Raw genomic sequence first — 227412 nt, forward strand, 5'->3', positions numbered from 1 at the left:
CGGCGGCGCACGGATGCTCGCCTCGCACCTGGCGGCGACCGCGGCGAAATCGGTGATCAAGCATTCGGTCGACCGGACGCGGCCGGGCCATGCGCTCGACACCGGCAAGGCGCGGTTCGAGACGGGCGACAGCCAGGACCACAAGCAGACGTCCTTCCCGTCGGGCCATACCGCAGGCGCGGTGGCGGTCGCGCGTGCGGCGTCGCGCGACATCGACGGCGCGGCGATGCCGTCGGCGCTGGCGACGGTCGCGGTGGCGGCGGCCCAGCCGGTCAACGGCAAGCATTATCTGTCCGACCTGGTCGTCGGCGCGGCGGTCGGCTGGATCGCCGAGGCGGCGGTCAGCGCGCTGTTCGACCGCGTCGCGCCGGTCGTCGAGCATGTCACTGAAAACACGGAAAGATCCGCGGATCACGATCCCGCGACAGTGCCGAACGGGGCCGAGGGAACCGTTCCGCCTGCGTGACGGTTTGGATGGCCTCACAAGAGGGATTTATACATGAAGACCATCGCTACCGCGCTCATGCTCGCAACGCTGACCATTCCGCTCGCAGCCTGTGGCGGCAAGGGTGACGACAAGCTGGGCAGCCAGGTCGAGGGCGCCGCGGAAAACCGCGCCGACGCGCTCGAGGCCGCTGCCGACAATCTCGAGGATCGCGCCGAGGCGGTTCGCGATCAGGGCGAGAAGCAGGGCGAGGCGGTCGACGACGCGGACGTGAACGCCGCCGCGATGTCGAACGAGCAGAAGGCGGCCCTCGTCAACGGCAGCGCCGCGCTGCGCTAAGTACAATGATGCCGTCCCCGCCGATTCGGGCGGGGACGGTATCGTCGGCGGCGCCTGGGGCCGACCGACGATGTTGGGGGGATGCATGATGATCAACCGGCGCCGGCTCGAAACGGGCGGATTCCTGATATTCCTGGTGGTGATCACGATCGCGCTCGTCGTGGTCGTCTGGTCGTATGCCCTGGCGCTGCTGTGGGCCGCGCTCGCCGCGATCCTGTTCCAGCCGCTGTTCCAGCGTCTGCTGGAGCGGATGCCGACGCGTCGCAACACCGCCGCCGCGCTGACGCTGCTGATCATCCTGTTCGCGGTCGTCGTGCCGAGCATGATCATCGGCGGGATGATCGTCGACCAGGCCGGCACGGTCTATACCCGCATCCAGAATGGCGAGATCAATTTCGCCGCCTATTTCAACCAGGTGCATGATGCGCTGCCGACGCGTCTGCAGACGCTGCTCGACAAGGCCGGGTTCGATTCGATCGAGCGGATCCAGGCGCGGCTGTCGCAGACGATGGGCAACAGCGTGCGGACGATCGCCAGCCAGGCGCTGTCGATCGGGCGCAACGCCGCCGCCTTCCTGCTCGCCTTCGGTATCGCGCTGTACGTGATGTTCTTCCTGCTGCGCGACGGCGAGACGATCGGGCCGAAGATCTGCGACGCGCTGCCGCTCGAGCGGTCGGTCACCGCCGCGCTGGTCGACAAGTTCGTGTCGGTCGTGCGTGCGACGATCAAGGGCACGGTGATCGTCGCGCTGGTCCAGGGCGGGCTGGGTGCGGCAACCTTCTGGATCGTCGGGCTGCCCGCGGCCCTGCTCTGGGGCCTGCTGATGGCGCTGACCTCGCTGCTGCCCGCGCTCGGGCCGGCGATCGTCTGGGTCCCTGTCGCGGTCTATCTGCTGGCGACCACCGCGATCTGGCAGGGGCTGGTGGTGATCATCTCGGGCGTCGTCGTGATCGGCATGGCGGACAATATCCTGCGGCCGATTCTGGTCGGGCGCGACACGGGAATCCCCGATTTCGTCGTGCTGGTCACGACGCTGGGCGGGATCGAGCTGATCGGCCTCAGCGGTATCGTCGTCGGGCCGCTGGTCGCGGCGCTGTTCCTGGCGTCGTGGCAGATCCTGACCGAGCAGCGGCATCGGCAGCGCGCGAGCGCGCCGCTGGTCGGCGACGCGGCGGGGACCGACCGGTCGGCGCCCGGCTGATCGGTTCCGATCCGGCGTAGCGGACATGAAAAAGCCTCCCCCGGACGGTCCGGGGGAGGCTTTTCTGTATCACCTATCGGGCGAGGTGCGTCAGGCAGTTGCGGCCTTCAGCTTGTCGACCAGATCGGTGCGCTCCCAGGTGAAGCTGTCACCCTCGGGCTCGCGGCCGAAATGGCCGTAGGCCGCGGTCTTCTTGTAGATCGGCGCGTTGAGCTTGAGGTGCTCGCGGATGCCCTTGGGCGTGAGGCGGACGAGCTTGGGCAGGACCGCCTCGAGCTTGGCCTCTTCGACCGTGCCGGTGCCGTGCGTGTCGACATAGACCGACAGCGGCTCGGCGATGCCGATCGCGTAGCTCAGCTGGATCGTGCAGCGGCGGGCGAGCCCGGCGGCGACGACGTTCTTCGCCAGATAGCGTGCGACATAGGCGGCCGAGCGATCGACCTTGGTCGGATCCTTGCCCGAGAACGCGCCGCCGCCATGCGGGGCTGCGCCGCCGTACGTGTCGACGATGATCTTGCGGCCGGTGACGCCGGCGTCGCCGTCGGGGCCACCGATCTCGAACGCGCCGGTCGGGTTGATGTAGATCGCGGTCTCATCCGAGATGAAGCCTGCGGGCAGCACGTCGGTGAACACGCCCATGACATAGTCGCGCAGCTCGGCGTACTTGGCCGGATCGGGGTTCTTGCCCTTTTCCGAATAGCCCGGTGCGTGCTGGGTGGAGACGACGAGCGCGGTAGCGCGGACCGGCTTCTCGTTCTCATAGGCGAGCGTCACCTGGCTCTTGGCGTCGGGCTCGAGGAACGGGGCTGCGCCCGAATGGCGATCGGCGGCCATCCGCTCGAGGATCTTGTGGCTGTAGTAGAGCGTCGCGGGCATCAGGCCCGGCGTCTCGTCGGTCGCGTAACCGAACATGATGCCCTGGTCGCCGGCACCCTCGTCCTTGTTGCCGCTCTCGTCGACGCCCATCGCGATCTCTGCGGACTGGCCGTGGAGGTTGTTCTCGAAACGGAACTCGTTCCAGTGGAAGCCCGACTGCTCGTAGCCGATTTCCTTGACGGTGTTGCGGACGGCCGCCTCGATCTCGTCGAGCACGCCGTCGGCCCACTGGTCGTTCTCATAGATGCCCTTGCCGCGGATCTCGCCGGCGAGGACGACGAGCTGCGTGGTCGTCAGCGTCTCGCAGGCGATGCGTGCCTCCGGATCCTTGGCGAGGAACAGGTCGACGATCGTGTCGCTGATCTGGTCGGCGACCTTGTCGGGATGGCCTTCGGAGACCGACTCGGAGGTGAAGAGAAAGGACTTGCGCATGAAACCTCTTCGCAAAAGGCCCGGCGGTGGGGCACCGCGGGGCATCATATAAGGAAAGCTTTATATGTCCTTCTAGCGTTCGCGGCGGCGCAGGGCAACGGCCAAGGCGATCATCGCCGCCATGACCAGCCCCGCCGCCAGATTGCCGAGCCGCGCGAACAGCGTCACGGGCAGCGCGGGCGGCATCGGCAGCTCGGCCGCGCCCGCGGTCTCGTGCGCGACGGTGGCGAGCAGGCGGCCGTCCGCGGCGATGATCGCGGAGATGCCGGTCGGGGTCGCGCGAACGATCGGCAGCCCCTCCTCGATCGCGCGCATCCGTGCCTGGGCCAGATGCTGCGGCGGGCCCCAGCTGCCGAACCAGGCGTCGTTCGAGGGGTTGAACAACAGCCGCGGGCGGTGCGCGCGGTCGACCGTCTGGCCCGAGAAGATGATCTCGTAGCAGATCTGGATGCCGATCGACCCGAAGCCCGCGAGCGTCAGATTGCCCGGCCCCTCGCCCGAGGTGAAGTCGATGTCGCCGGGGACGAGCCGCGCGAGCCCGAGCGGTTTCAGCAGCCACGGCATCGGCAGATATTCGCCGTAGGGGACGAGATGCGCCTTGTCGTAGCGACCGCGCAGCCGCGCCTGTGCGTCGATCGCGAACACCGAATTGGTCGCGCCCGCGATCCGGTCCTCGCGGTCGAACGACAGCGAGGTGCCGCCGGTCAGCAATATGTCGTCGGGGCCGAGCAGGCGCGCGATCCGGCGGCGCAGATAGGCCGGGCTCGACCAGTCATAGGCGTAGAAGGGATAGCCATCCTCGAGATAGTCGCGCACCACGCCCTCGGGCCAGACGACGAGCCGGGGGGTGGCGCCGGGCGTGCCCGACAGCTTTTCGAGCGCGGACAGCACGCGTTCGCCGTCCGATTCGCTGCGATCCTCCTGGCCGATATCGGGCTGGACGACGCGGACGCGCGGCGCGTTGGCGGGCGCGGCGGGGGCGTCGGTCCACAGAGCCGACAGCGCGGCGAGCGCGAGCAGCGGGACGACGATCGCGGGCATCGCGACGCGGCGACGGCTGAGCATCCACAGCGATCCCGCCGCGACGATCGTCACCCCCGACAATGCATAGGTGCCGATCCACGCCGACAGCCGCGCGATGCCGATCGCGGGCAGCCACATCACCCCCAGCGGATCCCAGGCATAGCCGGTGAACAGCACGCTGCGCAGCCACTCGGTCGCGATCCATGCGGCGGCGAACACGAGGATGAAGGCGGGATCGGGCGTTGCGGTCGCGCGGCGTCCGAACCGCCAGGCGAGGCCTGCAGCGACCATCGGGAAGATCGCGAGATAGAGCGCGAGCCCGACCGCGGCGAAATAGCCGAGCACCGGCGGCATCGCGTCCTGAAAGTCGAACGCGTGCTGGAACCAGTTGTTGTTGACGGTGAAATGCCCGAGCCCGAACAGCCAGCCGCGCCACAGCGCCTGGCGCAGCGTCGGTGCATCGTGGACGAGCGCCAGCCACGCGGCGACTGCGACGAGCGCGAGCGGCCAGAGATCGAGCGGCGCAAACCCCGTCGCTGCGATCGCGCCGAGCAGGACGCAGGCGAGCGCGGGGGAGGTGAGGGCGGCGCGGGCGGGAGAGCGGGTCACGCCTGCGCTATGGCGTGGCGGCGGGGGGCGGGCAATATCTGACGCGGCATCTGACGTGGCGGTGGGGGGGATGGGGCGTTGGGGCTGGTGCGGTGGGCGCTTTCGTTGGCCTCGGTACCAACGCCTGGGTCTACCCCCACACATGACCACCCCGGCGAAGGCCGGGGTCCAGCTGGGAAGGTCGCCGTGACGACGCGCAACCTTTAGTTACCACCGTCCCCCAACTGGGCCCCGGCCTTCGCCGGGGTGGTGCCATCTCCTTGCGGGCAGCTGGTACTATATCGACAAATAGCATCGTGCAGACCGCATCCCTTGCACCTCCCCGGCGGAGGCCGGGGTCCAGGTGGGAAGGTCGCAGTGACGGCGCGCTGTCCTGCGTTACCACCGTCCCCCAACTGGGCCCCGGCCTTCGCCGGGGTGGTGCCACCTCCTTGCGGGCAGCTGGTACTATATCGACAATTAGGATCGTGCAGGCAGCATCCCTTGCACCTCCCCGGCGGAGGCCAGGGTCCAGGTGGGGAGGTCGCTGTGATGTCGCGCAACCTTTAGTTACCACCGTCCCCCAACTGGGCCCCGGCCTTCGCCGGGGTGGTGGAGAGGAATGGGGGCGGTACTTGAGCGGCGGACGCGCAGCGGGCATCGCATAGCGGGGGCGGGGTGACGCAGGGGATCATCCGCTCTATCCTGCCCGCATGACGCTGCGCCCCTTTCATCTCGCCTTTCCCGTCCATGATCTCGCCGCCGCGCGGGCCTTTTACGGGGGGACGCTCGGTTGTCCCGAGGGGCGGTCGAGCGATCACTGGATCGACTTCGACCTGTTCGGGCATCAGATCGTCGCGCATCTCGATCCGGCGGCGAAGGCGATCGCGGTCGAGAATGCGGTCGACGGGCATCAGGTGCCGGTGCCGCATTTCGGCGTCGTGCTGACGATGGACGACTGGATCAGCCTGTCCGAGCGGGTCGCGGCGGCGGGGGTCCGGTTCGGGATCGCGCCGCATGTCCGCTTCAAGGGCGAAGTCGGCGAGCAGGCGACGATGTTCTTTTGCGACCCCAGCGGCAACGCGCTCGAGTTCAAGGCGTTCGCACAGGACGCGATGCTGTTCGCACACTGAGGATCAAAGAATGTCCAATCCCATTTCGGTCGATATCCCCCACAAGCTCGGCAAGGCGGGGGTGCGCTCGCGGCTCGACAGCGGCATCGACACGATCGGGTCGAAGATCCCCGGCGGATCGGTGACCGATCGGCGCTGGGAAGGCGATACGCTGCACTTCACCGTCAGCGCGATGGGGCAGGTGATCGGCAGCAAGGTCACGGTGTTCGAGGACAATGTCCATGCGATCGTCGACCTGCCGGGGCTGCTCGGGTTGTTCGCCGGCAAGGTGCAGGACATGATCCGCAAGGAAGGGCCGAAGCTGCTGCGGTGAGGGTTTGCGGCGTAACGCCGCCCCGCTCGTCATCCTGACGAACGTCAGGATGACGGGGGAGGGGGCACTTACTTCGTGCTGACGCGCCAGATCGTGTTGCCGACATCGTCGGCGACCAGCAGCGCGCCGGCCTTGTCGGTGATGACGCCGACCGGGCGGCCCTGTGCTTCGCCATCCTTGTTGAGGAAGCCGCCGAGCACGTCGACGGGCTTCGCGTTTGCCGCCGGGAAGCCGGTGTCGCCGAACGGGATATAGACGACCTTGTAGCCCGAGAGCGGCTTGCGGTTCCACGAGCCGTGCTCGCCAACGAACACGCCGTTGGTGAAGCGGTCGCCGAGCTTCGCGTCGCCCGCGAAGGTCAGGCCGAGGGCGGCGACATGCGGTCCGAGCGCATAGTCGGGACGCTTGGCATATTGCTGGAGCGCGGGGTTCTTCGGCTCGACGCGATCGTCGGGATAGCCGCCCCAATAATACCAGGGCCAGCCGAAGTGATCGCCGAACTCGACCTGCGTCAGATAGTCGGGCGCGAGGTCCGAGCCGAGCATGTCGCGTTCGTTGACGACGGTCCAGAGCTGGCCCGATTTGGGGTTGATCGCCATGCCGTTGGGGTTGCGAAGGCCGGCGGCGTAGATCCGCCAGTTCTTGTCCTTCGGCCAGACCTGCAGAATGTTGGCGCGGTATTTTTCTGCGTCCATGCCGTTTTCGGCGATGTTCGACGCCGAGCCGACGCCGACATAGAGCGTCTTGCCGTCGGGGGCGGCAATCACGTTGCGCGCCCAGTGATTGCCGCCGCCGTTGAGCGGGATGACACGCTCGGGCTTGGCGGTGATCCGGGTCGCGCCCTCGGTATAGGGCACGCGGACGAGCGCGTCGGTGTTGCCGATATAGAGCTGGCCATCCATCAGCGTCATGCCGAAGGGCGAGTTGAGCCCGGTCATGAAGGCCGAGCGCGTCTCCGCCACGCCGTCGCCATCCGCGTCGCGCAGCAGCGTGATGCGGTTGGCCGAGGGCACGCCCGCACCCGCGCGGCCCATCAGGAAGTTCATCACCGTCGTGACGACACCGGGACCTTTACGCGGTGGCGAATTGGTCTCGGCGACCAGCACGTCGCCATTGGGCAGGCGGTAGAGCCAGCGCGGATGATCGAGTCCGGCCGCGAACGGCTGGACCTTCATCCCCGCCGCCGCGGTCGGCATCGCGCCCTTGGGCCAGCCGACCGCCTTGGCGACGCCGATCGTCGGCAGCATCTGGATCCGCGGCGCGGTAATGTCGGGCCGCTTGCCGGTGACCTGGTTGACGTCGAGCCGGGCGGTATCGGGCCAGGCGAGCCAGGTGAACCCGGCGATCCCGACCAGGATGATCAGCCCGAGCACGATGAGGATGTGTTTGCGCATGCAGGAGAGTTAGGCGGGAGTGCGGGCGGGGGCAATGGCGCGATTGCGGTTGGCGGTGGAGCGCACTGCTTCGTCATTCCCGCGGAGGCGGGAATCCAGCGGGGCAGGGTCTGCGTGCTGTCGGACGGCTAGCCGGTATGGGTTCCCGCCTTCGCGGGAATGACGAAGGGGTTGGGCGGGGGCGTGTCGGCCGACACGCCCCCGCCCCCTTCGTGTCAGTCGTCGTCTTCGACCAGCACCACCGGGGGGTGGAGGCGGAGGCGGTTGACGCGGCGTTCGTCGGCTTCGGTGACTTCGAGCTTCCAGCCGCTCGGATGATCGACGCATTCGCCGATCTGCGGGACATGGCCTGCGAGCAGCGCAGCGAGGCCGCCCAAAGTGTCGATATCGCCATCGACCTCGGCGAGCCGCGGGTCGATCAGTTCGGCGGCATCCTCGAGCTCGGCGCGCGCGTCCGCGTCCCAGGCCCCGCCGTCGATCGGCGTCATCAGCACCTGCGGCGCGTCGTCATGCTCGTCCTCGATATCGCCGACGATCTCCTCGATCAGGTCCTCGAACGTGACGAGCCCCTCGGTGCCCGAATATTCGTCGAGCACGATCGTCAGATGGACGTGCTTCTGGCGCATGTCGGCGAGCAGATCGAGCGCGCCGCGCGACATCGGCGCGTAGAGCGGCTCGCGGATCAGCCCGGCGAGCGTCGTCGGATGCTCGGCGCCGGTCGCGAGGATCGTGAAGACGTCCTTGATATGGACCATACCGATGATCGTATCGAGATTGTCGCGATAGACCGGCAGGCGGCTGTGGCCGGCCTCGGCGAACAGCTTGACGAGGTCGGCGAACGACGTCTCCTCCTCGACCGCGATGATGTCGGCGCGCGGCACGCCGACATCGCCTGCGTCCCGCTCGCTGAAATGCAGCAGGTTGCGGACCATCTGGCGTTCGAGCGGGGTGAGATCGCCCTTGGCATCGGGGGCGGGATCGCCCTCGTGCCGGTCGATCGCATCCTCGAGCTGATCGCGCAGCGATTCGTCGGGGGCACCGAAGATCAGGCCTTTCAGCCCGCGCCAGATACTGTCGGTACTATCGCCGTTTCCGGCATTGGGGCCATCGGCCATCGTGGTCGTCAGTCCTCTGTGATGAGATAGGGATCGTGGAGCCCGAGCGCGGCGAGCGCGTCGCGTTCGATCTGCTCCATACCCTCCGCCTCGTCGTCGTCCATATGATCATAGCCTAGCAGATGCAGCGTGCCGTGCACCATCAGATGCATCGCATGATCCTCGACCGAGATGCCGCGCTCGGCGGCTTCCGCGACGCAGACGCCGTGCGCGAGGATGATGTCGCCGAGCAGCACCTCGCCATCGTCCGAATTCTGCGCGATCGTCTCGAGCAGATCGGCCTGCACCATCGGGAAGGACAGGACGTTGGTCGGCTTGTCCTTCTGGCGATATTGCTTGTTGAGCGTGTGGACCTCGTCGTCGGACGCGAGCCGGAACGAGATCTCGACCGTGGCGGCGCCGGTCAGCAGCTGACCATGCGGGGTCCGTTCGATCGCCGCGGTCGCGGCGCGCTTAGCGAGGCCGTCCCAGTCCTGGTCGGGCCAGGGAGCCTCCGAAGAGAGCGCGATTTCGAGCATGCGGGTCCTTCCGGCGGAAACGTCAGGACGAAATCATTACACAGGTGGCAAAGTTCCGCACCCCTTACGGTATGCGGACGGCCCGGCGTCTATCCCGGTATGTCCGGGACAGCCGCGTAGGGATCACGCGTCGCTGCCCTCATAGGCTTCGACGACGCGGCCGACGATCGGGTGGCGGACGACGTCGCCGACGGTGAAGCGGCACATCGAGATGCTCTCGACCCCCTCCAGACGGCGGACCGCGTCGGCGAGACCCGAGGCGGCGACGCCGCCGGGGATGTCGACCTGCTTGGGATCGCCGCAGATCACCATCCGGCTGTTCTGGCCGAAGCGGGTGAGGAACATCTTCATCTGCGCAGGCGTGGTGTTCTGCGCCTCGTCGAGGATCACGAACGCGTCGGCCAGCGTACGGCCGCGCATGAAGGCGATCGGTGCGACCTCGATCTCTCCGCTCGCGATCCGGCGTTCGACCTGCTCGGCGGGAAGGCAGTCGTAGAGCGCATCGTACAAGGGACGGAGATAGGGATCGACCTTCTCCTTCATGTCGCCGGGGAGGAAGCCCAGCCGCTCGCCCGCCTCGACCGCGGGGCGCGACAGGATCAGGCGCTGGACGCTGCCGGTGATGAGCTGCTGGACCGCCTGCGCGACCGCGACATAGGTCTTGCCGGTGCCTGCCGGCCCGAGTGCGAAGATCATGTCGTTGTTCGTCAGTTCGCGCATGTAATGCGCCTGTGCCGGCGTGCGCGGGACGATCGTCTTCTTGCGCGTGCGGATCATGATCGGCGGGGCAGCGCCGCCGCCCGCATCGGCGCGGATGATCCCTTCGAGCACGGGTTCGTCGGCCATCGCGATCGACGCGTCGACGAGGCCGGTGTCGACATCCTCGCCGCGCTGGATCCGGGCATAGAGATCGTGGAGCACGTCGCGCGCCTTGGCGACCTGTTCCGCGGTGCCCTCCAGACCAATCTTGTTGCCGCGCGCGGTGATGTACACACCGAGGCGGTTTTCGAGCGCTACCAGATTCTGGTCGTACTGGCCGAAGAGCCGGACGAGGAGTTGGGGCTTGTCGAACAGCAGTTCGACTCGGGCGCGGTCACCGGACTGGGCGGGAACGGGTTTACGGCTCATGCGGTCCTTTCGGGGGCAGACGTGTCGGATCGGTGATCGGGTATGGTCGGGCCGGCACGCATCACGCCTGGGATGGCGTTCGACCAGAGATGAGCATGGGAGCCCGCGCGTTCAAGCGGCGCCGGGGCGCCTGGCTGGCGATGATTCGAGTCGCGTGGGCGAAGCTGCATCGGGGGAGAGTGTGGCAGGGGATTCGGGTGGGGGACAGCGGTAGTTTTGGTGTTGCGTGCGAAGGCTGGGGGGGCGTTGCCTGAAAGCCTCAGCGGGTGGGCGGCGGGCGCGATTGCCACGATCACCATACTACCCCGGCGGAGGCCGGGGCCCAGTTGGGAAGGTCGATGTAACGGAGGATCGTCCGTTGTTACGTCCGTCCCCCAACTGGGCCCCGGCCTTCGCCGGGGTGGTGGGAAAAGGTGGGGGCTGTTTCAGGCGGCCTGCGCGATGCGTTCGATGCCGGTGAGCGAGTTGGGCCCGGCCGCCGCGAGCGTGACCTCCACCAGGTCGCCGATCGCGTGGTCGCCGATCAGGTGGACCGATTGCAGCCAGGGCGACTTGCCGATCAGCTGGCCGGGGAGCTTGCCGGGGCGTTCGAGCAGCACGGTGCAGGTGCGGCCGACGGTGGCGGCGTTGAACGCGTGCTGGTCGCGGTTGAGCGCGGCCTGGAGGCGCTGGAGGCGCTCGTCCATCACCGCCTCGGGGACCTGCTCGACGATCGCGGCGGCGGGGGTGCCGGGGCGCGGGCTGTATTTGAAGCTGTAGGCCTGCGCATAGCCGACCGCGTCGACTAGGCTCAGCGTATCCTCGAATTCGGCATCGGTCTCGCCGGGGAAGCCGACGATGAAGTCGCCCGACAGCGCGATGTCGGGGCGCACCGCCCGGACGCGGTCGAGCAGGCGGAGATAGGAATCGCGGGTGTGGCTGCGGTTCATCGCCTTCAACACGCGGTCGCTGCCCGCCTGGACGGGAAGGTGGAGGAACGGCATCAGGCTCTCGACGTCGCGGTGCGCGTCGATCAGGCCCTGCGTCATGTCGTTGGGGTGGCTGGTGGTGTAGCGGATCCGCGCGAGGCCGGGGATCCGGTCGAGGTCGCGGATCAGGTCGTGGAGACCGCGCGTGTCCTCGGACCAGGCGTTGACGTTCTGGCCGAGCAACGTGATCTCGCGCGCGCCGGCGTCGACCAGCGCCTTGGCCTCGTCGACGATCGCCGCGAACGGGCGGCTGATCTCGGCGCCGCGCGTGTAGGGGACGACGCAATAGGTGCAGAACTTGTCGCAGCCTTCCTGCACGGTCAGGAACGCCGACGGCGCGACCTTGCGGCGGGTCGGAAGCGCGCCGAACTTCGACAGCAGCGGCATGTCGGTGTCGAGCGACGGCGTGCCTGCGGCCGCCTTGGCGACGAGGTCGGGGAGGTTGTGATAGGCCTGCGGGCCGACGACGACGTCGACCTTGGCGCGGGTGAAGATCTCCTGCCCCTCGGCCTGCGCGACGCAGCCGGCGACCGCAATCATCGGCGTCTTGCCGTTCTTGCGCAGCTGGTCCTTGCGCAGCCGGCCGATGTCCGAATAGACTTTTTCGGTGGCGCGCTCGCGGATGTGGCAGGTGTTGAGCACGACGATGTCGGCATCGACCGCATCGGCCTGGGTCAGCCCGTCGGCGGCCATCAGTTCGGCCATGCGCTCGCCGTCATAGACGTTCATCTGGCAGCCGAACGACTTGACGTGATAGGTCTTGGGTTTCGAGGTCATGCGCGCGCCGTACCAAATTTGTGTGCGTGGGGGGAGGGGCGTCTTCGGGGCGGTATCCGAGGGTGCCTCCCGGGCGCCAAGAGTAGCTCCCCGGCACCAAGGGTACCTCCCCGGCGGAGGCCGGGGTCCAGTTGGGGGACGTTGCTGACTTAGGGCAGCGCTTCGTTACTGCGACCTTGCCAACTGGGCCCCGGCCTTCGCCGGGGTGGTGTTTGAGGGCTGGGTGGGGGCAGCGCGCTTCCCCCTTGTTCTCCCGCGAAGGCGGGAGTCCAGCCTGGGTCCCCGCCTTCGCGGGGAAACATAGTCTTAAAGGGCTTCGATGCGGCGGCGGGCTTCGGTGGCGATGGCTTTGCGGTTGCCGTGGTCGGCGGGGGCGAACGGCTCGGCGAAGTGCAAGGTCGCGACGAAGCTGCCGCGGCGTTTCAGGACGCGGGCGGCGTGGTGCTGGCCGGGTTCGTCGCCGACCCAGGCGAGCTCGTGCGTGGCGGGGCCATAGTCGATGCGGACCGGCTGGACGCGGACGCCGGGCGGGGGCGGGTCGAGCGCGGCGAGCAGCGCGGCCTTGAAGGGGAGGAGCGTGACACCGTCGCCGGTCGTGCCCTCGGGGAACAGCGTGACGGGCCAGTCGCGCGCGAGCGTGTCGCGGAGCTGCGCGATCTGCGCGGTCACCGCCATCCGATCGGCGCGGCTGACGAAGATGGTGGCGTTCAGCGTACAGAGCCAGCCGACCAGCGGCGCCCGGCGAAGCTCGGCCTTGGCGATGAAGGCGGTGCCGGTCGCGCCCGACAGGAGCAGAATGTCGATCCAGCTGAGATGATTGGCGACGAACACCACGTCATGGCGCAGCGGCGTGCCGACGATCCGTCGCCGCGCGCCGACGATCCGGCCGACCAGCCCGAGAAAGCGCGGCGGCCAGGGCGATCGCCGGCCGAACAGCCGCCACAGCCCGTGGACCGGCAGCGCGAGCAGCAGCGCGATCAGCAGCGCCGCGAGCCGCGCGACGAGACGCAGGCGCCCGATCGGATCAGTCCTTGCGGGTCAGCGCGACGCCGTAGAGTTCCATGCGGTGATCGACGAGCCGGAAGCCGAGCTTCTCGGCGATCGCCTTTTGCAGCTGTTCGAGCTCGGGATCGACGAATTCGATCACCTTGCCGCTCTCGACGTCGATCAGATGGTCGTGATGCGCCTCGGGCGCGGGTTCGTAGCGCGCGCGGCCGTCGCCGAAATCATGGCGATCGAGGATGCCCGCCTCCTCGAAAAGACGCACGGTGCGATAGACGGTCGCGATCGAGATGCCGGGGTCGATCGCCGAGGCGCGCTCATAGACCTTTTCGACATCGGGATGATCATCCGCTTCCGAGAGGACGCGCGCGATGACGCGGCGCTGCTCGGTAATGCGCAGGCCCTTCTCGTTACAGAGGGCTTCCAGATCGATCTTGCGCGGCATGTGTCATTCCCTTGGTAAACCTCCATGTAGGCGGTTAACGCTGTTGCGAAAAGGGATAGTGACTCGCAATAAGCCTCAGCTGCCGAGCGCGCGCGAATAGGTGTGCGCGTCATGCGCCACCCCCGACCGGCCACGGTAATAGGCGCGGCGTTCGCCGACCTTGGCAAAGCCGTGCGCGGTGTAGAGTTCGACCGCCTCATTGCCCGCGCGCACCTCGAGATGCAGCGTGGCGACGTTCGCCGCGATGCAGTCGGCGATCACCGCGCCGACCAGCGCGGTACCGATGCCGCGGCGGCGCGCATCGGTCGCGACCGCGATCAGCAGCAGCTCCGCCTCGTCGAGCACGGTCCGCGTCATCGCGAAGCCCGCGGGGCGATCGTCGACAAAGGCGAGGACGAGCTGGATGCCGGGCAGTGCGAGCACGCCGAGGCACTGGGTCCGCGTCCACGCCTCGCCATACGCTGGGTCGAACGCGTCGCCCATCAGCGCGTCGACGATGGCGAGGTCGCGCGCGTCGCCCGCACGCAGCACGACCGCGGATGCCGCGTCTTCGTCGGAAGGCGGGGGCACGGCGCGGGTCGCCATCAGCGCGGCACCGCCGGACGGACCGCGGCGGGCTTCGCATCGGGCGCGCGGCCGTAGATCGGGACGGGCGGCAGCGCGGTGAGCGTCTCGGGCAGCAGGATCGCGGCGCTCGCATCGGGCAGCGCCTCGGTCAGGTCGAGATCATCGGCGAGCGCGGCGAGCCACCGCACGCCATTGCCGACCGCGCGCCGCCCCGCCAGCGCCGCGAGCGCCGCGTCGGGCTTCAGCGACACCATGTCGGTGCGCGGCGACAGATCGGCGGCAAAGCACTGCATGAAGACCTCGCCATGCCCGCCCTCTAAAACTACTGCAATATCATCGGTTAAGCGATCGTCGAATCCCGTCGCAGCGACCAAAGGCAGCGACGAGAAGCCGGTGACCGTCGCCGACCAGCCGAGTGCCAGCCCGCGCGCGGCGGCGATGCCGACGCGGACGCCGGTGAAGCTGCCGGGGCCGACATCGACGAGGATGCGGTCGGCGCGGCCGCCGCCGGGCAGCGCGGCGATCATCGGCACGAGCCGTTCGGCATGACCGCGTCCGACGACGTCATGCGTCCGCGCGACGATCACGCCGTCATCGGCGAGCGCGACCGAACAGGCGGCGGTGGACGTCTCTATGATCAGCGTACGCATATCTTTAGTCCCTCTCCCCTCCGGGAAGAGGGCGTCATGTCAGGCGATGCTGTTGAACTTCGCGAAGTCGGGGCGTGGCGACCTGGCGAAGATCGTCGCGGGGTCGCCATAGCCGAGCGTCGCGATGAAATTGGTGCGGACCGCGGGCGTGTCGGCGAAGAAGGCCGCATCGACCTTGTCGGCGTCGAACCCCGACATCGGCCCGGTGTCGAGCCCGAGCATCCGCGCGGCGATGATGAAATAGGCGCCCTGCAGCGTCGAATTGCGGAAGGCGGACGCCGCGCGCAGTTCGGCGCTGCCCGTGAACCAGGATTTCGCATCGGCGTGCGGAAACAGTTCGGGCAGATGCTCGTGGAATTCGGTGTCCATGCCGATGATCACCGAGACGGGCGCGTTCAGGATCTTGGGCTGGTTCTGCGCGCTGCACGCGTCGGCAAGCTTCTGCTTTGATTCGTCGCTGACGCACCAGACCAGCCGCGCGGGCAGCTGGTTGGCGGACGTCGGGCCCCATTTCATCAGATCCCAGATCGCGTGCAGATCGGCCTTCGCGACCGGGCGGTCGGTATAGCCGTTATAGCTGCGCGCCTCGCGGAAGATCGCGTCGAGCACGACGTCGGGCTGGGGACCGCGCAGGGTCATCAGACGGCGCGCACTTCGGTGACTTCGGGGACGTAATATTTCAGCAGCTGCTCGATGCCGTTCTTGAGCGTCGCGCTCGACGAGGGGCAGCCGGCGCACGCGCCCTGGAGCTGGAGGAACACCTTGCCCTTGTCGAAGCCGCGATAGACGATGTCGCCGCCGTCATTGGCGACCGCCGGGCGGACGCGCGTCTCGATCAGGTCGCGGATCTGCGCGACGATATCGGCATCGGCCGGGTCGTCGGTCAGCACGGTATCGTCGGACGGCACCGAAAAGCCTGCGCTCGCGGGGCGGAACAGCGGCATCGCGGCGGAGAAGTGATCGAGCATGATTGCCAGCACGTCGGGCTTCAGGTCCGACCAGGCGACGCCGGGGGCGGCGGTCACCGAGACGAAGTCGCGCCCGAAGAACACGCCGGTCACGTCGCCGAGCCGGAAGATCGCATCGGCGAGCGAACTCGCCTCGGCCTCCTCGGGGGTGGCGAAGTCGCGGGTGCCGGACTCCATGACGGTGCGTCCCGGCAGGAACTTCAACGTCGCGGGGTTCGGGGTGGATTCCGTTTCGATCAGCATGGGGTGCATGTGGCGACGGGGGGCGGAGGGATCAAGCAAACTCTTCTTTGGCACCGGCATAGCGTTTGCGAGGCCGGATGCCGTCAGACGTCGAGCTGTTTCACCGCGGCGTTCCAGTCGCCGATGTTGCGGACCGCGTCCTGGACGAAGGCGGAGCGGCGGACGACGTTCAGGAAGGCGTCGGCGATCCACTTGCCCGGATTGCGCAGCGGCCGCTCGAACTGGATGAGCAGGACGACGCGCGTGCCGCTCGTGTCGTTCCAGACCGCGTGGTTGTAGGTGTCGTCGAACACCAGCGTCTCGCCCTCCGACCAGCGCACGGTGCGGTCGTGGACGCGCATCCGGACGTCGCCGTCGCGCGGCACGATCAGGCCGAGGTGACAGGTGATCAGCCCCTTGGTCACGCCGCGATGCTCGGGGATGTGCGTGCCCGGCGCGAGGATCGAGAAGAAGGCGCTATTGAGCCCCGGGATCTGCGCGACGAGATCGCGCGTCCGCGGGCAGCGCACCAGATTCTCGTCGATCGGATAGCCATAGCCCCAGAGGAAGAACGAGCGCCACTTGTCGATCTCGGCGATCGCGCGGTGATCGGGCGAGATCGTCGCGAGGCTGGGCGAGGCCTCGCCGCGCAGCGCGACCGCGACCGCCTCGTCACGGATGTCGCGCCAATGCTCGCGCAGCAACTGCGTCCAGGCGAAGTCGCGGACGTCGAGCACCGGGTCGTTCGAGACGAGCGACGAGCTCGCGATCAGCCGGTCGAACACGCCGCGCAGATGCTTGCCGACGCGGATGATCAGCGGCCGGCCGGGTTCCGCCGCGAGCGGCGCGCCGGGCTGGGGCGCGCCCGAAATGACGGTCAGATCGGGGGTGCGGTGGGGGGTGCTGCGGGGATCACGACCAGAATTTCGCCACATTGCCGGACCCGTCGCGGTCCCGGTCTTCGCCCTGACTTCGGCTTGCATTCGCACTCCACTCTTCGTCGTTCGCTCGTACCGCGCGCCCGTATTCGCGCTTGCAGGTGATTGAGATAGCGCGGCTATGGGACGAAATGATGGCGCAGCGCGCGCGACGGGCACAGCGCTGGCGGTCGGCGGCCGGGGGCGCTACAGGACGGCATGGCGTTTACCCCCCGCGCGTTCGGCGCTCCCGTCTTCCTGTCGCTCGTGCTGTGCCTGGCGATCCCTGCCATCGGCCAATCGGGGACGCGGCCCGCGTCCCGCGCCAAGCCGCCCGCGGCGGCACCTGCGGCCCCCGTCCAGCCGCAGACCGTGGCGATGCCCGGCGAGGCACCGACGCTGCCGGGGCTGCCCGGGATCGACACGACCGCGTGGCTCTACAAGGGCAGCGATCTCACCCGCGATCCCGAGTGGAAGTTCGGCACGCTGCCCAACGGGCTGCGCTTTGCCGTGCGCAAGAACGGCGTTCCGCCGGGTCAGGTGTCGGTCCGCGTCCGCGTCGATGCCGGGTCGCTGAACGAGAGCGATGCCGAGCGCGGCTATGCGCATTTCATCGAGCATCTGTCGTTCCGCGGGTCGAAATACGTCCCCGACGGCGAGGCCAAGCGCGTCTGGCAGCGGTTCGGCGCGACGTTCGGATCGGACACCAATGCGCAGACTACGCCCGTCTCGACGACCTACAAGCTCGACCTGCCCTCGGCGAGCGAGGCGGGGCTCGACGACAGCCTGAAGATCCTGTCGGGGATGATGGAGCAGCCGGTGCTGACCGATGCGACGGTCACTGCCGAGCGCCCGGTGGTGCTCGCCGAACAGCGCGAGCAGCCCGGACCCCAGGTGCGGATCGGCGATGCGATCCGGTCGACCTTCTTCGCGGGCCAGCCGCTCGCGGACCGGTCGCCGATCGGCAGCATCAAGACGCTCGAGGCGGCGACCGGCGCGAGCATCAAGGCGTTCCACGATCGCTGGTACCGGCCCGAGAACACCGTTGTCATCATTTCGGGCGACATGGATCCGGCGCTGTTCGGACGGCTGATCGTCAAGAACTTCGCGGACTGGAAACCGGTCGGCGCGTTCACCGCGGCGCCCGATTTCGGCAAGCCCGATCCCGCCGCCCCCGCCGCACAGGCGATCGCCGAGCCGTCGCTGCCCGCGGTCGTCACGCTCGGCGTGGTCCGGCCCTGGGTGTACAAGGACGACACCGCGATCATGAACCAGACGCGGCTGGTCGACGTGCTGGCGACGCGGCTGATCAGCCGGCGGCTCGAGACGCGCGCGCGCGCCGGTGGCAGCTATCTCCAGGCGGGGGTGTCGATCGACGACGTGTCGCGGTCGGCGAACCTGACCAGCGTCAACATCGTGCCGATCGGGACGGACTGGGAAGCGGCGCTGAAGGACGTGCGCGCGGTGATCGCCGACGCGCAGACCAACGCGCCGAGCCAGGCCGAGGTCGACCGCGAATATGCCGATTTCGACACGATCATGCGCACCCAGGTCGAGACCGCGCGGGTCGAGGCGGGCGCGCGCCAGGCCGACGACATGGTCGGTGCGCTCGACATCCGCGAAACCGTCGCGGGGCCGGAGACGTCGTACAAGATCCTGCAGGACGCCAAGGCGAAGGGCATGTTCACCCCCGCCACGCTGCTCGCGGCGTCGAAGCGGATCTTCGAGGGGACCGCGACGCGCGCGCTGGTCAACACGATCACGCCTGACCCCGCCGCTGTGGCCAAGCTCGAGACCGCGCTGAAGGCGGACGTCTCGGGTCTCGCGGGGCTGCGTCGCCAGCAGAATGCGGTGACGTTCGCCGCGCTGCCGCCGCTCGGCAAGCCCGGCGTCGTGGCATCGCGCGAAAAGATCGCCGCGTTCGACATGGAGCAGGTGACCTATGCCAATGGCACCCGCCTGCTGCTGTTCCCCAATACGGGCGAGACCGGCCGCGTCTATGTCCGCGTCCGGTTCGGTCGCGGTTACAGCGCGATCCCGGCTAACAAGCCGAGTCCGGCCTGGGCGGGCGACCTCGCGCTGGTCGCGGGCGGGATCGGCAAGCTCGACCAGGGCGATCTCGACCAGCTGACCGCCGGGCGTCGCATCGGCCTCGACTTCGGGATCGACGACGACGCGTTCACGCTGGGTGCGCTGACCTCGCCTGCGGATTATGCCGACCAGCTGACGCTGATGGCCGCCAAGCTCGCCTTCCCGGCATGGGACGCAGCCCCGGTCGCGCGCGCGCGGGTCGCGGCGCTGGCGGCGTTTGCGGGCTATGAATCGTCGCCCGACGGCGTGCTGTCGCGCGATCTGGAGAAGCTGTTGCGCGCGGGCGATCCGCGCTGGGGCACGCCGTCGCGCGAGTCGGTCGAGGCGCTCAACGCCAAGGACTTCCGCAAGTTCTGGGAGCCGCTGCTCAAGACCGGGCCGATCGAGGTGTCGGTGTTCGGCGACGTGAAGAGCGAGGAGGCGATCGCCGCGGTCGCCAAGAGCTTCGGCGCGATCGCCGCGCGCTCCGCGTCGACCGCGGTGGCGGCGCCGGTGCGCTTCCCCGCGCATGTCGCGACCCCGGTGATGCGCACGCATACCGGCCCGCAGAACCAGGCGGCGGCGGTCATCGCCTGGCCGACCGGGGGCGGGATCGAGGCGATCACCGAGAGCCGTCGCCTCGACGTGCTGGCGCAGGTGTTCGCCGACCGGCTGTTCGAGCGTCTGCGCCAGGCGGCGGGCGCGAGCTACAGCCCGAACGTGCAGAGCCAGTGGCCAACCGGGATGAACAGCGGCGGTCGCCTCGTCGCGATCGGCCAGGTCGCGCCGGAAAAGGTCGCGTTCTTCTTCGAGACCGCGCGCAAGATCGCCGCCGAGCTCGTCTCGACGCCGATCGCCGATGACGAGCTGCAGCGGATCAAGCGGCCGATGGGGCAGTACATCATGCGCGCCTCGACCGGGAACCAGTTCTGGATGCAGCAGCTCGGCGGGGCGACCTATGATCCGCGGCGGATCGACGCGACCAAGCGGATCGCCGAGGATCTGGTGTCGACGACGCCCGCCGACCTGCAGGCGGTCGCGGCGAAATATCTGCGCCCCGACCGCGACTGGACGATGGCGGTGGTGCCCGCCGCGGCGCCCAGGCCGGCGACGAAATAAACGGACCGGGGGGCGCGTGCCGGTCGGTGCGCGCCCTTCGCCGACGAAAATTTCCTCGCGCAACGTCGAGCGGCGGGGATCGATCCGCACCACCGGATCGATCGTCATGCTGCGGGCGTTTGAGCCTGATTCATACCCGGGAGTGTATTGATGAAGAAGACGTGGTTAGCGCTGGCGGTTGCCGGCGGGTTGGGCGTGTCCGCCTGTTCGGGCGCGCCGTCGACCGATGCGGTCGACAACAATGCGATGGGCACTGCGGGCGTATCGCTGCGCAATCTGGGCGAAACCGAAGTCGCAGCGCCAGCGCCGCCCGCGCTAACGGTCAAGGGGGACCTGATCCCGACCCCGTCGGATACCGCCTCGCGCTATTTCCTGCTGCGCGAGCGCCGGGCGATCGGCGGCACGGTGATCGCGATCATCCGCCAGGAACATGCCGGCCGCGTCGCCTATGCCCGCACCGAAGTCGATTGCGAGCGTCGCCTGTTCCACGTGCTGGGCGTCGCGCCGCGCCGTTCGCTGGTCGAGACGAGCATCGCCTATGACGGTCCGTTGCGCCCGATCGCCGGGCTGCCGCTGCGCGAGGAGCTGGCGACCTACGTCTGCAAGCGCAGCAACATTCCGCTGGGCGCAGCCTGAGGGGGCGGGGGGCCCGATGCGGCCCCCCCATTCGTCAGCCCTTGAGGTAGAGCGCGTCGAGCCGGTCGCCATAGGCCTGGCGGATGACGTGGCGGCGGATCTTGAGGCTCGGCGTCAGCTGTTCGTTCTCGATCGTGAACGGCCCGTCCGCCAGCACGAAGCGGCGGACGCGTTCGGTGACGGTCAGGTCCTTGTTCACGCGTTCGATCGCGTGGCCCAGCGCGGTGCGGAACTCGCTGTTCTCGGCCAGCCTGCTGAAATTGCACGCATCGCCGTTCGACGCGCACCATTGCTGCGTCCATTCGGGATCGGGCACGATCAGCGCGACCATATAGGGGCGCTTGTCGCCGGCGATCATCGCCTGGACGATCTCGGGCTGGAGCGTCAGCATCCCCTCGATCTTCTGCGGGGCGACATTGTCGCCCTTGTCGTTGATGATCAGGTCCTTCTTGCGGTCGGTGATGCGGATGCGACCCTGCGCGTCGATCTCGCCGACGTCGCCGGTGTGCAGCCATCCGTCCTTCAGCACCTTGGCGGTCTCGGCGTCGTTGCGCCAATAGCCGTGCATGACGAGCTCGCCGCGGACCAGGATCTCGCCATCCTCGGCGATCCGCACCTCGGTATCCTTGAGCGGCGGGCCGACTGAATCCATCCGCACGCCCGCCTTGGGGCGGTTGCACGAGATGACGGGCGCGGCCTCGGTCTGGCCATAGCCCTGGAGGAAGGTGAGGCCGATCGATTCGAAGAACAGCCCGACCTCCGGGTTGAGCGGCGCGCCGCCCGAGATCATCGCCTTCAGCCGGCCGCCGAACTTCTTAGCGATCTTGGGCTTGAACAGCGTTGCGACGGCGGCCTGCGCCGGCCGGTCGATCAGGCGGAGCTTGCCCGCATAGCGCCTGGCGCCGATGTCGAGCGCGCGGGCGAGCAGATAGGCCGACGCGCCGCCCTGTTTCTCGATCGTCTTCGAGATGCGCGTGCGCAGCACCTCGAACAGGCGGGGGACGACGAACATGATCGTCGGGCGCGTCTCCTCGATGTTGGCGGCGAGCTTTTCGAGCCCTTCGGCATAATAGATCTGGCCGCCCAAAGAGATCGGGAAATGCTGGCCGCCGGTATGTTCATAGGCATGGCTGAGCGGCAGGAACGACAGGAAGACCTCGTCGTCCCAGCCGAAATCCTCCGAGATGACGGCGGCGCAGCCCGCGCAATTGTGCAGGATCGCGCCGTGATGCTGCATCACGCCGCGCGGGGCGCCGCCGGTGCCCGAGGTGTAGATGATGCAGGCGAGATCGTCGCGGGTGAAGGTCGCGCGCGCCGCCGCGGTCTCGGGCGTGGTCGGGTGCGCGGCGATCAGCGCGTGCCAGTTGTGGAAGTCGATCGCGGCGGGGACTCGCATGTCCTCGAGCCCGATCACGATCTGCGCCTGGTTCGAGCGCAGGACGGCGGGGAGCACCGTTTTGGCCAGCTTCGCGGTCGAGACGATGATCGCGCAGGCGCCCGCATTCTCAATGATGTGGAGGTGATCGCGTTCGGTGTTGGTGACATAGGTCGGCACCGTCACGCAGCCCGCCGCCATGATCGCGAGGTCGCTGAGGCACCATTCGGGGCGATTCTCGCTGACCAGCATCACCCGGTCGCCGCGTTTGAGCCCGATCGCGGTGAGGGCGGTGGCGAGGCTCGCCACCTGTCGCGCGGCGTCGGCCCAGCTGGTCGCCACCCAGGCGCCGCTCTGCTTGGTCCAGAGGAACGGCGAGTCGCCCCTCTCCGCGGCGCGCGCAAAGAACATGGTGACGAGGTTGGGAAAGGGTTCGAGCTGGCGGGGCATGGTCTCTCCTGGGGCGCTCTTGCGAGCTGTGTCCCCTCGCGGGGCCGCTCGGTCTTTGGTGCGGTATAGTCTGCTAACGGTCCGTCGTCATTCCCGCGGAGGCAGGAACCCATATTGGCTGAACGGCCTGTGGGATCACCGACCTCAGCGCCTATGGATCCCCGCCTGCGCGGGGATGACGACAAAGGGGCGGGGCATGCTATTCCGGCGCGCGTTGCAGCGCGCCGACGCGCTGGATCTGCGTCACGGTGCCGTCCTGTGCGATTCCGACGCCTTCGCTGCGTGGATCCGCGGCACCGACCCAGCGGCCGTTCACGCGTTCGACCGCGTTCGCCTTGAGGCCGAGCGCGGTGACCTGCACCGTCTCGCCCAGTGCCTCGAGCGCGGGGATCATCGCCTCGCGCTCGGTGCCCTTCTCGACCGCGGCGACATGGCCGGGCGCGTAGATCAGGCCGAGCGCGATCGAATCCTGCGCGGACAGTTTCCAGTCGACGACGCCGATGATCGCCTTGGCGACCTGCGCGATGATCGTCGAGCCGCCCGCGGCGCCGACCGCGAGCCGGACCTTGCCGTCGGGGCCGTAGACGATCGTCGGCGACATCGAGCTGCGCGGGCGCTTGCCGCCCTCGACGCGGTTGGCGACGAGATAGCCGCCCTTTTCGGGCACGGTGTCGAAGTCGGTGAGCTGGTTGTTGAGCACGGTGCCGTCGACGGTCAGCCCCGAGCCGAAATAGCCCTCGACCGTGGTCGTCACCTCGACGACGTTGCCGCGCGCATCGGCGACCGCGAGGTCGGTGGTGCCGGGGACTTCGCTGACCGGGGCGGACTGGCGCGCGGGGGCGCCGGGGGGCGAGCCGGCGCTGACGCTGGCCATCGTCGTGGTCGGCTGGATCAGTGCCGAGCGTGAGGCGAGATAGGCGGGGTCGAGCATGCCCTTGACCGGCACGGGCACGAAATCGGGATCGCCGACATAGAGGTCGCGGTCGGCATAGGCGAGCCGCGAGCTTTCGGCGAACAGGTGCCACGCTTGCGGACTGTCCTTGCCGAGCTTGGCCATGTCGAAGCGTTCGAGCTGTTTCAGGATCATCAGCACGGTGATGCCCCCCGAGGAGGGCGGGCCCATGCCGCAGATGCGGTGGACGCGGTAGGTGACGCAGACCGGCGCGCGGGTCTTCGCGTCATAGCTGGCAAGGTCGCCCGTCGTCATCTTCGACGGGTTGCGCGCGGCGCCATTGACCGTGGCGACGATCTTCTGCGCCTCGGGTCCGACATAGAAGCTGTCGGCGCCGCGCGCGGCGATCCGCTGGAGGAGGGCGGCCTGGGCGGGGTTCCTGATCATCGCGCCGATCGCGACGGGCGATCCGTCGGGGGCGGAAAAGAGCGTGCGCGTTTCAGGCGTGATGTGGCCGCCATACGCCTTCATCCCGTTGACGAGCCGCGGCGACGCCTTGAAGCCATTCGTCGCGAGCCGGATCGCGGGGTCGAACAGCCGCGCCCAGGGGAGCCTGCCCGAGGCACGGTGCGCGAGCGCCATGCCGCGCAGCGCGCCGGGGACGCCGACGCTGCGACCGCCGGGGACCGCGTCGCGGTGGCTGAGCGGGGTGCCGTCGGCGGCGTAGAACCAGCGTGGATCGGCGGCGGCGGGGGCCTTTTCGCGCGCGTCGATCGTGCTGAGCCCGCCATTCGCCGCATGGCTGACCCAGAAGCTGCCGCCGCCGATCCCCGAGCTTTGCGGCTCGACGACGTTGAGTGCGAGCATCGTCGCGATCGCCGCATCGGTCGCGCTGCCGCCCGCGCGCAGGATCTCGACACCCGCGGCGGCGGCGCGGGGGTCGGCGGCGCTGACCATGCCCTGATCCTTCGCCGGGGCGGGGGCGGGGGCGGTCCGGCGGGCTTCGGCGGTGGCGGTGGGGAGGAGGAGGGCGAGCGCGAGGAGGGGAGTCTTCATCGCGTGCGAACCTAGCGCGGATCGGGTGCGAGGCAAGGCGTCCGCCGCAAACTCGCCGTCATCCCAGCTTTTGCCGGGATGACGAAATGTGTCAGCGGGCGTCGACGCCGATCGCGTCGGTGATGCTGGCGAAGCCGTCGCGGGTGAGCAGCGCGTCGAGCTCGCGCAGCATCCGCGCGGGGAGGCCGGGGCCTTCATACACCAGCGCCGTGTAGAGCTGCACGAGGCTCGCCCCTGCGCGGAGGCGGGCATAGGCTTCCGCACCGCTGCCGATGCCGCCGACCGAGATCAGCGGGATCGCGGCGCCGGTCGCGCGGCGGAAGTCGGCGAGGCGCTGGCGGGCGAGCGGGGCGAGCGGGGCGCCGGACAGGCCGCCGGTCTCCGTCGCGTTCGCCGAGCGCAGGCCGGGGCGGCCGATCGTCGTGTTGTTGACGATCAGCGCGTCGATCCGGTTGTCGATCGCGGCGCGGGCGATGTCGTCGATATCCGCGGGCTCGAGGTCGGGCGCGACCTTGAGGAAGATTGGCGTGGTGCCCTTGGCGGCGGTGCAGGCCGCGAGCAGGTCGCGCAGTGCTGCGCCATGTTGCAGGTCGCGCAGGCCGGGGGTGTTGGGCGAGCTGATGTTGATCGTGATGTAGTCGGCGTGCGGCGCGGCGCGGGTGACGCCGTGGACGTAGTCGGCGGTGCGATCGGTCGCGTCCTTGTTCGCGCCGACGTTGATGCCGAGCACGCCCTTGCCGCGCGCATGGGCTTTCGCACGGTCGAGCGCCGCGTCGAGGCCGCCATTGTTGAAGCCGAGGCGGTTGATCACCGCGCGGTCTTCGGGGAGGCGGAAGATGCGCGGCTTCGGGTTGCCAGGCTGGGGCAGGGGGGTGAGCGTGCCGATCTCGACACTGCCGAACCCGAGCCCGAAGAACCCGTCGATCGCGCGACCGTCCTTGTCGACGCCGGCGGCGAGCCCGACCGGGTTGGGGAAGGCGATCCCCGCCACGCTGCTCGCAAGCCGCGGGACGGATGGGGCGAGCGGCGTGCCCGCCTTGCCCCAGGCGGCGAGCGCGGCGATCGTCAGGCCATGCGCGCGTTCGGCGTCGAGGCGGAAGAGAAGCGGGTGGTAGAAGGCCATGCGCGCTCTTACCCAGATCGGCTGGGGCGGCCAAACCCTTCTTCCGTCATTCCCGCGCAGGCGGGAATCGATCCGTCCGCAGGGGCAAAAGGTAGAGTGGATTCCCGCCTCCGCGGGAATGACGAAGTGGACTCAGTTGCGAGTCGTTAGCACTGACGGACGGGTTGACGCTGCTGCCCGCAAAGCCCATTTGTCAATCGGATCATATCGGTCCGATTGGACTCACAAGCCACCATGCGTCTTTCCAGCCTAGCCGACTATGCGGTCGTGATGATGAGCGCCGCGGCGCGTCATTGCGGTGGTATCGCGCGGCTGAACGCGACGCTGCTGAGCGAGGAGACCGGCGTGCCGCTGCCGACGGTGCAGAAGCTGGTCAGCCGGTTGTCGGCGGCGGGGCTGATCGAGAGCACGCGCGGGACCGGCGGCGGGTTTCGCCTGTCGCGGCCGCCTGCGTCGATCTCGCTCGCCGACATCATCGAGGCGGTCGAGGGTCCGATCGCGTTGACGGCGTGTGTCGACGGTGCGGCGCAGGATTGCTGCATCGACCAGACGTGCAAGGTGAAGCCGCACTGGAACGCGGTCAACGGCGCGGTCCGCGGTGCGCTCGCCGGCGTGACGCTCGCCAGCCTTTTGCAAGTCCCGAATTCGCCGGTGCCCGCATGACGCGCGCAGCGCCTACCCCTTTCCTTCGCGCCTTTGCGCCTTCGCGTGAGAAGAGTCTGTTCACGCGAAGCCGCGAAGGCGCGAAGACATTAGAGAGCCGCGTTGCGGCGGAGATGGAATGATGGCTACCCGGAACGCAGAGGCCTATGCCGCCGCGAACAAGACGTACGAGTGGGGCTTCTCCTCGGACATCGAACAGGAATTCGCGCCTAAGGGTCTGTCGGAAGACACGGTGCGCTTCATTTCCGCCAAGAAGGGCGAGCCGCAGTGGATGCTCGACTGGCGGCTGAAGGCGTTCGCGCTGTGGCAGACGATGGAGGCGCCCGACTGGTCGAAGCTCAACGTGCCGCCGATCGATTACCAGGACGCCTATTACTATGCGGAGCCAAAGGCGAAGCCGAAGCTGGGGAGCCTCGACGAGGTCGATCCCGAGATCCTGCGCGTCTATGAAAAGCTCGGCATTCCGATCGGCGAGCAGAAGATGCTCGCGGGCGTGGTCGAGGATCCGCTCAACGAGGACGGCACGCCGAAGCGCCGCGTCGCGGTCGATGCGGTGTTCGACAGCGTCTCGGTCGCGACCACGTTCCGCAAGGAATTGGAGGCCGCAGGCGTGATCTTCCGCTCGATCTCCGAGGCGATCAAGGAATATCCCGACCTCGTGCGGAAGTGGCTCGGCAAGGTCGTGCCGCAGCGTGACAATTACTTCGCGACGCTGAACTCGGCGGTCTTCTCCGACGGCACGTTCGTCTACATCCCCGAGGGCGTGCGCTGCCCGATGGAGCTGTCGACCTATTTCCGGATCAATGCCGAGAATACCGGGCAGTTCGAACGCACGCTGATCGTCGCCGACAAGGGGTCGTACGTCTCCTATCTCGAGGGCTGCACCGCGCCGATGCGCGACGAGAACCAGCTGCATGCGGCGGTCGTCGAACTCGTCGTGCTCGACGATGCCGAGATTAAGTACTCGACCGTGCAGAACTGGTATCCGGGCGACGAGAACGGCGTCGGCGGGATCTACAATTTCGTCACCAAGCGCGCGCTGTGCCAGGGGAAGAATTCGAAGGTCAGTTGGACGCAGGTCGAGACCGGCAGCGCGATCACGTGGAAATATCCGTCGTGCGTGCTGGCGGGGGATGGCTCGGTCGGCGAATTCTATTCGGTCGCGGTGACGAACAATCGCCAGCAGGCCGATACCGGCACGAAGATGATCCACCTCGGCAAGAACACGCGATCGACGATCGTGTCGAAGGGGATTTCGGCGGGGCGGTCGGACAACACCTATCGCGGGCTGGTGCGCGTCGCGCCGACTGCGGAAGGCGTGCGCAACTTCACCCAGTGTGACAGCCTGCTGCTCGGCGACCAGTGCGGCGCCCACACCGTGCCATATATCGAGGTCCGCAACCCGTCCGCGCAGATCGAGCATGAGGCGACGACGTCGAAGATCTCCGAGGACCAGCTGTTCTACGCGATGTCGCGCGGGCTGGATGCGGAGGCGGCGGTCGCGCTGATCGTCAACGGCTTCGCGCGGGAGGTGCTGCAGCAGCTGCCGATGGAGTTCGCGGTCGAGGCGCAGAAGCTGCTGGGGATTTCGCTGGAAGGGTCTGTGGGGTGATCCCCGCCCGTCATCCCGCCGGCGCGGGCATGACGGGACAGCGCTGGCGCACGACGCGCCGCGGAAATTTAGAGATTTGGAATTGGGCAGAATTCGATGCTGAAAATTGAAAACCTTCATGCCGAGATCGACGGCAAGGAAATCCTCAAGGGGCTCTCGCTCGAGGTGAATGCGGGTGAGGTGCACGCGATCATGGGGCCGAACGGCGCGGGCAAGTCGACGCTGGGCTATGTGCTCGGCGGGCGGCCCGGGTACGAGGTCACGTCTGGGTCGGTGACGTTCGACGGCGTCGACCTGCTCGAGCTCGAGGCGCATGAGCGCGCCGCGGCGGGCGTGTTCCTTGGCTTCCAGTATCCGGTCGAGATCCCCGGCGTGTCGAACGTCCAGTTCCTGCGCGAGGCGTTGAACGCGCAGCGCGCGACGCGGGACGAGAAGGCGCTGTCGGGCGGCGAGTTCCTTAAGCTTGCGCGCGGGCAGGCGGATCTGCTCGGGATGGATTACGACATGCTCAAGCGGCCGGTGAATGTCGGCTTTTCGGGCGGCGAGAAGAAGCGCAACGAGATGGTGCAGATGGGCATCGTCAACCCGAAGTTCGCGATCCTCGACGAGACCGATTCCGGCCTCGACATCGATGCGCTGCGCGTCGTCGGCGACGGCATCAACCGGATCATGCGCGCGCCCGACAAGGCGGTGCTGCTGATCACGCATTACCAGCGGCTGCTCGACTATGTGGAGCCGGACTTCGTCCATGTGCTCGCCGACGGGCGGATCGTCCGGTCGGGCGGCAAGGAACTCGCGCAGCAGCTCGAGAGCGAAGGCTATGTGGGGATCGCCGCATGATCTCCCTTCGTGCCGCAGGCGCAGATAGAAGAAATCTGGTTCGCGCGGAGGCGCGGAGGCGCGGAGGTGTCGTCGCTTCGGCTTCGCTCCCGCGGGTCTTTACCGGCCGGGATTCGAGGGCCCTTGCGGGCAAAGCCTCCCTTTTGCTCCGCGTCTCCGCGCCTCCGCGTGAACCCATCTTCTTCTCGAGGAGCATATGATGGCCGCGGTTATGGAGCTTCCCTCCACGCGCGAGGAATCGTGGCGCTGGGGTGATCCGGCGGCGATTGCGGCGGCGGCGGGGTTGCCGCGGGGTGAGGCGCCGGCGGGCGCGTGGTTCCTTGAGCTCGAGGGCGCGCGGGCGGTATTCGTCGATGGCGTGCTCGACGAGGGTCGCAGCGATCTGCGGCATGTCGCGATCGCGCCGCTCGAGGGTGGCACGCATGTGCTGGGCGCGCGGACGACCGGCCATGGCTGGTCGTTGCGCGTCGAGGCGCACGCTTCGGCCGAGCTGATCCAGATCGTTCATATCGCGACCGGGGGCGAGAACCATGTTCCCGCCGAGATCGTGCTCGCGGACGGCGCGCAGGCGTCGGTGGTCGAGACCTATGTCGGCACCGGCTGGTCGAACCGGTCGACGCGGATGACGCTCGGCGCGGGCGCGAAGCTGGCGCGCGCGGTGCGGTTGCTGCAGACCGCCGGCTTCGTGTCGGTGCGCGACGAGGCGGATGTCGGCGCGGAGGCGAGCCTGATCGTGACGATGCTCGGTGCGGGCGATGCGGGGACGCGGATCGACGGCGCGATCACCGTGTCGGGTGACGATGCGTTCGCCGAATATGGCGGCGCGCTGCTTGCCCGGCGTGACCAGCGGCAGGAATGCGCGCTGTCGGTGCGGCATGCCGCGCTGAACGGGCAGAGCAAGCAGATCTGGCGCGCGGTCGCGGCGGACACGTCGACCGCGAGCCTTGCGGCGCGCGTCGAGGTGGCGCGCGATGCGCAGAAGACCGACGGCGTCCAGTCGCTGCGCGGGCTGCTGCTCAAGCGGACCGCGACGGTCAATCTGAAGCCCGAGCTCGAGATCTTCGCGGACGACGTGAAGTGCGCGCACGGTGCGACGGTCGGCGAACTCGACCAGCGCGCGCTGTTCTACATGCAGAGCCGCGGCATCCCGCATGCCAAGGCGCAGGCGCTGCTGACGCGTGCGTTCGTCGGCGATGCGTTCGCGCAGATCGCGGACGAGACGGTGCGCGACGCGTTCGTCGCGGACGCGGATGCGTGGCTGGAGGCGGCGCTGTGACCCTGACGCTCGAAACGCGCCCGCTCGACCGGGTGTCGGACTTTCCGGCTATTCCCGAGGGCTGGGCGTATCTCGATACCGCCGCCACCGCGCAAAAGCCGCAAGCTGTGGTCGACGCGATCACCCGCGCGTACGGCGAGACCTATGCGACCGTGCACCGCGGCGTTTACCAGCGCTCGGCCGACATGACGGTCGCGTACGAGGTGGCGCGGCGGGCGGTGGCGCGGTTCATCGGTGCGGGATCGCCCGACGAGATCGTGTTCGTGCGCGGCGCGACCGAGGCGATCAATTTGGTCGCGACCTGCTGGGCGGGGACTCAGCTGAAGGCGGGCGACCGCATCCTGCTGTCGATGCTTGAGCATCATTCGAACATCGTGCCGTGGCAGATGATCGCCGAGGCCCGCGGTGTCGCGATCGACGTGCTGCCGCTGACCGCGGACCACCGCATCGATCTCGATGCGATGGAGCGGATGATCACGCCCGCGCACAAGCTGGTCGCGCTCGGCCATGTGTCGAACGTGCTTGGCTCGGTGCTCGACGCGAAGCGTGCGACGGAGATCGCGCATTCGGTCGGCGCGAAGATCCTGCTCGACGGCTGCCAGTCGGTGCCGCGGATCGCGGTCGACGTGACGGCGATCGGCTGCGATTTCTACGTGTTCTCGGGCCACAAGCTGTACGGCCCGACCGGGATCGGCGTGCTGTGGGCAAAGCCCGAGCTGCTCGACGCGATGCCGCCCTATCAGGGTGGCGGGTCGATGATCGACAAGGTGTCGTTTGCGAAGACGACGTACGCGCCGGCGCCGGGACGGTTCGAGGCGGGAACGCCGCATATCGTCGGTGCGCTCGGGCTGCATGCCGCGATCGACTATGTCGAGAGCATCGGGCTGGCGGCGATCCACGCGCACGAGACGGCGCTGGTGACCGCGACGCGCGAGGCGCTGTCGGGGATCAATTCGGTGCGGCTCTACGGGCCGGCGGATTCGGCGGGGATTGTCTCGTTCACGATCGAAGGGGTTCATCCGCACGACATCGGCACCATATTGGACGAAGAGCGCGTCGCGATCCGGGCGGGCCATCACTGCGCCCAGCCGCTGATGGAGATGCTGGGCGTCGAGGCGACGGCCAGGGCGAGCTTCGGTGTCTATAACGGCCCTGCAGACGTGGATGCGCTGGTGCGCGGTATCGCGCGAGTAACGAGGATATTTGGATGAGCGATCGGTTCGAGATCGAGGAAGTCGAAGCGGTGCAGTCGCCGCCCAAGGCGCGTGTCGTGCTCGACACCGACGGCGATGCGGAGCGCAAGCGCGACTATCTCGCCGGGTTCCTGGCGCAGAAGCCGCAGGTGGACTCCCCCGGCGAACCGGGTGGCGCGGTCTATGATGCGATCATCGATGCGTTGAAGGACATCTATGATCCTGAGATCCCGGTGAATATCTATGACCTGGGGCTGATCTACGGCGTCGAGGTGACCGAGGACGGGCATGCGGTCGTCACGATGACGCTGACCACGCCGAACTGTCCGGTTGCGGAATCGATGCCGATGGAGGTCGAGATGCGCGTCGGTGCGGTGCCGGGTGTCGGTGTCGCCGAGGTGAATCTGGTGTGGGATCCGGCATGGGATCCGCAGAAGATGTCCGACGAGGCGAAGCTCGAACTGGGCATGCTGTAACGACGTGCCCCTCCCCTTCAGGGGAGGGGACGGGGGTGGGGCCTTACCCCAAGCGCGCGATCCGGTCGGGCGCCCCACCCCAACCCCTCCCCTGAAGGGGAGGGGCTTTAGATGGAAGGAACGAGCCATGGCGACGACATTACGAGCACGGCCGGCGGCGCTGAACCTGACCGCGACCGCGCATGCGCGGATCGCAGACCTGATGGCGCGCGCGCCGGAGGAGTCGATCGGGGTCAAGCTGTCGACGCCCAAGCGCGGCTGTTCGGGGCTCGCTTATTCGGTCGATTATGTGAGCGAGGCCAAGCCGTTCGACGAACGGATCGACACGCCCGGCGGCGCGCTGTTCGTCGATGGCGGGTCGATCCTGTACCTGATCGGCTCGACGATGGACTGGGTCGAGGACGACTTCACCGCCGGGTTCGTGTTCCAGAACCCGAACGCCAAGGGTGCGTGCGGCTGCGGGGAAAGCTTTACGGTCTAAATTCTGCCGTGAGCTAATGTGTCCCCGCGAAGGCGGGGACCCAGACTGGGCTCCCGCCTTCGCGGGAGAACAAAGATCCGGCCGAGCCAAGGCGATGCCGGCCGACCGGCCGCCTTGCTTGCCCATCCCGTCCTGTGCCACTCCCCCCTGAAGAAGAGGGGATCTACGTGGCCAGTCTGTTTCGCCGAAAAATCGTCACCGAGCAGCCGCCCGAGCATCAGCTCGCGCGGACTTTGTCATGGCCGCATCTGGTGGCGATGGGCGTGGGCGGGATCGTCGGTACGGGCATCCTGACGCTGATCGGCGTCGGGGCGGGGCTCGCGGGCCCGGCGGTCATCCTGTCGTTCATCATCGCCGGCGGGATCTGTGCCTGCGCCGCGCTCGCCTATGCCGAGATGGCGACGATGATCCCCGCCTCGGGCAGCGCCTATACGTACAGCTATGTCGTGCTCGGCGAGCTGATCGCCTGGGTGATCGGCTGGAGCCTCATCCTCGAATATTCGCTGGTCGTGTCGACCGTCGCGGTCGGCTGGTCGGGCTATGCTGCACCGTTGCTGCGCGGCGCGTTCGGGTTTCCCGAGGCGCTGACGCTCAGCCCCGAACTCGGCGGCGTCCTGAACGTGCCGGCGATCGTGATCATCGCGGTGGTCGCGGGCGTGCTGTCGTTCGGGACGCGCGAGAGCGCGACGCTGAACGCGGTGCTGGTGGCGGTGAAGATGATCGCGCTGACCGTGTTCGTGTTCATCGCGCTCCATTATTTCAACAGCGCGAACCTGCAGCCGTTCATGCCGTACGGCTTTCCCAAGGCCGTCCAGCCCGACGGTGCGGAGCGCGGCGTGATGGCGGCGGCGGCGATCATCTTCTTCGCATTCTACGGGTTCGACGCGATCTCGACCGCGGCGGAGGAGACGAAGAATCCGGGGCGCGACCTGGCGATCGGCATCCTCGGGTCGATGGTGGCGTGCATCGCGATCTATATTCTCGTCGCGGTCGCCGCGGTGGGGGCGCTGTCCTACACGCGGTTCGCCGGCTCGGCCGAGCCGCTCGCGCTGATCCTGCGCGAGATCGGGCGGCCGGGGTTCGCGACCTTCCTGGGCGCGTCGGCGGTGATCGCGTTGCCGACCGTGCTGCTCGCCTTCCTGTTCGGACAGAGCCGGATCTTCTTCACGATGGCGCGTGACGGCTTGCTGCCGCTCGGCCTCGCCAAGGTGTCGAAGCGGGGTGCGCCGGTGCGGATCACCTGGATCACCGCGGCGATCGTCGCGGTGATCGCAGGCCTGTTGCCGCTGGCCGAGATCGCCGCGCTGGCCAATGCCGGCACGCTCGCGGCGTTCGTCGCGGTGTGCGCGTGCATGCTGGTGATGCGTCGCCGTGCGCCCGATGCGGTGCGGACCTTCCGCGCGCCTGCCGCGACGCTGGTGGGCATCGTCGGCATTCTCGGCTGCCTGTACCTGTTCTTCAGCCTGCCTTCGAAGACGCAACTCTATTTCGGGCTGTGGAACCTGCTCGGGCTGGTGATCTACTTCGCCTATGCGCGGCCGCGGGCGCTTGCCGAATGAGCGGCTGGACGATCGGGATCATCGGCGGCTCGGGGCTGTACGCGGTCGAGGGGATCGAGGACGGGCGCTGGCAGACGGTGGAGACGCCCTGGGGTGCGCCGTCGGATGCGATCTATACCGGGCGTGTCGGGCATGTCGGCGTGGCGTTCCTGCCGCGGCACGGGCGCGGGCACGGAATCGCGCCGTCGGACCTGAACGCGCGCGCGAACATCGATGCACTGAAGCGGCTGGGCGTGACCGATGTGCTCGCGGTGTCGTCGGTCGGGTCGCTGGTCGAGGCGCGGCCGCCGGGGAGCTTCACGATCGTCGACCAGTTCATCGACCGGACCAAAGGGCGGGTGTCGAGCTTCTTCGGTACGGGCCTGGTCGCGCATGTCTCGATGGCGGATCCGGTGTGTCCGCGCCTGTCGGGCTATGCCGCCGATGCCGCGCGTCAGGCCGGGGCCGAGGTCGACGACCGCGGCACCTATCTGGCGATGGAGGGGCCGCAATTCTCGACGCGCGCCGAGAGCCGGCTCTACCGCCAATGGGGGTGCGACGTGATCGGGATGACCGCGATGCCCGAGGCCAAGCTCGCGCGCGAGGCGGAGCTGCCCTATGCATTGGTCGGGATGGTGACCGACTATGACTGCTGGCGCGAGGATGCGGCGGGGGTCGATGTCGCGGAGGTAATTGCGCAGCTTGGTGCGAATGCGGCGAAAGCGCGCGCGATGGTGATGGCGTTGCTGCGCGGGCTGCCCGCGGAGCGGGCGGCGTCGCCGATCGATACCTGTCTCGACAGTGCGATCATCACGGCGCAGGGCGCGCGGGATCCGGCGCTGGTGACGAAGCTCGATGCGGTGGCGGGGCGGGCGCTCTAGCGGCGCGGCGCCGCGCGGGGCTGTGGGTCCTGACGTTCGTCAGGATGACGGTTGGGGGAGGTGGTGGTTTGCCACCGGGTGCGGTGATCGGCGGAAGAATTGCGGCGATCCGTGGGCTCCGACACATTGGTGCAACATATCGGCGCGATGAGGTGGGGGTCGCCGCTCCCTCTCCCCCTGTGGACGGCGACGTGGCCGGGTTGTTCCCCCTCCCGGTCCCTCCCTGAACTACGGGGCGACCGTCATGGTCGCCCCGCTTTTTTCTGCCGGGTTTGGGTCGCGTTCGAGACGCGCCGTCTGGTGAAACCCGCCATCCAAAACACATCATCCCAGCGAGGGCCGGGATATCCCTCGTGGTGGGCGACAGGTGCCTCACGGGGATATCCCGGCCTTCGCTGGGATGACGGTCGTTCAGGGGGCAGGCGTCGTCCCGGATCGCGCCGGGACGACGTCGCCGGATCAGGCGGCCAGCTTGCGCAGGACGTAGTGCAGGATGCCGCCGTTGAGGAAATATTCCAGCTCGTTGACGGTATCGATCCGGCACTTGGTCTGGAACGTCTCGCTGCTGCCGTCGGCGCGAGTCATCTTGACCGTCACGTCCTGACGCGGGCGGATGCTTGCCACGTCGAGGATGGTGAACGTCTCCGAGCCGTCGAGGCCGAGCGTCTTGCGATCGGTGCCTTCGGCGAACTGCAGCGGCAGCACGCCCATGCCGACCAGGTTCGAGCGGTGGATACGCTCGAAGCTCTCGGTGATGACCGCGCGGACGCCGAGCAGGTTGGTGCCCTTGGCCGCCCAGTCGCGCGACGAACCGGTGCCATATTCCTTGCCCGCGACGATCACGAGCGGCGTGCCGTCCTGCTTGAAGCGCATCGCGGCGTCGTAGATCGCCATGACCTCGCCGTCATATTTGGACATGCCGCCTTCGACGCCGGGGACCATCTCGTTCTTGATGCGGATGTTGGCGAAGGTGCCGCGCATCATCACGTCATGGTTGCCGCGACGGGCGCCATAGCTGTTGAAGTCGGCCTTGCTGACCTGATGCTCCTGGAGGAAACGGCCGGCCGGGCTGTCCGCCTTGATCGAGCCTGCGGGCGAGATGTGATCGGTGGTGATCGAATCGCCGAGGATCGCGAGCGGCTTGGCGTCGATGATGTCCTGCACCGGCGACGGCGTCATGCTGAGGCCCTCGAAATAGGGCGGGTTGGCGACATAGGTCGACCCTGCGCGCCAGGCGTAGGTGTCCGAACCCGTGACGTCGATCTCGCGCCACTTCGAGTCGCCCGCATAGACGTCGCCGTAGCGCGCACCGAACATCGACGCGTCGATATTGGCGTCCATAGTGCTGCGGACCTCCTCGTTGGTCGGCCAGATGTCGCGCAGATACACGTCCTGGCCGTCGGTGCCCTGACCCAGCGGCGTCTCGATCATGTCGGTCGTGACGGTGCCCTTGATCGCATAGGCGACGACGAGCGGCGGGCTGGCCAGGAAGTTGGCGCGGACGTCGGGCGAGACGCGGCCCTCGAAGTTGCGGTTGCCCGAGAGGACCGACGCGGCGACGAGGTCGTTCTCGTTGATCGCCGACGAGATGGCAGGGGCCAGCGGACCCGAATTGCCGATGCAGGTCGTGCAACCATAGCCGACGAGGTTGAAGCCGAGCGCGTTCAGGTCGGCGGTGAGGCCGGCCTTGTCGAGATAGTCGGTGACGACCTGCGAACCCGGCGCGAGCGAGGTCTTCACCCAGGGCTTCGACTTGAGGCCCAGAGCGTTCGCCTTGCGGGCGACGAGGCCGGCGGCGACGAGCACCGACGGGTTCGACGTGTTGGTGCAGCTGGTGATCGCGGCGATCACGACGTCGCCGTCGCCGATGTCATGCTCACGACCCTCGACCGCGACGCGCTCGGGCTGCTCCTTGTGGTACAGCTTGTGGAGGTCGCTGTTGAACACCTCGTCGACCTTGTTGAGGCTGACGCGGTCCTGCGGGCGCTTCGGGCCGGCGAGGCTGGCGACGACCGAGCCCATGTCGAGCTCGAGCGTGTCGGTGAAGACGGGGTCTTCGGCATTCTCGTCGCGCCAGAAGCCGTTGGCCTTGGCGTACGCCTCGACCAGCTCGACATTCTCGTCAGAGCGCGCGGTGAGGCGCATGTAATCGAGCGTCTTGTCGTCGATCGGGAAGAAGCCGCAGGTCGCGCCATATTCCGGCGCCATGTTGGCGATCGTCGCGCGATCGGCGAGCGTCATCGACGACAGGCCGGGGCCGAAGAACTCGACGAAGCGGCCGACCACGCCCTTGGCGCGCAGCATCTGCGTGACGGTGAGCACGAGATCGGTGGCGGTGATGCCCTCGTTCAGCGCGCCGGTCAGCTTGAAGCCGACGACTTCGGGGATCAGCATCGACACGGGCTGGCCGAGCATCGCAGCCTCGGCCTCGATCCCGCCGACGCCCCAGCCGAGCACGCCGAGACCGTTGATCATCGTCGTGTGGCTGTCGGTGCCGACCAGCGTATCCGGATAGGCGATCATCGTGCCGTCGCCATGATCACCCGACGAGGCCGACGACCAGACGGCCTGGCCGATATATTCGAGGTTCACCTGGTGGCAGATGCCGGTGCCGGGGGGGACGACCTGGAAATTGTCGAGCGCCTTCGAACCCCACTTGAGAAACTCGTAGCGCTCGATGTTGCGCTCGTACTCGAGGTCGACGTTGTCCTCGAACGCCTTGGGCGTGCCGAACTCGTCGACCATCACCGAGTGATCGATGACGAGGTGGACGGGAACCTGCGGGTTGATCTTCTCGGGGTTGCCGCCGAGCTTGGTCATCGCGTCGCGCATCGCGGCGAGATCGACGACGCAGGGTACGCCGGTGAAATCCTGCATCAGCACGCGCGCCGGGCGATACTGGATCTCGCGGTCGCTGCGACGCTCCTTCTGCCAGTCGACGATCGCCTGGATGTCGTCGCGCGTGACGGTGACGCCGTCCTCGAAGCGCAGCAGGTTCTCGAGCAGCACCTTCATCGAGAAGGGCAGGCGGCTGATGTCGCCGAGCTGTTCGGAGGCCTTGGCGAGGCTGTAATAGTCATAGGACTTGCCGCCGGTCGAAAGGCTCGTGCGGGTCTTGAGGGTGTCCTGGCCGATGGCAGTCATAGGGGTCCTTCCCGTGGGCGTCGGGCCGCCGGGCGCCGAGGGGAAAGCGGCCTATGGGACCGCGGGGGCGCGTAGGGGACCGACCTGAATGCGGTTACTGCCGGGGCCTTAGCAAGGGGGGGGGGGGGGGGGAAGGGCGGGTTTCGATTGAGACGCGGTTTCGCGTGCTCGACTAACATTGCGACCGGGCCACAACCGGTTATGCTTCGGGTCCGTCGAAGGCCGATGCAGCAAGCACGCCGGAATGGAGAGGACCGTAAATATGTCAGACGATGTCAAAGCCGCGATCGACAAGGGTGCTGATCGGGCAAAGGCCGCGACCGACCAGGCCGCGGGTGCGGCGAAGACCGCGACCGACCGGATGCAGGCGGATGCGCAGAGCGCGCAGGCCGCGTTTTCGGATCATTTCGGTGAACCCGCCAAGCGCGCGGGCGAGGCGCTGAAGGAATCGGGACGCAAGATGGCGGAGAACGGGTCGACGATCGGCGCGAAGATGATCGACCAGGCCGAGCAGAACACGCGTGAGGCGTTCGCGGCGATGCGCGAGGCGGCGTCCGCCAAGGACCTGACCGACGTGATGAAGATCCAGAGCGACTATCTGCGGACACAGAGCGAGCGCAGTATGAGCCAGGCGCGTGAGATCGGCGAGCTGATCATGCGGTTCGGGCGCGACGCGGTCACGCCGATGAAGGGCGGCTGATCATCGACCCGCGCCGGGCCGACAGGATCGGCCTGGCGCGACCGGCCTATTCGGCGCGCGGTGTGCCGGCGGCGGTGACGGGCCGCGGTCCGTTGGCGGTCGCCTCCAGCGTCGAGTCGCCGCCGAGCACGCGGTAGAGCGTGACGCGGTTGCTCGCGCCCACCAGCTGCGTCGCGACGAGGTTGCGCTGCGCGGTATAGAGCGAGCGCTGCGCGTCGAGCGAGCTGAGGAAGGTGTCGATGCCGCCGCGATAGCGCGCGTCGGACAGGCGATAGGTGTCCTGCGCCGCCGCGGCGAAATTGACGTTGGCGGCGAGCTGATCGGCGATCGTGCCCTGGCGCGCGAGCGCGTCGGCGGTTTCCTGGAACGCGGTCTGGATCGATTTCTCGTAGGTGGCGAGCGCGGCGTCGCGCTGCGCCTTGGTATATTCGACATTGGCGACCCCCGCGCCGGCGCGGAAGATCGGGTAGCTGATCGAGGGCGCGACCGAATAGTTGAACGCGCCGCCCGAAAACAGCGAGGTCAGCGCGCTGCTGGCAAAGCCGAGCAGGCCGGTGAGCGACACGCGCGGGAACAGCTCGGCACGCGCGGCGCCGATCTCGGCATTGGTCGCACGCAGCTCATATTCCGCCTGAACGACGTCAGGCCGGCGGAGCAGGATGCCGCTGTCGAGGCCGGCGGGCAGGGTGGCGACGGTCGGCAGCGCCTGCTCGATCGAGGCGGGCAGCAGTGCGGCGTCGACCGGCGCGCCGACGAGCAGTTGCAGCGCGTTGATATCCTGGGCGAGCGCGGTCTTCTGAGTCGCGAGATCGGATTGCGCGGTGAACAGGATCTGCTGGGCCTGGCGCAGGTCGGTGCGCGGCGCGACGCCGCCGCGGAGCCTCGCCTGGGTGAGGGTCACGCTGCGCTGCGAGCTGGCGACGGTGTCCTGCGCGATCTTGAGCAGGCTCTGGTCGGAGGCATAGGTCAGCCACGCATCGGCGATGTCGCCGACCAGCGTCAGCCGGGTCGCACGCGCGGCGGCCTCGGTCTCGAAATAACGGTTGAGCGCGGCACCGGTGAGCGAGCGGATGCGGCCGAACAGGTCGAGCTCGAACGCGGTGGTACCGAGATCGACCGAGAAGGCGCTGTTCGAGCTGGACGAGCTGACGACGGTCCCGCCCGTGCCGGTGCCGCCGGTCCCCGTGCCGGTGCCGCCCGTGCCGGTGCCTGTCCCGGTTCCTGTGCCGCCCGTGCCTGTGCCCGTGCCCGTGTTGCTCGTCGCGGTGCTGCGCGCGCCATTGCCGCCGCCCGAATAGCTGTAGCGGCCGCTCGCATCGAGCTGGGGGAGCAGGTCGGCGCGCTGGATGCGATATTGCGCGCGGGTCGCGGCGATGTTCGCCGCGGCGACGCGCAGGTCGCGGTTGTTCGCGAGCGCCTGGACGATGATCTGCTGGAGCCGCGGGTCGCGGAACACGTCGCGGTAGGTGAAGGCCGGCAGCGCCGCCTCGGACTGACGCAGATAGGCGTCGCCGACCGGCCAGGACACCGGCGTGGGCAGCTCGGGCCGGACATATTTGGGGGCGAGCGAGCAGCCCGCGAGCGCGGTCGACGCGGCGAGGATCAGGAGTGGCGAACGCATCATGCGGGCTCCGGCCGGTGGGGGCCTGGTTGTTCGGGAGGGCCGAGCTTTTCGGAATCGCGACCGTCATGGTCATCCTCGCCGCCGTGGAAGCCGGTCGGGCGACCACGCAGCTTGGCGATGCCGTCGCGCGCGCCGCGGCGGACGAGCACGAAGAACAGCGGGATGTAGAAGATCGCGAGCAAGGTCGCGGTCAGCATCCCGCCGACCACCGCGGTGCCGATCGCGATGCGGCTGTTCGCGCCCGCACCGGTCGACAGCGCAAGCGGGAGCACGCCGAGGATGAACGCGAACGACGTCATCAGGATCGGACGAAGACGGATCTTGGCGGCGGACAGTGCGGCCTCGATGACGCGCTTGCCCTTGCGCTCTTCCTGTTCGGCGAACTCGATCATCAAAATCGCGTTCTTCGCCGCGAGCCCCATCGTCGTCAGCAGCCCGATCTGGAGATACACGTCGTTGATGAGCCCGCGCAGCGTCACCGCGAGGATCGCGCCGACGAGGCCCAGGGGGATGACGAGCAGCACCGCGATCGGGATCGACCAGCTTTCATAGAGCGCGGCGAGGCACAGGAAGACGACGAGCAGCGACAGCCCGTAGAGGATCGGCGCCTGACCCGAGGACAGGCGTTCCTGGTAGGAGAGCCCCGACCACGCGACCGAGGTGCCGGGGATCTGCCCGGCAAGCTCGGCGATCCGGGTCATCGCGTCGCCCGAGCTGACGCCCGCCGCGCCCGACCCCTGGATCTCGTAGGACGAGATGCCGTTGAACCGCGACAGCGTCGTCGGTGCCTGCGACCAGCTGGTGCGCGCGAAGGAGGAGAAGGGCGCCATCTGGCCGTTCGACCCGCGGACGAACCACTGGCTCAGGTCCGAGGGTGCCGCGCGGAACTGTGCGTCGCCCTGGACATAGACGCGCTTGACGCGGCCGCGGTCGATGAAGTCGTTGACATACTGGCCACCCCAGGCGGTCGACAGCGTCGAGTTCACGTTCGCCTGGGTCAGCCCGAGCGTCGAGAGCTTCTGCTGGTCGGCATCGACGCGCAGCGTCGCGACGTCGGGCAGCTCGGTCAGGCGGATCGCGGTCAGCGAGGAATCGGCGCGGGCGAGCGCGAGCAGCTTGTCACGCGCGGCGTTGAACTCGGTCTGGCTCAGGCTGCCGCTGTTCTGCAGCTGCATCGTGAAGCCGTTCGACGAGCCGAGGCCGCGGATCGCCGGCGGGACGAGCGAATAGACCTGCGCATCGCGGAAACCTGCGAACGCCTGGGCCGCGCGGCCGGTGATCGCCTCGGCGGTGTTTTCCTTGCCCTCGCGATTTTCCCAGGGCGCGAACGAGACGAAGCCCTGGCCGGTATTCTGGCCGCTTGCACCACCGCCACCGCCGCCGCTGACGGTGAACATCGTGCTCACATTGGCCTTCTCGTTGGTGAAGTAATATTTCTCGATCTGCTTCTGCAACGCGAAGGTGCGCCCTTGCGTCGCGCCCGCGGGAAGCTGGAACTGGACGATGCCGGTGCCCTGGTCCTCGGTCGGCAGGAAGCCCGTGGGCAGGCGGAGGAACATCACCGCGAGCAGCGCGACGACCGCGGCATAGATCAGCAGGAACAGCCATTTGCGATTGACCACCGACTGGACGGCACCGACGTATTTCCTGGTACCCTTTTCGAACGTGTCGTTGAACTTGTCGCCCGCGCGCGTGAAAAAATGCGCGACCTTCGGGAATTTGCGCTCGCCCCAGCTCTGTTCGGGATTGCCGTCGGCATCCTTCTTCTTCTGCTTGAGCAACGTCGCGGTCAGCGCGGGCGACAGGATCAGCGCGACGAGCACCGACAGGACCATCGCCGACACCATCGTCAGCGAGAACTGGCGGTAGATCACGCCGGTCGACCCGCCGAAGAACGCCATCGGCAGGAACACCGCGGACAACACCAGCGCGATCGCGACGAGTGCGACAGTGATCTCGTTCATCGACTCGATCGTCGCCTCGCGCGGCGACATGTCGGGATTTTCCTCCATCAGCCGCTCGACATTCTCGACGACGACGATCGCGTCGTCGACGAGCAGGCCGATCGCGAGCACGAGCCCGAACAGCGTCAGCGTGTTGATCGAGAAGCCCGCGAGATAGAAGACGCCGAACGTGCCGAGCAGCACGACCGGCACCGCGATCGTCGGGATCAGCGTCGCGCGCCAGCTCTGCAGGAACACGAACATGACGATGACGACGAGGATGACCGCCTCGATCAGCGTCTTGATGACCTCCTCGATCGACAGCTTGATGAAGTTGGTCGTGTCGTTGGCGTAAGCGAATTTGAGGCCGGGCGGGAAGCTCTTGGCGGACTTCTCGACATAGGCCTTGACCAGCTCGGCGGTCTTGAGCGCGTCGGCGCCGGGGGCCAGGAGCACCGCGATGCCCGCGCCCGGATGCGCGTTGACGCGGCTGCGCGCGTTGTAGTTTTCGGCGCCCAGTTCAATCCGCGCGACGTCGCGCAGCTTGACCGTCGCGCTGGTGTTGGTGGTCTTCAGGATGATGTTGGCGAACTGCTCGGGCGTCTGGAGACGCGACTGCGCGGTCACGGTCGCGTTCAGCATCTGCGTGTCGGGCTGAGGCTGGCCGCCGAGTTCGCCGGCCGCGACCTCGGTATTCTGCGCCTGGATCGCGGTCGTCACGTCGCTCGGGATCAGCTGGAAGCTCGCCAGCTTGTTCGGGTCGAGCCAGATCCGCATCGCATACTGCGCGCCGAAGACGTTGCTGTCGCCGATGCCGGGAATGCGGCCGAGCGGATCCTGGAGGTTCGAGACGAGATAGTCCGAGACGTCCTGGTTGGTCAGCTTGTCGGTCTCGTCATAGACGCCGACGATCAGGAGGTTGTCCGGGTTCGACTTGCGGACGACGAGGCCCTGCTGCTGCACCTGGGTGGGGAGGCGCGACAGTGTCTGCTGGACCTGGTTCTGGACCTGGACCTGCGCGATGTCGGGATCGGTGCCCTTTTCGAACGTGACCGTGACCGTCACCGAGCCGCGCGACGACGAGGACGAGCTGAAATAGATCAGCCCGTCGATCCCGGTCAGCGACTGTTCGACGACCTGCGTCACGCTGTTCTGGATCGTCTGCGCGTTGGCGCCCGGGAAGGTCGCGCGGATCGTCACCTGTGGCGGCGCGACGTCGGGATATTGTGCGATCGGCAGGCTCATGATCGCGCCGATGCCGCCGAGCATCACGATGATCGCGAGCACCCAGGCAAAGATCGGGCGATCGATGAAGACACGGGATAACATAAGGGTCTAGCCGGCCTTTTTCTGGCTGGCCTTATCGCCACCCGAGGAGTCGCCCTTGGGCGCTTCGATCTTTTGCGCGGTGTTTTCGGGGACCGGCTTCACGCTCTGGTTGGGGGCGATCTTCGACAGCCCCTGCGTGATGATCCGGTCACCCGGGTTGAGCCCGCTGGTGACGACCCAATAGGGGCCCTGCGTCCGGTCAGCCTTGATCGTCTTCTGCACCGCCTTGTTGTCGGCGCTGACGACATAGACGGTCGCATTGCCCTTCGCGTCGCGCGCGACGCCCGCTTGCGGCACGAGGAAGGCGCGCTGGTTGATCGCCTGCGCGAACTTCGCCTGGACGAACATGCCGGGCAGCAACAGCCCCTGGGGATTGGGGAAGCGCGCGCGCAGCGTCACGGTGCCCGTCTCGGTGTTGACCAGCGCTTCGGCGAATTCGACCGAGCCGGTCGCGCCGTAATCGCTGCCGTCCTCGAGCTTGAGGCGCACCTCGGCGCGGGTCGGGACGATGCCGTTCTGGCCGAGCGAGCGGCGCAGCGCGAGCAGGTCGCCCGAGGCCTGCTGGATGTCGACGAAGATCGGGTCGAGCCGCTGGATCTGCGACAGCGGATCGGTCTGCGTCGCGGAGACGAGCGCGCCGACGGTGAACAGCGAGCGGCCGATCCTCCCGGTGATCGGCGCGGGGACGGTCGTGAACTTCAGGTTGATCTGCGCGGTCTCGAGCGCGGCGCGGGTCTGCGCGACCGACGCGGTCGCCTGGCGCGAGGTCGCGATCGCGTTGGTGTAATCCTGTTTGCTGATCGCCTCCATCTCGGCGAGCGGCTTGTAGCGCTGGGCGAGGATGCCCTGCGCCTCGGCATTGGCACGTGCGCTCTGCAGATTGGCCTGCGCCTCGTTGGCGGCGGCGCGGTAGAGGCGCGGGTCGATCTCGTAGAGCGGCTGGCCCTTCCTGACGAGCGTGCCTTCGGTGAAGAAGCGGCGGCGGATGATCCCGGTCACCTGGGGCCGGACGTCCGAGCTTTCGAACGCGGTGGTGCGGCCGCTGAGTTCAGTGGTCATCGCGACGCTCGACGGCTGGATGACGACATAGCCGACGGTGGGGGTGCCCTGACCCGGCTGACCGCCCTTGCCCTTGCCTTTTGCGGCATCGCCGCCGCCACCGGAACAGGCCGCGAGGCCGATCAGCGCGGGTGCCATCACGGCGTAGCGCCAAGGGGTAAGTCGTTTGGCTATCAAGTGGGGTATCCGCGATCAGATGAGGGCCGGCTAAACCATGCGGATGTACCAGAAGTATGTCAGTTGAAAAGCGGACGCGAAAAATAGGGAAGAAAGAGTAACCTGGTTTGTTGGTGGGGGTGTTTTGTGGTGTTTCCGTGGTGGGGTTTTTTGCGGTCGGTTGTGTTGGCGAAGGTCGGGATCCGGGGTCGCGAGGGGATCGTTGGTGGCTCTGGATCCTGACTTTCGTCAGGATGACGGGGGGTGTGGGTGGGGTGTTAGGATGATTCCCCGGGGCGGTTCGTTCTCCTGATCCGTTCGTGTTCCCTAATCCGTTCGTTCCCCCCACTCCGTTCGTTGCGTTTATCCGGTCGTCCCCCCCCCGTTCGTGCTGAGCGAAGTCGAAGCACCTTCTCCTGGGGCATGCCCTTCGACTTCGCTCAGGGCGAACGGGAGGGGGGCGGGCGAACGGGAGGGGCGAACGGGAGGGACGGGGGCGGTTGGATTGGATCGGGGGCAGTTGATTTGAAAAGGCGCAACACATGATCGATGACGACAAGCAGGCGGCGGCGGTGGCGGCGGTGGCGGAGGTTCGGGACGGGATGCTGGTCGGGCTGGGCACCGGGTCAACCGCGGCGTTCGCGATCCGCGCGCTGGGCGAGCGGGTCGCGGCGGGGCTCGACGTCCGCGCGGTCGTCACGTCCGAGGCGAGCGGCATGCTGGCGCGGCAGGTGGGTATCGCGGTGCTCGACTTTGCCGATATTGCGCAAGTCGACCTGACGATCGACGGCGCGGACGAGATCGATGCGCGGTGTTTTGCGGTCAAGGGCGCGGGCGGGGCGATGCTGCGCGAGAAGATCGTCGCCGCAAGCTCGGCACGGATGGTCGTGATTGCGGACGGATCGAAGCGGGTCGGACGGATCGGCGCGGCGAAGCTGCCGGTCGAGCTGCTGCCCTTTGCGCGGGCCTATGTGATGCGCGTGTTGAGCGACCTGGGTGCGGCGCCGGTGATTCGGCCCAACTATCGGACGGATCAGGACAATCTTGTCGCGGATTGCCGATTTCCGGCACTCGAGGACCCGCACGCGCTCGCTGCGGTGCTGGCGGCGATTCCGGGCGTGCTGGGCCACGGACTGTTCCTCGACGAGGTCGATGCCGCGTATATTGCATCCAAAGGCGTCGTTACGCGACTGGAACGCTCGGGTGCATCCGCCTAAAGGCATCCTATGTTGGCAACCAGATCGGATGCGCGGCGTTCGGTCACAGTCTAGAGCGAGGCTTTCTTTCATGACCGATACCGCAACCGCCCCCACGATGAAGGCGGATCCGAACCTGCACGAGGACGGTTCGCCCGAGCGTCTGACGATCGATACGATCCGCACGCTGTCGATGGACGCGGTGCAGAAGGCCAATTCGGGCCATCCCGGCACGCCGATGGCGCTCGCGCCGGTCGGCTACACGCTCTGGTCGAAATTCCTGCGTTACGACCCCAAGCATGCCGACTGGCCCAATCGCGACCGGTTCGTGCTGTCGGTCGGCCATGCGTCGATGCTGCTCTATGCGCTGATCCACCTCGCCAAGATCGAAGAGATCAGTGCGGACGGCGAGAAGAGCGGCAAGGAGGCGGTCAGCCTCGAAGACATCCGGCAGTTCCGCCAGCTTTCGTCCAAGACCCCGGGCCACCCCGAATATCGCCACACGACGGGTGTCGAGACCACGACCGGCCCGCTCGGCCAGGGTTGCGGCAATTCGGTCGGCATGGCGATCGCCGAGCGCTGGCTCGCGGCGCGCTACAACAAGGACGGCTTCACGCTGTTCGACCATGACGTCTACACCATCTGTGGCGACGGCGACATGATGGAGGGCGTCTCGGCCGAGGCGGCGAGCATGGCCGGGCATCTGAAGCTCAGCAATCTGTGCTGGATCTACGACAGCAACCACATCTCGATCGAGGGCGCGACCGATCTCGCGTTCGACGAGGATGTCGGCCTGCGCTTCGACGCCTATGGCTGGAACGTCATCCATGTCGACGACGCGAACGACACCGCGGCGCTGAGCCGTGCGATCGAGACGTTCAAGGCGACCACCGACAAGCCGACCTTCATCGTCGTGCATTCGGTGATCGGTTACGGCAGCCCCAAGGCGGGCAGCGAGAAGGCGCATGGCGAGCCGCTCGGCGACGAGAATATCCGCCTCACCAAGCAGGCCTATGGCTGGCCCGAGGACAAGTCCTTCTACGTGCCCGATGGCGTGATCGAGCATTTCAACGGTGCGATCGCAGAGCGTGGCGCGAAGCTGCGCGACGAATGGGTCGCGCTGACCGACAAATATCGGGGTGCATATCCCGAGCTGTCGGCCGAACTCGACCTGCTGCTCAAGGACGAGCTGCCCGAGGGCTGGGATGCGGACATTCCGGTGTTCGAGGCCGATCCCAAGGGTGTCGCCAGCCGTGATTCGGGCGGCAAGGTGCTCAATGCGATCGCCGCCAAGGTGCCGTGGCTGATCGGCGGCTCGGCGGATCTCGCGCCGTCGACCAAGACCGACATCAAGGGCCAGCCCTCGTTCGAGGCGAACAACTATGCCGGCCGCAACTTCCATTTCGGCATTCGCGAACATGGCATGGGCGCGATCGTCAACGGCATGGCGCTGTCGCATCTGCGCTCCTACGGCTCCACCTTCCTCGTCTTCGTCGATTACATGCGCGCACCGGTGCGGCTGTCGGCGATCATGGAAGTGGGCGCGGTCTGGGTGTTCACGCATGATTCGATTGGCGTCGGCGAGGACGGCCCGACGCACCAGCCGATCGAGCATCTGGCCACGCTGCGCGCGATCCCGGGTCTCGACACGATCCGTCCGAGCGACGCGAACGAAGTTGTCGCGGCGTGGAAGGCGGTCCTGAAGGACGCCAGCACGCCCGCCGCGCTGATCCTGTCGCGCCAGGCTTTGCCGACGTTGGACCGGACCAAATATGCGAGCGCGGACGGCGTTGCGCAGGGCGGGTATGTGCTCGCCGATTGTGACGGCACACCCGACGTGATCCTGATCGCGACGGGCAGCGAAGTGTCGCTCGCGGTCGACGCACATGAGAAGCTGGTCGCGGACGGCGTGAAGAGCCGGGTCGTGTCGATGCCGAGCTGGTATCGCTACGAACTGCAGGACGCCGCCTACAAGGAAAGCGTGTTGCCGCGGGGCGTGCGGGCACGCGTCGCGATCGAGATGGCCGGGTCGATCGGCTGGGACCGCTATGTCGGGCTCGACGGCGCGACCGTGACGATGTCGACCTTCGGTGCTTCGGCACCGCTCGCCAAACTGCAGGACAAGTTCGGGTTCACCGTCGACAATGTCGTCAAGGTTGCCCGCCAGGTTATGGAGACCAAGTGATGGGTGCGCTCAACGATCTCGAAGGCTTCGGCCAGGCGGTATGGCTCGATTTCGTCGATCGGAAGTTCCTGGAGGCCGGTGGTCTCCAGAAGCTGGTCGACGACGACGGGCTGACCGGTGTCACCTCCAACCCGTCGATCTTCGAAAAGGCGATGGGCCACGGCGAGGCCTATGACTCGACGCTCGCGAAGTTCGACAAGGAGAATCCCGGTGCGGCGACGATCGACCGCTACGAGCATCTCGCGATCCAGGACATCAAGGCGGCGGCGGAGACGCTGAAGCCCGTGTATGACCGGCTCGACGCCAAGGACGGCTATGTCAGCCTCGAAGTGTCGCCCTATATCTCGGACGATACCGACGCGACGATCGCCGAGGCGCGCAAGCTGTGGGCGGCGGTCGACCGGCCGAACCTGATGATCAAGATCCCGGGGACGCTTGCGGGCGGCCCGGCGATCTCGACCGCGATCTCGGAAGGGATCAACGTCAACGTCACGCTTCTGTTCTCGATCGACGCCTATGTCCGTGTCGCCGAGGCCTATGCCGCGGGACTCGAGAAGCGCGTCGCCGAGGGCAAGCCGATCGACCGGATCGCCAGCGTCGCGAGCTTCTTCGTCAGCCGGATCGATACGATGATCGACAAGCAGATCGATGCACGGCTCGAAAAGGGTGATGCCGAGGCGGATGCGCTGAAGGCGGTGCGCGGCAAGGTCGCGATCGCCAACGCGAAGATGGCGTATCAATGGTATCTCGACTTCCTCAAGTCGGATCGCTGGCAGGCGCTCGCCGCCAAGGGTGCGCAGCCGCAGCGGCTGTTGTGGGCGTCGACCGGGGTCAAGGATCCGAGCTATCCCGACACGCTCTACATCGACACGCTGATCGGCCGTGACACCGTCAACACGATGCCGCCAAAGACGATGGACGCGTTTCGCGACCATGGCACCGCGGCGGAGACGATCACCGCGGATGTCGATGGCGCGAAGCATGTGCTGGCGGAAGCCGAGCGGCTCGGGCTCGACTTGACCGGCGTGACCGGCACGCTGGTCGAAGAGGGCGTCGCGTCGTTCGTGAAGGCGTTCGACGACCTGCTCGGGTCGATCGCGAAGAAGCAGCCGGCGACGGCGTAAGACCTATGCTCCCTCTCCCCGCTGGGGAGAGGGCCGGGGTGAGGGGCTGCCAGGCGCGCCCCCGCCCGGACCTGCCCCTCACCCCGACCCTCTCTCCGGAGGGGAGAGGGAGAAGACAAGGATTTCCCTATGAAGATCGGACTGATCGGCCTCGGCCGGATGGGCGGCAATATCGCGCGCCGGTTGATGAAGAACGGCCATGAGGTCGTCGCGTTCGATCGCGATGCGGAGGCGGTGAAGAAGCTCGCGGCGGATGGCGCGATCGGTGCGGACTCGCTCGACGACATGCGCGGCAAGCTCGACACGCCGGCGATCTGGTGGGTGATGGTGCCCGCCGGCGAGCCGACCGAGCAGACCGTCCAGGCGATCGCCGAAAAGGCCGCCGAGGGCGACATCATCATCGATGGCGGCAACAGCTTCTACAAGGACGACGTCCGCCGCGCGAAGGACCTTGCCGAAAAGGGCATCCGCTATGTCGACGTCGGCACGTCGGGCGGCGTCTGGGGCCTCGAGCGCGGCTATTGCATGATGATCGGCGGCGAGACGGAGACGGTCGATTATCTCGATCCGATCTTCGACACGCTGGCACCGGGCATGGGCGAGATCGTCCGCACGCCGGGCCGCATCGAGGGGCAGGCCGATCCGCGTGCGGAAAAGGGCTATATCCACGCCGGCCCTCCGGGTGCCGGGCATTTCGTCAAGATGGTCCATAACGGCATCGAATACGGCCTGATGCAGGCCTATGCCGAGGGCTTCGACATCCTCAAGGGCAAGTCGGGCGAGCATGTCGCGGAGGACCAGCGCTTCGACATCAACCTGACCGACGTCGCCGAAGTGTGGCGTCGCGGCAGCGTGATCTCGTCGTGGCTGCTCGACCTGTCGGCGATCGCGCTCGCCAAGGACGGCACGCTCGAAGGGTTCAGCGGCAGCGTCGCGGATTCGGGCGAGGGCCAGTGGACGATCGATGCGGCGATGGAAGAGAAGGTACCCGCCAACGTGCTGAGCGCCGCGCTCTACGCACGCTATCGCAGCCGGGTCGACCATACGTTCGGCGACAAGCTGTTGTCGGCCATGCGCTTCGGCTTTGGCGGGCATGTCGAGATGCCCCAGTGAACGGGCAAGTGAACATCAAGCTGCTCGTGTCCGACGTCGATGGCACGCTCGTCGACAAGGACAAGAAGGTCGCGCCCGCGACCGTCGATGCGGTCAAGCGGCTGAAGGCGGCGGGGCTCGGCTTCACTATCATCAGCGCGCGGCCCCGGTCAGGCATGATGCCGATCGCCGAGCTGCTCGGCATCGACGAGCCGATGGGCGCGTTCAACGGCGGCATCGTGTTCAAGCGCGACGGCACGGTGATCGAGCATCACATGGTCGATGTCGACGTCGTGCGCGGCGCGATGGACATCATCGGTGACGCCCCTATCGATACCTGGATCTTCGCCGACGACGTCTGGTATGCCAGCACCGACCAGGGCAGCCATGTCGACAGCGAGCGGAAAGCCTCCGCGCAGGACCCGGTGATCGTCGCCGACTTCACCGACCTGCTCGGCAAGGCCGACAAGGTGACGTTTGTCAGCGACGACGAGGATCTGCTGCGCGACCTGCACGCCAAGGTGGCGGCGAAGTTCGACGCGCAGGCGACGATCGTCCAGAGCCAGACCTATTATCTCGACATCACGCCCGTGGCGGGCAACAAGGGCAGCGGGATCGAGGAACTCGCGGACGCGTTCGGCATCAGCCTGACGCAGACCGCGGCGATCGGCGACCAGGCGAACGACATCGCGATGCTCAAGCGGGCCAGGCTGGCGATCGCGATGGGCAATGCGCCGAAGTCCGTCCGCGACGTCGCGCATGAGATTACCACCGCGAACGATGCCGATGGCGTCGCGCACGCAATCGACACATTTATCCTGACTGGAGTTTCCGCATGAAAGAGTTGGTTGCCTTTGACCTCGACGGAACGCTGGCCGAAAGCAAGCAGCCCTTGCAGGAGCCGATGGGCGAGGCGCTCGCCGATCTGCTCGACGTCGCGCATGTCGCGGTGATCTCGGGTGGTGACTGGCCGCAGTTCGAAAAGCAGGTCGCGAGCCGTCTGCCCGAGCGCGCCGATCGCACCAAGCTGTGGCTGATGCCGACGACCGGCACCAAGCTGTACCGGTTCGACGACGCTTGGCGTGCGGTCTATGCCGAGCTGTTCGAAGACGACGAGAAGCAGAAGATCCTCAAGGCATTCGACGAGTCGCTCGAGGCGACCGGGTTCGTCCCCGAGCAGACCTGGGGCGAGCGGATCGAGGATCGCGGCAGCCAGATCACCTTCTCCGCGCTCGGCCAGGAAGCGCCGATCGACGCCAAGCACAGCTGGGATCCGGACTTCGCCAAGCGCAAGGTGATCCAGGCCGATCTGCGCCAGCGTCTGCCGGGTTTGTCGATCAACATGGGCGGTGCGACCTCGATCGACATCACGCGCGAGGGTGTCGACAAGGCGTACGGCCTGAAGAAGCTCAACGAGGCGAGCGGCATCGCGCTCGACAAGATGATGTTCATCGGCGACGCGATCTTCCCGGGCGGCAACGACTATCCGGCCGAGCAGCTCGGGCTCGACGTCGTGAAGGTGAAGAATGTCGACGGCACGCTGGCGGCGATTGCCGGGATCGTCGCATGCCTGAAGTAAGCGCATGAGCGTCGCGTTTCGCCGTGAAAGCGACGAGGAACATCTCGAGCCGAAGTTCGAACAGCCGATCGCGCCGGGGCCCAATCTGGTCACGGCGCGCGGCCTTGCACTGATCGGCGAGCGCGTCGAGACGATCGAGGCAGCGGTCGCGGCCGAGACCGACGAAGAAGCACGCAAGGTGCTGCTACGCGACCTGCGCTACTGGCACACGCGCCAGACGACTGCAGAGCTCGCGCCCGAACCCGAAAAGGGCGAGGTCGGGATCGGATCGTCGGTGCGCGTGCGGATGAACGGCGCGGAGCGGACGATCGCAATCGTCGGCGGCGACGAGGCCGAGCCGGGCGAGGATCGCCTCGCTTTCTCCGCCCCGCTCGCACGCGCGCTGATGGGCGCCGCGGTGGGCGAGACGGTGGCGTTTGCCGGCAAGGCGGATGCGATCGAGATAGTGGAGATCGCATAATGGCCGAGGCGAAATTCGAACGGCACCGCCAGCCCTGGACCCAGGACGAGATCCAGAAGCTGCACACGCTCGCCAAGAAGGGCATGGCGCTGAAGGCGATCGCCAAGGCGCTGACGCGGAGCGAGGAATCGGTGAAGACGCGCGCGAAGGAAGATTCGCTGAATATCGCGAAGCTGCGGTAGCCGCTCGTCATCCTGGGTCCTGACTTTCGTCAGGATGACGATTGAAGAATTCACCACCCCGGCGGAGGCCGGGGTCCAGTTGGCGAGGTGGGGGTAACGGCGCGCGACGTGCGTCATTGTCGTCCCCCAACTGGGCCCCGGCCTTCGCCGGGGTGGTGGCCTTCGCCGGGGTGGTGCTTTCGTTCGGAGCAGGTGGCGCCTATATGGGCGACCCCAAACGCGCCGAATCTGGCCTTGTTCTCCCGCGAAGGCGGGAGCCCAGCCTGGTCCCCGCCTTCGCGGGGAACCACCTTTCATCAGCGGCCGGCACCCCGCGCCGCACGGAGCGAACCTTGTCCGACTATGACGCGATCATCCTCGGGGCAGGCGCCGCCGGGCTCATGTGCGCCGCGGTCGCGGGGCAGCGCGGGCGGCGGATCCTGCTTGTCGACCATGCCGAGCAGGCGGGGAAGAAGATCCTGATCTCGGGCGGCGGGCGGTGCAACTTCACCAACATGCACACCGCCGCCGACCGCTATATCTCCGCCAATCCGCATTTCGCCAAGTCCGCGCTCGGCCGCTACACCGCGCAGGATTTTCTCGCGCTCGTCGAGAGTTACGGGATCGCGTGGCACGAAAAGACGCTGGGGCAGCTGTTCTGCGACGGCTCGGCGAAACAGATCGTCGAGATGCTGCTCGACGAATGCGACAAGGGGCGGGTCGACCTGTCGCTGGGACGCGGCGTCACGGGGGTCGAGCAGGGTGACGGCGGCTACCGCGTGTCGCTCGACGGCCGCGCGGTCACCGCGCCCGCGCTGGTGATCGCGACCGGCGGACCGTCGATCCCGAAAATGGGCGCGACCGGCTTTGCCTATGATCTGGCGCGGCAATTCGGATTGAAGGTGGTCGAGCCGCGGCCCGCGCTCGTCCCGCTGACGCTCGGCGGCGACGAGATCCTGTTCCGCGAATTGTCGGGCGTCGCCGCCGACGTCGTTGCGACGGCCGGCAAGACCGCGTTCCGCGAGGCGGCGCTGTTCACGCATCGCGGACTGTCGGGCCCGGCGATCCTGCAGGCCTCGTCCTATTGGCGGCACGGTCAGCCCGTGGGCATCGATTTCGTCCCCGACCGCGACTCCGGCTGGCTCCCCGCGGCCAAGCGCACCACGCCGCGCACGACGCTGCGCAAGCTGCTCGGGGGGACGCTGCCCGACCGACTCGCCGAGACATTGAGCGAGCGACTGGGGATGACGGGGGAGATTTCCACCCTCACCGATCGCCGGCTCCAGGACGCGGAGCGTGCGCTAAGCCATTGGCAATTGACGCCAAATGGCAGCGAAGGCTATGCCAAGGCGGAGGTGACGGCGGGCGGAATCAGCACTGCTGAGCTTTCTTCACAAACAATGGAAGCCAAACGCGTAAAAAACCTGTATGCGGTCGGCGAAGCGGTCGATGTCACAGGGTGGCTCGGCGGCTACAACTTCCAATGGGCATGGGCGAGCGGGTGGGCCGCGGGCCAAGTCCTGTAGGGACCACCACGCCAGTGCTTTGCCGTAGCGTCAAGCCGGCCACCAATTAGGACGTACATGCCTTTTTCAAATATTCCGTCGCTTCTTTCGGAAGCGCTCGCCGCGCGTGGCTATACCGCGCTCACCCCCGTCCAGGCGCATGTGATCGAGGAGAATGCGGTCGGTCGCGATCTCGTCGTGTCGGCACAGACCGGTTCGGGCAAGACCGTCGCGTTCGGCCTGGCGATGGCCGGCGAACTGCTCGGTGAAGCAGGCGAGGACGGCGTCCAGCGCCTGCCGGCGCCGCACAAGCCGCTCGTGCTCTGCATCGCCCCGACCCGCGAACTCGCGCTGCAGGTCAGCCGCGAGCTGATGTGGCTCTATGCCAAGGCTGGCGCGCGCATCTCGACCTGCGTCGGCGGCATGGACGCGTCGAAGGAGCGTCGTTCGCTCGCACACGGCGCGCATATCGTCGTCGGCACGCCCGGCCGTCTGCGCGACCATCTCGAGCGCGGCGCGCTCGACCTGTCGGCCCTGAAGGTCGCGGTGCTCGACGAGGCCGACGAGATGCTCGACATGGGTTTCCGCGAGGATCTCGAGCAGATCCTCGACGCGTCGCCCGAGCAGCGCCGTACCCTGTTGTTCTCGGCGACGATGCCGCGGCCGATCGTCGCGCTCGCCAAGCGCTATCAGCGCGACGCGGTGCGCATCTCGACCGTCGGTGAGGATCGCGGTCATGGCGACATCTCGTACCAGGCCGTCACGGTCTCGCCGTCCGAGATCGAGCATGCGGTGATCAACCTGCTGCGCTTCCACGAAGCGGAGACGGCGATGCTGTTCTGCGCGACGCGCGATAACGTGCGCCATCTGCATGCGAGCCTGGTCGAGCGCGGTTTCGCCGCGGTCGCGCTGTCGGGCGAGCATTCGCAGAACGAGCGTAACGCCGCGCTCCAAGCACTGCGTGACCGTCGTGCGCGCGTCTGCGTCGCGACCGACGTTGCCGCGCGCGGCATCGATCTGCCGACGCTCAGCCTCGTCGTGCATGTCGAACTGCCACGCGATGCCGAGACGCTCCAGCATCGCTCGGGTCGTACCGGTCGTGCGGGCAAGAAGGGCACCGCCGTCCTGATCGTGCCGTTCCCGCGTCGCCGTCGCGTCGACATGATGCTGAAAGGTGCGAAGATCAACGCGGAGTGGGTCAACGCCCCGACCGCCGAGGACATCCGCAAGAACGACCATGAGCGGCTGATCACGATGCTGATGCAGCCGGTCGAGGTCGAGGACGAGGATCGCGAGCTCGCGACCCGCCTGATGGCCGAGAAGACCCCTGAGGATATCGCTGCGGCGCTGGTGCACATGCACCGCGCGACGATGCCGCAGGCCGAGGACCTGATCGACCAGAGCAAGCAGTCGGTCAGCGACGATCGTTCGCAGGGTCCGCGCGCGGGCTTCGAGGACACGGTGTGGTTCCGCATGGACATCGGTCGTCGCCAGAACGCCGATCCGCGCTGGATCCTGCCGCTGATCTGCCGTCGCGGGCACATCACCAAGTCCGAGATCGGTGCGATCCGCATCGGCCCGAACGAGACCGCGTTCGAGATCCCGCGCGCCGTCGCGTCGCGCTTCTCGGCGGCAATCCAGCGTACCGCGCAGGCGGGCGAAGAGGAGAGCGGTGTCGCGATCGAGGCGATGCAGGGCGCGCCCGAGAGCACCGCACGCCATGCCGGCGGCGGTGGTCGCAGCAACGCGGGCGCCCCGCGCTCGACGCTGCACCGCGCGGCCCCGCGCGGCGGTCCGGCGCCGGCGCGCAAGGCGCCGTATCGCGGCAATCGCGAGCGTAGCTGAACGATCGGCGCCTTCCGTTCGTGCTGAGCGACGTCGAAGCACCCCGGCTTGGGGCATGCCCTTCGACTTCGCTCAGGGCGAACGGGGTGAGGGCGCGGGCGGCCCCCGCGCCGTCATTCTGACGATGGCAGGGGCCCTCTTTGCCCCGTCATCCTGACGAAAGTCAGGATCCAGAGCGGCGGACGCCGTCCTGCTTGATCCTGGATCCTGACTTTCGTCAGGATGACGACGTTGGTGAAATCGGGAGATAGCCGATGACGACCGCACCCACCGCACCCACCGCCCTCCGCATCCTCGTCGACGCCGATGCGTGTCCCGTCAAAGACGAGATCTACAAGGTCGCGTGGCGGCACGAGGTGCCCGTCACCATCGTCGCGAACAGCCATTTTCGGATACCCGTCCACCCGCTGGTCAACCGCGTCGTCGTCAGCGACGGGTTCGACGCCGCCGACGACTGGATCGCCGAGCAGGCCGATACGAAGGCGGTGGTGATCACCGCGGACATCCTGCTCGCCGATCGCTGCGTGAAGGCGGGGGCGACCGTGCTCGCCAACACCGGCAAGCCGTTCACCACCAGCTCGATCGGCGGTGCGATCGCGACGCGCGCGATCATGGCCGATCTGCGCGCGGGCGGCGACGTGATCGGCGGCCCTGCACCCTTTGCCAAGGCGGACCGGTCGCGTTTCCTGTCCGCGCTCGACGCTGCGCTGGTCCGGCTGAAGCGCGGCTGAGCCGGGCATGGCTCGACTTCCCCGGTCTCTCCGGGCACACATAGGTTATGCGTCCCCCTCTGCTCGATCGTGATGAACTGCTCGCGCGACAGGCGTTCCAGCTCGCGCTGGTCGACCTGTTCCGCACGATGGCGCGGCCAGACGACATCATGGTGGCGGCCGCCGCGGCGCTGGGCTCGCATCTCGACGTCGCACGCTGCGGCTATGACGAGGTGTCGGCGGACGGCGCGATGACCCGGGGCGTCAGCGACTGGTCGAACGGGACGCTGCCCGGCCTCACCGCGACGCCAGACGGAGACGGAGACGGGGACGCGGACGCGGCACTGGGCACGGGCGTGATCGCCGATCTGCGGCGCGGGCACACGGTGATCGTCGACGATTGCGCGACCGACGCACGCGCGCGCGATCCGGCGACCGCGCGGTGCTGGGCGCAGGCCGGCGTCGGCGCACTGATCGCCGCGCCGCTGCTCCGCGATGGGCGGCTGGCGGCGGTCCTGTACCTGCACGAGGCCACGCCGCGCGACTGGACTAGGGCGGATATCGCGCTGGTCGAGGACGTCGCGCTGCGCACGTCGGACGCGGTCGACCGGGTGCGCGGTGAGACCGCGGTGAAGGCGAGCGAGGCACGCTATCGCTCGCTGTTCGAATCGATCGATGCGGGGTTCTGCGTGATCGAGGTGCTGTTCGCCGACGGCGCGCCATACGATTATCGCTTCCTCGAGGTGAACCGGGCGTTTGCGCGCAACACCGGGCTCGACGACATGATCGGGCGGACGATGCGCGACGTCGCGCCCGACATGGAACAGCGCTGGTTCGACCTGTACGGCCATGTCGCGACGACTGGCGAGCCGCTGCGGTTCGAGGATCCCGCCTCCGCGCTGCAGGATCGCTGGTTCGAGGTCTATGCCTACCGCGTCGATGCGCCCGAGCTGAATCATGTCGCGGTGCTGTTCAACGACATCAGCGAGCGCCGCCGGAACGAGGTGGCGCTGTCCGAAAGCCGCGAGGAGCTGGAACTGGCGACGCGGGTCGCGCGGCTGGGCCGGTTCGACTATCGGCCGGCGGACGGCATGCTGCGCTGGGACGACCGGTGCCGCGCGCTGTTCGGGATCCCGGCGGGAGCGCCGGTCGATTACGAGTCCGCCTTCCTCGCCAATCTCCACCCCGACGACCGCGCGGCCGCCGATGCGGAAGTCGCCGCCGCGCTCGATCCGCGGGGCACGCGGATGTTCGATTCGGAATATCGCACGATCGGCCAAAGCGACGGCGTCGAGCGCCATATCGTCGCGCACGGCATAGCGTTCTTCGATGGCGATAGTCCGATCCGGCTGGTCGGGACGGTCGTCGACATGAGCGACGATCGCCGCGCGCAGGCTGCGCTGCGCGAGACGAGCGAGCGGCTGCGGCTCGCCAGCCGTGCGACCAACGACGCGATCTGGGACTGGGACCTGCGGAGCAATTCGGTGCTGTGGAACGAGGCGCTGACGCGCGCCTATGGCCATGTCCTGCCCGATGCGAAGTCGACCGGTGACTGGTGGCTGGACCAGGTCCATCCCGAGGACCGCGCGCGGATCCATGCGAGCATCGATGCGGTGATTTACGGGCAGGACAGCGACTGGACCGACGAATACCGGTTCGCCTGCGCCGACGGCCGCTATGCCGATGTGCTCGACCGCGGCTATGTCATCCGCGACGAGGACGGCGCGCCGACACGGATGATCGGCGCGATCCTCGACCAGTCGACGCGCAAGGCGGCGGAGCGCCAGCTGCGCGCGATCAACGAGGGACTGGCCGAAGCCGTCGAGGTGTCGACCGCCGACCGCGACCGGTTGTGGGAATTGTCGTCCGACATCATGCTGCGCGCCGAGTTCGACGGCACGATCGTCGCGGCCAATCCCGCCTGGACCGACATGCTGGGCTGGTCGATGGACGAGATCGTCGGACGCCCGCTCTTCTCGCTGCTCCACCCCGACGACGTCGCGCATGCCGGCCTGGCGGCGGCGGGGATCGCCCGCGGCGAGGAGGTCGCGCGGATCGACAATCGCTATGCCCACAAGGATGGCAGCTATCGCTGGATCAGCTGGGCGGCGCGGCCGGGCGACGGGCTGATCAACGCGGTCGGGCGCGACGTCACCGCGGACAAGGAGCGCGAGGCACAGCTCGCGCGCGCCGAGGATGCGCTGCGCCAGGCGCAGAAGATGGAGGCGGTCGGCCAGCTGACCGGCGGCATCGCGCACGACTTCAACAACATGCTGACCGGCATCCTGGGCGGGCTCGACATGGTCCGGCGCAACGTGCCCGAACCGCGCCCGGACAAGGTCGACCGCTATCTGGAGGCGGCGACGGTCTCCGCGCAGCGCGCCGCGGGCCTGACGCAGCGGCTGCTCGCCTTTTCGCGGCGCCAGTCGCTCGACGTGAAGGCGACCGATGTCGACCGGCTAATCGCCGACATGGAGGATCTGCTCGCACGGACGCTCGCCGAGAATGCGCGGCTCGAGATCCGGCGGCAGGACGCGACCTGGCCGGTGACGACGGATGCCAACCAGCTCGAAAGCGCGCTGCTCAACCTCGCGATCAACGCGCGCGACGCGATGCCCGAGGGCGGGCGGCTGACGATCGAGACCGAGAACACGCATCTCGACGCGCACTATACCGAGGCGATCGGGGATCTGGCGCCCGGCGACTATGTCGCGATCGGCGTCAGCGACACCGGCACGGGCATGTCGAAGGCGGTGATCGAGAAGGCGTTCGACCCGTTCTTCACCACCAAGCCGATCGGGCAGGGCACCGGGCTCGGCCTGTCGATGATCTATGGCTTTGCGCGCCAGTCGGGCGGGCATGTCCGGATCTATTCGGAGGAGGGCAAGGGCACGACGGTCAAGCTGTACCTGCCGCGCTTCCACGGTACTGCGGCGGCCAGCGTGCCGACCGCGGACCGCGACCTGCCGCGCGCGGACGGCGAATGCGTGCTGGTGGTCGAGGACGATGTCGCGGTGCGGATGCTGATCGTCGATATCCTCGGCAGCCTCGGCTATGGCGTGATGGAGGCGGGCGACGCGCACGCGGCGATCCCGATCCTCGAAAGCGAACGGCGGATCGACCTGCTGGTCAGCGATGTCGGCCTGCCCGGGATGGACGGGCGCCAGCTGGCCGAGGTCGCGCGGCGGCATCGGCCCGATCTGCGCATCCTGTTCGTCACCGGCTATGCCGAAAAGGCGGCGGTGCGCGGCGAGTTTCTGGGTGCGGGGATGGAGATGATCACCAAGCCGTTCGCACTCGACATGCTCGCCGAGCGGATCCGCGAGATGGTCGCGCGCTGACCCCGGGCGAGCGCGAAGACGCGCCGCACGCGACTTTACCGGTTGCCATCCCGGGGCCCCGGTCGGCATAGGCAGGCGCCACCCGCTCCCGGAGACCTTCATGCAAACGCCAGCCGCGAGTCCCGCACTGGGGCTCGACTTCGGCACGACCAACAGCGTCGTGGCGCTCGGGACGCCCGGCGGCATGCCCGAACTCGTGACCTTCGCCGCCCCCGCCGAGACCAGCCCGGTGTTCCGCTCCGCGCTCTGCTTCTGGCAGGACGACAGCGGCAAGGGGCTCGCGGTCGATGCGGGGCCGTGGGCGATCGCGGAATATATGGAATATCCGCTCGACAGCCGGTTCATCCAGTCGTTCAAGTCGGTCGCGGCGATGAAGACGTTCGAGCAGGCCTCCGTCTTCGACAAGCGCTATCGCTTCGAGGAGATGGGCAAGCTGTTCCTCGACAAGCTGATTTCGCATGCGGGCGGCAGGCTCGACACGCGGCCGCAGCGGATCGTCGTCGGGCGGCCGGTAGAATATGCCGGCGCGCGGCCCGACGAGGCGCTGGCGCGGACGCGTTACGACGCGATGTTCAAGGGGTTCGGCGCGGAGATCCATTATGTCTATGAACCGCTCGGCGCTGCGTACAGCTATGCGACGCGGCTGACCGAGCCCGCGACGATCCTGGTCGCCGATTTCGGCGGCGGCACGAGCGACTTCTCGGTCGTGCGCGTCGCCGAGCCGGGGGCGGCGCGACGCTGTACGCCGCTCGGCCATGCGGGCATCGGGATTGCGGGCGACCGGTTCGATTACCGGATCCTCGACCGTCTGGTGCTGCCGATGCTCGGCAAGGGCGGCGCGTACAAGTCGTTCGGCAAGGAGCTCGAGATCCCGCGCGCCTATTTCGCCGATTTCGCGGACTGGTCCAGGCTCGCGCTGATGCGCAACCGCAAGACGATGACCGAGCTCGAGCGGTTGCAGAAGACCGCGATCGACCCCGATGCGATCGGGCGGATGATCGCGGTGATCGAGAACGAGCTCGGCTACCCGCTGTACGACGCGGTGGGCACGTTGAAGCGCGCGCTGTCGCAGGGCGAGGACGCGCATTTCCACTTTGCGGGCGCGGGGCTGGAGATTGAGGCAGAGGTGACGCGCGCGCAGTTCGAGGGCTGGATCGCCGACGACGTCGCGCGGATCGAGGCGACGGTCGACCAGGCGCTGGCGGCGGCCAAGGTCGGCGGCGGCGATATCGACCGCGTGTTCCTGACCGGCGGATCGTCGCTGATCCCGCGGGTGCGGCGGATTTTCGTCGAGCGGTTCGGCGAGGCGGCGATCATGAGCGGCGGCGAGCTGACCTCGATCGCGCACGGCCTCGCGCTGATCGGCGAGCAGGACGACATCGCGGCGTGGTCTGCATGATCCCGCGGGTTCTTCTCGGGACGGCGCAGGTGCCGGGCGGCGGCGAGTTGCGGCTGCTCCAGCGCGGCGCGGAATTCTCGATCATGCTCGGTGCGAACGAGCTGATGAACAGCCGGCTGAGCGGGTCCGAAGAGGCGCTGGCCGAGCAGGCGTGCGAACGGATCGGCGCGCGGCCGGGCGTGCGGATGCTGATCGGCGGGCTCGGCATGGGCTTCACGCTGCGCGCAGCACTCGCGCGGCTGGGGCCCGATGCCGAGGTGGCGGTCGCCGAGATCGTGCCCGCGGTGGTCGAATGGGCGCGCGGGCCGATGGCGGCACTGCACGGCGACAGCCTGACCGACCCGCGGACTCGGATCTTCGAGGGCGATGTCGCCGCAGCGATCGCGGAGGGGGAGTGGGACGCGATCCTGCTCGATGTCGACAATGGGCCCGACGGGATTTCGCGGCCGGGCAATGACCGGCTCTACGGCGCTTCGGGGCTGGCGCGGGCGCGCGCGGCGCTGCGGCCGGGCGGGGTGCTCGCGGTCTGGTCGTCGGCGCCGAGCAAGCCGTTCGCCAGGCGGCTCGACGAGGCGGGGTTCGCGGTCGACGAGGTCGTCGCGCGCGCGACGCGCAAGGGCGGCGCGCGCCACGTGATCTGGTTCGCGACCAAGGCATGATCTGGCGCTGGGCTCTGCTGGTCGCGCTGTCGGCGCTGGTGGCGGGGGCGCTGGAATGGATCGGATTGCCCGCGGGGCTGCTGCTCGGACCGATGATCGCGGCGGTCGTGCTCGCGGTGCGCGGCGGCTCGCTGGGGGTGCCGATCCTCGCCTTTCGCGGCGCACAGGCGGCGGTGGGGACGCTGATCGCGGGGTCGATCACCACCGGGATCGTCGCGACCGTCGCGCAGCACTGGCCGGTGTTCCTCGCGGTCAATGTCGCGACGCTCGCGGCCAGCAGCGTGCTCGGCTATCTGCTCAGCCGCTGGCAGGTGCTGCCGGGCACCGTCGCGGTATGGGGTTCGACGCCGGGCGCCGCGAGCGCGATGGTGCTGATGGCGCAGGCGTATGGCGCGGACTCGCGGCTGGTCGCGGTGATGACCTATACGCGCGTCGTGTGCGTCGCGGTCGTCGCCTCGGTGCTCGCGGCGGTGATGGTCGGCGGCGGGAGCGGGCACCATCCGGCCGCGGCGTGGTTCGTGGGCGTCGATCCGGTCGCGGTGCTGCGGACGGTGGCGATCGCCGGCGTCGGCGCGGTCCTTGGCGTCAAGCTGCGGCTGCCGGCGGGCGCGTTGCTCGGTCCGCTCGTGCTGGGCGGGGTGCTGAACGTCACCGGTATCGCGCAGCCGGTGCTGCCGCAGTGGCTGCTCGCGATCAGCTATGCGGTGGTCGGGTGGAAGATCGGGCTGTCGTTCACGCGCGATACGCTCCGCGTGGCGGGCAAGGCGATGCCGCGGATCCTGCTGTCGGTCGGGCTGCTGATCGCGTTCTGTGGCGGGATCGCGGCGGCGCTGACACGCTGGGCGGGGATCGACCCGGTCACCGCCTATCTCGCGTCGAGCCCCGGCGGGATGGATTCGGTCGCGATCATCGCCGCGTCGAGCCCGGTCGACGTGCCGTTCGTGATGGCGTTGCAGGTGATGCGGTTCCTGGGCGTGCTGCTGATCGGACCGCCGCTCGCGCGGTTCGTGGCGACGCGGCAGGGCGGGGTGCCGCCGGTCATTCCGACCTGACGTCCCGTACCCGCGTACCGAACCCCCGTCCGTTCGTGCTGAGCGAAGTCGAAGCACCTACGCGCGCGGCCTGCCCTTCGACTTCGCTCAGGGCGAACGGAGTTGGGGGCGTTACCGGTAGTCCCGGCCTGTAACCTCTACTTCGCTCAAGGCGAACGGGGTTGGGGGCGTTACCGGTAGTCTCGGCCTGCCCTTCGACTTCGCTCAGGGCGAACGGGGTTGGGGGCGTCACCCCTTGGTCGGGCGATAGGCCTCGACGTCGATCTCGTGGCGTTTCAGTTTGTCGTAGAAGGTCTTGCGCGGGATGCCGAGCGCGGCGAGTGCGGAGCGGACGTCGCCGCTGACCTGGTGCAAGGTCGCGCGGATCGTCGCTTCCTCGAACTTGTCGACGCGCGCGGGCAGCGGCAGGTCACCGTCCTCGTCCGCCGGCGCATCCGCCTCGACGCGCAGCACCAGCCGCTTCGCCAGATTGTCGAGCTCGCGGACATTGCCCGGCCAGTCATGCTGGCCGAGATAGGCGAGCGTCGCGGTGTCGATCGTCGGCACCTCGCGCCCGAACCGCTCGGCGGCCTGGTGCAGCAGATGCCCGAACAGCAAGGGCACGTCGTCGCGCCGTTCGCGCAACGGCGGAATGCGCAACCGTACCGCATCGAGCCGGAACAGCAGTTCGGCGCGGAACCGGCCATCCTCGACCGCCTGATCGAGCCCGGGTTTCGCCGCGGCGATCACGCGCAGGTCGAGCGCGCGGGGCAGGTCGCCGCCGACCGGCATGACCTCGCGCTCCTCGAGCACGCGGAGCAGCTTGGCCTGGACCGCGGGCAGCGTGCTCTCGATCTCGTCGAGGAACAGCGTGCCGCGGTTCGACGCCTCGATCCGGCCGGTGCGGGGCAGGCGTGAATCGCCGTCATGACCGAACAGCTCGATCTCCGCGACCGCCTCGGGCAGCGCGGCGCAGTTGACCGCCACGAACGGGCGCGAGCGGCGGTTGCTCCAGCGGTGGAGCAGCACCGCGACCAGCTCCTTGCCGGTCCCGGTCTCGCCCTCGACCAGCACGTCGATATCGGCCTGCGCGATCTGGCGCATCGTCTCGCGCAGCCGGACCATCACCGGGGTCTCGCCGATCAGCGGTTCGGCCCCGATCGTCTCCTCGGCGGCGGCGCGCAGCCGGCGGTTGTCGAGGACGAGGCGGCGCATCTCGAGCGCCCGCCTCGCGCCGGCGATCAGATGGTCGGTCGCAAACGGCTTGGGGATGAAGTCGAACGCACCGTTCTTGAGCGCTGCGACCGCCATCGCGACGTCGCCGTGGCCGGTCATCAGCAGCACCGGGATCTCGTGGTCGATCGCGGCGATGCGGCGGAACAGCTCCAGCCCGTCCATCTTGGGCATGCGGATGTCGGACACCACCGCGCCGTCGAACCCCGCATCGATCCGCGCGAGTGCGACGGTCGGGTCGCGCTCGGCGATCACCGCGATGCCGGCGAGTTCGAACGACTGTTCGAGCGCACCGCGCAGCACGTCGTCGTCGTCGACGAGCAGGACGCTCTGCTCGCTCATGCTTTTACCAGGATCATGCGAAAGACGGCGCCTCGTGGAGCAGGGACGAGGTCGAGCGTGCCGCCGAACTCGGTCATGATGTCGCGCGCGATGCCGAGCCCGAGGCCGAGGCCGTCGGTCTTGCTGGTCGCGAACGGGGTGAACAGGTCGTCGGCGATGCCGGGATCGATCCCGGGGCCGTTGTCGGCGACGGTCAGCACGACGTCGCGGCCCTTGCGCCCGACGGTGACGTCGACGCGCGCATCGGGCCGCTCGGCGACCGCGTCGAGCGCGTTCTGGAGCAGGTTGACGAGCACCTGTTCGAGCCGGACGCGGCCGGCGATGACGGTCAGCCGCGCCTCGGGCCCGCTCGGCAGATCGAGCGTCACGCCCTTCGCCCGGAAGCGGTCGCCGATCAGCAGGCGGACGCCGTCGATCGCCGCGTCGAGCGCGACCGGGCCGATCGAGCCCGCACCGCGCCTGGCATAGCGGCGCAGCCCCGCGGTGATCGTGCCGATCCGGCTGGTCAGCTCGACGATCGCCTGGAGGTTGGTCGCGGCGCGCGCGGGTTCGTCGCGCGCGAGGAACGCGGCGGCATTGTCGGCAAAGGTGCGGATCGCGGCGACCGGCTGGTTGATCTCGTGCGCGACGCTCGCCGTGATCGTGCCGATCGAGCCGACGCGATTGGCATGGGCAAGCTCCTCGCGCGCCTGGCGAAAGCGCTGGTCGGCGGCCTCGCGCTGCTCGACCTCGATCTGCAGCCGGTCGGCGGTGGCGCTGAGCTCGGCGGTGCGGCGTGCGACCTCGGCCTCGAGTTCGGCACGCGCGCCCGCGTTGCGCTTGCGGCGCTGATGCAGCCACCATGCGCCGAGCATCGCCGCGATCGTCGCCAGCGCGGCAATCGTCGTCGCCGAGCGCGTCCGCGCCGCCGCGCTGCGCAGCGCTGCGTCGAGCGGCTCCATATGAACCAGATGCCAGCCCGCGATCGGCACGGGCAGCGACACCGTCACCGCGGGCGTCCCGTCGCCGAGGCGCGACCGGTCGTCCGCCAGCGTCAGCGGTGCGCGGAGCAGCGGCAGCGTGCCGAACTGCCGCGTCTGCGCGAGTGTCCGACGCCGTGCAGGAGACAGCGCGCGTGTCGTGTGGAATTCGAGTCGCGGATCGCTGGAGATCAGGATCACGCCGTCGGCATCGACGACGAAGGTCGCCATGTGATCCTGGATCCAGGCCTGTGCGATGCGGTCGAACTCGACCTTGACCACGACGACGCCGAGCGGCCGTCCCGCGCGGTCGATCCGTCGCGAGAGGTAGAGGCCGGGGCGTCCGCTGACACTGCCCAGCGCGAAGAACTCGGTCGCGCCCGACGCCATCGCCTTGGTGAAATAGTCGCGGTAGCGATAATCATGGCCGAGAAAGCTGTCGGGGCGGTCCGCATTCGACGCGGCGATCGTCATCCCCTGTGTATCGAGCGCATAGATGACCGGTGCACCGGTGCGCGCCGCGAGCAGCGCGAGCTTGGCGTTGAGCGCCGGATCGACCGTGCCCGACGCGAGGGCCGCGCGGACATCGGTATATTCGCCGAGCATGACCGGGAGCAGGCGATAGGTCTGCAGTTCCGCCTCGAGCAGCCGCAGGTTGCTGCGCGTCTGTTGCATCGCCCGGAGCCGGACCGCGGCGGTCGCATCCGCCACCGTCCGCCGGCCATAGACGGAGGCGACCACCGAGACGATCACGCCCAGCGCGGCGAACGCCATCAGCACCGCCAACGCGGTCGTCACCAGCGAGGATCGAGTCCGTCTCATCTGTGCGGATTATCACACACATCCGTGTGACGCCATCGCCAAAAATGTGCATTATCCGCACATTCGAAACATCGGTACGGAGCAAACTCACGCGAATCCAAGGGTTTGACGCACTTGACGTGATCACTTGTAGTCCGGGGTCCGGCCCGGCATTACCGCCCTCACTAACGTCCCGCGTGAGTGGACGAGACTTTCAGGAGGCGATGTTGACCCTACCATCCCAGACATATGCGGTCGCGGAAACGCCGGCACGCAAAGGCTGGACCAGCCAGCTCTATATCCAGGTGCTGATCGCGATCGCGCTGGGTGCAGCGCTCGGGCATTTCTATCCGACGTACGGCGCGGCGCTGAAGCCGCTCGGCGACGCGTTCATCAAGCTGGTGAAGATGATCATCGCCCCGGTGATCTTCCTGACGCTCGTCACGGGTATCGCCGGGATGAAGGAACTGGGCGCGGTCGGTCGCGTCGCGGGCAAGGCGTTCGCCTATTTCCTGTTCTTCTCGACGCTCGCACTGATCGTCGGCCTGATCGTCGCCAATGTCGTCCAGCCGGGCGCGGGGATGAACATCGACGCCGCCTCGCTCGATACCAAGGGCATCGCCGACTATACGGTCAAGGCGCATGAGACGACGATCACCGGGTTCCTGATGAGCATCATCCCGGACACGATGGTCAGCGCGTTCACCGACGGCAACATCCTGCAGATCCTGCTGATCGCGATCCTGTTCGGCATCTCGCTGAGCCTGGTCGGCGAGCCTGCCAAGCCGGTGCTCAACTTCCTCGAGCGTCTCAGCCTGATCGTCTTCAAGCTGGTCGGCATCCTGATGCGCGCCGCCCCGCTCGGTGCGTTCGGCGCGATCGCGTTCACGATCGGCAAATACGGGATCGGCAGCCTCGCCAATCTCGGCGCGCTGGTCGCGACCTTCTACCTGACCGCAGCGCTGTTCGTCGTCGTCATCCTCGGCACCGTCGCACGCCTGACGGGCTTCTCGATCTTCAAGCTGATCAAGTATCTGAAGGCCGAATTGCTGCTGGTGCTCGGCACCTCGTCGTCGGAAGCCGCATTGCCGAACCTGATCCAGAAGATGGAGGCTGCGGGCTGCGAGAAGTCGGTCGTCGGGCTGGTCGTGCCGACCGGCTATTCGTTCAACCTCGACGGTACCAACATCTACATGACGCTGGCCGCGCTGTTCATCGCACAGGCGACGAACACCGACCTGACGCTGGGCCAGGAACTGCTGCTGCTCGTCGTCGCGATGATCTCGTCCAAGGGCGCCGCTGGCGTCACCGGTGCGGGCTTCATCACGCTGGCGGCCACGCTGTCGATCGTGCCGACCGTGCCGATCGCGGGCATGGCGCTGATCCTCGGCGTCGACCGCTTCATGAGCGAGTGCCGTAGCCTGACCAACTTCATCGGCAACGCGGTCGCGACGATCGTCGTCGCCCGCTGGGAAGGTGCACTCGACCGCGACAAGCTGAACGCGGCGCTGTCGGGCCAGCTGCCCGAACTCGCGCCGGCGCCGATCACGACCGCCGCCGCTCCTGCCGCATGATCCCGACGGGGCCGGCGTTGGCCGGCCCCGCGACCAGTGCCGGATAGCTTTTATGACCTCGATGATGATGCGCCGCGTGCGCCATGCGGCCGGCTTTGCCGTCGCGACCCTTCCCGCAATGGCGCTCGCCCAGGCCGCGCCGCAACAGGCTGCTCCCGAAAGCGCACCGCCCAAGGCGCGCGAACGGCTCGGTCCCGTGTCCAAGGACGCCGCCGGCACCAGCGCGGCCTCGCCGATCGCCGAGAGCTATCCCAATGCCGCGGTCGGCGACGGCGTCACCGCGGGCGGCTACAACCAGTCGCGCTGGGCGGAGGACTGGTCGAAGCTGCGAGACCCGGCCAAGCGCAAGGACATCATCGACCAGCTGAAATTCATCTCGATCGCGGGCGACGGCGACGTCTACCTGACGCTGTCGGGCGAGGCGCGGTTGCGCGTCAACCACACCACCAACCCCAATCTGCGTGACAGCGAGGCGCAGCGGCAGGACATCCTTCGCCTGTTCGGCGGCGCGGACCTGCATGTCGGCGAGCATCTGCGCTTTTACGGCGAAGTCGCGCACGGCACGCTCGAGGGTGAAAATCTCGGCAACGTGCTGCCGAACCTGCGCAACAAGCTCGCGGTGCAACAGGCGTTCGTTGACCTGACCGGGACCGTCGCCGATGTCGATGTCGGGGTGCGCTATGGTCGCCAGACCTTTGCCGACGGCCCGAACCTGATGGTCGTGCCGCGCGACAACAACACGCTGTATTTCGGGTTCAACGGCTTTCGCGCCTGGGCGCGGACCGCGGGCGTGCGCGCCGACGTGTTCGACTTCAAGCCGACCGCCTACGGCACGCAGGGCACGCGCGACGACGATGCGGAAAGCGCGCGGCGCTTCTCGGGCATCTCGACCGGCGTCGTCCTGCCCGACACGCTGTTCGGCGGGTCGAAGCTCTATCTCGATCCGTTCCTCTGGCGGCTACGCAACCGCAACGCGGTCTGGGGCACCGACAATGCGCGCGAGGTCCGCAATTTCTACGGCCTGCATTTCTGGGGCGATGCCGGACCGGTCAATCTCGACTGGACCGTCAATTATCAGGGTGGCAGCTATGACAACCGCTCGATCAAGGCGTGGCTGATCCTGCTCGCCCAGACCTACAAGCTCGGCAAGGGGCGCAACGCACCGCGCGTCGGCTTCCACGCGGATTATGCCAGCGGTGGTGGTGCCTACGGGAACGGCACGCTGCGCACCGCGCTCGCACCGTTCGGCAACAACATCTATTACAGCTATCAGCTGTTCGCGACGCCGACCAACCTGATCGCGGTCGCGCCGAACGTCAGCTTCACCGTGCTCGACAAGCTGCGTCTGACTGCGGAATATCAGCTGTCGTGGCGCGATTCGCAGAACGACGCCGTGTACCGCGCCAATGGCAGCGCCTTTGCCGGCACGCAGAATGTGTCGGGCAGCAAGATCGCCGACACGATCCGTTTCCAGGCGGTCTATCCGATCTCGTCGCGGCTGTCCTTCACCGGCCGCTACGAGCATCTGATCGCGGGGTCGTCACTGACCCGCGCCGGGTACAAGAACTCGGACTTCCTCGCCGGCTGGCTCAGCTACCGCTTCTGACCGGGCGGGGGGCGGCGGCGCAGGCAATACCGTCAGGATTAACCTGCGTCGCACCCACCCGTATTTTCCGTCCTTCCGACCATACCGGTCCTTCAATTTCGTGATCGACTGTGGCACATGGGCTCCATCATCAGGAGTCACATGGTCATGGATCTGAGCTTCACACCCGACGAAGAGGCCTTCCGCGAGGAGGTGCGCGACTTCTTCCGCGAAAAACTCCCCGCGCGTCTCTCGACGCTGGTCCGCGAAGGCCGCCGGCTGCGCAAGGCCGACATGGAGGAATGGCACGCGATCCTCAACGAGCGCGGCTGGCTTGCCAATCACTGGCCGCGCGAATGGGGCGGGCCGGGCTGGAGCGTGATCCAACGGTTCATCTTCGACAATGAATCCGCGCTCGCGCATGCGCCGCGCGTCGTGCCGTTCGGCGTCAACATGCTGGGGCCGGTGCTGATCAAATACGGGTCGGAAGAGCAGAAGCGCCACTGGCTGCCGCGCATCCTCGACGGCTCCGACTGGTGGTGCCAGGGCTATTCGGAACCCGGCGCCGGCTCCGATCTCGCTGGGCTCAATACCACCGCGGTGCGCGAGACGCGGGATGGCCGCGAGGTCTACGTCGTCAACGGGCAGAAGACCTGGACGACGCTCGGCCAGCATGCCGACATGATCTTCTGCCTCGTCCGCACCGACCCTGCCGCCAAGAAGCAGGAGGGGATTAGCTTCCTGCTGATCGACATGAAGACCCCCGGCATCGAGGTCCGCCCGATCACGCTGATCGACGGCGAGCAGGAGGTGAACGAGGTGTTCTTCACCGATGTCGAGGTGCCGGTCGAGAATCTGGTCGGAACCGAGAATGACGGCTGGACCTACGCCAAATATCTGCTGACCTATGAGCGGACCAACATCGCCGGCGTCGGCTTCTCGATCGCGTCGTTCGAGCAGCTGAAAGCGGTCGCGCGGACGCAGACGAAGAATGGCCGCCCGCTCGCCGACGATCCGCTGTTCGCGGCGCGGATGGCGCGCGTCGAGATCGACCTCGCCAACATGCAGACCACCAATTTGCGCGTCGTCGCGGCGGTGGCGGGCGGCGGTGCGCCGGGCGCGGAAAGCTCGATGCTCAAGATCAAGGGGACCGAGATCCGCCAGGAGATCACCGCGCTGACGCGGCGCGCCTATGGCTCCTATGCCGCGCCCTATGTCCCCGAGGCGCTCGAGGCGGGGTGGAATGGCGAGCCGGTCGGCCCCGACGATGCGGCGACCGCATCGCCGAGCTATTTCAACAACCGCAAGCTGTCGATCTTCGGCGGATCCAACGAGATCCAGAAGAACATCATCTCCAAAGCCATATTGGGTCTCTGAGCATATGAACTTCGAGCATAGCGATGACCGCCGGATGCTGGCCGACACGCTCGTCCGGGCACTCCGCGACGGCTATCCGATCGAGACGCGCAACGCGGGTGCCTATGGCGAAGCGGGCTATGACCCCGCGGTCTGGCAGCAGCTGACCGAGCTCGGCATCGTTTCGGCGCTGTTCGACGAGGCCGCGGGCGGGTTCGGCGGCAGCGGGTTCGACATCATGGTGGTGTTCGAGGCGCTCGGCCGGGCGCTGGTGGTCGAGCCGTTCCTCGGCGCGCTGATGGCCGGCCGCGCGCTCGCCGCGGCGGGCGGGCACGACGCGGTGCTGGCAAGAATCGTCTCGGGCGAGACGATCGCCGCCTTCGCGCACGAGGACGCGCAAGCGCCCGTGACCGCGACGCCCGACGGCGACGGCTGGACGCTCAGCGGCACCAAGGCGGTCGTGCACCAGGCAGGCGCCGCATCGGTCTTCGTCGTCAGCGTCGAACAGCCGGGCGATCCGCTCGTCCTGCTCGTCCCCGCCGATGCCGCCGGGGTGTCGGTCCGCCGCTACAGCGTCGTCGAGGGGGGCGGCGCGGGCGAGGTGACGTTCGACGGCGTCGCGCTCGGCCCTGACGCCCGGATCGGCACGGACGGGCAGGGGCGTGCGGTGGTCGACGCGGCAATAGAGGCGGGGCTGCTCGCGCTGTCCGCCGAGGCGCTCGGCGCGATGGCGTTCGTTAAGGAGGCGACGCTCGGCTATCTGCGCGACCGCAAGCAGTTCGGCGTGCCGATCGGCAAGTTCCAGGCGCTCCAGCACCGCATGGCGACCGTGCTGCTCGAGATCGAACAGGCGCAGTCCGCGGTGATCAACGCGGCGGCGGCGTTCGACGGCGACGACGCGACTGCGCGCGCGCGGGCGCTGGCGGCGGCGAAATACACGATCGGCCGGACGGGCGCGCTGGTCGCGGAGGAATCGATCCAGCTCCACGGCGGGATCGGCATGACCTGGGAATATGCGGTGTCGCATTATGCCAAGCGGCTGGTGATGATCGACCACCAGCTTGGCGACGAGGACCATCACCTCCAGCGCTATATCGACCTGGCCAAGGCCGCCTGAGGCGCGTCGAGCGGCCTCACCCGCTTCGTCACCCTGATTTTCGTCAGGGTGACGGAAGGGTGGATGGGCGCGCGACCTACCGCCCGCGCTTGCCGATGATGGGCCGCAGGCGGACGCCGAGGCAGATGACGGTCGGCCAGAACATCGTGTTCGCGACATCGATCAGCGTGTCGTCCCAGCGCCACGACCCGTAATTCAGCCGGTCCATGATCTCGTTGAACGCCTCGCCCGCCGCGACCACCGTCCAGGGGATGAAGGTGCCGAACGAGCGCCGCGTGATCAGCCGTGCGATCATCAGCAGCGCCATGCCCGCATGGATATGCAGGATGGTGTCGGGCAACCCGGTGCCGTCGCCGACCCAGTCGATCCACTGATGGTAGAGTTTGGGTAACACGTAGAGCCTCCGCCGCGGGCAGGGTGCTGCCCGGGCGGGGGCTTACCGTGATGATCGGCGCAGCGATACCGGCGTGATCAGCCGCGCACCGCCTTACGGCAGGCCTTGACCAGATTGACGATCAGCCCCGACAGCGTCGAATAATTGGCGTGGTGATAGGATGACCCGTCGCCAAGCTCGCCCGTCAGGCGGCGATGCGCCTCGGGCAGCGCGTGATAGGGCAGCCCCGGCAGCAGATGGTGCAGCGCGTGATAGCGCAACCCCACCGGCGCCCAGATCTCGGCAAGCAGGCCCGGCGGCGGCACGTTGACGCTGTCGAGATACTGGTCGGTGATGCTCATCGCATCGCCTTCATTTTCCCACAGATGCGCGACCAGCGTGCGGACCTGGTTGAGCACCGCGATCGCCGAGACGATGGCGAGGAAGGTGAGCGAGGCGGCAAGCGGGAACACGCCGGTCGCGGTCAGCACGACGAAGCTGATCGCCCAGATGCTCGCCGCGGTCTCCCAGATCCGCCAGCTGCGCAGCGCGGCGCCCTCGGGCGGCTTGCGGCGGAACTGCGGGTTGATCGCGAGCGCAGAATAGCGCGTGACGACGATCTCGCGCAGCTTGGGCGACAGCAGCGACAGCGGCGCGAGCACGCCGTAGCGCAGGATCAGGCCGATCGGCAGCAGCGCCGACACCAGCACGAAGATCGCGAGCGTAGCCGCCGGCCCGCGGGCGAGTGGCATATATTCCGGATCACGGTTCGTTCCGTAGCGCGTCTTGGCATGGTGGAGCGTATGCACGCCCTCGTACATCAGCGACGGCATCATCACCGGCACACCGAACAGGATATTCCACCCCGCAGTGAAGCCGCGCACGGCGTTCGGCTTCATGTGCGACAGTTCGTGGATGAAGCTGAGCGCGCGGTACAAGGCAAGCACGGCGACGACCGCGCCGAGCAGCTTGGCCCAGACCGGCGTCGCGACGATCGCCACCGCCATGCCCGCATAGCCGAGACCCGCCGACGCGATCAGATCGGTCCAGTAGACGATCGGGCGCGCCGCATGCAGGTCGCGCGTCAGCGACGCCGCGGCCTTGATCATCGCGATATCCTCGCGACCCGCCTGCGCCGCCTTGGGACGCGCGAGCGCGGCCGAGGTCCGCGACAGGGTCGCAGCAAGGGGGTCGGGTGTGACGAATGCGGTTGCCATGATCATACCATTTTCGGGTGACGTATCGTCGTCGATACAGAAGAATTCAGGCTGAAAAATGGTGATGGGACGACCGGAATCAACCACCCGGCCGGGCCACGGCCGATTGCGCGTCGTCGTCCAGGCAGGCACGCGGGGCCGTTAAGACCCTTCTGCATCGTTGATCTGAATTAGGAACGCTTTGCTGGCGCAATCGTTAGGGCGGTGGTTCCCAACCGGGCTCATTTTCGAGAAAGCGAAATTTATGAAGACATTGATCCTTGGCGCAGCCGCGCTTGCCATGACGGCCCTCCCCGTCGCGGCGAGCGCAGCACCGGCAACCGGCAACGCTGCAAAGTCGCTGTCGGTCGCGTCGTCGGTTCGCACCGGCACCGCCACCAAGCGCTCGAGCAAGATCGCAGCGGACAGCATCGCACCGCTCGTCATCGGCGTCGGCATGCTCGCGGGCGTCACCTACCTTGTCATCGACAAGGAAAATGACGACGACAACTCGGACAGCAACTGAGTAGTGCGCGGGGGCGGCGGTCGCGCCGCCCCCGCAATCTCTGTCGCCCGGTATCGGGCGATAGACGTTTCAAGCCTGCGACGTGTAGGGCTGGGACATGACCCGTATCGTCCGATGCTGCGCCCTGATCGTCCCGTCGCTCGCACTGCCCCTGGCATTGTCGGCCTGCGATCCGCCACGCTGGGCGCGCGGGGGCGCCGATACGGACAGCCGCGATCCGATGGCGCGGCGTGATGCCGATTTCAGGCGCACCGAGACGCAGCGCGTCGCGCAGGATATCGCCCGCACCGAAGAGTCCGTCCGCCTCTCGATTGCCGAAAAGCGCATCGAGGCGCTCGAAAAATCGCTCGCGGAGATGCAGACCACGCCCGAGACGGTCGAGATCGACCTGCTCAAGGGCCGTCTCGCGGCCGTCGAAGCCAAGGCCTATGCGCTGCAGGATGCCCCGCCATCTGCACCGCCCGTCGCCGCTGCGACGCCCACCCAGCGCCGGGCGGCAAGCACCGACGCCACGACCACCCGTCGCGACCCGTCACGCCCGCCCTTGCGGCTGCCCCAGCTCGAATCCGCGCCGCGTCGCGCCACCGAGGCCGAGAAGGCCGCGTTCAACGCCAACCGCCGCTGACACGATTCCCCTATAATCCGGCCCGATCGATCATCGATGCGATCTCGGCCGGCAACGCGGTTTCCGCCTTGGGCAACAGGCGATTGAGCACGGTCTGCACGCGCTTCGTCGCGACCTGATAGGCCTTGTGCCGGATCGCGCGCGTCGCGTTCGTCCGCCAGGAGGAACTCTCGCCGAGCAGCGCCTCCCATTTGGCCTCCTCGGCCGCCAGGATCGAGAGTGCGAGACGAAGCCCGTCCCGCCGTCCGCGTGCATAATCGTCGGACATCGCCGGCATCTCCATCATGCGCCCCCGGTCCCTGACAAGCGAGGTTCGCTTTGTATCCCGACCACCACGAAATCTCCCCGTGATCAAGGGCTTGGTCGCATGCCGTCTGCGGTGCGTGGCTTCGGGGTGCAATACAGCTTGCCGGCAGGGCCGTCTGGCCTAGTGTGCGGGCATGATTACTCGGCGCACCGTCATCGCTTCCTCTCTCGCCCTGTGCGCGACCTCGGCGATCGCCGCGGCACCCGCCCGGCGTGGCCGTTTGAAGCAGTCCGTCAGCCGCTGGTGCTATCAGGACATGCCGCTCGATGCGCTGTGCGCCGCCGCGGCGCGCATCGGGCTGGACGGCATCGACCTGCTCCAGCCCGCCGAATATGCGGTGCCGCGCCGGCACGGACTGCGTTGCACCATGGGCTATGCCGCCGATATCATGACGATCCCCAATGGTCTGAATCGGCGGGAAAACCACGCGGCGATCGAACGGGCGTTCCGCATCGGTATCCCGCAGACCGCCAAGGCTGGCGTCCCCAATGTGATCGCCTTTTCGGGCAATCGCCGCGGCCTGTCCGACGCGGAGGGCGCCGACAATACCGTTGCGGGGCTGAACCGTCTCAAGCGGATCGCCGAGGATCATGATGTGACGATCTGCGTCGAGCTGCTCAACAGCAAGGTCGACCACCCCGATTACATGGCCGACCACACCGCCTGGGGCGTGCGGGTCGCCAAGGAAGTCGCGTCGCCCCGCGTGAAGCTGCTCTACGACATCTACCATATGCAGATCATGGAAGGCGACCTGATCGACACGATCCGCAAGAACATCGACTGGATCGGCCATTTCCATACCGGCGGGGTTCCCGGGCGGCATAATCTCGACGGCACGCAGGAGGTCGACTGGCGGGCAGTGGCGCGCAGCGTCGCCGATCTCAAATTCCAGGGCTATTTCGCGCATGAATTCGTGCCGGTCGGCGATCCCCTGACGGCGCTCGCCCAGGCGGTCCGGACCTGCACGGTTTGACCGGGAGCCGGACGGTCGACGCTTCGTAACTGCCGGGGCCAGCGCGTGCGCGCGCGACCCTCGGGACTCAGCGCATCGCGAGCTGCGTCGTCAGCGCGCGCGGCGTGATCGTCATCACGCCGTCCTCGATCGTCACACGTCCCAGCCGCGCGATCTCGGGCTGGCCGAGCAGCGTATAGGGCATGCCGCGCTGGCCGATGCGCATCGCCATCCGGCCCAGACTCTGCCCGCCGATCTCGACCGAGGCGACACGCGCGACGCCGAGCCGGGTATAGCCGCCGATGCCGATCGCGGTTTCCTCGCGCTGCACGGCACGGTCGGCCCCTGTCGCGCGCGCATCGTCCGCCGACAGGATGGTATAGGCCGCGCCGGTATCGACGATCGCGCGGATGCGGACGCCATTGACCATCATCGCCGCGACGAAATGCCCGCCCCAGGGATCGCGATTGATACGCAGGACATGCGGCTGCCCGAAGGTGACCGGCTCGTCGAGGTCGGCGGGGTCGATCTCGATGCGGGGGGCGGGTGGCGGCGCATAGCTCACCGCGGCGACCATCGTCCGCTGTGGCTCGATACAGGTGACGACGGTGCGCGACAATATGTGCCCCTCGTCGTCCTCGTCGGTCGTCTCGGTCGTGGTGATCACCGCCATGCCCGGCGTCGCCGTGCCGCCGCGCCAGGCGGTGTCGACGATGCGCGTCCGACCGTTGATGGTGGTGACGGTGCGCACGGTGTTCGCCGGGACGTCCTGGATCTGCCCGCCGATCTGAATGCGGACCTGCGCGGCGGCAGCGGTAGCGGTCAGCGCGGACGCCAGCGCGATCGCGAGTGCCCCTGCGCGGACGGTTGCTCTGATGCCCACGGCAGTCCTCTTTTCCTCATCCACGGACGTCCGTCCCGGAGGATCAAAGGAACCCTAGCGGCAGTGTGTTTACAGTTGGTTAGCGCGGCAGGACGCGCTGCGGTCGACGTCCATGGCGCTTGGCGGCGCGGGCGCGGTCCGGGATCAGGGGAAGCCCGCACCGCCATGCGCGCCGACCGCGGTCCCGGTCGAGTAGCTCGCCTCGCCGGATGCCAGCGCGACGAACAATATCGCGAGTTCGGACGGCTGCCCCGCGCGGCCGAGCGGCGTGTCCTGGCCGAATTCGTGCATCTTGCCCGGCAGCTGCCCGCCCGCGACCTGGAGCGGTGTCCAGATCGGGCCGGGCGACACGGCGTTGACGCGGATGCCCTTCTTGGCGAGCTGCTTGGCCATGCCGCGCGTCAGATTCTGGATCGCCGCCTTGGTCGAGGCATAATCGATCAGGTCGTCATTCGGATCATAGGCGTTCTGCGAGATCGTGTTGATGATCACCGAACCCGGCGGCATCGCGGGGATCGCAGCCTTCGAAAAGCGGAAGACGTGGAACACGTTGGTCTCGTAGGTGCGGACGAACTGTTCGTCGCTGATCTCCATGATGTCCGCCTTGGACTGCTGATAGGCGGCATTGTTGACGAGGATATCGAGACCGCCCAGCTGCGCGATCGCTTTCCTGACGGTATCCTCGCAGGCCTTCTGGGTGCGGATGTCGGCGGGCAGCAGCACCGCCTTGCCCCCCGCCTGCCGGATCAGGTCGGCGACCTCGCGCGCGTCCGGCTCCTCGCTGGGATAATAGTTGATCGCGACGTCCGCACCCTCGCGCGCAAAGGCGATCGCGGCGGCGCGCCCGATGCCGCTGTCGCCACCGGTGAGCAGCGCCTTGCGACCGACCAGCTTGCCGCTGCCGCGATAGCTCTGCTCGCCATGATCGGGGCGGGGGGTCATCTTGCTGGCGAGCGCGGGCCAGGCCTGGCGCTGCTCGGGGAAGGGGGTGCGGGTGTACGCATTGCGCGGGTCGCGCAGGCTGGGGGCGGGCCCGGTGGCGGCGGTCTCGGTCGACTGGGCCCGCGCCATGCCCGGCGCGGCCGCGGCGGCAAGGCCGATGGCGGCACTGCCCAGGATGCTGCGGCGTGAGGTTTCACCGTTGCTCATGATCGGATCCTTGTCGGTGGTCGGGGTCGCCGGCGGGCTGGTCCCTGCTCGACGAACCGGCGCGCGGACCGTTCCATGGGCGCGGTTATCCGGCCCGAGAGCGACCTCGCCGGTGCGCTCACAACGCTGCGCCGCGAACTCGGCATCGAAACACTGCTGCTCGAAGGCGGCGCCGGCATCAACGGGTCGTTCCTAGCCGCTGGCCTGGTCGACGAACTCAGCCTCGTCATCGCACCCGGACTCGACGGCGGCGCCGACGCGGAGCGGATCGTCGCGGCGGGCGACGGTCTGAAGGGCAAGGTGACGCTGTCACTGCTCGGATGCGAACAATTGGCCGCCGGGGCGGTCAATTTGCGGTACCGGGTGGAGGCGGTCGGCTAAGCGCAGTCCGCGTACATAGCGGAACGGAATTGGTGCACCCGACTGGATTCGAACCAGTGGCCTCTGCCTTCGGAGGGCAGCGCTCTATCCAGCTGAGCTACGGGTGCCTGAGGCGTGCGCGTAGCAAAGCCTAGTCGGGTGCGCCAGCCATTTTCTTGGCCGCGCCGATCTTGGCGGTGAGCTTGGGCGGCGGGGTCTTGGGCTTGAACGCGCACAGGTCCGCGACGAGGCAGCGCCAGCATTCCGGCGTGCGCGCCTTGCAGACATAGCGGCCGTGCAGGATCAGCCAGTGATGCGCGTGGAGGCGGAAGGGCTGGGGGGTGGCCGCATCGAGCTTCAGTTCGACCGCGAGCGGGGTCGTGCCGCGCGCGAGGCCGGTACGGTTGCCGACGCGGAAGATGTGCGTGTCGACCGCGAAGGTCTCCGCGCCGAACGCCACGTTGAGCACGACATTGGCGGTCTTGCGGCCGACGCCGGGCAGCCGTTCGAGCGCGGCGCGGTCGTTCGGGACGACGCCGTCATGCTCGTCGACGAGCATCTGCGACAGCGCGATGACGTTCTTGGCCTTGGTGTTGTACAGGCCGATCGTCTTGATGTGCTCCTTCAGCGCGTCGATCCCGAGCGCGAGCATCGCCTGCGGCGTGTCGGCGGTGCGGAAGAGCGCGCGCGTCGCCTTGTTGACGCCGATGTCGGTCGCCTGCGCGGACAGCGCGACCGCGACGACGAGCGTGTAGGGATTGACGAATTCGAGCTCGGTCTCGGGATGCGGATCGGCCTCGGCCAGCCGCGCATAGAAGTCGACGACGTCGGCCTTCTTCACTGGCTCACAGCCCCAGCACGTCGCCCATCCGGTAGCGGCCGGCGGGCTGGTCGGCGAGCCAGAGCGCGGCGCGCACCGCACCGCGCGCGAAGATGCTGCGATCGTCGCCGCGGTGGTTGAGCTCGATCCGCTCGCCTTCGCCCGCGAAGATCACGCTGTGGTCGCCGATCACCGATCCGCCGCGCAGCGACGCGAAACCGATCGTCCCCTCGCTGCGTGCGCCGACCAGCCCGGCGCGGCTGTCGACGCGCAGTTCGGCGAGCGTCGAATCGCGCCCGCGGGCGGCGGCCTCACCGAGCAGGAGTGCTGTGCCCGAGGGCGCGTCGACCTTGTGCCGGTGATGCATCTCGACGATCTCGACGTCCCAGTCGGGGCCGAGCCGCGCCGCCGCCTCGCGTACCAGGATGCCGAGCAACGTGACGCCGAGCGAGGTGTTGCCGGTCTGGAGGATCGCGATGTCGGCGGCGGCGGCGTCGATCAGCGACTGGTGCTGCGGGGTCAGGCCGGTCGTGCCGATGACCAGCGCGGTGCCCGCCGCGCGCGCGGCGGCGAGATGCGCCTCGATCGCCGAGGGGGTCGAGAAGTCGACCAGCACGTCGGCGGCGGCGGCGAGCGGGCTGGGGTCATCGCCGGCATCGACGCCGCCCGCGAGCGTCGCGCCCGCGGTCTCGATCGCGTCGGTGATCGCGCGGCCCATCCGGCCGGCGCTGCCATAAATGCCGATCGCGGTCATGCGGGCCCGTGGGGCGGACGGAGGCGAGGTCGGTGCAATCATGCGCGCGCTTTCGCACGAAGCGGGGGGTCGCGAATAGACCCCAAATCCGCGCGATAGCGTTATCGCGGGACGGGCGGGAGCGATCGGACGAGGTCGAGATCGGCGGGCTTGTCGACATCGACCGCGGCCAGCCCGTACGGCGTCGCGACCGCTGCCGCGACCAGCCCCGCCTTGCGCCCGAGATGCGCGATCGCGTCGCCGAGCGTCAGCCGGCCCAGCGCATAGCGCAGCAACAGCCCCGGGCCGAGCCGGCGGACGATCCGCCACGGCCGCTTGCGATCCGCCTCGACCTGCCGCCACAGATCGATCGCGGCGATCGACCTGGGGGTGGCGAAGCGGAACAGGTTGCACCCCGACCAGCCGCCATCGGCGAAGCGGAGATAGGTGCGCCGCGTCCCCGGCGCCGCCGCCTCGACCACGTCGCGGCGCGCGAGCAGCACCGCGACATCGGCGTCGGCGGGAATGTCGGCCTGGAACCGCGTGATCCATTCGGGGCGGAGCAGCGCATGATCCGCGGTGGTGACGAGCAGCGGGGTGCCGAGCGCGGCGATCCCGTCGCCGACGCTCAGACTCGGGCCGCTCGCGGCGTCGAGCACCCGCAGCCCCAGCGCGACCGCATGATCGCGCACCACGTCGTCCGATACTGATACCGCGATCACGCCCGCGCCGGCCTCGCGCAGCGCGTCCGCGACCCGCGCGAGCAACGTCCGTCCCTCGAGCAGGATGAGCGCCTTGTGCGCGACGCCCGCATAGGCCGCGAGCGGATCGACGCCGCCGCGCGACCCGGCGAGGATCAGCGCGTTGAACGGGGTAGGCACGGCGTCCGTCATGCCGCCTGCCGCGCGCGCCAGACGCGCCACAGCACGCCGGGCGCGGCGAGGATCGGATGCCGCTCGGCCCAGGGCGACAGCGGCACGGCGATCCCGGTGTGCCGCTCGATCTTCCACGCGCCGTAGCGGGCCGCCCCGTCGAAGGTGAAGGCGGCGCGCATCAGCCGGGCGATGTTGATCGGCTTGCCCGCGCGCCGCCGCAGTCGCCACGCGCGCAGCACCGCGGCGCGGCGCGCGGGCGGCAGGGCAGGGCGCAGCGCCTGGCCCTCGGCGGTCACCGCGATCCCGTCCGCTGCCCAGGCGAGCGGAAGCAGCCGGTTATAGCGGTCTGGGTCGAAACCGATGATCTGATCCTCGCGCCCGCCCTTTTCGACGCGGAATTCGGCCGCATAGGTCTGGCGGAACAGCGCCCGCCAATAGTCGCGCGGGGTGCCCGTCTCGGGGCCGAGCGCGGCGGCGAACCGCGCGGCGGAGCGCGCGGCGGCGGCGATCGCCTCGGCGATCCGCGCGGTCGTCGCGTCATCGCGCGACCACACCAGCGCACAGGGCTGGACGAACCGCGTCCAGATCGTCGTGTCGAGCGTCCCGGCGTCCGCCGCCCTGGCGAAGGTCGACAGCCGCATCGTCGCGATCTTCGCGCGCAGCGTCTCGCCCGCCTCGTCGAACTCGCGGTAGCTGACGGTCGGCCAGATGCCGCGTTCGGGCGCGCCCGCGGTCAGCACGTAGAAGTCGAGCACCCCCTCGGTCGCGCCGGTCCGCAGGTTCGAGCCGTAGAACAGGATGCCGACCGCGCCGGGCGTCGCTGCGAGCGCCTCGGCGACGCGCCGCACCGCGGGGATCACCGGGGTTACGAGCTGGTCGCGCACCAGCGCGCCGAGCGTCGCGCTCACGGAACGACGAAGCTGATCGGCGCCGCCTGGCGGATCGTCAGCGCGCCGCCCGGATAGACTTCGCCGTCGAGGATGAAGCCCGCCTCCATCGTCACGTCGAGCGCGGGCGTATCGATCCGGTGATAGCCCGCCCGGTCGAGCCATTTGGCCGGCGACCCCGCGACGATCAGCGGCGCGGCGGCGGCGAGCCAGCGCGGCGGCGCATCGACCAGCAGCGTCTTCAGCCCGTCCCGCGCCGCGCCGAACGGCTGGACGCCCAGCGGCATCCGCGTCAGCGTCGAGGCGAGCAGGATATAGCGATGCGTGTCGGTATCCGCGACCCGGCCGGCATCGGCGGCGGCATCGTAGCGGACGTGCATCCGGTTGCCCGCGCGCCACATCCCCGATGCGCGACCGAACAGGGTCTGGACGATCGCCCAGCTTAGCGCGACGCCGACCGCGAAGCCCTTGAACGCGCCAGCGCGGTGCGCGCGCTGCGCCAGCCCGGTCGCCTCGACGAACGCGCCCGCGCCGAACAGGAAGCCGCGCAGCTTCTGGCCGGTGCCGGCGCGTTCGACCTCGACCGGGCGACGGACGATGCTCGCGCCGTCGCGCGCCGCGGCGAGCGCCTGGTCGAGCGTCCAGTGATCGGGGATGCCGAGATCGAGTGCGAGCGCGTTGGTCTTGCCCGACGGCACGATCGCGACCCGCGGCATCGCGCCCGTCCACACCGTCGCCGCCGCGGTCAGCACGTCGCGGATCGTGCCGTCGCCGCCGTCGATCACCAGCAGCTCGATCCCGTGCTGCGCGAAATCGGTCAGCACCGCGGCCAGCTCGGCCTGGGTCCGCGGCGTGACCGCGAGCACCGTGCCCGACACGAAGGGCCGCGTCGCCTCGACGCTGCTGCGGTTGCGGTGGCTCTTGGGGTTGCAGATGATCCCGGTGCGGATCTGCGACGCGGCACTGCGCGCGGTCACGTCCGGTCCCGCGCCGCGTCTGGCCGCTGGAAACGGCATGCCATCAAAGGCCTGGAAATTGGAAACGGCGTCGCTCACACTCTTGGCTACCTGTCGCAGGCTAGTATCGCTACATTTTTATGGCACGTCTGCCCCTGATCGACGCTAGCGCCGATACCGCATCTTCATCCGCACGACCGTCCCCCCGGCCGGCAGCGCCACCCGCGCCGACGCGAAGGAGGGCAGGCCGACCGATGTGGGGGCGTCGTTCGAAAATCCAAACCCCTCCTTGGGCAGGAACAGCGTGCGGTTGAAATCATGGTCGCTGTTCTCGTCATGATATTGCGCGATCGCGTAATAGCCGGGCTTCAGCCAGAAACAGGCATGCGGCTGCGCGGCGGACACGCGCGCGCGCGCCAGCTTGCCGCCCTTGGACAGGAACCGGCCCTTGTCGTCGGGATAGACGGTGAACGCGACCTCGCCGACCGCATTGTGCAGCGTGGTCGCCTCGAGCACGAGCTTGGCCGCGCCGTTCCCGGGCGTGCCGACGCACGTCTCCGCGGCAGCCGCGGACGTCGAGGCGAGCGTTGCACCCGCGGCGAGCGCGAGCAGGAGAGGCAGATTCGTCATGGGGGACCCTTGCAATCGCATAACGGCAATTTGGAGGCCAATGACGTCGGCTCTGTGAACCCGCGCTTTATCGACCGCGGCGGGGCGTGCCGCCCTCAGGGACGGCTGCGCGTCAGATTCGCCGCAGCAAAGCCGAGCAGGATCGCGACCGCGACCGAGCCGATCGCGACGCCCATCGCCACCCCGGACGAGCCATAGAGCGGCATCAGCGCGAACGCGCCGATGAACAGCAGGACGACGCCGACGACGCGGATCGCGAACACCGTGCCCGCGCGGTTGACCGCGGTCAGCACGGTGTCGAGGCTGACCGTCGCCAGGTCGAAACACCCCGCCGCCGCGAGCCAGAGGAGCACCGGATAGGCGCTGCCGAACGACTTGCCGCCGACCAGTTTAAGCATCGGCTCACCGATCAGCGCGACGACCGCGAGGATCGCGAGCGCCGCCGCGCTGCTCGCCAGCATCGTCCGCACGAGGATGTAGCGCAGCCGCTCGGGCGCCGCGGTCCGCACCGCGCGGACGATCTCGGGGAAGGCGGCGCGCGACAGGAGCTGCGACAATTTGGCGAGTGCCTGCGCGACCTGTGCCGCGAGCCGGAACGCGCCCGCCGCGGCGGGGCCGATCGACGCACCGACCAGCAGCAGCGGGATCTGTTTGCTCGACAGGCCGAGCGTCGCGCTGGCGTTGGTGCTCAGCGCGAACTTCACTACGCCGGGATTTTCCGCGACCAGCGCGCGCCAGCCGCTGCGCCCGCCGAGCATCAGCGCGAAGTCGCCGCTGCGCCACACCATGATCCAGTAGGTCGCCGCGGTGACCAGCTCGGCCGCGGCCCAGGCGATCATGAAGCCGCGGATCGTCGGGTCGAACAGCATCGCCGCGCCCGCGCCGACGAAGCGGATCACCGGCGTCATGCTGTCGGCGAGCGCGGAGAGCGAGAATTTGTCGCGCAGCCGCAGGATGCCGAGCGGGGTCGAGCGGATCGTCAGCAGCTGGATCACCGCGAAGACCAGCGTGTAGTGCATCAGGTCGCGCGGAATGCCGAACGCGTTCGCCCAGATCTGGAGGATGCCGATCGTCAGCAGCGCGCCGAGGATTGCGCTCGACAGGTCGAGCCGCGCCGCCAGCCGGAACAGCCGCGCGAGCCGCGGGCTGTCACCGTCGTGGAGCGGCTGGACGCCGTACTGGACGATGATCTGCCACGTCTGGAAGCCGACGAACGTCGTCAGCGCCTGGACCGCACCGGTGATCAGCGCGAACCGGCCGAAATCGACGACCCCCAATGTCCGCGTCGCAAAGCCGAGATAGAAGAGCGACAGGATCGCCAGCACGCTGCGGCTCGCGAGCAGCCAGCCCAGGTTGCGCGCCGCCGAACGCAGCACGCCACCGAAATCCTTGGTCGTGGGGGAAGGGGCGGGGGCCTGGGTCATGCGCCCTGCGGCCCCTAAAGCGCGCGGTGCGGTGCGGCAAGTCGCGGCTGGCGGGTCGGGGCGTTCGACGCGATCAGGCGAGCCAGCTCGTGATCGCGCCGCCCTTCGCGCGCCGTGCCATCGCCTGGAACAGCCGGACGAGATGGACGACCAGCGAGATCGCGGTCCACGCCGCCACGCCGATGATCCCCCAGTCGGGCCGCGTCACGACCAGCCCCGCGAACAGGATCACCATGTTCGGGTTGCGCCGCGCGGTGATCAGCCGGAACCAGCTGTCGAACCGTTCCCAGACATGGATGTGCATCCCGAACCGGACGATGAACGCCCCCTCGATCAGCCGCTGCGCGACATAGCCGAACAGCATCGTGCCGATCACCGCCCAGAACGTCGCATCGTCGAGTGGCCGGCCATAGGGCGCGCAGCCCGCCGCCCAGGCCCACCACCAGAAGGGCGGATGGACCAGATCGACGCCGTGATCCCACGCATTGCCGAGCTTCGACGCGGTGATCGTGCAGCGCGCGAGCTTCCCGTCGACGGTGTCGAGCACCATGAAGACGAGGCCGGTCGCAAGCCCCGTCCAGAACCAGCCATACCAGAAGGCGATCGTCGCGACGATGCACAGGACCGATCCCATCGCGGTGACCTGGTTCGGCGTGATCCCCGCACGCGCGCAGACCCGGGTGATCGCCAGCGCCCATTCGGGCCAGAGATATTTGGTCAGCAGGTCGGTGACGCCCTTGTACGCGCCGACATAGCTCGCCCGCTCGATCGCGGGGACCGCGGCGGGGACGAGCCGCTCGGCAAACGGCTTTTCGCGCTTGCGCAGCGCCTCGTTGAGGATTCCCTCGTCCGACTCGGCGGCGATGAGCGTCAGCCCGCTGGCGGCGTCGAGCGCTGCGTCCGCGTGCATCGCCGCGGCGACCCGCGCGCGCTCCTCGGCGGTCCGGACATGCGCCAGCACGGGAACGCCCGCGCGCGTCATCACGGTGCCGGGGCGCGTCTTCAGATGCGCGGTCCAGACCGGGTCGAACGCGAACGCCATGTTGGCGAGGATCGCCGCGCCGTCCGCCGCGTCATTGCCGGCAAAGCCCTGCGCCACGCCGATCCGACGCAGCCGCTCGTCGTTACGCATCCCCCAGAGTAGGGTCGGATTGTCGCCCAGGGGCACGAGTGCTGGCATGTCTTGCATCCGCTGCCCGATAGCCGATTGCGCGCGGATTGCGAGCCCGGGCTGGTTCAGCGCAGCGCGGCGAGCACCGCCTGCGCCGCGCGCGCGGGTGCGCCGCCCGACACGTCGCCGAGCGCGGTCTCGACGAACCGCGTCTGGAAATCCCGATATCCGGGGTGCAGCACGGGCGCTGCGTCGATCGCCGGGATCAGCGCGTCGAGGCTGTCGACCACCGCGCCTGCGCCCCACATCGCATAAGAGGGATCGTCCACCCAGTCGGCGCCCAGCGCGTTCAGGAACACGCAGGGCCGCGGGCGCATCATATATTCGACCACCTGGCTCGACGTATCGCCGAGATACAGGTCGGCGGCGGCGGTGTAGCTGCCATCGACCATCGCGAAGCTGTCGAGATCGGCATGCACGCCCGCGCGGCCGGCGAGCCCGGCGACGAAGCCGCGCAGCTCGGGCACGCGCTCGACCAGCCGCTGGTGCGGCGCGAAGATCAGATTGTAGCGCCCGTCGGCGAGGATGCGTTCGACCACCTCGGGCCCCCAGCGCCACCAGGACGAACGGTGCGCCTGCCAGTGCGGGGTGTAGAGGATCACCGGCCGCGGATCGGCGAACAGCCGTGCGGCGGGGGTACGCTGGCGGAACGCGGCCTTCACATAGCCGGTGGTGACGATCCGCTCGGGCGCGTCGCCGCCGTCGATCAGCGCCTGCCGGTCGCGCTCGGCCGCGACCAAGGTGCGCCACCCTGCGCGCCGCCGCCAATGCCCGCGCGCCATCATCGACCCCGCGCCGTGGAACGTGTCGATGAACCGCGTCCGCAGCGGCAGCGTCGCGGGCAGCCACAGGCTGGTCTGTTCGGCGCACACCACCACCGGCGTGCCCAGCAGATGCGGCAGGAGGCGGAACAGCGTCGGCAGCTTGGGCGGGAGCGGCGGGTTGTCGCCCTCGACATAGCCGGGCAGCGCGCGAAACCCCGGCGCGCGCCGGATAGTGACCTGCCCAAGCCCCCTGCTCCAGCGTGCAAGCAGCGTCTCGTGGACCGAGGTGCTGACCCACAATTCGATCGGCAGCGTCGGCTCGGCAGCGGCGAGTGCCTCGACGATCGGGTAGAGATGCGGGATCAGCAACGTCTCGCCGAGAAACAGGAAAGCGACCTTCCGGGTCATGACGCCTGCCATTGGGCGATGTCCTCGGGCCGGTCGATCTCCTGCCAGCGCGCGCCGGCGGGGATCCGCAGCGCGCGGACGCCGGCCCCTTCGGCCACGCGGCGGACGACCGCGTGGTGATAGGCGTGGATCCCCTCGTCCTCGCCGATCACCGCGCACAGCGCGTCGGCATAGGCGGTGCCGCCGCCCGACAGGATCAGCCCGAGCGACCGGTCGGTCGCCTGATGCCCGACCAGATGCTTGCCGACCGCGATCACCCGCTCGCCCTCCGCCTCGACCAGCATGTCGTCGAGGCCGGGTTCGTGGAGCGGCTCGACCACCAGGGTCACGCCGGGCGCGGGCTCGGCACGCGCCGCCTGCAGGATCGCGGCGTCGAACAATGTGTCGCCGTTCATCAGCGCGAACGCGGCGCCCAGATGCGCGCGCGCCGCCCAGACGCTGCCGATGCTGTTGGCAACCGACCAGAAGGGGTTGAAGACCAGCGTCGTCGGCGGGTCGCCGCGCCGCCCGGCCAGATGCGCGGCGATCTGGTCGATACGGTAGCCGCCGACGATCACCGCACCATCGAATCCCGCCGCCGCGACCGCGTCGAGCTGCGAATCGAGGATCGCCCGCCCGCCGACCTGCACCAGGCATTTCGGCGTGCTGAGCGTCAGCGGCAGGAGCCGCGATCCGTGGCCCGCGGCAAGGATGATGGCCTTCATGGCACCCGCTTATGCATCAACTGTGGCAGGAAAATGCAGATCTTCGCGTGCGAATGCGGGGGCAGGGCCGCAGGCGGCGTCCTGCGTAACCCTCCTCAGCGCTGCACGATCGCCGCATCGTCGCGCGACCAGCCGCCGCCCATCGCCTGGTAGAGCGTCACATAGGCCGTCAGCCGGTCCGCGCGCGCCTGGACCAGCGACAGCTCCGCGGTCAGCAGCCCGCGCTGCGCATCGAGCTGGTCGATATAGGCCGAATAGCCCGCGCGGTAGCGGTTCGACGCGTTGCGCAGCGCGCCCGCGAGCGCATCGCGCTGCGCGGCGAACGCATTGGCCTGTTCGCCCGAGCGGCGGACGCCCGCAAGGCTGTCGTCGACCTCGCGGAACGCCTGCAGCGCGGTCCGGCGATAGGCGAACGCCGCCTGGTCGCGGCGTGCGGTCGCGGCATCGGCCTGCGCGCCCAGCCGTCCGCCGTCGAAGATCGGGCTGAGCACGCTCGCGCCGATCGAGAACACCGCGATCGGGTCAGCAAGCGCACTCGACAGCACGACGCCCGCCGAGCCGGTGAGCGCGAGATTGGGCAGCATCGCCGCGCGCGCGCTGTCCAGCGAGCGGTCGGTCGCGACCAGCGTCTGTTCCGCCTGATAGAGATCGGGGCGGCGGCGGAGCAGGTCGGCGGGCAGCCCGTCGGGGATCGCGGGCGCGGCAAGCCGGTCGAGCGGCAGGCCGCGCGGGATCGGCCCGGGGACATTGCCGAGCAGCAGGCTCAGCGCGTTTTCCTGGCGGCTGATCGACAGTTCGGCGGCGGGGAGGAGCTGTTCGGTGGCGTGATATTCCGCCTCGGCCTGGCGCAGCTCGAGGTTCGAGGTGTAGCCGGTCTCCGCCCGGCGGCGGGCGATGCGCAGCCCCTCGGCACGCGCATCGAGCGTCTGGCGCGCGACCGCAAGCCGCTGGTCGAGCGCGCGCAGCGTGATGTAGCCGGTCGCGACGCTGCTCGCGATCGCGAGCCGGACGGTGTCGCGCGACGCTTCGCTCGCGAGCAATTGCGCCTGCGCCGCGCGGCTTGCCTGGCGCAGCCGGCCGAACAGGTCGAGATCATAGCTGATGCTGACCGCGGGCTGCGCGCCGATCGCATCCGACGGCGTGCCGAGCGCGCTGACGGTCTGCCCGGTGGTACCGGGCGCGGATCCGTTGACCAGCGGCGTCTGCTGCGCCCGTGCCAGCCGCGCAGCGGCCCGCGCCTCGTCGATCCGCGCCGCGGCCGCCCCTAGATCGGGGTTGTTGGCAAGCGCCCGCGCGACGAGGCTCGTCAACGCGGGATCACCAAACGCGCTCCACCAGTCCGCGCGGATCGGCGTACCCGGCCCCAGCGCGGTCCGCCACGCCGGCGGCGGCGCGACCACGGTCGCGGCGGGCGCCTCGGGGCGGGGGCCGATACACGCGGTGGCGAGCAGCGCGAGGGGGAGGGCGGCGCCTGTCCGCCATGCGTGTTCGCGCCGCCACGCACGCACGCCCCGCCACACACGCCACCACCCCGGCGAAGGCCGGGGCCCAGTTGGGAAGGCCACAGTAACGGCGGACAGCGCTACGTCATCGCCGTCCCCCAACTGGGCCCCGGCCTCCGCCGGGGTGGGAATCCTGGTTTGGCTTACCGCCCCTACCAAAATGTTTCCCCGCGAAGGCGGGGACCCAGCCTGGGCTCCCGCCTTCGCGGGAGAACAGGACGCGCACGAAACGTCGGGTATCGCCCGCATCCCCTGCAACCACCCCGGCGAAGGCCGGGGTCCAGTTGGGAAGGCCGCGGTAACGGCGGACAGTGCTCCGTTATCGCCGTCCCCCAACTGGGCCCCGGCCTTCGCCGGGGTGGACGTTTTTGTGCTGTTTACCGTCTCTGCAAAAATGTCTCCCCGCGAAGGCGGGGACCCAGGCTGGGCTCCCGCCTCCGCGGGAGAACAGGACGAGCGCCGAGCGTCGAACCGGGGCTGCATCACCGCGGCCCCGGCCCGCCGGCCGTATCGACCCGCGCCTGCACCGACATCCCCGGCCGCAACCGCGCACTCAGTGGCTGGCCCGGATCGACGCGGATGCGGACCGCGATCCGCTGCGGCACCTTGGTGAAGTTGCCTGTCGCATTGTCCGCCTTCAGCACCGCGAATTCGGACCCCGCCGCGGGCGAGATCCGCTCGACGCGCCCGGTCAGCCGCTCGTTCGCGAGCCCGTCGACGGTGAACGACGCGGGCTGGCCGACCGCCATCCGCGCGGTCTGCGCTTCCTTGAAGTTCGCGATGACCCAGGTTTCGGGCGGCACGAGGAACATCAGCTGCGACCCCGCGGTCACATACTGGCCGAGCCGGACCCCGACCTCGCTCAGCCGCCCCGTCTCGGGCGCGCGGATCACCGTGTTGGCAAGGTCGATCCGCGCGAGCTGGCGCGCCGCCTCCGCGCCCGAGACGCCCGCCTCCTGGCCGCCGCGCCCGACCTCGACCGTGCGGATGTCCTGCCGGGCGATCTCGCGCGCGGCCTTGGCCTGCTGGACCTGCGCCTCCGCCTGGCGGAGCGCGGCGAGCGTCTGGTCGCGTTCGCGCAGACTGACCGAGCCGTCGGTGACGAGGTCGTTGACGCGTGCCATGTCCGCCTGCGCGCGCATCAGCTGCGCGGCGGCATTGGCGACCGCGGCGTCCTGCGCGGCGAGGCTCGCCTGGCGGCTGCGCGCCGTCTGCAGGCTGTTCGACAGCGTCGCCGCCTGCGCGTCGACCTGCGCCTGCGCCTGGTCGATCCGCTGGCGATAGATGCGGTCGTCGATCTTCACCAGCGGATCGCCCGCCTTCACATCGGCGAAGTCGCGGACGAGCACCTGTGTCACATAGCCGCTGACCTGCGGGCTGATCACCGTGGTGCGGCCGCGGACATAGGCATTGTCGGTCGACTGGTAGCTCGTCGCGAACGGCGGCAGCCGCCACGCCGCGAGCACCGCGCAGACGCCCGCGATCACGAGCAGGACGATGACGCCGATGACGCGCGGGCTGGGCGGCTGCGGTCGCCAGCCCGAGCCGACCGGGGTGGCGGGCGTCGCGGCGGGGGCGGGCGCAGGCGCGGCGGTCGCGGCGGCGGCCGTCTCCGCCTGTTTCTCCTCCGTCGCGGGTCCTTCTGCCACCGGGCTGCGGGCGTCGGTCATGTCGTCCTCTCAAGTCGCGCACGGCGTTCGCGTCGTTGGCGTCGCACCATCAGGAAGACGAGATACCCGAACGTCCCTCCGGCGAGAATCGCGACCAAGCGGAAGACGTCGGCATAGGCAAGCACGTTTGCTTCGCGCGTCGTGGTCTGGGACAAAATCGCCGCACCTTCCGCGCTGCGCAGCGTCGGGTCGACGATCACCCGGCCGACCGCGGCGCCGCCCGCGGCGATGCGCTGCGCGACGATCGGGTCGGTCGGCGAGATCTGCTGGACCAGCGCTGCGCTGTTCGCCTTCTCGCGGACCACCTGATAGCTGCCGAGCAGCGCGGTGCCGCCGAGCCCGCCGAGTGAGTTGATGATCCCGAACAGCGCGATGAAGCTGATGATGTGCCCCGCACCCTCCTTCAGCGCGCGCGTCATCCCGAACAGCAGCGCCGGGCCCAGGAAGAAGGTTGCGGAGAAACCGATGATCGCCTGCGTCACGTACATCTGCGGCGCGCGCGTCAGGCTGGTCGCATAGGAATCGAACCACGCCGCCACCGCGACCAGCCCGATCGCGAGCATGATCGGGTGGCCGAGCCGCTCGACGTCGAGCGTCACCGCGCTCGCGATCACGCCCGCGACCGAGGCGACGAAGATGATCAGGAAGAAGGGGATGAGCTGGTCGTTGTTCTGCCCCAGCACGGTCAGCAACCCGACCGCGGCATAGGTCTGTTCGGACAGCACGATCCGCGCCATCACGATGACGACGGTGAAGCGCAGGATATCCGCGCTGCCGAGCCAGCGGGTGTTGAGCAGCGGGTTGACGCGGTGATGCTCGACGACGATCGCGGCGGCGAACATCGGGATCGCCACGATCAGCGCCCAGCCGATCCACGGTGCATTGGTCCACCACAGGATCCGCCCGAGCCCGAGCACCGCGGCGAACAGCGCGGTCGACCCCGCGAACAGCACGAAGGTCAGGAAGTCGAGCGGCTCGAACGCCTTGCTCCGCGTCGTCGGCGGCAGCCGCAGCGCGGCGACCGCGGCGAGCGACAGCAACGCGAGGCCCAGCTCGAACAGATACAAGGTCCGCCACTGCGACATGGCGAGCAGGTCGGGCGAGAACAGCCGCGCGAGCGGCGTCGCGCATTGCGGGATGCCGATGCCGAGCACCACCGCCTTCAGCCGCCATTTCGCGGGCAGCGACTGCATCACATAATAGAGGCACAGGCTGCTCAGCGCGGCGCCCGCCATCCCGCTGATCGCGCGCACCGCGATCGCGGTGGCGAACCCGTGGACGAACAGATGCGCGAGCGTCACCAGCACGTAGAGCGTGAGGAAGATCAGCGCGAACGGCCTGAGCCCGAACTGCGCGCGAAACTTGATCATCAGCAGGTTGATGCTGACGTTCGTCATCACATAGACCGTCGGCAGCCATGCGATCTCGGCGGGATCGAGGCCGAGCGCCCCCTGCAGCGTATAGGTGTTCGCGCTGATCAGCGCATTGCCGAACCCGACCGTCAGCCCGAGCAAAATGCCGATCAGCGCATAAGCGATCTGGCGATGCCGCGGATGCGCGGGCGAGCCCGGTGAGCCGGGAAGGACGGGCAGTTCGTGGGGTGCGAACGTCCAGTCTTCCTCGCTCAGGAAGCGTCTGATTCTCCGGGCGATCATGGTCGCTGTCTTGTGGCATGATCACGGGGGCGCGTCATCCGGGAAGACGGGTGTTTGCGAGCGACCCGCGTCAGAAAAGCACACCACCCCGGCGAAGGCCGGGGCCCAGTTGGGGGACGGCGGTAACGACGGGCCGCCTTGCATTACTGCGACCTTTCCAACTGGGCCCCGGCCTCCGCCGGGGAGGTGCGCATATCCAACGCGCGCGCGCCCATGCTGCACCGCAGCGGAACATCCCCGCACCCGCACCGTTGCGCTGTCATGCGCATATTCAGATCGCTCCACATACCACCCGAATGGGTCTGGCTGGAAAGCGTCGCCGTGGTCTCCGCGGCGGTGCTCTTCGCGCTGGTCGCGCACTGGCTGACGATGCGGATCGCCGGCCATGCGCAGCGGCGGTCGACCGCCAAGACCGACGGGCTCGTCCTCGCGCGCGTCCGCCGGCCGCTGCGCGCGGTGTTCGTCGCGGTCAGCGTCGCGTTCGTCGCGCGGATCCTGCCGATGGACGACGATATCGAGGAATTGTGGAAGCAGATCCTCGGCTTCCTCGTCCCCGCCTTGCTCGGCTGGCTCGCGGTCGCGGCCCTGCGCGCATTCCAGGACGTGATCGAGATCCGCTCGGACATCACCGTCGAGGACAATCTGCGCGCGCGGCGCAAGCGCACCCGTGCGGCGATCCTCGGCCGGATCGGCACCTTCTTCATCATCTTCATCAGCGTCTGCCTGATGCTGCTCAGCGTCCCCGGCATCCGCTCGATCGGCGTCACGCTGATGGCGTCGGCGGGTATCGCCGGCCTCGTCGTCGGTGCCGCCGCCCAGCCGGCGCTCAAGAACCTGATCGCCGGCGTGCAGATGGCGTTCACCGAACCGATCCGGCTCGACGACGTGCTGATCGTCGACGGCGAATGGGGACGGGTCGAGCAGATCAACCTGACCTTCGTCGTCATCAAGATCTGGGACGAACGCCGCCTCGTCGTGCCCGTGTCGAAGTTCCTCGAACAGAGCTTCCAGAACTGGACGCGCGAGACCAGCCAGCTGATGGGCTCGGTCTTCTGGTATGTCGATCCGTCGACCGACGTGCCCCGCCTGCGCGAGAAGCTCGCCGAGGTGGTGAAGGCCAATCCGCGCTGGGACGGCCGGTTCTTCAACCTGCAGGTCACCGACATGAAGGCGGACGCGGTCGAACTCCGCGCGCTGATGACCGCCAAGAACGCCTCGGTCGCGTTCGACCTGCGCTGCGACGTCCGCGAGGCGATGCTGGCGTATATTACGGCCGAAATGCCCGAGGCGATGCCCCGCGGCCGTCTGCTGATGGCCCCGGACCCGGTGCGGGGTGTCGCGTCGTAACGCGGGCGCGGCGCACGCCACCTGTTTCGTCAGGATGACGGGTTTTGAGGAGAACCCGTCGCCGCTCGGCACCATCCCAGCTCAAGCCGTCATCCCAGCTCAAGCCGTCATCCCCGCTCAAGCCGTCATCCCCGCGGAGGCGGGGATCCATATTGGCTGGCCGTGGAGGGGACTCGCGGGGGTAGCCAGTCTTGATCCCCGCCTGCGCGGGGATGACGAAGCTAGTTACGCCTCGACATGCTCCGGCGCATCCTCAAGCGCGGTGATGAACAGTTCGCACCACCACATCACGTCCTCCTTGCGGACATTGTCGATCAGCTTCTCCCAGCGCGCCTTGCGCTCCGCGAGGGGCATCTTGAGCGCGCGGGCGATCGCGTCGGACATCTCCTCCGGGCTGTACGGGTTGACGAGCACCGCATCCGACAGCTGCGCCGCCGCACCCGCGAATTGCGACAGGATCAGCACGCCGGGATCCTCGGGATCCTGCGCCGCGACATATTCCTTCGCGACCAGGTTCATCCCGTCGCGAAGCGGCGTCACCAGCCCGACGCGTGCCGCGCGGTAGATCCCCGCCAGCACGTCGCGCGGGAAGCCCTGGTTGACGTAGCGGATCGGCGTCCAGTCGATGTCCGAGAATTCGCCGTTGATCCGCCCCGACATCGAATCGAGGTTCGCGCGGATCTCCTGATAGGTGTCGACCTTCTCGCGCGAGGGCGGCGCGATCTGGAGCATGTAGACCAGCCCGCGGTGATCGGGGTGCGACGCGAGGAACCGCTCATAGCCCGAGAAGCGCTCGGCCAGCCCCTTCGAATAATCGAGCCGGTCGACGCCGACGATCAGGCTGCGCCCGGTCGCCGACATGTACATCCGCTCCTTCGCATGGCGCGCGGTGTCGCTGCTCGCGGACTTCTCGAAATCCGCTGTCTCGATCCCGATCGGCGTCGTGATCGCCTTGATCGTCCGGTCGCCGACCGTCACCCAGCCATCCTCGCCGACCACGCCGTCGAGCTGGCTGGTGACGTAATGCAGGAAGCTGTCGAGCCAGTCCTGCGTCTGGAACCCGACCACGTCATAGGCGAACATCGATTCGACGAGCGCGCGGTGGCTCGGCAGCGACAGCAGCATCGCCATCGGCGGCCAGGGGATGTGGAGGAAGAAGCCGATCTTGTTCTCGACCCCCAGCTTGCGCAGCTCGCGCCCCAGCGGGACGTGATGATAATCATGCACCCAGACGAGATCGTCGGGCTCGATCAGCGGCAGCACCGTCTCGGCAAAGCGCTTGTTCACGCGCGCATAGCCGCTGGAGAAGTCGCGTTCGAACTCGGTCAGGTCGATCCGGTAATGGAACAGCGGCCACAGCGTGCGGTTCGCATAGCCGTTATAATATTCGTCGAAATCCTGTTCCTCAAGATCGATCGTCGCGGTGGTGACGCCCTTGCCCTGCTGGAAGTTGATATGGCCGGTAAAGGTCTCGGTGGTCGCGCCCGACCAGCCGAACCAGACCCCGCCCTTTTCGCGCAGCGCCGCGAGCAGCGCGACCGCGAGGCCGCCTTGGTTGCCCGACGGCGCGTCGACCGATTGCACGCGATTCGAAATGACGACCAGGCGACTCATCGTACGGCGCTCCAGGGTTTGCTGAGGAGGACGGCGCAGTTGATCAGCCCCACCAGCGAATAGGTTTGCGGATAATTGCCCCACAGCTCGCCGGTATTGGGGTCGATATCCTCGGACAACAGCCCCGCGGGCGTGCGCCGCGCGACCATCTCGGCGAACAGCGCGCACGCATCCGCGGTCCGGCCGGTCGCATGCAGCGCCTCGATCAGCCAGAAGGTGCAGACGTTGAACGCGGTATGCGGCAGGCCGAAATCATCCTCGGTCGCATAGCGCAGCATGTGGCTTCCGCGCCGCAGACCCTCTTCGACCGCCTTCAGCGTCGACTGGAAACGCGGATCGTCGGGCGCGAAGAAGCGCAGGTCGAGCAGCTGGATCAGGCTCGCGTCGAGATCGTCGCCACCGAACGTCGCGGAGATGCGCTGCGTCTCCTCGCGCCACGCCGAGGTCTCGATCGTCTTGCGGATCGTGTCCGCGCGCGCGTTCCAGAACGTCCGGCGATCCTCGAGCCCGAGCACGCCCGCCGCATTGGCGAGCCGGTCGCACGCCGCCCAGCACATCGCTGCGGAATAGGTGTGGACATGCGCCTTGGTGCGCAGCTCCCACAGCCCCGCGTCGGGCTTGTCATAGGTCTCCCAGGCGCGATCGCCGACGAGCTCGAGGCTCTTGAAATCCTCGTGGCTCGACATGCGGAACAGCCGCTGGTCGAAGAACGCCTGGACGTCGGACAGGATGATCTGGCCGTACGCATCGTGCTGGATCTGCTCGTATGCCTGGTTGCCGACGCGGACCGGACCCATGCCGCGATACCCCGGCAGCGCGGGCGCGACGCGTTCGACCAGCGTCGCTTCGCCGCCGACGCCGTAGAGCGGCTGGACATGCCCGCCCTTCGACGCATCGACGATGTTGCGCAGATATTCGAGATAGCCCTCGAGCACGTCGAGCGCCCCGAGCCGGTTGAGCGCCTGCACCGTGTAATAGGCGTCGCGGATCCAGCAATAGCGGTAATCCCAGTTGCGCTCCGACCCCGCATGCTCGGGGATCGAGGTGGTGAGCGCGGCGACGATCGCGCCGGTCTCCTCGTGCTGGCACAATTTCAGCGTGATCGCTGCGCGGATGACGACGTCCTGCCATTCGACCGGGGTCGCCAGCCCACGCACCCAGTGGCGCCATTCGTCCTTGGTCCGCGTCAGCATCGCCTCGGCCGCCTCGTGCAGCACGCCGGCAAAACTCTCGTCGGGACCCAGGAACAGGTGCATCGGCCGTTCGAGCCGGAACCAGCGCTCGCCGACGATATGCCCGACCGGCGCATCGGTGGTGAGCCGCAGCGTCTGGTCGTCCATCAGGAACCGGATATGGTTCGACCCCTGCGTATGCGTGGTCGGCTGGCCCCAGTTAGTCGCGACGCGCAGGCGGATCCGGATCCGCGGGCTGCCCGCGACCGGCTTGACGATCCGCACGAAACTGGTCGGGCGATAGGTCCGCCCCTCGCGCACGAAGCGCGGGCAGAAATCGGTGACCTCGACCGCGTTGCCCGCCTCGTCCTCGTGCCGGGTGACCAGGATCGGGGTGTTGCGGATATAGGCCTGCGTCGTCTTCGCGCTGCCCTCGAGCTCGATCGCCCACAGGCCCGTCTCGGGTGCGTCGCCGCCGAGCAGCGCGCAGAAGGCGGGGTCGCCGTCGACCCGGGGCACGCAGCCCCAGACGAACGTGCCGGTCCTGTCGATCAGCGCGGACACCTGGCAATTGCCGATCGGCCACAGGTTCATGTCGGGGGTCGGGCCGGACGGGGTCAGGCTGCTGGCGGACTGGGTAGCGGTCATCATGATTCCAATATGGCGGCAATCCAGCCGCGAAGGGCCGCGACATCGTCGAGGCGGTAGGTGGCGGCGGTAGGGCGTTCGGGGCCGATCAGGATTCCGGCGCCGCCCAGCGCGTGTGCGGCGACGAAACCATCCTCGTCGGTGACGTCGTCGCCGAAGAAGAACGGGCGGCTGCCGACCAGCGCGGGCGCGGCGATCAGGTCGCGCAGCGCCGCGCCCTTGTCGCCGGGGGTGCGCAGCTCGACCATCATCTTGCCGCGCTGAAGCGTCAGGCCGTGCGTGCGGGCAAGATCCTCGGCGAGGCTTACCGCATCTGCCTCGAACGCCGGCGCCATCCGGTAATGCAGCCCGGCGCCGAGCGACTTGGCCTCATACACCAGCGCATTCGCCTCGGCATAAGCGCGCAGCGCCTCGGCGGCGGTTTCGAGCGAGGCGGGGCGTTCGGCGGCGACATGGCCGTCCTCGGGCGTGCGGCGTTCGGCGCCATGGCTGCCCGCGACCGCGAACCGGCGCGCATGCTGGCCGAGCATCGCGTCGAGCTGCGCGATCGACCGCCCGCTGATGATCGCGACACGCGCCGGGAAGCGCACGGCGAGCCGGTCGAGCTGGTCGAGCAGACCTTGGTCGACGACCACCGCATCGGGGGTCGGGGCCAGATCGACCAGGGTGCCGTCGAAATCGAAGAACAGGCTGGCGTCGTCGCGGACGTGCGGCGGGGGTGCGAGGACTTCAGTCGCAGGCTGGCGTTCGGCAAGCATGGTCGTCTAACCCCCGGCTGTGACGCTCCGTTCCGCTGCACTGCAAAATTGGAACGGGTGCGGTTCGATTGCCGTCATAGCAGGCGTTGGGCATCGGGGCGATGCTTCGGGGCCGTCACCAACCCAACCCCCACCCACAGCTCGCCCCGGTTGCGACAGGTTGCGACACGAAACCACTGGACGAGGGAAGGGGCATTGCGTCATGCCTGCCGCCCATGTCCCGCGTCCGAGCTTTCCTCCTCATGCCCGTCCTGCTCGCCGGCTGCTCAGTCGGGCCGGATTATCGTCCGAAGGCGGCGGCCGAGCTGGGGGTGCCAGACGCCTATTCCGTCACCCCCGCGACCAGTCCCGAGGATCTGACGCGCTGGTGGCAGCGGTTCGACGACCCCGTGCTCGGCCAGCTCGTCGAGCAGGCGGCGGCGACCAATCTCGACATCGCGCAGAGCGTCGCCCGCCTCCGCCAGGCGCGCGAGAGCCTGATCCAGAACCGCGCCTCGCTGCTCCCCACGCTCAGCGGCTCGGGCGGCTATCAGCGCAACGAGAATCTGCGCGGCGGCGGGCGGTCGTTCACGCTGCCCGACGGCACCGTCGTCGATACCGGCGGCGGCGGCACCAACAGCTTCACGCTGGGCGCGAGCGCCAGCTACCAGGTCGGCGTCTTCGGCGAGATCCGCCGCACGATCGAGGCGAGCCGCGCGGAGTACGCAGCCTCGGGCTACGACTATGCAACCGTGCTGATCTCGATCGAGAGCGAGGTCGCGCGCAACTATGTGCTCGCCCGGCTCTACCAGCAGCAGCTCGCCAATGCGCGCGCGTCGCTGACGATCCAGGACGACAATCTCGAGATCGCCGGGTTCCGCGTCCAGGCGGGGCTCGTCTCCAGCCTCGACCAGGAACAGGCGCGCGCGCAGCGGGCACAGACCGCGGCGACGATCCCGAGCCTCGACCAGCAATATGCCGCAGCCGTCGCGCGGATCGGCGTGTTGACCGGACAGGCGCCGGGCGCGCTCCGGCCGCTGCTCGCGCCGGTCAAGCCGATCCCGGTCGGGCCGAAGGCGGTCGGCGTCGGCATTCCCGGCGACACTTTGCGCCAGCGTCCCGACATCCGCTCGGCCGAGCGCGCGCTCGCCGCCGCCACCGCGCGGATCGGCGTGGCCAAGGCCCAGCTCTATCCCGCGCTCGCGATCACCGGCAACATCAACACCAACGCGACCTCGATCGGCAATATCGGCGATGCGATCACCGGCGGGCTGTTCGCGGGGCTGACCCAGGCGATCTTCAACGGCGGCCGCCTGCGCAGCCAGGTGCGGACCAGCGAGGCCGCCGCCGACGGCGCGCTCGCCTTCTACAAGTCGACCGTGCTGACCGCGCTCGAGGATGTCGAGAATGCGGTCGTCGCACTCCAGACCGCGCAGGAACGCGAGCGCCAGTTCGCCATCGCGCTCGATGCCGCGAACAATTCCGCGATCCTCAGCCGCAGCCAGTATCGCACGGGGCTGACCGACTTCACCACGCTCAACCAGCAGGAGGTCGCGCTGCTGTCCGCGCGCAACGGCGCGACCCAGGCGCGCGCCGACGCCGCGACCGCGCTGGTCGCGCTCTATGCCGCGCTTGGCGGCGGCTGGGACGCGACCGTGATCCCGCAAGCGCCCATCTCCAATCCAGAGGCACGCTGATGGCCGACGCATCGATCGACGATTTTCTGGGCGTGAGGCCGCAGGCCCCCTGGAAACGCTACATCAAATGGGTCGCGATCGCGGTCGGCGTCGTGCTGCTCTGCCTGCTGCTCGCCAAATGCTTCGGCGCGAAGGAGCAGACGCAATATTCGACGCAGGCGGCCGAGCGCGGCAACCTGACCGTGACGGTGTCCGCGACGGGCAAGCTCGCGCCGACCAACCAGGTGACGGTCGGGTCGCAGCTGTCGGGGCTGGTCACCAAGGTGGTCGCCGACGTCAACGACCGCGTCGTCGCGGGCCAGCCGCTCGCGCTGATCGATCCCGAACAGCTCGATGACCAGATCCGCCAGGGCAATGCACAGCTCGCCGCCAACCAGGCGCAGGTGAACCAGGCGCAGGCGACCGTCGCCGAATCGCGCGCACAGCTCAACCGGCTCGAGGAGGTCGCGCGACTGTCGGGCGGGCGCGTGCCGTCCAAGACCGAGCTTCAGGCCGGCCGCGCCGACTATCAGCGCGCGCTCGCCGCGCAGAAGGTCGCCGAGGCCAATGTCGTCGCCAGCCGCGCCGCGCTCGCGCAGAGCCAGACGCAGCGCGCGCGCGCGATCATTCGCTCGCCGGTAACCGGCGTCGTGCTCGCGCGCCAGATCGATCCCGGCCAGACCGTCGCGTCGTCGTTCAACACGCCGACGCTGTTCGTGATCGCCGAGGACCTGACCAAGATGAAGCTCGAGGTCGCGATCGACGAGGCGGACGTCGGCGAGGTCAAGATCGGCCAGCGCGCCAACTTCACCGTCGACGCCTTTCCCGGCAAGACCTTCCCCGCGACGATCACGCGTGTCGATCTCGGCTCGAACCTGACGGTCAGCTCGGCGACGTCGTCGAGTTCGAGCACCAGCACGACGACCACCACCGGCCAGGTCGTGTCCTACGCCGCCGATCTGACCGTGGCCAATCCGTCGCTCACGCTGCGCCCGGGGATGACCGCGACTGCCGATATCGTCACCTCGGACAAGCAGCGCGTGCTGCTCGTCCCCAACGCCGCGCTCCGCTTCAAGCCGACTGCCGCGTCGGGCGATGCAGGCGGCGGCATTGCCGGGTCACTGACCTTCCGGCCGCGGCGCGGCGGCGGGGCCGAACGCACCGCGACGCTCGGCCGCGGCGCGCAGCAGACCATCTATGTGAAGGGCGCCGACGGCACGCCGCAGCCGGTGCAGATCACCACCGGCGACACCAACGGGACGATGACCGAGGTCCTGTCGGGCAATCTCCAGCCCGGCGCGCAGGTCATCACCGGCCAGCTTGCGAGCGGCTCGGACGAGACGAAGCGCGGTGGCGGTGGCCGTCGCGGCGGTGGCGCCAGCAAGGGCGGGGGCGGTGGCCAGTAATCCGCCCCTGATCTCGCTGCGCGGCGTCACCAAGACGTACGGCGCGGGCGCGACGATGTTCCAGGCGCTGAAAGGCGTCGACCTCGACATTGCCGGCGGCGATTTCGTCGCGGTGATGGGGCCGTCGGGGTCGGGCAAGTCGACGACGATGAACATCCTCGGCTGTCTCGATGTGCCGAGCGCGGGGACGTTCCTGTTCCGCGGCCATCATGTCGAGACGCTCGACCGCGACCAGCGCGCGCTGCTCCGCCGCAAATATCTCGGCTTCGTGTTTCAGGGGTTCAACCTCCTCTCGCGCACCTCCGCGCTCGAGAATGTCGAGCTGCCGCTGCTCTATCGCGGCGACGAGAAGCGCGCGCGGCGCGCGGCGGCGATGGCGAGCCTCGACACGGTCGGGCTCGCGGACTGGTGGGACCACACCCCCGCCGAGCTGTCGGGCGGCCAGCAACAGCGCGTCGCGATCGCGCGCGCTCTGGTGACGAACCCCGACGTGCTGCTCGCCGACGAACCGACCGGCAACCTCGACAGCGAACGCTCGGTCGAGATCATGCAGCTGCTGACCCGGCTCAACGCGGAGCAGAACATCACCGTCCTGATGGTCACCCACGAACCCGACATGGCCGCCTTCGCGCGCACCGTCGTGCACTTCAAGGACGGCCTGGTCGAACGCATCGAAAGCCGCCACGAGCAAGGCGAAAGGGTCGAGTCGTGATGGCCCAACCCCCGATAAGCCCCTCCCCTTCAGGGGAGGGGTTGGGGTGGGGAACCACACTCGCCAAGCGAGCAACGCACATGCGTCGCGACCCAACAGAACCCGAAAAACGCCTGTGGCGCGGCCTCTCCAACAGCCAGCTCGGCGGCTTCAAGTTCCGCCGCCAGGCCGTGCTCGGCACCAGGATCGTCGATTTTTTCTGTCCCGCCACCGGCCTGATCGTCGAAGTCGATGGCCACACCCACGACCCCGACATCGATCAAAACAGGGACGCCCTGATGCAGCAACCGGGCTTCACGACCATAAGGGTCGGCAACACCGACGTGATGGAGAATGCCGAGGGCGTTCTGCTCCACATCCTTTCGGTCGCGCAGGGGCTCCCGGCGCGCGCGCACTGGCGGCTGCCCCACCCCAACTTAGTGCCGGGTGAAGGATGCCCCGCATCCTTCAGGCCATGCCGGGGGCATGGCCGATCCGACACTCCTGAAGGGGAGGGGCTTTAAGTCATGTTCGGCACCACCCTCTCGCTCGCGCTGCGCTCGATCCGCCGCCATATCCTGCGGTCGTTCCTGACCATTCTCGGCATCGTCATCGGCGTCGGGGCGGTCGTGACGATGGTCACGCTCGGCAAGGCGACGACCGCCGCGGTACAGCAGTCGATCTCCGCGCTCGGCACCAACATCCTGCAGATCCGGCCGGGTCAGGGCTTTGGCCGCGGCGGCGGCGGACCGCGGCCGCCTGATTTCAAGCCCGAGGACGTCACCGCGGTCGCCAACCAGATCGCCGGCGTCACCGCGGTCGCCCCCCAGGCGCAGGCGACCGCCACCGCGATCTATGAGGGCGCGAACTGGTCGACGACGATCAACGGCACCACCAGCGCCTATTTCCAGGTCCAGCCCTGGCCGCTGGCGACCGGGCGGATCTTCACGCCGGTCGAGGAGGCGTCGGGCAAGGCGGTGTGCATCATCGGCAATACCGTGCGCACCAACCTGTTCCGCGGGGGGGACGCGGTCGGCCTACGCATGCGGATCGGCGCGATCAGCTGCGACGTGATCGGCGTGCTGTCGACGCGCGGGCAGGCGGGGTTCGGCGGCGACCAGGACGACGTGGTCATCATGCCGATCAAGGCGGTGCAGCGTCGCTTCACGGGCAATCGCGACATCCGGCTGATGCTGGTGGGCGTCGACCAGAAATTCTCGACCGCAACCGTGCAGGCGTCGATCACCGACCTGCTGCGCGAACGCCGGACGATCACCGCGGGCAAGGAGGATGATTTCAACATCTTCGACACCAAGCAGATTTCCGACACGCTGACCGGCACGACGACATTGCTGACCGGCATCGTCGCGGCGGTCGCGGGGATCAGCCTGGTCGTCGGCGGGATCGGCATCATGAACATCATGCTGGTGTCGGTGACCGAACGCACGCGCGAGATCGGCATCCGGCTCGCGATCGGCGCGGTGGCGCGCGAGGTGCTGTTGCAGTTCCTCGTCGAGGCGATCGTGCTGTCGTGTCTGGGCGGGCTGATCGGGCTGGTGATCGCGCAGCTGGCGATCGCGATCATCGCGCCGCTGATCAAGGTCCAGTGGCTGTTCGTGCCCGAGATCAATCTGTTCGCGTTCGGAATCTCCGCGGTGATCGGCGTCGTCTTCGGCTATTTCCCCGCACGCCGCGCCGCCGCGATGAACCCTATCGACGCGTTAAGGCACGAGTGATCGCCGCGCGCGGGTCGTGGACCAGCGCCTGCAGTCGCTCCAGATCCTCGGGCGTGTCGATGTCGATCAGCTCGGCCGGCGCGGTCACCACGTGCCGCCCCGCGCGCACCAGATCGCGCGCGCCCGCATCGCCGTCGAGCGACAGCAGGAAGTCGAACCGGTCGCGGGCGAACAGGGCAGGGGGCGACGGCTTCACCCCGTCGCTCGACGCGACCACCGCATCCGCGCTGTCGGCGGCATCGAGCATCCGGTAGACATGCGCCGCGGTGACGCGCGGCATGTCGGCCAGCGCGATCAGCACCGCCTGCGCGCCGTCGTCCTTGGCGCGCTGCACGCCCAGCTTGACCGACTGCGCCATCCCCGCCGCGGGATCGTCGTTATGCACTACCGCATAGCCATGGCTCGCGAAATCGAGCGTGCAGCCATCGGTGACGACGAGCCGGTCGCGGAACGGGATCGCCTCGAACGCGGTGACGACGTGCAGCCCGACCGGCTTGTTGAGGAACGGCACCTCGAGCTTGTTCGGGATGCCGAACCGCTGCGATCGGCCCGCGGCGAGCAGGATGAGGACGACGTCTTCAGCGGCGATCATGGAAGGCTCCGATCATGGCGGCGGCGACCGACAGCGCAATCTCGGACGGCCCGATCGCGCCGATGTCGATCCCGACGGGCGCGTCGATCCGGTCGATATTCTCAGGGGTCACCCCCGCCGCGGCCAGCCGTTCGCGCCGCGCCGCATGGCTCTTGCGGCTGCCGAGCGCACCGACATAGGCGGCGTCGGTCGCCAGCGCGGCGATCAGCGCGGGGTCGTCGATCTTGATGTCGTGGCTCAGCGTCACGACCGCGGTCGACGGACCCGGGCGCAGCGCGGCGATCGCCTCGTCGGGCCAGCGATCGTCGAGCGTGACGCCGGGGAAGCGCTCGTCGGTCAGGAAGCGCGCGCGCGGGTCGATCACCACCGTTGCGATCCCGAGCTCGCGCGCGAGGCCCGCCAGCGCCTGCGCGATCTGCACCGCGCCGACGATCAGCAGGCGGCGCGGCGGATCATAGCGGTTGACGAACACCTCGCCCGTCTCCGCCGGCCGCGCATCGCTGTGCCCGGTGGCGAGGTCGGTGGTGACGGTCAGCGCATCACCCTGGTCGCGCGCATCGGCGATCCGGTCGAACAATTCGGGGTCGAAGCCCTCGGCGGACACCGGCTGGACCATCACCGCGATCTCGCCGCCGCAGGGCAGCCCGACTTCCCACGCCGCGGCATCCGCGACGCCGTAGTTGCGCACCTGGAACGGCGCACCCGCGATCACGTCGGCGGCGGTCGCGAGGATGTCGCTCTCGACACAGCCGCCCGAGACGGAGCCCTCGAACCGGCCGTCCTCGTGGACGAGCATGTGACTCCCCTTGGGGCGCGGCGCGGAGCCCCAGGTCGAGACGACCGTGGCGATCGCCATCCTCTCGCCCTTCCAGGTCTTCGCCGCGGCAATCACGCTATCGTTTTCGGCCATGTCTTCTCTCTCTTCTCGTTCCTCCGCATCGGCGTGGGAACAGACTTTATACCGCGGGCAAGCCTTCGAGCAGCTTGTCGAGCGTCACCGGGAAATCACGCACCCGCACACCGGTCGCATTGTAGATCGCGTTGGCGACCGCCGCGCCCGCACCCGAAATGCCGAGCTCGCCGACCCCCTTGGCGCCCGCAGGGTTTGCCGAATCGTCGATCTCCTCGATGAAATAGGCTTCGAGCTGCGGAATGTCGGCGTTCACCGCGACGTGATATTCGCCGAAATCGGGGTTCACGAACGCGCCGGTACGCGTGTCGACGACCCCCTCCTCAGTCAGCGCATAGGCGATGCCCCAGGCCATGCCGCCGATGATCTGGCTGGTCGCGGTCTTGCGGTTGAGCACGCGGCCGACGTCGAACACGCCGAGCATCCGCCGCACCCGCACCTCGCCGCTGACCGCGTTGACCGCGACCTCGACGAAATGCGCGCCGTGGCTCGCCTGGCTGGTGCGCTTGCTCTCCTTGCCCGGCCCGGTCTTGCCCATCGCGACGATCGGCGCCCCGCGCAGCAGGTCGGCGAGCTTGACCTGCCGCCCGCCCGCGCTGACGCACCCGTCCTTGAGGCTCAGCTCCTCGGGCGCCGCGTTCATCCGCAGCGCGAGCTCGGCCAGGATGTCCTCGCACGCCAGCACCACCGCGGACACCGCACTGCCGGCGCCGAACGACCCGCCCGACCCCGCGGTCGGCGGGAAGTCGGTATCGCCCAGCCGGACGTCCACATCCGCAACCGGCAGCCCGAGCATCTCGCCCGCGGCCTGTGCCAGGATCGTGTAGGTGCCGGTGCCGATATCGGTCATGTCGCATTCGACCGCCGCACGACCGTCCGCCTCGAGCCGGACGCGCGCCTGCGCCTGCACCGTAAAATTGCCGCGCAGGCTGGCCGCCATGCCGATCCCGATCAGCCATCCGCCTTCGCGCACCGACGCCGGCGCGGGGACGGCGGCGGGCCAGCCGAACCGCTCTGCCCCTTGCGTGTAGCAGTCCAGCATGCGCCGCGTGGAGAAGGGCTTGCCGCTGCCCGGATCGCAGTCGGGCTCGTTGCGGCGGCGCAGCTCGATCGGGTCGATCCCGAGCTGGACCGCGAGCTCGTCCATCGCGCATTCGACGCCGAACGTGCCGACCGCCTCGCCCGGCGCGCGGACCGCACCGCTCGCGGGCAGGTCGACGCGGACGAGGTCGGTCCTGAACCGCCGCGACTCCCCGCGATAGAGCGGGATCGTCCCGAACGGCACGGGTTCGAGGAACGGCGCGTCGTCATTCTGCGCGGCGACGCTCTCATGCCCCATGCCCTGGATCACGCCGCGTTCGTCGGCGGCGATGCGGATGCGCTGCGTCGTATGCGAGCGGTGGTGGACGACATAGGCGGTCTGGCGCCGCGGCAGCGCGATCTTGACCGGGCGGCCGACCGCCTCCGCTGCGATCGCGGCGAGGATCGCCTCGGGGCCGACGCCGGTCTTGCCGCCAAAGCCGCCGCCGACATAGGGCGCGAGCACGCGGACCTTGTCGGCGTCGATCTTGAGCACCTTGGCGATCGTCTTGCGCGCGGCGCCGATCACCTGGTTGCTCGATCGCACCGTCAGCCGGTCGCCGTCCCACCAGGCGGTGGTCGCATGCGGCTCGAGCGCGGCGGGGAAATGCACCGGCGTCGTATAGGTCGCATCGAGCGTCACGGCCGCGTCGCGCATCGCCGCATCAAGGTCGCCCATGTCGACGGGCGGCACGAAGCCGATCGCGGGATCGGTATCGACCGGCTGCGCTTCGACATCGAACCGGTCCTCGCCCGCTTCGGTCTCGACGCGGACGAGTGCTGCGGCGTCGCGCGCGATCGCCTGGTCCTCGGCGACGACCACCGCGACGGGCTGGCCGAGATGGAGGATGACGTCGGTGTCGAACAGCGGCAGCGCGCTGGAATTGGACTCGCCCGCAGGCATGCGCGGATCGCCGTGGAGCACCGCAATCACGCCGGGCATCGCCTCGGCCGCACGCGCGTCGATGCTGAGGATGCGGCCGCTGCCGACCGGCGTACCGACGATCGCGGCATAGGCGACCCGCTCGGGCGTGCCCTCATAGGCATAATCGGCAACGCCGGTGACCTTCGCCGGCCCCTCGACCCGATCAATCCCGCGCCCGAGAACCCCCTGCGTCGCGCGGTCGAGCCCGGCCGGGCGGAACGCGGCGTCCATTACGTGGTCGGTCATAGGCTCGTCCTCGGGTGTGGAGGGTCTGAGATAGGGGGGGCGGGGGTGTTTGACGAGGGTGGCGGCGTGGTCTCAACGCCGCCCCAGCGCAGGATGGCGCAGCGCCAGCCGGACCCAAGCGAGGGCTGGTGCCGTCCCCACCACCACCACCCCGGCGAAGGCCGGGGCCCAGTTGGGAAGGCCGTCGTGACGAAGGACGATCCCCTGTCAGGAAAGTCCCCCAACTGGGCCCCGGCCTTCGCCGGGGTTGTAGTAAGGAGGGTGGCGCCCACCCCCACCTGTTTCCCCGCGAAGGCGGGGATCCAGGGTCACAAGCGACACCGCCCGTGACCCCTGGACCCCCGCTTTCGCGGAGGAGCAGATCAGACCGCCGGCAACTGATCCAGCAGCTTGTCCAACGTAATCGGGAACTCGCGCACCCGGATCCCCGTCGCATTATACACCGCATTCGCAACCGCAGCGCCCGCGCCCGAAATCCCCAGCTCGCCAATCCCCTTCGCGTGGATCGGGTTCGCATGGATATCCCGCTCGTCGACGAAGTGGACGTCCATCTGCGGCACGTCCGCATTGGCCGGCACGTGATATTCGCCGAGATCGTGGTTCACCAGCTTGCCGGTGCGCGTGTCGTGGATCAGATCCTCGGTCAGCGCGGTGCCGATGCCGAAGGTCATGCCGCCCAGGCACTGCGACCGCGCGGTCTTCGCGTTGAGCACGCGCCCCGCCGCGAACGACCCGAGCATCCGCCGCACGCGCGTCTCGCCGGTGATGACGTTGACCGCGACCTCGGCGAAGTGCGCACCGAAGCCTGCCTGCGAGGTTTCCTTCTCCTGCTTGCCCGGCTTGATATGCCCGGTCGCCTCGAGGCCCTTGCCGACCAGCTCGCCGATCGGCGTCGAGCGGTTGTCGCCGATCGCCTTGCCGTCCTTCAGCGTCAGGCCGTCCTCGTCGACGCCCATCGCCTTGGCGATCTTGCCGCGCAGCATCTCGCAGGCGAGATAGACCGCGGTCCCCGACGAGGCCGCACCCCAGGACCCGCCCGAACCCGCCGCGGGGGGATCATTGGTATCGCCCAGCGACATGGTGATGTTCTCGACGGGGATGCCCAGGATCTCCGACGCGATCTGCGCGAGGATCGTGTAGCTGCCCGTGCCGATATCGGTCATCGCCGACGACACGGTCGCAGTGCCGTCGGGATGGATCTCGACCTTGGCGGACGATTCCATCATCATGTTGCCGCGCACGGCGGACGCGACGCCCATGCCGATCAGCCATTCGCCCTCGCGGCGCGTGCCGGCCTTCTGGCGCTTGTCCCAGCCGAAGCGAACCGCACCCTCGTCGAGCGCGCGCGTCAGGTTGCGCGACGAATAGGGGACGTCCTTCTCCGGATCGATCCGCGGATCGTTGCGCTTGCGCAGCTCGATCGGATCCATGTCGAGCTTTTCGGCCAGCTCGTCCATCGCACCCTCCAGCGCCAGCATCCCGACCGCTTCGCCCGGCGCGCGCATCGATCCCGACAGGACGAGGTTCACATTGACCAGCTCATGCGTGATCAGCCGGTTCTCGCCGCCATAGAGCAGGTGCGTACCGATGCCGGCGGGCTCGAAATAATCCTCGGTCGACTGGTTCGACGCGAGCGTCTCGTGCCCGATCGCGGTCAGCTTGCCCTCGGCGTTTGCCGCGAGCCGGACGCGCTGCTCGGTGTTCGAGCGACGCACGGTCGCCTCGAACACCTGCGGGCGCGACATGACCGCCTTGACCGGACGGCCGAGCTGCTTGGCGGCGATCGCCGCCGCGACGCTCTCGGGCGCGATGCCGAGCTTCGACCCGAACCCGCCGCCGATATAGCGCGCGACGATCCGGACCTTCTTTTCCGACAGCCCGAGCGACTTGGCGAGCTGCTGCGCGTCCGACGTCGGCATCTGATAGGCACCGTACAGCGTCAGCGAGCCGTCCTCTTCCCAAACCGCGGTCGAGGCGTGCGGCTCCATCGCCGCCGAATTCTGGCTCGGCGTGACATAGGTCGAATCGACCGTCACCGCCGCATCGGCCATCGCCGTGTCGACATCGCCCTGCTTGAAATGCGCAGGCGCAGCGTCGTCGGGGGGTGTCCGCGTCTCGTCGCGGTGCGCGGCGAAGTCATACTGGCCCTCCGCCTCGTCATAGACGATCGGCAGGCGGGCCGCCGCGTCGCGCGCGACCTCGAAGCTCTCGGCGAGCACGATCGCGACGATCTGGCCGAAGAACGCGATGTCCTTGACGCCCTGTGTCGGTGCATCGGTCGCGCCGCCCTGGGCGGACACGCGGATGAACTGGTCGAAGTCGGTGACGACGTCGAGCACGCCGGGGATGCTCTTCACCGCGTCGACGTCGATCGACACGACCTTGCCCGCGGAGATCTTGGTGCCGACGAGCACGCCGTAGGCCATGTCGTCGAACTGATATTCCGCGGCATAGGTCGCGGTGCCGCTGACCTTCAGCGGACCGTCGATGCGGTCGAGCGGCTTGCCGATGACGCCCTGAACGCCGCTGTCCAGAAGACTGTCCGGATGCGGTTTGTCCATCGTCAGGCTGTTGGTGGTTCCAAAACCGAACATGATTATGCTCCCGTTACGGTGCGCAGCGTCGCGATAAGCGTGCGACGCGCGAGGGGGATCTTGAAGTCGTTCGAGCCATAGCCCTTGGCATCGGCGAGCAGCGCGGTCGCCGCGGCCTCGAAGGCCTCGTCCGACGGCGCCTTGCCGACCAGCGCGGCCTCGACCGCCGGATTGCGCCACGGCATCGGCCCGAGCCCGCCGAACGCGAGCGAGGCCGACGCGATCACGCCGTCCTGCACATCGACCACGGCCGCGACCGAGACGAGCGCGAAGGCGTAGGACGCACGGTCACGGACCTTGCGATAGGCCTGCTTGCCCTTGGGCGGTGCCGGCAGCTCGATATGCGTGATCAGCTCACCCGTCTCGAGCACGGTCTCGATCTCTGGCGTCGATCCCGGCAGGCGGTAGAATTCGTGCACCGAGATGCGCCGACGATCGCCGTCCGCCTTCAAGGTCACGATCGTCGCGTCGAGCGCCCGCATCGCCACTGCCATGTCGCTCGGATGCGTCGCGATGCACTGCTCGCTGGTGCCGAGCACTGCGAGGATGCGGTTGAAGCCGCCGATCGCCGAACAGCCGCTGCCGGGCTCGCGCTTGTTGCACGCGGCGGCGGTGTCGTAGAAATAATAGCAGCGCGTCCGCTGGAGCATGTTGCCCCCGGTCGACGCCTTGTTGCGCAGCTGGCCCGATGCACCCGCGAGCAGGGCGCGGCTCAGCACCTCGTACTTGGCGACGACGCGGCGGTCGGCGGCGAGGTCGCTGTTCGGCACCAGCGCACCGATCGTCAGCCCGCCATCCTCGCGCTCCTCGATCTTCGCGAGATCGAGGCGGCTGATGTCGACGAGCGTGTCGGGCGTCTCGACCTGCAGCTTCATCAGGTCGAGCAGGTTGGTCCCGCCCGCGATGAACCGCGCGCCGGTCGTCCCGGCATCCCGGACCGCGGCCTCGGGGGTCGCGGGTTTCTCATAGGTGAAGGTCTTCATGCCACCATCTCCCCGCGCGCATCGGCGTCCATCGCCGCGTCCTTCTCGTCCGCGGACCGGCCCTTGGGCGCGGTGTCGCCGACTTCGCGGATCGCATCGACGATGTTCGGATAGGCGGCGCAACGGCACAGATTGCCGCTCATCCGCTCCGAAATCTCGGCATCGTCGAACTTGGGATCGGTCAGGTCGCCCGATGCGTGGCTGGCCCAGCCCTTCTTGACCTCGTCGAGCATCCCGACCGCCGAACAGATCTGGCCAGGCGTGCAATAGCCGCACTGATAGCCGTCATGCCGGACGAACGCATCCTGCAGCGCGTGGAGGTTGCCCGGCTGGCCGAGCCCCTCGATCGTCGTGATCTCGTCGTCCTGGTGCATGACCGCGAGCGTCAGGCAGGAATTGACGCGGCGGCCGTTGATCAGGACGGTGCACGCGCCGCACTGGCCGTGGTCGCAGCCCTTTTTCGAGCCGGTGAGGCCGAGATGCTCGCGGCACAGGTCGAGCACCGAGGTGCGGATATCGGGCTCGGCGTCATATGATTGACCATTGATCGTGAAATGCATGGGGTCGCCCCTTCTGGAACCGGGAATTATGAGGACTCAACGCCGATGCGCCGAATGGTTTCCTATTGCGATTGGCTCTCACGGATCGCCGCTCTGGTACTTGGCGTCGCCGGCGGGCAATCTGTTGCGATGACACCGAAAAATCCTCCCTCGACGCCCCCGATCGTGATCGCGCACCGCGGTGCGAGCGGGCTCCGGCCCGAACATACGCTCGCCGCCTACGACCTCGCGATCGATCAGGGCGCGGACTTCATCGAGCCCGACCTCGTCCCGACGAAAGACGACGTGCTCGTCGCGCGGCACGAAAACGCGATCGCCGACACGACCGACGTCGCCGACCATCCCGAATTCGCCAGCCGCCGCACGACCAAGACGATCGACGGGCACAGCCTCACCGGCTGGTTCGTCGAGGATTTCACGCTCGCCGAACTGAAGACGCTGCGCGCGAAGGAGCGGCTGCCGAAACTCCGCCTCGCCAACACCGCCTATGACGGGCAATTCCAGATCCCGACGCTCGCCGAGATCATCGCGCTCGCCAAGCGGCGCTCCGCCGAGACGGGCCGCACGATCGGCATCTATCCCGAGACCAAGCACCCGACCTATTTCGCCGGCATCGGCCACCCGACCGACCTGCTGCTGGTCGCGCAGCTCAAGGCGGCAGGCTGGGATTCGGCGACGGCACCGGTCTTCATCCAGTCGTTCGAGGTGAAGAACCTCCAGCGGCTCCACGCGGTGACGCGGGTGCGGCTGATCCAGCTGATCGACGGCGAGGGCGGCCCAGCCGACGGTGCGCAGCCCAGCTATGCCGCGATGATCACGCCCGCGGGCCTGAAGGCGGTGGCGGGCTATGCGTATGGCATCGGCCCGAACAAGGGCATGCTGTGGGCGGGCATGACGCCGTCGCCGCTCGTCGCCGACGCGCATGCGGCGGGTCTGCGCGTCCATCCCTGGACCTACCGCGCGGAGAACATGTTCGTCCCCGACCGCTTCCGCCGCGGCACCGACCCCGCCGCGCACGCCGATCTCGCCGCCGAGATCGACGCCGGGCTCGCGCAAGGTATCGACGGATTCTTCACCGATTTTCCGCTATACGGGGCGCAGGCGCGCGATCGGCTGCGCGCGGGAGTGAAGTAGATGCGTAAGGTTCTTCCCGTTCTGGCGATCCTGCCCCTGATGACCGCGGGCTGCATCAGCACCGCGACGTCGATCGTGAAGGCGCCGTTCCAGGTCGCGGGCAAGGCGGTCGACTGGACGACCACCAGCCAGGAGGAATCGGACCGCAATTACGGCCGCAAGATGCGCAAGCAGGAGGCCGAGGAGGGCAAGCAGCGCAAGGAACTCGCCAAACGCTGCAGGAAGGACCCCCGGCGCGGCGAATGCGGGCAATATCAGGGGTACCGCGCGGGGGAGTGACAGCAAAAAAAACACCACCCCGGCGAAGGCCGGGGCCCAGTCGGGAAACGGAAGTAACCTCGCGCTGCCCTCAGTCACCAACGTCCCCCAACTGGGCCCCGGCCTTCGCCGGTGTGGTAAGGAGAAATCGCTCCTGCAATCCTGTTCTCCCGCGAAGGCGGGAGCCCAGTCTGGGTCCCCGCCTTCGCGGGGACACAAGGGGGCAACCCTTCAAAACCACCACATCACCGTAGCCGGAAACGGCGTCCACCACCCGACCCGCACGCCCGCAAACCGCAGCGCATCCCCCGTCCACGCATTGCACGTCGCCACCCCGCTATAATGCCCCCGCGCATCGTAGAACGCGTCATAACCGGCATAGCCCGGATAGGCCCGCCCTCCCGGCCGGATCGTCGCCGCGATATACCCCGCCAGCCGCCGATACTCCCCCTCGCTCAGCATCACCGCGCGCACGTCGCCACCGGCCACCGGCGCGGCGAGATGCTCGACGTGCAGCAGCACCGCGTCGCTGCCGGTCGCCGACGCCACCACGGTCCGCAGCTTCACGTCCGCCCAGGTCGGCGTCTCCAGGAAGAACGCCTTCTCCCCCCAGCCGATCGCGAGGTGATCGAACGCGGCATAACGCGGGTCGCGCAGGTCGCCGGGCCGGGCAAACCCGCGCCAGTCCACCCCGGCCGCGACCTTCGGGACGATGATCCCGGTATGCACCCCGTTGCTCTCGACGAAGATGCGGATGCCGCGCGGGGGAGGGCGCCAGTCGCGGTTGGTCGGGATTGCCCCGCCGACCAGCCCCGCCACCGCATAGCCCGCAGCCAGTGCGAGAACGACTGCAAGGATCCTTAACGACCAATGAATCCAGCGCGTTTCCGTTGTCATTCGGTCATGCTAGACGATGGCCATGCTAGAAGAAACGCACGTGCTCAGCACGCCGCCCGAAGGGGCACCCGACTGGACGATCCCGCAAAACTGGTCGAGCTATACCGCCGAGGATCATGCGACCTGGGACACGCTGTTCGCGCGCCAGTCGAAACTGCTCCCCGGCCGCGCGTCGAACGCGTGGCTGCGCGGGCTCGACGTGCTGAAACTCTCGAAGCCCGGCATTCCCGATTTCGAGGAACTGTCCGAACGGCTGATGAAGCTCACCGGCTGGTCGGTCGTCGCGGTGCCCGGCCTCGTCCCCGACGACGTCTTCTTCGATCACATGGCCAATCGCCGCTTCGTCGCGGGCAATTTCATCCGCCGTCCCGACCAGCTCGACTATCTCCAGGAACCCGACGTCTTCCACGACGTGTTCGGGCACGTGCCCATGCTCGCCGACCCGGTCTTCGCGGATTATTTGGCGGCTTATGGCCGCGGCGGCCAGCGCGCGCTCGGGCTCGACGCGCTCAAATATCTCGGCCGGCTCTACTGGTACACGGTCGAATTCGGCCTGATCGCCGAGCCCGAGGGGCTGCGCATCTACGGCTCGGGCATCGTCTCGAGCTTCGCCGAAACCCGCTTCGCACTCGACGACCCCAGCCCCAACCGCATCGCGCTCGACCTCGCGCGGGTCATGCGGACGGAGTACCGGATCGACGATTTCCAGCAGAACTATTTCGTCATTCCGAGCTTCGACGAACTGCTGCGCCTGACGGTGGAAACCGATTTCGCACCGCTGTACGAGGCGCTGAAGGCCCAGCCCGACATCCCCGTCGCGCAGATCGAACCCGACGACGTCTTGCTGACGCACGGCACGCAGGCCTATGCGAACGCCAAAGCCACACGCGCCGCATAATGCCACCACCCCGGCGAAGGCCGGGGCCCAACTGGGATAGCCGTGCGATTCATGCGCGAAGCCTTACCCAATTGGCCCCCGGCCTCCGCCGGGGTGGTGTAAAGTGTGAGGCAAGGCGCGGGCTGCACCCCAATGTTCCCCCGCGAAGGCGGGGGCCCAGTCTGGACCCCCGCCTTCGCGGGGGAACAGGCGTCCTGAGGAAGAGCTCTCAGAATTTCAGCGCCGAGCCGTATCACCTGGTAAGACCGAACGCCCCGCACCCACGAACCACCCCGGCGAAGGCCGGGGCCCAGTTGGGCGAACCCCGGAGATGGAACCGAACGGCCATCCCAACTGGGCCCCGGCCTCCGCCGGGGTGGTGCCGGGTGTGAGGCGAGCCACGGGCCGCACCCTCATCTTCCCCCGCCTTCGCGGCGGAACAGGATCAGATATCCAGCGCCCACCCGTCGCGCCCCTTGGGATCGAACGGCCCGTCCGCCACGAACCGCGTCGCGCCCGCGCGCAGCCGCAGCACGCTCCAGTCCCCGCGCCGGTCGACCGCGTCCAGCGAGCACCCGCACGCCGTATAGGCCGCGACCACGTCCGCGCGCTGCGTCTCGAGCAGCCCCGCCAGCACGATCGTCGCCCCCGCATCGGCGATCGACGCGATCTCGGGCGCCATCGACACCAACGGCCCCGCCAGGATGTTCGCGATCACCAGGTCATAGGGCGCGCGCGCGACGATCGCGTCGTCGAGCGTCCCGTCGGCCACCACCAGGTCGATCCCCGCGACGCCGTTCAGGTCCGCATTCTCCTGCGTCACCTCGATCGAGACCGGATCGATATCCGTCCCCATCACCGCCGCATCGGGCCACAGATCCGCCGCGGCAAAGGCGAGCAGCCCGGTCCCCGTGCCGATGTCGATGACGTTGGCGAACCGCTCGCCCGGCGCCGCATCCGCCAGCCCGTCGAGCATCGCCAGGCACCCGCTGGTCGTCTCGTGATGCCCCGTCCCGAACGCGCGGCTCGCCTCGATCAGGAAGGCGCGCTTGCCCGCGGGCACCGCATCGGCATGCGCGCGGGTGTGGACGAAGAACCGTCCGACCGACAGCGGCTCGAGCCCCGCCTGGCTCATCGTCACCCAGTCCGCCGCGGCCAGCCGCTCGACCGCGATTCTGGCCCCCGCCGCGCTCGGCACCAGCGCGCGCACCGCCGCGACCGTGTCGGCGCCCGGCTCATGTTCGAAATACGCGTCGAGCCGCCAGGATTCGACGTCGTCCTCGATCTCCTCGGTGGTCATCAGCACCGCGTCGCCCGGAATCGCGTCGCCCAGATCGCCGCTCGCATCGATCGCCTCCGCCTCCGCGCGCGTGCAGGGGAGGGTGAGTTTCCAGCTCTCAGCGGACATGGCTCGCCCCGTTCACATCGATCACCGCGCCGGTCATCGAGGGCGGCGCCTCGAGCGCGCAATAGCGTGCGACCGAGGCGACTTCGGCGGGGTCCGCGACCTTGCCGAGCGGAATGTCGGCAAGCAGCGCATCGCCGCCGCGGCTCGACAGATAGTCCTCCGCCATCCCGGTCATCGTGAAGCCGGGGCAGATCGCAAACGCCAGGATCCCCTCGCGGGCATAGCCGCGCGCGATCGTCTTGGTCATCGCCACCATCCCCGCCTTCGACGCGGCATAATGCCAGTGCGCGGGGGAATCGCCGCGATAGGCGGCGCGGCTGGCGATGTTGACGATCCGGCCCGCGAACCCGCGCGCCTGCCAGTGCAGCACCGCGAGCCGGCAGAGTTCGGCGGACGCGGTCAGGTTGATCCGCATCGTCCGCTCCCACTGAGCGGTCCAGTCGCCGTCACCCAGCGGGCTCGCCTCGAACACCCCGGCATTGTTGATCAGCACGTCGATCGTGCCGCCCGCCTGTTCCAGCGCGGCGGTCCACAGCGCGGTCGGCCCGGCGGGATCGGCAAAGTCGGCGGGGAGCCCGCTAGCGCTGCCCGCGTTGCTGCTCTTGTGCCCGATGACGGTGGCGCCCGCGTCGGTCAGCGCCTGGTGAATGGCCGCGCCGATGCCCCGGCTCGACCCTGTGAGTAGGATGGTCATGCCCGGGGCCTTAGCGCGCCCGGTGACGGTTCGTCACCCACCCGATCGCATGGGGGTAAGGTCTATCACGCGACGCTGGACGAAAACCCGTCGGCGGCCCCGCGCAGCACGCTCAGCTTGTCGTCGATCAGCCCGAAATCCTGGCCCAGCAGCGTGATCTCGTTGGCGACCGCCTCCGCATCGCCGCGGATCATGTCGATCGTCGCGGACATGGTGTCGGCGGCCAGCGCGGTCTCATCGACCGCGGCGGTGATCGACGCGACGGTCCGCGCCTGCGCGTCCATCGCCTGGCGGATCCGCAGCGCGCTGTCCTGGACCTCGCCGACGGTCGTGCGGATGCCGACGCTGGTCGTCACCGAGCTGTGCGTCGCCGCCTGGATCGCGGCGATCTTGGTCGCGATGTCGTCGGTCGCGCGCGCGGTCTGGCTGGCGAGGCTCTTCACCTCCTGCGCCACCACCGCGAAGCCGCGCCCCGCATCGCCCGCGCGCGCCGCCTCGATCGTCGCGTTGAGCGCGAGCAGATTGGTCTGCCCCGCGATCGTCCGGATCAGCCCCAGGATTGATTCGATCGACTGGGCATGCGCGCTCAGCGTCTCGGACATGCCGACCGCGTCGGTCGCCTGTGCCGACGCGCGGTTGGCGATCTCGGCGGCCGCCTCGACCTCGATCCGCGCGCCCTCGATCGCACAGATCAGTCCCGAGGCGGTATGGGCGGCCTCACGCATCGCCAGCGCGGACTGTTCGGCGGCGGCGGCGACCTCGCTCGTCTTGCCCAGCACGCTGCGGGTCGAGCTCGACGCGCCCATCGCCTGCACGCGGATCCGCGCGCCCAGCTCGGCGGTGTCCTCGATCGACGAGGCGATGCTCTCACGGAACGCCGCCGCCCGCGCGCTGCGGGCGATCCGCGCCGCCTCGGCATCGGACGCGCTCAGATGCGACGCCATGATGTCCGCTTCGATCAGCGCGAGCCGCTGGATCACGTCGCCCAGCATCCGCATCGACGTGGTGTCGGTGCCGACCCGTTCGGCGATCAGCCCGAGCGTGACGCTGTGCGCGAACGCCAGCGCGGCGAGCAAGGCGGGCAGGGGAATGTTCGCCTTGCGCGACTGGACCGCATGGTCGATCGCGATGTCCCGCCACGCCAGGTCATAGGGGGAGAGATATTTCAGCCGGACATAGTCCGCGCTTGCGACGATGCTGCGTTCGAGTCGCTCGGGGGTGAAGGCGGGCCGGACATGAAGCGCGCTCTCGAGCGAGAGGTAATGCCGCCAGAACGTCTCCGCGATCAGCCGGTGGTCGGCGGCATCCAGCATCGCGGTCAGCGTCGCGCAGCTTGGCCCGATCGCGCCGTCCCAGTCATAGTCGCGCACGCGTTCGTACAGCGGCCGGCCATCATTGCCCCAGTCCAGCGTGCCGTGCGGCACGCCATTGCTCATGCGGTCGATTGGCGCGGTCATGCTCCCCCCTTGTGCCCTCCGTTATGCAGCCACCTTCGCGATGAATACGCCCGCGCTGGTCTTCAGATTGCTCAGCCGGCTGTCGAGCATGTCGAAGCCCCGGCCGACGCCGTCGATCTCGGTCGCCACCATTTCGGTATCCGCCCTGATCGCCGCGATCGTCGTCGACATCGAATCGGCGGCGAGCGCGGTCTCGTCGACCGCCGCGGTGATCGCGGTGACGGTCTGCGCCTGCGCCTCCATCGCGTGCCGGATCCGGTCGGCGCTGTCCTGCACCTCGGCGACGGTCGCCTTGATGCTCGCATTGGTCGCCACCGTGCCGCGCGTCGCCGACTGGATCGCGGCGATCTTGGCGGCGATGTCGTCGGTCGCGCGTGCGGTCTGGCTGGCGAGGCTCTTCACCTCCTGCGCCACCACCGCGAAGCCGCGTCCGGCATCGCCCGCGCGCGCCGCCTCGATCGTCGCGTTGAGCGCGAGCAGATTGGTCTGGCCGGCAATGTCGCGGATCAGCCCCAGGATCGACTCGATCGACTTGGCGTGATCGCTCAGCGCCTCGGACATGCCGACCGCGTCGGTCGCCTGTGCGGATGCGCGATTGGCGATCTCGGCCGCGGCCTCGACCTCGCTGCGCGCATCCTCGATCGCGCGGATCAGCCCCGCGGCGGTCTGCGCGGCCTCGCGCATCGCGACCGCGGACTGTTCGGCGGCGGCCGCCACCTCGCTCGCCTTGCCCAGCACCGCGCGGGTCGAGGCCGAGCTGCGCACCGCCTGTTCGCGCAAGACATGCCCCTCGTCGGTCGCGGTCTCGACCATCGTCGCGATTCCGTCGCGGAATTCGACCGCCAGCGTGTCGCGCGCGCCCTGCGCCGAGAAGTTGCGATATTTGGTATAGATCGCCACGGTGATCTCACCTTCCAGCGCCGACAGCCTCATCAGCGTGTCGATATACAAGGAAAGTCGGTCATTGTCGCGCGCCACGCTCTGCATCAGCACGCCGAGCGCGGCACGGTCGCTCGCGCTGATCATCGACAGCAACGCCATCGGCGACACGTCGGCGGCATAGGCCGCGGCGACCGACCGCTCGACCGATTCGACCCAGCCGCGCGCATTGGTGTTGAGGAAGCGGTCGCGCAGGAAATTGCAGCCGACCTCGATCATCGCGTCGGCCTCGTGCGGCGACCAGATCCGCTCGTTGCTGAAACAGCGCTGCCACTGTTCCCAATAGGCCTGGGAGATCGTGACGACATGCGGTTCGATCAGCGCCCAGAGCTCGCGGCTGGCCGCCGCGAGCGAGCCGTCAAAGTCAAACGCGCGCAGCCGTGCGGCCAGGTCGATCTGGGTGGCGATCGACCCGGGGGCCGGCATGTCGAGTGAGGTCAAAGGGTAAACTCCGGATCGCGTTGCCCGGCCAGCGCTAACGGTGATTCCTTAAGGCCAGGTTAGGGATCGATGCCGCGGGGCAGGGGGCGCCCGCCGCCCCGCCCGACCAACCGCCCGGTAGCCCCTGCGCATTGCCCTGGGTTATCAAGCCGGGCGGCGATGGGTTGCATCGCAGCACATGGCGTCTAATAGACCGGCAAACCGTTCGTTACTCGCCCTTCGTACTCGAGGACACAGCCCTTGGCATCGCGCAACCCGGCACGCCCGCTTTCTCCCCATCTGCAGATCTATAAATGGGGCCCGCACATGCTGGTCTCGATCCTGCACCGCGCGACCGGCAGCGGCATGGCGACCGTCGGCAGCCTGCTGCTCGTCTGGTGGCTCGCCGCGATCGCGTCGGGGGAGCAGGCCTATGCGACCTTTGTCGACGTGTTCACGACCGATACGGGCGGGCTCAACATTCTGGGCTATGTCATCGGCATCGGCCTGACCTGGTCGCTGCTCCAGCACATGATGACGGGCATCCGCCATCTGGTGATGGACACCGGCGCCGGATTCGAACTCAAGCGCAACCGCATGGGTGCGCGCGCGACGATCCTGGCCAGCACGCTGCTGACGGTCGCCTTCTGGCTCTACATGGGGATGAAGTAATGGGTTCGGGTACGCCAGTCGGCCGCGTCCGCGGTCTGGGCAGCGCCAAGCACGGCACGCAGCATTGGTGGCAGCAGCGGCTGACCGCCGGCGCCAACATCTTCCTGATGGCCTGGCTGATGGTCGCGGTCGCGCGGATGCCCGCCTATGACTATGCCTCGGTGCATCTGTGGCTCCAGTCGTCCTGGGCGGCGATCCCGATGGCGCTGCTGATCCTGTCGGTCTTCTACCATTTCCGTCTCGGTCTTCAGGTCGTGATCGAGGATTACATGCACGGCGAAAGCCGCGTCGTGACGATGATCCTGCTCAACCTGTTCACCTTCACGCTGGGCGGCATCGCCCTGTTCGCGATCCTGAAGGTCGCCTTCTCCGGAGCTCCTGCGTAATGTCAGCTGCCTACAAGATCATCGATCATACCTATGATGCGGTCGTCGTCGGGGCCGGCGGCTCGGGCCTGCGCGCCACGATGGGCATCGCCGAGAGCGGGCTGAAGACCGCGTGCATCACCAAGGTCTTCCCGACCCGGTCGCACACCGTCGCAGCCCAGGGCGGCATCGCCGCGTCGCTCGGCAACAACTCGCCGGATCACTGGACCTGGCACATGTTCGACACCGTCAAGGGTTCCGACTGGCTCGGCGACCAGGACGCGATCGAATATCTGTGCCGCGAGGCCCCGCAGGCGGTGTATGAGCTGGAACATGCCGGCATGCCGTTCAGCCGTAACGAAAACGGGACGATCTATCAGCGTCCGTTCGGCGGCCACATGCAGAACATGGGCGAGGGTCCCCCGGTCCAGCGCACCGCGGCTGCCGCCGATCGTACCGGCCACGCGATGCTCCACGCGCTCTACCAGCAGAGCCTGAAGTACAATACGGACTTCTTCGTCGAATATTTTGCGCTCGACCTGATCATGGAAAACGGCGTCTGCCGCGGCGTGATCGCCTTGTGCATGGAAGACGGTTCGATCCACCGCTTCCGCAGCCACCAGACCGTGCTCGCGACCGGCGGCTATGGCCGCGTCTATTTCTCGGCGACCTCGGCGCATACCTGCACCGGCGACGGCAATGCGATGGTGCTCCGCGCCGGGCTGCCGCTCCAGGACATGGAGTTCGTCCAGTTCCACCCGACCGGCATCTACGGCGCGGGCGTGCTCATCACCGAGGGCGCACGCGGTGAGGGCGGCTATCTGACCAACTCCGAGGGCGAGCGCTTCATGGAGCGCTATGCCCCGTCGGCAAAGGACCTCGCCTCGCGCGATGTCGTCAGCCGCTCGATGGCGCTCGAAATGCGCGAAGGCCGCGGCGTCGGCAAGAATGGCGACCACATCTTCCTGCACCTCGATCACATCGATCCGAAGGTGCTCGCAGAGCGCCTGCCGGGCATCACCGAGACCGGCAAGGTCTTCGCGGGCGTCGATCTCACGCGCCAGCCGCTGCCCGTCACGCCGACCGTGCATTACAACATGGGCGGCATCCCGACCAACTTCCACGGCGAGGTCGTCAACCTCGTCGCCGGCAACCCCGACGCGGTCGTCCCCGGCCTGTTCGCGGTCGGTGAGGCCGCCTGCGTCTCGGTCCACGGCGCCAACCGTCTCGGCTCGAACAGCCTGATCGATCTCGTGGTGTTCGGCCGTGCGACCGGTCTGCGGATCCGCGACACGCTCAAGCCCGGCACCGCGCACGCGCCGCTGCCCAAGGGCTCGGAAGACCTCGCGCTCACGCGTCTCGACACGTTCCGCAATGCGAGCGGCGGGTCGCCGACCGCGCAGATCCGTCTCGACATGCAGCAGACGATGCAGAAGCATTGCGCGGTGTTCCGCGATACCGAGCTGCTCAACCAGGGCGTCGAGAAGATGGCCGGCATCTACAACCGGATGACCGACGTCGCCGTGAAGGATCGCAGCATGATCTGGAACACCGATCTGGTCGAGACGATGGAGCTCGACAATCTGATCGGCCAGGCCGTCGTCACGATGAACTCGGCCGCCAACCGCACCGAGTCGCGCGGCGCTCACATGCACGAGGATTTCCCCGAGCGTGACGATGCCAACTGGATGAAGCACACCATCACGACCTTCGACGGCTGGGGTGGCAAGGGCGGTCAGACCAAGATCGATTTCCGCCCGGTGCACGACTACACGCTCACCGACGACGTCGACTACATCAAGCCCAAGAAGCGGGTCTATTGATGATTTGGGCCATCATCGCGATCGGGTTCCTCGTGCCCGTCGCGGTGGGGCTGCTGACGCGGTTCCCGCCGATGATCGCCGGCTTTCTCTGGCCGGCGATCGTCGCGATCGGGACCGCGATCTATATCTACGGCATCGAAACGCGCGCGCCCGGCGAAGACCCGCAGAAGATCGCCATCACCTTCTTCGCGCTCTTCTCGCTCGCCGGCGGCGTCCCCGGCGGCCTGGTCGGCTGGATCCTCCAGCACAGGCGACAGGCCAATCCGGCACTCGACCGGGACATCTGACCTCAAGGGCTGGCGGGGCCTTTCGCCGTCGCTTCCAGACGATCCGCCAGCCACATCTTGATGAGCGCCTGACGCGTGACGCCACGCTTGCGGGCTTGCACGTCGAGACTCTCTACCATCCACGTGGGGAAATCGACGTTCACGCGCTTGGCCTCCAGCGCAGGCTTGCGCGGGCTGGACCAGTCGAAATACGCGCTGACATCCTCGCCCTCGTCAAACCGCCGGTCGAGCTCGTCGGCTGAGATAGCCTTGTGCAGCACGGATTTAGCCGGTGCGGGCGCGTTCATAAGCCAGTTCCTCATAATCTCTCGCGCGGCGAACCGAGATGATCCGGGTCGCCGTACCGCGATCGGTGACGATCGCCGTCCACAGGCGATCGCCGATCCGGCCGATCACCAGTTGCCGGTCCTCGCCCACATGGCGCTGGGCCGATCCGACGACGATCCGCTCGTCATCGCCCCACAGCGCCTGAGCTTCGACGAAATCAATACCGTGCTTGACCGCGTTGGCCGCGCTCTTGTCCGGGTCGAATTCGAACATGCCCAACTCTACCGCAATTTCGGTATAGAATCTATACTCCCGGTCTTTTGCGGACGACATCGGAACCGCTCGATACCGCGGTAAGTTTGCCCGCGCATGACCGACACCTCCCCCGCTTCGAACGCGCGCAACTACCCGTTGCTCGCCGTCCCCCATGTTCAGTTGCACGGCCCCGTCGACGACGCGATGTACGACAGCTTCAAGGCGCAGGTCGCGGCCGCGCCGACCGAGGGGCCGCTCGTCGTCTCGATCACCACGCTCGGCGGCGATCCCGAAATGGCGCGCGCGATGGGCGACCATATCCGCCTGCTGCGCGAATATACCGATCGCGAGACGCTGTTCCTCGGCAAGGTCGCGGTCTATTCGGCCGGCGCGACCTTCATGTCCGCATTTCCCGCCGACAGCCGCTTCCTCACGCGCAACAGCCGCCTCATGATCCATGAGCGCCAGATGACGAGCACGATCCAGCTCAACGGCCCGCTCAACGCGCTGTCTTATACGCTGAAGGCCAAGCTCCACGAGATCGAGGATTCGATCAACATCCAGGAAGAAGGCTTTCGCGATCTCGTCCGCGGCACCAAGGTCGATATCGAGGAGCTGAAGGCCAAGGCGCCGTCCAACTGGTATATCGAGGCGGAGGAAGCGCGCGATCTCGGGCTGATCCTCGACATCATCTGACGGTTGCGGCGGTCCGTGCCGCGCCCCACATGTGACTCATGTTGCACCCGCGAAGCTAAGGATTTGCGGGCAGGGCCCCTGTCATGTATCGGCTCTGACAACCTTGTCATCACACCACGGACGGACCGCTCGCAATGGCCGAATTCTCGCTCCCGAAAAACAGCGTCGTTAAGAAGGGCGTCAAGCACGCCTCGACCAGCGGGGGCAAGCGGCTGAAATCGTTCAAGGTGTATCGCTACGATCCCGATAGCGGCGAGAATCCCCGTTACGACACGTTCGAGCTCGACCTCGACGAGACCGGTCCGATGGTGCTCGACGCGCTGATCAAGATGAAGGGCGAGCAGGACAGCTCGCTGACCTTCCGCCGTTCGTGCCGCGAGGGGATCTGCGGTTCCTGCTCGATGAACATCGACGGCAAGAACGGTCTCGCCTGCACCACCGCGATCGAGGATTGCAAGGGCGAGGTCCAGATCACCCCGTTGCCGCACATGGACGTGATCAAGGATCTCGTCCCCGACTTCACGCATTTCTACGCGCAATATTCGTCGATCAAGCCCTGGCTGCAGACCGTCACCCCGCCGCCCTCGGGCAAGGAGCGTCTCCAGTCGCCAGAGGACCGCTCGAAGCTCGACGGCCTGTACGAGTGCATCCTGTGCGCCTGCTGCTCGACCTCGTGCCCGAGCTACTGGTGGAACGCCGACAAGTTCCTCGGCCCCGCGATTCTGCTCCAGGCCTATCGCTGGCTCGCCGACAGCCGCGACGAGATGACCGGCGAGCGGCTCGACGAGCTCGAGGATCCGTTCCGCCTCTATCGCTGCCACACGATCATGAACTGCGCGAACGCCTGCCCCAAGGGGCTGAACCCCGCCAAGGCGATCGCCGAGATCAAGAAGATGGAAGCCGAACGGATCGTCTGATCTGGCAGGGGGAGGGCGGTCCCCTCCACCCCGCTCTCGCCCGGCCTCGCTCCCCTTCCGTTCGTGCTGAGCGAAGTCGAAGCACAGGCCCGGGGCAGGGCGCGGCGCTCCCCCACCCCCGTTCGTGCTGAGCGAAGTCGAAGCACAAGCCCGGGGCAGGTGGTGGCGCTCCCCCAACCCCGTTCGTGCTGAGCGAAGTCGAAGCACAGGCCCCGGGGCAAGGGGTGGCGCTCCCAAAAGTCCTTCGACTTCGCTCAGGACGAACGGAACTCATGACCGATACCCCCCATTTCCTCGACGCCGAAGACCCCGCAAACCCCGGCTGGCGCAGCTGGACCCTGTCCGACCCGACCCGGTTCAACACGCTGCTCGGCCCCATGCTCTACCGCGTCGACGGCCATCTCGTCCGCGTCCGCATCACGCCCGAACGTCGCCATTCGAACCTGCAGGACAATGTTCATGGCGGCGCGCTGCTCGGCTTCATCGACGTCGCGCTGTTCGCCGCCGCGCGCGGCTTCGGGCTGATCACCGCCGGCACCGCGGTGACGCTCGACCTCAACACCCAGTTCATCGGTGGCGGCCGGATCGGCGCGCCGATCGAGGCGCAGGTCGAGGTGCTCAAGGAAACCGGCCGCCTCTTGTTCCTGCGGGGCCTCGTGGTGCAAGGCGACGACGAAGCGAAGATCGCGGCCTTCTCCGCGACGATCCGCAAGCCGTCGCCTAAGCCGCCGAAGGGCTGACCCCGACCGCTATCACCACCCCGGCGAAGGCCGGGGCCCAGTTGGGACACGATCATTGTTCAAGCGTAGCGTTCTATCACGGCGACCTTCCCCCCTGGGCCGCGGCCTCCGCCGGGGTGGTAAAGACCAATGACCGTCCTCGCCGCCTACGAAGCGCTCGTCGCATCGGGTGAACTCCGCCCCGACCCCGAACAGGCCGCCGCCGCCGCGCGCCTGAACGCGCTCGCCACCGAACTCGCCGCGCCCGTCGCGACCGGCTTCTTCGCGCGCTTCTCGCAGAAACCGGCCCCGCGCGGCGTCTATCTCTGGGGCGGTGTCGGCCGCGGCAAGTCGATGCTGATGGACCTGTTCTTCGCCGAGGTCGCGGTCGACCGGAAGCGCCGCGTCCATTTCGGCGAGTTCATGCTCGAGGTTCACGCGCGCATCGCCGCCGAGCGTCGCAAGGAGGTCGGCGACCCGATCGTCCCCGTCGCCACCGCGATCGCCGAGGAGACCCGGCTGCTCGCGTTCGACGAGATGATGGTCACCAACAGCCCCGACGCGATGATCCTGTCGCGGCTCGTCACCTCGCTGCTCGACTCCGGCGTGACGATCGTCACCACCTCGAACCGCCCGCCCGCCGATCTTTACAAGAACGGGCTCAACCGCGAGCATTTCCTCCCCTTCATCGCGACGATCGAACAGCGGCTCGACGTCCTCCCGCTGAACGGCCCCGTCGATTACCGCCGCGACCGGCTCGGCAGCCAGGACACCTGGCTCGTCCCCAACGGCCCCGAGGCCACCGCGCAGCTCTCCGCCGCCTTCTTCCGCCTCACCGACTTCTCGCCCGACGATAGCGAGCATGTCCCGTCCGAGGAGCTGATCGTCCAGGGCCGGGCCCTGCGCGTCCCCAAGTCGCTGAAAGGCGTCGCGGTGTTCAGCTTCAAAAAGCTGTGCGGCGAGGCGAGGGGGGTGGCCGACTATCTCGCCATCGCGCGCAAATTCCACACGATCATCCTCGTCGGCATCCCCAAGCTCGGGCCCGAGAACCGCAACGAGGCCGCACGGTTCGTCGGGCTGATCGACGCGCTTTACGAACACAAGGTCAAGCTGCTCGCCGCCGCCGACGCGCAACCGGGCGATCTCTACGCGAGCGGCGACGGCCGGTTCGAATTCGACCGCACGATCAGCCGTCTGGAAGAGATGCGCTCCGAGGAGTATCTGGCGGAAGGGCATATCTGACCCTCCGAGCACCACCCCGGCGAAGGCCGGGGCCCAGTTGGAAAGGCCGTCGTAACAGCGCGCAGTATTCAGTTTGCACCGTCCCCCAACTGGGCCCCGGCCTCCGCCGGGGTGGTTCAGCGCACGTCGGCAAGCTTATTGCTCCTGCGAACGATTTGCAATAACGAGACCACTTTTCCGCTTTAACGGTTGCCGTAGCGCCATAATGCGCGTAACCGGCGTCACCAATCACCCCGCACATCAGACGGAGACGGATTGGAATGGCTCGCAAGAAGATCGCGCTGATCGGCGCCGGTAACATCGGCGGCACGCTCGCGCACCTCGCAGCACTCAAGGGTCTGGGCGATATCGTCCTGTTCGACGTGGCCGAGGGCATCCCCCAGGGCAAGGCGCTCGACCTGTCGCAGTGCGGCCCGGTCGAAGGCTTCGACTCGACGATCACCGGCTCGAACGACTATGCCGACATTGCCGGCGCGGACGTCATCATCGTCACCGCCGGTGTCGCGCGCAAGCCCGGCATGAGCCGCGACGACCTGCTCGGCATCAACCTGAAGGTCATGAAGGCCGTGGGCGAGGGCATCAAGGCCAACGCACCCGGCGCATTCGTCATCTGCATCACCAACCCGCTCGACGCGATGGTGTGGGCGCTGCGCGAATTCTCAGGGCTCCCGCATCACATGGTCGTCGGCATGGCCGGCGTGCTCGACTCGTCGCGCTTCAGCCATTTCCTCGCCGACGAGTTTAAGGTCTCGGTCAAGGACGTCACCAGCTTCGTGCTCGGCGGCCACGGCGACACGATGGTCCCCGTGATCCAGTATTCGACCGTGTCGGGCATCCCCGTCCCCGATCTCATCGCGATGGGCATGTCCACGCAGGAGAAGATCGACGCGATCGTCAAGCGCACGCGCGGCGGCGGCGGCGAGATCGTCGCGCTGCTGAAGACCGGCTCGGCCTATTACGCGCCCGCCACCAGCGGCATCGCGATGGCCGAAGCCTATCTCTACGACCAGAAGCGCGTCCTGCCCGCCGCGGCCTATGTCTCGGGTGAATACGGCCTCGACGACCTGTATGTCGGCGTGCCCGTGGTGATGGGCGCCGGCGGCGTCGAGAAGATCGTCGAGATCAAGCTCGACGACGAAGCCAAGGGCAACCTCCAGGTCTCGGTCGACGCGGTCAAGGAACTGATCGTCGCCTGCAAGGGTATCGACGGTAGCCTGAACTGATTTGAGGATTTGAGCTGAGGTAGGAGCGTACCGAAGGGAATAGCCACCACCCCGGCGCAGGCCGGGGTCCAGTTGCGAAAGCCACGATGATGGAAGAACAGGCGTTCGTTTACATCATGGCCAACTTCCCCAACGGGGCGATCTACCTCGGCTCGACATTGAACCTGCCAAAGCGCGTGTGGGAGCACCGCAACGGTTTGAGCGGTTTCACCAAGCGTTATGGCTGCAAGCTACTCGTCTGGTACGAGGCGTGCGGCGAATGGGAAGCGGCGCGGCAGCGCGAGCTGCAAATGAAGGAGTGGAAGCGGGCCTGGAAAGTGCGTGAGATCGAAGGGCTTAATCCCGCTTGGGATGACCTGTACGATCGTATCGCCCTACCATGACCGCCTTCCCAACTGGACCCCGGCCTTCGCCGGGGCGGACCGGACTGGAGATAGAATGAGCATCCTCGTCGACAAGAACACCAAGGTCATCACGCAGGGCATGACCGGCGAAACCGGCAGCTTCCACACCAAGATGGCGCTGGAATACGGCACGCAGATGGTCGGTGGCGTCACCCCCGGCAAGGGCGGCACGACTCACCTCGACCTCCCCGTCTACAACACCGTCGCCGAGGCGAAGTCGGTCACCGGCGCGACCGCGTCCGTGATCTACGTGCCGCCTCCCTTCGCGGCCGACTCGATCCTCGAGGCAATCGACGCACAGATCGAGCTGATCGTCGCGATCACCGAGGGCATTCCCGTGCTCGACATGGTCAAGGTCAAGCGCGCGCTCGCGGGCTCCAAGTCGCGCCTGATCGGCCCGAACTGCCCCGGCGTCCTGACCCCCGGCGAGTGCAAGATCGGCATCATGCCCGGTTCGATCTTCAAGAAGGGCTCGGTCGGCGTTGTCAGCCGTTCAGGCACGCTCACCTATGAGGCGGTCTTCCAGACCTCGAACGCAGGCCTTGGTCAGACGACCGCGGTCGGCATCGGTGGTGATCCGGTCAACGGCACGAACTTCATCGACGTGCTCGAGCTGTTCCTCGCGGACGACGAGACCAAGTCGATCATCATGATCGGCGAAATCGGCGGCGACGCCGAGGAGCAGGCCGCGCAGTTCCTGATCGACGAGGCCAAGCGCGGCCGCAAGAAGCCGATGGCAGGCTTCATCGCGGGCCGCACCGCCCCTCCGGGTCGTCGCATGGGCCATGCCGGTGCGATCGTCTCGGGCGGCAAGGGCGATGCCGAGAGCAAGATCGCGGCGATGGAAGCTGCCGGGATCAAGGTCTCGGAGAGCCCCAGCCTGCTCGGCGAGACGCTGCTGAGCGTGCTGAAGGGTTGATCTTACTACCCCTCTCCCCCCGGGGAGAGGGAAGGAGCCGCCATTTGGCGGCGGAAGGGTGAGGGCACGTGACCGCCCGTGCCCTCACCCTCCCACCCGCAAGTGCGGGCGGGCCCCTCCCTCTCCCCCGCGGGGAGAGGGCACTGAGGACGAGAACGATGGGCTACGAAGGCCAGGATTTCAGCGATATCGCAGCCGGCGTCAGCCCGGCGTTCGTAGAGACGCTCTACGCCAAGTTCACCGCCAATCCGGCCTCGGTCGAATCCGGCTGGCGGACGTTCTTCGAGGGGCTCGAAGGCTCCGCGCAGGGCCCGAGCTGGGAAAGCGCGCGCTGGCCGCTGACCACCACGGACGATCTGACCGCGGCGCTCGACCCGACCCAGATGGAGCCCGCGCCCAAGCCCGCAAAGGGTGGCGGCAAGCCCGCGCCCGCAGCCGCCGCGCCCGCGCCCGTCTCGAAGGACGAGATCGCCAAGGCCGCGGCCGACGCGATCCGCGCGCAGCTGCTGATCCGCACCTACCGCGTCCGCGGTCACCTCGCCGCCAATCTCGATCCGCTCGGCCTGTCGAAGCGCGAGATGCCCGAGGATCTGAAGACCGAATATCACGGCTTCTCCGACGCCGACATCGACCGCAAGGTCTATCTCGGTGGCACGATGGGCTTCGAATGGGCGACCATCCGCGAGCTCGTCGACACGCTGCGCAAGAATTACTGCGGCAATGTCGGCCTCGAATACATGCACATCGCCGATGTCGAGGAGCGCCGCTTCCTCCAGGAGCGGATGGAGGGCCAGGACAAGGCGATCGAATTCTCCGTCGACGGCAAGAAGGCGATCCTCAACAAGGTCATCGAAGCCGAGCAGTGGGAGAAATTCCTCGGCAAGAAATATGTCGGCACGAAGCGCTTCGGGCTCGACGGCGGCGAATCGATGATCCCCGCGCTTGAATCGGTCATCAAGTACGGCGGCCAGATGGGCGTGCGCGAGATCGTCATCGGCATGGCGCATCGCGGTCGTCTGAACGTGCTCGCCAACGTGATGGCAAAGCCCCTGCGCGTCATCTTCCACGAATTCGCCGGCGGTTCGGCTAACCCCGATGACATCGGCGGTTCGGGCGACGTGAAGTACCACCTCGGCACCAGCACCGACCGCGAGTTCGACGGCCACAAGGTTCATATGAGCCTCGTCGCCAACCCCTCGCATCTCGAGGCTGCCGATCCGGTCGTGCTCGGCAAGACGCGCGCGATCCAGACGCTCAACAACGATCTGAAGGACCATGTCGCTTCGCTCCCCGTGCTGATCCACGGCGACGCGGCGTTCGCAGGGCAGGGGATCGTCTGGGAGTGCCTCGGCTTCTCCGGCATCCGCGGCTACAACACCGGCGGCTGCGTCCACTTCATCATCAACAACCAGGTCGGCTTCACGACCAGCCCGCAGTTCGCGCGCTCGTCGCCCTACCCGTCGGACGTCGCCAAGGGCGTCCAGGCGCCGGTCTTCCACGTCAATGGCGACGATCCGGAGGCGGTGACCTTCGCCACCAAGATGGCGATGGAATTCCGTCAGAAGTTCCACCGCGACATCGTCATCGACATGTGGTGCTATCGCCGCTTCGGCCACAACGAAGGCGACGAGCCCTCCTTCACCCAGCCGCTGATGTACGACATCATCCGCAAGCATCCCGGCGTCAGCTCGGTCTATGGCAACCGCCTGATCAAGGAAGGCGTCATCGACCAGCCCTGGATTGACGAGAATGTGAAGCAGCTCACGCTCCGTCTCGAGGGTGAGTTCGAGGCGGGTGCGTCGTACAAGCCGAACAAGGCCGACTGGTTCGGCGGTCGCTGGACCGGCCTCAGCGCCCCGACCGACGGTGCCTCCGCGCGCCGCAACGTCGAGACGGGCCTCAGCCAGAAGCTGTTCGACTCGCTCGGCCGCACGCTGACGACGGTTCCCGAGAGCGTGAAGATCCACAAGACGCTGGCGCGCGTGCTCGATGCCAAGCGCGAGATGTTCAAGTCGGGCAAGGGCTTCGACTGGGCGACCGGCGAGGCGCTCGCGTTTGGCGGCCTGCTCTCCGAAGGATACGGCGTCCGCCTGTCCGGCCAGGACTCGGGCCGCGGCACCTTCTCGCAGCGTCACGCGGTCTGGGTCGACCAGACCGACGAGCACAAGTACGTGCCGCTGCAGGAAATCGAGCATGGCAATTTCGAGGTGCTCGACAGCCCGCTGTCCGAGTACGGCGTGCTCGGTTTCGAGTACGGCTATGCGCTCGCCGACCCGAAGACGCTCGTCCTCTGGGAGGCGCAGTTCGGCGATTTCGTCAACGGCGCGCAGATCATGATCGATCAGTTCATCACGTCCGGCGAGTCGAAGTGGCTCCGCGCCAACGGCCTCGTGATGCTGCTCCCGCACGGCTATGAAGGGCAGGGACCCGAGCACAGCTCGGCCCGTCCCGAGCGCTTCCTCCAGTCCTGCGCAGACGACAATATCCAGGTCGCGAACTGCACCAGCCCGGCGAACTATTTCCACCTGCTCCGCCGGCAGATGCACCGCAACTTCCGCAAGCCGCTGATCGTGATGACCCCCAAGTCGTTGCTCCGTCACAAGCTCGCGGTGTCGAACGCCGAGGACTTCCAGGGCGACAGCCACTTCCGTCGCCTCCTGTCCGACACCAACGGTGCAGCCGACGTCGACACGAAGCGTCTCGTCCTGTGCACCGGCAAGGTCGCCTACGACCTGATCGAGGCACGCGATGCGGCGGGCGATACGGACACGCAGATCGTCCGCGTCGAACAGCTCTATCCCTTCCCCGGCAACCCGATCGCCGAGCGCGTCGCGAAGATGCCGAACCTGGAAGAGATCGTCTGGGCGCAGGAAGAGCCGAAGAACAACGGCTACTGGTTCTTCGTCGAGCCGCTGATCGAGGAGGCGCTGGCCAGCGTGAATTCGCCGGTCAAGCGTGCGCGCTACGCCGGGCGCAGCGCCTCGGCCTCGCCCGCGACCGGCCTGATGAAGCGTCACCAGGCCGAGCAGGGCGCACTCGTCGCCGACGCACTCGGCCACAGCGTCCGCGACGAAATTCGCCGCACCCGCGCATCGTAATCAACTCTGTTCCCCCGCGAAGGCGGGGGCCCAGTCTGGGTCCCCGCCTTCGCGGGGATACAAGGAAGTAGGCAGAAACCATGGCAACCGAAGTCACCGTCCCCGTCCTGGGTGAATCGATCACCGAAGCCACCCTCGGCGAGTGGCTGAAGCAGCCCGGCGATCCCGTCGCCGTCGACGAGCCCATCGCCAGCCTCGAGACTGACAAGGTCTCGGTCGAGGTGCCGTCGCCGGTCGCCGGCGTCATGGGCCAGCACGCCGTCGCGGTCGGCGACACGGTGCAGGTCGGCGCGATGCTCGCCACGATCGACTCGGGCGACGGCGCCGCTGCAGCGCCCGCCCCAGCCCCCGCAAAGGCCCCCGAGCCCGCCGCGACCGCAACGCCCGCGGCGCCCGCCAAGGACGAGTCCGGCGCAGGCTATGGCGACCAGCCCGGCGCCGGCACCAGCGACTCGCCCGCAGCCCTCTCGCCGTCGGTCCGCCGCGCGGTGCTCGAGCACGGCGTCGACCCCGGCACCGTCAAGGGCACCGGCCGTGACGGTCGCATCACCAAGGAAGACGTGACCGCCGCCGCCTCGAGCAAGCCCGCGCCTGCCGCAGCACCTGCGCCCGCACCGGCCGCAGCGCCCGCAGCCTCGGGCCGTGGCGAAGAGCGCGTCCGCATGACGCGCCTGCGCCAGACGATCGCCAAGCGCCTCAAGGAAGCGCAGAACACCGCCGCGATGCTGACGACGTTCAACGACGTCGACATGACCGCGGTGATCGAGGCGCGCGCCAAGTACAAGGACCTGTTCGAGAAGAAGCACGGCGTCCGCTTGGGCTTCATGGGCTTCTTCGTGAAGGCCGCCACGATGGCGCTGCGCGACATCCCGTCGGTCAACGCATCGATCGACGGCGACGACATCGTCTATCACGACTATGCCGACATCTCGGTCGCGGTCTCGTCGCCGGGCGGCCTCGTCGTCCCCGTGATCCGCGATGCCGACCAGATGTCGGTCGCAACGATCGAGAAGACGATCGGCGACTTCGGCAAGCGCGCCAAGGACGGCGCGCTCAAGATGGACGAGATGAAGGGCGGCACCTTTACCATCTCGAACGGCGGCGTTTTCGGCTCGCTGATGTCGACCCCGATCATCAACCCGCCCCAGTCGGCGGTCCTCGGCCTCCACCGCATCGAGGAGCGCCCGGTCGTCGTGAACGGCCAGATCGTCATCCGCCCAATGATGTACCTCGCACTCAGCTACGATCACCGCCTGATCGACGGCCGCGAAGCCGTGACGTTCCTCGTCGCGCTCAAGAACGCGATCGAAGATCCGACGCGCATCCTGATCGACCTGTAAGTATCTAACCACCCCGGCGCAGGCCGGGGCCCAGTGGGGAAGGCCGCGGTGACGAAGCGCCTCGCCCTCCCCATATATCTCCCAACTGGGCCCCGGCCTGCGCCGGGGAAGTAAGAGAGAAGCGACAATGGCTGACTATGACTATGACGTCCTCGTAATCGGCGCAGGCCCCGGCGGCTACGTCGCCGCGATCCGCGCCGCACAGCTCGGGCTGCGCACGGCCTGCGCCGAGAGCCGCGACACGCTCGGCGGCACCTGCCTCAACGTCGGCTGCATCCCGTCCAAGGCGCTGCTCCACGCGTCCGAAATCTACGAAGAGGCCAAGAGCGGCCACCTCACCAAGTTCGGCATCGATTTCCAGGGCGTCTCGCTCAACCTCGACCAGATGCACGCCGAGAAGGCGAAAGCCGTCAAGGAACTGACCGGCGGCGTCGAATTCCTGTTCAAGAAGAACAAGGTGACCTGGCTCAAGGGCAAGGCCGCGTTCCAGGACGCGCACACCGTCGACGTCAACGGCCAGACGGTCACCGCGAAGAACATCGTCATCGCCACCGGCTCGAGCGTCATGCCGCTTCCCGGCGTCGCGGTCGACCAGACCACGGTCGTCGACTCGACCGGCGCGCTCGCGCTCCCCAAGGTGCCCGAGCACATGGTCGTCATCGGCGGCGGCGTGATCGGTCTCGAGCTCGGCAGCGTCTGGCGTCGTCTCGGCGCGAAGGTCACGGTCGTCGAATTCGTCGACCAGATCCTCCCCGGCTTCGACGGCGAAGTCCGCCGTGAGAGCGCCAAGCTCTTCAAGAAGCAGGGCATGGAGCTGAAGCTCTCGACCAAGGTCACCGGCGTCACCGTCGACAACGGCGTCGCGACTGTCACCGTCGAGCCCGCCGCGGGCGGCGCGTCCGAGACGATGACCGCCGACGCGGTGCTCGTCTCGATCGGCCGCAAGGCGAATGTCGACGGCCTCAACCTCGAAGCCATCGGCCTCGAGCTCAACAAGCGCGGCCAGATCGAGACCGACCACAGCTTCAAGACCAAGGTCGACGGCGTGTGGGCGATCGGCGACTGCGTCCCCGGCCTGATGCTCGCGCACAAGGCGGAGGACGAGGGCGTCGCGGTGGCCGAGAACATCGCCGGCCAGACCGGCATCGTCAACGAGGACGTCATCCCGTCCGTCGTCTACACGATGCCCGAGATCGCCGGCGTCGGCCTCACCGAGGAAGCCGCGAAGGACATGACCGAAATCAAGGTCGGCAAGTTCCCCTTCGCCGCGAACAGCCGCGCCAAGACCAACCGCGACACCGACGGCTTCGTCAAGGTCATCGCGGATGCCAAGACCGACCGCGTGCTGGGTGTCTGGATCGTCTCGAGCCTCGCCGGCACGCTGATCGCCGAAGCCGCCATCGCGATGGAATTCGGCGCGACCAGCGAAGACATCGCCTACACCTGCCACGCGCATCCGACGCATGCCGAGGCGCTCAAGGAAGCGGCGATGGCCGTACAGGGCAAGCCGATCCACATCTGAGTCCGACCGCGCGACGGCCGTAGCGAAGCTACGGCCGAGCACCCCGCGGTCAGACCGGCCGGCGGCGCTCCAGCGCCGTCCGACGACAGGGGCTTAGCCCCTGTCCGGTCAAGCCACGGTCAAGCTGCGTTTCGGAAGGGCGTCGGTGGAAACCCCACCGGCGCCCTCTCCACGTCTCCCGAACGCGCGCGAAACGTACACGCTCTCAAGCCCAAACCCCATAAGCGACCCGCACCTCCATCCGTCATCCCGGCGAAAGCCGGGACCCACGGTCACGGCGAACCCGGCGATACCGCGCCGTCATAACCCGGTCCGCGACCATGGGTCCCGGCGTCCGCCGGGATGACGGGGGGCGGGAGCGGGGGCGGGGGCGGGGGCGCGCGCGATAAAATCCCACCCGCAATCCCGGAGCCGCCCCGTTCGCCCCGCGGCGTTCGCCCCGCGGCACCACGCACCCGCAGCCCCCGAACCCGCAGTGTTCCACGCCGGTACAGCCCGCCCCCCGTACGCCCCGAGCGACAACGACCTTCAACCCCTTCCGTCATCCCGGCGAACGCCGGGACCCATGGTTACGGCGGACCCGGCGATCCCGTGCTGCCATACCCCGGTCCGCGACCATGGGTCCCGGCGTTCGCCGGGATGACGGGGGATGGGGCGGGAGCGCGATAAAGTCACACCCGCAGAGCCGGAGCCGCGGCGTTCGCCCCGCGGCAGCCCGCATCCGCAGCCCCCGGACTCGCAGTGATCCAGTCCGGAGCAGCCCGCCCCCACAACCATCCGGACCCGCAACGACCTACCCCATCCGTCATCCCGGCGAACGCCGGGACCCATGGTTACGGCGGACCCGGCGATCCCGTGCCGCCATAACCCGGTCCGCGACCATGGGTCCCGGCGTCCGCCGGGATGACGGGAAGGGGAGACGCCACCAACTCGCTCCTGCACCCGCCACAACCCGCCCCCATCCCGTCATCTTGGCGAAAGCTAGGATCCAGAGCCGCAAGCGTAACCCCCTGCGGCTCTGGATCCTGGGTCGAGCCCAGGATGACGGAAGAGGTGGGCGCAATATGTCTCTCAACCAGTCGATCGCCCGGCCACCGCGGCTGGCTCACCCGCCACAACCCGCCCCCCCCGTCATCCCGGCGAAAGCCGGGACCCAGAGCCCCAAGTGCACGCGCCCGCGGCCCTGAGTCCCGGTTCGGGCCGAAATGACGACAGGCAGGGGGTTGCCTCGCACCCCGCCAATCTCCACCAACCGCTCACCCGCACCTCACCGCAACCATCCCTCACCTCGGGTCGAAACTGAGCCAGATTAGTGCAGTTGTTAGCAATCCGTTTACCAGCCCGGCATAGCCATCCGTCTCCACGCCGCGGCGACGCCACTGTCGCGACCGGCCGTGCAAGGAGCCTGCCCGTGCGTGCGTTGATGATCCTGGCGGTAGGAACGGCCTGTCTCGCCGGCTGCGCGACGCAGCCCCGGGGCGAAAGCGCGGGCAAGGCTCCGGCCGTGGCGGCGGACCCTGCACCGGCCGCCCCAAACTGGACGACGATCGCGACGCCCGGCGACCGCGCCCGGCTCGCGGCACTCGGCGACAGCTGGGCCCGCGCGCGCGCCGCGGTGCCCAGACGTCTGGCGGGCCGGATCGCGGCCGAGGGTGCGCTGCTCGACCCCGCCGCTGCGCTCGACCTGCCCGCGCTGTCGCCCGGCTCCTATCGCTGCCGGCTGGTCCGGCTTGGCGGGCGCGCGGGCTATGCGAGCTTCGCGCCCGATTTCTGCTATGTCGACGGCGACGGCGCGGGGCTCTCCTTCACCAAGCAGACCGGCACGACGCTGCCCGGCGGCTGGCTGCACCCCGACACCGACCGGCGGCAGGTGTTCCTCGGCACCGTCCGCACCACGCCCGCGCAGGTCGCGCCGCCCTATGGCACCAACCCCTCGCGCGACGTCGCGGGCGTCGTTGAACGCGTCGGCCCGCTGCGCTGGCGCCTCGTGATGACGCGCGCGGGGCAGGGCGCGATCCTCGATCTTTACGAACTGGTCCCCGTGCCGCCTGCGACGCCCGCGACGCCACGCTGAGTTCAGAATCCTCCCCCTTGCGGGGGAGGATCGGAAGCATCAGCCCTTTGGCGGCTTGGCGAAGTTCGCCGCGAACCGCTCCAGGCCCGATGCGAACGAGTCGATCACCTTGGCGAATTCGGGCGGCAGCGCAGCAGCGTCGCTCCTGGGCGGTTCCGGCGTCTCGCCCGCGAACGGCCCGCTGGCCGCCGCCGACGCGCCCGGAGCCTCCGGCGAAGCCTCGGCCGAGGATTCTGGCGGCCTGGGCGGCTTCGGCGGCTCGGGCGGTGCAGGTGGCGGCGTCGCACCTCGCATATCCTTCGCCGTGATCGCGGTCGCCGCCATCATCAGCCCGGCCGCGATCACCTGGCGTCCCGCGGGCATGCCCATCTGCCGCGTCAGCGCCGCCGCGATCCCCGCGAACGGCGCCGCGCTGCCATGCTTGCCCGCCTTGGCGGACCAGCGCGCCTCGAAACCCTCGCCTTTCGTCGCGCCCGTCTCGGCCTCGCGCTCGCGCGCCTCGCGTTCGCGACGCTCCTTCTTCTTGCCCATCTCGGTCTCCAGCACTGTATTGCACTAACAATACACTATGTAACTATCGTCGGCACCTTGGACAATGGTTCGGCGTTACCCATCTTTGCGAGCACCCGCCCGGCGCCCTCCCGGGCTTGTCGCGTCCGAACAAATGTGGAACAGACTCTCCTATGCTGACCAAGATTTCCGTACGCGGCGCGCGTGAACACAACCTCAAGGACGTCGATATCGACATCCCCCGCGACACGCTGACGGTGATCACCGGGCTGTCGGGCTCGGGCAAGTCGAGCCTCGCCTTCGACACCATCTACGCCGAGGGGCAGCGCCGCTACGTCGAGAGTCTGTCCGCCTATGCGCGCCAGTTCCTCGAACTGATGCAGAAGCCCGACGTCGACCATATCGAGGGCCTCAGCCCGGCCATCTCGATCGAGCAGAAGACGACGTCGCGCAACCCGCGCTCGACCGTCGCGACCGTCACCGAGATCTACGACTATATGCGCCTGCTCTGGGCGCGCGTCGGCATCCCCTATTCCCCCGCGACCGGCGAGCCGATCGCCGCGCAGACCGTCAGCCAGATGGTCGACCGCGTCATGGCGCTCCCCGAGGGCACGCGGCTGTACCTGCTCGCCCCCGTCGTCCGCGGCCGCAAGGGCGAGTATCGCAAGGAACTCGCCGAGTGGCAGAAGGCGGGCTTCACCCGCGTCCGCATCGACGGCACGATCCACGACATCGACGAGGCACCCGCGCTCGACAAGAAGTACAAGCACGACATCGAGGTCGTCGTCGACCGCCTCGTCGTCGGCGGCGAGATCGCCACGCGCCTGGCCGAAAGCTTCGAAACCGCGCTGAAGCTCGCCGAGGGCCTCGCCTATGTCGACCCCGCCGACCCGGTCGAGCCGCACACGCCGAAGTCCGAAATCCTCGGCAGCAACGCCCCCGACGGCCGCATCGTCTTCAGCGAGAAATTCGCCTGCCCGGTCAGCGGCTTCACCATCTCCGAGATCGAGCCGCGTCTCTTCTCGTTCAACGCCCCCCAGGGCGCGTGCCCGGCCTGTGACGGCCTCGGCGAGAAGCTGCTGTTCGACGAAGACCTCGTCGTCCCCAACCACATGCTCAGCATCAAGAAGGGCGCGGTCGTCCCCTGGGCGAAATCCAACCCGCCCTCGCCCTATTACATGCAGGTCCTCGGCAGCCTCGCGCGCGAATACAAGTTCGACATCGAGACCCCCTGGGGCGAGCTCCCCGAGGAGGTCCAGCGCGTCATCCTGCACGGCTCGAAGGGCAAGCCCGTCACGCTCACCTTCATCGACGGCAAGAAGAAATACGACGTCTCCAAGCCGTTCGAGGGCGTCATCGGCAACCTCAACCGCCGCCTGCTCCAGACCGAGAGCGCGTGGATGCGCGAGGAGCTGAACAAATACCAGTCCGCCGCCCCGTGCGAGGTCTGCGCCGGCGCGCGCCTGAAACCCGAGGCGCTCGCGGTCAAGATCGCGATGAAGGACATCAGCTACGCGACCCACCTCTCGGTCGTCGACGCGCTCCAGTTCTTCACCGACATGCCGCAGCATCTCGGCGACCAGCAGAACGCGATCGCCGAGCGCATCCTGAAGGAAATCGTCGAGCGCCTCGGCTTCCTCAACAATGTCGGGCTCGACTATCTCAACCTCGACCGCACCTCGGGAACCCTGAGCGGCGGCGAGAGCCAGCGCATCCGCCTCGCGTCGCAGATCGGCAGCGGCCTGTCGGGCGTGCTCTACGTCCTCGACGAGCCCAGCATCGGCCTGCACCAGCGCGACAACGACATGCTCCTCAAGACGCTGCGCCGCCTGCGCGATCTCGGCAACACCGTGCTCGTCGTCGAGCATGACGAGGACGCGATCCGCACCGCCGACTATATCATCGACATGGGGCCGGGCGCGGGCGTCCGCGGCGGCCAGGTCGTCGCCCAGGGCACGCTGAAACAGATCCTGAAGTCGAAGACCAGCATCACCGCCGACTATCTCAACGGCACGCGCGAAGTGCCGGTCCCCGCCACGCGGCGCAAGGGCAACGGCAAGAAGCTCACCGTCCACAACGCCACCGCGAACAACCTGACGGGCGTCACCGCGAGCTTGCCCCTCGGCACCTTCACCTGCGTCACCGGCGTCTCGGGGTCGGGCAAGTCGAGCTTCACGATCGACACGCTCTACGCCGCCGCCGCGCGCGAGCTCAACGGCGCGCGCATCGTCCAGGGCAAGCACGACAAGATCACCGGGCTGCAATATCTCGACAAGGTCATCGACATCGACCAGTCGCCGATCGGCCGCACCCCGCGCAGCAACCCCGCCACCTATACCGGCAGCTTCACGCAGATCCGCGACTGGTTCGCGGGCCTCCCCGAAGCCCAGGCGCGCGGCTACAAGCCCGGCCGGTTCAGCTTCAACGTCAAGGGCGGCCGCTGCGAGGCGTGCCAGGGCGACGGCGTGCTCAAGATCGAGATGCACTTCCTCCCCGACGTCTATGTGCAGTGCGACGTCTGCCACGGCGCGCGCTACAATCGCGAGACGCTCGAGGTGAAGTTCAAGGGCCACAGCATCGCCGACGTGCTCGACATGACCGTCGAGGACGCCGCCGAGTTCTTCAAGGCGGTCCCCCCGATCCGCGACAAGATGGCGATGCTGGTCGAGGTCGGCCTCGGCTACGTCAAGGTCGGCCAGCAGGCGACGACGCTCTCGGGCGGCGAGGCGCAGCGCGTCAAGCTCGCCAAGGAACTCTCGCGCCGCGCGACCGGCAACACGCTGTACATCCTCGACGAGCCCACCACCGGCCTGCATTTCGAGGACGTCCGCAAACTCCTCGAAGTCCTCCACGCGCTCGTCGAGCAGGGCAACACCGTCGTCGTGATCGAGCATAATCTCGACGTCATCAAGACCGCCGACTGGGTCCTCGACCTGGGACCGGAGGGCGGCGTCAAGGGCGGCGAGATCGTCGCCGAAGGCACGCCGGAAAAGGTCGCCAAGGCGAAGGGCAGCTTCACGGGCAAGTATCTGGCGCCGTTGCTTGAGAAGAAGGTGGTGGCGGCCTGACCCAAACGCCCTCTCCCCGCCGGGGAGAGGGTAGGGGAGAGGGGCGCAAGGGAAGGCAGGCCACGCCTGCCAACCCACCGATCAGGATCGCGGAACGACAACCGCGCCAGGTCCCGGATTTTCGGCGTTACAAGCCGGAGAAGGTGGCGAAGGCCAAGGCGGCTTTACGAGGAAGTATCTGGCGCTGTTGCTCAAGAACCGGGTGGTCAATTAGGCAGATCATATAGATCCGGCTCTGGTGCCTTTTGAGGCTTCCGTGGACGTTCTGATCGAACTTTATCCACGATCTTTTTCGCTTCTAGGTAGGTGCTCACGAACTGACTTACTCGGGAGTCTGGCAGTGCGATGAGATCGCTGTGCCCAATCACGCTGGCGTAAACGCCGTCAGCTCCCGAAATGTCAACGATCTCGATCCGTGCACCGACCCAGTCACCGTTACAGAATGCTTGGCGCCCTAGCGTAGCGTAAAAAGCCAAACTTTCTTCTGGTAGCGCCGACTTTCGGGGCTGCAGAAGAGGAATAATCGGTAGACCATTTTTAACAAACCAGCAATTCGCTTTGACGTTGATCTCAATGCCCGGTGCCCATTCAATCTTGCGATTGGTCGTCAATCCCGACTGAGGAAAATCGGTAAATCTTTTTGTATCAACAGGTTCGCGCTGGCCTAGCTCGAAGAGTGCTCTAATACAGGCTTCAACACGAGAATGAGTGTTCGGATAGACAAGATATGAACAATCCGGCTTGAACACTCCGCGGCGGGCTACGGGCATCGCTCCCCAAGTATAGGCATGGGTAAAACCAATTCTGGCATTGTCGAACTCGAGCATTCGCTCCGTCGTCAGCCTCACGTCGCCCGGTGCAGTTACATTGGCTACGGATAGCGCTAAGGGGGTATTTGACCGTGAGGGTTTGTTCATAGGCCCATGAGAACAGAACAGGCCCGAAGAGTCAATGGATCGACTTAGTGTTCGAGTATTGGTGGTATTTTACAATTATTTGGTTTTTTATCCGTCGTCCCTCCGGCGAGCCTTTAGAAAATTGGCGTAACGCTTCGGCCCAAGGTCCTTTTTCAAGGTGAGACATTTCTGATAACGCTGACGCTGTGTATTTCAAGTAAGCGTCAAATGTTGATCTAACAATGTCTGTGTATTGTCCTAAATTGGTTGGAGCTGCATACTCCCTCTTGCAAGTTGTCGGATTAAAGACCTGCGCTAGAGAATCGATGGGCTGTGCGCCGTATGATTTAAACTCTTGATAAAGGCACGGAACTACGGGCCCATAATCCCACGCCTCGAACGACTGTTCAATTAAAGGCTGTCCGGTTGTGATGAGAAAATCGGCATGGCAGAAATATATTAACTTTTGCAGTTTCATGGGGGTGATTTTTACCGAAAGATCAGATGCCCATGATAAAATTAAGTTCGCAAGAGGCTTAACGCCAATTGGAAATGTGACGAAATTGTCATCACGGTATCGAAGATCGTTATTCATTCGAAATCCAATATTGATACGACGTGCGTTTTACATTTGCGCGAAGAACGACTTGTAAAATAATCATTCTAAAAATTGCATCGGTCGCATGCAGTTGACCCCTGAGACAGGCCAATTGATCTAATAAATCCACTCATTATCGAATCAAGATCGCATGATAATGCACTTTCCGAAAACGTTTGATCGTTTTTTCGAGCAGCCAATCGGGTAGGATGTCGACGTACCGGAACTTTTGCGTCTGCCTTAATATTTGCTATACTATGGCAATGCCGGATCCCATTCCTTTCGAGCCGGAAACCGTGATTGACGAGGACGCCGCCGCCTACGACGCGTGGTTCCGCGCCAAGGTCGAGCGTGCAATGGCATCGACCGAGCCCGGCATTCCGCACGACATAGTAATGGCTGAGATGCAGGCCATTATCGACCGCGCCGAGCATCGCTGACCTCCCACTGATCTGGCGGCCAGCGGCACGTCGGGCGCTGCACGATATCACGACCTATATTGCCGACCGACATCCCGATGCTGCGAGGCGATTGGGTGTGGCAATACGTCACACTACGAACCGGATCATCGAGAACCCCTATATCTACCGCCCCGGCCGCGTCGCCGGCACCCGCGAGGCGGTGGTCCATCCCAACTACATCCTCGTCTACCGCGTCACCGGAACGATCGAGATCCTCGCCGTCCTCCACGCCCGCCAGCGTTACCCCTGAAGCCCCGCCGCCGCGCGCAGCGCCGCATTGATCCGCCCCTGCCAGCCCGGCCCGCCGCCCCGATCTTCGCCGGCACGGACCGGTCGAGCCGCACCGTTCCGTGCTGCCTGACCCCGCAACCCCTCGGCCGAGTCGCGCCGTCTCAGCCGCCCGATCCGGCCCCGCACCGCCGCCCGGCCGCCGAATTGCACGAAACACCTCGCCCAATGGTACGGAATGACCGCCCCGGGGGGCTGTCCTACTACCCCCGTTTCAGCATATCTGATCAATCCTCTCCCCTCGGGATAGGATCAAACCGTGAACAAACGTTCCGACACGCCGCCCCGCGCACCGGCCTTCGCGACGGTCCCCGGCACCGACTATGCCGCGCTCTTCGCGCCCGAGCCCATAAAGCCGCGGATCACCTCGACCGCCGACACCCCCAGATGGGGCGGCACGCCTGCGCGGCTGCGCGTGCAGCCCGGCCCCGCCGTCTCGGGCGCCGGTCTGGCGGTCCCCCGCGCGGTCGCCTCCGGAGGCGGCGCCCCCGCGAGCTATCCCCGCACGGACGATTGCTACGCGGCCGTGATCGCCTCGCCGCCCACCACCTTCGTCACCGGCGGCGCGGAGGACGATGACGACGACCCCCTCGACGCACCCGCCGCCGCGGCGCCGCCCCGCGCGCCTGGCGACCCGGACACGCCCGACCACCACCCCGACCCGCACCAGCCCGCGCGCGACGCTCTCGAGCTCATGCCACCGGGCGCCGCCTGCGGCTCGCGCCGCCAGGACGGCTGGTCCGCCGCCAATCAGCGCCGCTTTCTCGAAGCGCTCGCCGAGGGGCACGGGGTCGATGTCGCCGCGCGCCGCGTCGGCCTGTCCGCCACCTCGGCCTATGCGTTCCGCCGCACCGCCAAGGGCGCGGTGTTCGCGCTCGGCTGGCGCGCCGCCGCGCTCGTCGCGCGCGATTCGATCGCCGAGACGTTGCTCGTCCGCGCGCTCGAGGGGACGGTCGACACGATCGTCCGCGGCGAGACGGTCATCACCCGCCACAAATACGACAACCGGCTCGGCCTCGCGCTGCTCGCCCGGCTCGATCGCCAGGCCGAGAGCGCGCCCGATGCCGATGCCAAGGCCGCGCGGCTCGTCGCGCAGGAATTCGACGCCTATCTCGATCTCGTCGGGCGCGATCAGGGCGCGGCGCGCGCGGGGCTGTTCCTCGCGCGGCGGACGGGCGGGGCAGGGGCCGGGGCAGGGGGCGCCGATGATGCCGCGGGGGCCGATGCGCATGATCTCGGGCCGATCTACGCGCTCGCCGCCGCAGACCGGCTCGTCCGCACCGGCGTCGCGACCGCGGCCGAGGTCGATATCGCCGATCTCGATCCCGCCGCACGCGCCAACTGGAGCGGCGAGCAATGGGCGCGCGCCGAGGCCGCCGGGATGGTCGCGCTCGCCCCGCCGCCCCCCGCGCCCCCTCCCGCCGCGGACGACGAAACCGCGCTATCGTCTCAACATTCGCAACATTCGGCCGAGGAGGACGACGACGACGACGATTATGACGACGACGACGACTATGCGGAGGCGGGGGACGTCGGGGGCGCGCTGCCCGGTTTCGACCCGCCGGTCTGGCGCTGCGCGGCGACCGGCGCGTGGCGCACCCGCTTCCCGCCGCCTGCGGGGTTCGCGGGCGCGGTGGTCGGCGACTATGGCGACGATGACTATGCCCGTGCGCTCACGCCGGCCGAGGCGGAGCTGATGGACGCGGCGCAGGATCTGTCGCGCGCGTCGCTCGCGGCGTCGGAGCGGCAGGATCGCGACCGCTGGTTCGCGCGCGTCACGACGCGGATCGCCGCCCTGACGGTTCAGCTCGCCGCGTCGGCGGATCCCGGCGACGGTTCCGGTGCCGAACCCGGCCTCGATCCGGGAACAGGGTTGCACGCAAGCCGTTGAGGCTGCGCAACAACCAGGACATTCGTCATGCCAACCCCCGTGCGTCACCCGCACCGCAAGCCCAAGACCTTCGGTCGCACCGCGATCGCCGCGGGGGTCGCCGCGCTCGGCCTGGGCGGCGCGCTGCTCGCGGCCTGGCTGCGCCGCGCGCCCGCCAATCCGGGCGAGCATGCCGCTCCCGATCTCGCCCCCGCCCGCCCGCATCCCGGCCCCGCCGACCGCGCGCCGGAGGCCTTCCGCCCCGATCCCACCGCGGTCCCGACCAAGGCGGAATATGACTCGCTGCGTCCCGCGACGCTGCCGGTCACCTGATTTCGTTTCGTTTTTTCACGGAGAGTTTCATGAGCATTTTCAGCAAGATCAAGTCCGCCATCTTCGGCGAAAAGGGCCCGCTCGGCAGCGGCCATTTCGGCACCCCCAAGCCCGCCGCACCGGCACCCGCCGCCATCGCCCCGACACCAGCACCCGCTGCTGCTCCGGCGGCCCCCGCCCCACAGGCCGCCCCCGCCGCCACCCAGCCGGTCGATGTCGAGGCGGTGCTCTCGGGCATGGCGTCGCGCAAGAATTCGGACCTCAACTGGCGCAGCTCGATCGTCGACCTGATGAAGCTGCTCGACCTCGACTCCAGCCTCGACAACCGCAAGGAACTCGCCACCGAGCTCGGCTATACCGGTGCCAAGGACGGCAGCGCGGAGATGAACATCTGGCTGCACAAGGCCGTGATGCGCGAACTGGCCAAGAATGGCGGCACCGTCCCCGCAGGTCTGCAGGACTGAGTGCACCGGCGCCGGCAACCAAGGCCGGCGCCGAGCATTGAGGTGATACCGACAACCCTCTGAAAGGACACGAAATGCGCGCTATGACGCTGGGCCTTATGGCCGCCTCCACCCTGATCGCCGGCTGCGTCGGCGGTGGCGGCGACCGCTACGGCGTCGACCCGCGCTATCGGTCCTATGACTATAACCGGCCCGACCCCGCCTATGGCAGCTATGACGCCGGCCGCTACTACCGCGACGACCGCCGCTACCGCGAACGCCGCCTCTCGAACAACGACCGCATCTATCGCGGCAATGACGGCCGCTATTATTGCCGCCGCAACGACGGGACGACCGGTCTGATCGTCGGCGGTGTGGCCGGCGGCGTGCTCGGCAACGTGATCGCACCCGGCGGTTCGGGTCTGCTCGGCACCGTGCTCGGCGCCGCCGGCGGCGCGCTCGCCGGACGGGCGGTCGATCGCAGCAACACCCCGGCACGCTGCCGCTAATGACCGGGGCTGGCGGCGTTCTATTACGCCGCCGGCCTTGGCGCTGCGGGGGATCTTTCTGAAGGTAATGGTCGTCTAAAAACACCGCCAGATTTGCAATTTCGGGTCGTCTGGCCCATATGGAGATTTGCTACAGTCGCATATCGACGGTTCTTGGCGCTTTGCGGCACCTTTCTCCTTCTTTCCCTGCTCCGCGGCATCGGGCGGTCCGAACCTCGGATTGCCCCATAACAAAGAAGGAGCCATCGCATGGCTATCACTGGCACCGTAAAGTTCTTCAACGCCGACAAGGGCTATGGCTTCATCGCTCCCGATGGCGGTGGCAACGATGCATTTGTGCACATCACCGCGGTTGAGCGCGCCGGCATGCCGACGCTGAACCAGAACCAGCGCGTCACCTACGAGCTCGAGCCCGACAAGCGCGGCAAGCAGTCGGCTGTGAACCTCCAGCCGGCCGACTGAGGCTGTCGGCGGACTTGTCCGCCGATGACTGATTTCGGTTGCGGCGCGGCGACCCCTCTGGTCGCCGCGCCTACTTCCTCTAGTTCCTCAGGAGCGCAGCAGCATGGCCGATAATCCAGAATTCTACCGGGCCCGCGCTGAAGAAGAGCGTCGCAATGGCGATGCCGCCTCGCTCGACAATGTCCGCGACCGCTGCCGCCGCGCCGAAAAGGCCTGGGACGACATGGCCAGCCGCGCCGAGCGCACGCAGACGTTGCGCGCCGCCCGCGAAGCCGCCCCCCCCGGTGGCGAGCGCATGGCGAACACCACGATGATCCCCGCCGAATAAGATCGGCTTCGAACGGCCGCCACCATCGGCGGCCGTTTCCATATCCAGCGTTTGGGCATGGCAACATGCCGCACAGTCAGCGCAGCCCGCCTGTATCCTTCCACCTGTCGAGAATTTCCGGTGGTGGCGGTAATCGATCCGCTTCGACTGGTGTCGAGGCACCAGCTACCCCACTTGTTGGAGCCGTCGCCGATATGGTGCCGGCCAGACCTGAACCGCGTCTGGCGCCACCCGCGCTATCAGGCCGCGCTGTGGTCGAGAGTGCTACAAATGCCGCGCCGGTGGCCCCGCCGGGCACCGGCTCGTGGCCGAGATACTGCTGGTTAAAGGCAGCCGCGGTGCCCCAATAGCCTTTCCACCGGTGAAAGAAATGTGCCCCGACCACCGCCGTCATCACCAGACTACGGCTCCAAGGCGGCGTGACGGCATAGGTATGATAATGCGTCGCCAGTCCGACTGGCGCATAAACATAGCCCGCCAAAACCATCGCCGCATTCCGCTCAGCCCGGACCCACGCAAGCCTGGCCGGCGCGTGCGCGGTCGCGCCGTCACAGGCAAAGCTGAATTGACATGCAGTCGGTGCCCCGCCCGAATGGGGCCCCTGATAGACCACGCCGCAGACGCTTGCCGGGAAGGCGGGATGGCGGACACGATTGAGAATGATCTGAGCAACCGCGCGTTGCCCGGCATCGGGCTCGGATGCGGCCTCGTAATAGATCGCAGTCGTCAGGCAGAACAACGCCCGCGCCCGGTCCGCCGCGCTGGTCCTCGTCATTGAAAAGGGACGCGCCGCCACTATGCCGGGATCCCCTGTACGAACATCAACGGAACTGGGCACCTTGGGGAGGGCGGTCGTTCCCGTCACTCCGGGGACGGGAGCCCCAAAGTCCCCGGGAATGCTCTCGAGGGCATTGCTATGGCGCCCCTCGCCATCACCGCCGCGCAGAGGTGTCCCGGCATCCCTTGGCGCGTAGCGGAACGCCGCGTGCGCAAACAGCGCGGTCGACGCGATCACGCCGGATATGGCCACCGGCAACCATCGTCGTCTCGATGACCGGGAGGCCCAGCGCGTCGTGTTCAATATCCCGCCATTCTTGCGCCACCGTCATCAAAGACGGCCAGCCATATCGCAGCAAACCCTACCGTTCCGCTACCGAATGCCCGCGGTCGTCGCGACGAGGATTATTTAAGTGCGGCGGTATCGAGTTTTAACGCAGCCTCGGGGATCAGCTCGGCTTGCGGATAGGCTTGTCGGAGCGAGGGGGCGAATTGCTTGGCATCGCCGACGACCACGATACTGGCCTTTATGGGATCGAGCAGCGCCGCGGCTGCGGTTTGGACCGACGCGGAATCAACTGCGCCAACCTTAGCCGTAAACTGCTGCAGTTCATCGACGCTAACGCCGTTCTGGACGTAAGATCCCAGAATTCCTGCAACGCCGGACGTCGTCTCGATCCCGCGCCCGAAATTCCCGACAAGCACGGCCTTGCGCGTTTCCAGTTCACCCGGGGATACGGGCGCCTTGCCCATGCCCGCCAGCTCCGCTGCGATCAGCGAGACGACTTCCGTTGCGGTAGGGTTCTTGGTCTGTGTCCGCGCGGCAACCGTTCCCTGTGTCTTCCCCGCGTCCAGCGTGCTGCCTGCGCCATAGGCCAGACCGCGCTTGATCCGGATTTCCTGGTTCAATCGTGAAGAGAAGCCTCCGCCAAGTATGGTGTTCGCTACCGCCAGCGAATAATAGCGGGGGTCGGTACGCGCGATCGCCGGCCGGGCGACGACGACGCCAGCCTGGCCCGCATCGGGCATGTCGACGACGATCACGCGAGGCGCCGGGTAATCGATCGCCATCGCGGGTGTGGTCGCCTCCCCGGTTTTCTTCCAGGGCCCGAATTGGGCGTCGGCCAGCGTCTTCGCCTGCGCTGCGGTGACGTCGCCGACCATTATGAGCGAAGCCTGATCGGGGCTGAAGCTGCGCGCATAGGCCGCGGTGATGTCGCCCCGGGTGATCGCCTTCAACGAGATCGGCGTTCCGCCGATCGGCGCGCCATAGGCAGACGTGCCGAGAACCGCCCGATCGGCGACCAGTGCGGCCAGCTGCGCCGGGTTCTTGAGCGCGAGTGATACTGTGTCGACCTGCTGCGTCCGTGCCCGTTCGATCTCGTCGGGCGCGAACGCAGGGTGCATCGCCACGTCGGCGAGGATCGACAGCGCGGGGGCAAGCTGATCAGCCTTCACCGTGACGTCGACGGAGGCACCGTCGCTGCCTGCATCGCTGCCGATCGATCCGCCGAGGCCTTCGATCTGGCGCGCTATCTGCGTGGCTGTCCGCGTGCGCGTGCCTTTGGTCAGCAACTCGGCCGCCAAGCTGCTCACGCCTGCTCGATTGGCAGGATCGGTTGCCGCGCCGCCACCGGTAACGAGATAGGCGGTGACGATCGGCAGATCGTGCCGTTCCACGGTGATAAGCCGCATGCCATTGGCGAGCTGCGTCGTGATCGGCTGGGGCAGGGTCGGCGATATCGGTGTACCGGGGGCGGGCGGAAGGATGCGCTGTCCTTCGGCGGCGGGGGTAACAATCTCGACGCTGGCGGGCGCCTTGAGATCCTCGACGCGGACGGTGGGGGCCACATCGATCGTCGCGACCCGCGTCGCGGCCGGCTTGGCATCGAGCGGGAGATACCGGATCGTCGCGGATTGCGCGTCAGCCAGATAGGTCCGTGCGACGCGCTGGATATCTGCGGCCGTGACCTGCGCAATGGCCGCGAGCTGGCGGTCTGCGGCGCGGGGATCACCATCCACGATCACCGATGACGCAAGGGTGCTCGCCTTTCCTTCGGCGGTTTCCCGGGCGATGATCGACGCTGTCAGAATTTCGTTCTTCGCTTCGGCCAGTTCGGCAGGGGTGACGGGGGCGTCGCGCAGCCGTGCGATCTCTCGCTTGAGCGCGGCCTCGCCAGCGTCGACGCTCTTGCCCCCGGCCATGATGGCATAGACGACCAGATTGCCGGTCGACTGCTTGCTGTCGATCATGGCGTCCGCGGACTGTGCGAGTTGATCGCGGTAGACGACGCTCTCGTAGAGCCGCGAGCTTTCGCCCTCCGACAATATCGCTTTCAGGAGACTGAGCGCGGGAATGTCGGCAGCGCGGTCCGCCGGGATATGATAGCTGATCAGCACCGCGGGGAGCGGCGTGTTGGGCTCGTAGACGGTACGCGTCACGGCTTGGGTACGGGCCGGCTCGGCGACCGTTACCCGAGGAATTTCCCCGCTCGGCTTCTTGATGGGGGCGAAGTAGGTGTCGATCCAGCGATTGAGCTGTGCCGGCTCGAAGTTGCCCGAGACGACCAGAACCGCATTGTCGGGTCGATAATAGGTTGCATGAAAGGCGCGGACGTCGTCGATGCCGGCGGCTTCGAGATTTTCCAGGCTGCCGATCGTACCACGTGCATAGGGATGTCGTGCATAGGCAAGCGCGGGATAATAGAGTGAGAACAGCTTGCCATAGGGCCGGGCCAGGGTGCTCTGGCGAAGCTCCTCCTTCACGACGTCGCGTTCAGATGCGAAGCTCTTAGGTTCGACCACAAGGCTCGCCATTCGGTCGGCTTCGGCGAACAGCAGACGCGGCAAGTGATTGGCCGGCACCACCTCGTAATAATTCGTATAGTCGTCGTTGGTCGATGCGTTGTTATAGCCGCCGACGTCCTCGGTTAGCCGGTCCATCTGCTCCGACACCAGATTGCGGGTCGATTTGAACATCAGATGTTCGAACATATGGGCAAAGCCGGACCGGCCCTTTGGATCGTCCTTGGACCCGACGTCATACCAGACCTGGACCGAAACGTTGGGTGTCGCCGTGTCCCGGATGGCGTAGACACGCAAACCGTTGGCCAGCACGCGTTCGGTGAAGGCGAGCGGTCTTACGGAGACGTTCGACGTAGATTTTGGGGGGGCGGACTGCGCCACCACCGCTGCAGGACAACAGGCTGCACCAAGCAGCAAGGCGGAGCGGAGGAGGCGCATCTGTATCCTTACTTCTGGGTACGCGAGCGGTTAAAAAGCACCGCGCCGGCGATGGCGGCTGAGCCTATGCCGACGCCAAGCCCGATCTTCGCAAGCGGCCAGGTCTTCGCCTTCTCGACGGTCGCCTTTGCTGCGGCTTCGGCGTGAAGCTTTGCTTCCTTGGCTGCGGCGAGAATTTCGTTGGGGGTATCGTCGTCGGCAGCCGTTGTGATGGGATCGGTCACGTCACTCTCCTAACTCGATTTCCGACCATACTCCGCTCGGAAATCATTTGCGAACTTCGTCAATGTGCCGGCGGCGATCGCAGCGCGCAGATCTGCCATCAGCGTTTCGTAAAACCAGATATTGTGTTCGGTCATCAACATCGCGCCCAGCATTTCGCCCGCACGGACGAGATGATGCAGATAGGCCCGGCTCCAGGTGGCGCAGACCGGGCAGGCACAGTCGGCCGCCAGCGGCAACTGGTCCTCGGCAAACCGGGCGTTGCGGATGTTGATCGGCCCGTTGCGCGTGAACGCCTGGCCGGTTCGCCCTGACCGGGTCGGCATGACGCAATCGAACATGTCGATTCCGCGCTCGACAGCGCCCACGATATCGTCAGGCTTGCCGACGCCCATCAGGTAGCGGGGTTTGTCGGCGGGCAATTGTCCGGGGGCGAAATCCAGGCATCCGAACATCGCCTCCTGTCCTTCGCCGACCGCCAATCCGCCGACCGCATAACCATCGAAGCCGATATTGATCAGCGCGTCCGCCGAGGATTTGCGGAACGACTCGTTCAGCGCGCCTTGCTGGATTCCGAAGATCGCGTTGTTATCCGCATGCGCACCGCCTGCATCGAAGGCATCGCGTGATCGCTTTGCCCAACGCATCGATCGTTCCATGGCGGCGGCCTGAACCTCCCGCGTGGAGGTCGTCGGGACAAGCTCGTCGAACGCCATGACGATGTTCGACCCCAATAAACGCTGGATCTCGATCGACCGTTCGGGGCTGAGCAGGTGCCGGGTACCATCGAGATGCGATTTGAACGACACGCCTTCCTCGGACCGCTTGGTAAGATCCGCGAGGCTCATCACCTGATACCCGCCCGAGTCGGTGAGGATCGGTTTCGACCAGCCCATGAAGCCGTGAAGCCCGCCCAGTCGCGCGACACGTTCCGCGCCGGGACGCAGCATGAGATGATAGGTGTTGCCGAGGATGATGTCGGCCCCCGCGGCCGCCACGTCGTCGGGCTTCATCGCCTTGACCGTCGCGGCGGTGCCGACCGGCATGAAGGCGGGTGTGCGGATCACGCCACGCTGCATCGCGATCTGGCCCGTGCGTGCTGCGCCGTCGGTGGAAGAAATGGTGAAGTCGAAACGAGGGGACACGGGATGATCCATTAACGGCGCTTGCCGCGCGGTGGGGCGTTGGGGGCGAAGCTCCTGATCGTCAGCAGTTCCTCGCGTACGAGTACGCCGTCCCGGTTGCGGTCGAAGCGGAGAAAGAACTGCGCAAATCGGGCCTGAAGCTCGGCAAGGGTGATCGCGTTGTCGCCGTCGCGATCGACTTCGAAGGGGCTCGGCAGGGCGTTGCGATCGCCAAGCCATTTCAGCGACCAGTCGGCATAGGCGATATAGCCGATCTTGCCCGTCATGCTGCCCTCGGCGCCCGCAAAGCTCCGCGCGAGGCAAGTGTCGAGTTCGGGCCTGGTCACGCGCGCGTCGCGATCCGCATCGCAGGCGGCGATCAGCATCGCGGCCGGTTCGGCAAAGATCGTTGCGGGCGGTTGCGCAATCCCCGCGGAAGGCACGACCTGCAAAGCCAGAATCAACGGGATCAACATGGGCCGGTCATGGCAGCAGCAGGCTGGCATCGCCATAGCTGTAGAAGCGATACTTGGCCGCAATTGCATGCACATAGGCGGCCTGCATCCGCTCGCGTCCCATCAGCGCCGATACCAGCATGAACAGCGTTGAGCGCGGAAGGTGGAAATTGGTCATCAGGCCATCGATCCCCTTGAAGCGGTAGCCCGGCGTGATGAAGATCGCCGTGTCGCCCTCAAACGGGCGGATGACGCCGTCGTTACCAGTCGCGCTCTCGATCAGTCGCAGCGATGTCGTGCCGACCGCGATCACCCGGCCGCCGGCGGCGCGGACCGCATTCAGCTGGTCCGCCGTGGTCGCATCGATCCGGCCCCATTCGGCATGCATCTGGTGATCGTCGGTATCGTCCACCTTCATCGGCAGGAACGTGCCCGCACCGACGTGCAGCGTCAGCGTGGCCTTCGCAATGCCCGCAGCCTCGAGCGCCGCCATCACCGATGGGGTGAAGTGCAGCGCCGCGGTCGGCGCTGCGACCGCGCCGGGTTCGGCGGCGAACATTGTCTGGTAATCCTCGGCGTCGCGCGCGTCCGTCGGGCGCTTCGCCGCGATATAGGGAGGCAAGGGCATTCGCCCCGCGCGATCGAGCAGCAGTTCGATCGGTTCGTCGCCTGCGAATTCGAGCGCGTAGCTGCCGTCTTCTGCCCGGTCGACCGTCCGGGCGACGACGCCATTGCCGAAATCGATCGGATCCCCATCGCGCAGACGGCGCGCATTTCGAATGAAGGCGCGCCAACGCCGCGGCCCCTCGCGCTTGTGCAGCGTCGCCCCGATCTTCGCTCCGGACGATAGCTGTCCGTCCTGCTCGATCCCAGCACGACGTCCTTCGAGCTGCGCCGGAATGACCCGCGTGTCGTTGAACACCAGCAGGTCGCCGCGACGCAGCTGTCCAGCCAGATCCGTGACGCGCAGGTCGCGTGTTGCATCCCCGTCTAAGACCAACAGCCGTGCGGCATCGCGCGGCGTTTCGGGCCGGAGTGCGATACGGTCGGTCGGCAGGTCGAAGTCGAAAAGGTCGACGTTCAACGGACTCTCACTTCTTCGCGGGGGCCTTCTTGGCAAGCTTGGGCTTTGCAATGACCGCCGGTGCTGGCCTCGACTTGCTGCTGCCGGTCCCCGGCAGGGTTACAGGCGCGCCCAGTGCCGGTGATGCGGTAACAGGCGCCGCGACATAGGCTGGTGGGCCGTCCGCAGCGATATAAGCGTGCAGGATACGCGAGGGGTTTGCCGGCGGCTCGCCGCGCTCAATGGCGTCGACATATTGCATGCCGTCGATCACCCGGCCGAACACGGTATATTTCTTGTCGAGGCTGAGGCGCGGCTGAAAGACGATGAAGAACTGGCTGTTCGCGCTGTCTTCCTTTTCCGAACGCGCCGCGGACACCGCGCCGCGAACGTGCGGCAGATAATTGAACTCGGCCTTCACGTCGGGCAGGGGTGAGCCACCGGTACCGTCACCCTTTGGATCGCCGCCCTGTGCCATGAACCCGTCGATTACCCGGTGAAACGCCAGGCCGTCGTAGAAATGCTGCCGGGTCAGGGTTTTGATGCGCTCGACCATCAAAGGGGCGACATCGGGACGAAGCCAGATCGTGACCCGGCCTCCCGTCGACAGGTCGAGCAGCAGCAGGTTCTGCGTGTCCGTCGTCAACGGCGGGGTAGCGCGTCCGGCAACGGCGGGATCGATGATCTGGGCGGACGCAGGCGCCGCGACGAGGCACCCGAGGATCGCAAACATACCGGCGAAAAAGCGCATCAAATCCCTACTCGCATTGGCCATGAGGCCGGGGCCGACCTTGAAGCCCGCCGCTTAGAACAAATCCGTGCTTGCGCCAAACTGAACATCGTCCGCCGACTGGCGTCCCGCACGCGTCAACTTCCCTTGCGGCCGATCTGATTGACGCGGGCAATGACCTCTTCACTGACGGCAGGCGGCACGAATTTGGCTATGTCCCCGCCAAAGAGCGCGATTTCCTTGACCAGCTTGCTCGCAATCGGCTGCAGCGCGACATCCGCCATCAGGAACACCGTCTCGACCCGCGGATTGATCTGCTGGTTCATCCCCGCCATCTGATATTCATATTCGAAGTCGGCGACGGCACGCAGACCGCGGACGATGACCTTCGCGCCTTCGCGCTCGGCAAAATCCATCAACAGAGAATCGAACGCGACCACGTGGATCTCGCCGGCCACGCCGTCTACCTCACGCCTCACCATCGCCATGCGTTCCTCGATCGTGAACATCGGCGATTTGGAGGCATTCGTCGTGACGCCGACGACCAGCCGGTCGACCAGCTTCGCGCCACGCCGGATGATGTCCATATGGCCCAGCGTGATCGGGTCGAACGTACCCGGGTAAACACCGACCCTTACGGTCTCGTGGCTTGCCGTCATGGTCGGTGTCTCCGGAAGAGGTCAGCGGTCGCGATCAAGCACGAAGCGTGCGATCTCGCGGAGCAGATCGGCCTCGCGGCCATAGCTATGCAGATGTGCGATAGCCTGGTCGACAAGCATGCGCGCCTGTTCGCGCGCGCGATCCGCGCCGAGCAGCGACAGGAACGTCTCTTTGCCCGCACCGGCATCCTTCCGGAGCCGTTTGCCCGCCGCCGCCTCATCGCCTTCGGCGTCGAGCAGATCGTCGGCGATTTGAAAGGCAAGCCCCAGGTCGTGCGCATAGCCGCGCAGGCCAACCCGGCCCTCGGGCGCAATCCTGCCAAGAATGGCGCCTGCCTCGACGGACGCCAAAATCAGCGCACCGGTCTTCATCTGCTGAAGCCGGGTGACAGTGTTCAGATCAAACCGGGCATTCTCCGCCTCGAGATCCATCATCTGGCCGCCGGCCATCCCAGTCGGGCCGGACGCCTTGGCAAGGTCGAGCACCAGATCGGCGCGCACGAACGGATCGGGGTGCGTTGACGGGTCGGCGAGGATCTCGAACGCCAGCGCGTGGAGGCAGTCACCTGCGAGGATCGCGCATGCTTCGCTGAACATCTTGTGGACGGTCGGCTTGCCACGACGCATGTCGTCGTCGTCCATGGCCGGGAGATCGTCATGGATCAGCGAATAGACATGGATCGCCTCGATGGCCGTGGCCACCCGCGCTACACAAGCACGGTCGACCCCAAACAGGCTGGCGGTCGCGAAAACGAGCAACGGGCGTAGCCGCTTGCCGCCGCCGATCGCGGCATGACGCATGGCGCGATACAGGTCCGCACGCGGATCTTCGGGAATCGCCAGAAGGACGTCGAACTGCGCGTCGATCTCTGCGGAAACCTCAGCGAGCGCTTCCGCCAGCGATTGCGGCAAGGTCATCATGCGCGGCTCAACCTGCCGCAAAGGGGCGAACCCCAGCCGGCTTACCCTCGGCATCGAGCCGGATCGCTTCGATCCGCGCCTGCGCAGCATCGAGCCGATCGGCACAACGCTGGCGCAGCTTGTTGCCGCGTTCGTAAAGCTCGATCGCCTGCTGCAGCGGCGTATCACCACGCTCGAGCTGCCCCACGATCGTCTCCAGCTCTTTCAATGCCTCTTCGAATGAGAGGTCTTCGGTCGGCGTTTCCATGGGTGCTGCTATGGAGCAGGCGCGCGACGGGGGTCAAGGACGCGTCGACGGCGGAGGCTATGCCGTGACCAGCACGCGCGAGTTTGCCGCGAATTCTAGCGCAACCGGTCGACGGTCCAGGTGTAAAGCACCGATATGCCGATCAGCCCCAGGTCGACTGCGGCCTGCATCCTGTGCGGCGCGGGGTCGGACGGGTCATGCGTGATGAGGCGGATATCCGCCGTCGGTCGCGGCATTACTGCGAGCGCCAGCACCAGCGCAGCGACAGCAAGGGCAGCCTTACGATTACGCATCGTCATTCTCCCGGGCGAAGCTGCATCCTGACGTCGTCAATCCGCTTTGACAAGCCGCGGCACCAGGCACCCCACTCAGGCGGCCGAGACGAGGCTGACCGCGCTTCGCGATCGATCGCGGCCCGCCGCCTTGGCCTCGAACAAGGCGCGGTCGGCGTCGCGGTAGAGCGTCTTCCAGTCGGCGTCGTGCAACAGGGGGCCGGTGCACGTACCGATGCTGGCGGTGACGGTGATATCATACGGCATCGACTGGCCGCGGACACGGTCGCGGATTGCGCAGGGCGAAACCGATGTCGAGGCATCGACGAGGATAGCAAACTCCTCGCCACCGATCCGGGCGATGAGCGTATCGGTTGGCAGTGCGCTGCGGAGCGCACGGGCGAAGGCCCGCAACACCTCGTCGCCGCCATCATGACCGATCGTTTCGTTGACCCGCTTGAAATGGTCGATGTCGGCGATCAGCAGCGTCTGCTCGCCGGGGCGGCCAATCGCGCGTGCAAGGAAGGCGCGACGATTGAGCAGGCCGGTCAGCGGGTCAGTATCGGCGAGCAGGCGCGCCGCGATCTCCTGTTCCCGCGCAGCGTCGCGTTCGCGGCTCAGCAACAGGATGCGATAGGCAATCGCCGTGCTCGACAGAAGCGCCTCGATCGCCATCGCGATGACCGTCGAATTGTCGACCAGCAGGCTCGGCTCGACCATCCCGAAGCTGCTGGCGATGCGAAGCCCCGACATGACGATCGGTGCACCCCACGCAAGCGCAAACAACCATAGATAATTGCTTCGTACGCGCCACGCGCGCCAAAGGATGATCGCCACGACCCCGATGAACCCGAGATAGGCGATCGACATGCCGGTATCGAGCACATGGATCGCGCGGGGGGCGAGCATAACCCAGAGCCCCGCCATCCCGACCAGCCCGACCATCACCGCACTGCTGAGCGGCCTCACCCAGCCCGAGAACACGGCGCGTTCGAAAAAGCTGCGGGCGAAAAGAAGTGCTGTGCTGGCTGATGCGGCCAGGAACAGTATGTTGAGCCGCTGGCGGTCGTTATTGTCGAGGCCCGTAAAGACTTGGCCCGCAGCACCTGATGACGTCGATACATAGGCCAGCAAGCACAGGACGAGGAGGCAGTAGACCGGCTGGAAAGCCTGGCGAAGCGCACCCCATAGCGCCAGATTGTAGACGATCAGCGCGATCGCCATGCCGGCAAACGCGCCGTAAAGTGCGCCGCGCACGATCTCCGTCGTCGCCGCCTCGCCATGATCCGCCAGTACCGGCTGCAGGATAACGCCGCGAAGGTTCGTGGCGCCTTCGACATGCCACAGGAGACGCACCGGTGGCGCGTCATGGCGCGGCAGCGGTTGCGAGAGGACGGCGCCGAGGTTCAGGATCTCATGGGCGGTTTTTGGCGTGACGCCGACATGGCGAATCGCACCATCGGCATAGCGGACATAGAGCGCGATGCGCGTCATCCAGATGCTGCCGATACGCGCGCTGGTGCCGCGTAGCTGAGCCGCGGGAAGCGGCTGTGACAGGACCCAGAAATCACCCGGGCCGAATCGGCGCTGTGGGGTGGTGCAGTCGAATCGTTCCGGCGTCTTGAACAGGGTCGGCGCCGTCATGCCGGGTGCTGCGCGGACGAGACAGGTCGCCAGGGGGAAGGCGGTCGCGGCGGCGGGCTGTGCAGACACCAAGCAGAGCGTCCACAGCAGCAAGACCATGACCCACCGCATATATGCCCGCATCCCCATGACATGCCTCGTAAAGCGCGTTCGGCAAAGAACGGTAAACGTGGCTGGCTATGGCACAAAAAAACCCGGCGGCAAGCGCTGCCGCCGGGTCTCATAAACGCGGCTTGACGCCGTCTCGCTGCTATTTGGCAGAGACGGGTTCAGCCTTCCCCTTCTTCTTGGGCTTTTTCGGCGCCGCACTTTCAATCGCGAACGAAAGCGCACCATCCTTCATCTTCACCGTCACCTCGCCGCCATGGACCAGTTTCCCGAACAGCAGTTCCTCGGCAAGTGGCTGCTTGATCTTTTCCTGGATCAAACGGCCCATCGGACGCGCTCCGTAGAGCTTGTCATAGCCCTTCTCGGTGAGCCACGCCTTCGACTCGTCATCGAGCTGGATATGGACGCCGCGATCCGCCAGCTGAAGCTCGAGCTGAAGAATGAACTTATCCACGACCCGGGCGACCACGGTCGTCGGCAGATAGCCGAACGGCACGATCGCATCGAGGCGATTGCGGAACTCCGGCGTGAACATCTTCTGCACCGCCTGTTCGTCCTCGCCTTCACGCGTAAGGTTGCCGAAGCCCACCGTCTCGCGCGCCATGTCGCTGGCCCCCGCATTGGTCGTCATGATCAGGATGACGTTGCGAAAATCGACCGACTTGCCGTGCTGGTCGGTAAGGCGCCCGTTGTCCATGACCTGCAACAGGATGTTGAAAAGGTCTGGATGCGCCTTCTCGATCTCGTCGAGCAACAGCACGCAATGCGGATTTTGATCGACCGCATCGGTCAGTAGACCACCCTGATCAAACCCGACATAGCCCGGGGGCGCACCGATCAGACGGCTGACCGAGTGCCGCTCCATATATTCGGACATGTCGAACCGCTGGAGCGGGATGCCCAGGATCGAAGACAGCTGCTTGGCCACCTCCGTCTTGCCGACGCCGGTGGGGCCGGTGAACAGATAGTTGCCGATCGGCTTCTCTGGCTCGCGTAGACCCGCTCGCGCCAGCTTGATCGCCGAACTGAGCTTCTCGATCGCCGCATTCTGCCCGAACACCACGCGCTTCAGATCTGTTTCCAGCGTGGCGAGCGCGAGCTTGTCGTCGGTCGAAACCGATTTTGGCGGGATGCGCGCCATGGTCGCGATGACCTGTTCGATCTCCTTGGGGGTGATCGTCTTCTTGCGCTTGTTCGGCGGTACCAGCATCTGCATCGCACCGACTTCGTCGATCACGTCGATCGCCTTGTCGGGCAGTTTGCGGTCGTTGATGTAGCGCGCGCTGAGTTCGACCGCCGACTTGATCGCGTCGGGGGTGTATTTGACGTTGTGGTGATCCTCGAACGCCGAGCGCAGGCCCGCCAGAATCTTGATCGTGTCCTCGATCGTCGGCTCGTTCACATCGATCTTCTGGAAGCGCCGCAGTAGGGCGCGATCCTTCTCGAAATGATTGCGGAATTCCTTGTACGTCGTCGAGCCGATGCAGCGGATCGTGCCGCCCGAGAGCGCCGGCTTGAGTAGGTTTGACGCATCCATCGCACCGCCGCTCGTCGCGCCGGCACCGATGACTGTGTGGATCTCGTCGATGAACAATACCGCGTCCGGCATCTTCTCCAACTCGTTGACGACTGCCTTCAGGCGCTCCTCGAAATCACCACGATACCGGGTGCCTGCCAGCAATGCGCCCATGTCGAGCGAATAGATCACCGCCGGCTTGAGCACGTCGGGGACCTCGCCCTCGACGATCTTCCGCGCGAGGCCCTCCGCAATCGCGGTTTTTCCGACGCCGGGATCGCCGACATAAAGCGGGTTGTTCTTCGACCGGCGGCACAGGATCTGGATCGTGCGATCCACCTCCGGCCCGCGCCCGATCAGGGGATCGACCTTCCCGTTCTTGGCTTTCTCGTTCAGGTCGACCGTGAATTGCTTGAGCGCGCTTTCCGTCTTGCCCTTCTCCTGTCCCTTGGTCGGCTTCTCGTCGTCGGCACCCTTGGGTGTCGAAGCTTCAGTCGGTTGCTGTCCGCCCTTGCCGACGCCGTGGCTGATGAAGCTGACCGCATCGAGGCGGCTCATGTCCTGCTGCTGCAGGAAATAGACGGCATAGCTTTCCCGCTCGCTAAACAAGGCAACGAGCACGTTGGCACCCGTCACTTCGTCGCGGCCCGAAGACTGGACATGAAGGATGGCGCGCTGGACGACGCGCTGAAAGCCGCTCGTCGGCGATGGATCGGTCGCGGCATCGACCTTGAGCGCATCGAGCTCGGTGTCGAGATAATGCGCTACCGTGGTTTTCAGCTCGCCCAGATCGACGTTGCAGGCGCCCATGACCTTCGATCCGTGCTCGTCGTCGATCAACGCCAGCAAGAGATGCTCGAGCGTCGCATATTCGTGGCGTCGGGACGATGCAGCCTCAAGTGCCTTGTGCAGGGTGGTCTCGAGGGCGGGTGCAAATGACGGCATTTACATTACTCCTGTCGGGCCACGCAGACGCAGGCCCTTTGCCACTATGTCGGAACGGTAATCGATCGCATCAAGCACTTGACCCCGCCGGCCTGCGTTCCTGCACCGTCCAAATGCGGACCGCCGAGACGAGGTCGAGGGCATCACCGTCTAAATAGGTCGTCGGCGCTGGCGCGGTGGCTGATCGCTCGATCTTTTTTCAACTGGCAGCGCGCAATCTCGCCTTGCAGCACGGTGATCCGCGCATCGAGCTCGGCGACCGAGAGCGAGTCGATGTCCTGACGCACGAGCGCATCGAGGAAATCGTCGGGACGAGAGGGGGCGTCATCCGGATCCATTGCGCCTGTAACGTTGACCCGCACCGGAGTGATGTCAATAAGGCACGGGAATCCAAAGGGGCGTCTCGATCACATGACTGCAAAAACCGTGACTCCGCGTTACATCGTCCCTGACGTCATGAAGGCAATCGATCCCGAAGCCCCGGGAGGCCCTGAAGTGCTCGTCCTTGTGGAGCGCGCCGTGCCGCATCCCGGAGCCGGCGAGGTCCTCGTCAAGGTCGCGGCGGCGGGCGTCAATCGTCCCGAGGTGATGCAACGGCAGGGTAAATATCCGCCGCCGCCCGGTGCCCCGTCGATCTTGGGCATGGAAATTGCCGGGACGATCGTAGCGGTCGGCGACGGGGTCGGCGAGGAACAGATCGGGCAGCGGATCTGTGCGCTGATCACCGGCGGTGCCTATGCCGAGTATGCGGTTGCCCCGTTCGGCCAGTGCCTCTCCGTGCCCGAAGCGCTAACGATGGTCGAAGCCGCGGCGATGCCCGAGACGCTGTTCACGGTGTGGACCAACCTGTTCGAGCGTGCCTATGCGACTGAAGGCGATACGGTGCTCGTCCATGGCGGTACGAGCGGGATCGGCACGATGGCGATCGGCTTGTGTGCCATCTTCGGGATCGACATCATCGTCACCGCGGGCTCGAAGGCGAAATGCGAAGCCGCGCTCAGCCTCGGCGCGACGCACGCGATCGACTACAAGACCGAGGACTTCGTCGAACGGGTCAAGCAGATTACCGGCGGCAAGGGTGTTGCGGCCGTACTCGATATGGTTGGTGGCGACTATGTCGCGCGCAATCTGCAATGTCTGGCCGAGGACGGGCGGCACGTGTCGATCGCGGTTCAGGGTGGGGCGAATGCGACGGTGCCGCTGTTCGAGATCATGCGCCGTCGTCTGACCTTGACGGGATCGACGCTGCGCCCGCGTGATACCGCATTCAAGTCGCTCGTGGCCGATGAACTGGCGCGGACGGTCTGGCCGCATGTCGAGGCCGGCAAGCTCAAGCCAGTGATCGATCGCGTCTTTGCCTTTGCCGACGCCCCGGCTGCGCATGCGCGGATGGAGGCGGGCGATCACGTCGGGAAGATCGTGCTGTCCATGACGTGACGCGGGCATGCCTGACCAGGCTGTCCCCGAGCCGTCTCTGCAATTCGTGACGGAGGCTGTGCGTCGTCCGATGACTTAGAACAGTCACCGGACTGCGACTGCAATGTCATATTGCGCCGCTAGACAGGACTGCAACGAACAGAATTGTGGGGCAGGCCGATGGACACCGTCACGTTTCCAACCGACGCGTTGCCGATAGCCGATGTGGCGGACATCGCGGACTTCATCCATTCGCGACCCGTTGTGCCCGAACGCGTGGTCGACCGGCGGCAATATCGCACGATCTGGATTTCCGACGTCCATCTCGGCACGCGTGGCTGCAACGCGGCGATGCTCAACGACTTTCTCGACCATGTCGACAGCGAGACGATGTTCCTGGTCGGCGACATGATCGATGGCTGGCGATTGAAGAAGAAATTCTACTGGCCGGCGGCGCATAACGACGTGCTGTGGCGGCTGCTCAAGCGCGCGAAGCGCGGTACGCGGGTCGTCTATATTCCGGGCAACCATGACGAGGTGTTCCGGCAATATTCGGGGCTCGACTTCGGTGGGATCTCGATCCGGCGCAAGGCGATCCACGAGACCGCCGACGGCCGCCGCCTGCTGGTTCTGCACGGTGACGAGTTCGACGCTATCACGCTGGCGCATCGCTGGGTCGCGCATATTGGGGATGCGGCGTACACATTGCTCATGGGGCTCAACCGGTGGGTGAATGGCGCGCGCCGACGCCTCGGCATGCCCTATTGGTCGCTCTCGAAACACGCCAAGGCCAAGGTCAAGAACGCGGTCGCCTTCATATCGCATTTCGAAGAAGTCGTCGCGCACGCGGCCGGCGTGCGGGGGGTCGACGGCGTCGTGTGCGGACACATCCATACGGCGGAAATGCGCGATATCGCCGGCGTTGCCTATTATAATGACGGCGACTGGGTCGAAGGCTGCACGGCGCTTGTCGAGCATTTCGACGGGCGGATGGAACTGCTTCACTGGGCAGACGAAATCGCCGCGCGTGAGGTCGATAACATCGTCACGCTGGCCGCCTGACCCACGTCAATTCGGCTCATGCCGCGGTTACCCAAGGAGACCCCGATGCGTATCGCGATCGTCACCGATGCCTGGAGCCCGCAAGTCAACGGCGTGGTTCGCACCCTGCAGTCCGTCCGGCGGGAACTCGAAGTGACGGGTCATCAAGTGCTGATCATATCCCCCGCGCAGTTCGCCTCGATGCCGTGTCCGACCTATCCCGAGATTCGGCTGGCCTTTGCACGGTCGGGCGCAGTCGGACGATTGCTCGAAAGCTTTGGCGCCGATGCGATACACCTCGCGACGGAAGGTCCGGTCTGCCTCGCCGCACGAACCTGGTGCCTGGCTCGAGATTTGCCGTTCACAACTGCCTATCATACCCAGTTTCCCGATTACATCGCGGCACGGACGGGTGCGAACCCCGCCTGGATATGGCGCTATATTCGTTGGTTCCATCGTCCCGCCGAGTCGATCCTGGTCTCCACCCCCTCCGTCGCGGCAGCACTTACTGCACAAGGCCTGCATCAGGTTCGCGAATGGGGGCGAGGCGTCGATTTTGCACAATTCGGGCTGGACGGCGCCCGCGATCCGGAGATGGCGGCGCTGCCCGGCCCGATCCTGCTCTATGTCGGGCGCGTCGCCGTTGAGAAGAATGTCGAGGCCTTCCTGTCGTCCGCGCATAGGGGAACGAAGGTCGTCGTCGGCGACGGACCCGCGCGCGCCACGCTTGCACGTCGCTTCCCCGATGCCGTGTTTCTTGGCCAGCGTGACGGACAAGGGCTGGCGGCGGCCTATCGTACCGCGGACGTCCTCGTCTTTCCCAGCCGGACCGACACCTTCGGGCTGGTCATGATCGAGGCGCTCGCGTGCGGGACGCCGGTTGCGGCCTATCCCGTCGCCGGCCCGATCGACGTACTCGACCCGCGCGTTGGCGTGATGCATGAGGATCTCGACGAAGCGATCGCGGCGGCACTGACCCGCGATCCTGTCGCCTGCGCCGCATATGCTGCCCGGTACAGCTGGCCCGCAAGTGCGCGCCAGTTTCTGCGTGCCCTTGTTCCGCTTGCCCGTCCACTCGATCGACCGCGCATGGCGGCATGATGCGACGCGACGATCGCGCGCTTGCCTGTTAGCCATGGGCGCACTAAGTCGTGTGTCATGTCAGGCCGCTCCGAAAGGGGCGGCCCTTTCTATTTTTACGGAGTTTCCGCCGTGGCCCAGCCGCTCATGCCCCATGCGACCGCCGCCTGGATGGTCGACAACACTGCGCTCAGTTTCGAACAGATCGCAGATTTTTGCGGTCTGCACATTCTCGAGATCCAGGCGATCGCCGACGATACCACGTCGACCAAGCTGACGGGGCGCGATCCCGTCCGCGCGCATGAGGTCACGCAGGACGAGATCGACAAGGGCGCGGCCGACCCCGATTATCAGCTCAAGATGATCAAGGGTCCCGAGCAGGTCCGCCGGACCAAGGGCCCGCGCTATACGCCGGTGTCCAAGCGTCAGGACAAGCCCGATGGCATTGCCTGGATTATCCGCAATCATCCCGAGATCACCGATGGCGCAATCTCGCTGCTGATCGGCACGACGCGCACGACGATCGCTGCGATCCGTGACCGTAGCCACTGGAACATCGCCAACATCACGCCAAAGGACCCGGTCACGCTCGGCCTGACGTCGCAGCGCGAGCTCGACGCCGCGGTTGCCAAGGCCGCCAAGGCGGCGGGTATGGAGGCACCGACCGACACGCGTCTCGAGGGCGATCGTGAGGCACTGCTCGAGCAGCTTCGTAACGAGCGCACGCAGGCAGCGGCGGACGCCCAGTTCGTCGCAGAGGGTGGTGTCCTGCCGGTCAAGCCGCTGTTCGACGACCCCTTCAAGCGCTGAACGTTCCCGGTCCCCGCGTGGCACGGTGCGGGGCCGGTACGGGCTATCGAATAGGTTTGCGGTCCTGACGGCGCGGGGATGGCCGGCGACATAGGGCCATGAGGGCACGCGGCATGGCTGATGCGCGTGTCGGCCCGGGGACTATCTCTGGTGCCTGGCGGTTGCTACCTGCATCACATGACGTCGCTGCCGGCTCCACAAGATGAACCGCTAACACACAAGGGGCTGGTCTACCCCTTAGGCCACCGCGAGCCCGAACCCGGTAACGTATTTCGCATCGCTCCCGGCGTTGACTGGGTACGCCTCAAAATTCCCGGTCCGCTGCGCCACGTGAACTGCTGGATGCTCGCCGACGGCGACGGCGACGCGCTCGTTGATACGGGCATGAATACGCCGGAAGCTCGCGACGCGTGGACCGCAATCCTGGCAGGGCCGAAGTCGGGCGTCCGCATCACCCGCGTGATCGGCACGCATTTTCATCCCGATCATATCGGCCTTGCTGGTTGGCTGTGCGAGGCGCACGACGCGGCCCTCGTCATGACCCGGGGCGAATGGCTGACCGCACGAATGCTGGCCGCTGATGCCCGGGATGCCGTTCCTGCCGAAATGCTGGCATTCTGGCGCGGTGCGGGCTGGGACAGTACGCAGATCGCGCATGCCAGCGCGAAGGGGTGGGCGGGATTCCGCAAGATCATCACGCCGCTTCCCTTGGGTTACACGCGGATCACCGACGGTGACGTGTTGACGGTAGGGCGCGATGACTGGCGGGTCGTGATCGGGTCGGGCCACAGCCCAGAGCATGCATGCCTTCTCAACGAAGTATCGGGCATCCTGATTGCCGGGGATCAGGTTCTCCCCCGTATCAGCCCCAATATCTCTTTGGGCATCACCGAGCCGCATGCGGATCCGCTGGGCGAATGGTTTGCCGCGATCGCCCGGCTCAAGACATTGCCCGCAGATTTGCTGGTCCTGCCGGGGCATGGCGATCCGTTTACTGGTCTTCATACCAGGCTTGGCGCGATGGATCGTGAGCACCGCGAACGGCTCGACGAACTTGCTGCCTTTCTCGCCGAGCCGCGTCGTGCGGTCGAGTGTTTCGGGCGGTTGTTCCGGCGCGCGATCGGCCCCGATCTGCTCGGCATGGCAACGGGTGAAGCGCTCGCGCATCTGCGTCGGCTCGAGGTCGAGGGTCGCGCCGTTCGGGACAGTGTCGATGGCGTGTGGTGGTGGCGCGCAACGTGAGCTAGCATCAGATCAAAGCCGGCAGGAGAGGCCCCATGTGCGACGAGCATACCGCAGACGATAACGAACACTATCTCGCCGCCATGTCGCGGCGCCAGTTCGGCGTGATGGCCGGGGCCGCAGGCCTCGCGATGCTGTTGCCCGTGCCGGCCGATGCGAAGCCGATCAGCGGACGCAACGTGTCGATCAAGACGCCCGATGGTCAGGCTGACGCCTATTTCGTCGCGCCGGCCACCGGGACTCATCCGGGCGTGCTTGTCTGGCCGGACGTCATGGGGCTGCGTCCAGCGTTTCGGCAGATGGCCGACCGGCTCGCGCAGTCAGGCTATGCCGTGCTGGTCGTCAATCAATTCTATCGTTCGACCAAGGCGCCGTTCCTTAGCCCCGGTGAATCCTACGACCAGCCGGCGGTCCGCGCGCGAATTGCACCGTTTCGTGAAGCGCTTACGCCCGATGCTACGGTCCGAGACGCCAAATCCTTCACCGCGTTCCTTGATGCGCAACCGCAGGTGAATCGCAAGCGTGGTCTGGCGACCACCGGCTATTGCATGGGTGGGCCGATGGTGATCCGCACCGCTGCTGCGGTATCGGGGCGCATCCGCGCGGGGGCGACGTTCCACGGCGGGGGGTTCGTGACCGACACACCCGACAGCCCGCACCGGCTGATCCCTGCACTGAAAGGCAGCTATCTGATCGCGATAGCGGCGAACGACGATGCGCGCGCACCGACCGAGAAGGACGTGCTGCGGGCGGCCTTCGCGACAGCGAAGCGTCCGGCCGAAATCGAGGTCTATCCGCAAACGATGCACGGATGGTGTCCGCCCGACAGCAAGGTCTATAATGCGGTGCAGGCGGACCGCGCGTGGGGGCGTATGCTCGCGCTGTTCGAGACGGCTCTGGCGTAGGACACCTCGCCGCGTTGCTCGACGACGATGCCGCCTGGGCGCAAGGCGCGATGGCGCCTTGACGGCATGTCATCTCCATGAGACCATCGTTCACTCTATGTTCCAAGGGGGCGAGCCATGACGTTGACGCTGTATTCGAATCCGATGTCGCGGGGGCGTATTGCTCGCTGGATGCTCGAGGAGACCGGGGCGGCTTACGATACGGTGATGCTCGATTATGCGACGACGATGAAGGCGGCGCCGTATCTTTCGGTTAATCCGATGGGCAAGGTGCCCGCTATCGTCCATGACGGCCACGTCGTTACCGAATGCGGCGCGATCTGCGCCTATCTGGCCGACGCCGTGCCCGAGGCGCAATTGGAGCCGACGGCTGACGAGCGGGCCGACTATTATCGATGGCTATTTTACGCGGCCGGGCCTCTGGAGGCGGCAATCACCAACCGATCGCTCGGCGTGGTCCCGACCGAGACGCAGCAGCGGATGGTCGGTTATGGAAGTTTCGAGGCCGCGATCGCCGGACTTGAGCATGCCGTTGCGGCGCATAGCTATATCGCGGGCGAACGCTTCACGGCAGCCGATGTCTATGTGGGTGCCCAGGTCATATGGGGATTACAGTTCGGCACGATGCCGAAGCTTGCAGCATTCGAGGCCTATGCCGCCCGCCTGACCGAACGCGCGGCCCATCGGCGGGCAGCAGCGCTGGATGATGACGCTATGGCCAAGATGGCGTCATGAAGTTGCGCTAGGAGGTCGAATGCCCGATCAGGCGGCCTAGGACGCGAGCTAACCCGCCAGCGCCTGTGGCCCCATCGCGCGGGCATTCGTCAACTCGGCCACGTGCCCCCGCACTCCCAAGGCGATCGCCGCGTGGATCGACGATCAAAACGGCGAGCGCGCGCTTGTGTTGCTATCGCTCCTATGGTGGGCAAGCCTGAAGTTAGTCTCTCGGCATCACTCGTATCCGCCAATCACGGCATTCAGGAAGCTGGGGAAGGGGCCGTTCCACCCGTCAACCGGCGCGTCGGGCACGGTACTGCGGCGGGTGGCCCGCACGGGATCGACCTTTGGCTCAAGTGCCTGCTCGGGCATGGCGGTCGACGGTGCTGGCGGCACTGTCGGCACCGGGGCCGCGGCAGGACGTTCCGCGACCGGCGCGATGGGCATTGCCGGAGCAACACGGGGAAGCGCAGGCTGTGCGGCAGGGACCGGTTCGTCAATCGGCGTCCGAGCCCAGCGCGATGGTTTCGGCGTCGCGGCGGGCAAGGGCGCTGCGATTTCGGCGGCCGCCATCACTGCGTCCTCGACGGCATGGGCAACCACATCGGCACGCGGCACCCGCCGGGTCCGCGACCGTTCGCGCCGCGGTGGCAGCTCTTCATCGCTCTCGGTCGGCGCGGTAGCCGCCGGAGCCGGCGCTCTCGGCTCGGACAGCTTCAACCGCTCGATCGTCTGGCCCGTCAGCTTTTCGATATTCTGGATATTCTCGGAATCGTCGGGTGCGACGAAGGTATAGGCGGTGCCCGTCGCACCCGCACGGCCCGTGCGGCCGATCCGGTGGACATAATCGTCGGGATGCCAAGGCGCGTCATAGTTGAAGACGGTCGACACGCCCTTGATGTCGAGACCACGCGCCGCGACGTCCGAGGCGACGAGGATCGTCACCGCACCGTTCTTGAACAGGTCCAGTTCGGCGAGGCGCTGGGGCTGCTCCATGTCGCCATGGATTTCGCCGGATTTGTAACCCGCCTGCTTCAACACCTTGTTGAGGTCGCGCACGGTCGTCTTGCGATTGCAGAAGATGATCGCGTTGGTGACCTCGTCCTGCGCCAGGATCCGGCGCAGTGTCTCGCGTTTCGCGGTCTGGCTGGCGACCGGGACCAGATACTGCTTGATATTGAGGTTGGTCGATGCAGGGCGCGAGACCTCGATCGTCTTGGGGTTCGAGAGAAACTTGTCCGCCAACTTCTTGATCGGCGGCGGCATCGTTGCCGAGAACAGCAGCGTCTGGCGCGACTTGGGCAGCTTGGTGCAGATTTCCTCGATGTCGGGGATGAACCCCATGTCGAGCATCCGGTCCGCCTCGTCGATGACCAGCAGCGAACAGCCGTTGAGCATGATCTTGCCGCGGCCGAACAGGTCCATCAGCCGGCCCGGCGTCGCGATCAGGACGTCGACGCCCTTTTCGAGCGCGGCGAGCTGGTCGCCCATCGACACGCCGCCGATAAGCAGCGCCATCGAGAGATGCGAATTGACGCCGTATTTCTCGAAGTTCTCGGCAACCTGCGCAGCGAGTTCGCGGGTCGGCTCGAGGATCAGCGAGCGCGGCATTCTGGCGCGGCTGCGGCCATGGGCAAGAATGTCGATCATCGGCAGCACGAACGACGCGGTCTTGCCGGTGCCCGTCTGGGCGATGCCGATGATGTCTCGCATCATCAGAACCGAAGGGATCGCGCCGGCCTGGATCGGCGTCGGCTCGGTATAGCCGGCGTCAGTGACCGCCTTCAGGAGTTCTTCGGAAAGGCCGAGATCGGCAAAGCTCATTTATATGTCCGGGAAAAGGAGGGCGCGCATTATTCCCTCAAGCGCCCCGCCGCTCGCGGATTTCCAGCAAAATGTCAAGGAAAGCGGGTGGCGGCACGACGAAAGTCGCACATCACCCCTGCGGTCTTGTCTATTGTTTGAGCTTCAGCGTCTTGAAGTCATCGATTTCGCAGCGCGCGCCGGACCGCATGCGAATCGCGTCGCGATCGCGACATATCAGACCGTCACCGCTCGGCCGCAGGTAGAAGCCTGGATAATAGTCGAGTGGTTTGCAGTCGCCATCAAGCTTCGCGCGCAACCGCGTGCCGTCCTGCATGACGAGATCGACCGAGCCCGGCTGGCCGAGAAAGGCGCCTGCTATCTCCGCGACGGCGACGCATTTGGGCCCCTTGCGCTCCTTCCACTCGCGCGGCTTCGACAAGGGCGCGCTACCGACGGGTTGGGCCGATCGCCGGAACATGCGGGGGACGCGGATGATGATCCGCTCGTGGATCGAGACCTGCGTGATCTCGACGCGCGCGCGCGTCGGCACGGCGGGGTTCGCCACGGCCGCGAGGGGGGCGGTGAGGGCGAGGAGGGAGGCGGGAAGCGCAGGGTGAATCATGATGTCGCTAAGCAGCGTTAACCGCGATCGTTGAACGGGAGGTGAATTGCGCTTAGCGGCGCAGTCATGACGCCCGAACAGACACAGATGCTCGATGCGCTTGCCCCGCAGCTCGAGCGCAAGTCCATCGTCACCGATGCCGCCGATATCGCCCCCTGGCTGAACGACTGGCGGGGCCGGTTCCATGGTGCAGCCCCGCTGATGTTCGCTCCGTCGTCGGTTGCCGAGGTATCGGCGATCGCCCAGGCCGCGCTGGCGTTCCGCGTCCCGCTGGTACCGCAGGGCGGCAACACGTCGATGGTCGGCGGGGCGACGCCGCCCGCCGATGGCCGTGCCGCCCTGCTGTCGCTGCGCCGTCTCAACCGCATCCGGTCGATCGATGCCGAGGCCGGTCTCGCGGTGGTGGAGGCCGGCGCTATCCTCGCCGATCTCGACGACGCTGCGCAGGCGGTCGGCCAGCGCTTCCCGCTGACGCTCGGCGCCCGCGGCAGCGCGACGATCGGCGGCCTGGTCTCGACCAATGCCGGCGGCACGCAGGTGCTTCGGTTCGGGACGATGCGCGGACTGGTCGCAGGGGTCGAGGCGGTGCTGCTCGACGGCAGCGTCCATGACGGCCTGTCTGCGCTGAAGAAGGACAATCGCGGCTATGACATCGACCAGCTGCTCGTCGGATCCGAGGGGACGCTGGCGATCGTCACCGCAGCCACGTTGCGCCTCGTGCCAGCCGTGGCCGCACGCGCGGTCGCCTGGGTCGGGGTCTCCGGACCCGACAGCGCGCTTCGGCTGCTCCGCCGCTTGCAGGCGGCGACTGACCGTGTCGAAAGCTTCGAGATCCTGCCCCGCGAAACGCTAGCGGCAGCGGTCGCGCATCTCCCGGGGACGCGTGCGCCGCTCGACGGCGACCATGCCTGGCATGTCCTGATCGAGGCAACCGCACCGTCCATGGACGGCGAAACCCCCGCGGCGCTGCTCGAAAGGCTGCTGGGCGCCGCGCTGGAGGCAGGGCAGGTCGAGGACGCCGTGATCGCGGCCAGCGAGGCGCAGGCTGCAGCATTCTGGCGGATCCGTGATTCCCTGTCTGCGGCCGAACGTGCGCTCGGCCCCGCCACGCAGCATGACATCTCGGTCCCGGTCGAGACGATGCCGCGCTTCATGATCGATGCAGCGCGGGCCTGCGAGGTGCGGTTTCCTGGGACGCATGCCAGTGGATTCGGTCATCTGGGCGACGGCAATGTCCATTTTCACGTCCGCGCTCCGCAGGGCACCGATCCCGCGCGCTGGTATGCCGAGGATGCGCCGGTCGTAACACGCTTCGTCGACGATCTGGTCGTCGCGGCCGGAGGATCGATCTCCGCAGAGCACGGGATCGGCCAGATGAAGATCGGTGAGCTGGAGCGGTTGTCGTCGCCGGCACGGCTGACGATCCTGCGCGCGGTGAAGACCGCATTCGATCCGCACGGGCTGCTGAACCCCGGCAAGCTCGTCACGCTTGCACGGGCAGGCGTCACGCCATAGAGCCTCGCGCCAATCGCCGGCGTCCTGCCGCCCAGATCCTCTGACGAAACACTGGAGATACATGATGGCCAGCGCACCGCAGCTTCCGCTCTTCTACAATGGCCTAGAGCCGCTTTCGAGCGACACGCACGCCGATTACAAGGTCCGCCCGCAGGAGAGCGCACCGTTCCTCGTCGGCCAGCATGCGATCCCGATCACCGTCGACGAATTCCCGCTGGTGCAGCGTCACATGCCGATCGTCTTCTCGGTCGGCGACGATGCGATCCCGCTGGCGCTGATGGGCCTCAACGAGGGCGTCAACGTCTTCATCGGCGACGACGGCAAGCTGACCGAGAACACCTTCTACGTTCCCGCCTATATCCGCCGCTATCCGTACATGCTCGCGCGGCTGCATCCCGATGCGCAGGAGCTGTCGCTCTGCTTCGATCCGACCTCCGATGCGCTCGGTGCGTTCGACGAGGGCGACGCGCTGTTCGCGGATGGCGCGCCGACCGAGGTCACCAAGTCGATCCTGGCGTTCAACGAATCGTTCGAACAGGCCGGCGCACGCACGCAGAACTTCATGAAGGAGCTGCGCGAACTCGGCCTGCTGATGGACGGCGAAGTCTCGATCCAGCCCGACGGTGCCGAGCAGCCCTTCGTCTATCGCGGGTTCCAGATGGTCAACGAGGAGAAGCTGATCGACCTGCGCGGCGATGCGCTGCGCAAGATCAGCAAATCGGGCATGCTGCCGCTGCTGTACGCCCACCTGTTCTCGCTTGCGCTGATGCGCGACATCTTCGCCCGCCAGGTCCAGCTCGGCAAGACGCCGCTGCCGCAGCTCGGCGGCTGATCCGTCCGCGCCGACCGATCGCAGCGCGGTCGGTCGGCGCACCAGATACCGCGCGCTCGCGCCGGGATCCCGGGCTGCGATCGTTGCGGCGCAGAATTTTTCGCGTCGGGGTTGAACCAAAATCCCGCTCGCCCATTTTAGACCTGTACGGCACCGTGTCCCCCCCTTTCGCGGCGTCGTACGGCACGCTTCTAGCGTGCCTCCTCCCTGAACCTTGGCCACCTCGTGCTTCGCGCACGGGGTGGTTTTTTTATGTGCCGAGCTAGGGTCCCGCTGCGGGGGATCGGTGTCGCTAGCGCTGGCCCTTATTCGGCCGCTGCGGCCCGGGTGGTGGCCGATGCGCCCATGGCCAGCGCCTCGTTCGTCAAGGCCGTGAGAAGGGCCTTGAGCAGCCGCACCGTCGCATCTACGCCGGTGCCCAAGCCGTCGAACTGGCGATCGAGATAGAGCGACCGATCGAATTCGAGCTGAATCGCGTGGATCCCCGCAGTGGGGCGCGCGTGCCGTTCGAGGATATGCCCCCCGGCATAGGGCGCGTTGCGGGCAAAGGGCAGGCCTGTGTCCGCGATCTCGGTCTCGAGGCAGGCTAGGAAGCGCGGGTCGGCGCTGCGGCCGAAACGGTCCCCCAGCACGATGCGGGGCGGACTGCCGCCCGGTACGCCCGCCGCCGAGAGCGGCGGCATCGAATGGACGTCGAGGAGGATCGCGATCCCGAACTTCGCCTGCGCTGCAGCCAGCGCGTCGTGCACCGCGTCATGATAGGGGCGGTGGTCGTTGGCGATCCGGCTGGAGATGTCCGCGTCGGTAAACCGGCGCCGCCAGAGGTCGGGCGCGGCGGCTGCCCGACGCGGCACCAGGCCGAGGCCGCTTCGCAGCTTGGCGGAGGGTTGAGGCTGCGCCATCGGGTTCGCCCCCTCGTCCACGCGCGGATCACGTTCGGCCTCGCTGCGGTTCAGGTCGATCCAGGCGCGTGCCCGGGTCTGCACGATCATCGTCTCGACCGTCCGTGCCCGGGTGGCGACGATGTCGATATGACGGTCCTCGAGCGCCACCACGGTGTCGAACGGGACACGCAACGCCTCGCGCAATGCGGGCGGATAATCGCGCCCGGCATGCGGTACCGACATCACCACCGGGCTGGCAGGCGGCAGGTCGCCGAAGCGCATGAACGAAGGAGACTGCATGCGGAAAAGCGTAGGGCGCATTGCATGAACGGGCAAACGATCTGGAAATCTTAACTGCTTATGGAGTAACGGACCGCTAAATCACGGGAATATATCGATGTTGCGAATCCTGCTGGCCGAGGATGATCAGGTCATGCGCGAATATCTTACCCGCGCCTTGCAGCGATCGGGGTATGCGGTGACCGCGGTCGACCGTGGCACCGCGGCGATTCCGCTGCTCGAGACCGAGACGTTTGACCTGCTGCTGACCGATATCGTGATGCCCGAGATGGACGGCATCGAGCTGGCGCAGCGTGCCGGCGAGCTCTGCAAGAACCTCCGCGTCATGTTCATCACCGGCTTTGCGGCGGTCACGCTGAAGGCGGGCAAGACGATGCCGCAGGCGCGCGTGCTGTCCAAACCCTTCCATCTCCGCGACCTGGTGGCCGAGGTCGATCGGCTGTTCGAGATGGATAATGCAACAAGCTTCAATTGAGCGCTTGCGCCCCGCGATAAGCGCGGCTAGTGGAGCGCTCCGGCGGGCGTGTAGCTCAGTGGTAGAGCACTGTGTTGACATCGCAGGGGTCGCAAGTTCAATCCTTGCCACGCCCACCATGGAATTGACCCTACCCGGTCTTTCTCGTCTTTGCAGACAGAAAGCCGGGTAGGGATAATTCGAAGCAGAGAATGTCCTCAGGGACTTCCGGGCTTCCCAAACCCCATCATGTCATTTCTGGATCTTCGTGAGCACGGCCCTTCAAGGGGGCCGGTCTTGGGAGCGCGGATCAGCGCGCTCCCGCGGGATCAGAAGCCCAGCCGCGCGCGGGCGACGATTCGGTCGCCGCTGTGTCGCGCATCCGCAAACGGGCCGGTCGCATCGGCGCGCGCGATGTCGGTGCCGATATAATCGACCCCGAGCGTCAGCGGCCCCTGCTGGCGTTCGACGCCCAATCGCCAATCGGTATAGCTGCCACCGGGACGCAGCCGCTGTATGCGCAGCGGATCCGTCGTGGTGCCCGAGGAGTGCCCGATACCCGCCAGCAGCGTGTAGGGCGTCCCGGGGATCCCGGCATCGGCATTCGCATAAAGATAGACGTTGCTGCCCCCCAGTGCATCCTGCGACGGGGCGAATTCGATCCCGCCGACCAGACGGGCCGGACCATAGCTGTACCGCGCGGACGCGCCGATCTCGGCATAGTCCATCCCGGTGCGCGCGCCGGCGAATAGATGCCCGGTCGCGGACGTCCGGAGCGTGACCGCGCCTAGGTCCCACCCGGTCGCCAGCATGACGTCGACGACCGCGTCGGCGCCCGCGTGGCGGTCGGCGTTGCGGAGCGTCGTCACGCGCGCTGTCGCGTCGATCCTGCCGAGCGAGGCCGCCGCATCCGCGGACAGTACTGCGCGGCCCTCGCTCCAGCTGAGACCGCGGCGTGCTTCGTCGGTGGCGACCTCGATCCCGCCGGAGGGCGCGACCTGCGCCTGCACGGACGTTGGGAGAAAGGCTGCCGTGCTACACAGGGTCAGCGCGAGTGTGTGCGTGAAGGGGCGCGTCATCCTGCGGCCAACGCTCCGTGGATCTGATCGAGTTCGGCGCGGAGTACGTCATGGTCTTCCTGTGCCATCGCGGTCACGTCGTGATGCAGGTCGCGCGTCTTCGCGGCGACCTCGCGTGCGATCGCGGCGCGGCTGCTGCTGCACCATCCCGGCTGGTGGCCCGCTGCGACGCCATCGCGCGCGAAGTTGCGCGTCATCAGCGTGCCAGACGACGCCTTGGCGTGCCGGTCGACGATCATGTTGGCGGTCCAGGCACAGCGCAGCGTCGAGGATTGTCCGGCTGGTGCGACCGCGCCGATCTGGCGGTGTTCGATGACGACCGCGCCGCGATAACGGACCTCCACGGGGCCGCTGTGGTGATCGACCCGCGTCGTGTGTTCGATGGTCGGTGCGGCCATGGTGGCGGCGGTCGCGAGCGCGAGGCCGGCGAGCAACATATGGGTCATGTTCGTCTCCTTTTGGGTCCCGGCTTATGCTGGCCGGTGACGCTTCCAAGTCTGGGCACGGTCGATTGACCATGCCCTGTGAACGCGCGCCTCTGGCGGTTCGTTGCGCGGGTACCGCGTCGGACCGGGGGTGCGACGTGCTGCGTCCGGCAATTCGGGGCAACGCGTCACGGCGGCGTGGTGGTGTTGACACGCCATTTACCGCGGGTATGGCAGGGCGCTCAGAGCGTCGGTTGCAGCGACTTTGGATGATCCGGTATGGTCCGCGCCCGTGCGCGGCGACGCCGGCCCCGGTCCACTGGCGCACGCCGCATGCCGTTTACAGGAACGATCACCATGACCGACGATCCGATCATCATCGCCAGCTATGCCCGTACGCCGATGGGTGGATTCCAGGGGGCCCTTTCAGGGGTCACCGCGACCGAACTCGGCGCGACCGCGGTCAAGGCGGCGGTCGAGCGCGCACGCGTCGACCCGGCGGTGATCGACCGCATCTATATGGGCTGCGTCCTGCCCGCCGGGCTGGGCCAGGCGCCTGCACGCCAGGCGGCGCTCGGCGCGGGGCTTCCCGATTCGGTCGAGGCCACGACGATCAACAAGATGTGCGGATCCGGGATGCAGGCCGCGATCATGGGGTTCGAGGCGCTTGCCGCCGGGACCGTCGACGTGGTCGTCGCGGGCGGGATGGAAAGCATGACGAATGCGCCTTTCCTACTCGCCAAGCATCGCGGTGGCGCGCGGATCGGCCATGACGTCGTATCCGATTCGATGATGCTGGACGGTCTCGAGGATGCCTATGAAAAGGGCAAGCCGATGGGCGCCTTCGCCGAGGACACGGCGGGTACCTATCAATTCACACGGGCAGACCAGGACGCGTTCGCGCTCGAAAGCCTGGCGCGGGCGAGTGCGGCGGTCACCGGGGGGCATTTCCGCGACGAGGTCGTGCCGGTGACGGTCAAGACGCGCGGCGGTGACGTCGCGGTCGTCGAGGACGAGCAGCCGGGCAAGGCAAAGCCCGAGAAGATCCCGGGCCTGCGCCCCGCCTTTGCCAAGGACGGGACGATCACCGCGGCGACCTCGGCCTCGATCTCGGACGGTGCCGCGGCGCTGGTGCTGACGCGGGCGAGCGTCGCCGCGCGGCTGGGTCTGGCGCAGGAGGCGCGGATCGTCGCGACCGCCGCGCATGCGCACGCCCCCGCGCAGTTCACGACCGCACCCGTCTCGGCGATCCGCAAGGTGCTCGACCGTGCTGGCTGGACCGTCGGGGACGTCGACCTGTTCGAGGTGAACGAGGCGTTCGCGACGGTGGCGATGATCGCGATGCGCGACCTCGCAATCCCGCGCGACCGGCTGAACGTCAATGGCGGCGCAACCGCGCTCGGCCATCCGATCGGCGCGAGCGGCGCGCGGATCATCGCCACGCTGGTCGCTGCACTCAAGGCGCGGGGTCTGCGCAAGGGCGTGGCGGCGTTGTGCATCGGTGGCGGCGAGGCGACGGCGGTCGCGGTCGAACTGGTCTGACGCAGCCCGGCGGGGGCGGGGCAGTGCATGCGTGCCCCCGCCTTTGCCTTGGTGTCAGGTCTTTGGCGAAAGAGGCTTTTCGCCGGCGGTGCAATGCTGGCATGAGCCCGCGATGACCATTATCGCGCGATCGCGTCGCCTGTCCGCCGTCCTTCTCCTTCCGCTTGCGCTCCCGACGCCAGGCATCGCGCAGAGCGTCGCCCCATCGCCCGTCGCCGAGACGCCGCCGGTGATCGTCGTCACCGGGCGTGGCTTGGCGGATGCCCCCGGCGACCGGGCCTATGACATCGTCACGATCGAGCGCGACCGCATCCAGTCGAGCGCGAGCAACCGGCTGGAAACCGTGCTCGCCGATGTCGCGGGGCTGCAGCAGTTCCGGCGCTCGGATTCACGCAGCGCAAACCCGACCAGCCAAGGCATTTCGCTGCGCGGCATCGGCGGCAATGCGTCGAGCCGCGCGCTGCTGCTGTTCGATGGCGTCCCGCAGGCCGACCCGTTCGGCGGGTGGGTCGCGTTTCCCGCCTATGCGACGGGCCGGCTGGGCCGGATCCGCGTCACGCGCGGCGGCGGCAGCGGCTATCAGGGGCCGGGCGCACTTGCCGGCACCGTCGAGCTCGAAAGCGCCAGTCCCGACCAGCTGACCCCGTTTCAGGCGGGTATCGCCTATGGCAGCCGCGATTCGGTCGACGCGCAGGCCTCCGCGGCGCTGGTCCGCGACGGCGGTTTCGCGGTCGTATCGGGAGCCTATGCGCGCGGCGACGGCTTCACGCCGACGGTCGCGGGGTCGCGCGGCGCGGTCGATCGCCCGGCGCCGTATGAGCAGGCATCGGGCGCGGTGCGCACGGTGATCGCCGTCGATGCGACCACCGAGCTGCAGCTGAACGCGAGCGCCTTCACCGACACGCGCGACCGCGGCAGCGATTTCACCGCCAATCGCAGCGAGGGCGCGGATGCCAGCCTGCGACTGGTCGGGCGGGGACGCTGGGGCTATTCGCTGCTCGGTTATCTTCAGACCCGCGCCTTTGCCTCGAGCTTCGGCAGCATCAACGCGGCACGCAGCACGACCACCCAGTCGCTCGACCAGTATAATACGCCCGCGACGGGGCTCGGTGCGCGGTTCGAACTCCAGCCGCCGCTTGGTGAGGCGATCACGCTGCGGCTCGGCGCGGACATTCGCGACGTCAGCGGCAAGACGCAGGAACTGTTCTTTTTTGCCGGCGGCAATCCTACACGGCGACGCGAGGCGGGGGGCAGTTCGACCACGTCGGGGCTGTTCGCGGACGGCAGTCTCGTCGCGGGCGATGTGACGTTCAGCCTTGGCGGGCGGATCGACCGCTGGACGATCGACCAGGGTTATCTGTCGGAACGACCGCTCGCCGGGGGGCTGCCGGTCACCGACCTGCGCTATGCCGATCGAGAGGGTACCGAAACGACGGGCCGCGCGGGGATCGCCTATCGTCCGGTCGACGCGGTTACGCTGCGTGTTGCGGGCTATCGCGGCTGGCGGCTGCCGACGCTCAACGAGCTCTATCGCCCGTTCCGCGTCGGCAACGACACGACCGCGGCCAATGCGCTGCTGTCGCCAGAGCGTCTGACCGGGGTCGAGGGTGGGGTCACGCTGGCGCCGGCGCCGGGTGTCAGCATCGCCGCGACCTATTTCTACAACAGGTTGAAGGACGCGATCGCCAACGTCACGCTGTCGTCGACCGCCACCAGCGCGTCGCGCGTCCGCCGCAACCTCGACGCGATCCGCGCACACGGGTTCGAGATCGATGCCGCGTATCGTCCCGGCCCGGTCGGCGTCCAGGCCTCGTGGTCGCACGTCAATTCGACCGTCGATGCCTCGGCCGCCGCGATCGCGCTTGACGGGCTGCGTCCGGCCCAGACGCCGCGCGACCAGGTATCGGCGACGGTCGACTGGCGCCGCGATGCCGCCGCCGCGTCGCTGACCGTGCGCCATGTCGCGCGCCAGTTCGACGACGATCAGAACAGCCGCAGCCTCGATCCCGCAACCACGCTCGACGCCTATGCGGCCTATCCGATTACCCGCGCGCTGGTCGTCGAGGCGCGCGCGGAAAACCTGTTCGATGAAACAGTCGAGGCGGGGATCAGCAGCGGCACGATTGTCGAACGTGCGACGCCGCGCACGCTCTGGATCGGGCTGCGCTACGCCATGCGGTAACGGACGGACGGATCGGGGCCGGGCGAGGGCGGGGAGGCGGGAAGGTCATCGACGATGCCGCGCAAGCGCTCTATCCCGCGCGGGTGATCGATATTCCCGCCCCGCTCCGCCTGCGCCTCGACGGCGACGCTCTTGTCCGCAACTGGCAGACGCTCGACCGGATGAGCGGCCGCGCCGCGTGCGGTGCGGCGGTCAAGGCGAACGGCTATGGCCTCGGCGCGGTCGAGGTTGCGCGGCGTCTGGCGGGGGCGGGGTGTCGCGACTTCTTCGTCTCCAACTGGCGCGAGGCGGTCGAGCTGGCGCCGCTCGGCCTGGCGGTGTCCGTCCTCCACGGCGTCCGCGACGAGGACATGGCGGCCGCCCGCGCCGGCATCGCGCGCCCGGTGCTCAACACGCCGGCACAGGTCGCGCGCTGGAAGGCCGGGGGCGGGGGCGCGTGCGACGTCATGGTCGACACAGGGATGAACCGCCTCGGCGTGTCCGCGCAGGATATTGCCGACGGGCTGCTCGACGGCCTGACGATCGAGACGTTGATGAGCCATCTCGCCTGCGCCGATGAGGACGCGGCGATGAACGCGGTACAGCGCGATCGGTTCGCGGCGTTGCAGGGCATGACGGGCGCGCGTCGGATGAGTCTTGCGAACTCCGCGGGGATCGCGCTGGGGCACGACTATGCGTTCGATCTGACCCGACCGGGGCTGGCGGTGTATGGCGGGGTGCCGCGAGGGGAACTGGGCGATGCGGTCGTGCCCGTCGTGACGATGGAAGCGCAGGTCCTTCAGCGTCGCCTCGTTCGGGCTGGGGAGAGCGTGGGTTATAACGCGACCTGGACGGCGAAGGCCGACACCGAGATCGCGATCGTCAATCTCGGTTATGCAGACGGTTATTTCCGGGGCTTCTCCGACCATGGGATCGCCTCGTCCAACGCGCTTTCGCTTCCGGTCATCGGCCGCGTTTCGATGGATCTCGTCGCGGTGGCGTTGCCCGAGGGGACGACTTTGCCCGAAGCGGACTGGCTGTCGTTCGATACCGACCTGCGCGGCGCGGCGGCACGGTCGGGCATGTCGCAATATGAGCTTCTGACCAGCCTGGGTACGCGTTTCAGCCGCTGCTGGACCTAGCGTCGGGTTTCACATGCGGTCGCCGGCGCCGCTGCTGCCAGACGCAAAAAAGAGGGCCGGTAAAACACCGGCCCTCGCTAGTCATACCAGGTTCGATCAGAACTTGGCGGTCATGCCGGCATAGAAGCGGCGGCCGACATTGTCGAAGATGCCGCTGCCGAAGCCGGTGCCCGTCGCGCCGAGAGGCGGCAGGCGGTCGGTCAGATTGTCGATGCCGACGTAGAAGTTCGAACGTTCGCCGATGTCCACGCCCAGCTTGGCACCGATGTAGAGCACATCGGGATAGTAGGGGATGCTGAAGTCGTCGAGATTCTGCGGTGCGCGATCCTGGAAGGCGATCCGGTTCTCGATCGCCCCGACGGACTGCTTCGACAAATAGCGGAACTGCGTGTTGAAGGTCACCTGACCGAAGTCGGCGCCCAGGTTCACCGAGACCTGATCCTTCGGATAGCCCAGCTCGCCAACCGTCGTGTCTGCAAAGCTCGGCTGCAGCGGGTTCAGGAAGCTGCTGCTCTCGAGGATGTGCGTGTAGATCACCTGGGCCGACAGGCGGGTGTTACCGACCGTCCGCAGGTAGCTGACATCGGCATCGATACCGCGACGCTTCAGGCTCGCAAAGTTGAGCGAGGACTGGAGCAGGCTGCCTTCGATGATGCGATAGGCCTGCTCATTGTTCGGTCCCGTACCACCGGCGGCAACGCGCTGGAACTGCGCGCAGAACTGGTTGTCGGTGATCGAGGGCGAGTCGTAGCAGTTGTTGATGATGCCCTGTGCGCTGACGGCCGTGATAACATCGTTGACCTTGATGTTATAGTAATCGACCGACAGCGTCAGGCCGGGGATGAACCGCGGCGTGATGACACCACCATAGGTGTAGGAATCCGACTTCTCGACGTTCAGGTTCTGGTTACCGCCCGTCATGATTTCGAGCGTCTGGCCGTAGATGAAGTTGTAGCTGGTCGGAATGCCCGCGGCTGCGCAGTTCGCCGCACGGAACTGCGTGCCGCGACCCAGATTGTCCGACGAGCAGGGATCGGTCACGGACGCAAAGTTTTGCCCCGCTGCCGAGTAGAGTTCGGACAGGTTCGGTGCGCGCACCGCGCGGCCGTAATTGGCGCGGAAGCGGATATCCTGAACGGGCGAATATTCGGCGTTCAGGTTGTACGTGTACACCGTTCCTGCGGACCCCTTATAGTCCGATACGCGACCGGCGGCGCCGAGCGTCAGGTTCTGGATCAGCGGAAGATCCTTGAGCAGCGGCACACGGACTTCGCCGAATGCTTCCTTCACCTCGAACGAGGGCGGGTCGAATGTCGCCAGCGCATTGTAGAAGGTATAGCCGCCCGACACGAACGGATCGGCCTCGAAGAAGTTGGTTTCCCGGCGATATTCGCCGCCCACCGAGAAGCCGATCGGCCCGCCGGGAAGGTTGAAGAACTTCGACGTGTCGCCGGACATCGTCGCAATCAGGTCGAGCTGGGTGATCTTACCCGCCGACTCGGTGTTCCGCAGCACATAACTGCGTGCGGCGTCCGAGATGCTGCCCGTGCCGAACGGGTTGATTGGCTGGCATGCGGCGATATCGGCGGCGAGGTTGGCAGCATTACCGTTCAGGTCCTGACCCGGGGTGGCAATCAATGGGCCGGCATTTGCACGGTTTGCATCAAGTTGCGCACCGCAAACGATCTGGCCGGCCGGGTTGCGCACGGCATCGAGCGCCAGCGCCAGACGCTGCGTATCGACGTTGCCGAGGACCCGGGTCCGCTCCGTGAATTCGCCGTAATTCGCCGAGACCTCGTAGTTCCAGGTGTCGTTGAAGTCCCCGCGAACACCGGCGACAAAGCGATAGGTCTCGCGCCGTGCATCCTCGCGACGCGATCCGAGATCGGTCAGGTTCTTACGCATGATGAGGCGTGTCGTACCCGCATTGATCTGGTTGATCAGGATGTCACGGTTCTGCTCTCGCGTACGAAGGACCGAACCGTCCGCGTTCAGCGTCTGCCCGATCACCGCCCCCGATGTCGGGTTGATGAAGTTGTTCGCTGACGCCAGTGCCTGGGTGGTCAGCGCGGCCCGCGTACCAGTGTTGAGGTACGGATTGTCCAGACGCGGACGCTCATACAAGCCGTCGATCGTCGAGCCCGTGTAGAATGCCGGACCCGACCCACCGAGGCCAACCGAGTCGACGCGGACATACTTCGCCTCAACGAACGGCACGAACGCCGGCGACACCTCGAAATGCGCGATGAGGTTGGCCGAATAGCGGTCGAGCTGCGGCAGCAGCTGCAACAGGACGCCCTCGCGGCGCGTGTTGCCGTTGCCGCCGAGGAACGCGCCGGCCGGGGTCGTCGACGGGTTCGCGGCGGTACCCCCTGCGATGCCGACGCGCGTGCCGGTCTGCAGGGCAAGACCGCCGCCGGGCTGGACCAGATAGTTGCAGGTATAGGCGCGGCCGAGCGGGTCGCGGCCGCAACCGGCACCAGCGGTGGCGCCTGCGCCAGCGCCGGCAAAGGCGAACAGGCCGCCATCCGAGAAGGTCCCGACGCGGACGTCGCGGAAGAAGCTAGCGTCCGGGACGCCGTCGAAGTTCAGATTGCCGTTCAACCCGGCGCCGGCGGCATCGATGTTGGTCGTGATGAATGCATCGTTCTGGCGATATTCCTTGCGCTGCGATGCGAAGAACGCCTCGGTCCGGACATATTCGAGGTTGACCGCGATGTTGCCGCGATCATCGGCGAAATTCTTGCCGCCCGTCACGCTGACGAAATACGAGCCGGCGTCCTTCTCGTCGCTGACGCCGCCCTGGCCGCGGATCTGCAGGCCGTCGAAGTTCGACTTCAGGCGAAAGTTCACGACGCCTGCAAGTGCGTCCGAGCCGTAAACGGCGGAATTGCCGCCCGTCACGATGTCGACGGCTTCGATCAGGTCGGTCGGAATCGTGTTCACGTCGACCGAGACGGCGTTGCTCAGGATGTCCGAACCGACATGGCGGCGGCCATTGACCAGCACCAGTGTCCGCTGCGCCCCGAGGCCGCGAAGATCGAGCAGATTGAGGCCGGCGGTGCCGAGAAAGCGGGTCGAGTTCGACTGGCTGAACGTGCTGACCAGCTGCGGCAGGTCGTTAAGGACGTCACCGATCGAGGTGCGCGCGGTCTGGGTCAGGTCCGCGGCCGAAATGGTCGTGACCGGAACGACCGACGTGGCATTCGGCGACCGGATGCGCGAGCCGGTGATCGTGATCTCTTCCCCCTGGGCGACCGGGGCCGGCGTATCGGTCTGCACGGTCTCGTCCGAGGGGGCGGCAGGCGGTGTGGCGGCAGTCTGCGCGGCCACAACGCCCGGGATCATCGCAAACGCACTTGCCAGCGCCGTCGCACCCAAGAGTCCCGATAGCTTCATTAAAAACCCCCAATGTTTGGCGCATTCGCCTTGTTATTGGGGCAAGCTGACGGTGCAGACGGGGCCAATCAATAAGTTTGTTACATTTCAGAGAGTTCGATGTCACTTTTGTACATTGGCTGTCACATTCATGCAACAATTGGTACGAAACGTTGCCTTTCTAGGCACATAGCGATTCCCATGCCGCCGCCGATGCACAGCGTGGCAAGGCCCTTGCTCGCGTCGCGCTTCTCCATCTCGTAGATCAGCGTGGTGAGCACACGCGCGCCGCTGGCGCCGATGGGGTGGCCGATCGCGATCGCGCCGCCATTGACGTTGACCTTGTCGGCATCCCAGCCGAGCTCCTTGCCGACCGACAGAGCCTGGGCGGCAAACGCCTCGTTCGCCTCGATCAGGTCGAGATCGGCGATCGTCCAGCCGGCCTTCACCAGCGCACGGCGCGTGGCGGGGACGGGGCCGATGCCCATGATCGACGGATCGACGCCGGCCGAGGCCCAGCTGCGGATCGTCGCGAGTACCGGACTGCCGCGGCGCTCGGCCTCGTCGCGGCGCATCAGCACCAGCGCGGCGGCGCCGTCGTTGAGGCCGCTCGCATTCGCCGCGGTGACGGTGCCGTCCTTCTTGAACGCCGGCCGTACGCCCGACACGCTCTCGATCGTCGCGCCCGCGCGGATATATTCGTCGTCGCTGACGATCGTGTCGCCCTTGCGGCCGGCGATCGTCACCGGTGCGATCTCGTCCTTGAACCGGCCCGATCCGCGAGCCGCCTCCGCCTTGTTCTGCGAGGCGACCGAGAAGACGTCCTGTTCGCTGCGTGTCACCTGATATTGCTCGGCGAGATTTTCGGCGGTGATGCCCATGTGATAGCCGTTGAACACGTCGGTCAGGCCATCGCTGACCATCGTGTCGACAAGGCTGAGATTGCCCATCTTCTGGCCCCCGCGGATCGACTGGGCATGCGCGGACAGCGACATGGATTCCTGCCCGCCCGCGACGACGATCGTCGCGTCGCCGGTCTGGATCGCCTGACATGCCAGCGCGACCGCGCGCAGCCCGGAGCCGCAGACCTGGTTGACGCCCCAGGCGGGGACTTCCTTGGGAACGCCCGCCGCCATCGACGCCCGACGCGCAGGATTCTGCCCCTGCGCCGCGGTCAGCACCTGGCCGAGGATCACTTCGGAGACATCGGCGCCGTCGACACCGGCCTGCGCGAGTGCCGCCTCGATCGCGGTCCGGCCGAGTTCATGCGCGGGGACGGTGGCGAAGGCGCCGAGGAAGCTGCCGACCGGCGTACGCTTGGCGGCGGTGATGACAATGTCGCTGGGGTGGGTGGCGGTCATGACGGGTCCTCTCGTTTCGAGAATGCAATACGCTAGCCGAGCGAATCTATCCAGTTCGCGAGCGGCTCCCAGAGCTGGTCGCGGGCGCGGCTGCCGACGATCATGCCGACATGGCCGGCATCGACGTCGCGCCGGTCCGCGAGCCCGATCGCGGTGGCGGCGGGCACGATCCGGTCGTTGCGCGCGACGAATTCGACCGCGGGGCAGGACAACGCCAGCGGGGCGATCGAGCGACCGGCAATCCGCCACAGACCGCGTCCGGGCAGGTCCCTGGCGAGCATGTCCCCGAACAGCGCGGCAGCTGCGGCAGCTGGGAGCGGCGCACCCGCATTCGCCCAGTCCTCCAGCCTGACGAACGCACGCGCGGCGGGGCTGGTCGGATCGCGGTCGCCGAACGTCTCGTATTTCGCGATCGTCTGCGCGGGCGCGAGCTGCCAGAACCCGCTTTGCAGCACTTCCATCGGCAACAGCCCCGTCTGGCGCGCGAACGGCGCGGCGGCGCGCCAAAGTCGCGCCATCTCGACACGCGCGGTCTCGCCATAGCCGGCGAAATTCCAGGGTGCCGCGATCGTCGCCAGCCCCGCCACCCGCGTCAAGGCGGCAGCGGCGACGGCGAGGGTGCCGCCCAGGCAATAGCCCACCAGGATCGGCGGGGTGGCAAACCCTTGCAGCAGGGGCAGGAGGATGCGCGCGACATGCGCGTCGAGGTCGAGGTCCCGATCCTCGGGCCCCGGCGTTCCCCAGTCGAGCAGGTGCGCATGATAGCCCCGCGTGGCCAGCCACTGCATCAGCGACGTGTCCGCGGAAAGATCGAGGATCGCCGCCGGGTTGATCAGCGAGGGCATGACGATGACCGCCGGCTTGCCCGTAGTGCCACCGCCATAGTCGCGCAGGACCGCCCGGCCGGCCGACGCGCGGATCGGGCGGGGCGGCAAAGGCAGATCCCGGGGCGCGGCCTGATAGCGGTCGAGCCCGGCCAGCGCCCGCGCGCGGCGGTCGGGCGATGCTGCGGTTTCGTTGCGCAACATGGCGAGGAACAGCGGCAATGGCCGTGGACCATGTTGCGGCGCAATGTCAAAGCGCGTAGCGTTTGCCCCGGTCACGTGGAGGGGCTGCATATGAAGAAGCAAAGCACGGTCGACGGGCTTGTCATCATCAAGAAGTACGCCAACAGGCGGCTTTATAATACCGAAACATCATCCTACATCACGCTCGATCATCTCGCGACGATGACTCGCGAGGGCCGTGACTTCAAGGTCGTCGATGCGAAGACCGAAGAGGATATCACGCACAACGTCCTCACCCAGATCATCATGGAGGAGGAAAGCCGCGGCGAGACGATGCTGCCGGTCAATTTCCTGCGCCAGCTGATCTCGATGTACGGCGATTCGATGCAGAAGATGGTGCCCGGCTATCTCGAGGCATCGATGGACAGCTTCCGCCGCAATCAGGAACAGTTCAAGACCGCGGTCGAGGGGGCGTTTGCCCATTCGCCCTTCGCCGACATTGCCAAGCGTAATCTGGCGATGTTCGACGTTGCAGCGCAGGCCTTTGCCCCCGGCAATGCTGCGGGTGCAGCATCCCCCGCACCAGCAGCCGCTAGGCCGGTGGCGACGAAGGACGAGGAGATCGCTGCCCTGCGCACCGAACTCGCCAGTCTTCAGGACAAGGTGGAAAAGCTCGGGAGCTGACATGGCACCGCTGCTGTGGACGGCGAGCGGTGGCTTTGCGGCGCTCGCGATCGCATCGGGTCTGGGCGCCCGCCGTCGCCATCGGCGGCGCGATCCCGACGCGGTCGGCTGGGTCGACTGGCCGACCGTCCAGATGCTTTCGCTGATCGGGCTGGCGGTAACGATCGGGCTGGCGTTCAAGACCTAGCTGGCGGGGCGGCGGCCGAGCCGCGGCCTCGACGTTCGGCCGTGCGCCGGTTACTATCTGCGCCAACCGTCAGGAGGGCAGGGCATGGACACGCTGGTGAGCACCGAATGGTTGGCGAACGCGCTCGAGACCAGCGTCCCGGGCGCTGGCGATCTGCGGGTCGTCGACGCGACTTATGCCGAAGGTCGCGACGCCGCGGCGGACTATGCGGCGGCGCATATCCCGGGCGCGGTGTTCATGAACCTCGCCGAGCTTCGCGACACCGACAGCGACCTGCCCAACATGCTGCCGTCGCCCGCCAAGTTCGCCAGCCGGATGCAGTCGCTCGGGCTCGGCGACGGCAGCCGCATCGTGCTTTACGACAGCTCGCCCTGGCGCACCGCGGCACGCGCCTGGTGGATGCTGCGGACCTTTGGTGCGCACAATGTCGCGATCCTCGACGGCGGTCTGGCCAAATGGCAGGCCGAAGGGCGTGAGACGGAGTCGGGCAAGCGGGCGGTGCGGCATCGCCACTTCACCATCTGGGCCGACAACAAGGCTGTTCGCACGAAGGACCAGATGACCGCGAACCTGTCGAGCGGCGCCGAGCAGGTCGTCGATGCACGCTCCGCCGCCCGGTTCACCGGTGCCGAGGCGGACCCGCGACCTGGCACCGCATCGGGGCATATCCCCGGATCCAAATCACTGCCCTATGCCACGCTGTTCAACGCGGACGGCACGTGGAAGACCGGCGACGCGCTGCGATCGGCATTCGAGGGCGCGGGCATCGATCTGGCAAGGCCGATCGTGACGACCTGTGGATCGGGAATCACCGCGGCGGTGCTGGCGTTCGGGGCGCACCTCCTTGGCAACGAAGCCGCGCTGTACGACGGCAGCTGGTCGGAATGGGGCGGCGATCCGTCGACGCCGAAGGCAATGGGCGCGAAGGCGACAGGAACGCAATGACCGAAACGACAAGGCCGGTCGGCGACGCCACCAAGGTGGTGCTCGCCGGACGTCGCGCGGAATGGACTCGTGGTGTCGGGGAAGGGGCGATCGTCAGTCCGCCGGTCTGGCGGGCGTCGACGATCCTGTACGATTCCGTCGGCCATCTTCGCGACAGCGCGACCCGCGATACGCATCACCGGCTGTTCTACGGTCGCAAGGGCACGCCGACGCAGTGGAGTCTTGCGGATGCGCTGACCACGCTCGAACCCGGGGCGGAGGGCACGTTCCTCTATGGATCGGGCGTCGCGGCGATCGCGGCGGCTTTGCTCTCGGTGCTGTCGCCGGGCGACGAACTGCTGCTGGTCGACAGCGCCTATGACCCGACGCGCGGGATGGCGAACGGCCTGCTCAAGCGGTTCGGCATCATGACCCGCTTCTACGACCCGCTGATCGGTGCGGGGATCGCCGACCTGATCGGCGAGCAGACCCGTGCGATCTTCATGGAAAGTCCCGGCTCGCTCAGCTTCGAGGTGCAGGACATCCCCGCGATCGTCGCGGCGGCGCGCGCGCGCGGCGTGACGACCCTGCTCGACAATACCTGGGCGACGCCGCTGTTCTTTCCGGCGATCGGCCACGGTGTCGACCTGACGATCCTGGCGTGCACCAAATATGTCGTCGGCCATTCGGACGCGATGCTCGGATCGGTGACGGCAGGGCCCGGCCATTTCAAGGCGCTGCGCGAGACGAGCTTCCAGCTGGGGCAGATCGCCAGTCCCGACGACTGCTGGCTCGGTAGTCGTGGGCTGCGGACGATGGCGGTCCGGCTGGCCCAGCACCAGTCGAGCGCATTGGCGATCGCGCAGTGGCTGGAGGCGCGTCCGGAGGTGGCGCAGGTGCTGCATCCTGCCCTGCCCGGATGCCCGGGGCACGACCTGTTCATGCGTGATTTCAAGGGATCGAGCGGGCTGTTCTCGTTCGTGCTCGATGGCGGTGACGACGCGTCGCGGGCCGCGCTGATCGACACGCTCGAGCTGTTCGGGATCGGCTATAGCTGGGGCGGGTTCGAAAGCTTGGCACTGCCGGTCGATCCGCACCGCTATCGCAGCGTCACCCGCCGCGAGGTTGCCGGGCCGATGATCCGCCTTCAGATCGGGCTCGAGGACCCGGCGGACCTGATCGCCGATCTCGATGCGGGGCTTGCTGCCTTTCGGGCGGTGCGCGGCTAGCGACCTTGCTCGCCGGACGTGATCGGGTACAGCGTGCCGGCCATGCACACAGAACCGCGCGACGCTGGAGGCCCGGTCTTCGATACGGCGTTTCAGGCCAAGCTCGAGCTGCTGTTCCGCTGGCGCCGTGATGTCCGCCGGTTCCGGCGCGACGCGCTGCCCGCAGGCGCAGTGGACGCGCTGCTCGCGATCGCCGACGCCGCGCCGTCGGTGGGGCTCAGCCAGCCCTGGCGGTTCGTGACGATCGATGACTCCGCCCGACGCGACGCGATTTGCGCGGACTTTGCCGCCTGCAACGCAGCCGCGCTGGCCGGGCAAGACGAGGCGCGTGCCGCGCTCTACGCCCGGTTGAAGCTCGCCGGGCTCGAGCAGGCGCCCGTCCACATCGCGGTGTTCGTTGAACCCGATCCTAGCCAGGGTCATGGTCTGGGGCGTCAGACCATGCCGGAAAGCGTCGCCTATTCCGCCGTAATCGCGATCCACACATTGTGGCTGGCGGCGCGCGCGAAGGGGATCGGGCTCGGCTGGGTCTCGATCCTAGACCCCGCGCGGATCGCGCACATTGCGGGCGTACCGGACGGATGGCGGTTCGTCGGCTATCTCTGCCTCGGTTATCCCGAAAGCGACGCGGACATGCCTGAATTGGCGCGCGAGGGGTGGGAAGCGCCGCGCCGCACGCCGATCCTGCGTCGATAGGCCGGCGCGCACCCGAGCGTTGTGACCGAGACGGTGTGGCCGGTGCGCAACATCCATGGCGTCAACACCGCGCCTGGCGCAATAATCGCTTGTGCAGTGTATCAACGACTGTCATTCATTTGTCACCGCAGGAAAGACCGTGCTCGGAGGCCATGCCTCGATAGATGCGGCGTCCGCGGGTGCAGGCGGGGACATCGAATTTCCAGTTTCGAAAGGGAAACGATGCGCTTCTCCACTATCCTCTTCGGCAGCCTCGCGCTGGCTGCCGCACCCCCTGCGTTCGCGCAGGATACGGCGCCACCCAAGGACGTCACGGTCAGCGGATCGGTCGGACTTGTCAGCGACTATCGCTTTCGCGGTGTGTCGCAGTCGGACGAAAATCTCGCGGTCCAGGGCGGCATCACGATCGCGCACAAGAGCGGCGTCTATATCGGCACCTGGGGATCGAACCTCGCCGGCTGGGGCACGTTCGGCGGCGCCAACATGGAGCTCGACCTGATCGCCGGGTACAAGCTTCCCGTCGGCGGCGGTACGCTCGACGTCGGCGCGACCTGGTACATGTACCCGTCGGGCTTCGACAATACCGACTTCATCGAGCCCTATGCCAAGCTCTCGGGCACCGCCGGCCCGGTCGCGCTGACCGCGGGCGTCGCCTATGCGCCCAAGCAGCAGGCGCTGGGGCCTTGGTATTCGAACGGCACCTCGGCCGCCAACGGGGTCTATGACCGCGTCAACGCCAAGGATTCGAACCTGTATTTGTGGGGCGATGTCAGCAGCGGCATTCCCGATACCGGGCTGACCGTGAAGGCGCATGTCGGCTATTCGAACGGCAACAAGGGGCTCGGGCCATTCGCCACCAGCGTGTCGCCGACCGGCGAATATTTCGACTGGCTGGTGGGTGCCGATTACGTGATTCCGGGCACGCCGCTGACCTTGGGCGTTGCCTATGTCGATACCGACATCAGCAAGGCGGAGTCGGCGTATCTCCAGCCGAGCTTCAGCCGTGGGCAGGACGGCGTCGGTTCGATCGCCAACGGGAAGGTGCTGGCGTCGCTGACCGCCGCGTTCTGACGTAGCGCGGGTGCTGTCGTCGTCCTGGCGTTCGGCTGGGACGGCGGGCGCGCGCGGTTGCGGCATTTTGCACGGCCGCTTCCTGCCTCCCTCTCGTCACCCCAGCGGAAGCTGGGGTATCCTACGGAGCAGGGGCGGGCGGGCGGGGTGGCCATCGACCGAACACGAAAAAGGGCGGCCCCCCTGCGGGAGCCGCCCTTTTTCGCGTCTTGCAGCAACCGATCAGTTGGCGGTTGCGCGCGCATCCTGGCCGTCGCCTTCGGGGGCGGCAACGATGTCGCGCGTGGTCGAACCCTTGTCGATCACGGTCGTGCCGGGATCGCCCGCGCTCGACCGGATGCCGGGATCGGCGGCGCTGGGGCCCGCTTCGCTCAGCACACCGGCTTCGGCAGGGCTGCGCGCAGCGGTGCCGCCGAACAGCGCGTCGAGCGTCTGGGCGTTCGCGGCGGTATCCTGTGGCCGTGCGGCACCCGGCTGCGGCGGGACCAGCGCGAAATCGGGGGGGATCACCAGCGGAGCCTGGCGGGCGACGGCGAACTCGTCCGGTCGCGCACGATCGAGGCTCTTGCCGGCGCCGCAGCCGGACAGCAACGCGACGCTCGCCAGACCGGCAGCCAGGGGCACAAACTTACGCATGGGAATTCTCCACAGGGGGCTTCTCGCGCACGAGCAGCGCCCGGACAAGCAGGACGAGCACGCCGACAGTAATCGCTGCATCCGCGACATTGAAGACCAAAAACGGGCGCCACTCGCCGATATGCAGGTCGGCAAAATCGACGACATAACCGAGCCGGATCCGGTCGAGGATATTGCCGACCGCACCGCCGAGCACGAAGCCCAGCGCGATCTGATCTGCCCGGTTCTTTTCGCGCGTCATCCAGATTGCGACCCCGACCGAGATCGCCCCCGTCAGCAGCACCAGCGCCCAGCGCGTCAGATGGCCATCGGCGGGCAGCAACCCGAGCGAAATGCCGATATTTGGCACGAAGCGCAGGTCGAAGAACGACGTGATCGTCTGCGCATCGCCGAGCGAATCGATCCCGAGCGGGCGCGTTACGGCCCATTTGCTGAGCTGGTCGGCGAGGAACAGCGCGATCGCCGCCCCGAAGCCGGCCTTTGGCAGGTTACGCATGCGCCACCACCTCTTCGCACCGGTCGCAGAGCTCGCCGTCGGTCGTCACTTCGGGAAGGTGGCGCCAGCAGCGGCCGCATTTGTGGAAGTCGGTGCGCGTCACGGTGACCGCATCGCCCGGTGTGACCTTGGCGACGATGAACGCCTCGGCCAGCGCATCGGCGTCGAGCAGCATCGTCGGGACGGTGATCTCGGCCTCGAGGCTGGACCGCACGGTCTTCTCGCGGCGCAACGGCTCGATCGCCTCGGTGACGGCGACGCGTAGCGCGCGGATCTCCTGCCACTTGGCGCCGACAACGTCGTCCGCGTCGAGCGACGGGAGCGACGGCCATTCGAGATAGTGGACCGAGCTGTCGTCGCTCGGGAAGCGCGACTGCCAGACTTCCTCCGCGGTGAAGCACAGCACCGGCGCGGCGTAGCGGACCAGCGCGTGGAACAGCACGTCGAGGACGGTGCGGTACGCGCGGCGCTTCACGTCGCCGGGCGCGTCGCAATAGAGCGAGTCCTTGCGGATATCAAAGAAGAACGCGGACAGGTCCTCGTTCGCGAAGTCGGTCAGCAGCCGCGTGTAGCGGTTGAACTCATAGCCTTCCGCCGCCTGGCGCAGCTCGGTGTCGATCATGCCGAGGCGGTGAAGCACATAGCGCTCGAGCTCGGGCATGTCGGACACCGCGACACGCTCGGACTCGTCGAAGCCCTCGAGCGCGCCCAGCATGTAGCGGAACGTGTTGCGCAACTTGCGGTAGGAATCCGACGCGGTGGCGAGCACCTCCTTGCCGATCTTCACGTCGTCGAAATAGTCGGTCGAGGCGACCCACATGCGCAGGATGTCCGCGCCGCTCTCGCCGATGATCTTGAGAGGATCGACGACGTTGCCGAGCGACTTCGACATCTTGCGGCCCTGGCCGTCGAGCGCGAAGCCGTGGGTGAGGACCGCGTCATAGGGCGCGCGACCGCGCGTCCCGCAGCTTTCGAGCAAGCTCGACTGGAACCAGCCGCGATGCTGGTCCGACCCTTCGAGGTACAGGTTGGCGCGTGTGCCTTCGCCGTAGCGCGCCTCGACGGTAAAGACGTGCGTGCAGCCCGAATCGAACCAGACGTCGAGGATGTCCTTCACGACCTCATAGTCGGCGAGCGCGTAATCGGGGCCGAGCAGCGCCTGGTGGCCGTCGGCGTACCAGGCATCCGCGCCGTTCTGGCGGAAGGCTTCGACGATGCGCGCGTTGACCGCGGGGTCGTTGAGGTACTGGCCGGTGGCGCGGTTGACGAACAGCGCGATCGGCACGCCCCAGGCGCGCTGGCGTGAGATGACCCAGTCGGGGCGGCCCTGCACCATCGACGTGATCCGGTTCTCCGAGCGCGCAGGGATCCAGGTGGTCGCGGCGATCGCGTCGAGCGCGATCTCGCGGAGGGTTGCGCCGTTGCTCGACCCAGGCCCTGCTACTTCGTTCGGGGCGAACGGGGGTGCGGCCGCATCCCCAACCCCGTTCGTGCTGAGCGAAGTCGAAGCACCCTGGGTGCCGACCGACGTCGCCGCATCCATCGGTATGAACCATTGCGGCGTCGCGCGGAAGATCACCTTGGCCTTGGAGCGCCACGAATGCGGGTAGCTGTGCTTGAAGTCGTCGCTCGCCGCGAGCAGCGCGCCGGTCGAGCGCAGGTCGGTGCAGATCGGGCCGTCGGCGGCCACGAACTTCTTGTTGATGACGGACCCTTGCCCGCCCAGCCAGGCCCAGTCGGCGCGGTACATGCCCGCACCGTCGACCGCGAAGACGGGGTCGATGCCGTACTGCTTGCAGAGCTCGAAATCGTCCTCGCCGTGATCCGGCGACATGTGGACGAGCCCGGTGCCCGCGTCGGTCGTGACGAAGTCGCCGGGGAGGAACGGGCGCGGCTTCGCGAAGAACCCGCCGAGGGTGTGCATCGGGTGGCGTGCGGTCGCGCCTTCCAGTTGCGAACCCTTACCGCGCCACTTGATGTTCTCCGACCAAAGATCGAAGCCAATGCGCGTGCGAACGCTATCAAGAAGATGCTCGGCGATCACGACATAGCGATCGTCTGCAAGCACGCAGACATACTCGATCTCGGCTCCATAGCTCAGCGCCTGGTTCACCGGGATCGTCCACGGTGTCGTCGTCCAGATTACCGCATGCGCACCGACCAGCTCGGGCGCGTTCGGCGCGTCGACGATCTCGAACGCGACGTCGATCTGCGTCGAGACGATGTCCTCATATTCGACCTCGGCCTCGGCAAGCGCGGTCTTCTCGACCGGCGACCACATCACGGGCTTCGCACCGCGGTACAGCTGGCCGCTCTCGGCGAATTTGAGCAGCTCGCCGACGATCGTCGCCTCGGCGTCGTACTTCATCGTCAGGTACGGATCGGCCCAGTCGCCCATCACGCCGAGCCGCTCGAACTCGCCCTTCTGCACCTCGACCCATTTTTCGGCATAGGCGCGGCATTCGGCGCGGAACTGGTCGACGGGGACGTCGTCCTTGTTCAGCTTCTTCGCGCGATACGCTTCCTCGACCTTCCACTCGATCGGCAGGCCGTGGCAGTCCCACCCAGGGACATAGGGCGCGTCCTTGCCCATCAGCGACTGCGAGCGGACGATGATGTCCTTCAGGACCTTGTTCATCGCATGGCCCATGTGGATGTCGCCGTTCGCGTACGGGGGGCCGTCGTGCAGGATGAACCGCTCGCGTCCGAGCCGCTGTTCGCGCAGCCGGTCGTAGATGCCGAGCTTCGCCCAGCGCTCGAGGATCGCCGGCTCCTTGGCGGCGAGGCCGGCCTTCATTGGGAAGTCGGTCTTCGGCAGGAAGACGGTGTCGCGATAATCGCGCGCGGCGGGGGCGGGTGCGTCGGTCATAGGTGGGGCGGGCTGTAGCCGAGCCGGGGGCCCGTTGCCATCCCCCCTCCCGCACGCACCGGCGCCGCCGCGGTCAGCCGAGAATGGTGCGCGCGCGGTCGCAGTCGATGTCCATCTGCGCGATCAGCGCGTCGAGGCTGTCGAACTTCGCCTCGGGGCGCAGATAGTCGATCAGCGCGACCTCGATCGTCTGCCCGTACAGGTTTTCGGCAAAATCGAAGAAATGCGGTTCGAGCAGTTCCTTCGGCGGATCGAAGCTCGGGCGGATGCCGAGGTTCGCCGCGCCCTTCAGCACGCGGCCGTCCTCCAGACGGCCGGTCACCGCGTAGATCCCGTAGGCGGGGCGCAGATAGTTGCCCATGTCGAGATTGGCGGTCGGATAGCCGATCGTGCGGCCGAGCTTGTCGCCATGCTGCACCACGCCCTCGATCGCGAACGGGCGCGTCAGCAGCCGAGTTGCGGTCGCCATGTTGCCGGCACGCAGCGCCTCGCGGATCCGGGTCGAGGACACCGTCTCGCCATCCAGCGCGACCGCGCCGACGGTTTCCGCGCGGAAGCCGTGGACCGGCCCGCGCGCGGCGAGCGTGTGGACCGTGCCGCTCTTGGCATGGCCGAAGGTGAAGTCCTCGCCCGTCACCACGCCGCCGATCCGCAGATTGCGTTCGAGGCGGTCGGCGACGAACTGCTCGGCGGTCAGCGCGGCGAGATCGCCGTCGAAATGGAACACCACCATCGCATCGGCGCCAGCGTCTGCGAACAGCCGCTCGCGCTGGTCGAGCGTGGTGAGGCGGAAGGCGGGCGTATCGGGGCGGAAATGGCGGACCGGATGCGGATCGAACGTCGCCACCAGCGCAGGGCGACCCTCCGCCTTGGCCCACGCGATCGCGCGCGCGACCACCGCCTGGTGACCGAGATGGAATCCGTCGAAATTACCCAGCGCCACGATCCCGTCCGCCAGATGCGAAGGGATGGATGCGCCACCGTCGAGCCGTTGCATGCACGGGTCAGTACCCAGACGCCGCGGATGACGATAGTCCTTCCGTGTCGTTGTCTGCCGCGCCTCCTTGTTCTTCCGCGAAGGCGGGAGTCCAGTCCGAGCTCCCGCCTTCGCGGGGGGAACGGTCTTTACCGGCGGGTGAGCGTGACGAAGCTGTAAGGTGGACGCTGCTTTTCGCCCGGGTGGTCTTCGCGTGCGATCTCGTGCCAGCCGTCAAACGCCGGGACGATGGCGTCGCCTTCGGGTTCGTCATGGACTTCGGTGAGTTCGATCCGGTCCGCATGGGGGAGCAGCTGCGCGTAGATCTGCGCGCCGCCGATCACCGCGACGTCGTCGCCGGCCAATGCGAGCGCCTCGTCGATCGAGTGCGCCACCTCCGCGCCGTCGGCGTGCCAGTGGCCGCGGGTGAGGACGATGTGGCGGCGGCCGGGGAGGGGGCTCGGGAAGCTCTCGAACGTCTTGCGCCCCATCACCATCGGCTTGCCCATCGTCAGCGCCTTGAAGCGCTTGAGGTCGGCGGGGAGGCGCCAGGGGAGCTGGCCGTCGCGGCCGATGACGCCGTTGCTAGCGCGGGCGAGGTAGAAGGTGATCATGCGGCGCATCATGGCGGATATGGGGGCGGGGGGCTATGCCTGTATCACCACCGCGGCGAAGGCCGGGGCCCAGTTGGGGGACGTCGGTGGTGAAAGACGGCGCTCCGTTACGACCACCTTTCCACCTGGACCCCGGCTTTCGCCGGGGTGGTAAGAAGCGGGTGGATCAGTTCGGGGCGTGTTCCTTGACGTACGCCTCGGGATCCTTCTCGACGACCTTCACGCCGTTCAGGTGGTTCGCCTCGAACGCCGCGAACCGGACGCCCAGCTCGTGCCGCTCTTCCAGCGTCGCATGCTTGCGGAAGTCGGTCAGGCCCTGGCGCTCTTCCTCGGCGAGGTGATCGCTGTTCGCCTTGTTGCATTCGCCGACCGCCTCGAACCACGCGTCCGAGCCGACCGGGTGCTTGTCGACCGCTTCGCCGGTTTCGCGGATGTCGTTGTGATCCTCGATCGCGTCCTCGGTCTCCTCGGCGGCCGAGTCGGCGTCGTTGCCACCGGTGCCGATCTTCATCAACCGCGGGTAGAAGAAGCGCTCTTCCGCCTCGGCATGCGCGTCGAGCAGGTTCTTGAGGCGGGTCCACAGTGCCGACAGCGCCTCGGTATCCTTGGCGTCGATGCTGTCGATCTGTGCGAACAGCGCGCGCTGCTGGGCATGTTCGTCGAGGATGAGCTGGGTGATGTCCATGATAGGCCTTCCGAATGGGTTCGGACGGTCAACCGCGCGCGCCGTCACGGGTTCCTATTGCGATTCGCTCTCTGTTCGGGCGGCGGGTCTAGACCGCGACGGGTGCCTTGATGTGCGGCTGCGCGACGTAATCGTGGAGCACGAAATCCTCATACTCATATGCGTCGATCGAGTCCGGCGTGCGCACGATCTCGAGCCGCGGGAGTGGGCCGGGGGTGCGCCCGAGTTGCAGTCGTGCCTGCTCGAGATGGTTCGAATAGAGATGGCAGTCGCCGCCGGTCCAGATGAACTCACCGACCTCGAGCCCGCATTGCTGCGCGAGCATGTGCGTCAGCAGTGCGTAGCTGGCGATGTTGAACGGCACGCCGAGGAAGATGTCGCCCGAGCGCTGGTAGAGCTGGAGCGACAGCTTGCCGTTCGCGACATGCGTCTGGAACAGGCAGTGGCAGGGGGCCAGTGCCATCGCGTGCAGATCGCCCGGGTTCCACGCGCAGACGATCTGGCGTCGCGAGGCAGGGTTGGTCTTGATCTGGTCGACCAGCTCGGCGATCTGATCGATATGGCGACCGTCGCCGGCCACCCAGTCGCGCCATTGCTTGCCATAGACGGGGCCGAGATCGCCGCTCTCGTCCGCCCATTCGTCCCAGATCGCGACCTTGCGATCCTGCAGCCAGCGGACATTGGTGTCGCCGCGCAGGAACCACAGGAGTTCGACGATGATCGAGCGCAGGTGAAGCTTCTTTGTCGTCAGCACGGGAAAGCCCTGCGCCAGATCGAAGCGCATCTGCGCGCCGAAGACGCTGAGCGTGCCCGTGCCGGTGCGGTCCATCGTCTCGACTCCGGTCGAGAGCACGCGGTCCATGAGGTCTAGATATTGGCGCATCGCGACGGCCTAGCGGTGCGGGACGGATCGCTCAAGCGGATGCAGTTGCGGATGCGACAGGGGCGGCGATGCGACAGTCGAGGTGGTGCCCGCCTCGCCCGCCTCCGCTCCGATCATTGCCGACCTTGCAGCGGCGTGCGCGCTGTTCGCAAGGCTTGGGCATGCAGCGACCGAGGCGGTGGCGGTCGCCTATCTTGATCCGAATCGGAGGCTTTTGGGCATGCGGCATGTGGCGGGCGGGCGCGATCAGGTGCGGATCGCGGTACGCAGTATCGCTGCCGATGCGCTGGCGTTCGCGGCGCAGGGGGTGGTGATCGCGCACAATCATCCGAGCGGGGACGTGACCCCGAGTACCCGCGACGTGGCGTTTACCCGTGCGCTGGCGGCCGGGTTGCGGACCGTGGAGGTCGTGCTGCTCGATCACGTGGTGATCGCTGGCGACCGGGTGGCGAGCCTGCGCGCGATGGGGGTGGTCTGACGGTCCGGAGCAACACTTGCTCCACCCGGTGGCGCTATTTCGTCCGGCAGGCGCGGATCGCCTCGGGCGCGGGGCGCGGGCCGGTCGCACGGAACATGGCCATATAGCCGCCCGCCGACGGCATCTCGTCCCTGTCGACCTGCGTATAGCCGACCGCCGCGAACTCGCATTTGAGCAGTGCAGGCGGCGTGCCGTGGTTGCGCGTCTCGCGATCGGCATCGACGACGACGACCAGTCCGTCGGGTTTCAGCGAAGGGCGAAGCCGCCACAGGAATTCATAGGGCTGCTCGATCTCATGATACATGTGCACCATCAGCACGCGGTCGAAACTCGCCGGGGGCAGCTTCGGATCATTGGCTTCGCCGAGTCGCACGCTGACATTGGCGAGGTCCTCGCGCGCGACGCGCTCCGCCAGCTGGTCGCGCACGCTCGCGACGATGTCCTCTGCGAGAACGCGACCGTCCTTGCCGACCCGTGCGGCGGCGCGGATCGTGTAATAGCCCTCGCCTGCGCCGATATCGGCGACCGTCATGCCCTTGCGGATATCCGCCTTGGTCATGACCTCGCCCGCCTCGTTCAGCCGGTCGCGCGCCTCCTCGTTCGACCACCGCGCGGAAACGATCGACGCGACCGGCCGGTCGGCGGCGGGGAAGGGGCCCGCATCCTTGGGTTCACGCTGGATCAGCGGTTTGCTGCCATCGCATGCCGCTAGCAGCCAGATCGGGGACAGCAGCAGGGCCAGGACGCGCGTCATCTTCAATCGACGTCCTCCACCTCGACCGCCTCGCCGGTTACACGCTGCGACAGCGCCGCGGCCATGAACGCCTCGAGATCGCCGTCGAGCACGTCCGACGGACTGGTCGAGACCACGCCGGTCCGCAGGTCCTTCACCATCTGGTACGGCTGCAACACATAGGACCGGATCTGGTGGCCCCAGCCGATATCGGTCTTCGACGCATTCTCGGCATTGGCCGCCTGCTCGCGGATCGCGAGCTCGCGTTCATAGAGCCGCGCGCGGAGCTGATTATAGGCCTCGGCCTTGTTCTTGTGCTGCGATCGCTGGTTCTGACACTGGACGACGATGCCGGTCGGGACGTGCGTGATGCGCACGGCCGAATCGGTCGTGTTGATGTGCTGGCCGCCGGCGCCCGATGCGCGATACGTATCGATACGCAGGTCGCTCTCGTTATACTCGACCTCGATATTGTCATCTACGACCGGATAGACCCAGACGCTGGCGAACGACGTGTGACGACGCGCCGCGGAATCATACGGGCTGATCCGGACGAGCCGGTGAACGCCGCTCTCAGTCTTGGCATAGCCATAGGCGTTCTCGCCCTTCAGCAGCAGCGTCGCGGACTTGATCCCCGCCTGCTCGCCCGAATGCTGGTCGACCAGCTCGACCTTCAGCCCGTGGCGTTCGCCCCAGCGCGAATACATCCGGCTGAGCATGCCCGCCCAGTCCTGGCTCTCGGTCCCGCCGGCACCGGCATTGACCTCGATATAGGTGTCGTTGGCATCGGCCTCACCCGCGAGCAGCGCCTTGATCTTGTCCTTGTCCGCGCGGGCGGCGAGTTCGGCGAGCGCGGCGACGCCGTCCGCTTCCATCGCGGTGTCGCCCTCGGCCTCGGCCATTTCGATCAGCTCGGATGTGTCGCTCAGCTCGCTCTCGATCGCGCGCGTCGCACTGATCGCCTCGTCGAGACGACGACGCTCGCGCATCACCTCCTGCGCAGCCTTGGGGTCCGACCAGAGCGCCTGATCCTCGACGCGCGCATTTAGCTCGTCGAGACGACGCAGTGCGCGGTCCCAGTCGAGAAAACGGCGCAACAGCGCCAGCGCGTCCTTGATGGTGTCAACGTGAGCCTGCGCTTCGGCGCGCATGGGTGTTCTCCAGTGTTGGGACCGGCATGAACAGCCAGCCCCGGAATATGGGGACGGCTAGTAGATTCCGCCCTGTCTTTGCAAGAAATCGCTGTCGCGCGGAGCCTCTGCCTTGGGGGCGGCGGTCGGTGCGGTGGTGGTGGTGGGGGCGGGGCCCGCACGGCGCGCGGCACGCCGCGGTTCGCTTTCGGGCTTGAACGCTTCCCAGATGACGCCCGGCTTGGGATCATCGGTGTTCGGCCATGTCCCATAGACCGGGCGGCCGCTCCCCCGGTCGATCCGGACCATCCGGATGCCCGCGGGTGCGCGGAATGGCAGCTTGGGCAGATCGGCATAGGCCTTGACCGCGAACTGCTTGAAGATCGGCGCGGCCAGCGTGCCGCCCTGCGCTGCGCTGCCAAGGTTCCGCGGCGTATCGAAGCCGATATACAGGCCGCCGACATATTGCGGGGTTCCGCCGATGAACCAGACGTCGGTCGGGCCATTATTCGTGCCCGTCTTGCCGAACATCGGCCGATCGAGATCGCGCAGCGTCACCGCGGTGCCGCGCTGGACGACCCCTTCGGTGATGTGGACCATCTGATAGGCGGTCATCGCGTCGAGCACCTGGCGCTGGCGCGCGACCGGACGCGGCATCGGCTTGCCGTCCCAATCGGGTGCGTTGCACCGGTCGCAGGCGCGCCAGTTCTCGGGCCAGATTACCTTGCCGTGCCGATCCTGCACGAAGTCGATCAGTGACGGCGGGCCACCTTTGCCGTTGTTCGCGAGGATCGAATAGGCGTTGACCATCCGCCCCACGGTCGTCTCGCCGGCACCCAGCGCGAAGGAGAGATAGGGCGCGTAATCGCCGACGCCCATCTTCTTGATAGTGGCCACGACCTTGGGCATGCCGGTCTGCGCGGCGGCGCGGACCGTCATCAGGTTGCGCGACTGTTCGATGCCCCAGCGCATCGTGTGCGGCCCGGCGCCGCGCGAATTGCCGAAGTTGCGGAAGCATTTCTGCCCCAGTCGTGCGCCCTGATAGACGCAGAACGGCCCGTCGACGATGATCGAGGCGGGCGTCATCCCGTTGTCGAGCGCGGCGGAATAGACGATCGGCTTGATCGTCGATCCAGGCTGGCGCATCGCCTGGGTGGCGCGGTTGAACGCCTGGAGCCGGTCGTCGAAGCCGCCCTGCATCGCCAGCACGCGGCCGCTGGCAGGCTCCTCGACGACGAACGCACCCGAAACCTTGGGGATCGCCCGGAGCGCGAACTCGCCGCCTTCGGGCGCGACCGCGATGATGTCACCCGTCTTGATCGCCCCGAACGCATTGCCGCCCTTGCCGCGCACCGCCATCTGCGCGGCATAGCGCGGCAGCGTGCCGGTCTTGCCGGTGCGGAAGCCGAGGTTCCAGCTATTGCCGTCCTTGCCGGTCACGATCGCCGCGACCCAGTTGCGGTAATCGAGCGCGATGTTGCTGTTGAGCAGCGGCTGGAGCCAGTTGTCGTCCTCGATCTCGACATGGCGGATTGGTCCATTCCAGCCGCGCCCGCTGTCGAAGCGGACCAGACCATCACGCAAGGCCTGCTGCGCCAGATCCTGCAACCGCGTGTCGAACGAGGTCCGCACCCAGAGGCCGCCCGAGTAGACGCTGTAAGGGCCGTCCTTCGCGCTTTCGCCGAACTTGGCCATCAGCTGGCGGCGGACTTCCTCGACAAAATAGCCGCCGACGCTTTCAAACCGCGGCGTGCGTCGCAGCACGACGCCGAGCGGTTCGGCGTTCGCCGTATCGAACTGCGCGCGGGTGATGAACCCGTTCTCGAGCATCCGGTCGAGTACATAGTTACGCCGCGTCATTGCGCGGTCGTGATAGCGCACCGGATCATAATTCGACGGACCTTTGGGCAGGATCGCGAGATAGGCGATCTGTGCGAGATCGAGCTGGTCGAGGTCCTTGTCGAAATAGGCGTGGCTGGCGGCTTCGACGCCGAACGCGTTCCGGCCAAGCGCGATCTGGTTCAGATAGAGTTCGAGGATCTGCGGCTTGGTCAGCGTATCCTCGATTTTATACGCCAGCACTGCTTCGCGAAGCTTGCGCGTCGGCGAATATTCGTTGCCGATCAGAAGGTTCTTGGCGACCTGCTGCGTGATCGTCGATCCGCCGCGGGCGCGTCGGCCGCTGCCGATCTTCGAGACATAGTCGAAGACCGCGCCGGCAAGCCCCGGAAAGTCGACGCCGTGATGCTCGAAGAACGACTTGTCCTCCGCCGCCAGAAACGCATTGATCAGCATCGGCGGATATTCTGCGAAGCTGAGCTCGACGCGACGTTCGCGCGCATAGCTGTGGATCGGGGCCCCATCGATCCCGCGCACATTGGTCGGCAAGGGCGGTTCGTAGGTGCGCAGCGTATCGACCGAAGGAAGGTCGCGGACGACGATCAGCCAGAAGCCGAACAGCGCGATCAGCCCGAGGCCGAACAACGCGAGCGCCGCCTTGGTCCATCGGCTCGCCCAGACGCGCGCGACACTGCCGCGCAGCCTGTCGGTGGTCCGGCGGGTCGCCGTCGAAGAGTTTGGGGAAGGATCGGACGCCATATTCGTGCCCCGCGTCTAGCAGGTTCGCGCGTCCTTGCCAGCCGCGTTCGGCGGGGTGGGGGCTGGACACGACGGTCGCGGTGGTGCGCGGACCCCTGAAAAGCGGTTGCGCCACGATCGATCTGTGGCAGCAGGCGGCGATGACCCCGCCGCCGCTTCCGATCCTTGCCGTCCTGCCCGACCTGCTCGCTGCGCTGCGTGCGCGGTCCTCCGCCGTGCTCGTCGCGCCGCCGGGCGCGGGCAAGACGACGGCGGTCGCGCCTGCGCTGCTCGAGCAAGCCTGGTGCACCGGCGAGATCCTGCTGCTCTCACCCCGGCGCCTCGCCGCGCGCGCCGCGGCGGAGCGCATGGCGGCGACGGCGGGCGAGCCGGTCGGCCGGACCTATGGCTATGCGACGCGGATGGACAGCAAGCGATCCGCGGCGACGCGCGTGACGGTCGTCACCGAGGGCATCTTCGTCGCGCGGATCCAGTCCGATCCAGAACTGGCGGGGGTGTCCGCGGTGCTGTTCGACGAGGTGCACGAACGCAGCCTCGACGGCGATTTCGGGCTCGCGCTCGCCCTCGATGTGCAGGCGGGCTTCCGTCCCGACCTGCGGCTGGTCGCGATGTCGGCGACGCTCGACGGGGCGCGGTTCGCAGCGGTGATGGACGACGCGCCGGTGATCGAGAGCGAGGGGCGGAGCTATCCGCTGACGCTGCGGCATATCGGTCGCGCGGCCGAGGCGCGGATCGAGGATGGCATGGCGGCGGCGATCCGCCGCGCGCTTGGCGAGGAGCAGGGCGGCGTGCTCGCCTTCCTGCCCGGCGTCGCGGAGATCGAACGGATCGCAGACCGGCTCGCGAACCTGCCCGACGACATCGTCGTGCACGAACTCCATGGCAGCCTCGATCCGGCCGCGCAGCGTGCGGCAATCCTTCCCGAACCCGATGGCCGTCGCAAGGTCGTGCTGGCGACCAGCATCGCCGAGACCAGCCTGACGCTCGACGGGATCCGGATCGTCATCGATTCCGGTCTCGCGCGGCGTCCGCGTTACGATCGCGCGGCGGGCATGACCCGCCTCGTCACCGAACGCGCGAGCCAGGCCGCGGTCACGCAGCGCGCCGGCCGGGCCGCGCGTCTGGGCCCCGGCACCGCCTACCGGTTGTGGGAAGAGGCCGCGACCGCGGGACTGCCGCGATACGATCCGCCCGAAATCCTCGAGGCCGATCTGTCCGCGCTTTTACTCGCCTGCGCCTTGTGGGGTGTCGCCGATCCCCGCGACCTGCGCTGGATCGATGCGCCGCCCGCTGCGGCGATCGACGAGGCGCTGCGCCGGCTGGCGACGCTCGAGGCGATCGACGCGGACGGTCGCCCGACGGCGCATGGCCGCGCGATCGCGAAGCTGCCGATGCCGCCACGCCTTGCCCACATGCTGTTGCGCGCCGGGGAGCGGGGGCTGGCCGAGATCGCCGCGCAGGTCGCGGTGCTGCTCGGCGAGCGCGGGATCGGTGGTCAGGACGTCGATGTCGAAACCCGCCTGCGCCGCTGGAAGACCGAACGTGGCGTGAAGGCACAAGCCGCGCGCGGGATGGCGGATAGATGGGCCAAACTCGCTCCCCCTCCCGCGAGCGGGAGGGGGCCGGGGGGTGGGCGCCCGGTTTCGACGTCGCGCACCGCGGATGGCGCGAGCCCACCCCCCAACCCCCTCCCGCTTGCGGGAGGGGGGGTAGATGTTTGCGTGGCGCTGGGGTTTCCGGACCGCGTTGCGCGTCGTCGCGATGCGTCGGGCGAGACTTGGGCGTCGGTTGGGGGGCGGGGGTTCAGGCTCGATCCGACCTCGCCGCTCGCCCGCGCGGAATGGCTTGCGGTCGCAGATACGCAAGGGGCCGCGGCGGGCGCGCGGATCCTGTCCGCGGCGGTGATCGACCAGCCGACGGTCGAGGCGCTGTTCGCCGATCGGATCGAATCGCGCCGCACGGTCAGCTTCGACCCAGCGACCGGCGGTATCCAGGCGCTACGCGACCGGCGGCTCGGCGCGATCCGGCTGTCGAGCGGTCCGGACAGCGGCGCGGATCCCGACGCGATCCTCGCCGCGCTGCTGGAGGCGGTTCGCGAGCACGGTCTTTCGCTGCTGCCGTGGAGCGACGGCGGGCAGGCGTTGCGCGACCGCGCCGCCTATGCAGGCGTGCCGCTCGACGATGCGGCGTTGCTCGACCGCCTGGACGAATGGCTCGCGCCGCTGCTCGTCGGAAAGCGCCGACTCGATGCGATCGCCCCGGGGGCACTCGTCGAGGCGTTGCGCAACCTCCTCGGCTGGGATGCGATGCAGACGATCAACCGCCTCGCGCCGCCCGATTTCACGAGTCCGGCGGGCAGCACGCACGCGATCGACTATGCCGCCGAGGGAGGGCCCCGTGTCGAGCTGCGCGTCCAGGCGCTGTTCGGGCTCGGCGTGCACCCGACCATCGGCGAAGCGCGCGTCCCGCTGGTGCTGAGCCTCACGTCACCGGCGGGACGCCCGATCCAGACGACGCGCGATCTGCCCGGGTTCTGGGCGGGGAGCTGGGTCGCGGTCGCCAAGGAAATGCGCGGTCGCTACCCCAAGCATCCCTGGCCCGACGATCCCGCCGCGGCATCGGCGACGCTGCGCACGAAAAAGGCGGATGCAAGGGGCGCAACTTCGCGATAAGGGGAGCCCATGCCAACCGCCCGTATCTTCCAGCGCCCCAAGAACGCCATGCAGTCCGGCAAGCACCGGACCGACAGCTGGCAGCTCGAATTCGAACCCTCGGAGCCCAAGCGCCCCGACCCGCTGACCGGCTGGGCCGGCAGCGGCGACACGCGCGACCAGCTCCGCCTGTTCTTCCCGACCGCCGAGGCCGCGATCGCGCATTGCGAGCGTGAAGGGTTCGGCTACACGGTCGTACCGGCGCCGCAGAAGACGCTGAAGCTGCAGAGCTACGCGGACAACTTCAAATAAGCGACTACCCGACGCCGTTCCGGCAACGGCGTTGAAATCGGCTCAGCGCGCGCGTCGCTAGAGGATCGCTCCCGCGAGGATCAGCAGCATCTTCGCGTCGATCGCGACGCCCGCCTCGCGCTTCGCCGCGACGAAGGCGGGAATGTCGGCGAGCGGTACGCGGTGCACGGTGATGTTCTCGTCACCATCGCCGCCGCCGTCGCCGACCTTGGTCAGCCCGGTCGCACGGACCAGCGTGAAGCATTCGGACGTCATCCCCGGCGACGAATAGAAGAGCCCCAGATCCTCGATCGCGGCCGCGCGGTAGCCGGTTTCCTCTTCGAGCTCGCGCCCGGCGGCGACCGTAACGCTCTCGCCCGCGGTCTCGTCACCGACCAGCCCGGCCGGCAGTTCGAGGCAGGCGCGGCCCAGCGGTACGCGAAACTGTTCGACCAAAATGACGTCGCCCGCGTCGATCGCGACGATCACGGCCGCGGCGATCTGCCCGCGACGTTCCGCATATTCCCATGTGCCTTCGGTCTGCACGGTCAGGAACTTGCCCGCCCATACGGTCGTGCTCATAATTCGATCAGCCTGTCGGGAAGTTCGTTGATGGCTGCACCGGTTCGCGGGAAATGCTCGGCGAGCACCGTGCCGATCTGCGCGACGGCATCGGCCATGCCGTCTGCCGGCCGGTCGTCGCGCACCGCGGTGAGCACGGCCGCCATCGCGGCACCCCAGATCTCGTTCGGCACGCGCGAATGGATGCCCGAGTCCGCGACGATCTCCGCGCGGTGCTCGGCAAGCGACAGGTACAGCAACACGCCCGTCGCGCCCCGCGTGCGCTTTTCCGCGCCCGCCCGGAACAGCATCACCGCACGCCTGCGCACCCGCCGCGATTTCGTCGCGCCCGGCGTCAGCGCGAGTCGCAACGCGGGGATAGTGAGCAGCAGGCGCATGCCCAGGAACACCAGCGTCATCAGGACGAGCGCGATCGCGAACAACGCGCCCTGTGGTGCCGACTGCGCCCACGGATCGACGAGCCGCGCATAGATCTGGTCGGCCGCCACCGGGTGCAGCGCGAGCACCGCAAGGCTCAGCAGCATGGCAAGCACGGACCATTGCAGCGAGACGTCGTGATAGGCGTCGGACTGGCGCGCGACGATCGTGACGATCTCGCCCGTCGTCGTGGTTTCGGCCTGCGTCACCGCGGCGGTGACGCGGCCGTGATCGGCTTCGCTCAACCGCATGTCACCAACTCCCCGATGCGCCGCCGCCGCCGGCGGATCCGCCGCCGCCGCCGCCAAAACCGCCGCCCATCCAGCCACCGCCGCTGCTGTCGCCACCGCCGCCGCCCCAGCTGCTGCCACCGCCGCCGCCGCGCCGTGACATCTCGTTGGCGATGCTCCACAGCACGATCGGCAGTGTCCCGTTGCCGCCGCCACCGCTTGAATAGCGGGTACCGCCGGCACGGCGCGAGATCATCGGAATGACGATCGCGGCGGCCACGATCCCGAAGATGATCAGCCCGATCGGCACGCCGCCACCGTTGCCGGACGGCGCGCGGCGATGCGTCTTGTCATATTCGGCCGCTGCCGCGCCGACCTTCGCGCGGGCCTCTGCGTCGGGCAAAGCGAGCTGGTCCGCGACCGCATTCGCGCCCGCGACGATACCGCCGGTCATGTCCCCGGCCTTGAAGCGCGGCAGGATCTGCTGGTTGATCACGACGCTCGAAAACGCGTCGGTCAGGACCGGTTCCAGCCCATAGCCGACTTCGATCCGTACCTTGCGGTCGTTCGGCGCGACGAGCAGGATCGCGCCGTTATTGGCGTCCTTCAGCCCGACCCCCCAGTTCCGCAGCAGGCGATAGCCATAATCCTCGATCGGATAGCCCTGCAGATCGGCGATGGTCGCGACGACCAATTGATTGCCGGTCGCCTTTTGCAGATCGTCGAGTCGTTTGGTGAGCGCCGCCTCGTGCTCGGGCGGGATCACGTTTGCCGAGTCGACGACGAAGCCGGTGAATTTTGGGAATGTCTGGGCGCCTGCGGTGCCGCTGCCGAGCAGCACCGCGAAGAGGAGCGCCGCGAGGACGCGGATCATGCCGCCGGCCCCGCGATCAGCTCGCGTTGCCGAAGTTCACCGTCGGTGCCGTCTCGGCCCCCGGCGTGGTCGCAGCAAACGGCACCATCGGCTTTGCGCCATAGAAGATCTTCGCGCCGACGGCGTCGGGGAAGGTGCGGATCTTGGTGTTATAAGCCTGGACCGCGCCGTTATAGTCGCGCCGTGCGATCGTGATGCGGTTCTCGGTGCCTTCGAGCTGGCTCATCAGCGTGGTGTAATTGGCCTGGCTCTTCAATTCGGGATAGGCTTCCTGCAGTCGCTGCAGCGACAACCCGACGGCACCCTGCACGCGCGAGAATTGCTCGATCTTCGCAGGGTCGGTCAGGTCGTCGCCAGAGACCTGCACCGTGCTCGCCGCGGCGCGCGCCTGCGTCACCTCGACCAGAATGCTCTTTTCCTGCGCGCCGGCCGCCTTGACCGTCGCGACGAGGTTGGGGATCAGATCGGCGCGACGCTGATAGTCGTTTTGCACATCGGCCCAGCGCGCCTTCACATTTTCCTCGGCGGTCGGGATGCTGTTGATCCCGCAGCCGCCAAGCGTCGCCGCGAGCGCAACGACGGCGGATCCGCGAAGAATCTGGGCATAGGACGACATCGGGGCTCTCCTGCTGGTCTGTATCACCCCCATAGGACAGCGGACCGGCTTGGCGAAACCGAAATCGATGGCTAGCGTGCGGGGGACTGGAAAAGGGGGCGCAAATGCTCAAGGAATTCAAAGCGTTCATCATGCGCGGCAACGTGCTTGATCTGGCTATTGCGGTGATCATCGGGGCGGCGTTCAGCAAGATCGTCACCTCGCTGACCGACGACGTGCTGATGCCGGTGATCGGCAAGATTTTCGGCGGGCTCGACTTTTCGAGCTATTTCTGGCGGATGGGGCCTGTCCCCGCAAACTATGCCGGTTCGCTCAGCGACTATGCGGCGCTGAAGAAGGCGGGGGTGCCGTTGCTCGGCTATGGCGCGTTCGCGACGCAGCTCGTCAACTTCGTGATCGTCGCCTTCATCATCTTCATGATCCTGCGCGTCGTGAACCGCGCGGCGGCGCTGATCGAGCGTGAAACCGCGCGGCTCAAGCGTGAGGAAGAAGCGACTCCGATCGCGCCCGCGCCCGAGCCGGTCGAGATCGCGCTGCTGCGGGAGATCCGCGACGAACTCAAGGCGCGCGGCTGAACGTCCTGTCCCTCTTCCCGCGCTGGGAGGGGGAGATCAGGCTGCGGCCAGATCCTCGGCATTGGCATCCGCCAGGCTCGTGCCGTCGAGGATCCGCGCAGTCTCGTCGCGGACGCGCATCATCGCAAAGCGGATCGCGCAGTCTGCCTCGCTCTTGCAGTCGAGGCAGGGCTGATAGGCCGTCCGGCTGACGCAAGGCACCAGCGCGAGCGGGCCCTCGATGATCCGGATGATCTCGCCGAGCGAGATCAGGTGGCTGGGGCGCGACAGGCGATAGCCGCCCATCTTGCCGCGATGGCTGTGCAGCAAGCCGGACTCGCGCAGGTCCGCAAGGATCAGCTCGAGAAACTTGCGCGGGACATTGGCCTCGGCCGCGATGCGGGTCATCGGGATCGGTGGACCCCCGACCGGGGCGCCGCCAAGGAAGATCATCGCGCGAAGCGCGTAGCGAGAGCGCTGCGTCAACATAATACAGATTTCTATGCACGCGGTTTGTGGCGAGCGAAAGGCCGCAAAGGGCAAAATCACGGGCTTTTAATCGGCCGACCGCCGCTCTATATCACAAGCGTCATCGGGGGAATTCTCTCCTGGTGACTATGGCGATAAACCGTGGCGTGTCATAGACACAGCGGACCCGGGGGCAGTACCCGGCGACTCCACCACCGCCCTCTTCGCAAGAGGGGGACGATGACGGGGTCGAACTAGGATCGACGTGTGTTCAACGACGCTATGTTTCGCTCGGAATGGGACCACCGCAACGGCCCATACACAAGTGCCAACGATAACGAAGCACTCGCAATTGCCGCATAACTGACGGTCTAACGACCTAAGTTATACGGACGAAAGCGCGGTTCGGGCCACACCGGGCAACAGAAGTGGAAACCGGCGGTAAGGGGGGCACCGAGCAACAGAAGCTCCCCACTCAAATTCTACTCAAGCGCATGCCCGCCGTTAGGCGGCAAGTTGCGCGACCAGCTTGTCGAGCCGCGGGCTGAACCCGACGATGCCGATCAGCAGCTGGACGAGGGTCAGCATTCCCGCGCCCCACCAATAGGCTAGGTGCACCCGCCCGCGCAGTTGCGCATCGAACAGCATCGCAGCCCCCAGATAGACCATGGTGGCGACGAATATCGCCCATGTGCCGGACGGGCCCATGAGCGGCATCGGCAGAATGCGCCCCAGCGCCGGCGACATGATCAGAATCGTCGCGCACAGCATCAGGCGCTTGTGCCAGTCGGACCGGTGTCTCAACTGGATCGCCCAGCCCGCCAGGATCGCAAAGCCGATGATCTGAAGATCGAGCGCGAGGAAAAGGCCCGGCGTGAAGAAGGGCGGGACGCGGTTTAGCCGGACGGCCATGACCGTCGTCGCGACGCCCACCACGACCATGACCGGGACCAGACATGCGGTCGCGACGCCCAGTCGCCGGTGCATCGCGATCGATCCCCGGTCGACCAGCCAGTTCTGCGCGACGTAGAGGATGATCCAGCCGAAGAAAACGGCAGCGTGCAGATGGACCTGGGCGGGAAGCCCGACGATGTTCCAGTCAGTCCGCTGCAGGTCCAGCCCGAACCCCGCGAAGACGGTGACCGCGATGATCGCAGCCAGCATGAGATAGAAACGCCGCTCGGCGGTGATCGCCGACACGCTGGTCGCCAAGGTTGCCATGATGCCCCCGCATCTCTGCTGCCTTGGCCGAGAATGCGCATGCACGCTGGACCCTGCAAGCCGATAGCAGCGCGTCCGGCCGTCATTCTCGTACAAATTGCAGGATGCGGATCCCGTGGCATCGCGCCGCCGGCTCCCGCAATCGTGATCGCCACGAAAAAGGGGACCCGGTTGCCCGGATCCCCTTTCGCTAGTTGCCAGTCGGCAAGATCGCTTAGTCGCGATCGCCCGTCAGGAACGCCGGAGCGAACTCGGGGGCCTTGTCGCCGTCCGAACGCTCGGCGCGGGGAGCGCGCTCGCCGCCCTGACCACCGCCGTCGCGACGCGGGCCACGGCCACCGCTGTTGCCGCCATCACGACCACCATCGCCGTCACGGCGCGGGCCACGGGGACCACGATCACCGTTGCCGCCTTCGCCGCGCGGGCCACGACCGCCACCGCCGTTACCGGCGTCACGACCACCATCGCCATCGCGACGCGGACCGCGCGGACCACGGTCACCGCCTTCGCGCGGCTCACGGGCAGGACGCGTGTCCTCCAGCTCTTCGCCGGTCGTCTGGTCGACGACGCGCATCGACAGGCGAACCTTGCCGCGCGGATCGATCTCGAGGACCTTAACCTTGACTTCCTGGCCTTCGCTCAGCGCGTCCGAGACCTTCTCGACGCGCTCGTTCTTGATTTCGGACACGTGGACGAGACCGTCCTTGCCACCCATGAAGTTCACGAAAGCACCGAAGTCCACGAGGTTGACGACCTTGCCGTCATAGACCTTGCCGACTTCGGCTTCCTCGACGAGGCCCTTGATCCACTTGATCGCAGCTTCGATCTGCGCGGGATCGGACGACGACACCTTGATCACGCCCTCGTCGTCGATGTCGACCTTGGCGCCGGTCTGCGCGACGATCTCGCGGATCACCTTGCCGCCGGTGCCGATGACTTCACGGATCTTCGACTTCTCGATCGTGAAGGTCTCGATCCGCGGTGCGTGTGCCGACAGCTCCTCACGCGTGTGGTCGAGCGCCTTGGCCATTTCGCCCAGGATGTGCGCACGGCCTTCCTTGGCCTGTGCCAGCGCCTTGCCCATGATCTCTTCGGTGATGCCGGCGATCTTGATGTCCATCTGCATCGTGGTGATGCCCTCGGACGTGCCGGCGACCTTGAAGTCCATGTCGCCGAGGTGATCCTCGTCGCCCAAGATGTCCGACAGAACCGCGAAGTTCTTGCCCTCGAGGATCAAGCCCATCGCGATGCCCGACACCGGACGCTTCAGCGGAACGCCCGCATCCATCATCGACAGCGAACCGCCGCAGACCGTCGCCATCGACGACGAGCCGTTCGACTCGGTGATGTCCGACAATACGCGGATCGTGTACGGGAACTCTTCCTTCGACGGCAGCACCGGATGCAGCGCGCGCCAGGCGAGCTTGCCGTGGCCGACTTCGCGACGACCCGGCGCACCGAAGCGACCGACTTCACCGACCGAGTAGGGCGGGAAGTTGTAGTGCAGCATGAAGTTTTCGTACGAAAGCCCATTGAGGCCGTCGATCATCTGCTCTGCGTCGCGCGTGCCGAGCGTGGTGGTGCAGATCGACTGAGTCTCGCCGCGCGTGAACAGGGCCGAGCCGTGCGTCCGCGGCAGGAAGTGCACCATCGCCTCGATCGGACGGATCTGCGTGGTGGTGCGGCCGTCGATGCGGGTGCCGTCCTTGAGGATGGCGCCGCGGACGATCTCCGCCTCCAGCTTCTTCATCAGCTTGCCGGCAGCCATCTGGTCCTGCGGGGTCGCATCGGCAAAGGCGGTCTTGCCCTTGGCGCGTGCGGCGTTCAGCAGGTCCGAACGCTTGGACTTGTCGGTCACCTTGTAGGCGGCCGCAATGTCCTTGCCGATCAGCTTCTTCAGCTTGTCCTTGGCGGTCGACAGGTCGGCCTGCTCGGCCATTTCCCAAGGATCCTTGGCAGCCTGCTCGGCCAGATCGATGATCAGGTTGGCGGCCTCGCGGCATGCCTTGTGCGCGAACTGGACCGCGCCGAGCATGATCTCTTCCGAGAGCTCCTTGGCTTCCGACTCGACCATCATCACGGCCTGGCCGGTGGCGGCGACGACGAGGTCGAGGTCACCCGCCTTGGCTTCGTCGAGTGTCGGGTTGAGGATGTAGGCGCCATCGACATAGCCGACGCGTGCTGCGCCGATCGGGCCCATGAACGGCACGCCCGAGATCGTCAGCGCAGCCGACGCCGCAACCATCGCGAGGATGTCCGGCTCGTTCTCGCCGTCATACGACAGAACCTGGCAGATCACGTTGATCTCGTTGTAGAAACCCTCTGGGAAGAGGGGACGGATCGGGCGATCGATGAGACGGCTGGTCAGCGTCTCCTTTTCGGTCGCGCCGCGCTCACGCTTGAAGAAGCCACCGGGGATGCGGCCGCTTGCGGAGAACTTCTCCTGGTAATGGACGGTGAGCGGGAAGAAATCCTGCCCTTCCTTGACGGTCCGTGCAGCCGTGACGGCGCACAGAACGACGGTCTCGCCGAGGGTGGCGAGCACGGCGCCGTTTGCCTGACGGGCCACGCGGCCGGTCTCGAGCGTCAGCGTCTTGCCGCCCCACTGGGCGCTTACGGTTTTGGTATCGAACATTTCGTTTCCTTCACTCCGGCGGCCAGATGCCGACCGGGGCCTATGTGCGAGCTAAGCCGGCTCGCGGCGGTGTGGAGCGAGTTGTCGCTCCTTGCCAGTCCACCGAATTGCGTCCTGGCGTTTGCCTCCGCGCGCGATGGCGCGGAATCAAAGTCGTATATACAAAAACGGCCCCCCGAAGGGAGCCGTTCGTTTTACTTGCGGAGACCGAGCTTTGCGATCAGATCCAGGTAGCGCTGGCCGTCCTTGTGACGGAGATAGTCCAGCAGCGACCGGCGCTTGTTGACCATCATCAGGAGACCACGACGCGAGTGGTTGTCCTTCTTGTGGCCCTTGAAGTGCTCGGTCAGGTTCTTGATCCGCTCGGTCAGGATCGCGACCTGGACTTCGGGCGAACCCGTGTCGCCGTCCTGGCGTGCGTGGATCTTGACCAGCTCGGTCTTGCGTTCAGCGGTAATCGTCATGAATTCTCAGTCCTTCGACATCACAGATTGAAACCGCGAACGACCCGGACGTCTCCGTCCTCGACCTCGACCAGCGCGACCGGGACGGTGTCCAGCTCGGCGAAGTATTGGCCATCGTCTGCGGCGATCCCGGCCAAGATACGCCCCTGTCGGAGCGCCCCTGCCTGGTCGGGGGTGAGGGAGAGAGCCGGGATGTCGTCCAGCGCCACCCTCAAGGGCAGTAGTACATCTTCAAGCGCGGAGGCCTTAGCGAGTTTGTCCAGTTTGTCCAGCGATATCGCCGATAAGAGGTCGAACGGGCCGGCCTTTACGCGGCGTAGCATGGTGACGTGGCCGACGGTTCCGAGCGCCAGCGCGATGTCGCGCGCGAGGGAACGGATATAGGTGCCCTTGGAGACATGCGCGGTGAGGGTGACCGCCTCCAGTCCCTCCCCGACCCCGTCATGCAAAAGACGGGTGGGGTGGGGGGTGAGTGCGTGGATCGTCACGTTCCGGCTGGCGAGCACCACGTCCTGCCCAGCGCGGGCAAGGTCGTAGGCGCGCTCGCCATCAATTTTGAGTGCGGAATAGGCGGGGGGCACCTGCGCGATCGGGCCGGTGAACTGCGCCAGCATCGCCTGGACCGCTGCCATCGTCGGGCGCACGTCGGAGGTGGCGATGCTTACGCCCTCGGCGTCGAGCGTGTCGGTCTGGACCCCGAACATGATGGTGAAATCATAGATCTTGTCGCTGTCGAGCATCCGGCCGGCGAGCTTGGTCGCTTCGCCGACCGCGATCGGCAGCACGCCGGTCGCGAGCGGATCGAGCGTGCCGCCGTGGCCGACCTTGAACTTGCCATAGCCGCCATTGCGCAGCGCGCGCTTCACCACGGACACGCCCTGCGTCGAACCCAGCCCCAGCGGTTTGTCGAGTATGATCCAGCCATGCATGTCGTAGGATCCTTGAAGATTGGGAGTGCGGGGCTCGTCCGTCCCTCCCGTTCGTCCTGAACGAAGTCGAAGGACATTGGGCACAAGTGCTTCGACTTCGCTCAGCACGAACGGGCAGGGGGAAGGGCGCTAGCCCAGAGCCTCGGTAAAATGCCGGCGGCACAACGCGACATAGCGGTCGTTGCCGCCGATCTCGGTCTGCTGCCCCTCGGCGATCGCGCGACCGTTCGCGTCGACGCGCAGGTTCATCGTCGCCTTGCGCCCACACATGCACACCGACTTGATCTCGACCAGCGAGTCCGCCAACGCGAGCAGTCGCGCGGAGCCGGGGAACAGCGCGCCCTGGAAATCGGTCCGCAAGCCGTAGGCGAGCACCGGGATGCCAACGACGTCGCAGATGTGCGCCAGCTGGTCGACCTGAGGCGCGGTCAGGAACTGTGCCTCGTCCACGAGCACGCAGGAGATGGCATCCTCGCCATGCTGCCGGGCGATGCACGCGCCGATATTTGTCTCCGCGTCGAACGCGATCGCCGGTGCCTCGAGCCCGATCCGCGACGTGATCGTGCCCGCCGCAAAGCGGTCGTCGATTGCGGCGGTGAACAGCATCGTCCGCATCCCGCGCTCGCGGTAGTTGAAGTCCGCCTGGAGCAGGTTGGTCGACTTGCCTGCGTTCATCGACGCATAATAGAAATACAGCTTGGCCATCGGCTCAACCCAAAGACGCGTCGCGCGGCGGCGTCAATCCTCGGACAGGTCGCGCGCGATATGCGGATCGCGCAACAGCGTGTCGATATGCGTGCCCTCGTCGAAGCTCTCGTCGGCGACGAATTTCAGCTTGGCGGCATAGCGCGTCTGCACGCGGGTCGCGACTTCGCGCTGGAGATAGGCGGTGTTCGTCCGCAGCGCCTTCAACACCTTTTCTTCGTCCTTGCCGAGCAGCGGCTTCACGAAGACGGTGGCGTGGCGCAGGTCGGGGGACATGCGGACCTCGGTGATCGTGACGAGGTGCTTCTCGAGCACCGGATCATGCACGTCGCCGCGTGCGAGGATGTCGCTGAGCGCATGACGCGCCTGTTCGCCCACGCGCAGCGCGCGGACGGTTTTGATCTCAGGGGTATCGGTCTTCATTCTTCTAACTCCCTCGCCCCTCCGGGGAGAGGGTGGGGGTGAGGGGCGGCCGCAAGCGTTACCGCCCGGTACTGCCCCTCACCCAACCCTCTCCCCGAGGGGGAGAGGGCTTCAGTATTACAGCGTGCGGTCGCGCATCTCGACTTCGAACGTCTCGAGGACGTCGCCGGCCTTGATGTCGACGAAGTTCGACGTGAACGTCACGCCACACTCCAGCCCGGCGCGGACTTCGGCGACATCATCCTTGAAGCGACGCAGCGATGCGATTTCGCCCTGGTAGATGATGACGTCGTTGCGCGTGATACGTGCCTTGAGCGCCTTGCGGATATTGCCCTCGGTAACGAGCAGACCTGCCGCCTTGCCATGCTTGCCCGCCGAGAAGACCTCGCGGATATCGGCACGACCGACGACCGTCTCGAACGCTTCCGGCCCAAGCTCGCCGGCCATGCCCGCCCTGATCTCGTCGATCAGGTCGTAGATCACGTCATAATATTTGAACGCGACCTTCTGGCGCTCGGCGATCTCGCGTGCCTTGGCGTTCGGACGAACGTTGAAGCCGATGATCGGTGCACCCGATGCCGCCGCCAACGTGACGTCGGATTCGGTGATGCCACCGACGCCCGAGCTCAGCACGCGCGCCTTGATCAGATCGGTGGAGATCTTGTTGATCGCCCCGACGATTGCCTCGACCGTGCCCTGCGTATCCGCCTTCACGACCAGCGGATATTCGATCGCCTGCTTTTCCTTGAGCGCCGAGAACATGCTCTCGAGGCTGGCAGGAACCGATGCGGTCCGCTTGTCGGTCTTCACGCTGCGACGATATTCCGCGACTTCGCGGGCCCGCGCCTCGTTCTCGACGACCTGGAACGGATCACCCGCCGACGGCACGCCCGACAGACCGAGGACCTCGACCGGCATCGCCGGACCGGCTTCCTTGATCTGCTTGCCCTTGTCGTCGACCAGCGCACGAACCTTGCCGCTCTCGCCGCCGACCACGAAGATGTCGCCAACCTTGAGCGTACCACGATTGACGAGGATCGTCGCGACCGGGCCACGACCCTTGTCGAGCTTGGCCTCGATCACCGTACCCTCGGCCGCACGATCCGGATTGGCGCGCAGTTCGAGCAGTTCGGCCTGGAGCTGGATCTTCTCGATCAGCGTGTCGAGACCGATCTTCTTGGTCGCGGAGACTTCGACGTCCTGGACGTCGCCGCCCATGTCCTCGACCACGATCTCCTCGCTCAGCAGGCGCTCGCGCACCTTCTGGGCATTGGCGCCTTCCTTGTCGATCTTGTTGATCGCGACGATCATCGGCACGCCAGCCGCCTTGGTGTGGGCGATCGCCTCCACCGTCTGCGGCATCAGGCCGTCGTCCGCCGCCACCACCAGGATGACGATGTCGGTGACATCCGCACCGCGCGCACGCATCTGCGTGAACGCCTCATGGCCCGGCGTGTCGAGGAAGGTGATCTTCGACTTGTCCTTCAGCGTGACCTGATACGCGCCGATATGCTGGGTGATGCCCCCCGCTTCGCCGCGCACCACGTCGGTGCCGCGCAGGGCATCGAGCAGCGACGTCTTGCCGTGATCGACGTGACCCATGATCGTGACGACCGGGGCACGCGGACGCAGAGTCTCCTCGGCATCGTCAATCGTGTCGTTCGCCAGATCCTGGTCGACATCGCTGACGCGCGTCAGGTTGTGACCGAATTCGGTGACGAGCAGTTCGGCCGTATCCTGGTCGATCGTCTGCGTCATCGTGACGGGCATGCCCATCTTGAACAGCGCCTTGACGAGGTCGGCACCCTTCTCGGCCATACGGATGGCGAGTTCCTGCACGGTGATCGCCTCGGGGACGACCACGTCGCGGACCTGCTTGGCCTGCGGCTCGCGCGGACCACCGGTGCCACGACGCTCCTTCTCACGCGCACGCTTGAGCGCGGCGAGCGAACGGGCGCGGGCGCCATCGCCATCGCCGAGTGCGCGGTTGACGGTCAGCTTGCCCGAGGTGCGACGATCGTCGCCCTTGCGGTCACGCTGCTGCGGCCGGGCCGGGGGTGCGTCGCGACGAACGCCGCCAGCCGGCGCGTTGGCACCGGTTGCACCAGGGCGCGCTGCGGTCGTGCCGGCATTGGCGGTCGTCGCCGGCGCTGCAGGCGCAGGTGCCGGAACGGGCTTCGGCGGCGGCGGAGGACGCTCGGGACGGGCGACTGGCGAGAACCGGCGGGGTGCCGGCATCGACGGATCGCGCGACAATTCGAGAATCGGCGGCGGCGCGGGCGGTGCGACAGGCGCGGGCGCCGGCTTGGGGGCCGGTGCTGGTGCCGCCACCGGAGCTGCCGCCGGGGTCGGCGCGGGTGCCGGGGCCGCAGCGGGGGCAGGGGCCGCCGCAACGGGGGCTTCAACCGGCGCGGCAGCGGGCGTCGGCGCTACGACCGGCGCTGCTTCGACGACGGGTGCCGGTGCAGGTGCGGGCGCAGGCGCCTCGACGGGCTTCGGTGCAGGTGCAGCCTTGGCTTCCGCCTCGGCACGCGCGCGTTCGGCGATGCGGTTGCGCTCGTCCTCGGCGGCCTTGGCGCGCTCGGCTTCCTGGCGACGACGCCCTTCTTCGAGCGTGTTCATCCGCTGCTCTTCCGCCTCGCGGAGAAGCTTGGCCTGCCGCTCCTGCGGCGACAGGTTGCTCGGTGCCTGCTGGCGTACCGGTGCGGGGGCGGGCTGCGGCGCACGCGCCTGCGGAGCCGGTGCGGGGGCCGCAACCGGCGCGGGCGCGGCAACCGGCGCATCGGCGACCGGACCGTCGGGTTCGCCCGGACGGCGCAGGACGCGCGCACGCTTGGTTTCCACGATCACCGTATTCGATCGGCCGTGGCTGAAGCTCTGCTTCACCTGGCCGGTCTCGACCGTGCGCTTCACACCCAAAGGTGCGCGCATGCCAAGTTTCGGCTTCTCGTTGTCCGTGTCGCTCACTCAAATTCCTCAGTCATGTCCACGGCCGGGCTGTGTCCGGTCGATCCGGACGCCCCTGTTATGGGTGACGTCCCGTTTTGTTGAGACGCCGATGCGCCCTGCGAGGCCGTTTCGCAAGACACGGGAGAAGGTTCGGGGCCGATAAAATGCAGCCAACGGTCGAGCGCTTCGCTCACCCGCTTTGCTGCAGCGCGGTCAGTCAGGCCAATGTGTACCACATTCTCCCGCCCCAGCGCCAATGCCAATATGGTACGTGACGCAGGCAGTGCCAACCCCCGCAGGCCCGAGCCTTCGACATCGTTGCCGATGCGCCACGCCTGGTCGAGCTTGCGATTGCCGTCCTCGGCCGCGTCGGACGCATGATACAGCGCCTTCAGCTTGCCCTGGCGCGCATTCTGCTCGATCCGGTCCGAACCGATCAGCACGGTGCCCGAGCGCGATTCGAGCCCGAGCCGGTCGAGTGCGTTGCGCTCAAGCGCGGCTTCGATCACCGCGGGAAGCTCGGGTGCGATGGTAAATTCGCCAGTCTTGAACGCCCGAGCGAGCGCGCCCTTGAGCTTGCCCTTCTTGATCGCCGCTTCGAGTTCGATTCGCGTCACCCCGATCCACGCGCCACGGCCAGGAGCCTTGGCGCGCACGTCGGGATGAATCTGGCCATCGGGGGCCAGCGCGAGTCGCACGAGATGTGGCCGAACATCGCGCTCGCCCGACAGGATGCACTTGCGAATGGGGGCGTCTTCATCCCCCTCGCGCATGCGGGATGGGTTGGGCTCGCGCCCACCTGCACCCTTGTTCTTAGCCGAGGCCGGGCGCCCACCCTTCGGTTCTCTCCCGCTTGCGGGAGGGGAGGAAGGAAGGCCGTCGGTAGCGCCTAGCGTCTCATCGGGAGGGTTCCGCATGTGCGTCCTCCTGCGCTGGAGTCGTCTTCGGGGCGTCGCGGTCGACCAGCAGCTGGCCACCCGCGCCGTAATTCTCGGTCGACACCTCTTCGATCACGATCTGCACCGCAGCCGGGTTCTTGCTCAGCCGCTCGACGAGCGACTGGGTGACGTCGGCGACGATGCCGGCCTTCTGGTCCTTGGTGGCGGACCCCGAAATGCGGATGCTGACGAACGGCATCAGGCCTTGTCGTCCTCGCTCTTCGCGTCGGTCGTGTCCGCGGCGTCATCCGCCGAGACGTCATCCGCCGCAGTGTCCTCGGCCGCAGTGTCCTCAGCCGCAGTGTCCTCGGCCGAGGCCTCTTCCACCGGAGCCTCGTCCGCCTCGACGGCGTCCGCCTCGGGGGCCTCGTCCTCGAACCAGTGCGCGCGCGCGGCCATGATGATCTCGTTGCCCTGTTCGTCGCTGAGACCATATTCGGCGAGGATGCCGCCCTTGGGCTCGGGGCGCTTCGGCGCATCGTCGTTGCGGCGGCGCGGTTCGGCGCGCTTCTTCTCGACCAGCTCGTCGGTCGCAAGATCCGCGAGATCGTCGAGCGTCTTGATCCCCGCCTTGCCGAGCGTGACGAGCATCGCCTCGTTCAGATACGGCATGTCGATCAGCGCGTCCTCCACGCCGAGCGCGGTACGCTCTTCGCGGCTGGCCGCGTCGCGACGCTCGAGCGCCTCGGTCGCGCGGTTCTGCAACTCGCCCGCCAGATCCTCGTCGAAGCCCTCGATGCCGGCGATCTCCTCGACCTCGACATAGGCGACTTCCTCGAGGCTGGTGAACCCTTCGGCGACCAGCAGCTGCGCGAGCGTCTCGTCGACGTCGAGCTCCTTCTCGAACATCGCCGAGCGCTCGACAAAGTCCTTCTGGCGCTTCTCGGAGGCATCGGCCTCGGTGAGGATGTCGATCGCCTTGCCGGTCAGCTGTGATGCGAGGCGGACGTTCTGGCCACGACGGCCGATCGCCAGCGAAAGCTGGTCATCGGGAACGACGACCTCGATGCGCTCTTCCTCTTCGTCGATCACGACGCGGCTGACCGAAGCCGGCTGCAGTGCATTGACGACGAAGGTCGCGATGTCGGGCGACCAGGGGATGATGTCGATCTTCTCGCCCTGCATTTCCTGCACGACGGCCTGAACTCGCGACCCCTTCATGCCGACGCACGCGCCGACCGGATCGATCGACGAATCATGGCTGATGACGCCGATCTTCGCGCGCGAACCGGGATCGCGGGCCGCGGCCTTGATCTCGATGATGCCGTCGTAGATTTCGGGGACTTCCTGGGCGAACAGCTTCTTCATGAAGTCGGGGTGCGCGCGGCTGAGGAAGATCTGCGGCCCGCGGTTCTCGCGGCGGACGTTCAGGATCAGCGAGCGGATGCGGTCGTTGACGCGCACGACTTCGCGCGGGATCTGCGCGTCGCGGCGGATGACGCCTTCCGCACGGCCGAGATCGACGACGACATGGCCGAACTCGACGCGCTTGACGACGCCGGTGATGATCTCGCCTGCGCGGTCCTTATACTCTTCGAACTGGCGCTCGCGCTCGGCGTCGCGGACCTTCTGGAAGATGACCTGCTTGGCGGCCTGTGCGGCGATGCGGCCGAACTCGATCGGGGGCAGCGGGTCGACGATGAAGTCACCAAGTGCCGCGTCCTTCTGGAGCTTCTGCGCGCCCTTGACGTCGACCTGCTTAAAATAGTCGTCGACCGCCTCGACCACTTCGACGACACGCCACAAGCGCAGATCGCCGGTGTTCGGGTCGAGCTTGGCGCGGATGTCGTTCTCGGCGCCGTAGCGCGAACGGGCGGCGCGCTGGATCGCGTCCTCCATCGCCTCGATCACGATCGCCTTGTCGATCATCTTCTCCGACGCGACCGAATTCGCGATCGCGATCAGTTCCGCGCGGTTTGCGGTGACTGCCGTGGCCATCAATGCTGTCCTTCTTCGGTGTCGGCCTCGTGAGCGTCAGGCTCATCGGTGGGCGTGTCTTGATAGAAAACCTCGTCCGCGCCTTCGGTCGAAAGCGGTGCGGTCGCGGCGATGAGTCGGTCGGTCATGACGAGCTTGGCGTCGGCGACTTGGCTGAAGTCGATCGTCATGATCTTGTGCTTGTTCACGTCGACGGTGATCTTTGTGCCCTCGACGCCCATCAGATTGCCCGAGATCTGCTTGCGATCCTCGAACGGCTCGACGAGGCGGATACGCGCCTCCTGGCCTTCCCAGTCGGCAAAGTCCTGGAGCCGGGTCAGCGGGCGATCGATACCGGGGCTCGACACCTCTAGACGATAGGCGTCCTCGCCGACCGGGTCCTTGCCCTCGGCTTCGAGCGCATCGAACTTGTCCGAGATGCGGCGCGACAGTTCCGCGCAATCCTCGATCACCAGCTGGCGGGTGTCGGGCCGCTCGGCCATCACCTGCAGCGTCGGATCGGACTTGCCGCCCTGCATGCGCACGCGCACGAGGCTGAGCCCGAGCGCCTTGGCTTCGGGTTCGATCAATTCGGTCAACAGGGCGATATTCGCCATCGCAATTCCAAACAGGGCCAAAGCACAGGTGATCAGCGCCGCGGAGCGAACCCCGCAGCCTCTTCATCTGGCGATGTAGAGAAAGTAGGACCTCCATACCCGCGATGACAACGCTTCGCAAGCGGGAGCAACCTTCGTTCGTCACGCCGCGTTGGCGCAGGGATTTCCGGGAGAAGATCATGATCCGTCGCACATTGGCCGCCACCGGCCTGATATCCGCCACTTTGCTCGCCGCGGCCGCCTGTTCCGCACAGCCCGCGGCGGGGGAAAAGCCGTTCAGCGAAACGGTCGTCGCCGATTTCGAGTCGCCCTGGGCCATGGCCGTGCTGCCGGATGGCAATGCGCTGGTTACCGAAAAGGATGGGCGCATGCGCCTGCTGATCATCGCCTCGGGTAATGCCAAGAACAGCGTCACTGCCACGATGCCCGTCGAAGGCGTCCCCAAGACCGACTCCGCGGGCCAGGGTGCATTGATGGATGTGGCGCTGGCCCCCGGCTTTGCGCGCAATCACCATGTCTATTTTTCGGGATCGGTTGCGGGCGAGGGAGGCAAGGGCGTCGCGCTCTGGCGTGGAACGCTCCATCTGGATGCGCCCGGGCCGCGGCTCGAGGGGGTGGAGGAACTCTTCCGCGCGCGGCCGTTCGTCGAGGGCAATGGCCATTATTCGGGCCGCATCGCGTTCTCGCCCGACGGCAAATATCTGTTCTTCACCAATGGTGACCGCCAGAAGTTTACACCGGCGCAGGATCCCAAGGTCACGCTTGGCAAGGTCCTTCGCCTGACGCTCGACGGCAAGCCCGCGCCCGGCAATCCGCTCGCGGCCAAGGGCTTCGCACCCGAGATCTGGAGCTATGGCCACCGCAACCTGCTCGGCATCGCATTCGACGCGCAGGGCAATCTCTGGGAGCAGGAGATGGGGCCGAAGGGCGGCGACGAGGTCAATCTGATCACGCCCGGCCAGAATTACGGCTGGCCCAACGCGTCGAACGGCAGCCATTATGACGGGCGCGACATTCCCGACCACATGCCCGGCGACGGCTATGCGGCGCCCAAGGTCTCGTGGAACCCGGTGATCTCACCCGGCGGGCTGATGATCTATTCGGGCAGCATGTTCCCGCAGTGGAAGGGTGATGCGTTCATCGGCGGGCTGTCGTCGAAATCGCTCGTCCGCGTCGACCTGAACGGCACCAATGCCGCCAAGGGCGACCAGTGGGACATGGGCGCGCGTATCCGCGAAGTGGAACAGGGGCCCGACGGCGCCATCTGGGTGCTGGAGGACGGTGGCGAATCGCAGGGGCGGCTGATCAAGCTGACGGCGCGGTAAGACTGTATCGCCCCCCGCCCGCGGGCGGGGGGCGGGGTCAGTCGCGGACGATCAGGTAATTCATCCGCGCGGCCGCGATCGGCTTGTCGCGGTCGTCCTGCCACGCGGTCGCCTCGACATTGGCAACGCGCGTGCCGAGCCGGGTGACCACGCCCGCCGCGCGCGTCGGCTTGTCGCGGCCGCCCCGCATGAAATCGACGGTGACGGTCACCGGCTTGATCCGCACGCTGGCGTCCTCGGGGCCCTCGGTCTCGATCGCATGGTAGAGCGCCGCGATCGCCGCGACCTCGAGCAGCCCCGATATCGCGCCGCCGTGGAGGAACCCGGGGCGGCCGATCACGTCGTCGCCGAATGGCATCAGCAGCACCGGCCGACCCTCCGCGTCGCGTTCGATCTCGACGCCCAGCGTTGCGGCATAGGGTGGGAGCGTGCTCACCATGACCCGAGCACCATGAACGTGCCCGCGACATGGGCAAGCGGATCGGCGGGATCGCCGTCATGCGCCTGGCCGCGGACGAACGCGATCGACCGGGTGATGCGGTAGCATTCGCCGCGTCCGATCACCGTCTTGCCGGGCATCGCCGGGCGCAGATAATCGACGCGCAGGTCGAGCGTCGCATGCGGCACGAACGCCGCGCGGCGGATCCAGATGGCGATGCTGGCGGCCATGTCCATCATCGTGATGATCGGCCCCGACGCAATCACGCCGCTGGCCGGATCGCCGATCAGCTTTTCGTCATAGGGCAGCGCGAGCTCCGCCCAGTCCGCGCCATGCGCGTGATAGCGCATCCCGAGCGCGGCGCCGTGCCCGCCGAACCCATGTCGTGTAAACCGCTCTGCGTCGAAGCCATCCATGCCCCGACCTCTACACGCCAGCGACCGCCACGCAACATTGCCGCACATGCGGGGCGGGGCTAGCATCGGGCGCAACGAGATCAGGAGAGAGGATCGCCATGAACGACCGGGTCACCATCGCCGTCGCGGACGGGATCGCCGATGTCCGCCTCAACCGCGCGGACAAGATGAACGCGATCGACCCGGCGATGTTCGAGGGGATCGCCGCCGCGATCGACCGGCTGGCGGGGATGGCCGAGGTGCGCGTCGTCGTGCTGTCGGGCGAGGGCCGGGCGTTCTGCGCGGGGCTCGACATGGCGTCGATGGCGGGCGGCGGGTCGGGGCTTTCGCTCGACGACCGGACGTATGGCGACGCCAATCTGGTGCAGCAGGTCGCCTGGGGCTGGCGCACCCTGCCGATGCCGGTGATCGCCGCGGTCCACGGCGTCGCGTTCGGCGGCGGGTTCCAGATCATGTCGGGCGCGGATATCCGCATCGCCCACCACAGGCGCGGTTCGCGATCCGCGAGACGCATTGGGGGCTGGTACCCGACATGGCGGGGATCGCGCTCTGGCGGACGCTGGCGCGCGACGACGTGCTGCGCGAATTGACTTACACCGCGCGCGAGTTCGACGGGGCGGAGGCGCTGCATCACGGCTTTGTTACGCGGCTCGACGACGATCCCCATGCCGCCGCGATGACGATGGCACGTGCGATCGCCGCAAAGAATCCGCAGGCGATCCGGGGGTCGAAGGCGCTCTACACGCTCGCCGCCGATGCGGACTCGGCGGCGATCCTGCGCGCCGAAAGCGACGCGCAGGGGCAGGTGATGCGCAAGCCCAATCAGATCGAACAGGTCCGCGCCAATCTCGAAAAGCGCACAGCGTTGTTCGTCGACTAGGCGCTACTTCATCAGGACGAGCTCTTCCGCCATCGTCGGGTGCAGCGCGACCGTCGCGTCGAAATCGGCCTTGCTGAGCCCCGCCTTCACCGCCACCGCGGCGGACTGGAGGATCTCGGGACAGTCGGGGCCGATCATGTGAATGCCGACGACGCGGTCGGTCTCGCCGTCGCAGATCATCTTGTAGAGCGACCGCTCGTTGCGCCCTGCCAGCACGTTCTTCATCGGCCGGAAGTCCGACGTGTAGACCTTCACCGAGCCCAGAGCCTGCTTGGCCTGCGATTCGGTCATGCCGACGCCGGCCATTGGCGGGTGGCTGAACACCGCGGCGGGGACGTTGGCGTAGTCGACGCGGGTCGGCTTGTTGCCGAAGAAGGTGTCGGCGAACGCCTGTCCCTCGCGGATCGCGACCGGGGTCAGCTGGATGCGGTTGGTGACGTCGCCGACCGCGAAGATGCTGTCGCAGCTCGACCGATTGTCTTCGTCGACCACCACTGCGCCCGCCGCGTCGAGTTCGACCCCGGCCGTCTCGAGCCCGAGGCCCTTGGTGTTCGGCAGGCGGCCGGTCGCGAACAGGACGAGATCGACGACGATCGGCTCGTGCCCGCTGGTATGCACGGTCAGGCAACCGTCCTCGCCCCTGTCGATTCCCTGGAACGCCGCGTTGAAGCGAAAGTCGATGCCCTTGCTCATCGAGATCTGGAGCAGCCGGTCGCGGATCGATTCGTCATAGCCGCGTAGGATCACATCGGTGCGGTTGATCAGCGTGACGTGCGCGCCGAACTGATGGAAGATGCCGGCGAATTCATTGGCGATATAGCCCGCACCCGCGATCAGCACGCGCTTCGGCACATCGTCGAGATGGAACACCTCGTTCGAGGTGATGCCGTGCTCGGCACCGGGGCAGTCCGGCACCAGCGGGTGCGCGCCGACCGCGATCAGGATCTTCGCCGCGGTCTTCTTGCTGCCGTCGGCGAGCGTGACTTCGTTGGGGCCCGAGACGACCGCGCGCTGGTGGATGATGTCGACATGGTTGTTCTCGAGCGTCTGGGTGTAGGCGCCGTTGATCCGGTCGACCTCCTCCATGACGTTGTCGCGCAGCGTCGGCCAGCTGAACGCGCAATCGTCGGGCACCTGCCAGCCGAAGCGCTTGGCGTCCTTCAGATCCTCGGCGAAATGCGCGCCGTAGATCAGCAGCTTCTTCGGCACGCAGCCGCGGATGACGCAGGTGCCGCCGACGCGATATTCCTCGGCGACCGCGACGCG

At 67.3% G+C, this 227412-nt stretch carries 208 protein-coding genes, 2 tRNA genes, 1 other RNA gene and 1 pseudogene (2 of these 212 running past the window's edge); 100 read left to right on the forward strand and 112 right to left on the reverse strand.

The window, feature by feature from the left end; translation table 11 throughout:
- The 3 genes from C8J24_RS09205 to C8J24_RS09215 form a co-directional block, all read left to right on the forward strand.
- On the forward strand, nucleotides 1–466 hold the 3' portion of the coding sequence (locus tag C8J24_RS09205) for a phosphatase PAP2 family protein (RefSeq protein ID WP_167396740.1). Its footprint begins 203 nt before the window's first position; only the last 466 of its 669 coding nucleotides appear in the window; its start codon lies off the left edge, out of view; its stop codon occupies nucleotides 464–466.
- Nucleotides 467–499: 33 nt separating this feature from the next.
- Entirely contained in the window at nucleotides 500–784 is a 285-nt protein-coding gene (locus tag C8J24_RS09210) for a hypothetical protein (RefSeq protein ID WP_042466252.1), read from the forward strand.
- A gap of 88 nt (nucleotides 785–872) precedes the next feature.
- Complete coding sequence (locus C8J24_RS09215) at nucleotides 873–1985, forward strand: AI-2E family transporter (protein ID WP_107045674.1); 1113 nt, start codon at nucleotides 873–875, stop codon at nucleotides 1983–1985.
- A gap of 90 nt (nucleotides 1986–2075) precedes the next feature.
- Here the strand turns inward: C8J24_RS09215 and metK are convergent, their stop codons facing one another.
- Together metK and lnt are read right to left on the reverse strand one after the other, a co-directional pair.
- Nucleotides 2076–3293: a methionine adenosyltransferase gene (metK, locus tag C8J24_RS09220; protein WP_031438941.1), complete on the reverse strand. Its 1218-nt coding sequence runs from the start codon at nucleotides 3291–3293 to the stop codon at nucleotides 2076–2078.
- Nucleotides 3294–3365: 72 nt separating this feature from the next.
- The gene (lnt, locus tag C8J24_RS09225) at nucleotides 3366–4925 is read right to left on the reverse strand and encodes an apolipoprotein N-acyltransferase (RefSeq protein WP_244180593.1); all 1560 of its coding nucleotides are present in this window, start codon (nucleotides 4923–4925) and stop codon (nucleotides 3366–3368) included.
- A gap of 692 nt (nucleotides 4926–5617) precedes the next feature.
- On the opposite strand from lnt, the gene C8J24_RS09230 reads away from it, so the two are divergent.
- A complete protein-coding gene (locus C8J24_RS09230; protein ID WP_107931918.1) occupies nucleotides 5618–6037 on the forward strand; it encodes a VOC family protein in 420 nt (139 codons plus the stop codon).
- A 10-nt stretch (nucleotides 6038–6047) separates the two neighbouring features.
- The gene (locus C8J24_RS09235; RefSeq protein WP_031396320.1) at nucleotides 6048–6350 is read left to right on the forward strand and encodes a polyhydroxyalkanoic acid system family protein; all 303 of its coding nucleotides are present in this window, start codon (nucleotides 6048–6050) and stop codon (nucleotides 6348–6350) included.
- A gap of 68 nt (nucleotides 6351–6418) precedes the next feature.
- Here the strand turns inward: C8J24_RS09235 and C8J24_RS09240 are convergent, their stop codons facing one another.
- The 12 genes from C8J24_RS09240 to C8J24_RS09300 form a co-directional block, all read right to left on the reverse strand.
- Nucleotides 6419–7744 carry a PQQ-dependent sugar dehydrogenase gene (locus C8J24_RS09240; RefSeq protein ID WP_107931921.1) on the reverse strand — a complete coding sequence of 442 codons (1326 nt, stop codon included), beginning with the start codon at nucleotides 7742–7744 and terminating at the stop codon, nucleotides 6419–6421.
- Between the two features lie 215 nt (nucleotides 7745–7959).
- The gene (locus C8J24_RS09250; protein ID WP_056409144.1) at nucleotides 7960–8859 is read right to left on the reverse strand and encodes a hemolysin family protein; all 900 of its coding nucleotides are present in this window, start codon (nucleotides 8857–8859) and stop codon (nucleotides 7960–7962) included.
- Nucleotides 8860–8867: 8 nt separating this feature from the next.
- Nucleotides 8868–9377: an rRNA maturation RNase YbeY gene (gene ybeY, locus C8J24_RS09255; protein WP_031438936.1), complete on the reverse strand. Its 510-nt coding sequence runs from the start codon at nucleotides 9375–9377 to the stop codon at nucleotides 8868–8870.
- Between the two features lie 123 nt (nucleotides 9378–9500).
- Entirely contained in the window at nucleotides 9501–10505 is a 1005-nt protein-coding gene (locus C8J24_RS09260; protein WP_056409148.1) for a PhoH family protein, read from the reverse strand.
- A 425-nt stretch (nucleotides 10506–10930) separates the two neighbouring features.
- Entirely contained in the window at nucleotides 10931–12250 is a 1320-nt protein-coding gene (miaB, locus tag C8J24_RS09265) for a tRNA (N6-isopentenyl adenosine(37)-C2)-methylthiotransferase MiaB (RefSeq protein WP_107931923.1), read from the reverse strand.
- Between the two features lie 306 nt (nucleotides 12251–12556).
- Complete coding sequence (locus C8J24_RS09270) at nucleotides 12557–13081, reverse strand: lysophospholipid acyltransferase family protein (RefSeq protein WP_244180595.1); 525 nt, start codon at nucleotides 13079–13081, stop codon at nucleotides 12557–12559.
- Between the two features lie 193 nt (nucleotides 13082–13274).
- Nucleotides 13275–13697: a Fur family transcriptional regulator gene (locus C8J24_RS09275; protein WP_031394622.1), complete on the reverse strand. Its 423-nt coding sequence runs from the start codon at nucleotides 13695–13697 to the stop codon at nucleotides 13275–13277.
- A 75-nt stretch (nucleotides 13698–13772) separates the two neighbouring features.
- Nucleotides 13773–14267, reverse strand: coding sequence for a GNAT family N-acetyltransferase (locus tag C8J24_RS09280; protein ID WP_244180597.1), 495 nt, complete (start codon nucleotides 14265–14267; stop codon nucleotides 13773–13775).
- A 14-nt stretch (nucleotides 14268–14281) separates the two neighbouring features.
- On the reverse strand, nucleotides 14282–14914 hold the full coding sequence (gene tsaB, locus C8J24_RS09285; RefSeq protein ID WP_107931927.1) for a tRNA (adenosine(37)-N6)-threonylcarbamoyltransferase complex dimerization subunit type 1 TsaB: 633 nt from the start codon (nucleotides 14912–14914) through the stop codon (nucleotides 14282–14284).
- Between the two features lie 39 nt (nucleotides 14915–14953).
- Nucleotides 14954–15553 (reverse strand): malonic semialdehyde reductase, encoded by a 600-nt coding sequence (locus C8J24_RS09290; protein WP_107931929.1) that lies wholly within the window; start codon nucleotides 15551–15553, stop codon nucleotides 14954–14956.
- Complete coding sequence (locus C8J24_RS09295; RefSeq protein WP_031396534.1) at nucleotides 15553–16125, reverse strand: NifU family protein; 573 nt, start codon at nucleotides 16123–16125, stop codon at nucleotides 15553–15555. Before C8J24_RS09295 ends, C8J24_RS09290 begins: the two co-directional genes overlap by 1 nt.
- A gap of 83 nt (nucleotides 16126–16208) precedes the next feature.
- Entirely contained in the window at nucleotides 16209–17039 is an 831-nt protein-coding gene (locus tag C8J24_RS09300; RefSeq protein ID WP_244180599.1) for an aspartyl/asparaginyl beta-hydroxylase domain-containing protein, read from the reverse strand.
- Nucleotides 17040–17240: 201 nt separating this feature from the next.
- Here C8J24_RS09300 and C8J24_RS09305 point away from each other — a divergent pair, with 201 nt between their 5' ends.
- Both C8J24_RS09305 and C8J24_RS09310 read left to right on the forward strand, forming a co-directional pair.
- Nucleotides 17241–20210: a M16 family metallopeptidase gene (locus tag C8J24_RS09305; RefSeq protein ID WP_107931932.1), complete on the forward strand. Its 2970-nt coding sequence runs from the start codon at nucleotides 17241–17243 to the stop codon at nucleotides 20208–20210.
- A gap of 150 nt (nucleotides 20211–20360) precedes the next feature.
- The gene (locus tag C8J24_RS09310) at nucleotides 20361–20846 is read left to right on the forward strand and encodes a hypothetical protein (RefSeq protein WP_107931934.1); all 486 of its coding nucleotides are present in this window, start codon (nucleotides 20361–20363) and stop codon (nucleotides 20844–20846) included.
- Nucleotides 20847–20880: 34 nt separating this feature from the next.
- Here the strand turns inward: C8J24_RS09310 and C8J24_RS09315 are convergent, their stop codons facing one another.
- The 3 genes from C8J24_RS09315 to C8J24_RS09325 all read right to left on the reverse strand — a co-directional run bounded on the left by C8J24_RS09315 (nucleotide 20881) and on the right by C8J24_RS09325 (nucleotide 25742).
- A complete protein-coding gene (locus C8J24_RS09315; RefSeq protein WP_056679524.1) occupies nucleotides 20881–22671 on the reverse strand; it encodes an AMP-dependent synthetase/ligase in 1791 nt (596 codons plus the stop codon).
- 199 nt (nucleotides 22672–22870) lie between these two features.
- Nucleotides 22871–24619, reverse strand: a complete 1749-nt coding sequence (gene ggt / locus C8J24_RS09320) for a gamma-glutamyltransferase (protein WP_208620943.1) — start codon at nucleotides 24617–24619, stop codon at nucleotides 22871–22873.
- A gap of 91 nt (nucleotides 24620–24710) precedes the next feature.
- Nucleotides 24711–25742, reverse strand: coding sequence for a quinone-dependent dihydroorotate dehydrogenase (locus C8J24_RS09325; protein ID WP_107931936.1), 1032 nt, complete (start codon nucleotides 25740–25742; stop codon nucleotides 24711–24713).
- Nucleotides 25743–25976: 234 nt separating this feature from the next.
- Here C8J24_RS09325 and C8J24_RS09330 point away from each other — a divergent pair, with 234 nt between their 5' ends.
- From C8J24_RS09330 to mtnP, 9 genes are all read left to right on the forward strand, one after another.
- Nucleotides 25977–26405, forward strand: coding sequence for an SUF system Fe-S cluster assembly regulator (locus C8J24_RS09330; protein ID WP_031441060.1), 429 nt, complete (start codon nucleotides 25977–25979; stop codon nucleotides 26403–26405).
- Between the two features lie 121 nt (nucleotides 26406–26526).
- Complete coding sequence (gene sufB / locus C8J24_RS09335) at nucleotides 26527–28017, forward strand: Fe-S cluster assembly protein SufB (RefSeq protein WP_056020496.1); 1491 nt, start codon at nucleotides 26527–26529, stop codon at nucleotides 28015–28017.
- Between the two features lie 96 nt (nucleotides 28018–28113).
- Nucleotides 28114–28857 carry a Fe-S cluster assembly ATPase SufC gene (sufC, locus tag C8J24_RS09340; RefSeq protein ID WP_031441058.1) on the forward strand — a complete coding sequence of 248 codons (744 nt, stop codon included), beginning with the start codon at nucleotides 28114–28116 and terminating at the stop codon, nucleotides 28855–28857.
- Between the two features lie 199 nt (nucleotides 28858–29056).
- Nucleotides 29057–30133: a SufD family Fe-S cluster assembly protein gene (locus C8J24_RS09345; protein ID WP_107932746.1), complete on the forward strand. Its 1077-nt coding sequence runs from the start codon at nucleotides 29057–29059 to the stop codon at nucleotides 30131–30133.
- 2 nt (nucleotides 30134–30135) lie between these two features.
- The gene (locus tag C8J24_RS09350) at nucleotides 30136–31344 is read left to right on the forward strand and encodes a cysteine desulfurase (RefSeq protein WP_420894112.1); all 1209 of its coding nucleotides are present in this window, start codon (nucleotides 30136–30138) and stop codon (nucleotides 31342–31344) included.
- Entirely contained in the window at nucleotides 31341–31802 is a 462-nt protein-coding gene (locus C8J24_RS09355; protein WP_031395029.1) for an SUF system Fe-S cluster assembly protein, read from the forward strand. The genes C8J24_RS09350 and C8J24_RS09355 overlap by 4 nt, the downstream gene beginning before the upstream one ends.
- Before the next feature lie 127 nt (nucleotides 31803–31929).
- The gene (locus C8J24_RS09360) at nucleotides 31930–32283 is read left to right on the forward strand and encodes a HesB/IscA family protein (RefSeq protein WP_107931940.1); all 354 of its coding nucleotides are present in this window, start codon (nucleotides 31930–31932) and stop codon (nucleotides 32281–32283) included.
- Between the two features lie 167 nt (nucleotides 32284–32450).
- The gene (locus C8J24_RS09365) at nucleotides 32451–33842 is read left to right on the forward strand and encodes an amino acid permease (protein ID WP_107931942.1); all 1392 of its coding nucleotides are present in this window, start codon (nucleotides 32451–32453) and stop codon (nucleotides 33840–33842) included.
- Complete coding sequence (mtnP, locus tag C8J24_RS09370; protein ID WP_107931944.1) at nucleotides 33839–34702, forward strand: S-methyl-5'-thioadenosine phosphorylase; 864 nt, start codon at nucleotides 33839–33841, stop codon at nucleotides 34700–34702. The genes C8J24_RS09365 and mtnP overlap by 4 nt, the downstream gene beginning before the upstream one ends.
- 459 nt (nucleotides 34703–35161) lie before the next feature.
- Here mtnP and acnA read toward each other — a convergent pair whose 3' ends face one another.
- Nucleotides 35162–37846 carry an aconitate hydratase AcnA gene (gene acnA / locus C8J24_RS09375; RefSeq protein ID WP_107931946.1) on the reverse strand — a complete coding sequence of 895 codons (2685 nt, stop codon included), beginning with the start codon at nucleotides 37844–37846 and terminating at the stop codon, nucleotides 35162–35164.
- A 262-nt stretch (nucleotides 37847–38108) separates the two neighbouring features.
- Between acnA and C8J24_RS09380 the strand changes: the two genes are divergently transcribed.
- A complete protein-coding gene (locus C8J24_RS09380; RefSeq protein WP_236701822.1) occupies nucleotides 38109–38546 on the forward strand; it encodes a phasin family protein in 438 nt (145 codons plus the stop codon).
- Nucleotides 38547–38592: 46 nt separating this feature from the next.
- On the opposite strand, the gene C8J24_RS09385 is transcribed toward C8J24_RS09380, so the two are convergent.
- The 3 genes from C8J24_RS09385 to C8J24_RS09395 are packed head-to-tail and all read right to left on the reverse strand — an operon-like array spanning nucleotide 38593 to nucleotide 44639.
- Complete coding sequence (locus tag C8J24_RS09385; RefSeq protein WP_107931948.1) at nucleotides 38593–40170, reverse strand: efflux transporter outer membrane subunit; 1578 nt, start codon at nucleotides 40168–40170, stop codon at nucleotides 38593–38595.
- Nucleotides 40167–43442, reverse strand: coding sequence for a multidrug efflux RND transporter permease subunit (locus tag C8J24_RS09390; protein ID WP_056679547.1), 3276 nt, complete (start codon nucleotides 43440–43442; stop codon nucleotides 40167–40169). The genes C8J24_RS09385 and C8J24_RS09390 overlap by 4 nt, the downstream gene beginning before the upstream one ends.
- 6 nt (nucleotides 43443–43448) lie before the next feature.
- A complete protein-coding gene (locus tag C8J24_RS09395; RefSeq protein ID WP_107931951.1) occupies nucleotides 43449–44639 on the reverse strand; it encodes an efflux RND transporter periplasmic adaptor subunit in 1191 nt (396 codons plus the stop codon).
- Between the two features lie 560 nt (nucleotides 44640–45199).
- Here C8J24_RS09395 and rpiA point away from each other — a divergent pair.
- From rpiA to C8J24_RS09470, 15 genes are all read left to right on the forward strand, one after another.
- Nucleotides 45200–45874, forward strand: coding sequence for a ribose-5-phosphate isomerase RpiA (gene rpiA, locus C8J24_RS09400; RefSeq protein WP_107931953.1), 675 nt, complete (start codon nucleotides 45200–45202; stop codon nucleotides 45872–45874).
- Between the two features lie 70 nt (nucleotides 45875–45944).
- Nucleotides 45945–48038, forward strand: coding sequence for a transketolase (tkt, locus tag C8J24_RS09405; RefSeq protein WP_107931956.1), 2094 nt, complete (start codon nucleotides 45945–45947; stop codon nucleotides 48036–48038).
- Entirely contained in the window at nucleotides 48038–49162 is a 1125-nt protein-coding gene (tal, locus tag C8J24_RS09410) for a transaldolase (protein ID WP_107931958.1), read from the forward strand. The genes tkt and tal overlap by 1 nt, the downstream gene beginning before the upstream one ends.
- Before the next feature lie 129 nt (nucleotides 49163–49291).
- Entirely contained in the window at nucleotides 49292–50275 is a 984-nt protein-coding gene (gene gnd, locus C8J24_RS09415) for a phosphogluconate dehydrogenase (NAD(+)-dependent, decarboxylating) (RefSeq protein WP_056409181.1), read from the forward strand.
- Nucleotides 50272–51093, forward strand: a complete 822-nt coding sequence (locus C8J24_RS09420; protein ID WP_107931960.1) for a Cof-type HAD-IIB family hydrolase — start codon at nucleotides 50272–50274, stop codon at nucleotides 51091–51093. Before gnd ends, C8J24_RS09420 begins: the two co-directional genes overlap by 4 nt.
- Nucleotides 51090–51833 carry an HAD-IIB family hydrolase gene (locus C8J24_RS09425; protein WP_031441770.1) on the forward strand — a complete coding sequence of 248 codons (744 nt, stop codon included), beginning with the start codon at nucleotides 51090–51092 and terminating at the stop codon, nucleotides 51831–51833. The genes C8J24_RS09420 and C8J24_RS09425 overlap by 4 nt, the downstream gene beginning before the upstream one ends.
- Nucleotides 51834–51837: 4 nt before the next feature.
- Complete coding sequence (locus C8J24_RS09430) at nucleotides 51838–52293, forward strand: GreA/GreB family elongation factor (protein WP_107931962.1); 456 nt, start codon at nucleotides 51838–51840, stop codon at nucleotides 52291–52293.
- Nucleotides 52293–52475 carry a hypothetical protein gene (locus tag C8J24_RS09435; protein ID WP_031396458.1) on the forward strand — a complete coding sequence of 61 codons (183 nt, stop codon included), beginning with the start codon at nucleotides 52293–52295 and terminating at the stop codon, nucleotides 52473–52475. The genes C8J24_RS09430 and C8J24_RS09435 overlap by 1 nt, the downstream gene beginning before the upstream one ends.
- Before the next feature lie 332 nt (nucleotides 52476–52807).
- Nucleotides 52808–53980: a BaiN/RdsA family NAD(P)/FAD-dependent oxidoreductase gene (locus tag C8J24_RS09440; RefSeq protein ID WP_277352407.1), complete on the forward strand. Its 1173-nt coding sequence runs from the start codon at nucleotides 52808–52810 to the stop codon at nucleotides 53978–53980.
- 57 nt (nucleotides 53981–54037) lie between these two features.
- Nucleotides 54038–55804, forward strand: coding sequence for a DEAD/DEAH box helicase (locus tag C8J24_RS09445; RefSeq protein WP_056409192.1), 1767 nt, complete (start codon nucleotides 54038–54040; stop codon nucleotides 55802–55804).
- 254 nt (nucleotides 55805–56058) lie between these two features.
- The gene (locus tag C8J24_RS09450) at nucleotides 56059–56535 is read left to right on the forward strand and encodes a YaiI/YqxD family protein (RefSeq protein ID WP_107931964.1); all 477 of its coding nucleotides are present in this window, start codon (nucleotides 56059–56061) and stop codon (nucleotides 56533–56535) included.
- 47 nt (nucleotides 56536–56582) lie between these two features.
- The gene (locus tag C8J24_RS09455; RefSeq protein WP_107931966.1) at nucleotides 56583–59855 is read left to right on the forward strand and encodes a PAS domain-containing protein; all 3273 of its coding nucleotides are present in this window, start codon (nucleotides 56583–56585) and stop codon (nucleotides 59853–59855) included.
- 100 nt (nucleotides 59856–59955) lie between these two features.
- Complete coding sequence (locus tag C8J24_RS09460; protein ID WP_107931968.1) at nucleotides 59956–61254, forward strand: Hsp70 family protein; 1299 nt, start codon at nucleotides 59956–59958, stop codon at nucleotides 61252–61254.
- Complete coding sequence (locus tag C8J24_RS09465; protein ID WP_107931970.1) at nucleotides 61251–61913, forward strand: spermidine synthase; 663 nt, start codon at nucleotides 61251–61253, stop codon at nucleotides 61911–61913. The genes C8J24_RS09460 and C8J24_RS09465 overlap by 4 nt, the downstream gene beginning before the upstream one ends.
- A complete protein-coding gene (locus C8J24_RS09470) occupies nucleotides 61910–62965 on the forward strand; it encodes an AbrB family transcriptional regulator (protein WP_107931973.1) in 1056 nt (351 codons plus the stop codon). Before C8J24_RS09465 ends, C8J24_RS09470 begins: the two co-directional genes overlap by 4 nt.
- Before the next feature lie 228 nt (nucleotides 62966–63193).
- Here the strand turns inward: C8J24_RS09470 and C8J24_RS09475 are convergent, their stop codons facing one another.
- Both C8J24_RS09475 and C8J24_RS09480 read right to left on the reverse strand, forming a co-directional pair.
- Nucleotides 63194–64519 carry a sigma-54-dependent transcriptional regulator gene (locus tag C8J24_RS09475; protein WP_056409201.1) on the reverse strand — a complete coding sequence of 442 codons (1326 nt, stop codon included), beginning with the start codon at nucleotides 64517–64519 and terminating at the stop codon, nucleotides 63194–63196.
- Nucleotides 64516–66276, reverse strand: coding sequence for a sensor histidine kinase (locus tag C8J24_RS09480; protein WP_208620944.1), 1761 nt, complete (start codon nucleotides 66274–66276; stop codon nucleotides 64516–64518). Before C8J24_RS09480 ends, C8J24_RS09475 begins: the two co-directional genes overlap by 4 nt.
- A 230-nt stretch (nucleotides 66277–66506) precedes the next feature.
- On the opposite strand from C8J24_RS09480, the gene C8J24_RS09485 reads away from it, so the two are divergent.
- From C8J24_RS09485 to C8J24_RS09500, 4 genes are all read left to right on the forward strand, one after another.
- On the forward strand, nucleotides 66507–67853 hold the full coding sequence (locus C8J24_RS09485) for a dicarboxylate/amino acid:cation symporter (protein ID WP_260171256.1): 1347 nt from the start codon (nucleotides 66507–66509) through the stop codon (nucleotides 67851–67853).
- A gap of 52 nt (nucleotides 67854–67905) precedes the next feature.
- A complete protein-coding gene (locus C8J24_RS09490; protein ID WP_056409205.1) occupies nucleotides 67906–69459 on the forward strand; it encodes an alginate export family protein in 1554 nt (517 codons plus the stop codon).
- 147 nt (nucleotides 69460–69606) lie between these two features.
- Complete coding sequence (locus C8J24_RS09495; RefSeq protein ID WP_107932752.1) at nucleotides 69607–70815, forward strand: acyl-CoA dehydrogenase family protein; 1209 nt, start codon at nucleotides 69607–69609, stop codon at nucleotides 70813–70815.
- A 4-nt stretch (nucleotides 70816–70819) separates the two neighbouring features.
- A complete protein-coding gene (locus C8J24_RS09500) occupies nucleotides 70820–71911 on the forward strand; it encodes an acyl-CoA dehydrogenase family protein (RefSeq protein ID WP_107931975.1) in 1092 nt (363 codons plus the stop codon).
- Nucleotides 71912–71987: 76 nt separating this feature from the next.
- Here the strand turns inward: C8J24_RS09500 and C8J24_RS09505 are convergent, their stop codons facing one another.
- Both C8J24_RS09505 and C8J24_RS09510 read right to left on the reverse strand, forming a co-directional pair.
- Complete coding sequence (locus C8J24_RS09505) at nucleotides 71988–72305, reverse strand: hypothetical protein (RefSeq protein ID WP_107931977.1); 318 nt, start codon at nucleotides 72303–72305, stop codon at nucleotides 71988–71990.
- Between the two features lie 77 nt (nucleotides 72306–72382).
- On the reverse strand, nucleotides 72383–73507 hold the full coding sequence (locus C8J24_RS09510) for a fatty acid desaturase family protein (protein WP_420894103.1): 1125 nt from the start codon (nucleotides 73505–73507) through the stop codon (nucleotides 72383–72385).
- A 238-nt stretch (nucleotides 73508–73745) separates the two neighbouring features.
- Between C8J24_RS09510 and C8J24_RS09515 the strand changes: the two genes are divergently transcribed.
- Together C8J24_RS09515 and C8J24_RS09520 are read left to right on the forward strand one after the other, a co-directional pair.
- Entirely contained in the window at nucleotides 73746–74006 is a 261-nt protein-coding gene (locus C8J24_RS09515; RefSeq protein ID WP_037532231.1) for a hypothetical protein, read from the forward strand.
- Between the two features lie 97 nt (nucleotides 74007–74103).
- Nucleotides 74104–74631: a hypothetical protein gene (locus C8J24_RS09520; protein ID WP_107931979.1), complete on the forward strand. Its 528-nt coding sequence runs from the start codon at nucleotides 74104–74106 to the stop codon at nucleotides 74629–74631.
- Nucleotides 74632–74641: 10 nt separating this feature from the next.
- Here the strand turns inward: C8J24_RS09520 and C8J24_RS09525 are convergent, their stop codons facing one another.
- On the reverse strand, nucleotides 74642–74917 hold the full coding sequence (locus C8J24_RS09525) for a hypothetical protein (RefSeq protein ID WP_244180600.1): 276 nt from the start codon (nucleotides 74915–74917) through the stop codon (nucleotides 74642–74644).
- Between the two features lie 154 nt (nucleotides 74918–75071).
- On the opposite strand from C8J24_RS09525, the gene C8J24_RS09530 reads away from it, so the two are divergent.
- Entirely contained in the window at nucleotides 75072–75911 is an 840-nt protein-coding gene (locus tag C8J24_RS09530) for a hydroxypyruvate isomerase family protein (protein ID WP_107931981.1), read from the forward strand.
- Nucleotides 75912–75978: 67 nt separating this feature from the next.
- On the opposite strand, the gene C8J24_RS09535 is transcribed toward C8J24_RS09530, so the two are convergent.
- Together C8J24_RS09535 and C8J24_RS09540 are read right to left on the reverse strand one after the other, a co-directional pair.
- Nucleotides 75979–76773, reverse strand: a complete 795-nt coding sequence (locus tag C8J24_RS09535; protein ID WP_107931984.1) for a retropepsin-like aspartic protease family protein — start codon at nucleotides 76771–76773, stop codon at nucleotides 75979–75981.
- Between the two features lie 144 nt (nucleotides 76774–76917).
- Nucleotides 76918–77922: an SDR family oxidoreductase gene (locus C8J24_RS09540; RefSeq protein WP_107931986.1), complete on the reverse strand. Its 1005-nt coding sequence runs from the start codon at nucleotides 77920–77922 to the stop codon at nucleotides 76918–76920.
- Between the two features lie 75 nt (nucleotides 77923–77997).
- Between C8J24_RS09540 and C8J24_RS09545 the strand changes: the two genes are divergently transcribed.
- Nucleotides 77998–78303: a dihydrofolate reductase family protein gene (locus C8J24_RS09545; protein WP_107931988.1), complete on the forward strand. Its 306-nt coding sequence runs from the start codon at nucleotides 77998–78000 to the stop codon at nucleotides 78301–78303.
- A gap of 30 nt (nucleotides 78304–78333) precedes the next feature.
- On the opposite strand, the gene C8J24_RS09550 is transcribed toward C8J24_RS09545, so the two are convergent.
- The 14 genes from C8J24_RS09550 to C8J24_RS09615 all read right to left on the reverse strand — a co-directional run bounded on the left by C8J24_RS09550 (nucleotide 78334) and on the right by C8J24_RS09615 (nucleotide 92481).
- Nucleotides 78334–78410, reverse strand: a tRNA-Arg gene (locus tag C8J24_RS09550).
- 23 nt (nucleotides 78411–78433) lie between these two features.
- A complete protein-coding gene (nth, locus tag C8J24_RS09555) occupies nucleotides 78434–79123 on the reverse strand; it encodes an endonuclease III (RefSeq protein WP_107931990.1) in 690 nt (229 codons plus the stop codon).
- Between the two features lie 4 nt (nucleotides 79124–79127).
- On the reverse strand, nucleotides 79128–79856 hold the full coding sequence (gene dapB, locus C8J24_RS09560; protein WP_056405144.1) for a 4-hydroxy-tetrahydrodipicolinate reductase: 729 nt from the start codon (nucleotides 79854–79856) through the stop codon (nucleotides 79128–79130).
- A 101-nt stretch (nucleotides 79857–79957) separates the two neighbouring features.
- A complete protein-coding gene (locus C8J24_RS09565) occupies nucleotides 79958–80728 on the reverse strand; it encodes a nucleotidyltransferase family protein (protein ID WP_107932758.1) in 771 nt (256 codons plus the stop codon).
- Nucleotides 80725–81618 (reverse strand): hypothetical protein, encoded by an 894-nt coding sequence (locus C8J24_RS09570; RefSeq protein WP_107931992.1) that lies wholly within the window; start codon nucleotides 81616–81618, stop codon nucleotides 80725–80727. The genes C8J24_RS09565 and C8J24_RS09570 overlap by 4 nt, the downstream gene beginning before the upstream one ends.
- Nucleotides 81615–82652 (reverse strand): diacylglycerol/lipid kinase family protein, encoded by a 1038-nt coding sequence (locus tag C8J24_RS09575; RefSeq protein ID WP_107931994.1) that lies wholly within the window; start codon nucleotides 82650–82652, stop codon nucleotides 81615–81617. Before C8J24_RS09575 ends, C8J24_RS09570 begins: the two co-directional genes overlap by 4 nt.
- A 66-nt stretch (nucleotides 82653–82718) precedes the next feature.
- Nucleotides 82719–83183 (reverse strand): DUF2141 domain-containing protein, encoded by a 465-nt coding sequence (locus C8J24_RS09580; RefSeq protein WP_056679741.1) that lies wholly within the window; start codon nucleotides 83181–83183, stop codon nucleotides 82719–82721.
- Nucleotides 83184–83278: 95 nt separating this feature from the next.
- A complete protein-coding gene (locus C8J24_RS09585) occupies nucleotides 83279–84607 on the reverse strand; it encodes a lipopolysaccharide biosynthesis protein (RefSeq protein ID WP_056679744.1) in 1329 nt (442 codons plus the stop codon).
- Between the two features lie 73 nt (nucleotides 84608–84680).
- Entirely contained in the window at nucleotides 84681–85787 is a 1107-nt protein-coding gene (locus C8J24_RS09590) for a CDP-alcohol phosphatidyltransferase family protein (RefSeq protein ID WP_420894104.1), read from the reverse strand.
- 56 nt (nucleotides 85788–85843) lie between these two features.
- Nucleotides 85844–86950 (reverse strand): hypothetical protein, encoded by a 1107-nt coding sequence (locus C8J24_RS09595; protein WP_146163670.1) that lies wholly within the window; start codon nucleotides 86948–86950, stop codon nucleotides 85844–85846.
- Nucleotides 86947–87654 (reverse strand): phosphocholine cytidylyltransferase family protein, encoded by a 708-nt coding sequence (locus C8J24_RS09600; RefSeq protein ID WP_107931998.1) that lies wholly within the window; start codon nucleotides 87652–87654, stop codon nucleotides 86947–86949. The genes C8J24_RS09595 and C8J24_RS09600 overlap by 4 nt, the downstream gene beginning before the upstream one ends.
- 95 nt (nucleotides 87655–87749) lie before the next feature.
- Complete coding sequence (locus C8J24_RS09605; RefSeq protein ID WP_107932762.1) at nucleotides 87750–89105, reverse strand: efflux transporter outer membrane subunit; 1356 nt, start codon at nucleotides 89103–89105, stop codon at nucleotides 87750–87752.
- Between the two features lie 533 nt (nucleotides 89106–89638).
- Nucleotides 89639–90826 carry an HlyD family secretion protein gene (locus tag C8J24_RS09610; protein ID WP_107932000.1) on the reverse strand — a complete coding sequence of 396 codons (1188 nt, stop codon included), beginning with the start codon at nucleotides 90824–90826 and terminating at the stop codon, nucleotides 89639–89641.
- Nucleotides 90823–92481 carry an MFS transporter gene (locus C8J24_RS09615; protein ID WP_031440138.1) on the reverse strand — a complete coding sequence of 553 codons (1659 nt, stop codon included), beginning with the start codon at nucleotides 92479–92481 and terminating at the stop codon, nucleotides 90823–90825. The genes C8J24_RS09610 and C8J24_RS09615 overlap by 4 nt, the downstream gene beginning before the upstream one ends.
- 261 nt (nucleotides 92482–92742) lie before the next feature.
- On the opposite strand from C8J24_RS09615, the gene C8J24_RS09620 reads away from it, so the two are divergent.
- Nucleotides 92743–93828 (forward strand): mechanosensitive ion channel family protein, encoded by a 1086-nt coding sequence (locus C8J24_RS09620; RefSeq protein ID WP_107932002.1) that lies wholly within the window; start codon nucleotides 92743–92745, stop codon nucleotides 93826–93828.
- Nucleotides 93829–94053: 225 nt separating this feature from the next.
- Here the strand turns inward: C8J24_RS09620 and C8J24_RS09625 are convergent, their stop codons facing one another.
- Genes C8J24_RS09625 through otsB form a run of 3 tightly spaced genes read right to left on the reverse strand, consistent with a single transcriptional unit; the run spans nucleotide 94054 to nucleotide 98020 of the window.
- On the reverse strand, nucleotides 94054–95442 hold the full coding sequence (locus tag C8J24_RS09625) for an alpha,alpha-trehalose-phosphate synthase (UDP-forming) (RefSeq protein WP_031394052.1): 1389 nt from the start codon (nucleotides 95440–95442) through the stop codon (nucleotides 94054–94056).
- Entirely contained in the window at nucleotides 95439–97262 is a 1824-nt protein-coding gene (locus C8J24_RS09630; protein WP_236559002.1) for a glycoside hydrolase family 15 protein, read from the reverse strand. The genes C8J24_RS09625 and C8J24_RS09630 overlap by 4 nt, the downstream gene beginning before the upstream one ends.
- The gene (otsB, locus tag C8J24_RS09635) at nucleotides 97262–98020 is read right to left on the reverse strand and encodes a trehalose-phosphatase (RefSeq protein WP_107932003.1); all 759 of its coding nucleotides are present in this window, start codon (nucleotides 98018–98020) and stop codon (nucleotides 97262–97264) included. Before otsB ends, C8J24_RS09630 begins: the two co-directional genes overlap by 1 nt.
- A 242-nt stretch (nucleotides 98021–98262) precedes the next feature.
- On the opposite strand from otsB, the gene C8J24_RS09640 reads away from it, so the two are divergent.
- The 5 genes from C8J24_RS09640 to C8J24_RS09660 all read left to right on the forward strand — a co-directional run bounded on the left by C8J24_RS09640 (nucleotide 98263) and on the right by C8J24_RS09660 (nucleotide 103508).
- The gene (locus C8J24_RS09640) at nucleotides 98263–99696 is read left to right on the forward strand and encodes an efflux transporter outer membrane subunit (protein ID WP_234387473.1); all 1434 of its coding nucleotides are present in this window, start codon (nucleotides 98263–98265) and stop codon (nucleotides 99694–99696) included.
- Nucleotides 99696–101081, forward strand: coding sequence for an efflux RND transporter periplasmic adaptor subunit (locus C8J24_RS09645; RefSeq protein WP_031440132.1), 1386 nt, complete (start codon nucleotides 99696–99698; stop codon nucleotides 101079–101081). Before C8J24_RS09640 ends, C8J24_RS09645 begins: the two co-directional genes overlap by 1 nt.
- A 55-nt stretch (nucleotides 101082–101136) precedes the next feature.
- A complete protein-coding gene (locus C8J24_RS09650) occupies nucleotides 101137–101793 on the forward strand; it encodes an ABC transporter ATP-binding protein (protein WP_081874217.1) in 657 nt (218 codons plus the stop codon).
- A gap of 80 nt (nucleotides 101794–101873) precedes the next feature.
- Entirely contained in the window at nucleotides 101874–102296 is a 423-nt protein-coding gene (locus tag C8J24_RS09655; protein WP_244180602.1) for an endonuclease domain-containing protein, read from the forward strand.
- 3 nt (nucleotides 102297–102299) lie between these two features.
- Nucleotides 102300–103508, forward strand: a complete 1209-nt coding sequence (locus C8J24_RS09660; protein WP_031440131.1) for an ABC transporter permease — start codon at nucleotides 102300–102302, stop codon at nucleotides 103506–103508.
- Here C8J24_RS09660 and C8J24_RS09665 read toward each other — a convergent pair.
- The 6 genes from C8J24_RS09665 to C8J24_RS09690 form a co-directional block, all read right to left on the reverse strand.
- Nucleotides 103483–104100 (reverse strand): nucleotidyltransferase family protein, encoded by a 618-nt coding sequence (locus tag C8J24_RS09665; protein ID WP_056405176.1) that lies wholly within the window; start codon nucleotides 104098–104100, stop codon nucleotides 103483–103485. The genes C8J24_RS09660 and C8J24_RS09665 overlap by 26 nt on opposite strands.
- Nucleotides 104087–105010 (reverse strand): XdhC family protein, encoded by a 924-nt coding sequence (locus C8J24_RS09670; RefSeq protein ID WP_107932007.1) that lies wholly within the window; start codon nucleotides 105008–105010, stop codon nucleotides 104087–104089. The genes C8J24_RS09665 and C8J24_RS09670 overlap by 14 nt, the downstream gene beginning before the upstream one ends.
- A 46-nt stretch (nucleotides 105011–105056) precedes the next feature.
- Nucleotides 105057–107261 (reverse strand): xanthine dehydrogenase family protein molybdopterin-binding subunit, encoded by a 2205-nt coding sequence (locus tag C8J24_RS09675; protein ID WP_107932009.1) that lies wholly within the window; start codon nucleotides 107259–107261, stop codon nucleotides 105057–105059.
- A 362-nt stretch (nucleotides 107262–107623) separates the two neighbouring features.
- Nucleotides 107624–109855, reverse strand: coding sequence for a xanthine dehydrogenase family protein molybdopterin-binding subunit (locus tag C8J24_RS09680; RefSeq protein ID WP_107932011.1), 2232 nt, complete (start codon nucleotides 109853–109855; stop codon nucleotides 107624–107626).
- A gap of 2 nt (nucleotides 109856–109857) precedes the next feature.
- Entirely contained in the window at nucleotides 109858–110838 is a 981-nt protein-coding gene (locus C8J24_RS09685; RefSeq protein WP_037530016.1) for an FAD binding domain-containing protein, read from the reverse strand.
- Nucleotides 110835–111398 (reverse strand): 2Fe-2S iron-sulfur cluster-binding protein, encoded by a 564-nt coding sequence (locus tag C8J24_RS09690; RefSeq protein WP_081874216.1) that lies wholly within the window; start codon nucleotides 111396–111398, stop codon nucleotides 110835–110837. The genes C8J24_RS09685 and C8J24_RS09690 overlap by 4 nt, the downstream gene beginning before the upstream one ends.
- A 129-nt stretch (nucleotides 111399–111527) precedes the next feature.
- Here C8J24_RS09690 and C8J24_RS09695 point away from each other — a divergent pair, with 129 nt between their 5' ends.
- Both C8J24_RS09695 and C8J24_RS09700 read left to right on the forward strand, forming a co-directional pair.
- Nucleotides 111528–112532: a glycerophosphodiester phosphodiesterase gene (locus C8J24_RS09695; RefSeq protein WP_107932013.1), complete on the forward strand. Its 1005-nt coding sequence runs from the start codon at nucleotides 111528–111530 to the stop codon at nucleotides 112530–112532.
- On the forward strand, nucleotides 112533–112811 hold the full coding sequence (locus C8J24_RS09700; RefSeq protein WP_031396071.1) for a hypothetical protein: 279 nt from the start codon (nucleotides 112533–112535) through the stop codon (nucleotides 112809–112811). It begins immediately after the preceding gene.
- Nucleotides 112812–113021: 210 nt separating this feature from the next.
- On the opposite strand, the gene C8J24_RS09705 is transcribed toward C8J24_RS09700, so the two are convergent.
- On the reverse strand, nucleotides 113022–113687 hold the full coding sequence (locus C8J24_RS09705; protein WP_107932015.1) for a TIGR02117 family protein: 666 nt from the start codon (nucleotides 113685–113687) through the stop codon (nucleotides 113022–113024).
- 22 nt (nucleotides 113688–113709) lie between these two features.
- On the opposite strand from C8J24_RS09705, the gene phhA reads away from it, so the two are divergent.
- Complete coding sequence (gene phhA, locus C8J24_RS09710; protein WP_107932017.1) at nucleotides 113710–114585, forward strand: phenylalanine 4-monooxygenase; 876 nt, start codon at nucleotides 113710–113712, stop codon at nucleotides 114583–114585.
- 424 nt (nucleotides 114586–115009) lie between these two features.
- Here phhA and C8J24_RS09715 read toward each other — a convergent pair whose 3' ends face one another.
- The 4 genes from C8J24_RS09715 to C8J24_RS17975 all read right to left on the reverse strand — a co-directional run bounded on the left by C8J24_RS09715 (nucleotide 115010) and on the right by C8J24_RS17975 (nucleotide 119488).
- Complete coding sequence (locus C8J24_RS09715) at nucleotides 115010–115972, reverse strand: 50S ribosomal protein L11 methyltransferase (protein ID WP_107932019.1); 963 nt, start codon at nucleotides 115970–115972, stop codon at nucleotides 115010–115012.
- Complete coding sequence (locus C8J24_RS09720) at nucleotides 115962–116666, reverse strand: SDR family NAD(P)-dependent oxidoreductase (RefSeq protein WP_107932021.1); 705 nt, start codon at nucleotides 116664–116666, stop codon at nucleotides 115962–115964. The genes C8J24_RS09715 and C8J24_RS09720 overlap by 11 nt, the downstream gene beginning before the upstream one ends.
- Before the next feature lie 65 nt (nucleotides 116667–116731).
- Complete coding sequence (locus tag C8J24_RS09725; RefSeq protein WP_208620946.1) at nucleotides 116732–118123, reverse strand: methyl-accepting chemotaxis protein; 1392 nt, start codon at nucleotides 118121–118123, stop codon at nucleotides 116732–116734.
- Nucleotides 118124–118144: 21 nt separating this feature from the next.
- The gene (locus tag C8J24_RS17975) at nucleotides 118145–119488 is read right to left on the reverse strand and encodes a methyl-accepting chemotaxis protein (protein WP_031393659.1); all 1344 of its coding nucleotides are present in this window, start codon (nucleotides 119486–119488) and stop codon (nucleotides 118145–118147) included.
- Between the two features lie 321 nt (nucleotides 119489–119809).
- On the opposite strand from C8J24_RS17975, the gene sdhC reads away from it, so the two are divergent.
- Genes sdhC through C8J24_RS09750 form a run of 4 tightly spaced genes read left to right on the forward strand, consistent with a single transcriptional unit; the run spans nucleotide 119810 to nucleotide 122629 of the window.
- Complete coding sequence (gene sdhC, locus C8J24_RS09735) at nucleotides 119810–120154, forward strand: succinate dehydrogenase, cytochrome b556 subunit (protein ID WP_244180604.1); 345 nt, start codon at nucleotides 119810–119812, stop codon at nucleotides 120152–120154.
- Nucleotides 120154–120540: a succinate dehydrogenase, hydrophobic membrane anchor protein gene (gene sdhD / locus C8J24_RS09740; protein ID WP_031440117.1), complete on the forward strand. Its 387-nt coding sequence runs from the start codon at nucleotides 120154–120156 to the stop codon at nucleotides 120538–120540. The genes sdhC and sdhD overlap by 1 nt, the downstream gene beginning before the upstream one ends.
- Nucleotides 120540–122342: a succinate dehydrogenase flavoprotein subunit gene (gene sdhA / locus C8J24_RS09745; protein WP_107932025.1), complete on the forward strand. Its 1803-nt coding sequence runs from the start codon at nucleotides 120540–120542 to the stop codon at nucleotides 122340–122342. Before sdhD ends, sdhA begins: the two co-directional genes overlap by 1 nt.
- Nucleotides 122342–122629 (forward strand): hypothetical protein, encoded by a 288-nt coding sequence (locus C8J24_RS09750; RefSeq protein ID WP_107932027.1) that lies wholly within the window; start codon nucleotides 122342–122344, stop codon nucleotides 122627–122629. Before sdhA ends, C8J24_RS09750 begins: the two co-directional genes overlap by 1 nt.
- Nucleotides 122630–122631: 2 nt before the next feature.
- Here C8J24_RS09750 and brnA read toward each other — a convergent pair whose 3' ends face one another.
- Nucleotides 122632–122916: a type II toxin-antitoxin system BrnA family antitoxin gene (brnA, locus tag C8J24_RS09755; RefSeq protein ID WP_197975096.1), complete on the reverse strand. Its 285-nt coding sequence runs from the start codon at nucleotides 122914–122916 to the stop codon at nucleotides 122632–122634.
- Nucleotides 122894–123169, reverse strand: coding sequence for a BrnT family toxin (locus tag C8J24_RS09760; protein WP_031393665.1), 276 nt, complete (start codon nucleotides 123167–123169; stop codon nucleotides 122894–122896). The genes brnA and C8J24_RS09760 overlap by 23 nt, the downstream gene beginning before the upstream one ends.
- A gap of 96 nt (nucleotides 123170–123265) precedes the next feature.
- Between C8J24_RS09760 and C8J24_RS09765 the strand changes: the two genes are divergently transcribed.
- From C8J24_RS09765 to C8J24_RS09815, 11 genes are all read left to right on the forward strand, one after another.
- The gene (locus tag C8J24_RS09765) at nucleotides 123266–123847 is read left to right on the forward strand and encodes a ClpP family protease (RefSeq protein ID WP_031393666.1); all 582 of its coding nucleotides are present in this window, start codon (nucleotides 123266–123268) and stop codon (nucleotides 123845–123847) included.
- A 134-nt stretch (nucleotides 123848–123981) separates the two neighbouring features.
- The gene (locus C8J24_RS09770) at nucleotides 123982–124764 is read left to right on the forward strand and encodes a succinate dehydrogenase iron-sulfur subunit (RefSeq protein ID WP_031393667.1); all 783 of its coding nucleotides are present in this window, start codon (nucleotides 123982–123984) and stop codon (nucleotides 124762–124764) included.
- 272 nt (nucleotides 124765–125036) lie between these two features.
- The gene (locus tag C8J24_RS09775; protein ID WP_107932029.1) at nucleotides 125037–125504 is read left to right on the forward strand and encodes a PaaI family thioesterase; all 468 of its coding nucleotides are present in this window, start codon (nucleotides 125037–125039) and stop codon (nucleotides 125502–125504) included.
- Nucleotides 125505–125633: 129 nt separating this feature from the next.
- A complete protein-coding gene (gene zapE, locus C8J24_RS09780; RefSeq protein ID WP_107932031.1) occupies nucleotides 125634–126725 on the forward strand; it encodes a cell division protein ZapE in 1092 nt (363 codons plus the stop codon).
- 260 nt (nucleotides 126726–126985) lie between these two features.
- On the forward strand, nucleotides 126986–127948 hold the full coding sequence (gene mdh / locus C8J24_RS09785) for a malate dehydrogenase (protein WP_107932033.1): 963 nt from the start codon (nucleotides 126986–126988) through the stop codon (nucleotides 127946–127948).
- A gap of 86 nt (nucleotides 127949–128034) precedes the next feature.
- On the forward strand, nucleotides 128035–128331 hold the full coding sequence (locus C8J24_RS09790) for a GIY-YIG nuclease family protein (protein WP_338110814.1): 297 nt from the start codon (nucleotides 128035–128037) through the stop codon (nucleotides 128329–128331).
- Between the two features lie 55 nt (nucleotides 128332–128386).
- Nucleotides 128387–129271 (forward strand): succinate--CoA ligase subunit alpha, encoded by an 885-nt coding sequence (sucD, locus tag C8J24_RS09795; RefSeq protein WP_031395407.1) that lies wholly within the window; start codon nucleotides 128387–128389, stop codon nucleotides 129269–129271.
- A gap of 158 nt (nucleotides 129272–129429) precedes the next feature.
- Nucleotides 129430–132369: a 2-oxoglutarate dehydrogenase E1 component gene (locus C8J24_RS09800; protein ID WP_107932038.1), complete on the forward strand. Its 2940-nt coding sequence runs from the start codon at nucleotides 129430–129432 to the stop codon at nucleotides 132367–132369.
- Nucleotides 132370–132449: 80 nt separating this feature from the next.
- The gene (gene odhB / locus C8J24_RS09805) at nucleotides 132450–133709 is read left to right on the forward strand and encodes a 2-oxoglutarate dehydrogenase complex dihydrolipoyllysine-residue succinyltransferase (protein ID WP_107932040.1); all 1260 of its coding nucleotides are present in this window, start codon (nucleotides 132450–132452) and stop codon (nucleotides 133707–133709) included.
- Nucleotides 133710–133836: 127 nt separating this feature from the next.
- A complete protein-coding gene (gene lpdA, locus C8J24_RS09810; protein WP_107932042.1) occupies nucleotides 133837–135231 on the forward strand; it encodes a dihydrolipoyl dehydrogenase in 1395 nt (464 codons plus the stop codon).
- A gap of 1411 nt (nucleotides 135232–136642) precedes the next feature.
- Nucleotides 136643–137305 (forward strand): DUF4893 domain-containing protein, encoded by a 663-nt coding sequence (locus tag C8J24_RS09815; protein WP_244180606.1) that lies wholly within the window; start codon nucleotides 136643–136645, stop codon nucleotides 137303–137305.
- A gap of 39 nt (nucleotides 137306–137344) precedes the next feature.
- On the opposite strand, the gene C8J24_RS09820 is transcribed toward C8J24_RS09815, so the two are convergent.
- The gene (locus C8J24_RS09820; protein ID WP_146163671.1) at nucleotides 137345–137836 is read right to left on the reverse strand and encodes a hypothetical protein; all 492 of its coding nucleotides are present in this window, start codon (nucleotides 137834–137836) and stop codon (nucleotides 137345–137347) included.
- Nucleotides 137837–137988: 152 nt separating this feature from the next.
- Between C8J24_RS09820 and uvrA the strand changes: the two genes are divergently transcribed.
- The gene (gene uvrA, locus C8J24_RS09825) at nucleotides 137989–140883 is read left to right on the forward strand and encodes an excinuclease ABC subunit UvrA (RefSeq protein ID WP_107932049.1); all 2895 of its coding nucleotides are present in this window, start codon (nucleotides 137989–137991) and stop codon (nucleotides 140881–140883) included.
- 206 nt (nucleotides 140884–141089) lie between these two features.
- Here the strand turns inward: uvrA and C8J24_RS17360 are convergent, their stop codons facing one another.
- Entirely contained in the window at nucleotides 141090–141710 is a 621-nt protein-coding gene (locus C8J24_RS17360) for a hypothetical protein (RefSeq protein WP_146163672.1), read from the reverse strand.
- Between the two features lie 121 nt (nucleotides 141711–141831).
- Entirely contained in the window at nucleotides 141832–142374 is a 543-nt protein-coding gene (locus C8J24_RS09830) for a Panacea domain-containing protein (RefSeq protein ID WP_107932051.1), read from the reverse strand.
- Nucleotides 142375–142640: 266 nt separating this feature from the next.
- Here C8J24_RS09830 and relB point away from each other — a divergent pair, with 266 nt between their 5' ends.
- The 8 genes from relB to C8J24_RS09875 all read left to right on the forward strand — a co-directional run bounded on the left by relB (nucleotide 142641) and on the right by C8J24_RS09875 (nucleotide 147071).
- Entirely contained in the window at nucleotides 142641–142817 is a 177-nt protein-coding gene (gene relB / locus C8J24_RS09835; protein ID WP_208620947.1) for a type II toxin-antitoxin system RelB family antitoxin, read from the forward strand.
- Between the two features lie 10 nt (nucleotides 142818–142827).
- Nucleotides 142828–143088 (forward strand): type II toxin-antitoxin system RelE/ParE family toxin, encoded by a 261-nt coding sequence (locus tag C8J24_RS09840; protein WP_338110816.1) that lies wholly within the window; start codon nucleotides 142828–142830, stop codon nucleotides 143086–143088.
- Nucleotides 143089–143385: 297 nt separating this feature from the next.
- Complete coding sequence (locus C8J24_RS09850) at nucleotides 143386–145017, forward strand: hypothetical protein (protein ID WP_107932058.1); 1632 nt, start codon at nucleotides 143386–143388, stop codon at nucleotides 145015–145017.
- A gap of 27 nt (nucleotides 145018–145044) precedes the next feature.
- The gene (locus C8J24_RS09855) at nucleotides 145045–145329 is read left to right on the forward strand and encodes a hypothetical protein (RefSeq protein ID WP_146163673.1); all 285 of its coding nucleotides are present in this window, start codon (nucleotides 145045–145047) and stop codon (nucleotides 145327–145329) included.
- A 29-nt stretch (nucleotides 145330–145358) separates the two neighbouring features.
- On the forward strand, nucleotides 145359–145793 hold the full coding sequence (locus C8J24_RS09860) for a DUF3597 domain-containing protein (protein ID WP_107932062.1): 435 nt from the start codon (nucleotides 145359–145361) through the stop codon (nucleotides 145791–145793).
- Between the two features lie 74 nt (nucleotides 145794–145867).
- Entirely contained in the window at nucleotides 145868–146281 is a 414-nt protein-coding gene (locus tag C8J24_RS09865) for a glycine zipper 2TM domain-containing protein (RefSeq protein ID WP_192003563.1), read from the forward strand.
- Between the two features lie 249 nt (nucleotides 146282–146530).
- Nucleotides 146531–146743 carry a cold-shock protein gene (locus tag C8J24_RS09870; RefSeq protein WP_031394996.1) on the forward strand — a complete coding sequence of 71 codons (213 nt, stop codon included), beginning with the start codon at nucleotides 146531–146533 and terminating at the stop codon, nucleotides 146741–146743.
- A 103-nt stretch (nucleotides 146744–146846) separates the two neighbouring features.
- On the forward strand, nucleotides 146847–147071 hold the full coding sequence (locus tag C8J24_RS09875) for a hypothetical protein (protein WP_107932064.1): 225 nt from the start codon (nucleotides 146847–146849) through the stop codon (nucleotides 147069–147071).
- 76 nt (nucleotides 147072–147147) lie between these two features.
- Here C8J24_RS09875 and C8J24_RS09880 read toward each other — a convergent pair whose 3' ends face one another.
- From C8J24_RS09880 to C8J24_RS09945, 14 genes are all read right to left on the reverse strand, one after another.
- Nucleotides 147148–148101: a cell wall hydrolase gene (locus tag C8J24_RS09880; RefSeq protein ID WP_244180608.1), complete on the reverse strand. Its 954-nt coding sequence runs from the start codon at nucleotides 148099–148101 to the stop codon at nucleotides 147148–147150.
- Nucleotides 148102–148253: 152 nt separating this feature from the next.
- On the reverse strand, nucleotides 148254–151091 hold the full coding sequence (locus C8J24_RS09885) for a M16 family metallopeptidase (protein ID WP_107932069.1): 2838 nt from the start codon (nucleotides 151089–151091) through the stop codon (nucleotides 148254–148256).
- 8 nt (nucleotides 151092–151099) lie between these two features.
- Nucleotides 151100–151315: a hypothetical protein gene (locus C8J24_RS09890; RefSeq protein ID WP_197975095.1), complete on the reverse strand. Its 216-nt coding sequence runs from the start codon at nucleotides 151313–151315 to the stop codon at nucleotides 151100–151102.
- A gap of 9 nt (nucleotides 151316–151324) precedes the next feature.
- Nucleotides 151325–152470: a tRNA guanosine(34) transglycosylase Tgt gene (gene tgt / locus C8J24_RS09895; RefSeq protein WP_107932071.1), complete on the reverse strand. Its 1146-nt coding sequence runs from the start codon at nucleotides 152468–152470 to the stop codon at nucleotides 151325–151327.
- Nucleotides 152470–152913 carry an EF-hand domain-containing protein gene (locus C8J24_RS09900; RefSeq protein WP_107932073.1) on the reverse strand — a complete coding sequence of 148 codons (444 nt, stop codon included), beginning with the start codon at nucleotides 152911–152913 and terminating at the stop codon, nucleotides 152470–152472. The genes tgt and C8J24_RS09900 overlap by 1 nt, the downstream gene beginning before the upstream one ends.
- 7 nt (nucleotides 152914–152920) lie before the next feature.
- A complete protein-coding gene (gene queA, locus C8J24_RS09905) occupies nucleotides 152921–153976 on the reverse strand; it encodes a tRNA preQ1(34) S-adenosylmethionine ribosyltransferase-isomerase QueA (protein ID WP_107932075.1) in 1056 nt (351 codons plus the stop codon).
- A gap of 7 nt (nucleotides 153977–153983) precedes the next feature.
- Nucleotides 153984–154706, reverse strand: a complete 723-nt coding sequence (locus tag C8J24_RS09910) for a peptidylprolyl isomerase (protein WP_107932077.1) — start codon at nucleotides 154704–154706, stop codon at nucleotides 153984–153986.
- 116 nt (nucleotides 154707–154822) lie between these two features.
- Entirely contained in the window at nucleotides 154823–155344 is a 522-nt protein-coding gene (gene coaD, locus C8J24_RS09915) for a pantetheine-phosphate adenylyltransferase (RefSeq protein ID WP_031394988.1), read from the reverse strand.
- Nucleotides 155345–155365: 21 nt separating this feature from the next.
- On the reverse strand, nucleotides 155366–156265 hold the full coding sequence (locus C8J24_RS09920; RefSeq protein ID WP_107932079.1) for a polyprenyl synthetase family protein: 900 nt from the start codon (nucleotides 156263–156265) through the stop codon (nucleotides 155366–155368).
- Between the two features lie 7 nt (nucleotides 156266–156272).
- The gene (locus tag C8J24_RS09925; RefSeq protein ID WP_031394986.1) at nucleotides 156273–156512 is read right to left on the reverse strand and encodes an exodeoxyribonuclease VII small subunit; all 240 of its coding nucleotides are present in this window, start codon (nucleotides 156510–156512) and stop codon (nucleotides 156273–156275) included.
- A 95-nt stretch (nucleotides 156513–156607) separates the two neighbouring features.
- Nucleotides 156608–156805: a hypothetical protein gene (locus C8J24_RS09930; RefSeq protein WP_107932768.1), complete on the reverse strand. Its 198-nt coding sequence runs from the start codon at nucleotides 156803–156805 to the stop codon at nucleotides 156608–156610.
- 75 nt (nucleotides 156806–156880) lie between these two features.
- Nucleotides 156881–158527 (reverse strand): GGDEF domain-containing protein, encoded by a 1647-nt coding sequence (locus tag C8J24_RS09935; protein WP_107932771.1) that lies wholly within the window; start codon nucleotides 158525–158527, stop codon nucleotides 156881–156883.
- Between the two features lie 151 nt (nucleotides 158528–158678).
- Complete coding sequence (gene clpA / locus C8J24_RS09940) at nucleotides 158679–160997, reverse strand: ATP-dependent Clp protease ATP-binding subunit ClpA (RefSeq protein ID WP_031394983.1); 2319 nt, start codon at nucleotides 160995–160997, stop codon at nucleotides 158679–158681.
- 143 nt (nucleotides 160998–161140) lie between these two features.
- Nucleotides 161141–161335 carry a DUF1192 domain-containing protein gene (locus C8J24_RS09945; RefSeq protein ID WP_031394982.1) on the reverse strand — a complete coding sequence of 65 codons (195 nt, stop codon included), beginning with the start codon at nucleotides 161333–161335 and terminating at the stop codon, nucleotides 161141–161143.
- Between the two features lie 118 nt (nucleotides 161336–161453).
- Between C8J24_RS09945 and C8J24_RS09950 the strand changes: the two genes are divergently transcribed.
- From C8J24_RS09950 to C8J24_RS09980, 7 genes are all read left to right on the forward strand, one after another.
- On the forward strand, nucleotides 161454–162434 hold the full coding sequence (locus C8J24_RS09950) for an NAD(P)H-quinone oxidoreductase (RefSeq protein WP_056680804.1): 981 nt from the start codon (nucleotides 161454–161456) through the stop codon (nucleotides 162432–162434).
- Nucleotides 162435–162593: 159 nt separating this feature from the next.
- Nucleotides 162594–163475: a UDP-2,3-diacylglucosamine diphosphatase gene (locus C8J24_RS09955; protein ID WP_056679870.1), complete on the forward strand. Its 882-nt coding sequence runs from the start codon at nucleotides 162594–162596 to the stop codon at nucleotides 163473–163475.
- Between the two features lie 45 nt (nucleotides 163476–163520).
- Complete coding sequence (locus C8J24_RS09960; protein ID WP_107932081.1) at nucleotides 163521–164555, forward strand: glycosyltransferase family 4 protein; 1035 nt, start codon at nucleotides 163521–163523, stop codon at nucleotides 164553–164555.
- Between the two features lie 111 nt (nucleotides 164556–164666).
- On the forward strand, nucleotides 164667–165344 hold the full coding sequence (locus C8J24_RS09965) for a DUF1013 domain-containing protein (protein ID WP_081874195.1): 678 nt from the start codon (nucleotides 164667–164669) through the stop codon (nucleotides 165342–165344).
- A 177-nt stretch (nucleotides 165345–165521) separates the two neighbouring features.
- Nucleotides 165522–166586: an MBL fold metallo-hydrolase gene (locus C8J24_RS09970; protein ID WP_107932083.1), complete on the forward strand. Its 1065-nt coding sequence runs from the start codon at nucleotides 165522–165524 to the stop codon at nucleotides 166584–166586.
- A 35-nt stretch (nucleotides 166587–166621) separates the two neighbouring features.
- Entirely contained in the window at nucleotides 166622–167491 is an 870-nt protein-coding gene (locus tag C8J24_RS09975) for a dienelactone hydrolase family protein (protein WP_107932085.1), read from the forward strand.
- A 117-nt stretch (nucleotides 167492–167608) separates the two neighbouring features.
- The gene (locus tag C8J24_RS09980; protein ID WP_107932087.1) at nucleotides 167609–168226 is read left to right on the forward strand and encodes a glutathione S-transferase family protein; all 618 of its coding nucleotides are present in this window, start codon (nucleotides 167609–167611) and stop codon (nucleotides 168224–168226) included.
- A gap of 216 nt (nucleotides 168227–168442) precedes the next feature.
- On the opposite strand, the gene C8J24_RS09985 is transcribed toward C8J24_RS09980, so the two are convergent.
- Together C8J24_RS09985 and C8J24_RS09990 are read right to left on the reverse strand one after the other, a co-directional pair.
- Nucleotides 168443–170032: a DEAD/DEAH box helicase gene (locus tag C8J24_RS09985; RefSeq protein WP_107932089.1), complete on the reverse strand. Its 1590-nt coding sequence runs from the start codon at nucleotides 170030–170032 to the stop codon at nucleotides 168443–168445.
- A 130-nt stretch (nucleotides 170033–170162) separates the two neighbouring features.
- Nucleotides 170163–170636 (reverse strand): hypothetical protein, encoded by a 474-nt coding sequence (locus tag C8J24_RS09990; protein ID WP_031394973.1) that lies wholly within the window; start codon nucleotides 170634–170636, stop codon nucleotides 170163–170165.
- A gap of 66 nt (nucleotides 170637–170702) precedes the next feature.
- Between C8J24_RS09990 and C8J24_RS09995 the strand changes: the two genes are divergently transcribed.
- The gene (locus tag C8J24_RS09995) at nucleotides 170703–172151 is read left to right on the forward strand and encodes an FAD-binding oxidoreductase (protein WP_107932092.1); all 1449 of its coding nucleotides are present in this window, start codon (nucleotides 170703–170705) and stop codon (nucleotides 172149–172151) included.
- A 64-nt stretch (nucleotides 172152–172215) separates the two neighbouring features.
- On the forward strand, nucleotides 172216–172983 hold the full coding sequence (locus tag C8J24_RS10000; protein ID WP_031394972.1) for a SapC family protein: 768 nt from the start codon (nucleotides 172216–172218) through the stop codon (nucleotides 172981–172983).
- A 305-nt stretch (nucleotides 172984–173288) separates the two neighbouring features.
- Here the strand turns inward: C8J24_RS10000 and C8J24_RS10005 are convergent, their stop codons facing one another.
- On the reverse strand, nucleotides 173289–174167 hold the full coding sequence (locus C8J24_RS10005; protein ID WP_107932773.1) for an N-formylglutamate amidohydrolase: 879 nt from the start codon (nucleotides 174165–174167) through the stop codon (nucleotides 173289–173291).
- A gap of 97 nt (nucleotides 174168–174264) precedes the next feature.
- Between C8J24_RS10005 and cpdR the strand changes: the two genes are divergently transcribed.
- Together cpdR and C8J24_RS10015 are read left to right on the forward strand one after the other, a co-directional pair.
- The gene (gene cpdR, locus C8J24_RS10010) at nucleotides 174265–174642 is read left to right on the forward strand and encodes a cell cycle two-component system response regulator CpdR (RefSeq protein WP_031394969.1); all 378 of its coding nucleotides are present in this window, start codon (nucleotides 174265–174267) and stop codon (nucleotides 174640–174642) included.
- Nucleotides 174643–174686: 44 nt separating this feature from the next.
- Nucleotides 174687–174761 (forward strand) — tRNA-Val (locus C8J24_RS10015).
- A gap of 189 nt (nucleotides 174762–174950) precedes the next feature.
- Here the strand turns inward: C8J24_RS10015 and C8J24_RS10020 are convergent.
- On the reverse strand, nucleotides 174951–175700 hold the full coding sequence (locus C8J24_RS10020) for a TorF family putative porin (RefSeq protein WP_107932094.1): 750 nt from the start codon (nucleotides 175698–175700) through the stop codon (nucleotides 174951–174953).
- A complete protein-coding gene (locus tag C8J24_RS10025) occupies nucleotides 175697–176146 on the reverse strand; it encodes a hypothetical protein (RefSeq protein ID WP_244180611.1) in 450 nt (149 codons plus the stop codon). Before C8J24_RS10025 ends, C8J24_RS10020 begins: the two co-directional genes overlap by 4 nt.
- Nucleotides 176147–176482: 336 nt before the next feature.
- Between C8J24_RS10025 and C8J24_RS10030 the strand changes: the two genes are divergently transcribed.
- From C8J24_RS10030 to alr, 3 genes are all read left to right on the forward strand, one after another.
- The gene (locus C8J24_RS10030; protein ID WP_107932096.1) at nucleotides 176483–177667 is read left to right on the forward strand and encodes an acetyl-CoA C-acyltransferase; all 1185 of its coding nucleotides are present in this window, start codon (nucleotides 176483–176485) and stop codon (nucleotides 177665–177667) included.
- A 112-nt stretch (nucleotides 177668–177779) separates the two neighbouring features.
- Nucleotides 177780–179849, forward strand: coding sequence for a TonB-dependent receptor (locus tag C8J24_RS10035; protein ID WP_107932098.1), 2070 nt, complete (start codon nucleotides 177780–177782; stop codon nucleotides 179847–179849).
- 92 nt (nucleotides 179850–179941) lie between these two features.
- Nucleotides 179942–180970, forward strand: coding sequence for an alanine racemase (gene alr, locus C8J24_RS10040; RefSeq protein WP_107932777.1), 1029 nt, complete (start codon nucleotides 179942–179944; stop codon nucleotides 180968–180970).
- A gap of 96 nt (nucleotides 180971–181066) precedes the next feature.
- Here the strand turns inward: alr and C8J24_RS10045 are convergent, their stop codons facing one another.
- The 3 genes from C8J24_RS10045 to C8J24_RS10055 all read right to left on the reverse strand — a co-directional run bounded on the left by C8J24_RS10045 (nucleotide 181067) and on the right by C8J24_RS10055 (nucleotide 186812).
- The gene (locus tag C8J24_RS10045; RefSeq protein ID WP_107932100.1) at nucleotides 181067–184369 is read right to left on the reverse strand and encodes a TonB-dependent receptor domain-containing protein; all 3303 of its coding nucleotides are present in this window, start codon (nucleotides 184367–184369) and stop codon (nucleotides 181067–181069) included.
- A 128-nt stretch (nucleotides 184370–184497) separates the two neighbouring features.
- Nucleotides 184498–185709: an acetyl-CoA C-acetyltransferase gene (locus C8J24_RS10050; protein ID WP_107932102.1), complete on the reverse strand. Its 1212-nt coding sequence runs from the start codon at nucleotides 185707–185709 to the stop codon at nucleotides 184498–184500.
- A 32-nt stretch (nucleotides 185710–185741) separates the two neighbouring features.
- On the reverse strand, nucleotides 185742–186812 hold the full coding sequence (locus tag C8J24_RS10055; RefSeq protein ID WP_338110815.1) for an alpha/beta fold hydrolase: 1071 nt from the start codon (nucleotides 186810–186812) through the stop codon (nucleotides 185742–185744).
- Between the two features lie 15 nt (nucleotides 186813–186827).
- Between C8J24_RS10055 and phaR the strand changes: the two genes are divergently transcribed.
- The 6 genes from phaR to C8J24_RS10085 all read left to right on the forward strand — a co-directional run bounded on the left by phaR (nucleotide 186828) and on the right by C8J24_RS10085 (nucleotide 191507).
- Nucleotides 186828–187400, forward strand: coding sequence for a polyhydroxyalkanoate synthesis repressor PhaR (phaR, locus tag C8J24_RS10060; RefSeq protein WP_107932104.1), 573 nt, complete (start codon nucleotides 186828–186830; stop codon nucleotides 187398–187400).
- A gap of 1 nt (nucleotide 187401) precedes the next feature.
- Entirely contained in the window at nucleotides 187402–187587 is a 186-nt protein-coding gene (locus C8J24_RS10065) for a hypothetical protein (RefSeq protein WP_107932107.1), read from the forward strand.
- An 84-nt stretch (nucleotides 187588–187671) separates the two neighbouring features.
- Nucleotides 187672–188532 carry a sulfurtransferase gene (locus C8J24_RS10070; protein ID WP_107932109.1) on the forward strand — a complete coding sequence of 287 codons (861 nt, stop codon included), beginning with the start codon at nucleotides 187672–187674 and terminating at the stop codon, nucleotides 188530–188532.
- Nucleotides 188529–189740 (forward strand): cystathionine beta-lyase, encoded by a 1212-nt coding sequence (gene metC, locus C8J24_RS10075; protein WP_107932111.1) that lies wholly within the window; start codon nucleotides 188529–188531, stop codon nucleotides 189738–189740. Before C8J24_RS10070 ends, metC begins: the two co-directional genes overlap by 4 nt.
- Before the next feature lie 42 nt (nucleotides 189741–189782).
- Nucleotides 189783–190436 (forward strand): 5,6-dimethylbenzimidazole synthase, encoded by a 654-nt coding sequence (bluB, locus tag C8J24_RS10080; protein WP_107932114.1) that lies wholly within the window; start codon nucleotides 189783–189785, stop codon nucleotides 190434–190436.
- A 222-nt stretch (nucleotides 190437–190658) separates the two neighbouring features.
- Nucleotides 190659–191507: a TorF family putative porin gene (locus C8J24_RS10085; RefSeq protein WP_107932116.1), complete on the forward strand. Its 849-nt coding sequence runs from the start codon at nucleotides 190659–190661 to the stop codon at nucleotides 191505–191507.
- Between the two features lie 222 nt (nucleotides 191508–191729).
- Here the strand turns inward: C8J24_RS10085 and C8J24_RS10090 are convergent, their stop codons facing one another.
- The 7 genes from C8J24_RS10090 to C8J24_RS10120 form a co-directional block, all read right to left on the reverse strand.
- Nucleotides 191730–192143: a DUF3035 domain-containing protein gene (locus C8J24_RS10090; RefSeq protein WP_031440002.1), complete on the reverse strand. Its 414-nt coding sequence runs from the start codon at nucleotides 192141–192143 to the stop codon at nucleotides 191730–191732.
- Complete coding sequence (gene lspA / locus C8J24_RS10095; RefSeq protein ID WP_031395901.1) at nucleotides 192136–192639, reverse strand: signal peptidase II; 504 nt, start codon at nucleotides 192637–192639, stop codon at nucleotides 192136–192138. The genes C8J24_RS10090 and lspA overlap by 8 nt, the downstream gene beginning before the upstream one ends.
- A complete protein-coding gene (ileS, locus tag C8J24_RS10100) occupies nucleotides 192632–195508 on the reverse strand; it encodes an isoleucine--tRNA ligase (RefSeq protein ID WP_107932118.1) in 2877 nt (958 codons plus the stop codon). The genes lspA and ileS overlap by 8 nt, the downstream gene beginning before the upstream one ends.
- Nucleotides 195509–195581: 73 nt before the next feature.
- Complete coding sequence (locus tag C8J24_RS10105; protein WP_107932120.1) at nucleotides 195582–196505, reverse strand: bifunctional riboflavin kinase/FAD synthetase; 924 nt, start codon at nucleotides 196503–196505, stop codon at nucleotides 195582–195584.
- A 128-nt stretch (nucleotides 196506–196633) separates the two neighbouring features.
- Nucleotides 196634–197098, reverse strand: a complete 465-nt coding sequence (locus tag C8J24_RS10110; RefSeq protein ID WP_107932781.1) for a dihydrofolate reductase — start codon at nucleotides 197096–197098, stop codon at nucleotides 196634–196636.
- A 166-nt stretch (nucleotides 197099–197264) separates the two neighbouring features.
- On the reverse strand, nucleotides 197265–197783 hold the full coding sequence (locus C8J24_RS10115; protein WP_031395906.1) for a hemerythrin domain-containing protein: 519 nt from the start codon (nucleotides 197781–197783) through the stop codon (nucleotides 197265–197267).
- Between the two features lie 88 nt (nucleotides 197784–197871).
- Entirely contained in the window at nucleotides 197872–198666 is a 795-nt protein-coding gene (locus tag C8J24_RS10120) for a thymidylate synthase (RefSeq protein ID WP_056405265.1), read from the reverse strand.
- A gap of 85 nt (nucleotides 198667–198751) precedes the next feature.
- Between C8J24_RS10120 and C8J24_RS10125 the strand changes: the two genes are divergently transcribed.
- Nucleotides 198752–199144 (forward strand): JAB domain-containing protein, encoded by a 393-nt coding sequence (locus C8J24_RS10125; protein WP_192099318.1) that lies wholly within the window; start codon nucleotides 198752–198754, stop codon nucleotides 199142–199144.
- Between the two features lie 34 nt (nucleotides 199145–199178).
- On the opposite strand, the gene C8J24_RS10130 is transcribed toward C8J24_RS10125, so the two are convergent.
- The 3 genes from C8J24_RS10130 to C8J24_RS10140 are packed head-to-tail and all read right to left on the reverse strand — an operon-like array spanning nucleotide 199179 to nucleotide 203605.
- Nucleotides 199179–199898: a class I SAM-dependent methyltransferase gene (locus C8J24_RS10130; RefSeq protein ID WP_107932122.1), complete on the reverse strand. Its 720-nt coding sequence runs from the start codon at nucleotides 199896–199898 to the stop codon at nucleotides 199179–199181.
- Nucleotides 199899–199900: 2 nt separating this feature from the next.
- A complete protein-coding gene (prfB, locus tag C8J24_RS10135; RefSeq protein WP_031394840.1) occupies nucleotides 199901–201028 on the reverse strand; it encodes a peptide chain release factor 2 in 1128 nt (375 codons plus the stop codon).
- A 57-nt stretch (nucleotides 201029–201085) separates the two neighbouring features.
- Complete coding sequence (locus C8J24_RS10140) at nucleotides 201086–203605, reverse strand: penicillin-binding protein 1A (RefSeq protein WP_107932125.1); 2520 nt, start codon at nucleotides 203603–203605, stop codon at nucleotides 201086–201088.
- 140 nt (nucleotides 203606–203745) lie between these two features.
- On the opposite strand from C8J24_RS10140, the gene hrpB reads away from it, so the two are divergent.
- The gene (gene hrpB, locus C8J24_RS10145; protein ID WP_107932783.1) at nucleotides 203746–206277 is read left to right on the forward strand and encodes an ATP-dependent helicase HrpB; all 2532 of its coding nucleotides are present in this window, start codon (nucleotides 203746–203748) and stop codon (nucleotides 206275–206277) included.
- A 9-nt stretch (nucleotides 206278–206286) separates the two neighbouring features.
- Nucleotides 206287–206568 carry an ETC complex I subunit gene (locus C8J24_RS10150; RefSeq protein ID WP_031440756.1) on the forward strand — a complete coding sequence of 94 codons (282 nt, stop codon included), beginning with the start codon at nucleotides 206287–206289 and terminating at the stop codon, nucleotides 206566–206568.
- A 57-nt stretch (nucleotides 206569–206625) separates the two neighbouring features.
- Here C8J24_RS10150 and C8J24_RS10155 read toward each other — a convergent pair whose 3' ends face one another.
- From C8J24_RS10155 to C8J24_RS10170, 4 genes are read right to left on the reverse strand one after another with little or no spacing between them, the layout of a single operon-like run.
- Nucleotides 206626–207129: an NUDIX hydrolase gene (locus C8J24_RS10155; protein WP_420894105.1), complete on the reverse strand. Its 504-nt coding sequence runs from the start codon at nucleotides 207127–207129 to the stop codon at nucleotides 206626–206628.
- Entirely contained in the window at nucleotides 207126–207797 is a 672-nt protein-coding gene (locus C8J24_RS10160; RefSeq protein ID WP_107932127.1) for a TPM domain-containing protein, read from the reverse strand. Before C8J24_RS10160 ends, C8J24_RS10155 begins: the two co-directional genes overlap by 4 nt.
- 1 nt (nucleotide 207798) lies before the next feature.
- Nucleotides 207799–208650 carry a TPM domain-containing protein gene (locus C8J24_RS10165; protein WP_107932129.1) on the reverse strand — a complete coding sequence of 284 codons (852 nt, stop codon included), beginning with the start codon at nucleotides 208648–208650 and terminating at the stop codon, nucleotides 207799–207801.
- Nucleotides 208651–208666: 16 nt separating this feature from the next.
- Nucleotides 208667–209266, reverse strand: a complete 600-nt coding sequence (locus tag C8J24_RS10170) for a LemA family protein (RefSeq protein ID WP_031394860.1) — start codon at nucleotides 209264–209266, stop codon at nucleotides 208667–208669.
- Between the two features lie 104 nt (nucleotides 209267–209370).
- On the opposite strand from C8J24_RS10170, the gene mscL reads away from it, so the two are divergent.
- Entirely contained in the window at nucleotides 209371–209841 is a 471-nt protein-coding gene (gene mscL / locus C8J24_RS10175; RefSeq protein ID WP_107932131.1) for a large conductance mechanosensitive channel protein MscL, read from the forward strand.
- 36 nt (nucleotides 209842–209877) lie between these two features.
- Here mscL and C8J24_RS10180 read toward each other — a convergent pair whose 3' ends face one another.
- Nucleotides 209878–210309, reverse strand: a complete 432-nt coding sequence (locus tag C8J24_RS10180; RefSeq protein WP_107932134.1) for an RrF2 family transcriptional regulator — start codon at nucleotides 210307–210309, stop codon at nucleotides 209878–209880.
- 60 nt (nucleotides 210310–210369) lie between these two features.
- Here C8J24_RS10180 and ssrA point away from each other — a divergent pair.
- Nucleotides 210370–210725: a transfer-messenger RNA gene (gene ssrA / locus C8J24_RS10185) on the forward strand.
- A 67-nt stretch (nucleotides 210726–210792) separates the two neighbouring features.
- Here the strand turns inward: ssrA and C8J24_RS10190 are convergent.
- From C8J24_RS10190 to rimP, 11 genes are all read right to left on the reverse strand, one after another.
- Nucleotides 210793–211509: a hypothetical protein gene (locus C8J24_RS10190; protein WP_031394857.1), complete on the reverse strand. Its 717-nt coding sequence runs from the start codon at nucleotides 211507–211509 to the stop codon at nucleotides 210793–210795.
- 214 nt (nucleotides 211510–211723) lie between these two features.
- On the reverse strand, nucleotides 211724–214144 hold the full coding sequence (gene pnp / locus C8J24_RS10195) for a polyribonucleotide nucleotidyltransferase (protein ID WP_031440761.1): 2421 nt from the start codon (nucleotides 214142–214144) through the stop codon (nucleotides 211724–211726).
- Nucleotides 214145–214338: 194 nt separating this feature from the next.
- Nucleotides 214339–214608, reverse strand: coding sequence for a 30S ribosomal protein S15 (gene rpsO, locus C8J24_RS10200; protein WP_031394369.1), 270 nt, complete (start codon nucleotides 214606–214608; stop codon nucleotides 214339–214341).
- Between the two features lie 20 nt (nucleotides 214609–214628).
- Entirely contained in the window at nucleotides 214629–215537 is a 909-nt protein-coding gene (gene truB, locus C8J24_RS10205) for a tRNA pseudouridine(55) synthase TruB (RefSeq protein WP_107932136.1), read from the reverse strand.
- Between the two features lie 129 nt (nucleotides 215538–215666).
- Nucleotides 215667–216242: a thymidine kinase gene (locus tag C8J24_RS10210; protein ID WP_107932138.1), complete on the reverse strand. Its 576-nt coding sequence runs from the start codon at nucleotides 216240–216242 to the stop codon at nucleotides 215667–215669.
- A gap of 33 nt (nucleotides 216243–216275) precedes the next feature.
- Nucleotides 216276–216665, reverse strand: coding sequence for a 30S ribosome-binding factor RbfA (gene rbfA, locus C8J24_RS10215; protein ID WP_031396110.1), 390 nt, complete (start codon nucleotides 216663–216665; stop codon nucleotides 216276–216278).
- A gap of 117 nt (nucleotides 216666–216782) precedes the next feature.
- Nucleotides 216783–219632: a translation initiation factor IF-2 gene (infB, locus tag C8J24_RS10220; protein ID WP_107932140.1), complete on the reverse strand. Its 2850-nt coding sequence runs from the start codon at nucleotides 219630–219632 to the stop codon at nucleotides 216783–216785.
- On the reverse strand, nucleotides 219629–220387 hold the full coding sequence (locus C8J24_RS10225) for a DUF448 domain-containing protein (protein WP_037529482.1): 759 nt from the start codon (nucleotides 220385–220387) through the stop codon (nucleotides 219629–219631). The genes infB and C8J24_RS10225 overlap by 4 nt, the downstream gene beginning before the upstream one ends.
- 124 nt (nucleotides 220388–220511) lie before the next feature.
- Nucleotides 220512–220751: a tautomerase family protein gene (locus tag C8J24_RS10230; RefSeq protein ID WP_107932142.1), complete on the reverse strand. Its 240-nt coding sequence runs from the start codon at nucleotides 220749–220751 to the stop codon at nucleotides 220512–220514.
- Nucleotides 220751–222490, reverse strand: coding sequence for a transcription termination factor NusA (gene nusA, locus C8J24_RS10235; RefSeq protein WP_081877399.1), 1740 nt, complete (start codon nucleotides 222488–222490; stop codon nucleotides 220751–220753). Before nusA ends, C8J24_RS10230 begins: the two co-directional genes overlap by 1 nt.
- Nucleotides 222490–223086 carry a ribosome maturation protein RimP gene (gene rimP, locus C8J24_RS10240; protein ID WP_107932144.1) on the reverse strand — a complete coding sequence of 199 codons (597 nt, stop codon included), beginning with the start codon at nucleotides 223084–223086 and terminating at the stop codon, nucleotides 222490–222492. Before rimP ends, nusA begins: the two co-directional genes overlap by 1 nt.
- A 179-nt stretch (nucleotides 223087–223265) precedes the next feature.
- Here rimP and C8J24_RS10245 point away from each other — a divergent pair, with 179 nt between their 5' ends.
- Entirely contained in the window at nucleotides 223266–224411 is a 1146-nt protein-coding gene (locus tag C8J24_RS10245) for a PQQ-dependent sugar dehydrogenase (protein WP_107932146.1), read from the forward strand.
- 37 nt (nucleotides 224412–224448) lie between these two features.
- Here C8J24_RS10245 and C8J24_RS10250 read toward each other — a convergent pair whose 3' ends face one another.
- On the reverse strand, nucleotides 224449–224850 hold the full coding sequence (locus C8J24_RS10250; RefSeq protein WP_031440033.1) for a PaaI family thioesterase: 402 nt from the start codon (nucleotides 224848–224850) through the stop codon (nucleotides 224449–224451).
- Nucleotides 224844–225266: a PaaI family thioesterase gene (locus C8J24_RS10255; protein WP_107932148.1), complete on the reverse strand. Its 423-nt coding sequence runs from the start codon at nucleotides 225264–225266 to the stop codon at nucleotides 224844–224846. The genes C8J24_RS10250 and C8J24_RS10255 overlap by 7 nt, the downstream gene beginning before the upstream one ends.
- 98 nt (nucleotides 225267–225364) lie before the next feature.
- Between C8J24_RS10255 and C8J24_RS10260 the strand changes: the two are divergent.
- Nucleotides 225365–226146: pseudogene (locus C8J24_RS10260) on the forward strand (crotonase/enoyl-CoA hydratase family protein).
- Nucleotides 226147–226149: 3 nt separating this feature from the next.
- Here C8J24_RS10260 and gorA read toward each other — a convergent pair.
- Nucleotides 226150–227412: the 3' portion of a glutathione-disulfide reductase gene (gene gorA, locus C8J24_RS10265; protein ID WP_107932150.1), read on the reverse strand. 93 nt of this gene lie beyond the right edge of the window; only the last 1263 of its 1356 coding nucleotides appear in the window; the start codon falls outside the window, past its right edge; the stop codon is at nucleotides 226150–226152.

This window comes from Sphingomonas aerolata, assembly GCF_003046295.1.
Lineage (GTDB): Bacteria > Pseudomonadota > Alphaproteobacteria > Sphingomonadales > Sphingomonadaceae > Sphingomonas > Sphingomonas aerolata.

Bases quoted from the DNA above. Each gene is read 5' to 3' on its own strand.
- C8J24_RS09210 (WP_042466252.1), top strand. From the start codon at position 500: ATGAAGACCATCGCTACCGCGCTCATGCTCGCAACGCTGACCATTCCG.
- C8J24_RS09215 (WP_107045674.1), top strand. From the start codon at position 873: ATGATCAACCGGCGCCGGCTCGAAACGGGCGGATTCCTGATATTCCTG.
- metK (WP_031438941.1), bottom strand. From the start codon at position 3,293: ATGCGCAAGTCCTTTCTCTTCACCTCCGAGTCGGTCTCCGAAGGCCAT.
- C8J24_RS09230 (WP_107931918.1), top strand. From the start codon at position 5,618: ATGACGCTGCGCCCCTTTCATCTCGCCTTTCCCGTCCATGATCTCGCC.
- C8J24_RS09235 (WP_031396320.1), top strand. From the start codon at position 6,048: ATGTCCAATCCCATTTCGGTCGATATCCCCCACAAGCTCGGCAAGGCG.
- C8J24_RS09240 (WP_107931921.1), bottom strand. From the start codon at position 7,744: ATGCGCAAACACATCCTCATCGTGCTCGGGCTGATCATCCTGGTCGGG.
- C8J24_RS09250 (WP_056409144.1), bottom strand. From the start codon at position 8,859: ATGGCCGATGGCCCCAATGCCGGAAACGGCGATAGTACCGACAGTATC.
- ybeY (WP_031438936.1), bottom strand. From the start codon at position 9,377: ATGCTCGAAATCGCGCTCTCTTCGGAGGCTCCCTGGCCCGACCAGGAC.
- C8J24_RS09260 (WP_056409148.1), bottom strand. From the start codon at position 10,505: ATGAGCCGTAAACCCGTTCCCGCCCAGTCCGGTGACCGCGCCCGAGTC.
- miaB (WP_107931923.1), bottom strand. From the start codon at position 12,250: ATGACCTCGAAACCCAAGACCTATCACGTCAAGTCGTTCGGCTGCCAG.
- C8J24_RS09275 (WP_031394622.1), bottom strand. From the start codon at position 13,697: ATGCCGCGCAAGATCGATCTGGAAGCCCTCTGTAACGAGAAGGGCCTG.
- tsaB (WP_107931927.1), bottom strand. From the start codon at position 14,914: ATGCGTACGCTGATCATAGAGACGTCCACCGCCGCCTGTTCGGTCGCG.
- C8J24_RS09290 (WP_107931929.1), bottom strand. From the start codon at position 15,553: ATGACCCTGCGCGGTCCCCAGCCCGACGTCGTGCTCGACGCGATCTTC.
- C8J24_RS09295 (WP_031396534.1), bottom strand. From the start codon at position 16,125: ATGCTGATCGAAACGGAATCCACCCCGAACCCCGCGACGTTGAAGTTC.
- C8J24_RS09300 (WP_244180599.1), bottom strand. From the start codon at position 17,039: ATGTGGCGAAATTCTGGTCGTGATCCCCGCAGCACCCCCCACCGCACC.
- C8J24_RS09305 (WP_107931932.1), top strand. From the start codon at position 17,241: ATGGCGTTTACCCCCCGCGCGTTCGGCGCTCCCGTCTTCCTGTCGCTC.
- C8J24_RS09310 (WP_107931934.1), top strand. From the start codon at position 20,361: ATGAAGAAGACGTGGTTAGCGCTGGCGGTTGCCGGCGGGTTGGGCGTG.
- C8J24_RS09315 (WP_056679524.1), bottom strand. From the start codon at position 22,671: ATGCCCCGCCAGCTCGAACCCTTTCCCAACCTCGTCACCATGTTCTTT.
- ggt (WP_208620943.1), bottom strand. From the start codon at position 24,619: ATGAAGACTCCCCTCCTCGCGCTCGCCCTCCTCCTCCCCACCGCCACC.
- C8J24_RS09325 (WP_107931936.1), bottom strand. From the start codon at position 25,742: ATGGCCTTCTACCACCCGCTTCTCTTCCGCCTCGACGCCGAACGCGCG.
- C8J24_RS09330 (WP_031441060.1), top strand. From the start codon at position 25,977: ATGCGTCTTTCCAGCCTAGCCGACTATGCGGTCGTGATGATGAGCGCC.
- sufB (WP_056020496.1), top strand. From the start codon at position 26,527: ATGGCTACCCGGAACGCAGAGGCCTATGCCGCCGCGAACAAGACGTAC.
- sufC (WP_031441058.1), top strand. From the start codon at position 28,114: ATGCTGAAAATTGAAAACCTTCATGCCGAGATCGACGGCAAGGAAATC.
- C8J24_RS09345 (WP_107932746.1), top strand. From the start codon at position 29,057: ATGGCCGCGGTTATGGAGCTTCCCTCCACGCGCGAGGAATCGTGGCGC.
- C8J24_RS09355 (WP_031395029.1), top strand. From the start codon at position 31,341: ATGAGCGATCGGTTCGAGATCGAGGAAGTCGAAGCGGTGCAGTCGCCG.
- C8J24_RS09360 (WP_107931940.1), top strand. From the start codon at position 31,930: ATGGCGACGACATTACGAGCACGGCCGGCGGCGCTGAACCTGACCGCG.
- mtnP (WP_107931944.1), top strand. From the start codon at position 33,839: ATGAGCGGCTGGACGATCGGGATCATCGGCGGCTCGGGGCTGTACGCG.
- acnA (WP_107931946.1), bottom strand. From the start codon at position 37,846: ATGACTGCCATCGGCCAGGACACCCTCAAGACCCGCACGAGCCTTTCG.
- C8J24_RS09380 (WP_236701822.1), top strand. From the start codon at position 38,109: ATGTCAGACGATGTCAAAGCCGCGATCGACAAGGGTGCTGATCGGGCA.
- C8J24_RS09385 (WP_107931948.1), bottom strand. From the start codon at position 40,170: ATGATGCGTTCGCCACTCCTGATCCTCGCCGCGTCGACCGCGCTCGCG.
- C8J24_RS09390 (WP_056679547.1), bottom strand. From the start codon at position 43,442: ATGTTATCCCGTGTCTTCATCGATCGCCCGATCTTTGCCTGGGTGCTC.
- C8J24_RS09395 (WP_107931951.1), bottom strand. From the start codon at position 44,639: ATGGCACCCGCGCTGATCGGCCTCGCGGCCTGTTCCGGTGGCGGCGGC.
- rpiA (WP_107931953.1), top strand. From the start codon at position 45,200: ATGATCGATGACGACAAGCAGGCGGCGGCGGTGGCGGCGGTGGCGGAG.
- tkt (WP_107931956.1), top strand. From the start codon at position 45,945: ATGACCGATACCGCAACCGCCCCCACGATGAAGGCGGATCCGAACCTG.
- tal (WP_107931958.1), top strand. From the start codon at position 48,038: ATGGGTGCGCTCAACGATCTCGAAGGCTTCGGCCAGGCGGTATGGCTC.
- gnd (WP_056409181.1), top strand. From the start codon at position 49,292: ATGAAGATCGGACTGATCGGCCTCGGCCGGATGGGCGGCAATATCGCG.
- C8J24_RS09425 (WP_031441770.1), top strand. From the start codon at position 51,090: ATGAAAGAGTTGGTTGCCTTTGACCTCGACGGAACGCTGGCCGAAAGC.
- C8J24_RS09430 (WP_107931962.1), top strand. From the start codon at position 51,838: ATGAGCGTCGCGTTTCGCCGTGAAAGCGACGAGGAACATCTCGAGCCG.
- C8J24_RS09435 (WP_031396458.1), top strand. From the start codon at position 52,293: ATGGCCGAGGCGAAATTCGAACGGCACCGCCAGCCCTGGACCCAGGAC.
- C8J24_RS09445 (WP_056409192.1), top strand. From the start codon at position 54,038: ATGCCTTTTTCAAATATTCCGTCGCTTCTTTCGGAAGCGCTCGCCGCG.
- C8J24_RS09450 (WP_107931964.1), top strand. From the start codon at position 56,059: ATGACGACCGCACCCACCGCACCCACCGCCCTCCGCATCCTCGTCGAC.
- C8J24_RS09455 (WP_107931966.1), top strand. From the start codon at position 56,583: ATGCGTCCCCCTCTGCTCGATCGTGATGAACTGCTCGCGCGACAGGCG.
- C8J24_RS09460 (WP_107931968.1), top strand. From the start codon at position 59,956: ATGCAAACGCCAGCCGCGAGTCCCGCACTGGGGCTCGACTTCGGCACG.
- C8J24_RS09465 (WP_107931970.1), top strand. From the start codon at position 61,251: ATGATCCCGCGGGTTCTTCTCGGGACGGCGCAGGTGCCGGGCGGCGGC.
- C8J24_RS09470 (WP_107931973.1), top strand. From the start codon at position 61,910: ATGATCTGGCGCTGGGCTCTGCTGGTCGCGCTGTCGGCGCTGGTGGCG.
- C8J24_RS09475 (WP_056409201.1), bottom strand. From the start codon at position 64,519: ATGAGCGAGCAGAGCGTCCTGCTCGTCGACGACGACGACGTGCTGCGC.
- C8J24_RS09490 (WP_056409205.1), top strand. From the start codon at position 67,906: ATGACCTCGATGATGATGCGCCGCGTGCGCCATGCGGCCGGCTTTGCC.
- C8J24_RS09495 (WP_107932752.1), top strand. From the start codon at position 69,607: ATGGATCTGAGCTTCACACCCGACGAAGAGGCCTTCCGCGAGGAGGTG.
- C8J24_RS09500 (WP_107931975.1), top strand. From the start codon at position 70,820: ATGAACTTCGAGCATAGCGATGACCGCCGGATGCTGGCCGACACGCTC.
- C8J24_RS09510 (WP_420894103.1), bottom strand. From the start codon at position 73,507: ATGATCATGGCAACCGCATTCGTCACACCCGACCCCCTTGCTGCGACC.
- C8J24_RS09515 (WP_037532231.1), top strand. From the start codon at position 73,746: ATGAAGACATTGATCCTTGGCGCAGCCGCGCTTGCCATGACGGCCCTC.
- C8J24_RS09520 (WP_107931979.1), top strand. From the start codon at position 74,104: ATGACCCGTATCGTCCGATGCTGCGCCCTGATCGTCCCGTCGCTCGCA.
- C8J24_RS09525 (WP_244180600.1), bottom strand. From the start codon at position 74,917: ATGATGGAGATGCCGGCGATGTCCGACGATTATGCACGCGGACGGCGG.
- C8J24_RS09530 (WP_107931981.1), top strand. From the start codon at position 75,072: ATGATTACTCGGCGCACCGTCATCGCTTCCTCTCTCGCCCTGTGCGCG.
- C8J24_RS09540 (WP_107931986.1), bottom strand. From the start codon at position 77,922: ATGAGCAACGGTGAAACCTCACGCCGCAGCATCCTGGGCAGTGCCGCC.
- C8J24_RS09545 (WP_107931988.1), top strand. From the start codon at position 77,998: ATGGGCGCGGTTATCCGGCCCGAGAGCGACCTCGCCGGTGCGCTCACA.
- dapB (WP_056405144.1), bottom strand. From the start codon at position 79,856: ATGACCGCGATCGGCATTTATGGCAGCGCCGGCCGGATGGGCCGCGCG.
- C8J24_RS09565 (WP_107932758.1), bottom strand. From the start codon at position 80,728: ATGACGGACGCCGTGCCTACCCCGTTCAACGCGCTGATCCTCGCCGGG.
- C8J24_RS09580 (WP_056679741.1), bottom strand. From the start codon at position 83,183: ATGACGAATCTGCCTCTCCTGCTCGCGCTCGCCGCGGGTGCAACGCTC.
- C8J24_RS09585 (WP_056679744.1), bottom strand. From the start codon at position 84,607: ATGACCCAGGCCCCCGCCCCTTCCCCCACGACCAAGGATTTCGGTGGC.
- C8J24_RS09590 (WP_420894104.1), bottom strand. From the start codon at position 85,787: ATGCCAGCACTCGTGCCCCTGGGCGACAATCCGACCCTACTCTGGGGG.
- C8J24_RS09595 (WP_146163670.1), bottom strand. From the start codon at position 86,950: ATGACCCGGAAGGTCGCTTTCCTGTTTCTCGGCGAGACGTTGCTGATC.
- C8J24_RS09600 (WP_107931998.1), bottom strand. From the start codon at position 87,654: ATGAAGGCCATCATCCTTGCCGCGGGCCACGGATCGCGGCTCCTGCCG.
- C8J24_RS09610 (WP_107932000.1), bottom strand. From the start codon at position 90,826: ATGACCGACGCCCGCAGCCCGGTGGCAGAAGGACCCGCGACGGAGGAG.
- C8J24_RS09615 (WP_031440138.1), bottom strand. From the start codon at position 92,481: ATGATCGCCCGGAGAATCAGACGCTTCCTGAGCGAGGAAGACTGGACG.
- C8J24_RS09620 (WP_107932002.1), top strand. From the start codon at position 92,743: ATGCGCATATTCAGATCGCTCCACATACCACCCGAATGGGTCTGGCTG.
- C8J24_RS09625 (WP_031394052.1), bottom strand. From the start codon at position 95,442: ATGAGTCGCCTGGTCGTCATTTCGAATCGCGTGCAATCGGTCGACGCG.
- C8J24_RS09630 (WP_236559002.1), bottom strand. From the start codon at position 97,262: ATGACCGCTACCCAGTCCGCCAGCAGCCTGACCCCGTCCGGCCCGACC.
- otsB (WP_107932003.1), bottom strand. From the start codon at position 98,020: ATGCTTGCCGAACGCCAGCCTGCGACTGAAGTCCTCGCACCCCCGCCG.
- C8J24_RS09640 (WP_234387473.1), top strand. From the start codon at position 98,263: ATGCCCGTCCTGCTCGCCGGCTGCTCAGTCGGGCCGGATTATCGTCCG.
- C8J24_RS09645 (WP_031440132.1), top strand. From the start codon at position 99,696: ATGGCCGACGCATCGATCGACGATTTTCTGGGCGTGAGGCCGCAGGCC.
- C8J24_RS09650 (WP_081874217.1), top strand. From the start codon at position 101,137: ATGTTCCAGGCGCTGAAAGGCGTCGACCTCGACATTGCCGGCGGCGAT.
- C8J24_RS09655 (WP_244180602.1), top strand. From the start codon at position 101,874: ATGCGTCGCGACCCAACAGAACCCGAAAAACGCCTGTGGCGCGGCCTC.
- C8J24_RS09660 (WP_031440131.1), top strand. From the start codon at position 102,300: ATGTTCGGCACCACCCTCTCGCTCGCGCTGCGCTCGATCCGCCGCCAT.
- C8J24_RS09665 (WP_056405176.1), bottom strand. From the start codon at position 104,100: ATGATCGCCGCTGAAGACGTCGTCCTCATCCTGCTCGCCGCGGGCCGA.
- C8J24_RS09670 (WP_107932007.1), bottom strand. From the start codon at position 105,010: ATGGCCGAAAACGATAGCGTGATTGCCGCGGCGAAGACCTGGAAGGGC.
- C8J24_RS09675 (WP_107932009.1), bottom strand. From the start codon at position 107,261: ATGACCGACCACGTAATGGACGCCGCGTTCCGCCCGGCCGGGCTCGAC.
- C8J24_RS09680 (WP_107932011.1), bottom strand. From the start codon at position 109,855: ATGTTCGGTTTTGGAACCACCAACAGCCTGACGATGGACAAACCGCAT.
- C8J24_RS09685 (WP_037530016.1), bottom strand. From the start codon at position 110,838: ATGAAGACCTTCACCTATGAGAAACCCGCGACCCCCGAGGCCGCGGTC.
- C8J24_RS09690 (WP_081874216.1), bottom strand. From the start codon at position 111,398: ATGCATTTCACGATCAATGGTCAATCATATGACGCCGAGCCCGATATC.
- C8J24_RS09695 (WP_107932013.1), top strand. From the start codon at position 111,528: ATGACACCGAAAAATCCTCCCTCGACGCCCCCGATCGTGATCGCGCAC.
- C8J24_RS09700 (WP_031396071.1), top strand. From the start codon at position 112,533: ATGCGTAAGGTTCTTCCCGTTCTGGCGATCCTGCCCCTGATGACCGCG.
- C8J24_RS09705 (WP_107932015.1), bottom strand. From the start codon at position 113,687: ATGACAACGGAAACGCGCTGGATTCATTGGTCGTTAAGGATCCTTGCA.
- phhA (WP_107932017.1), top strand. From the start codon at position 113,710: ATGCTAGAAGAAACGCACGTGCTCAGCACGCCGCCCGAAGGGGCACCC.
- C8J24_RS09715 (WP_107932019.1), bottom strand. From the start codon at position 115,972: ATGTCCGCTGAGAGCTGGAAACTCACCCTCCCCTGCACGCGCGCGGAG.
- C8J24_RS09720 (WP_107932021.1), bottom strand. From the start codon at position 116,666: ATGACCATCCTACTCACAGGGTCGAGCCGGGGCATCGGCGCGGCCATT.
- C8J24_RS09725 (WP_208620946.1), bottom strand. From the start codon at position 118,123: ATGACCGCGCCAATCGACCGCATGAGCAATGGCGTGCCGCACGGCACG.
- C8J24_RS17975 (WP_031393659.1), bottom strand. From the start codon at position 119,488: ATGCCGGCCCCCGGGTCGATCGCCACCCAGATCGACCTGGCCGCACGG.
- sdhC (WP_244180604.1), top strand. From the start codon at position 119,810: ATGCTGGTCTCGATCCTGCACCGCGCGACCGGCAGCGGCATGGCGACC.
- sdhD (WP_031440117.1), top strand. From the start codon at position 120,154: ATGGGTTCGGGTACGCCAGTCGGCCGCGTCCGCGGTCTGGGCAGCGCC.
- sdhA (WP_107932025.1), top strand. From the start codon at position 120,540: ATGTCAGCTGCCTACAAGATCATCGATCATACCTATGATGCGGTCGTC.
- C8J24_RS09750 (WP_107932027.1), top strand. From the start codon at position 122,342: ATGATTTGGGCCATCATCGCGATCGGGTTCCTCGTGCCCGTCGCGGTG.
- brnA (WP_197975096.1), bottom strand. From the start codon at position 122,916: ATGAACGCGCCCGCACCGGCTAAATCCGTGCTGCACAAGGCTATCTCA.
- C8J24_RS09760 (WP_031393665.1), bottom strand. From the start codon at position 123,169: ATGTTCGAATTCGACCCGGACAAGAGCGCGGCCAACGCGGTCAAGCAC.
- C8J24_RS09765 (WP_031393666.1), top strand. From the start codon at position 123,266: ATGACCGACACCTCCCCCGCTTCGAACGCGCGCAACTACCCGTTGCTC.
- C8J24_RS09770 (WP_031393667.1), top strand. From the start codon at position 123,982: ATGGCCGAATTCTCGCTCCCGAAAAACAGCGTCGTTAAGAAGGGCGTC.
- C8J24_RS09775 (WP_107932029.1), top strand. From the start codon at position 125,037: ATGACCGATACCCCCCATTTCCTCGACGCCGAAGACCCCGCAAACCCC.
- zapE (WP_107932031.1), top strand. From the start codon at position 125,634: ATGACCGTCCTCGCCGCCTACGAAGCGCTCGTCGCATCGGGTGAACTC.
- mdh (WP_107932033.1), top strand. From the start codon at position 126,986: ATGGCTCGCAAGAAGATCGCGCTGATCGGCGCCGGTAACATCGGCGGC.
- C8J24_RS09790 (WP_338110814.1), top strand. From the start codon at position 128,035: ATGATGGAAGAACAGGCGTTCGTTTACATCATGGCCAACTTCCCCAAC.
- sucD (WP_031395407.1), top strand. From the start codon at position 128,387: ATGAGCATCCTCGTCGACAAGAACACCAAGGTCATCACGCAGGGCATG.
- C8J24_RS09800 (WP_107932038.1), top strand. From the start codon at position 129,430: ATGGGCTACGAAGGCCAGGATTTCAGCGATATCGCAGCCGGCGTCAGC.
- odhB (WP_107932040.1), top strand. From the start codon at position 132,450: ATGGCAACCGAAGTCACCGTCCCCGTCCTGGGTGAATCGATCACCGAA.
- lpdA (WP_107932042.1), top strand. From the start codon at position 133,837: ATGGCTGACTATGACTATGACGTCCTCGTAATCGGCGCAGGCCCCGGC.
- C8J24_RS09820 (WP_146163671.1), bottom strand. From the start codon at position 137,836: ATGGGCAAGAAGAAGGAGCGTCGCGAACGCGAGGCGCGCGAGCGCGAG.
- uvrA (WP_107932049.1), top strand. From the start codon at position 137,989: ATGCTGACCAAGATTTCCGTACGCGGCGCGCGTGAACACAACCTCAAG.
- C8J24_RS17360 (WP_146163672.1), bottom strand. From the start codon at position 141,710: ATGCTCGAGTTCGACAATGCCAGAATTGGTTTTACCCATGCCTATACT.
- C8J24_RS09830 (WP_107932051.1), bottom strand. From the start codon at position 142,374: ATGAATAACGATCTTCGATACCGTGATGACAATTTCGTCACATTTCCA.
- relB (WP_208620947.1), top strand. From the start codon at position 142,641: ATGCCGGATCCCATTCCTTTCGAGCCGGAAACCGTGATTGACGAGGAC.
- C8J24_RS09855 (WP_146163673.1), top strand. From the start codon at position 145,045: ATGCCAACCCCCGTGCGTCACCCGCACCGCAAGCCCAAGACCTTCGGT.
- C8J24_RS09860 (WP_107932062.1), top strand. From the start codon at position 145,359: ATGAGCATTTTCAGCAAGATCAAGTCCGCCATCTTCGGCGAAAAGGGC.
- C8J24_RS09865 (WP_192003563.1), top strand. From the start codon at position 145,868: ATGCGCGCTATGACGCTGGGCCTTATGGCCGCCTCCACCCTGATCGCC.
- C8J24_RS09870 (WP_031394996.1), top strand. From the start codon at position 146,531: ATGGCTATCACTGGCACCGTAAAGTTCTTCAACGCCGACAAGGGCTAT.
- C8J24_RS09875 (WP_107932064.1), top strand. From the start codon at position 146,847: ATGGCCGATAATCCAGAATTCTACCGGGCCCGCGCTGAAGAAGAGCGT.
- C8J24_RS09885 (WP_107932069.1), bottom strand. From the start codon at position 151,091: ATGCGCCTCCTCCGCTCCGCCTTGCTGCTTGGTGCAGCCTGTTGTCCT.
- tgt (WP_107932071.1), bottom strand. From the start codon at position 152,470: ATGGATCATCCCGTGTCCCCTCGTTTCGACTTCACCATTTCTTCCACC.
- C8J24_RS09900 (WP_107932073.1), bottom strand. From the start codon at position 152,913: ATGTTGATCCCGTTGATTCTGGCTTTGCAGGTCGTGCCTTCCGCGGGG.
- C8J24_RS09910 (WP_107932077.1), bottom strand. From the start codon at position 154,706: ATGCGCTTTTTCGCCGGTATGTTTGCGATCCTCGGGTGCCTCGTCGCG.
- coaD (WP_031394988.1), bottom strand. From the start codon at position 155,344: ATGACGGCAAGCCACGAGACCGTAAGGGTCGGTGTTTACCCGGGTACG.
- C8J24_RS09920 (WP_107932079.1), bottom strand. From the start codon at position 156,265: ATGATGACCTTGCCGCAATCGCTGGCGGAAGCGCTCGCTGAGGTTTCC.
- C8J24_RS09925 (WP_031394986.1), bottom strand. From the start codon at position 156,512: ATGGAAACGCCGACCGAAGACCTCTCATTCGAAGAGGCATTGAAAGAG.
- C8J24_RS09930 (WP_107932768.1), bottom strand. From the start codon at position 156,805: ATGCGTAATCGTAAGGCTGCCCTTGCTGTCGCTGCGCTGGTGCTGGCG.
- C8J24_RS09935 (WP_107932771.1), bottom strand. From the start codon at position 158,527: ATGGTCTTGCTGCTGTGGACGCTCTGCTTGGTGTCTGCACAGCCCGCC.
- clpA (WP_031394983.1), bottom strand. From the start codon at position 160,997: ATGCCGTCATTTGCACCCGCCCTCGAGACCACCCTGCACAAGGCACTT.
- C8J24_RS09945 (WP_031394982.1), bottom strand. From the start codon at position 161,335: ATGGATCCGGATGACGCCCCCTCTCGTCCCGACGATTTCCTCGATGCG.
- C8J24_RS09950 (WP_056680804.1), top strand. From the start codon at position 161,454: ATGAAGGCAATCGATCCCGAAGCCCCGGGAGGCCCTGAAGTGCTCGTC.
- C8J24_RS09955 (WP_056679870.1), top strand. From the start codon at position 162,594: ATGGACACCGTCACGTTTCCAACCGACGCGTTGCCGATAGCCGATGTG.
- C8J24_RS09960 (WP_107932081.1), top strand. From the start codon at position 163,521: ATGCGTATCGCGATCGTCACCGATGCCTGGAGCCCGCAAGTCAACGGC.
- C8J24_RS09970 (WP_107932083.1), top strand. From the start codon at position 165,522: ATGACGTCGCTGCCGGCTCCACAAGATGAACCGCTAACACACAAGGGG.
- C8J24_RS09975 (WP_107932085.1), top strand. From the start codon at position 166,622: ATGTGCGACGAGCATACCGCAGACGATAACGAACACTATCTCGCCGCC.
- C8J24_RS09980 (WP_107932087.1), top strand. From the start codon at position 167,609: ATGACGTTGACGCTGTATTCGAATCCGATGTCGCGGGGGCGTATTGCT.
- C8J24_RS09985 (WP_107932089.1), bottom strand. From the start codon at position 170,032: ATGAGCTTTGCCGATCTCGGCCTTTCCGAAGAACTCCTGAAGGCGGTC.
- C8J24_RS09990 (WP_031394973.1), bottom strand. From the start codon at position 170,636: ATGATTCACCCTGCGCTTCCCGCCTCCCTCCTCGCCCTCACCGCCCCC.
- C8J24_RS09995 (WP_107932092.1), top strand. From the start codon at position 170,703: ATGACGCCCGAACAGACACAGATGCTCGATGCGCTTGCCCCGCAGCTC.
- C8J24_RS10000 (WP_031394972.1), top strand. From the start codon at position 172,216: ATGGCCAGCGCACCGCAGCTTCCGCTCTTCTACAATGGCCTAGAGCCG.
- C8J24_RS10005 (WP_107932773.1), bottom strand. From the start codon at position 174,167: ATGCAGTCTCCTTCGTTCATGCGCTTCGGCGACCTGCCGCCTGCCAGC.
- cpdR (WP_031394969.1), top strand. From the start codon at position 174,265: ATGTTGCGAATCCTGCTGGCCGAGGATGATCAGGTCATGCGCGAATAT.
- C8J24_RS10020 (WP_107932094.1), bottom strand. From the start codon at position 175,700: ATGACGCGCCCCTTCACGCACACACTCGCGCTGACCCTGTGTAGCACG.
- C8J24_RS10025 (WP_244180611.1), bottom strand. From the start codon at position 176,146: ATGACCCATATGTTGCTCGCCGGCCTCGCGCTCGCGACCGCCGCCACC.
- C8J24_RS10030 (WP_107932096.1), top strand. From the start codon at position 176,483: ATGACCGACGATCCGATCATCATCGCCAGCTATGCCCGTACGCCGATG.
- C8J24_RS10035 (WP_107932098.1), top strand. From the start codon at position 177,780: ATGACCATTATCGCGCGATCGCGTCGCCTGTCCGCCGTCCTTCTCCTT.
- C8J24_RS10045 (WP_107932100.1), bottom strand. From the start codon at position 184,369: ATGAAGCTATCGGGACTCTTGGGTGCGACGGCGCTGGCAAGTGCGTTT.
- C8J24_RS10050 (WP_107932102.1), bottom strand. From the start codon at position 185,709: ATGACCGCCACCCACCCCAGCGACATTGTCATCACCGCCGCCAAGCGT.
- phaR (WP_107932104.1), top strand. From the start codon at position 186,828: ATGAAGAAGCAAAGCACGGTCGACGGGCTTGTCATCATCAAGAAGTAC.
- C8J24_RS10065 (WP_107932107.1), top strand. From the start codon at position 187,402: ATGGCACCGCTGCTGTGGACGGCGAGCGGTGGCTTTGCGGCGCTCGCG.
- C8J24_RS10070 (WP_107932109.1), top strand. From the start codon at position 187,672: ATGGACACGCTGGTGAGCACCGAATGGTTGGCGAACGCGCTCGAGACC.
- metC (WP_107932111.1), top strand. From the start codon at position 188,529: ATGACCGAAACGACAAGGCCGGTCGGCGACGCCACCAAGGTGGTGCTC.
- bluB (WP_107932114.1), top strand. From the start codon at position 189,783: ATGCACACAGAACCGCGCGACGCTGGAGGCCCGGTCTTCGATACGGCG.
- C8J24_RS10085 (WP_107932116.1), top strand. From the start codon at position 190,659: ATGCGCTTCTCCACTATCCTCTTCGGCAGCCTCGCGCTGGCTGCCGCA.
- C8J24_RS10090 (WP_031440002.1), bottom strand. From the start codon at position 192,143: ATGCGTAAGTTTGTGCCCCTGGCTGCCGGTCTGGCGAGCGTCGCGTTG.
- lspA (WP_031395901.1), bottom strand. From the start codon at position 192,639: ATGCGTAACCTGCCAAAGGCCGGCTTCGGGGCGGCGATCGCGCTGTTC.
- ileS (WP_107932118.1), bottom strand. From the start codon at position 195,508: ATGACCGACGCACCCGCCCCCGCCGCGCGCGATTATCGCGACACCGTC.
- C8J24_RS10105 (WP_107932120.1), bottom strand. From the start codon at position 196,505: ATGCAACGGCTCGACGGTGGCGCATCCATCCCTTCGCATCTGGCGGAC.
- C8J24_RS10110 (WP_107932781.1), bottom strand. From the start codon at position 197,098: ATGATCACCTTCTACCTCGCCCGCGCTAGCAACGGCGTCATCGGCCGC.
- C8J24_RS10115 (WP_031395906.1), bottom strand. From the start codon at position 197,783: ATGGACATCACCCAGCTCATCCTCGACGAACATGCCCAGCAGCGCGCG.
- C8J24_RS10120 (WP_056405265.1), bottom strand. From the start codon at position 198,666: ATGCGCCAATATCTAGACCTCATGGACCGCGTGCTCTCGACCGGAGTC.
- C8J24_RS10130 (WP_107932122.1), bottom strand. From the start codon at position 199,898: ATGACGCGCGTCCTGGCCCTGCTGCTGTCCCCGATCTGGCTGCTAGCG.
- prfB (WP_031394840.1), bottom strand. From the start codon at position 201,028: ATGCGCGCCGAAGCGCAGGCTCACGTTGACACCATCAAGGACGCGCTG.
- C8J24_RS10140 (WP_107932125.1), bottom strand. From the start codon at position 203,605: ATGGCGTCCGATCCTTCCCCAAACTCTTCGACGGCGACCCGCCGGACC.
- hrpB (WP_107932783.1), top strand. From the start codon at position 203,746: ATGACCCCGCCGCCGCTTCCGATCCTTGCCGTCCTGCCCGACCTGCTC.
- C8J24_RS10150 (WP_031440756.1), top strand. From the start codon at position 206,287: ATGCCAACCGCCCGTATCTTCCAGCGCCCCAAGAACGCCATGCAGTCC.
- C8J24_RS10155 (WP_420894105.1), bottom strand. From the start codon at position 207,129: ATGAGCACGACCGTATGGGCGGGCAAGTTCCTGACCGTGCAGACCGAA.
- C8J24_RS10160 (WP_107932127.1), bottom strand. From the start codon at position 207,797: ATGCGGTTGAGCGAAGCCGATCACGGCCGCGTCACCGCCGCGGTGACG.
- C8J24_RS10165 (WP_107932129.1), bottom strand. From the start codon at position 208,650: ATGATCCGCGTCCTCGCGGCGCTCCTCTTCGCGGTGCTGCTCGGCAGC.
- C8J24_RS10170 (WP_031394860.1), bottom strand. From the start codon at position 209,266: ATGTCGTCCTATGCCCAGATTCTTCGCGGATCCGCCGTCGTTGCGCTC.
- mscL (WP_107932131.1), top strand. From the start codon at position 209,371: ATGCTCAAGGAATTCAAAGCGTTCATCATGCGCGGCAACGTGCTTGAT.
- C8J24_RS10180 (WP_107932134.1), bottom strand. From the start codon at position 210,309: ATGTTGACGCAGCGCTCTCGCTACGCGCTTCGCGCGATGATCTTCCTT.
- C8J24_RS10190 (WP_031394857.1), bottom strand. From the start codon at position 211,509: ATGGCAACCTTGGCGACCAGCGTGTCGGCGATCACCGCCGAGCGGCGT.
- pnp (WP_031440761.1), bottom strand. From the start codon at position 214,144: ATGTTCGATACCAAAACCGTAAGCGCCCAGTGGGGCGGCAAGACGCTG.
- rpsO (WP_031394369.1), bottom strand. From the start codon at position 214,608: ATGACGATTACCGCTGAACGCAAGACCGAGCTGGTCAAGATCCACGCA.
- truB (WP_107932136.1), bottom strand. From the start codon at position 215,537: ATGCATGGCTGGATCATACTCGACAAACCGCTGGGGCTGGGTTCGACG.
- C8J24_RS10210 (WP_107932138.1), bottom strand. From the start codon at position 216,242: ATGGCCAAGCTGTATTTCTATTATGCGTCGATGAACGCAGGCAAGTCG.
- rbfA (WP_031396110.1), bottom strand. From the start codon at position 216,665: ATGAAGACCGATACCCCTGAGATCAAAACCGTCCGCGCGCTGCGCGTG.
- C8J24_RS10225 (WP_037529482.1), bottom strand. From the start codon at position 220,387: ATGCGCGAGGGGGATGAAGACGCCCCCATTCGCAAGTGCATCCTGTCG.
- C8J24_RS10230 (WP_107932142.1), bottom strand. From the start codon at position 220,751: ATGCCGTTCGTCAGCATCCGCATTTCGGGGTCCGCCACCAAGGACCAG.
- nusA (WP_081877399.1), bottom strand. From the start codon at position 222,490: ATGGCCACGGCAGTCACCGCAAACCGCGCGGAACTGATCGCGATCGCG.
- rimP (WP_107932144.1), bottom strand. From the start codon at position 223,086: ATGGCGAATATCGCCCTGTTGACCGAATTGATCGAACCCGAAGCCAAG.
- C8J24_RS10245 (WP_107932146.1), top strand. From the start codon at position 223,266: ATGATCCGTCGCACATTGGCCGCCACCGGCCTGATATCCGCCACTTTG.
- C8J24_RS10250 (WP_031440033.1), bottom strand. From the start codon at position 224,850: ATGGTGAGCACGCTCCCACCCTATGCCGCAACGCTGGGCGTCGAGATC.
- C8J24_RS10255 (WP_107932148.1), bottom strand. From the start codon at position 225,266: ATGGATGGCTTCGACGCAGAGCGGTTTACACGACATGGGTTCGGCGGG.